General features: G+C 35.9%; 232 protein-coding genes, 1 other RNA gene and 1 pseudogene (1 of these 234 cut by a window edge). 52 read left to right on the top strand and 182 right to left on the bottom strand.

Annotated features, from left to right (window positions below):
- The 7 genes from RUH95_RS00005 to RUH95_RS00035 all read right to left on the bottom strand — a co-directional run.
- A partial coding sequence (locus tag RUH95_RS00005; protein WP_313890759.1) for a hypothetical protein occupies positions 1–438 on the bottom strand: 438 nt, incomplete at its 3' end.
- Positions 398–1,282 (bottom strand): hypothetical protein, encoded by an 885-nt coding sequence (locus tag RUH95_RS00010; protein ID WP_313890760.1) that lies wholly within the window; start codon positions 1,280–1,282, stop codon positions 398–400. The genes RUH95_RS00010 and RUH95_RS00005, both read right to left, overlap by 41 nt.
- Positions 1,279–1,878 carry a transposase gene (locus RUH95_RS00015; RefSeq protein WP_313890761.1) on the bottom strand — a complete coding sequence of 200 codons (600 nt, stop codon included), beginning with the start codon at positions 1,876–1,878 and terminating at the stop codon, positions 1,279–1,281. Before RUH95_RS00015 ends, RUH95_RS00010 begins: the two co-directional genes overlap by 4 nt.
- 52 nt (positions 1,879–1,930) lie before the next feature.
- Complete coding sequence (locus tag RUH95_RS00020) at positions 1,931–2,134, bottom strand: hypothetical protein (protein WP_313890762.1); 204 nt, start codon at positions 2,132–2,134, stop codon at positions 1,931–1,933.
- 283 nt (positions 2,135–2,417) lie between these two features.
- The gene (locus RUH95_RS00025; protein WP_313890763.1) at positions 2,418–3,053 is read right to left on the bottom strand and encodes a hypothetical protein; all 636 of its coding nucleotides are present in this window, start codon (positions 3,051–3,053) and stop codon (positions 2,418–2,420) included.
- A 383-nt stretch (positions 3,054–3,436) separates the two neighbouring features.
- Positions 3,437–3,826 carry an RNA polymerase sigma factor sigma-70 region 4 domain-containing protein gene (locus RUH95_RS00030; protein ID WP_313890764.1) on the bottom strand — a complete coding sequence of 130 codons (390 nt, stop codon included), beginning with the start codon at positions 3,824–3,826 and terminating at the stop codon, positions 3,437–3,439.
- 91 nt (positions 3,827–3,917) lie between these two features.
- The gene (locus RUH95_RS00035; RefSeq protein WP_313890765.1) at positions 3,918–4,970 is read right to left on the bottom strand and encodes a PIN domain-containing protein; all 1,053 of its coding nucleotides are present in this window, start codon (positions 4,968–4,970) and stop codon (positions 3,918–3,920) included.
- A gap of 237 nt (positions 4,971–5,207) precedes the next feature.
- Here RUH95_RS00035 and RUH95_RS00040 point away from each other — a divergent pair, with 237 nt between their 5' ends.
- Both RUH95_RS00040 and RUH95_RS00045 read left to right on the top strand, forming a co-directional pair.
- Positions 5,208–5,426 (top strand): hypothetical protein, encoded by a 219-nt coding sequence (locus tag RUH95_RS00040; RefSeq protein WP_313890766.1) that lies wholly within the window; start codon positions 5,208–5,210, stop codon positions 5,424–5,426.
- A 246-nt stretch (positions 5,427–5,672) separates the two neighbouring features.
- Positions 5,673–5,984 (top strand): hypothetical protein, encoded by a 312-nt coding sequence (locus RUH95_RS00045; RefSeq protein WP_313890767.1) that lies wholly within the window; start codon positions 5,673–5,675, stop codon positions 5,982–5,984.
- Between the two features lie 83 nt (positions 5,985–6,067).
- Here the strand turns inward: RUH95_RS00045 and RUH95_RS00050 are convergent, their stop codons facing one another.
- Positions 6,068–7,000, bottom strand: a complete 933-nt coding sequence (locus tag RUH95_RS00050; RefSeq protein WP_313890768.1) for a DNA-methyltransferase — start codon at positions 6,998–7,000, stop codon at positions 6,068–6,070.
- Between the two features lie 78 nt (positions 7,001–7,078).
- Between RUH95_RS00050 and RUH95_RS00055 the strand changes: the two genes are divergently transcribed.
- Together RUH95_RS00055 and RUH95_RS00060 are read left to right on the top strand one after the other, a co-directional pair.
- The gene (locus RUH95_RS00055; RefSeq protein ID WP_313890769.1) at positions 7,079–7,228 is read left to right on the top strand and encodes a hypothetical protein; all 150 of its coding nucleotides are present in this window, start codon (positions 7,079–7,081) and stop codon (positions 7,226–7,228) included.
- A 196-nt stretch (positions 7,229–7,424) separates the two neighbouring features.
- A complete protein-coding gene (locus RUH95_RS00060) occupies positions 7,425–7,895 on the top strand; it encodes a DinB family protein (protein WP_313890770.1) in 471 nt (156 codons plus the stop codon).
- A 93-nt stretch (positions 7,896–7,988) separates the two neighbouring features.
- Here RUH95_RS00060 and RUH95_RS00065 read toward each other — a convergent pair whose 3' ends face one another.
- Positions 7,989–8,162 carry a hypothetical protein gene (locus RUH95_RS00065; protein WP_313890771.1) on the bottom strand — a complete coding sequence of 58 codons (174 nt, stop codon included), beginning with the start codon at positions 8,160–8,162 and terminating at the stop codon, positions 7,989–7,991.
- A gap of 116 nt (positions 8,163–8,278) precedes the next feature.
- On the opposite strand from RUH95_RS00065, the gene RUH95_RS00070 reads away from it, so the two are divergent.
- The 3 genes from RUH95_RS00070 (at position 8,279) to RUH95_RS00080 (ending at position 11,696) form a co-directional block, all read left to right on the top strand.
- Positions 8,279–8,500, top strand: a complete 222-nt coding sequence (locus RUH95_RS00070; protein WP_313890772.1) for a hypothetical protein — start codon at positions 8,279–8,281, stop codon at positions 8,498–8,500.
- Positions 8,501–8,917: 417 nt separating this feature from the next.
- Entirely contained in the window at positions 8,918–9,994 is a 1,077-nt protein-coding gene (locus RUH95_RS00075; protein WP_313890773.1) for a site-specific integrase, read from the top strand.
- Positions 9,995–10,094: 100 nt separating this feature from the next.
- Positions 10,095–11,696 carry an ABC-F family ATP-binding cassette domain-containing protein gene (locus tag RUH95_RS00080; protein ID WP_313890774.1) on the top strand — a complete coding sequence of 534 codons (1,602 nt, stop codon included), beginning with the start codon at positions 10,095–10,097 and terminating at the stop codon, positions 11,694–11,696.
- A gap of 30 nt (positions 11,697–11,726) precedes the next feature.
- On the opposite strand, the gene RUH95_RS00085 is transcribed toward RUH95_RS00080, so the two are convergent.
- The gene (locus RUH95_RS00085; protein WP_313890775.1) at positions 11,727–12,215 is read right to left on the bottom strand and encodes a YkvA family protein; all 489 of its coding nucleotides are present in this window, start codon (positions 12,213–12,215) and stop codon (positions 11,727–11,729) included.
- A 93-nt stretch (positions 12,216–12,308) separates the two neighbouring features.
- Here RUH95_RS00085 and RUH95_RS00090 point away from each other — a divergent pair, with 93 nt between their 5' ends.
- Positions 12,309–12,953, top strand: coding sequence for a hypothetical protein (locus tag RUH95_RS00090; protein WP_313890776.1), 645 nt, complete (start codon positions 12,309–12,311; stop codon positions 12,951–12,953).
- Positions 12,954–12,993: 40 nt separating this feature from the next.
- On the opposite strand, the gene RUH95_RS00095 is transcribed toward RUH95_RS00090, so the two are convergent.
- On the bottom strand, positions 12,994–13,194 hold the full coding sequence (locus RUH95_RS00095) for a cold-shock protein (protein WP_313891501.1): 201 nt from the start codon (positions 13,192–13,194) through the stop codon (positions 12,994–12,996).
- Between the two features lie 191 nt (positions 13,195–13,385).
- On the bottom strand, positions 13,386–13,661 hold the full coding sequence (locus RUH95_RS00100) for a DUF1033 family protein (protein WP_313890777.1): 276 nt from the start codon (positions 13,659–13,661) through the stop codon (positions 13,386–13,388).
- A gap of 158 nt (positions 13,662–13,819) precedes the next feature.
- Between RUH95_RS00100 and RUH95_RS00105 the strand changes: the two genes are divergently transcribed.
- The 3 genes from RUH95_RS00105 to RUH95_RS00115 all read left to right on the top strand — a co-directional run bounded on the left by RUH95_RS00105 (position 13,820) and on the right by RUH95_RS00115 (position 16,011).
- Positions 13,820–14,101, top strand: coding sequence for an acylphosphatase (locus RUH95_RS00105; RefSeq protein ID WP_313890778.1), 282 nt, complete (start codon positions 13,820–13,822; stop codon positions 14,099–14,101).
- 67 nt (positions 14,102–14,168) lie between these two features.
- The gene (locus RUH95_RS00110; RefSeq protein WP_313890779.1) at positions 14,169–14,846 is read left to right on the top strand and encodes a 5-bromo-4-chloroindolyl phosphate hydrolysis family protein; all 678 of its coding nucleotides are present in this window, start codon (positions 14,169–14,171) and stop codon (positions 14,844–14,846) included.
- Positions 14,818–16,011 carry a toxic anion resistance protein gene (locus RUH95_RS00115; RefSeq protein ID WP_313890780.1) on the top strand — a complete coding sequence of 398 codons (1,194 nt, stop codon included), beginning with the start codon at positions 14,818–14,820 and terminating at the stop codon, positions 16,009–16,011. Before RUH95_RS00110 ends, RUH95_RS00115 begins: the two co-directional genes overlap by 29 nt.
- Before the next feature lie 16 nt (positions 16,012–16,027).
- On the opposite strand, the gene RUH95_RS00120 is transcribed toward RUH95_RS00115, so the two are convergent.
- The 8 genes from RUH95_RS00120 to RUH95_RS00155 all read right to left on the bottom strand — a co-directional run bounded on the left by RUH95_RS00120 (position 16,028) and on the right by RUH95_RS00155 (position 27,158).
- Complete coding sequence (locus tag RUH95_RS00120) at positions 16,028–17,911, bottom strand: vWA domain-containing protein (protein WP_313890781.1); 1,884 nt, start codon at positions 17,909–17,911, stop codon at positions 16,028–16,030.
- 9 nt (positions 17,912–17,920) lie between these two features.
- Positions 17,921–18,784: an AAA family ATPase gene (locus tag RUH95_RS00125; protein WP_313890782.1), complete on the bottom strand. Its 864-nt coding sequence runs from the start codon at positions 18,782–18,784 to the stop codon at positions 17,921–17,923.
- Positions 18,785–18,830: 46 nt separating this feature from the next.
- Entirely contained in the window at positions 18,831–19,028 is a 198-nt protein-coding gene (locus RUH95_RS00130; RefSeq protein WP_313890783.1) for a DUF6501 family protein, read from the bottom strand.
- A 110-nt stretch (positions 19,029–19,138) separates the two neighbouring features.
- Entirely contained in the window at positions 19,139–20,356 is a 1,218-nt protein-coding gene (gene odhB / locus RUH95_RS00135) for a 2-oxoglutarate dehydrogenase complex dihydrolipoyllysine-residue succinyltransferase (RefSeq protein WP_313890784.1), read from the bottom strand.
- Between the two features lie 29 nt (positions 20,357–20,385).
- Positions 20,386–23,190 carry a 2-oxoglutarate dehydrogenase E1 component gene (locus tag RUH95_RS00140; RefSeq protein ID WP_313890785.1) on the bottom strand — a complete coding sequence of 935 codons (2,805 nt, stop codon included), beginning with the start codon at positions 23,188–23,190 and terminating at the stop codon, positions 20,386–20,388.
- A gap of 231 nt (positions 23,191–23,421) precedes the next feature.
- Positions 23,422–24,798, bottom strand: coding sequence for a HAMP domain-containing sensor histidine kinase (locus tag RUH95_RS00145; protein ID WP_313890786.1), 1,377 nt, complete (start codon positions 24,796–24,798; stop codon positions 23,422–23,424).
- Complete coding sequence (locus RUH95_RS00150) at positions 24,795–25,469, bottom strand: response regulator transcription factor (protein WP_313890787.1); 675 nt, start codon at positions 25,467–25,469, stop codon at positions 24,795–24,797. Before RUH95_RS00150 ends, RUH95_RS00145 begins: the two co-directional genes overlap by 4 nt.
- A gap of 24 nt (positions 25,470–25,493) precedes the next feature.
- Complete coding sequence (locus RUH95_RS00155) at positions 25,494–27,158, bottom strand: diguanylate cyclase domain-containing protein (RefSeq protein WP_313890788.1); 1,665 nt, start codon at positions 27,156–27,158, stop codon at positions 25,494–25,496.
- 358 nt (positions 27,159–27,516) lie between these two features.
- Between RUH95_RS00155 and RUH95_RS00160 the strand changes: the two genes are divergently transcribed.
- A complete protein-coding gene (locus RUH95_RS00160) occupies positions 27,517–28,062 on the top strand; it encodes a GNAT family N-acetyltransferase (RefSeq protein WP_313890789.1) in 546 nt (181 codons plus the stop codon).
- Between the two features lie 45 nt (positions 28,063–28,107).
- Here RUH95_RS00160 and RUH95_RS00165 read toward each other — a convergent pair whose 3' ends face one another.
- Positions 28,108–29,184: an undecaprenyldiphospho-muramoylpentapeptide beta-N-acetylglucosaminyltransferase gene (locus RUH95_RS00165; protein ID WP_313890790.1), complete on the bottom strand. Its 1,077-nt coding sequence runs from the start codon at positions 29,182–29,184 to the stop codon at positions 28,108–28,110.
- A 629-nt stretch (positions 29,185–29,813) separates the two neighbouring features.
- On the opposite strand from RUH95_RS00165, the gene RUH95_RS00170 reads away from it, so the two are divergent.
- On the top strand, positions 29,814–31,172 hold the full coding sequence (locus RUH95_RS00170) for an MATE family efflux transporter (RefSeq protein ID WP_313890791.1): 1,359 nt from the start codon (positions 29,814–29,816) through the stop codon (positions 31,170–31,172).
- An 11-nt stretch (positions 31,173–31,183) separates the two neighbouring features.
- Here RUH95_RS00170 and RUH95_RS00175 read toward each other — a convergent pair whose 3' ends face one another.
- The 11 genes from RUH95_RS00175 to RUH95_RS00225 all read right to left on the bottom strand — a co-directional run bounded on the left by RUH95_RS00175 (position 31,184) and on the right by RUH95_RS00225 (position 42,406).
- The gene (locus tag RUH95_RS00175; RefSeq protein WP_313890792.1) at positions 31,184–32,251 is read right to left on the bottom strand and encodes a Ger(x)C family spore germination protein; all 1,068 of its coding nucleotides are present in this window, start codon (positions 32,249–32,251) and stop codon (positions 31,184–31,186) included.
- Positions 32,235–33,269 carry a GerAB/ArcD/ProY family transporter gene (locus RUH95_RS00180; RefSeq protein WP_313890793.1) on the bottom strand — a complete coding sequence of 345 codons (1,035 nt, stop codon included), beginning with the start codon at positions 33,267–33,269 and terminating at the stop codon, positions 32,235–32,237. Before RUH95_RS00180 ends, RUH95_RS00175 begins: the two co-directional genes overlap by 17 nt.
- A complete protein-coding gene (locus tag RUH95_RS00185; RefSeq protein WP_313890794.1) occupies positions 33,262–34,686 on the bottom strand; it encodes a spore germination protein in 1,425 nt (474 codons plus the stop codon). The genes RUH95_RS00180 and RUH95_RS00185 overlap by 8 nt, the downstream gene beginning before the upstream one ends.
- A 724-nt stretch (positions 34,687–35,410) precedes the next feature.
- Positions 35,411–36,034 carry a CAP domain-containing protein gene (locus RUH95_RS00190; protein WP_313890795.1) on the bottom strand — a complete coding sequence of 208 codons (624 nt, stop codon included), beginning with the start codon at positions 36,032–36,034 and terminating at the stop codon, positions 35,411–35,413.
- Between the two features lie 195 nt (positions 36,035–36,229).
- Positions 36,230–37,552: a serine hydrolase gene (locus tag RUH95_RS00195; RefSeq protein WP_313890796.1), complete on the bottom strand. Its 1,323-nt coding sequence runs from the start codon at positions 37,550–37,552 to the stop codon at positions 36,230–36,232.
- Positions 37,515–38,384, bottom strand: a complete 870-nt coding sequence (locus tag RUH95_RS00200) for a CAP domain-containing protein (protein WP_313890797.1) — start codon at positions 38,382–38,384, stop codon at positions 37,515–37,517. Before RUH95_RS00200 ends, RUH95_RS00195 begins: the two co-directional genes overlap by 38 nt.
- Positions 38,385–38,640: 256 nt before the next feature.
- A complete protein-coding gene (locus tag RUH95_RS00205; protein ID WP_313890798.1) occupies positions 38,641–38,892 on the bottom strand; it encodes a hypothetical protein in 252 nt (83 codons plus the stop codon).
- Positions 38,885–39,793 (bottom strand): CobW family GTP-binding protein, encoded by a 909-nt coding sequence (locus RUH95_RS00210; protein WP_313891502.1) that lies wholly within the window; start codon positions 39,791–39,793, stop codon positions 38,885–38,887. The genes RUH95_RS00205 and RUH95_RS00210 overlap by 8 nt, the downstream gene beginning before the upstream one ends.
- Before the next feature lie 60 nt (positions 39,794–39,853).
- Positions 39,854–41,332: a lmo1851 family serine protease gene (locus RUH95_RS00215; RefSeq protein ID WP_313890799.1), complete on the bottom strand. Its 1,479-nt coding sequence runs from the start codon at positions 41,330–41,332 to the stop codon at positions 39,854–39,856.
- 77 nt (positions 41,333–41,409) lie between these two features.
- Complete coding sequence (gene deoD, locus RUH95_RS00220; protein WP_313890800.1) at positions 41,410–42,114, bottom strand: purine-nucleoside phosphorylase; 705 nt, start codon at positions 42,112–42,114, stop codon at positions 41,410–41,412.
- Between the two features lie 70 nt (positions 42,115–42,184).
- On the bottom strand, positions 42,185–42,406 hold the full coding sequence (locus tag RUH95_RS00225) for a YozE family protein (protein ID WP_313890801.1): 222 nt from the start codon (positions 42,404–42,406) through the stop codon (positions 42,185–42,187).
- A 120-nt stretch (positions 42,407–42,526) separates the two neighbouring features.
- Between RUH95_RS00225 and RUH95_RS00230 the strand changes: the two genes are divergently transcribed.
- Positions 42,527–44,392 carry a methyl-accepting chemotaxis protein gene (locus RUH95_RS00230; protein ID WP_313890802.1) on the top strand — a complete coding sequence of 622 codons (1,866 nt, stop codon included), beginning with the start codon at positions 42,527–42,529 and terminating at the stop codon, positions 44,390–44,392.
- Between the two features lie 525 nt (positions 44,393–44,917).
- On the opposite strand, the gene msrB is transcribed toward RUH95_RS00230, so the two are convergent.
- From msrB to RUH95_RS00290, 12 genes are all read right to left on the bottom strand, one after another.
- Entirely contained in the window at positions 44,918–45,328 is a 411-nt protein-coding gene (gene msrB, locus RUH95_RS00235; protein ID WP_313890803.1) for a peptide-methionine (R)-S-oxide reductase MsrB, read from the bottom strand.
- Complete coding sequence (msrA, locus tag RUH95_RS00240) at positions 45,325–45,849, bottom strand: peptide-methionine (S)-S-oxide reductase MsrA (RefSeq protein WP_313890804.1); 525 nt, start codon at positions 45,847–45,849, stop codon at positions 45,325–45,327. The genes msrB and msrA overlap by 4 nt, the downstream gene beginning before the upstream one ends.
- A 12-nt stretch (positions 45,850–45,861) precedes the next feature.
- Positions 45,862–46,434: a YpmS family protein gene (locus tag RUH95_RS00245; RefSeq protein ID WP_313890805.1), complete on the bottom strand. Its 573-nt coding sequence runs from the start codon at positions 46,432–46,434 to the stop codon at positions 45,862–45,864.
- 12 nt (positions 46,435–46,446) lie between these two features.
- Positions 46,447–47,253: a GDSL-type esterase/lipase family protein gene (locus RUH95_RS00250; RefSeq protein WP_313890806.1), complete on the bottom strand. Its 807-nt coding sequence runs from the start codon at positions 47,251–47,253 to the stop codon at positions 46,447–46,449.
- Positions 47,254–47,319: 66 nt separating this feature from the next.
- On the bottom strand, positions 47,320–48,159 hold the full coding sequence (locus RUH95_RS00255; protein WP_313890807.1) for a DegV family protein: 840 nt from the start codon (positions 48,157–48,159) through the stop codon (positions 47,320–47,322).
- Between the two features lie 60 nt (positions 48,160–48,219).
- The gene (locus tag RUH95_RS00260) at positions 48,220–48,951 is read right to left on the bottom strand and encodes a lysophospholipid acyltransferase family protein (RefSeq protein ID WP_313890808.1); all 732 of its coding nucleotides are present in this window, start codon (positions 48,949–48,951) and stop codon (positions 48,220–48,222) included.
- Position 48,952: 1 nt separating this feature from the next.
- Positions 48,953–49,444: a dihydrofolate reductase gene (locus tag RUH95_RS00265; protein WP_313890809.1), complete on the bottom strand. Its 492-nt coding sequence runs from the start codon at positions 49,442–49,444 to the stop codon at positions 48,953–48,955.
- A gap of 21 nt (positions 49,445–49,465) precedes the next feature.
- Positions 49,466–50,410, bottom strand: a complete 945-nt coding sequence (locus RUH95_RS00270; protein WP_313890810.1) for a thymidylate synthase — start codon at positions 50,408–50,410, stop codon at positions 49,466–49,468.
- Between the two features lie 42 nt (positions 50,411–50,452).
- Positions 50,453–51,028, bottom strand: a complete 576-nt coding sequence (locus RUH95_RS00275; protein ID WP_313890811.1) for a YpjP family protein — start codon at positions 51,026–51,028, stop codon at positions 50,453–50,455.
- A gap of 256 nt (positions 51,029–51,284) precedes the next feature.
- Positions 51,285–52,064 carry a class I SAM-dependent methyltransferase gene (locus RUH95_RS00280; protein WP_313890812.1) on the bottom strand — a complete coding sequence of 260 codons (780 nt, stop codon included), beginning with the start codon at positions 52,062–52,064 and terminating at the stop codon, positions 51,285–51,287.
- On the bottom strand, positions 52,061–52,498 hold the full coding sequence (locus RUH95_RS00285) for a BrxA/BrxB family bacilliredoxin (protein WP_313890813.1): 438 nt from the start codon (positions 52,496–52,498) through the stop codon (positions 52,061–52,063). The genes RUH95_RS00280 and RUH95_RS00285 overlap by 4 nt, the downstream gene beginning before the upstream one ends.
- Positions 52,499–52,667: 169 nt before the next feature.
- Positions 52,668–53,228, bottom strand: a complete 561-nt coding sequence (locus tag RUH95_RS00290) for an excalibur calcium-binding domain-containing protein (RefSeq protein WP_313890814.1) — start codon at positions 53,226–53,228, stop codon at positions 52,668–52,670.
- 169 nt (positions 53,229–53,397) lie between these two features.
- Between RUH95_RS00290 and RUH95_RS00295 the strand changes: the two genes are divergently transcribed.
- The gene (locus tag RUH95_RS00295) at positions 53,398–53,940 is read left to right on the top strand and encodes a MepB family protein (protein ID WP_313890815.1); all 543 of its coding nucleotides are present in this window, start codon (positions 53,398–53,400) and stop codon (positions 53,938–53,940) included.
- A gap of 133 nt (positions 53,941–54,073) precedes the next feature.
- Here RUH95_RS00295 and RUH95_RS00300 read toward each other — a convergent pair whose 3' ends face one another.
- From RUH95_RS00300 to RUH95_RS00310, 3 genes are all read right to left on the bottom strand, one after another.
- A complete protein-coding gene (locus RUH95_RS00300; RefSeq protein WP_313890816.1) occupies positions 54,074–54,268 on the bottom strand; it encodes a transcriptional regulator in 195 nt (64 codons plus the stop codon).
- Positions 54,269–54,331: 63 nt separating this feature from the next.
- Entirely contained in the window at positions 54,332–54,661 is a 330-nt protein-coding gene (locus tag RUH95_RS00305) for a YolD-like family protein (protein WP_313890817.1), read from the bottom strand.
- Complete coding sequence (locus RUH95_RS00310; protein ID WP_313890818.1) at positions 54,658–55,929, bottom strand: Y-family DNA polymerase; 1,272 nt, start codon at positions 55,927–55,929, stop codon at positions 54,658–54,660. Before RUH95_RS00310 ends, RUH95_RS00305 begins: the two co-directional genes overlap by 4 nt.
- 368 nt (positions 55,930–56,297) lie before the next feature.
- On the opposite strand from RUH95_RS00310, the gene RUH95_RS00315 reads away from it, so the two are divergent.
- A complete protein-coding gene (locus tag RUH95_RS00315) occupies positions 56,298–56,519 on the top strand; it encodes a hypothetical protein (RefSeq protein ID WP_313890819.1) in 222 nt (73 codons plus the stop codon).
- A 139-nt stretch (positions 56,520–56,658) separates the two neighbouring features.
- Positions 56,659–57,264, top strand: coding sequence for a cupin domain-containing protein (locus RUH95_RS00320; RefSeq protein ID WP_313890820.1), 606 nt, complete (start codon positions 56,659–56,661; stop codon positions 57,262–57,264).
- 57 nt (positions 57,265–57,321) lie between these two features.
- Here the strand turns inward: RUH95_RS00320 and RUH95_RS00325 are convergent, their stop codons facing one another.
- The 3 genes from RUH95_RS00325 to RUH95_RS00335 all read right to left on the bottom strand — a co-directional run bounded on the left by RUH95_RS00325 (position 57,322) and on the right by RUH95_RS00335 (position 58,899).
- Entirely contained in the window at positions 57,322–57,786 is a 465-nt protein-coding gene (locus RUH95_RS00325) for a GNAT family N-acetyltransferase (protein WP_313890821.1), read from the bottom strand.
- Positions 57,787–57,917: 131 nt separating this feature from the next.
- Positions 57,918–58,622 carry a DUF421 domain-containing protein gene (locus RUH95_RS00330; RefSeq protein WP_313890822.1) on the bottom strand — a complete coding sequence of 235 codons (705 nt, stop codon included), beginning with the start codon at positions 58,620–58,622 and terminating at the stop codon, positions 57,918–57,920.
- 25 nt (positions 58,623–58,647) lie between these two features.
- The gene (locus RUH95_RS00335) at positions 58,648–58,899 is read right to left on the bottom strand and encodes a hypothetical protein (protein WP_313890823.1); all 252 of its coding nucleotides are present in this window, start codon (positions 58,897–58,899) and stop codon (positions 58,648–58,650) included.
- A 147-nt stretch (positions 58,900–59,046) separates the two neighbouring features.
- Between RUH95_RS00335 and RUH95_RS00340 the strand changes: the two genes are divergently transcribed.
- Positions 59,047–59,439, top strand: a complete 393-nt coding sequence (locus tag RUH95_RS00340) for a DUF1259 domain-containing protein (RefSeq protein WP_313890824.1) — start codon at positions 59,047–59,049, stop codon at positions 59,437–59,439.
- Between the two features lie 49 nt (positions 59,440–59,488).
- Here the strand turns inward: RUH95_RS00340 and RUH95_RS00345 are convergent, their stop codons facing one another.
- Both RUH95_RS00345 and RUH95_RS00350 read right to left on the bottom strand, forming a co-directional pair.
- Positions 59,489–60,955 (bottom strand): aminoacyl-histidine dipeptidase, encoded by a 1,467-nt coding sequence (locus RUH95_RS00345; protein ID WP_313890825.1) that lies wholly within the window; start codon positions 60,953–60,955, stop codon positions 59,489–59,491.
- Positions 60,956–61,671: 716 nt separating this feature from the next.
- Positions 61,672–62,436: an alpha/beta hydrolase gene (locus RUH95_RS00350; protein WP_313890826.1), complete on the bottom strand. Its 765-nt coding sequence runs from the start codon at positions 62,434–62,436 to the stop codon at positions 61,672–61,674.
- A 132-nt stretch (positions 62,437–62,568) separates the two neighbouring features.
- On the opposite strand from RUH95_RS00350, the gene RUH95_RS00355 reads away from it, so the two are divergent.
- Complete coding sequence (locus tag RUH95_RS00355; protein ID WP_313890827.1) at positions 62,569–63,450, top strand: LysR family transcriptional regulator; 882 nt, start codon at positions 62,569–62,571, stop codon at positions 63,448–63,450.
- A gap of 716 nt (positions 63,451–64,166) precedes the next feature.
- Here the strand turns inward: RUH95_RS00355 and RUH95_RS00360 are convergent.
- The 5 genes from RUH95_RS00360 to RUH95_RS00380 all read right to left on the bottom strand — a co-directional run bounded on the left by RUH95_RS00360 (position 64,167) and on the right by RUH95_RS00380 (position 72,303).
- A complete protein-coding gene (locus RUH95_RS00360; protein WP_313890828.1) occupies positions 64,167–66,704 on the bottom strand; it encodes a winged helix-turn-helix domain-containing protein in 2,538 nt (845 codons plus the stop codon).
- Positions 66,705–66,875: 171 nt separating this feature from the next.
- Positions 66,876–67,988 (bottom strand): conserved virulence factor C family protein, encoded by a 1,113-nt coding sequence (locus RUH95_RS00365; protein ID WP_313890829.1) that lies wholly within the window; start codon positions 67,986–67,988, stop codon positions 66,876–66,878.
- 28 nt (positions 67,989–68,016) lie between these two features.
- Complete coding sequence (locus RUH95_RS00370; RefSeq protein WP_313890830.1) at positions 68,017–69,903, bottom strand: ABC-F family ATP-binding cassette domain-containing protein; 1,887 nt, start codon at positions 69,901–69,903, stop codon at positions 68,017–68,019.
- A complete protein-coding gene (locus RUH95_RS00375) occupies positions 69,900–70,535 on the bottom strand; it encodes an HD domain-containing protein (RefSeq protein WP_313890831.1) in 636 nt (211 codons plus the stop codon). The genes RUH95_RS00370 and RUH95_RS00375 overlap by 4 nt, the downstream gene beginning before the upstream one ends.
- Before the next feature lie 88 nt (positions 70,536–70,623).
- The gene (locus tag RUH95_RS00380) at positions 70,624–72,303 is read right to left on the bottom strand and encodes a formate--tetrahydrofolate ligase (protein WP_313890832.1); all 1,680 of its coding nucleotides are present in this window, start codon (positions 72,301–72,303) and stop codon (positions 70,624–70,626) included.
- Between the two features lie 151 nt (positions 72,304–72,454).
- Between RUH95_RS00380 and RUH95_RS00385 the strand changes: the two genes are divergently transcribed.
- Complete coding sequence (locus RUH95_RS00385; RefSeq protein WP_313890833.1) at positions 72,455–72,655, top strand: cold shock domain-containing protein; 201 nt, start codon at positions 72,455–72,457, stop codon at positions 72,653–72,655.
- A gap of 43 nt (positions 72,656–72,698) precedes the next feature.
- Here the strand turns inward: RUH95_RS00385 and RUH95_RS00390 are convergent, their stop codons facing one another.
- Complete coding sequence (locus RUH95_RS00390; protein WP_313890834.1) at positions 72,699–72,881, bottom strand: zinc-finger domain-containing protein; 183 nt, start codon at positions 72,879–72,881, stop codon at positions 72,699–72,701.
- 101 nt (positions 72,882–72,982) lie between these two features.
- On the opposite strand from RUH95_RS00390, the gene RUH95_RS00395 reads away from it, so the two are divergent.
- Positions 72,983–73,375, top strand: a complete 393-nt coding sequence (locus tag RUH95_RS00395) for a reverse transcriptase-like protein (RefSeq protein ID WP_313890835.1) — start codon at positions 72,983–72,985, stop codon at positions 73,373–73,375.
- On the opposite strand, the gene RUH95_RS00400 is transcribed toward RUH95_RS00395, so the two are convergent.
- From RUH95_RS00400 to RUH95_RS00435, 8 genes are all read right to left on the bottom strand, one after another.
- Positions 73,372–73,968, bottom strand: coding sequence for a metallophosphoesterase family protein (locus RUH95_RS00400; protein ID WP_313890836.1), 597 nt, complete (start codon positions 73,966–73,968; stop codon positions 73,372–73,374). The two genes, RUH95_RS00395 and RUH95_RS00400, sit on opposite strands and share 4 nt — an antisense overlap.
- Complete coding sequence (locus RUH95_RS00405) at positions 73,965–74,432, bottom strand: SRPBCC family protein (protein WP_313890837.1); 468 nt, start codon at positions 74,430–74,432, stop codon at positions 73,965–73,967. The genes RUH95_RS00400 and RUH95_RS00405 overlap by 4 nt, the downstream gene beginning before the upstream one ends.
- Positions 74,433–74,444: 12 nt before the next feature.
- Complete coding sequence (locus tag RUH95_RS00410) at positions 74,445–75,107, bottom strand: MOSC domain-containing protein (RefSeq protein WP_313890838.1); 663 nt, start codon at positions 75,105–75,107, stop codon at positions 74,445–74,447.
- Positions 75,108–75,193: 86 nt separating this feature from the next.
- Positions 75,194–75,394, bottom strand: coding sequence for a cold-shock protein (locus RUH95_RS00415; protein ID WP_053589685.1), 201 nt, complete (start codon positions 75,392–75,394; stop codon positions 75,194–75,196).
- Positions 75,395–75,561: 167 nt separating this feature from the next.
- On the bottom strand, positions 75,562–76,383 hold the full coding sequence (gene coaW, locus RUH95_RS00420) for a type II pantothenate kinase (protein WP_313890839.1): 822 nt from the start codon (positions 76,381–76,383) through the stop codon (positions 75,562–75,564).
- Positions 76,384–76,408: 25 nt separating this feature from the next.
- Positions 76,409–76,717: a magnetosome magnetite crystal formation protein family gene (locus RUH95_RS00425; RefSeq protein ID WP_313890840.1), complete on the bottom strand. Its 309-nt coding sequence runs from the start codon at positions 76,715–76,717 to the stop codon at positions 76,409–76,411.
- A gap of 74 nt (positions 76,718–76,791) precedes the next feature.
- Positions 76,792–78,300, bottom strand: a complete 1,509-nt coding sequence (locus tag RUH95_RS00430; protein ID WP_313890841.1) for an amidohydrolase — start codon at positions 78,298–78,300, stop codon at positions 76,792–76,794.
- Entirely contained in the window at positions 78,297–78,866 is a 570-nt protein-coding gene (locus tag RUH95_RS00435) for a DUF1836 domain-containing protein (RefSeq protein WP_313890842.1), read from the bottom strand. Before RUH95_RS00435 ends, RUH95_RS00430 begins: the two co-directional genes overlap by 4 nt.
- Positions 78,867–79,000: 134 nt before the next feature.
- On the opposite strand from RUH95_RS00435, the gene trhA reads away from it, so the two are divergent.
- Positions 79,001–79,648, top strand: a complete 648-nt coding sequence (gene trhA, locus RUH95_RS00440) for a PAQR family membrane homeostasis protein TrhA (RefSeq protein WP_313890843.1) — start codon at positions 79,001–79,003, stop codon at positions 79,646–79,648.
- A 61-nt stretch (positions 79,649–79,709) separates the two neighbouring features.
- A complete protein-coding gene (locus RUH95_RS00445) occupies positions 79,710–80,078 on the top strand; it encodes a hypothetical protein (protein WP_313890844.1) in 369 nt (122 codons plus the stop codon).
- 44 nt (positions 80,079–80,122) lie between these two features.
- Here RUH95_RS00445 and RUH95_RS00450 read toward each other — a convergent pair whose 3' ends face one another.
- The 9 genes from RUH95_RS00450 to RUH95_RS00490 form a co-directional block, all read right to left on the bottom strand.
- Complete coding sequence (locus tag RUH95_RS00450) at positions 80,123–81,841, bottom strand: FTR1 family iron permease (RefSeq protein WP_313890845.1); 1,719 nt, start codon at positions 81,839–81,841, stop codon at positions 80,123–80,125.
- Positions 81,819–83,093: an iron uptake transporter deferrochelatase/peroxidase subunit gene (gene efeB, locus RUH95_RS00455; protein WP_313890846.1), complete on the bottom strand. Its 1,275-nt coding sequence runs from the start codon at positions 83,091–83,093 to the stop codon at positions 81,819–81,821. The genes RUH95_RS00450 and efeB overlap by 23 nt, the downstream gene beginning before the upstream one ends.
- Before the next feature lie 5 nt (positions 83,094–83,098).
- Entirely contained in the window at positions 83,099–83,950 is an 852-nt protein-coding gene (gene efeO / locus RUH95_RS00460) for an iron uptake system protein EfeO (RefSeq protein ID WP_313890847.1), read from the bottom strand.
- A 260-nt stretch (positions 83,951–84,210) separates the two neighbouring features.
- Positions 84,211–85,761, bottom strand: coding sequence for a sensor domain-containing diguanylate cyclase (locus RUH95_RS00465; RefSeq protein WP_313890848.1), 1,551 nt, complete (start codon positions 85,759–85,761; stop codon positions 84,211–84,213).
- Positions 85,762–85,882: 121 nt separating this feature from the next.
- Complete coding sequence (locus RUH95_RS00470) at positions 85,883–86,590, bottom strand: ABC transporter ATP-binding protein (RefSeq protein WP_313891503.1); 708 nt, start codon at positions 86,588–86,590, stop codon at positions 85,883–85,885.
- Entirely contained in the window at positions 86,583–87,371 is a 789-nt protein-coding gene (locus RUH95_RS00475) for an ABC transporter ATP-binding protein (RefSeq protein WP_313890849.1), read from the bottom strand. The genes RUH95_RS00470 and RUH95_RS00475 overlap by 8 nt, the downstream gene beginning before the upstream one ends.
- Positions 87,361–88,311: a branched-chain amino acid ABC transporter permease gene (locus RUH95_RS00480; RefSeq protein WP_313890850.1), complete on the bottom strand. Its 951-nt coding sequence runs from the start codon at positions 88,309–88,311 to the stop codon at positions 87,361–87,363. Before RUH95_RS00480 ends, RUH95_RS00475 begins: the two co-directional genes overlap by 11 nt.
- 13 nt (positions 88,312–88,324) lie before the next feature.
- Positions 88,325–89,200: a branched-chain amino acid ABC transporter permease gene (locus tag RUH95_RS00485; protein WP_313890851.1), complete on the bottom strand. Its 876-nt coding sequence runs from the start codon at positions 89,198–89,200 to the stop codon at positions 88,325–88,327.
- 71 nt (positions 89,201–89,271) lie between these two features.
- Positions 89,272–90,447 carry an ABC transporter substrate-binding protein gene (locus RUH95_RS00490; RefSeq protein WP_313890852.1) on the bottom strand — a complete coding sequence of 392 codons (1,176 nt, stop codon included), beginning with the start codon at positions 90,445–90,447 and terminating at the stop codon, positions 89,272–89,274.
- Between the two features lie 491 nt (positions 90,448–90,938).
- On the opposite strand from RUH95_RS00490, the gene pepF reads away from it, so the two are divergent.
- On the top strand, positions 90,939–92,750 hold the full coding sequence (gene pepF, locus RUH95_RS00495) for an oligoendopeptidase F (RefSeq protein WP_313890853.1): 1,812 nt from the start codon (positions 90,939–90,941) through the stop codon (positions 92,748–92,750).
- A 53-nt stretch (positions 92,751–92,803) separates the two neighbouring features.
- Here the strand turns inward: pepF and RUH95_RS00500 are convergent, their stop codons facing one another.
- Complete coding sequence (locus RUH95_RS00500; RefSeq protein WP_313890854.1) at positions 92,804–94,273, bottom strand: DHA2 family efflux MFS transporter permease subunit; 1,470 nt, start codon at positions 94,271–94,273, stop codon at positions 92,804–92,806.
- Positions 94,274–94,459: 186 nt separating this feature from the next.
- Between RUH95_RS00500 and RUH95_RS00505 the strand changes: the two genes are divergently transcribed.
- Positions 94,460–95,332 carry a TetR/AcrR family transcriptional regulator gene (locus tag RUH95_RS00505; protein ID WP_313890855.1) on the top strand — a complete coding sequence of 291 codons (873 nt, stop codon included), beginning with the start codon at positions 94,460–94,462 and terminating at the stop codon, positions 95,330–95,332.
- A gap of 15 nt (positions 95,333–95,347) precedes the next feature.
- Complete coding sequence (locus RUH95_RS00510; protein WP_313890856.1) at positions 95,348–95,623, top strand: hypothetical protein; 276 nt, start codon at positions 95,348–95,350, stop codon at positions 95,621–95,623.
- Between the two features lie 56 nt (positions 95,624–95,679).
- On the opposite strand, the gene RUH95_RS00515 is transcribed toward RUH95_RS00510, so the two are convergent.
- Together RUH95_RS00515 and RUH95_RS00520 are read right to left on the bottom strand one after the other, a co-directional pair.
- The gene (locus tag RUH95_RS00515; protein WP_313890857.1) at positions 95,680–97,773 is read right to left on the bottom strand and encodes an RNA degradosome polyphosphate kinase; all 2,094 of its coding nucleotides are present in this window, start codon (positions 97,771–97,773) and stop codon (positions 95,680–95,682) included.
- Positions 97,770–99,320 (bottom strand): Ppx/GppA phosphatase family protein, encoded by a 1,551-nt coding sequence (locus RUH95_RS00520; RefSeq protein WP_313890858.1) that lies wholly within the window; start codon positions 99,318–99,320, stop codon positions 97,770–97,772. The genes RUH95_RS00515 and RUH95_RS00520 overlap by 4 nt, the downstream gene beginning before the upstream one ends.
- A gap of 208 nt (positions 99,321–99,528) precedes the next feature.
- Between RUH95_RS00520 and RUH95_RS00525 the strand changes: the two genes are divergently transcribed.
- A complete protein-coding gene (locus tag RUH95_RS00525; protein ID WP_313890859.1) occupies positions 99,529–100,797 on the top strand; it encodes an MFS transporter in 1,269 nt (422 codons plus the stop codon).
- 16 nt (positions 100,798–100,813) lie between these two features.
- Complete coding sequence (locus RUH95_RS00530; RefSeq protein WP_313890860.1) at positions 100,814–101,251, top strand: GNAT family N-acetyltransferase; 438 nt, start codon at positions 100,814–100,816, stop codon at positions 101,249–101,251.
- A 702-nt stretch (positions 101,252–101,953) separates the two neighbouring features.
- Here RUH95_RS00530 and RUH95_RS00535 read toward each other — a convergent pair.
- From RUH95_RS00535 to RUH95_RS00545, 3 genes are all read right to left on the bottom strand, one after another.
- The gene (locus RUH95_RS00535; RefSeq protein WP_313890861.1) at positions 101,954–102,532 is read right to left on the bottom strand and encodes a YitT family protein; all 579 of its coding nucleotides are present in this window, start codon (positions 102,530–102,532) and stop codon (positions 101,954–101,956) included.
- Positions 102,533–102,618: 86 nt separating this feature from the next.
- Positions 102,619–103,095: a PaaI family thioesterase gene (locus RUH95_RS00540; protein WP_313890862.1), complete on the bottom strand. Its 477-nt coding sequence runs from the start codon at positions 103,093–103,095 to the stop codon at positions 102,619–102,621.
- Between the two features lie 24 nt (positions 103,096–103,119).
- Positions 103,120–103,899, bottom strand: coding sequence for a carbon-nitrogen family hydrolase (locus tag RUH95_RS00545; RefSeq protein ID WP_313890863.1), 780 nt, complete (start codon positions 103,897–103,899; stop codon positions 103,120–103,122).
- 85 nt (positions 103,900–103,984) lie between these two features.
- Between RUH95_RS00545 and RUH95_RS00550 the strand changes: the two genes are divergently transcribed.
- Together RUH95_RS00550 and RUH95_RS00555 are read left to right on the top strand one after the other, a co-directional pair.
- On the top strand, positions 103,985–105,148 hold the full coding sequence (locus RUH95_RS00550; RefSeq protein ID WP_313890864.1) for a pyridoxal phosphate-dependent aminotransferase: 1,164 nt from the start codon (positions 103,985–103,987) through the stop codon (positions 105,146–105,148).
- A 144-nt stretch (positions 105,149–105,292) separates the two neighbouring features.
- On the top strand, positions 105,293–105,928 hold the full coding sequence (locus RUH95_RS00555; protein WP_313890865.1) for a pentapeptide repeat-containing protein: 636 nt from the start codon (positions 105,293–105,295) through the stop codon (positions 105,926–105,928).
- A 73-nt stretch (positions 105,929–106,001) separates the two neighbouring features.
- On the opposite strand, the gene RUH95_RS00560 is transcribed toward RUH95_RS00555, so the two are convergent.
- From RUH95_RS00560 to RUH95_RS00595, 8 genes are read right to left on the bottom strand one after another with little or no spacing between them, the layout of a single operon-like run.
- Positions 106,002–107,849: an SEC-C metal-binding domain-containing protein gene (locus tag RUH95_RS00560; protein ID WP_313890866.1), complete on the bottom strand. Its 1,848-nt coding sequence runs from the start codon at positions 107,847–107,849 to the stop codon at positions 106,002–106,004.
- A gap of 18 nt (positions 107,850–107,867) precedes the next feature.
- Positions 107,868–108,188: a hypothetical protein gene (locus tag RUH95_RS00565; protein ID WP_313890867.1), complete on the bottom strand. Its 321-nt coding sequence runs from the start codon at positions 108,186–108,188 to the stop codon at positions 107,868–107,870.
- Positions 108,189–108,209: 21 nt separating this feature from the next.
- Entirely contained in the window at positions 108,210–109,226 is a 1,017-nt protein-coding gene (moaA, locus tag RUH95_RS00570; protein WP_313890868.1) for a GTP 3',8-cyclase MoaA, read from the bottom strand.
- A 17-nt stretch (positions 109,227–109,243) separates the two neighbouring features.
- Positions 109,244–109,801 (bottom strand): molybdenum cofactor guanylyltransferase, encoded by a 558-nt coding sequence (mobA, locus tag RUH95_RS00575; RefSeq protein ID WP_313890869.1) that lies wholly within the window; start codon positions 109,799–109,801, stop codon positions 109,244–109,246.
- Positions 109,801–110,034, bottom strand: a complete 234-nt coding sequence (gene moaD / locus RUH95_RS00580; RefSeq protein WP_313890870.1) for a molybdopterin converting factor subunit 1 — start codon at positions 110,032–110,034, stop codon at positions 109,801–109,803. Before moaD ends, mobA begins: the two co-directional genes overlap by 1 nt.
- A 1-nt stretch (position 110,035) precedes the next feature.
- A complete protein-coding gene (locus RUH95_RS00585; RefSeq protein WP_313890871.1) occupies positions 110,036–110,476 on the bottom strand; it encodes a molybdenum cofactor biosynthesis protein MoaE in 441 nt (146 codons plus the stop codon).
- A 1-nt stretch (position 110,477) separates the two neighbouring features.
- Positions 110,478–110,984, bottom strand: coding sequence for a molybdopterin-guanine dinucleotide biosynthesis protein B (gene mobB, locus RUH95_RS00590; protein WP_313890872.1), 507 nt, complete (start codon positions 110,982–110,984; stop codon positions 110,478–110,480).
- On the bottom strand, positions 110,972–112,228 hold the full coding sequence (locus tag RUH95_RS00595) for a molybdopterin molybdotransferase MoeA (RefSeq protein WP_313890873.1): 1,257 nt from the start codon (positions 112,226–112,228) through the stop codon (positions 110,972–110,974). Before RUH95_RS00595 ends, mobB begins: the two co-directional genes overlap by 13 nt.
- A gap of 65 nt (positions 112,229–112,293) precedes the next feature.
- Between RUH95_RS00595 and moaC the strand changes: the two genes are divergently transcribed.
- Positions 112,294–112,782, top strand: coding sequence for a cyclic pyranopterin monophosphate synthase MoaC (moaC, locus tag RUH95_RS00600; protein ID WP_313890874.1), 489 nt, complete (start codon positions 112,294–112,296; stop codon positions 112,780–112,782).
- 38 nt (positions 112,783–112,820) lie between these two features.
- On the opposite strand, the gene RUH95_RS00605 is transcribed toward moaC, so the two are convergent.
- The 14 genes from RUH95_RS00605 to ric form a co-directional block, all read right to left on the bottom strand.
- The gene (locus tag RUH95_RS00605) at positions 112,821–113,318 is read right to left on the bottom strand and encodes a MogA/MoaB family molybdenum cofactor biosynthesis protein (protein WP_313890875.1); all 498 of its coding nucleotides are present in this window, start codon (positions 113,316–113,318) and stop codon (positions 112,821–112,823) included.
- A gap of 19 nt (positions 113,319–113,337) precedes the next feature.
- Complete coding sequence (locus RUH95_RS00610) at positions 113,338–114,357, bottom strand: ThiF family adenylyltransferase (protein ID WP_313890876.1); 1,020 nt, start codon at positions 114,355–114,357, stop codon at positions 113,338–113,340.
- 41 nt (positions 114,358–114,398) lie between these two features.
- Entirely contained in the window at positions 114,399–115,913 is a 1,515-nt protein-coding gene (locus RUH95_RS00615; RefSeq protein WP_313890877.1) for a nitrate/nitrite transporter, read from the bottom strand.
- A gap of 150 nt (positions 115,914–116,063) precedes the next feature.
- A complete protein-coding gene (locus RUH95_RS00620; protein WP_313890878.1) occupies positions 116,064–116,579 on the bottom strand; it encodes a hemerythrin domain-containing protein in 516 nt (171 codons plus the stop codon).
- A gap of 622 nt (positions 116,580–117,201) precedes the next feature.
- On the bottom strand, positions 117,202–117,849 hold the full coding sequence (locus RUH95_RS00625) for a response regulator (protein WP_313890879.1): 648 nt from the start codon (positions 117,847–117,849) through the stop codon (positions 117,202–117,204).
- Between the two features lie 15 nt (positions 117,850–117,864).
- Complete coding sequence (locus RUH95_RS00630) at positions 117,865–118,911, bottom strand: sensor histidine kinase (protein ID WP_313890880.1); 1,047 nt, start codon at positions 118,909–118,911, stop codon at positions 117,865–117,867.
- Positions 118,908–119,360 carry a GAF domain-containing protein gene (locus tag RUH95_RS00635; RefSeq protein WP_313890881.1) on the bottom strand — a complete coding sequence of 151 codons (453 nt, stop codon included), beginning with the start codon at positions 119,358–119,360 and terminating at the stop codon, positions 118,908–118,910. The genes RUH95_RS00630 and RUH95_RS00635 overlap by 4 nt, the downstream gene beginning before the upstream one ends.
- Positions 119,361–119,414: 54 nt before the next feature.
- A complete protein-coding gene (narI, locus tag RUH95_RS00640) occupies positions 119,415–120,095 on the bottom strand; it encodes a respiratory nitrate reductase subunit gamma (protein WP_313890882.1) in 681 nt (226 codons plus the stop codon).
- Positions 120,082–120,657, bottom strand: a complete 576-nt coding sequence (narJ, locus tag RUH95_RS00645) for a nitrate reductase molybdenum cofactor assembly chaperone (protein WP_313890883.1) — start codon at positions 120,655–120,657, stop codon at positions 120,082–120,084. Before narJ ends, narI begins: the two co-directional genes overlap by 14 nt.
- Complete coding sequence (gene narH / locus RUH95_RS00650; protein ID WP_313890884.1) at positions 120,650–122,191, bottom strand: nitrate reductase subunit beta; 1,542 nt, start codon at positions 122,189–122,191, stop codon at positions 120,650–120,652. The genes narJ and narH overlap by 8 nt, the downstream gene beginning before the upstream one ends.
- Positions 122,181–125,855, bottom strand: coding sequence for a nitrate reductase subunit alpha (locus RUH95_RS00655; RefSeq protein WP_313890885.1), 3,675 nt, complete (start codon positions 125,853–125,855; stop codon positions 122,181–122,183). Before RUH95_RS00655 ends, narH begins: the two co-directional genes overlap by 11 nt.
- Before the next feature lie 191 nt (positions 125,856–126,046).
- Positions 126,047–126,733: a molybdate ABC transporter permease subunit gene (gene modB, locus RUH95_RS00660; RefSeq protein WP_313890886.1), complete on the bottom strand. Its 687-nt coding sequence runs from the start codon at positions 126,731–126,733 to the stop codon at positions 126,047–126,049.
- Positions 126,714–127,508, bottom strand: a complete 795-nt coding sequence (gene modA / locus RUH95_RS00665; RefSeq protein WP_313890887.1) for a molybdate ABC transporter substrate-binding protein — start codon at positions 127,506–127,508, stop codon at positions 126,714–126,716. The genes modB and modA overlap by 20 nt, the downstream gene beginning before the upstream one ends.
- A 150-nt stretch (positions 127,509–127,658) precedes the next feature.
- Positions 127,659–128,357, bottom strand: coding sequence for an iron-sulfur cluster repair di-iron protein (gene ric, locus RUH95_RS00670; RefSeq protein WP_313890888.1), 699 nt, complete (start codon positions 128,355–128,357; stop codon positions 127,659–127,661).
- Between the two features lie 168 nt (positions 128,358–128,525).
- On the opposite strand from ric, the gene RUH95_RS00675 reads away from it, so the two are divergent.
- The 5 genes from RUH95_RS00675 (at position 128,526) to RUH95_RS00695 (ending at position 131,673) form a co-directional block, all read left to right on the top strand.
- The gene (locus RUH95_RS00675; protein WP_313890889.1) at positions 128,526–129,092 is read left to right on the top strand and encodes an SLOG family protein; all 567 of its coding nucleotides are present in this window, start codon (positions 128,526–128,528) and stop codon (positions 129,090–129,092) included.
- The gene (locus tag RUH95_RS00680) at positions 129,089–129,679 is read left to right on the top strand and encodes a branched-chain amino acid aminotransferase (protein WP_313890890.1); all 591 of its coding nucleotides are present in this window, start codon (positions 129,089–129,091) and stop codon (positions 129,677–129,679) included. The genes RUH95_RS00675 and RUH95_RS00680 overlap by 4 nt, the downstream gene beginning before the upstream one ends.
- A gap of 122 nt (positions 129,680–129,801) precedes the next feature.
- Positions 129,802–130,428 carry a spore coat protein gene (locus tag RUH95_RS00685; RefSeq protein WP_313890891.1) on the top strand — a complete coding sequence of 209 codons (627 nt, stop codon included), beginning with the start codon at positions 129,802–129,804 and terminating at the stop codon, positions 130,426–130,428.
- 122 nt (positions 130,429–130,550) lie between these two features.
- Positions 130,551–131,210 carry an HAD family hydrolase gene (locus tag RUH95_RS00690; RefSeq protein WP_313890892.1) on the top strand — a complete coding sequence of 220 codons (660 nt, stop codon included), beginning with the start codon at positions 130,551–130,553 and terminating at the stop codon, positions 131,208–131,210.
- 298 nt (positions 131,211–131,508) lie between these two features.
- Positions 131,509–131,673, top strand: a complete 165-nt coding sequence (locus RUH95_RS00695) for a Spo0E family sporulation regulatory protein-aspartic acid phosphatase (protein WP_397469465.1) — start codon at positions 131,509–131,511, stop codon at positions 131,671–131,673.
- Positions 131,674–131,778: 105 nt separating this feature from the next.
- Here RUH95_RS00695 and hisF read toward each other — a convergent pair whose 3' ends face one another.
- From hisF to gltB, 4 genes are all read right to left on the bottom strand, one after another.
- The gene (gene hisF / locus RUH95_RS00700) at positions 131,779–132,552 is read right to left on the bottom strand and encodes an imidazole glycerol phosphate synthase subunit HisF (protein WP_313890894.1); all 774 of its coding nucleotides are present in this window, start codon (positions 132,550–132,552) and stop codon (positions 131,779–131,781) included.
- Positions 132,553–132,564: 12 nt separating this feature from the next.
- A complete protein-coding gene (gene hisH / locus RUH95_RS00705) occupies positions 132,565–133,164 on the bottom strand; it encodes an imidazole glycerol phosphate synthase subunit HisH (protein WP_313890895.1) in 600 nt (199 codons plus the stop codon).
- A gap of 93 nt (positions 133,165–133,257) precedes the next feature.
- On the bottom strand, positions 133,258–134,742 hold the full coding sequence (gene gltD, locus RUH95_RS00710; RefSeq protein ID WP_313890896.1) for a glutamate synthase small subunit: 1,485 nt from the start codon (positions 134,740–134,742) through the stop codon (positions 133,258–133,260).
- An 18-nt stretch (positions 134,743–134,760) separates the two neighbouring features.
- Positions 134,761–139,293: a glutamate synthase large subunit gene (gltB, locus tag RUH95_RS00715; RefSeq protein WP_313890897.1), complete on the bottom strand. Its 4,533-nt coding sequence runs from the start codon at positions 139,291–139,293 to the stop codon at positions 134,761–134,763.
- Between the two features lie 122 nt (positions 139,294–139,415).
- On the opposite strand from gltB, the gene gltC reads away from it, so the two are divergent.
- A complete protein-coding gene (gene gltC / locus RUH95_RS00720; RefSeq protein WP_313890898.1) occupies positions 139,416–140,318 on the top strand; it encodes a glutamate biosynthesis transcriptional regulator GltC in 903 nt (300 codons plus the stop codon).
- Between the two features lie 73 nt (positions 140,319–140,391).
- On the opposite strand, the gene RUH95_RS00725 is transcribed toward gltC, so the two are convergent.
- The 5 genes from RUH95_RS00725 to RUH95_RS00745 all read right to left on the bottom strand — a co-directional run bounded on the left by RUH95_RS00725 (position 140,392) and on the right by RUH95_RS00745 (position 145,613).
- Positions 140,392–140,940, bottom strand: a complete 549-nt coding sequence (locus tag RUH95_RS00725; protein WP_313890899.1) for an NADPH-dependent FMN reductase — start codon at positions 140,938–140,940, stop codon at positions 140,392–140,394.
- Positions 140,941–141,085: 145 nt separating this feature from the next.
- Positions 141,086–142,462 carry a GntP family permease gene (locus RUH95_RS00730; RefSeq protein WP_313890900.1) on the bottom strand — a complete coding sequence of 459 codons (1,377 nt, stop codon included), beginning with the start codon at positions 142,460–142,462 and terminating at the stop codon, positions 141,086–141,088.
- A gap of 71 nt (positions 142,463–142,533) precedes the next feature.
- Positions 142,534–143,547, bottom strand: coding sequence for a 4-hydroxythreonine-4-phosphate dehydrogenase PdxA (gene pdxA / locus RUH95_RS00735; protein ID WP_313890901.1), 1,014 nt, complete (start codon positions 143,545–143,547; stop codon positions 142,534–142,536).
- A 3-nt stretch (positions 143,548–143,550) separates the two neighbouring features.
- On the bottom strand, positions 143,551–144,852 hold the full coding sequence (locus RUH95_RS00740) for a four-carbon acid sugar kinase family protein (protein ID WP_313890902.1): 1,302 nt from the start codon (positions 144,850–144,852) through the stop codon (positions 143,551–143,553).
- Between the two features lie 2 nt (positions 144,853–144,854).
- Complete coding sequence (locus tag RUH95_RS00745; RefSeq protein ID WP_313890903.1) at positions 144,855–145,613, bottom strand: DeoR/GlpR family DNA-binding transcription regulator; 759 nt, start codon at positions 145,611–145,613, stop codon at positions 144,855–144,857.
- Between the two features lie 235 nt (positions 145,614–145,848).
- Here RUH95_RS00745 and ilvA point away from each other — a divergent pair, with 235 nt between their 5' ends.
- Both ilvA and RUH95_RS00755 read left to right on the top strand, forming a co-directional pair.
- The gene (gene ilvA / locus RUH95_RS00750; RefSeq protein WP_313890904.1) at positions 145,849–147,111 is read left to right on the top strand and encodes a threonine ammonia-lyase IlvA; all 1,263 of its coding nucleotides are present in this window, start codon (positions 145,849–145,851) and stop codon (positions 147,109–147,111) included.
- A gap of 166 nt (positions 147,112–147,277) precedes the next feature.
- On the top strand, positions 147,278–148,759 hold the full coding sequence (locus tag RUH95_RS00755) for a catalase (protein WP_313890905.1): 1,482 nt from the start codon (positions 147,278–147,280) through the stop codon (positions 148,757–148,759).
- Positions 148,760–149,167: 408 nt separating this feature from the next.
- Here the strand turns inward: RUH95_RS00755 and RUH95_RS00760 are convergent, their stop codons facing one another.
- From RUH95_RS00760 to RUH95_RS00780, 5 genes are all read right to left on the bottom strand, one after another.
- Positions 149,168–151,264 carry a HelD family protein gene (locus tag RUH95_RS00760; protein ID WP_313890906.1) on the bottom strand — a complete coding sequence of 699 codons (2,097 nt, stop codon included), beginning with the start codon at positions 151,262–151,264 and terminating at the stop codon, positions 149,168–149,170.
- Between the two features lie 138 nt (positions 151,265–151,402).
- Positions 151,403–152,200: an ABC transporter ATP-binding protein gene (locus RUH95_RS00765; protein ID WP_313890907.1), complete on the bottom strand. Its 798-nt coding sequence runs from the start codon at positions 152,198–152,200 to the stop codon at positions 151,403–151,405.
- Positions 152,187–153,227 carry an ABC transporter permease gene (locus tag RUH95_RS00770; protein ID WP_313890908.1) on the bottom strand — a complete coding sequence of 347 codons (1,041 nt, stop codon included), beginning with the start codon at positions 153,225–153,227 and terminating at the stop codon, positions 152,187–152,189. The genes RUH95_RS00765 and RUH95_RS00770 overlap by 14 nt, the downstream gene beginning before the upstream one ends.
- Positions 153,228–153,245: 18 nt before the next feature.
- Positions 153,246–154,232, bottom strand: a complete 987-nt coding sequence (locus tag RUH95_RS00775; protein ID WP_313890909.1) for an ABC transporter substrate-binding protein — start codon at positions 154,230–154,232, stop codon at positions 153,246–153,248.
- Between the two features lie 839 nt (positions 154,233–155,071).
- Positions 155,072–155,485 (bottom strand): VOC family protein, encoded by a 414-nt coding sequence (locus RUH95_RS00780; protein WP_313890910.1) that lies wholly within the window; start codon positions 155,483–155,485, stop codon positions 155,072–155,074.
- A 178-nt stretch (positions 155,486–155,663) separates the two neighbouring features.
- On the opposite strand from RUH95_RS00780, the gene RUH95_RS00785 reads away from it, so the two are divergent.
- Positions 155,664–157,415 carry a GGDEF domain-containing protein gene (locus tag RUH95_RS00785; protein WP_313890911.1) on the top strand — a complete coding sequence of 584 codons (1,752 nt, stop codon included), beginning with the start codon at positions 155,664–155,666 and terminating at the stop codon, positions 157,413–157,415.
- A gap of 103 nt (positions 157,416–157,518) precedes the next feature.
- Entirely contained in the window at positions 157,519–157,653 is a 135-nt protein-coding gene (ytzI, locus tag RUH95_RS00790; protein ID WP_313890912.1) for a YtzI protein, read from the top strand.
- 650 nt (positions 157,654–158,303) lie between these two features.
- Here ytzI and RUH95_RS00795 read toward each other — a convergent pair.
- The 8 genes from RUH95_RS00795 to RUH95_RS00830 all read right to left on the bottom strand — a co-directional run bounded on the left by RUH95_RS00795 (position 158,304) and on the right by RUH95_RS00830 (position 168,670).
- Positions 158,304–158,831 (bottom strand): hypothetical protein, encoded by a 528-nt coding sequence (locus RUH95_RS00795; RefSeq protein ID WP_313890913.1) that lies wholly within the window; start codon positions 158,829–158,831, stop codon positions 158,304–158,306.
- 124 nt (positions 158,832–158,955) lie between these two features.
- Positions 158,956–160,065, bottom strand: a complete 1,110-nt coding sequence (gene rlmN, locus RUH95_RS00800; RefSeq protein WP_313890914.1) for a dual-specificity RNA methyltransferase RlmN — start codon at positions 160,063–160,065, stop codon at positions 158,956–158,958.
- Positions 160,066–160,169: 104 nt separating this feature from the next.
- Positions 160,170–161,018 carry an ethanolamine ammonia-lyase subunit EutC gene (eutC, locus tag RUH95_RS00805; protein WP_313890915.1) on the bottom strand — a complete coding sequence of 283 codons (849 nt, stop codon included), beginning with the start codon at positions 161,016–161,018 and terminating at the stop codon, positions 160,170–160,172.
- Positions 161,019–161,031: 13 nt separating this feature from the next.
- A complete protein-coding gene (locus RUH95_RS00810) occupies positions 161,032–162,393 on the bottom strand; it encodes an ethanolamine ammonia-lyase subunit EutB (RefSeq protein WP_313891504.1) in 1,362 nt (453 codons plus the stop codon).
- Positions 162,394–162,545: 152 nt separating this feature from the next.
- The gene (locus RUH95_RS00815; RefSeq protein ID WP_313890916.1) at positions 162,546–162,683 is read right to left on the bottom strand and encodes a hypothetical protein; all 138 of its coding nucleotides are present in this window, start codon (positions 162,681–162,683) and stop codon (positions 162,546–162,548) included.
- Positions 162,684–162,995: 312 nt separating this feature from the next.
- Positions 162,996–164,225: a helix-turn-helix domain-containing protein gene (locus RUH95_RS00820; protein ID WP_313890917.1), complete on the bottom strand. Its 1,230-nt coding sequence runs from the start codon at positions 164,223–164,225 to the stop codon at positions 162,996–162,998.
- Positions 164,226–164,247: 22 nt separating this feature from the next.
- A complete protein-coding gene (locus tag RUH95_RS00825) occupies positions 164,248–165,060 on the bottom strand; it encodes a sulfurtransferase (RefSeq protein ID WP_313890918.1) in 813 nt (270 codons plus the stop codon).
- A 13-nt stretch (positions 165,061–165,073) separates the two neighbouring features.
- Positions 165,074–168,670 (bottom strand): dynamin family protein, encoded by a 3,597-nt coding sequence (locus RUH95_RS00830; protein ID WP_313890919.1) that lies wholly within the window; start codon positions 168,668–168,670, stop codon positions 165,074–165,076.
- A 166-nt stretch (positions 168,671–168,836) separates the two neighbouring features.
- Here RUH95_RS00830 and RUH95_RS00835 point away from each other — a divergent pair, with 166 nt between their 5' ends.
- Positions 168,837–169,316, top strand: a complete 480-nt coding sequence (locus RUH95_RS00835; protein WP_313890920.1) for a GNAT family N-acetyltransferase — start codon at positions 168,837–168,839, stop codon at positions 169,314–169,316.
- 74 nt (positions 169,317–169,390) lie between these two features.
- Here RUH95_RS00835 and RUH95_RS00840 read toward each other — a convergent pair whose 3' ends face one another.
- The 9 genes from RUH95_RS00840 to RUH95_RS00880 form a co-directional block, all read right to left on the bottom strand.
- A complete protein-coding gene (locus RUH95_RS00840; RefSeq protein ID WP_313890921.1) occupies positions 169,391–169,606 on the bottom strand; it encodes a hypothetical protein in 216 nt (71 codons plus the stop codon).
- A 462-nt stretch (positions 169,607–170,068) separates the two neighbouring features.
- The gene (locus tag RUH95_RS00845) at positions 170,069–170,620 is read right to left on the bottom strand and encodes a GNAT family N-acetyltransferase (RefSeq protein WP_313890922.1); all 552 of its coding nucleotides are present in this window, start codon (positions 170,618–170,620) and stop codon (positions 170,069–170,071) included.
- 100 nt (positions 170,621–170,720) lie between these two features.
- Entirely contained in the window at positions 170,721–171,059 is a 339-nt protein-coding gene (locus RUH95_RS00850) for a cupin domain-containing protein (protein ID WP_313890923.1), read from the bottom strand.
- A 67-nt stretch (positions 171,060–171,126) separates the two neighbouring features.
- On the bottom strand, positions 171,127–171,330 hold the full coding sequence (locus tag RUH95_RS00855) for a nucleic acid-binding protein (RefSeq protein ID WP_313890924.1): 204 nt from the start codon (positions 171,328–171,330) through the stop codon (positions 171,127–171,129).
- Positions 171,331–171,504: 174 nt separating this feature from the next.
- Positions 171,505–172,425: a transketolase family protein gene (locus tag RUH95_RS00860; RefSeq protein ID WP_313890925.1), complete on the bottom strand. Its 921-nt coding sequence runs from the start codon at positions 172,423–172,425 to the stop codon at positions 171,505–171,507.
- A 2-nt stretch (positions 172,426–172,427) separates the two neighbouring features.
- Positions 172,428–173,258, bottom strand: a complete 831-nt coding sequence (locus tag RUH95_RS00865; RefSeq protein WP_313890926.1) for a transketolase — start codon at positions 173,256–173,258, stop codon at positions 172,428–172,430.
- Positions 173,259–173,344: 86 nt separating this feature from the next.
- Positions 173,345–174,610, bottom strand: a complete 1,266-nt coding sequence (locus RUH95_RS00870; protein ID WP_313890927.1) for a PTS ascorbate transporter subunit IIC — start codon at positions 174,608–174,610, stop codon at positions 173,345–173,347.
- A 21-nt stretch (positions 174,611–174,631) separates the two neighbouring features.
- Positions 174,632–174,895: a PTS sugar transporter subunit IIB gene (locus RUH95_RS00875; protein ID WP_313890928.1), complete on the bottom strand. Its 264-nt coding sequence runs from the start codon at positions 174,893–174,895 to the stop codon at positions 174,632–174,634.
- A gap of 3 nt (positions 174,896–174,898) precedes the next feature.
- Positions 174,899–175,345, bottom strand: a complete 447-nt coding sequence (locus tag RUH95_RS00880; RefSeq protein WP_313890929.1) for a PTS mannitol transporter subunit IIA — start codon at positions 175,343–175,345, stop codon at positions 174,899–174,901.
- Positions 175,346–176,000: 655 nt separating this feature from the next.
- Here RUH95_RS00880 and RUH95_RS00885 point away from each other — a divergent pair.
- Positions 176,001–176,585, top strand: a complete 585-nt coding sequence (locus RUH95_RS00885) for a DUF6944 family repetitive protein (RefSeq protein WP_313890930.1) — start codon at positions 176,001–176,003, stop codon at positions 176,583–176,585.
- 414 nt (positions 176,586–176,999) lie between these two features.
- Here RUH95_RS00885 and RUH95_RS00890 read toward each other — a convergent pair whose 3' ends face one another.
- Positions 177,000–177,266: a hypothetical protein gene (locus RUH95_RS00890; RefSeq protein ID WP_313890931.1), complete on the bottom strand. Its 267-nt coding sequence runs from the start codon at positions 177,264–177,266 to the stop codon at positions 177,000–177,002.
- Between the two features lie 222 nt (positions 177,267–177,488).
- Here RUH95_RS00890 and RUH95_RS00895 point away from each other — a divergent pair, with 222 nt between their 5' ends.
- On the top strand, positions 177,489–177,989 hold the full coding sequence (locus tag RUH95_RS00895; RefSeq protein ID WP_313890932.1) for a DUF3231 family protein: 501 nt from the start codon (positions 177,489–177,491) through the stop codon (positions 177,987–177,989).
- Positions 177,990–178,203: 214 nt separating this feature from the next.
- Here the strand turns inward: RUH95_RS00895 and RUH95_RS00900 are convergent, their stop codons facing one another.
- Complete coding sequence (locus RUH95_RS00900; protein ID WP_313890933.1) at positions 178,204–178,659, bottom strand: GNAT family N-acetyltransferase; 456 nt, start codon at positions 178,657–178,659, stop codon at positions 178,204–178,206.
- Between the two features lie 190 nt (positions 178,660–178,849).
- Positions 178,850–179,356, bottom strand: a complete 507-nt coding sequence (locus tag RUH95_RS00905; RefSeq protein WP_313890934.1) for a DNA topology modulation protein — start codon at positions 179,354–179,356, stop codon at positions 178,850–178,852.
- 771 nt (positions 179,357–180,127) lie between these two features.
- Between RUH95_RS00905 and RUH95_RS00910 the strand changes: the two genes are divergently transcribed.
- The 4 genes from RUH95_RS00910 to RUH95_RS00925 all read left to right on the top strand — a co-directional run bounded on the left by RUH95_RS00910 (position 180,128) and on the right by RUH95_RS00925 (position 183,041).
- Positions 180,128–180,583, top strand: a complete 456-nt coding sequence (locus RUH95_RS00910; RefSeq protein ID WP_313890935.1) for a chemotaxis protein CheX — start codon at positions 180,128–180,130, stop codon at positions 180,581–180,583.
- A 169-nt stretch (positions 180,584–180,752) separates the two neighbouring features.
- Entirely contained in the window at positions 180,753–180,875 is a 123-nt protein-coding gene (locus RUH95_RS00915; RefSeq protein WP_313890936.1) for a cytochrome c oxidase subunit 2A, read from the top strand.
- Positions 180,876–180,895: 20 nt separating this feature from the next.
- Entirely contained in the window at positions 180,896–181,372 is a 477-nt protein-coding gene (locus RUH95_RS00920) for a cupredoxin domain-containing protein (protein ID WP_313890937.1), read from the top strand.
- A 1-nt stretch (position 181,373) separates the two neighbouring features.
- Positions 181,374–183,041 (top strand): b(o/a)3-type cytochrome-c oxidase subunit 1, encoded by a 1,668-nt coding sequence (locus RUH95_RS00925; protein WP_313890938.1) that lies wholly within the window; start codon positions 181,374–181,376, stop codon positions 183,039–183,041.
- A gap of 74 nt (positions 183,042–183,115) precedes the next feature.
- Here the strand turns inward: RUH95_RS00925 and ytxJ are convergent, their stop codons facing one another.
- The 16 genes and pseudogenes from ytxJ to RUH95_RS01005 form a co-directional block, all read right to left on the bottom strand.
- The gene (gene ytxJ, locus RUH95_RS00930) at positions 183,116–183,445 is read right to left on the bottom strand and encodes a bacillithiol system redox-active protein YtxJ (protein ID WP_313890939.1); all 330 of its coding nucleotides are present in this window, start codon (positions 183,443–183,445) and stop codon (positions 183,116–183,118) included.
- Positions 183,446–183,496: 51 nt separating this feature from the next.
- Positions 183,497–183,934, bottom strand: coding sequence for a DUF6526 family protein (locus RUH95_RS00935; RefSeq protein ID WP_313890940.1), 438 nt, complete (start codon positions 183,932–183,934; stop codon positions 183,497–183,499).
- A 121-nt stretch (positions 183,935–184,055) separates the two neighbouring features.
- Positions 184,056–184,502: pseudogene (locus tag RUH95_RS00940) on the bottom strand (carboxypeptidase M32); the annotation flags it as partial.
- Between the two features lie 436 nt (positions 184,503–184,938).
- Positions 184,939–185,679, bottom strand: coding sequence for a CsxC family protein (locus RUH95_RS00945; RefSeq protein ID WP_313890941.1), 741 nt, complete (start codon positions 185,677–185,679; stop codon positions 184,939–184,941).
- A 426-nt stretch (positions 185,680–186,105) separates the two neighbouring features.
- Complete coding sequence (locus RUH95_RS00950; protein WP_313890942.1) at positions 186,106–186,867, bottom strand: CsxC family protein; 762 nt, start codon at positions 186,865–186,867, stop codon at positions 186,106–186,108.
- Between the two features lie 73 nt (positions 186,868–186,940).
- Entirely contained in the window at positions 186,941–187,978 is a 1,038-nt protein-coding gene (locus tag RUH95_RS00955; RefSeq protein ID WP_313890943.1) for a BC_2427 family protein, read from the bottom strand.
- 212 nt (positions 187,979–188,190) lie between these two features.
- Positions 188,191–189,696 (bottom strand): carboxypeptidase M32, encoded by a 1,506-nt coding sequence (locus RUH95_RS00960; protein ID WP_313890944.1) that lies wholly within the window; start codon positions 189,694–189,696, stop codon positions 188,191–188,193.
- Positions 189,697–189,725: 29 nt separating this feature from the next.
- Positions 189,726–191,627: an ATP-dependent DNA helicase gene (locus RUH95_RS00965; protein ID WP_313890945.1), complete on the bottom strand. Its 1,902-nt coding sequence runs from the start codon at positions 191,625–191,627 to the stop codon at positions 189,726–189,728.
- A 274-nt stretch (positions 191,628–191,901) separates the two neighbouring features.
- A complete protein-coding gene (locus RUH95_RS00970; RefSeq protein WP_313890946.1) occupies positions 191,902–193,029 on the bottom strand; it encodes a THUMP domain-containing class I SAM-dependent RNA methyltransferase in 1,128 nt (375 codons plus the stop codon).
- Positions 193,029–194,756, bottom strand: a complete 1,728-nt coding sequence (locus tag RUH95_RS00975; RefSeq protein ID WP_313890947.1) for a putative bifunctional diguanylate cyclase/phosphodiesterase — start codon at positions 194,754–194,756, stop codon at positions 193,029–193,031. The genes RUH95_RS00970 and RUH95_RS00975 overlap by 1 nt, the downstream gene beginning before the upstream one ends.
- A gap of 90 nt (positions 194,757–194,846) precedes the next feature.
- Positions 194,847–195,230: RNase P RNA component class B (gene rnpB, locus RUH95_RS00980), an RNA gene on the bottom strand.
- A 63-nt stretch (positions 195,231–195,293) separates the two neighbouring features.
- Entirely contained in the window at positions 195,294–195,587 is a 294-nt protein-coding gene (gpsB, locus tag RUH95_RS00985; RefSeq protein ID WP_313890948.1) for a cell division regulator GpsB, read from the bottom strand.
- Between the two features lie 70 nt (positions 195,588–195,657).
- Complete coding sequence (locus RUH95_RS00990; protein ID WP_313890949.1) at positions 195,658–196,953, bottom strand: ribonuclease H-like domain-containing protein; 1,296 nt, start codon at positions 196,951–196,953, stop codon at positions 195,658–195,660.
- Positions 196,943–199,228, bottom strand: coding sequence for a DEAD/DEAH box helicase (locus tag RUH95_RS00995; protein WP_313890950.1), 2,286 nt, complete (start codon positions 199,226–199,228; stop codon positions 196,943–196,945). Before RUH95_RS00995 ends, RUH95_RS00990 begins: the two co-directional genes overlap by 11 nt.
- Complete coding sequence (locus RUH95_RS01000; protein ID WP_313890951.1) at positions 199,215–199,583, bottom strand: YppE family protein; 369 nt, start codon at positions 199,581–199,583, stop codon at positions 199,215–199,217. The genes RUH95_RS00995 and RUH95_RS01000 overlap by 14 nt, the downstream gene beginning before the upstream one ends.
- A 73-nt stretch (positions 199,584–199,656) precedes the next feature.
- Positions 199,657–199,812: a hypothetical protein gene (locus tag RUH95_RS01005; RefSeq protein ID WP_313890952.1), complete on the bottom strand. Its 156-nt coding sequence runs from the start codon at positions 199,810–199,812 to the stop codon at positions 199,657–199,659.
- A 945-nt stretch (positions 199,813–200,757) separates the two neighbouring features.
- Here RUH95_RS01005 and recU point away from each other — a divergent pair.
- Both recU and RUH95_RS01015 read left to right on the top strand, forming a co-directional pair.
- The gene (gene recU / locus RUH95_RS01010; protein WP_397469466.1) at positions 200,758–201,357 is read left to right on the top strand and encodes a Holliday junction resolvase RecU; all 600 of its coding nucleotides are present in this window, start codon (positions 200,758–200,760) and stop codon (positions 201,355–201,357) included.
- A 21-nt stretch (positions 201,358–201,378) separates the two neighbouring features.
- Positions 201,379–204,000 carry a PBP1A family penicillin-binding protein gene (locus RUH95_RS01015; protein WP_313890953.1) on the top strand — a complete coding sequence of 874 codons (2,622 nt, stop codon included), beginning with the start codon at positions 201,379–201,381 and terminating at the stop codon, positions 203,998–204,000.
- Positions 204,001–204,034: 34 nt separating this feature from the next.
- Here the strand turns inward: RUH95_RS01015 and RUH95_RS01020 are convergent, their stop codons facing one another.
- The 16 genes from RUH95_RS01020 to RUH95_RS01090 form a co-directional block, all read right to left on the bottom strand.
- On the bottom strand, positions 204,035–204,391 hold the full coding sequence (locus RUH95_RS01020) for a YpoC family protein (RefSeq protein WP_313890954.1): 357 nt from the start codon (positions 204,389–204,391) through the stop codon (positions 204,035–204,037).
- Positions 204,378–205,034: an endonuclease III gene (nth, locus tag RUH95_RS01025; RefSeq protein WP_313890955.1), complete on the bottom strand. Its 657-nt coding sequence runs from the start codon at positions 205,032–205,034 to the stop codon at positions 204,378–204,380. The genes RUH95_RS01020 and nth overlap by 14 nt, the downstream gene beginning before the upstream one ends.
- Before the next feature lie 11 nt (positions 205,035–205,045).
- Positions 205,046–205,753: a DnaD domain protein gene (locus RUH95_RS01030; RefSeq protein WP_313890956.1), complete on the bottom strand. Its 708-nt coding sequence runs from the start codon at positions 205,751–205,753 to the stop codon at positions 205,046–205,048.
- Between the two features lie 232 nt (positions 205,754–205,985).
- On the bottom strand, positions 205,986–207,281 hold the full coding sequence (gene asnS / locus RUH95_RS01035; protein WP_313890957.1) for an asparagine--tRNA ligase: 1,296 nt from the start codon (positions 207,279–207,281) through the stop codon (positions 205,986–205,988).
- A 39-nt stretch (positions 207,282–207,320) separates the two neighbouring features.
- Positions 207,321–207,809 (bottom strand): cell wall elongation regulator TseB-like domain-containing protein, encoded by a 489-nt coding sequence (locus RUH95_RS01040; protein ID WP_313890958.1) that lies wholly within the window; start codon positions 207,807–207,809, stop codon positions 207,321–207,323.
- A 3-nt stretch (positions 207,810–207,812) separates the two neighbouring features.
- Positions 207,813–207,983 (bottom strand): YpmA family protein, encoded by a 171-nt coding sequence (locus RUH95_RS01045; RefSeq protein ID WP_313890959.1) that lies wholly within the window; start codon positions 207,981–207,983, stop codon positions 207,813–207,815.
- Positions 207,984–208,011: 28 nt separating this feature from the next.
- A complete protein-coding gene (gene dinG, locus RUH95_RS01050) occupies positions 208,012–210,771 on the bottom strand; it encodes an ATP-dependent DNA helicase DinG (RefSeq protein ID WP_313890960.1) in 2,760 nt (919 codons plus the stop codon).
- A 225-nt stretch (positions 210,772–210,996) separates the two neighbouring features.
- Positions 210,997–211,380 carry an aspartate 1-decarboxylase gene (gene panD, locus RUH95_RS01055; RefSeq protein WP_313890961.1) on the bottom strand — a complete coding sequence of 128 codons (384 nt, stop codon included), beginning with the start codon at positions 211,378–211,380 and terminating at the stop codon, positions 210,997–210,999.
- 3 nt (positions 211,381–211,383) lie between these two features.
- Positions 211,384–212,229 carry a pantoate--beta-alanine ligase gene (panC, locus tag RUH95_RS01060; RefSeq protein ID WP_313890962.1) on the bottom strand — a complete coding sequence of 282 codons (846 nt, stop codon included), beginning with the start codon at positions 212,227–212,229 and terminating at the stop codon, positions 211,384–211,386.
- Positions 212,207–213,061 (bottom strand): 3-methyl-2-oxobutanoate hydroxymethyltransferase, encoded by an 855-nt coding sequence (gene panB, locus RUH95_RS01065; protein WP_313890963.1) that lies wholly within the window; start codon positions 213,059–213,061, stop codon positions 212,207–212,209. The genes panC and panB overlap by 23 nt, the downstream gene beginning before the upstream one ends.
- A gap of 258 nt (positions 213,062–213,319) precedes the next feature.
- Positions 213,320–214,309 carry a sensor histidine kinase gene (locus tag RUH95_RS01070; RefSeq protein ID WP_313890964.1) on the bottom strand — a complete coding sequence of 330 codons (990 nt, stop codon included), beginning with the start codon at positions 214,307–214,309 and terminating at the stop codon, positions 213,320–213,322.
- On the bottom strand, positions 214,306–214,977 hold the full coding sequence (locus RUH95_RS01075; RefSeq protein ID WP_313890965.1) for a response regulator transcription factor: 672 nt from the start codon (positions 214,975–214,977) through the stop codon (positions 214,306–214,308). Before RUH95_RS01075 ends, RUH95_RS01070 begins: the two co-directional genes overlap by 4 nt.
- Positions 214,977–215,975 carry an alpha/beta hydrolase gene (locus tag RUH95_RS01080; protein WP_313890966.1) on the bottom strand — a complete coding sequence of 333 codons (999 nt, stop codon included), beginning with the start codon at positions 215,973–215,975 and terminating at the stop codon, positions 214,977–214,979. The genes RUH95_RS01075 and RUH95_RS01080 overlap by 1 nt, the downstream gene beginning before the upstream one ends.
- A gap of 204 nt (positions 215,976–216,179) precedes the next feature.
- On the bottom strand, positions 216,180–217,517 hold the full coding sequence (locus RUH95_RS01085; RefSeq protein WP_313890967.1) for an amidohydrolase family protein: 1,338 nt from the start codon (positions 217,515–217,517) through the stop codon (positions 216,180–216,182).
- A gap of 222 nt (positions 217,518–217,739) precedes the next feature.
- Positions 217,740–217,829 carry a hypothetical protein gene (locus RUH95_RS21490; protein WP_397469473.1) on the bottom strand — a complete coding sequence of 30 codons (90 nt, stop codon included), beginning with the start codon at positions 217,827–217,829 and terminating at the stop codon, positions 217,740–217,742.
- Positions 217,829–218,941: an NAD(P)-dependent alcohol dehydrogenase gene (locus RUH95_RS01090; RefSeq protein WP_313890968.1), complete on the bottom strand. Its 1,113-nt coding sequence runs from the start codon at positions 218,939–218,941 to the stop codon at positions 217,829–217,831. Before RUH95_RS01090 ends, RUH95_RS21490 begins: the two co-directional genes overlap by 1 nt.
- Before the next feature lie 216 nt (positions 218,942–219,157).
- Here RUH95_RS01090 and RUH95_RS01095 point away from each other — a divergent pair, with 216 nt between their 5' ends.
- Complete coding sequence (locus tag RUH95_RS01095) at positions 219,158–219,757, top strand: TetR/AcrR family transcriptional regulator (RefSeq protein WP_313890969.1); 600 nt, start codon at positions 219,158–219,160, stop codon at positions 219,755–219,757.
- Positions 219,758–219,863: 106 nt separating this feature from the next.
- On the opposite strand, the gene RUH95_RS01100 is transcribed toward RUH95_RS01095, so the two are convergent.
- Genes RUH95_RS01100 through RUH95_RS01125 form a run of 6 tightly spaced genes read right to left on the bottom strand, consistent with a single transcriptional unit; the run spans position 219,864 to position 224,684 of the window.
- A complete protein-coding gene (locus RUH95_RS01100) occupies positions 219,864–220,853 on the bottom strand; it encodes a biotin--[acetyl-CoA-carboxylase] ligase (protein ID WP_313890970.1) in 990 nt (329 codons plus the stop codon).
- The gene (locus tag RUH95_RS01105; protein WP_313890971.1) at positions 220,837–222,036 is read right to left on the bottom strand and encodes a CCA tRNA nucleotidyltransferase; all 1,200 of its coding nucleotides are present in this window, start codon (positions 222,034–222,036) and stop codon (positions 220,837–220,839) included. Before RUH95_RS01105 ends, RUH95_RS01100 begins: the two co-directional genes overlap by 17 nt.
- The gene (gene bshA, locus RUH95_RS01110; RefSeq protein ID WP_313890972.1) at positions 222,014–223,144 is read right to left on the bottom strand and encodes an N-acetyl-alpha-D-glucosaminyl L-malate synthase BshA; all 1,131 of its coding nucleotides are present in this window, start codon (positions 223,142–223,144) and stop codon (positions 222,014–222,016) included. Before bshA ends, RUH95_RS01105 begins: the two co-directional genes overlap by 23 nt.
- Before the next feature lie 12 nt (positions 223,145–223,156).
- Complete coding sequence (mgsA, locus tag RUH95_RS01115) at positions 223,157–223,564, bottom strand: methylglyoxal synthase (RefSeq protein ID WP_313890973.1); 408 nt, start codon at positions 223,562–223,564, stop codon at positions 223,157–223,159.
- Between the two features lie 11 nt (positions 223,565–223,575).
- On the bottom strand, positions 223,576–224,352 hold the full coding sequence (gene dapB / locus RUH95_RS01120) for a 4-hydroxy-tetrahydrodipicolinate reductase (protein WP_313891506.1): 777 nt from the start codon (positions 224,350–224,352) through the stop codon (positions 223,576–223,578).
- Positions 224,349–224,684, bottom strand: a complete 336-nt coding sequence (locus tag RUH95_RS01125; RefSeq protein WP_313890974.1) for a nucleotide pyrophosphohydrolase — start codon at positions 224,682–224,684, stop codon at positions 224,349–224,351. Before RUH95_RS01125 ends, dapB begins: the two co-directional genes overlap by 4 nt.
- A 110-nt stretch (positions 224,685–224,794) precedes the next feature.
- Between RUH95_RS01125 and RUH95_RS01130 the strand changes: the two genes are divergently transcribed.
- On the top strand, positions 224,795–225,664 hold the full coding sequence (locus RUH95_RS01130; RefSeq protein ID WP_313890975.1) for a YitT family protein: 870 nt from the start codon (positions 224,795–224,797) through the stop codon (positions 225,662–225,664).
- Positions 225,665–226,253: 589 nt separating this feature from the next.
- On the opposite strand, the gene RUH95_RS01135 is transcribed toward RUH95_RS01130, so the two are convergent.
- From RUH95_RS01135 to RUH95_RS01165, 7 genes are all read right to left on the bottom strand, one after another.
- A complete protein-coding gene (locus RUH95_RS01135; protein WP_397469474.1) occupies positions 226,254–226,934 on the bottom strand; it encodes a zinc metallopeptidase in 681 nt (226 codons plus the stop codon).
- A gap of 59 nt (positions 226,935–226,993) precedes the next feature.
- Positions 226,994–227,590, bottom strand: coding sequence for a lipoprotein heptaprenylglyceryl N-acetyltransferase LhaT (lhaT, locus tag RUH95_RS01140; protein ID WP_313890977.1), 597 nt, complete (start codon positions 227,588–227,590; stop codon positions 226,994–226,996).
- A gap of 59 nt (positions 227,591–227,649) precedes the next feature.
- Positions 227,650–228,432, bottom strand: a complete 783-nt coding sequence (locus RUH95_RS01145; protein ID WP_313890978.1) for a menaquinol-cytochrome c reductase cytochrome b/c subunit — start codon at positions 228,430–228,432, stop codon at positions 227,650–227,652.
- A 42-nt stretch (positions 228,433–228,474) separates the two neighbouring features.
- The gene (gene qcrB / locus RUH95_RS01150) at positions 228,475–229,149 is read right to left on the bottom strand and encodes a menaquinol-cytochrome c reductase cytochrome b subunit (protein ID WP_090561750.1); all 675 of its coding nucleotides are present in this window, start codon (positions 229,147–229,149) and stop codon (positions 228,475–228,477) included.
- A gap of 19 nt (positions 229,150–229,168) precedes the next feature.
- Entirely contained in the window at positions 229,169–229,672 is a 504-nt protein-coding gene (locus RUH95_RS01155; RefSeq protein ID WP_313890979.1) for a QcrA and Rieske domain-containing protein, read from the bottom strand.
- 159 nt (positions 229,673–229,831) lie between these two features.
- On the bottom strand, positions 229,832–230,278 hold the full coding sequence (locus RUH95_RS01160; protein ID WP_313890980.1) for a DUF2487 family protein: 447 nt from the start codon (positions 230,276–230,278) through the stop codon (positions 229,832–229,834).
- An 11-nt stretch (positions 230,279–230,289) separates the two neighbouring features.
- Positions 230,290–230,686, bottom strand: the 3' portion of a protein-coding gene (locus RUH95_RS01165) for a ReoY family proteolytic degradation factor (RefSeq protein WP_313890981.1). Its footprint extends 155 nt past the window's final position; the window shows 397 of its 552 coding nt (coding positions 156–552); its start codon lies off the right edge, out of view; it ends in the stop codon at positions 230,290–230,292.

Here is a 230,686-nt window from a genome sequence, read left to right on the forward strand (position 1 = left end):
ATAATTTGCTAAATCTTTAATTGCATTTGTCTTTGCTAAACGTAATGCTCGTTGTGCCGAAGTTTCAGACGAACCCCCACTATCTCCATTACCACTTGTTGACGGTGGTGTTACTGGTGGAGTCGGAACCACTGGAGTTACAGGTGGTGGGAAGACGATTGCTTGAAGTCTCTCCAACTCTTTTATTAATGCTTGATGGAACGCATTTGTACTAGATAGTTTTGCTACTAGTGATGGAATATCTTCTATCGCTTTTACTGCTTCTTCTTTTCTTCCTGCAAGCAGTAACTGTTGTGCAGTTGTGGCTTTCATTATGATCGTTACCGGAATAATCAGTTCATCTCGTTTTGCATCTGCTGGCTTTTTATACTTTTCTAGCAGTAGATCACGAGGTGCTTTACCTGTGAAGCGATATAAAATAGATGTTATCGACTCCAATTGGACAGATAGCTTGTGATATGCTTTTTCTACCGCTGCAAATTCTATCGATACCCATAGCTCGAACTTTCATATCATAGCTATCCTTGGATAGAACAGCAGGACATAACATTGAACCATCTTCTTGCAATGCTTTCATGAGTACATGTCGAACTGCCTTTTTCTCATCTTTGAAATGATTGAGTGCCATACCCGCAAGATCATTACTTGCCCACCTTATCATGATAAGGATGATTTTACCGCCTTCTTCAAGACGTGAAAGCATCGTATTTGTAAACCAATCCCAATGTTTTTCAAGTGTTAATGCATTGTAAGCTTCGAGTGAGTTTTTAATTAAGTCATCGATAATAAGAACCGATGCACCAAACCCTGTTGCGGTACCTGTTGGAGAAGTAGCAAGATAGTTATTATATCCACCTTCTAAACTCCATAGGTTCATAGCTGCGTCACCTTGTTTGATATGGACTTCAGGAAATATATCTTTGTAAATAATACGGTCCTTATCAGCCTTTTCCTCAGATATCCCATTTCGAACACCCTTTGAGAACATCGTTGAAAGAGTTTCGTTGTATGATCCAGTCATTATCTTTTCTTCTTGGTTCTGTCCAAAAATCCATTGAGCTAACATTACTGCTGTTCTGCTCTTTCCATGCCTACGTGGTACGTTAATGATTAACACATCATCGTCTGACTCATATAAGTCTTGCATGTCGTTACATAGGTCAATTAGGTATTGGCGATCAGTTGCATAGAAGTCAGGAGCTAACAAATGACAAAAATAAAAGAACTCACGGTTAGCGAGCTCTATCTTGGCCATCTGTTTAATTTTTTCTAAATCAGTCATTTGTCTATCAGCTTCTTCAAGTCCTCAGTAGATAAGCCTTTAAGAGGATTATTGATTTCCATACTGCCACTATGCTGTATATCCTGTTTGTCTCTCCATTTATCTGGACGGCGGTTTTTAAGCCAAAATATTTGTGCTGTTGTATCTGGACTGACTTCTTTTGTCTTTTCTTCAACGAGCATACTTTTATATTTTGAAACTTGCAATTCAACTAAATGAATCTCTTCAAGTGTTGCTTCTGGATTATCTAATTTGAACTTGATTACTGCAACCTGTATTAATGCATAATGTTCCTGCTCTGACATTTCAACTTGAGCATACTTCTTTTCTCTATATTCATATCCTAATGCTCGTTTTAGCAAGGCATTTTCAACTTCATAGTCAATTATTTCCTTGCCCCTTTTTAAGGCTGTCGATAATGCCGAATACTCCTTTACATATTCTCTAAATGTTGAGTATGCCACGCCTAAATTATTTGCTATCTGTTCATCAATTAAACCATCACGAGCCCAGCATTCAATCTCAAATAACCTTATTTCTACATGAGTTTCATATTTGCTTTTCCTGCCCCCTTTATTTTTTTCACATCTTATCACCCCATTATGCTATTTGCTTTTCTGACATAGAAAAAGCACCCTTGGAGGATGCTTAAATTAATTCATAACCTAACACTTTAATATCTGAAGTAGATCTATTGATTTCTTTTCCAATCGCACTACTCACTATTTTTAGATTTTCGTGTTTATCAAGATCAACTTCATCATCAATATGGATTATTTGATATCTCTCACCTTCAGACACTAGCATTTCATGAGTTGTATCAAATAGATGATATTTAACATTCAAGCGCATTTCTCCACCTCCTGCTGACAACATTCGCCAAAGAAGGTGAAAATCCTTCCGAATTACATAAAAAAGCACCCACAAATTGCGAGCGCCTTATATAAGTATATTAAGTTTATGTACTACCAACACCACCATAAGCGTGCACGTAGTCTCTTTGTTTCAATTATAATTATGTTTTTAGTTTTTGCAACTTGATTGTCATATTGTTGTCATGTATATATAGTAATTAATTTAATAAAAATAGTATTTTTATGTAAACTAAGAATACTAATTCATTTTAATAACATATTTACTCGCAATTACTATCACCAGGAAATTGCTTTTCCATTTTACTAATACAAGTGGTTAGAATTACACCTAGGACAACAACAACTCCTGCTACATTTGCCTTTAATCCAGATTTAATCAACTCTCCCGCTGCTTTTGTATATTCCTTATTATAAATAGCGTTTACAACCCCAGCACTAATGGCTGTTATCGTATAATTTGATTTCAGTCCATCCAGCACACATTTGTTTTTTGCATTTGCATATTCAGCAGTTTCATTTTTCAAATACCATCCACAAGCCACAACCATTGGCCTGATAATATTAGCATTTTCTTTTTGAATATGACTTTCGCTTACTAATAAATTTTCAGTTTCTAACCCCAATAAAATTTCTTCTAACAAAGAATTATCTTTTAACTCGTCCTCTAATATATCTTTATTATACCCAAGCACTTTACCCTTAGCGTCATACAAAAGAGCACCCTCTAATATTAATTCTAATGCTTCTGCAACATCTAGTTCTAATTGTTGATCATACTCAGATGAATCGCTTACTAATGCACTAGCTGTAGTACTAAAAACAAACGAAATAGAAATAATTAAAGCTAGCGTTATTAAACAAAACTTAGAATAAAAAATATTTTTTGCAAATCTCATCTTAGTCCTCCTAAAGAAATATTTCCCAATACTTCTAAATAATAACACACTTAGTATTATTTGTAATTTTTATTTTTTTTCAAGTCATAATAAAACCAAACTGACATAACGATATAGTAAGTAAGAATTATTTTTATAGTCATATCAAAATCTTTCCAATTACTCTGGAATAAGCAGAGTAATGTTACCACAATCAAAAACCCAATTGGATATATTAAAAAACGTGTCATAAAATCTTTCTGTAACTTCATAGATTTACACTCCTTGTAATAATATTATTTAGGTTTGACAATAACACACATCTATATTAATAACAAATATGGATATTATGACCAACAACAAATACACTCACTTAGTTAGTGAGTGTATTTGATCTTTAATATTTATGGTTTTACAATAAGAGATGCCACATTCCGTATATAACCATAAGACTTTCCTAATTCTTCTGCTATATCCTTATAAGATTTATTCTCCAAATACTTCATCCTCGCAATTTGATAATTCAACCCTTCCAACTGGTTGATCTTATCCTCAGTCTCTTGCTTCACATCAAGATAAAACTCCAGCATCTTCTGCAACCTGTGTTTCTTATCATGATACACCTGAATATTTTCTAACGATGCAATTACCCCGAAGTCATCTGAGCCTTTCCCGGTGAAAGGAAGCTCACCTTTTCCGAACCAATACTTCAAGTCCACATCCACCTGCATGAGCTGCGTTTCAATAATATCTATCTTTCTGCAAAGGTCCACGTAATTCGTTATGATTTCCATATAACTCACTCCTTATGTGATAAAAAAAGAAGGCAACAAATGATACAACAATACTGTAATCAAAAGTTGTCCTCCAGTTGGCTGGGTGGATCTATATGTTCTCAATACTTACATCTTCAATTTTTTCTACTCTTCTTGTTGTTGCATTAAAAACAACTAAGCATTTCAATACGAAATCACCATCTCTAGGTTCAGATTGGATAAATTCATTTTCGTCAGCAAAACCTTCGTAAGTGGGGTTTATTGCTTGTACTGAGTATTCTATATTTGCCTCAAAAGAAATTGGAATGTAGAAATAATTTTCTTGTTCTAATATTTCCCTATACTCATCAACTTTTATTTCACAAAGCTCATTAATGATAGGGTCTGTTCCCCATCCATCAAAATAATCAGCTTCAAAATAGTTATTTGAAAAAATGTAGTATAATTCAATTTCAACAGTACTGTTCCTGTTTATGTCATCATTTAAATAAACCTCAATAATCTTAATGATGTCATCTATCTCTTGGAAAGAAAAATGATGAGTTCTCAAATATTCTATTTCTTTTAGAAAATCATTTATATGTTTAAAAAACTTTATGTTCTTATTTTTATCATCAAAATCACTATGGAATAAGTAATACCCATTATCCTGCTCTATCGCAAAATCTTTATAATTGTTAGAAATAAAATAGACTTTCTCATCAGGAAACTTTTCAGCATAGTCATATATTGATTCCCAAATAATAGCGTCTTTAAACTCTTCCTTATTATCTCTAAAAGGCATTTTAATTGAATAATACCGTGATACAGCCTTTTCATAAGCTTTTAAAGTTGGTTTATAGATATAGAATTTATCTTCTATCTCTTTACTAAAATTCTCTATTAGTGTGGATTTAATTGTTTTTCTATCGAATCCTACCTCTTCAACATCAGCAAGTTTATAAAGCTTCGTAGTGAAGTCTTTCATATGTGTTAAGGCGCTATTTAAATCTTTTCTATAGTTTTTTATTACTTCATGAAAGTTCATTTCCGTCAAGTATATATTAAAGTTTTCATCCTTATTTAATTCTTGATGTACATCCAAAAAATCTCTAAACCACTGACTTTCCATCTTGTAGTCACTCATAATTATATTTGTGTCTAAAAATACAGTTATCGTCAAAACTCTTCCCTCTTCTCACCGCACCCAAGTCATCGACTGGATGCGTCACAATCACATATTCCCCACACAGAGGTAGTTCTATTATACCAACATTTAGTATCATTGTACTAGCACCCATTTTAAATTTTTCCATAATAACCAATGACTATCCAATGTGATAAAATAGAATTGTTGAAGTAGACGGGAAGAATCCTGTTATTTTAATTACTATTTAATCAAGGTAAGGTGATTCTCCAAATGAATATATTCGAAGGTGTAGAAATTGACTACATGTACATCATAGGTCCATTGCTAGTATTAATGGCCACGATGTTTACGGTAACTTTGATTTATAGTTTACTTTTTAAATGGCTGCCTAAAAGTCTATTTAATTTTCTTATTGGGCCAGTAGCTTTATTCGGCGCCTATCTCTGGGCGTTCCCAATGAATTTTGGTTTCTATGAATTTTTCAAATAAATTAAAGGTATCTTAGTTGATGCCTTTACGAAACTTTATGTTCGAACTGTTCATTATTTTCTAATCAATCTATAACGACATTTACAACGTGATTTTTTGCGACCATAACCTAAACAAGATTCAAACATTGCAAAAACTCCTGTCTAGTTACTGAATAACATGAACAAAAGACATTTAGAGAATTACTTGGTAGTTTATGAAAATACTGATAAAATAGAAACATTAAGTCGAAAAGGTGGTAGTTTTGTGTCAAATCTTGGCGGAACGTATAATGTTGCAACTTCAAAAGAAATACAAGCAATTGAATCTTATCTTTTGAGAAAAGAAGTATCTTTAAACGTTGCACTAAAACGTTTGGAGCAATTACAAAAAGAAAAAATTCCAAGTGTTAATAGTCCAAGCGGATTTTTTTATCTATCGGAACAGACAGATGCTATTTATGACTTTTATAAAGAACGTTATCCGGCTCTGTTCGAAAAACAAGAATTTGAAACTTATGAACAACTAAAACATCGAGCAGTAGATTATTTTGAAGAACATTTCCCAGATATTGATTAATACTTTGAGCCAAAGAAATTTGGCTCTTTTTTCGTGATGTCGTTTTACGTTTCATGTATTAACTCCAGCTGCACTTCACTTAGTCACTTTTCTGCTATTTCTATATACTCTGGATTAAGTTCGACCCCCACGAAATTACGGCCATGTTTAAGAGAAGCTAATCCTGTAGTTCCTGAACCAAAGAATGGATCCAAAACAACTCCATTGATAGGACTACCAGCTAATACGCAAGGCTCTATTAAATCTTCCGGAAAGGTTGCAAAGTGTGCTTCTCTCAATGGTTTTGTAGTTACTGTCCATACTGACCTCTTGTTTCTCTTTTCACGAATTGCTCGGAATGCCTCATCTCCATACTTTCCATCGAAAGAACCACGAACTTTATCTTCTCTTCTTTGCTTTTGTGGTTGACCGAATGCCCCTTGAGACCCTCTGATATCCTGAGTACCGTAAATAGCTGGCTCCTTAATGATTTCATGATCGTAAAAATACTTAGGTGATTTACTTAGTAAAAAGATATATTCATGAGCCTTAGTAGGTCTGTCTATCACGCTCTCAGGCATTGCATTAGGTTTATTCCAAATTATATCCTGTCTTAAATACCATCCATCAGCTTGTAAGGCAAAAGCTACTCTCCACGGCAAACCGATTAAATCTTTTGGTTTTAACCCTGTAGGGACATTATTAATCTTTGTTTCAACGCCTATAGGATTTGGAACATATACATGTTTTTGCTTATGCTTTTCAGACCAAGCACCTTTTCCACTTCCTGCGTAAGCATCACCAAGGTTCAACCAAAGTGTACCGTCGTCTCGAAGTACTCTCTTAACCTCTCTAAAGACCTTTACTAACGACATTACATATTCTTCTACAGAGCTTTCTAAACCTATTTGACCATCTACACCATAATCCCTTAATCCCCAATATGGAGGGCTTGTGACCACAGTATTTACACTCTGTTCTGAAAGTGTTTTTAAAACATCAAGGCAATGTCCTTGATAGATTTTATTCAGTTTCATTGCCATCATCCTTTCAAAGTTTTCAAAATAATTATAATATTGTATAATTTACTTGTTAGTGTTAAAGGAGGTGAAAATATGAAAAAGAAAAAATGGATTACTACAGCTTTTTTAACTTCTGCACTTATTTTAGTTATTTCCTCACCTGCACATGCTGATAAAAAAGTTGAAGTAATAAAGGGTATCGAAAGTGATTCAAGCAGTGCATACTGCGATTATGGGATGTAATAATAAATCGAACAGAATATCCTTTGCTTTACCAGTTTGCTTCTGAGCCTTTATGGCTCTTTTTTTTGCTACAATATTACTTTTTAGTTTCATATAATGGTCGAACTGAGCAATAATATATTTATTAAAATCATGCCTTTTCATCGAACACTTATTCGTGTATATTCAAAACATACTAGTAAAAGGAGGAAAATTTTTGAACTCAATTGATTTAATTCTTTTAAATTTCAACGAAGTACGAAGAAGAAGTATTAAGGTTTGGACATCTATTCCCCAAGAAAAACTAATATGGAAACCCGATGACGAAGCAATGACTTGTATAGAGATGATTAGGCATGTTCTAGAAAGTGAGCATTATTACCATCTAGCAATCCAAAATCACGGCAGTCTGTCAGTTTTTGATTCTCCTTTCGAAAAACAGCCTTTTACCACTGTGAATGCCGAATTGGAATTTGCTGAACCATATAGAATTCAGTTTTTAGAAACAATTAGGTTATTTACTGAAGAAGATTTAACCAATATTAAAATTGATCGTTCAGATTCAGGCTACATAAGAAGTTTTGGAGACATGTTGCTAAGAGTCGCCTATCATGAATCTGTGCATACCGGCCAATTGCTGGATTACTTAAGAATGGCAGGAGTTCCAAGAGTACGTGTTTGGGATTAATTTATCTCACAGGTGTTATCACTTAGGTGATACACCTTTACTTTTTTATACCGTACATTTAGTGTCACATCTTGGTCGGAATGTGCATTAATTTTAGTTATTTGCTACCATTCTGATCCAAAGATGACTACTTACCATTCCTCCTTTTTCTGCACGTTTGTTGTCAATGTAACGAGTGCAAACATAAGAACTTTCATGAGAAAATAAAACAGCATTTACATTTCTATCGTCATACACTTCGTACTTTACCTTTTGATTTACTGGCATTATTGTTAATCCCTTCTGCAGCTTATAGAATAATATCCAAAACTAGTATAAAATTTATGAAGCTTAATATTCTTAAAACCTAGTATCGTGTTGTGAAAGAAACGGAGGAAAAAATAATGTTTTTTAAACCAAATTCAAAAATTAATGAAAAAAGTATTAATGTAGCATTTCAAAGTACATTTACATTTTGGGGATTTACCCTTCTTGTAAATGCACTCTTTGAAATGGCGCAAGATAAGCCGTTAATAAGTAATTCCTTTGTTATATTATTTGTGGGATTAGCGATATTCTTTTTAACTGAACAAATAGCTAATTATTTTTCAAAAAATAGGAATTAATAGTTATCGAAATCCACATGTGAAATTGTGAGAATATCCAACTCTAATGTCCTTGATTGATATTCCTAGGCCTTTTTTGTTAATTCAATTCACATTTTGGTCGAAATGCGTTTTAAAATAATGTTAATTGCTCACATCTCATTGAATTAGTTTTCTTTAAATAATGCCAAACAGCTTTGCAAAATCTCTCATAACTAATAATTAAATCGCTTATTTTCTGTCAGATATCTTTCCATCACAACCAAGCTCATATGTTGATTCGGTTTAAATACTCTATATCTTTTTTTAGTTTTTCTATTTCACTAGATTGATTGCGATAATCGACTTCTAATTTGCGATATTCCGCTTCATAAGTAATCAAATCATCGATAGCTTGTTTTTCCGCTTTATTCGCGATTTCAGCACGTTCGATGTATTTTGATACATTTTCCTTTAGATTCCCCTAAACTCAGCTTAAATAGGTCAAAAGCTGCCCTACAAGCTCTTTTAGACGTGAAAGCTGCCACTTTAAGAGGAAATTCGAAACAAGTAGAATACGACCAATTAACTGTCGCTGAATGGTTAGACATTTGGTATGATATGAACAAAAAGAAATGGAAGGAAACTACGCGGGATCTTCGAAAAACATTAATCAGACTCCATTTAAAACCTGCAGTCGGGAGTTACAAGTTACAAGAATTAGACAAATTGACATATGAACGAAATTTCATTAATAAGCTTGAAGGTAAGTTCAAATCAAGTTCTATCGGTCTCTGGCACAACATTTTTAAAATCGCTATTAATGCCGCAGTAGAAAATGAAATTCTACCCCGAAATCGCTTCAAAAAAGTAACATTTATATCAGATAATAATGAAGAAGTTATTAAGAATTTTCTAAACCCTGCTGAATTGGTTACGTTTTTAAACGATGCCAAAAAACACGAAAATATAACAAGCTATAGTTTTTTACTGACAATAGCCTATACCGGCGTTCGGTGCGGAGAAGCAATGGGACTCCAATGGAAAAATATTGACTTCGAGAAAAAAACAATCAAAATTGAACGGACAAGAGATTGGTACGGTCCACGTGCTCCAAAAACTAAAAATTCTTACCGCACCATTTTAGTTGATGAAACTGTAATAAATCAATTGATAACCTACAAAAAATGGTGCAAAAAGACTTTATTATCTTATGGAAGAAAATTAGAAGACGAAACATTTGTATTTATCTCAGATCATGGTGGGAATCCTCTTTCGAGTACAGCTCGGTTAATAAAAAGAATAATTGAAAGAACGGCTCTCCATAAAATAACATTACATGGTCTGCGACATACACATTGTACAATATTATTGAGTCGTGGATTAAATGTAAAAGTAATAGCAGAACGTTTGGGAAATACCCCTCAAATGATTTATGAAGTATATGGACATGTACTAAAAGAATTAGAAGTAGAATCTGTTCTCTTGTTTAGTCAAAGCTTGCAAACGATTAGGGCTAATAATGGGGCTAACTAGTATGTTTGGTAGATTGAAAGCTAGATGAATCAAGGGTTTGTAGATTTTGCTTCCAGTTCGTGCTATAATAAAAACATTGTGAATTTAGGAGGTACTAGTAATGATTGCAGTAAGTAATGTAAGTCTTCGTTTTGGAGATCGCAAATTATTCGAAGACGTGAATATAAAATTCACTCCAGGCAACTGTTATGGTTTAATCGGTGCAAATGGAGCTGGAAAGTCAACGTTTATCAAGATATTATCTGGGGAAATTGAGGCCCAAGAAGGTAATGTTATTATGAACCCTGATGAGCGTTTAGCTATTTTAAAACAAAATCACTTCGAATATGAAGAGTTCAATGTTTTAGAAACAGTAATGATGGGCCATAAACGCCTATATGAAGTTATGAATGAAAAAAATGCTATTTATATGAAAGAAGACTTTTCTGATGAGGACGGCATGCGTGCTGCTGAATTAGAAGGAGAATTCGCTGATTTAAATGGTTGGGAAGCAGAATCTGAAGCAGCTATCCTTTTACAAGGATTAGGTATTCCAGATAGCATGCACCAAAAGAAAATGGCTGAATTAACAGGTTCTGAAAAAGTAAAGGTTTTATTATCTCAAGCATTATTCGGTAAACCAGATGTTCTTTTACTCGATGAGCCTACTAACCATTTAGACATTAAAGCAATTCAATGGCTAGAAGATTTCCTTATCAACTTTGATAACACGGTTATAGTTGTATCCCATGACCGTCACTTCTTGAACAAAGTTTGTACACATATTGCAGACTTAGACTTCAGCAAAATTCAAGTGTATGTTGGGAACTATGACTTCTGGTATGAATCAAGCCAACTTGCATCAAAACTGGCTTCTGACCAAAACAGTAAAAAAGAAGAAAAAATTAAAGAACTTCAAGCGTTTATTGCTCGATTTAGTGCGAATGCATCTAAATCAAAACAAGCAACTTCTCGTAAAAAAATGTTAGACAAAATAGAACTAGATGATATTAGACCATCTTCACGTAAATACCCATATGTAAACTTCTCCATGAAACGTGAAATCGGTAATGATATTTTACAAGTTCAAGATTTAGGCTATACATTTGAAGGAGAAAGACTTCTTGAAAAAGTGAACTTTACATTAAATAAAGACGATAAAATCATCTTACTTGGTGACGAGTTAGCAAAATCAGCTTTACTTCGTGCTTTGGCAGAAGAGGAAGAAACACAAGAAGGATCTGTTCGTTGGGGTGTAACAACTACACGTGCATACTTCCCTCTTGATAACGCTAAGTATTTTGAAGGAGACGAAGCCTCTCTTGTAGACTGGTTACGTCAATATTCACCAGACGACGAAAGCGAAACTTTCTTACGTGGATTCTTAGGACGTATGTTGTTCTCTGGAGAAGAAGTGAAGAAAAAGCCATCTGTACTTTCCGGTGGAGAAAAAGTTCGTTGTATGCTTTCTAAAATGATGCTTTCTGAGTCGAATGTTCTGTTACTAGATGAACCTACAAACCATTTAGACTTAGAGTCAATTCAAGCATTAAATAATGGCTTAACTGTATTTAAAGGTGCAATGATCTTTACATCTCATGACCATCAGTTCATTCAAACGATTGCAAACCGTGTAATTGAAATTCAAGAAGACGGATCTATTTTAGATAAGCAATTAACTTATGATGAGTATTTAGAGTGGAAAGACCAACTACAAAAGTAAGCATTCGAAAAGCGTGAAGGATTAATTCCCTCACGCTTTTTTTGATGTTTTGATAAAACGACCAAGCATCGATCGTGCTGGAAGCTTCCCTAAAAACGTATGACTTGTTTCTGAGATTTTTTGTAAAGCCGTTAATAAATTTACATCCCCTGCCCAATGCTTTTCAATAATTTCAGGTGAAAATTTATTTAAAAGCATATTTACAACAAAAGTCGCCACAATAATATCATCTATAAAACCACCTGGACCGATCAGTCCTTCTGGCATTACGTCTATTGGCGATATAAAATACAATATTCCGCTACCGATTAACGTTTTGCTTTTCGCATCAATTCGATTATCTAATAACGCTTTTACAAGCAGATGAAATAAATCAGGTGCAAATAATAAGTAAGGAGCAAATTTGCTTCCTTTTCCTGATTTTGATGCCAAATAGTCTACCATTTTCGTGCGTAAACTTATGTAAAAATCACGCTGAATTTCATAAGGTGGTAACTCTTTTTTTAACTCCACATCCATGGAAATCTCCCCTCTCTTTTTTTCACTATACCAAAAATGAAACATAAAAACATCTTACACGACTAATCTATATATAGTGAGGAGGAGAATCGAATGCAAAAATTAGTCTTATTGTTAATTCCTATTCTTATTCTTTTTGCGTGCACAAATGAACAACCTATTAGCAACGACGCTGCATCTAACAAAGATGAACCAACTGTTTCAGAAGGACTTCCACTAGAAAAAGCTAATGATTTAAGACAATTTTTTATGGCAGATCAAGCATCAGCCAATTTTATAGGTGAAGGTAATGAATATGCATCTTATACGTTAAAAACAGTTCATTTGTCTGATAATTATGTCGTAACATATGAAAATAATGGTGGTACTGTTTTACAAAGAATATATAAAATAACCGATGAAAAAGTTAGTATACTAGCGGAAAACGAAGAAGCATACGACGAAAAAACGCCTACTTTAGAAGAACTAAATACGATGCAAGAGAAAAAGATTTATCTCGTAGCACCTTTAACTGTCGGTAGTGAGTTTGGTGGCTGGAAAGTAACTTCTACAACTGAAACAATAAAAACAAATGTCCAAACATTTACAGATGTCATCGTCATTGAAAAAATCGATGAACAAAATACAATCGTCCGGAAATATTTTGCGAAAGACTTTGGAGAGATAAAAAGGGAATTTATCATGAATATCGAAGGAGAAGAAACAATTATTTCTTCTACCATTGATCAAATTTCATAAAGAAAAAAGGCTCTTCCGCTGTGGAAAGCCTTTTGGTTACTTATAGTTTCGTTACATTTGCAGCCTGAGGCCCACGGTTTCCATCGACAACTTCAAACTCTACTTTTTGTCCTTCTTCAAGTGACTTGAAGCCTTCACCTAGAATAGCAGAGAAATGTACGAATACATCGTTTTCTCCATCTACTTCTAAAAATCCAAATCCTTTTTCAGCATTGAACCATTTCACAGTACCTTGTTTCATCATTCCTACCTCCAAAAAATTAGTCAATATGTGAAAATAAAAATTCACATATTCCATGCAGTACCGACATCACATCGATTACTACATAGAATATGTGAATAATTAATGCGGCTTTTCACATTAAATTGTTAAATAAATTATATCAGCTTCATAAATATAGTCAACCAACATTTAGATAATTCAAAATTATCTTATATAACATTCCATATTAACCCATGATATATTTGCAAATCTTCATCACAAGAATCGCAAAAGCATTGTTCTTTTATTGACCAAAAAGCCCAGTATTTATCGTCCTTAGCCTTCTCCTTTGGAAATTTTTCTCGAAATTCGGCTAACATTTTATGCAAATGAATGAGTGCATCTTCTTCATTCTCAAATGTAAATTTCTCTTTAATATACTCTTCCCAACCTTCGAACGCCCACCACGGTTCATAATCCGCTTTCATATAAATAATTTCATACATAATTATCGCCCCAAATACTTTTAGTTACCTCATATTGTACTTCGATAACAAAAAATGTCTACTCAAAAGGCTTCCCTAGCGTATTTAATTTGAAAAAAAAGAAATTATCAGTTAAGTTATAACTAAGACAATTCAACGGTAAAGGGGAGATGTTTTCGATGAAAAAGCGAGCGTATATTGAAATGCACGGAGATGTTGATGGAGTTGGTTTCCGTTTTTTAGTCAAACAAAAAGCACAATCTCTTGGGCTAAAAGGATTTTGTAAACAAAATGAGGACAAAGAAATAATTATTGATATTGAAGGCGATAGTGGTAGTTTAGAAGAGTTTTTGACATACATTCAAAAAGGTGTCTCCCCTATGACACATGAAAACTCGTTTGCTATCGAACTAATAGATGAATTAGTCGGCTACACAACGATGGAAACGGATATTATTTAAGCTTTTTTGAAACCTTCTTCTCTCCTATTCGTATAATGTATTGTAGATAGTAAGGAGGTAACCGATTATGACTGAAGTTGGACAATCAATCATTCGACATTTTATAAATATCCCAATTATGATTTCTTCCTGGTTTATCTTCTTTTTCCCAGTTGAAAGTGGATTTTTAATAAGCTCAGCAGTAGCTTTAGGTGTATATGTCGTTTCAAATTTTTCGATAAAAAAATTACAACGGCGAAGTATTATGAAAAAACATCAATTGACTCTTAGTGAGTATTTCCATATACAAAAGCAATTAAAAGAAGCGAATAAAAAAATTCAAGCACTTAATAGTCATTATTTAAAAGTAAGATCCATTAGCTCTTTCAAACAACTTTTCGAAATGACTAGACTTGCAAAACGCATCATTTCATTAGTAAAAACAAATCCACGTAAATTTTACCAAGCAGAGAGGTTTTTCTATGCACATTTAGATTCTGCTGTTGAACTTACAACGAAATATACTTTTCTCGTGTCACAACCAGTTAAAGATATAGAAATGAAAATTGCGCTACAAGATACACGAGATACACTGCAATCAATCAGTGCCGTAATGGAAGACGACTTAAAAGACGTTTTATCAGCAGACATTGAGCATCTAAAAATGGAATTAGATTTTGCAAAATTATCTGTGGGCACCAAAGAAAATCCCTTATATTTAAAAGGAGAATCAGAACATGAGCGAAAATTCAGCAAACACAAGTAATAACCTACTAATGGATGATTTACTAGCAAATCCATTTGATATAAGCACGCAAAAAGAGCAGTCACCTGCACCAACGAATTCCGATCCACTACCTACAAAGCTAATTGATCGATTATCGGAGGAAGAAAAACTAAAAGCTCATCAACTCGCAGATCAAATACCTGCTGGTAACTATGAAGCCATTTTGACTTATGGCGCAAATGCTCAAACTGAACTATCTAGATTTTCTCATCAAATGCTCGACCATGTTCAAAAAAAGGACATTGGCCCCGTTGGAGATATTTTAAGTGATCTTATGAGTAAACTATCCGAGATGAATCCCGACGACTTATCTGCTCAGAAACAAACGGGTATAAAAAAATTATTCAATCGAGTAAACCGCTCTGTGCAAGAAATGATGACAAAATATCAAAAACTAAGCACACAAGTCGATCGAATCGGCATTCAATTAGAACATTCTAAGCGCGGACTCATAGAAGATGTTCAAAGCTTGGATAAATTATATGAGCAAAATAAAGCATATTTTCAAGCACTAAACATTTATATTGCCGCTGCCGAGCTTAAAAAAGAAGAAATTATTAATGTAACGATTCCAGAACTTCGCAAAATAGCAGAAGCTTCGAACGATCAAATGGCTTTTCAAGAAGTAAATGATATGGCGCAATTCTTAGATCGTTTAGAAAAGCGTACATATGATTTACAACTATCGCGTCAAATTACGATTCAAACGGCACCACAAATTCGAATGATTCAACAAACAAATCAAACACTTGCTGAAAAAATTCAAGCATCTATTATGACTTCCATTCCACTTTGGAAAAATCAAATAGCAATTGCACTTACTTTAAATCGTCAGCAAAAAGCAGTTGAAGCACAAAAACAAGTAACCAAGACAACGAATGACTTATTACTAAGAAATTCAGAAATGCTAAAAGTGAACAGCATTGAAACGGCGAAAGAAAATGAGCGTGGCATTATAGAAATTGATACATTGAAGAAAACACAAGAAAACCTACTTCAAACGATCGAAGAAACTCTTCAGATTCAAGCAGATGGTCGAGTAAAACGAAGAGCAGCAGAAATTGAAATTGGCCGTATGGAAGAAGAATTAAAACAACGTCTTCTATTAATAGCGGACAAATCACAAAAACGACCTTCTCAATAAAAGAAGGTCGTTTTTCTTACAAACTTTTCACCACATGATGTAATATTTTTTTCAATAGTCTAAGCGTTTCTTCGGAAAACTTTTCCATGGATGATGCAGTTGCTGTCTTTTTACCAAAAATTAAGTGAAAAAGATTTAATTGTTCTTCTGTTGCTTCTGCATCATTTAAAAATAAGTGTAAAACTGAAATATCTTTCCTTTCCAGCTCGATTACTGCTTCCGCTGTATCCATAATTCCATTTTGAGCATAACCGAATGCAGATGGCTCCCCGTCCGAAAATAGCAATATAAACTTATGCACCTCTTGCCTATTTTCCAGCCTTTTTCCCATCCATCTAAGTGCAAATCCATCTCGATTATCTTCATGCGAATCCAAAGAAAGAATATGCATCCCACTATCCTTTTGTCCATCTTCTAATTTATGAACCCATTCAAACGTATTCGGCTGCTTCGTCTCAGACGCCTCAAATGCATCCTCGTAATGCAGGACAATTTCATGTGTTATATGCAATTTTCTCAAAACATCATGAAATAAAAGCACTGCTTTTTTTGTTTCCTCCAATTTATCCTGCATGGAAGCAGAACCATCAACGAGAAGTCCAAACACAGCATCCAACTGTTTGCTCGGAGCAGACTTTTTATAAAATGGCTTAGGTCGCTCTTCCGTCCATAACACTGTTTGTTTAGAAGATAACCGACCTTTCGATAAATTGACGCGTTTATCGACTTTCTTTTGTTCCATTCTTTTTTTCATTTCTTCGACAAATGCTTTAACGAATGGTGCTTGCTCTTGTCGATATGTTTGAAGTAAGAGTTTATCATCTGATGCAGGAATTACATCTAAGCGCTTTTCTTCAAAAACGACGTCTACATGCTCTTTACCAAACGCTTTCCCTGCTTTTTTCATCGGATTCGATTTCTTATTTGTAATCTCATACTGCTTTGCAGAGTCTGTATTTCCAGCCGATTGGCCTTGCCCTATTTCCGTTATTTCGTGTCCTTCTCGTCCTTCTTCCGCAGCTATATCCTGATCTGCTCGTCCATCTCGCCCATGCTCTATCTCATATTGTAAGTGAACCCCTTTTTCTTGCTCACTTTCACGATGCCAGGTCCGATAAACTTCTTCGATAGAATCCTTCTTCTCTCTCTCCCCCGCTTCGGATTCCTTCATTCCTTTGTGGTAATGAAAATCTTTCGTTGGCAAGTTAGAAGGAGAAATAATCGCATAATACTCTAACAAAGTATCTTCTTCTATATGTTCTTTAAGAAAATAAATTAGCTGATACACAATGTCTATGGAATCTTGTGTATTTTTGCACTCATACACCTTTTGAATAATTGGATTCGTTAACCCAAATATCTCTGGTCCATTAACATGCATCGTCCCTTCATATAAACAAATATAAACGTAGCTAATAAAAGCATCTGCTAAAAACCCTTTTTTACTATTGACGATTAGCTGCTGCCTATGAAAAGTTAAATACGTTTGAACTCGGGTATCAAATATTTTCGCTGTACCGACTCTTCTTTTTTGAATTTTTTCAATAAGACGAAATTCCTCTATAGCAAAAAGCAGTTGATCCATTAATTTTGGAAACTCATTTGGTCTATCCATTTGATAATCTATCCATGATTGAACATTAAAATGTTGCCAAAATCCTTCTGACATTAAAAATATATCCGATAGTCTTCCTGCATCCATAATATCTATTTCTCGATGTCTCCAAAACACACTAATTGAAATTGCTTGATCAGCAGGTTGAAACTCCATTAGTTTACGTTCATTCACAAGTAGCATCGAATTTTTCGTTAATGCCTTCGCAACATTTTCGTAATGCATTAATTGCCGTGCTTCAATTGTTTCATTATTAAATTGTATAAAGCGATTAACAGAGGACATTTACATCCCTCACTTAATCCAACTAGAAGCGAGTTCTAATACTAGTTTTTTCTCTTGCTCATCTTCTAATTTTTCGGCAATCGCATATTCAATCGCTCTTATAGGGTCCATATATTGCGCAAGCTCTACTGCATAAAACAAACTTCGTATTGAAGCCGCTTCTTCCGACAATAAACCTTGTTTTACTTGCTCTATTAAATCTTCTGCCAAATGAAGCATAACGGCCTTTAATTCATTTGATGCAGCAGGGAAAAGCTCCTCCAAAAGCGTAGCAAGTAACTCCCCTGCTATATACGGAACACTAAAAGATACAAAGCGGTTTTTTAATGCTTCATTCATCGGAGTAGTTCCAATATATCCTTCATTAATAGCTGCAATAACAGAAAAGTCTGGATGAGCCATAATAACTTCTCCTGTAAATGGATTCGTCAACATTCTCCTATGGTCTAAAACACTATGTAGAATAGGCAATGTCTCCGATTTCGCCATATTTATCTCATCGATATATAAAATATGTCCTTGCTTCATCGCATTGATCACTGGACCTTCGACAAACTCAATTGAATTTACACCTTCATGTAAAACAATCGTTTTAAACCCTAACAATGCTTCTGCGTCTAAATCTACCGAACAATTTATACTTTGAACTGGCTGAGAAAAGAACTGCGATACAGTTTCCGCAAGCTTTGTTTTTCCCGCGCCTGTAGGACCTTTTAAAAGTACCGGTTTTTTCAATGAAACAGCAATCAGTACATCGTTCAATAAATGTTCGTTCGGAGATAAGTAACCACCATTACCTATTAATCGCTCATCTTCCTCACTATGTACTCTTGCTAAACGGATCTTTTGTTCCTCTATAATTAATTCATTCATTTTCTAGTCTCCTTATGAAAAAAAACCGATGAGTTATCATCGGTTTTTATTGGAAATATTCTTTGTAATAGCCGCCGACTTTTCCTGTATTGTCGATAACAAATAAAAATTCTTCCGTTTCATTTTTCACTTCATATGTTTTCCCAACAGTTAGTACATTGCTTACTAAGAATTTTTTTGCATCTGTATGTACACAAGAAACTGTTTTAATAGTTGGCGCTGTCGCCCAATTTAAATGGATCATGTAACCACTTCCTTTACTAATAGTATACGTTTTTCCAAACTAAATTTCAATGCAATCAAAATCAAAAAAATGCAGACATTCAACTAAATGAATATCTGCATTTATATTAATTAAGAATTTAACATTAAATCTTCTGGGTTTTCAAGAAGTTCCTTAACCATTTTTAAGAATCCTACAGAATCTTTTCCATCGATTACACGGTGATCATAGGAAAGTGCAACATACATCATTGGACGAATTTGAATCTCTTCTCCAACTGCGATTGGACGTTTTTGGATTGTATGCATTCCTAAAATACCAACTTGAGTACCATTTAAAATTGGAGTAGATAATAATGAACCGAATACTCCACCGTTCGTAATCGTAAATGAACCACCTGACATATCAGAAAGAGCTAATTTGTTATCTCTCGCTTTTTTAGCAAGTTCTCCAATATTACCCTCAATCGCAGCGAAATTTTTGCGGTCAGCGTCACGAACGATTGGCACTACTAAACCACCATCTGTAGATACAGCAATACCGATATCAAAGAAGTTGTTTTTCACAATTTCATCCCCATCGATTTGTGAGTTAACGTATGGATATTTTTTAAGTGCTGCAACTACAGCTTTTGTAAAGAATGACATGAATCCAAGGCGTACATCGTTTTGCTCAAAGAATTGATCTTTTTTGCGAGAACGTAAAGCCATCACATTTGTCATATCAATTTCATTGAAAGTTGTTAACATTGCAGTGTTTTGTTTTACTTCTAACAAACGTGTAGCAATTGTTTGACGACGACGAGACATTTTCTCACGAGTTGTACGGCCATCATCTACTTTTGGTGTTGTAGCAGCTGGTGCAGGTGTCGCTGCTTTAGCTGGTGCAGTACCATGTGCACTAACGTCTTGAACACGTACGCGTCCCATTGGATCAACTGGTGAAATTTCACTTAAGTTAATACCTTTTTCGCGCGCTAACTTACGTGCTGCTGGGCTTGCAATTGTACGGTCTTGTTCAGATGTATTTTCTACAGCTACTGGTGCTGCTGGTGGAGTTTCTACTGCTGCAGGAGCTGTTGGAGCTGCCGCTACTGGTGCTGCTGGTGCACCTGATCCCGCTCCAACGATTGCAATAACTTGACCTACTAGAACCGTGTCGCCTTCTGCCGCTAATAACTCGCTAACAACTCCAGCTTCTTCCGAAATAACTTCTACGTTTACTTTATCTGTTTCAAGTTCAACGATAAACTCACCTTTTTCAATTGTATCGCCTGGTTTTTTCAACCATTGTGCAATCGTACCTTCTGTAATCGATTCTGCTAATTCTGGAACTATAATTTCTGCCACTTGAATATCCTCCTCTAATCTAACCTTGCTTATATACTTTTAACTGCTTCTTCAATAATGCGTGTTTGTTCTACTTTGTAAGTTTCTCCATCGCCCTCTGCTGGACTAGAACGATGAATTCTACCAACATACTTCACATCTTTATCATTTGCTAACTCAAGTAAATATGGAAGAGCAAAACTCCAAGACCCCATATTTTGAGGTTCTTCTTGTGCCCATGCAAGCTCTTTTACGTTAGGGTAGCGATCTAAAATAGATTGAATTTTTTCTGCTGGGAACGGATATAGCTGTTCAACGCGAACAATGTGTAAATGATCATATCCTGCACCATCTTTTACTTTGTCTGCAAGATCGATAGCCATCTTACCACTAGCAAACACAATTTTTTCTACTTTTTTCTTGTTCGCACCTAAGCCTGGTTGTTCTACAATCGTGTTAAACTGACCAGTTGTAAGTTCAGCAACATCAGCTCCAACTAGTGGATGACGCAATAGTGATTTAGGTGAAACAATCAATAACGGACGAATTGCCTCTTCTTTTAACATTTTAGCTTGTCTGCGTAAAATATGGTAATAGTTAGCTGCACTTGAAAGATTCGCAACTGTCCAGTTGTTTTCCGCTGCAAGTTGTAAATAGCGCTCTAAACGTGCACTTGAATGCTCTGGCCCTTGACCTTCCGCAGCGTGCGGTAATAACATTACAAGGCCTGATTTTAAGCCCCATTTAGAACGAGCTGCACTGATGAAGTTATCAAACATTACTTGTGCCATATTCGCGAAGTCACCATATTGCGCTTCCCAAATAGATAATGAATTATTATCCTCTAAATTATAGCCAAACTCATATCCTAAAATAGCAGCTTCTGTTAATGGACTATTATGCACAACAAAAGAAGCTTTTGAATTGCTAATATGGTGAATTGGTGTTAACTCCGCGCCAGTTACTTCATCATGCATAACTAAATGTCTATGCGAGAAAGTTCCACGTTGAGCATCTTGTCCAGTTAAGCGAATAGAATTACCATCTTGCAGAATAGTAGCAAATGCTAGTGTTTCTGCATGACCCCAATCTAATTTTCCTTTTCCTTTAAAAGGCTCTTGACGACGTTTTAAGATTTTTTCTAGCTTTTTAAATGGGCTAAATTCAGTCGGCCAAGTTAAAAGCTCTTCGTTAATCTTAGCTAAAACGTTTTCTGGAACTCCTGTTTGTATTTCAGGGAATCCGTTTAATACTGCTTCTGGTATAACGATTTCATGTGCAGTAGCTGATGGAAGTTCTTTTACACGATCGTACGCTTCCTGCATGCCGTTAAAAATAGATTCATCCAGTTTTTTCACATCATCTTGTTCCAATAGTTTCGAATCTACTAGTTGTTGACCATAAATTTCACGCACTGTTGGATGCTTGTGAATGATATGATACATCGTCGGATTCGTTACTAATGGTTCATCCATTTCGTTATGTCCATATCGACGGTATCCAAGAAGATCAATAACGATATCTTTACCGAATTTTTGACGGTACTCATGTGCAAATTTTGCAACAGCAAGCACAGCTTCAGGATCATCTGCATTTACGTGAACGACTGGCACTTCAAAGCCTTTAGCTGGGTCTGAAGAATAATGAGTCGAACGTGAATCGTAATATTCCGTTGTAAACCCAATCATATTATTCGCAATAATATGGATGGAACCACCTGTTTGGAAACCACGTACTCGACTATAGTTAAGAAGTTCTGTTACAACACCTTGACCCGGGAATGCTGCATCTCCATGGATTAGAATTGCAAATGCTGCATTTTTGTCTTGCACTGGGTATCCTGCTTCGCCCGTTGTTTCTTGGGCCGCACGAGTTTGTCCTGTTACGATTGGACTTACAACTTCTAAATGAGATGGGTTATAAGCAAGTTTCACAGTTAAGCCTGATTGTGAACGGAAAGATGCACCACTATGGTACTTCACATCTCCATACCATCCCTTAGACACTTCTAATGAACCATCTTTAGGTAGGAAAGAATCGTTAGGCACATGTGCAAAGTCTGCAAACATCATTTCATATGGCTTATTTAAAACATGCGTTAATACATTTAGACGACCACGGTGAGCCATCCCGATATTCACTTGCTTTGTATTTGTTTTATCTGATTGACGAACTAATTCATCAATTAATACGACTAATGTATCTAGACCTTCTATTGAGAAACGTTTTGCACCTACAAATGTACGGTGGATGAATTTTTCAAACCCTTCAATTTGCGTTAAACGTTTGAGTAGCTCTTGCTTTTCTTGCGTTGTTAGGTTTTCTTTAATAGCGCCTTTTTCAATTTTATTTTGTAACCACGTGCGCTCATCTGCATTCACAACATGTGCAATTTCAAAGGCAATTTTATCTGTGTAAACAGATTTTAAATGTGCAATTGCTTGAAGGCCATTTGTGATATTTCCTGGTGCATTTGAGATAAGTAGTGAAACTGGTACTTCTCTTAAATCCTGTTCCGTTAACCCGAAAGTTTTTGGATCGACTTTTTCTTCTTCTTTTGGACGATCATTAAGAGGATAAATACTTGCTGCAAGATGTCCATTCGCACGAATTGCATCCGCAAGCTGAATAGCACGAATAATTTTATCCATGTTATTCGGAGCTATAGTCGAGTCCGAATAATTTACACTCGGTGGGGAAGAACTGCTAACGGTAGGTGCACCGTATTGTTGAAATAAACTTACTAACTCGCTATCAACTTCTTCAGGAGATTGTAAGAATAAATCATATTGTTCCATTACATATCCAAGGTTAGGTCCAGAAAAAGCTAACCAAGGCGATTCATTGTTCGACATTTAGGAAAACCTCCAACATTTTTTGCCAATTGGCATACGAATAAATAATTAAATAAGTGAAATAAAAGCAAACATTTTTATATATACACTAAATGTACACATATACAGTTTACCACTCTTTAAGAAGGACTTAAAGCCTCTATCCTTAAAGAACAATTTTTCCATATCTATCTTACTACTTCAGGAAATAAATACAATGCTTTTCGACAAATTAAAAATGAATATTCATTTTTATTGAAAAATCGAAACAAAGGGGAACTCTAACTGGAATATTGTTCCCTTTCCTTCTATGCTATCTATTTCCACAATTCCCTCATACTCAGCAACTAACATTCGCACAATACTTAGTCCTAGACCAGAACCACCTCTACTCTTTGTCCTCGATGTTTCGACTGTGTAAAAGCGATCAAATACTTTCGGAAGATGCTCTGGTGGTATACCTATTCCGTTGTCCTCCAATGTAATTGCAATGCTTTGTTGCTTTTTCGTTGCAGTTATTTGAATATATGGGGTTTTATCATTATATTTAATAGCATTTTCAATTAAATTTCTGAAAATTTGCTCAAGAGCTGTATGTGGAACAGCAACTACAGCAGTTTCTACTGCGCTTATATCGATGCTTACAATAGGATTTAACGATACAAATTCTTTTTTTATTGTTGTTAGTACGTCCACTATATTTGTAGCTACTTCATTTTTCGCATTTTCACTTCTTGCGAGCTTTAGCATTTCCTCAATTAATTTCTTCATCTTTTGTATTTCATTCAAAGAAATTTCCAATGAATCTGCTAACACTTCTTTTTCATTTTTCCCCCAGCGATTCAGTAAGGACAAATGCCCCTCCACAACTTGCACAGGAGTTCTTAGTTCATGCGAAATATTATAGATAAAATCATCTTGCCTTTTGATTGTTTCAGACACTTCATTCATTAACTGCTTGTATATGACTAAAAGCTCTCCAATTTCATCTTCCTTCGAATACTGAAAACTAACTTCTTTCGAGAATTTTGATTGTTTTGCGTGCTGCATTTCATTTCTAAGTTCTTTTAATGGTTTCAATAAAACCGAAGATAATGTATACCCAATAAGGGCAGAAAGCACTAAAGAAATGACAGCAAAAATAAACATAGCCGATAATATATATTTCATCAAACGAGAAAAGTTATCTAAACTATGGGAGATTTCTACATACCCTATAAATGTGCCGAATTGGATTTCTGCAACTTTATGAAATGATAGCTGATTATCTATTATGCTTCGCTTAAAATCAGTCGAGAATTCTTTTGAAAACGGCGGGAAATTGCTTGCATCATTAATACGAAGTACTTCTATTCCATCTGTGTTCATCAAACGAACAGACTGCTCTTGGTTAACAATTTGGTTAAGTAAAGTGGTATTTCTTTTAATATCTTGTATCGTAATAATCGGTCCTTTAGATTCAAAAAACAAAACAAGCTCATTTAGCGTATTTTGTGCCGTTTTCTTTTCCGAAATAAGCATCCAGTTGTAAATAGAAAAGTATAGGATGATAGACATAATAAGAAAACTTAAAAAAATTGAAATGGCCGAGCTATACGTCCATTTCTTTTGCAAAGTCCAATTTTTCATTCTCTCATCACGTACCCAACCCCTCTAACTGTTTCAATAATACGCGCAATTTCTTCCGGCAGTTTTTTTCTAAGATGGCGAATATAAACATCTACAACATTTGTCTCAATTTCCGCTTCGAAGCCCCACACATTTTCTAAAATAGCATCTCTCGTTAAAACGATGTTTTGATTTTCCATCAGGTAAACTAACATGTCGAATTCTGTTTTTGTTAGTTCTATTTTTTTCGTCCCATAAAATACTTGATGGGCATTTTTATCAATGACAAACTCATTTATTTTCAGCGTAGCACTCACATCTATTGTTCCGTCCACTCTTCTGAAAACAGCTCGAATTCTCGCTAGTAATTCTTCAATGGCGAAAGGTTTTACGACATAATCATCTGCCCCTGCTTCAAGGCCAGATACTCGGTCGATAATCGCATCACGAGCTGTGATCAAAATAATAGGCGTATTTTGTTGTTTTCTTATCCGTCTACAAATCTCTAACCCATTTAAACTAGGCAGCATGACATCAATTAAAAGTAAGTCATAATGATTAGATAAAGCTGTCTCATATCCTTCTCTTCCATCATGTACAACAGAAACTTGAAAATTTTCGTGCTTCAGTTCCAATTCAACGAACTTCGCAATATTCACTTCATCTTCTATAAGTAGTATATGACGATTCATCTAAATTCACTTCCTCATTATTACTTACCTCGTAAGAACGCTCGAGTAAATATAATTATTTTTGCCATAACTCTTTGCCGTATATAACGCTTGATCTGCTCTATCTACTAATTCATCTACTGTCTTGCCATCATTCGGATAAACGGAAATTCCAATAGACGAGGTCGGAGTAAACAAATGATCGTTAATCATCCATCCAATTTGCAACTCATTTCGAAGATCCATAATCGCTTTCTCCACCTTGTTGCTTATACCATTTACATAATCATCTATTTGCTCGACAATCATGATAAATTCATCTCCACCAACTCGATAAATCGTATGCTCATAATCGACTGCTTTTTGCATACATTCACCAAATTTAAATAAAAACTGATCTCCAACATCATGCCCAAATTGATCATTAACCAACTTAAAATCATCACCATCTATATAAATCAAAGCAAAATTTGGATATGAATCACTGACAGATTCTATATTTCTAGATACACTATCATGCAATGATCGTCGATTACATAAGCCAGTTAAACTATCATGATAAGCCATATGTATTAGTCGCTCTTCTAATGCTTTCTTTTCTGTAATCTCTCTTGAAACGATTACATACCATTTTTCTTGTTCTCCGTCGACATCTCGTTGCACTGTTGTGACGGAGGTATCCGTCCAAATAATGTCTTGATGTTTAGATTTCATCAATAATTCCGTTCGAAATACTTTATTTTCATGAACATTTGGGATACTATCATCATTACTAAGATCAAAGTTCTCATCTGACGCTAGCTGAAAATAATAGGTACCAAGCAATTCTTCTTTGTCATAATGCAAAACTGATTCATGACTTGGAGAGGAATAAAGGACATAACCTTCCTCGTCTGTTATAGCAATCAAATCATTTGAGTAGTCTGTTATTAATTCGAATGTTCTTTCGATATTACGAAGTTCACCCAATACTCGATTCTTTTCTGTAATATCAAATTGTATCGTTAAGTATTTGTCAATATCGCCATTTTCGTTTTTGATTGGAACAATATTCGCGTTGACCCAGTAAAAAGAACCATTTTTAGTACGATTTCGAATTTGACCACGCCATATGTTCCCGCTTTTTATGGTGTTCCACATATCTTCAAAAAAAGAGGCATCGTGATAATTCGAATCAATCATTCGAAAAGTTCTTCCGATTAACTCATGTTCTTCAAAATAAGAAGTCGCCAAAAAAACGTTATTGACCATTTCAATAATGCCATCTTTGTTTGTCATTGCTACTAATGCTGCATCATTAATCCCTTTTTTATAACTTTCCAGAATATATGTAGCATCTTTCATTTCTTGTGTACGAGAAACTTCTCTTGTCGTTGCTAATATATATTCTATTCCGTCCTCAAAAATAGGAATTGCAGTTGTTTCATTCACATATGATTCATTACAAAGAGAAAAATGATCTTGATAGAAAACAGATTTCTTCATATGTATCGCACGATTATAGTTTTCAATGATCGTTTTATAGCTAAACTCATCTAGACATTGCTCAAGCGTACGCCCTAATGGACATTCTTCAAAAATTTCATTCGATTTTTTATTAACATATTGATATACAAATGTGTCTCCAGTTTTTCTCATGAAAAACACATAATCTTCAGCTAAATCATATAATAATTTGAATTGGTTCGATGTAATTAATTTTTCTACCATAATTTTTAACGTTCCCCTTCAGCTACTTATGTATGTCTCTTAATCATATTTATTAAATGGAAAAGATACAAGTCTTTAAGCACGTTTTATAAAAATAATTCTTTACAAAAAATTAATAAATATTGTACTATATTTATCTATGCAAAATAGATAAAACTTAGTATATTAATAATGCAAATAATTTTATAAGACAAAGTTCGCTTTGTCGAGGGAAGGCAAATGGTGCGCCACCAGTTTTGAGCTGGTTCTAGTAGGTTCGATTCCTACCCCGAAATTTTTTATGCAATACGAAGTGAAAAATTTCAGGGGAACTAGAATGACTATGCTCATATTTGGTTCTTTTAAAGGGGCGCTTTTTTTGATTAAAAAACGAGAATTACAAGAATGTACATCGCTTTACGAACTAATGGCAGAACCAAGTGTTATGAAATACGTTCGGTATAAAGCGGATTCTGCTGATGAATATTGGTTTATGACGAGACAGTTAATGGAAGAGGAAGAAAAAGGCTTAGCAATAACAAGAACAATCATTAGTGATTTTGGTCAACCAATAGGTACGATCAACTTGTTTGATATAGAAGACGGAGCTGGATTTCTCGGCACATGGATCGGTAAGCCGTTCCAAGGACTTGGATACAATAAAAAAGCGAAAGAACAATTTCTAGAAGAGTTGTTTTTCGAATTGGACATTCATTCCGTATTTTTACGTATTCGAAAAACGAATGTGCAAAGCATCCGCGCAACCGAAAAACTCCGTTATGCACAAAACGCTAACACAACACACCCTTCTATTTATGAAGCGATTAACAAAGAGGACGACATATTCGACCTTTACCATATTTCTAAAGACTTATTCCATTTTGTCATGCTACAAGAAAATAACGTTGAAGAACAGGCAATGTGATCTGTAAAAAAGCTTCCGTCAAACGTTTCATTTGACGGAAGCTTCTTATTTTTTGTATGTTAGCAAAACTTCCGTAAATTGGTCTGGCGTTTTAGAAGGAGTTGCATTATATTGTTGTTCTAATATTTCTTCCTTATTGTTTACTAATGCAGTTACTGATTCCATAAACGTTATCGAAGTTAAATTTTCTTCTGTTAGTACAGTTGCATACCCTTTTTGTTCAAAGTAGTTTGCATTTAACACCTGATCTCCTCTGCTAGCTTGGAGAGACAAAGGAATTAGTAGCATTGGTTTTTTTAGCTCTAAAAACTCAAAAATCGAATTGGACCCCGCTCTGCTTATTACATAATTCGACATTTTCAACAAATGAGGCAATTCATTCGTTACATATTCAAATGCAATATAATTCGGTTTTTTAACAAATGTTGGATTTAAATTTCCTTTTCCACAAAGGTGAATAATTTGATATTTTCTCGTCAGTTCATCGATGTTTTCAAGAATTGCTTCATTTATTTTTGCAGCACCTTGGCTTCCACCCATAATGATAATCGTTTCTTTGCTTGCGTCAAAGCCTGTCAGTTGCTCTGCTATTTTGTCGTCCCCTTGAAATAAGTCTGGGCGAATAATAGCGCCAATGGCAGATGCTTTTTCACTCGGCAAATATTTGATCGTTTCTTCAAACACTGTAAATATATGACCAGCAAAAGAAGAGGCTATTTTATTTGCTAATCCTGGTGTTAAATCTGATTCATGGATCACTACCGGAATATTTGCAAGTTTAGCCGCTAATACGACAGGAACGGAAACAAATCCACCTTTAGAAAATACTAGAGAGGGTTTCGTTTTTCTCAGTACATTTAGCGCCTGAAGTGTGCCGTACATTACTTTAAATGGGTCCGAAAAGTTTTTTACGGAAAAATATCTTCTTAGCTTTCCATTTGAAATAGCGTGGTAAGGAATTTTAGGGAAGTTATCTTGGATTAATGTCTTTTCTATTCCATCATGTGAACCAATATAATGTACGTTATACCCTTTTTTCATTAACTCTGGAATAATCGCTTGGTTTAACGAAACATGACCAGCCGTTCCTCCACCTGTTAATACAATTGTGTTATTATTCATTCATAATCTCCTAACTTATATAAAACTTCACGTCTGTGGATTATCCTATTTCTTGAAAATTTGTGCTAATAGGAAAAAACGAATATCCTTTAATACTTAAACACTCGTTTTCGACTTGCATTACTTCCTCATTCGTACTTTACATATAATGCGTCTTAATGGTAGTTTCCACTACAGGGGTGGACGCTTTCCGCGGGCGTTGCCTCTTTCGCTTCAATCCAATGGAGGTTGCTACTTACTTAGAATGGAAGCGATATTTCATAGAAAAGCGAACGAATGAATAGTTTTCCAGCTAAATACGAAGTGTGGCAAATATTTAGGTAAATTCAACTAGACAAGTATTGAATAAGTGCAAATTAATCGTCACTTTTATAGATAAGTCCAAATCTCCATGAATAATAACCTATATAAAAAGCGAAACACTTGATGCCGTAGCGCGTCGGGCCGCATGAGCCGAAGTATGAGACCCACTTGGGCGCAGCACAAGTTGGCTCATGCAAGGTGCGGCAAGCGCGAAGGCATAGTGGCTATTTTTTAAGACACACTTTATGTAGAAAACGAACGGAAATACAAAATTGATTAAAATAGTTAATCAACAGGCGTGATAAAACTTTAAAGGATGTGCTCAAATGCACGAAACTACAACTCTCACGAATAAAAGCGTTCATATGATCAAAATTGTACTACCTATTTTAATAACACAAGTTGCTCTTTATTTAATGACTTTTTTCGACGTCTTAATGACTAGTAAATATAGTATTCATCATTTAGCAGGTGTTTCGATTGGCTCCTCTATTTGGCTTCCTGTATACACCGCGTTAACTGGTATATTAATAGGAATTACGCCAATTGTAGCACAATTAATGGGCGCAAAAAAGGAGAAAGATGTACGTACCTTTGTACAGCAAGGATTTTTTATAGCAATTGGATTAGCATTCATTGTTTTTCTAGGTATTTTATTGTTCATAGATCCTTTGTTAAATCTTATACCCCTTGAAGATAGTGTACGCATTGTTGCGAAGAAATATTTGTATATGATGAGTATTGGACTTATACCACTATTTCTATATAGCGTACTTCGATCATTTATCGATGCATTAGGACGCACACGCGTTTCGATGTTCATCACATTGCTATCTGCACCAATTAATATTGCGCTCAATTATGTGTTCATTTACGGAAAGTTTGGTATTCCCGCAATGGGTGGGGTTGGAGCGGGCCTTGCTTCTGCACTTACTTACTGGTTAATTCTCTTCATCGCTATTATCATTGTTTTACGTATGAAGCCTTTTGCTGAACTTTCGATATTTAGCAGCTGGAGTAAACCTTCTCTAGTGAAAATTGGTGCGCTAACAAAAATTGGTGTCCCAATTGGCTTATCTCTTTTTGCAGAAACAACGATTTTTTCTGCGGTTACGATACTCATGAGTACTTATTCTACGCAAGTTATTTCCGCTCATCAAATTGCGATGAATTTTACTTCCCTTCTATATATGGTTCCGTTGAGTATCGCGATGGGTGCAACTATTCTTATCGGGCATGAAGTCGGAGCAAAACGGTACAAGGATGCGAGGGTCTATAGTTGGTTAAGCGTTGCAACAGCTATCTTCTTTAGTTTTATATCCTCGTCTATCCTATTATTGTTTAGAGAGCAAATAGCGTCTATTTATACTGCTGATCAAGCTGTTATTACATTAACCGTACAATTCTTTTTCTTTGCTGCATTGTTTCAGCTTTCAGATGCGATTCAAGCGCCAGTTCAAGGGGCACTGCGAGGGTATAAAGACGTTACCGTTACATTTATCATGGCCATTGTTTCTTATTGGATAATCGGCTTACCAACAGGATATATATTAGCAAATTACACTTCGTTCGAGCGTTTTGGCTATTGGATTGGATTAATTGTCGGACTTACAGTAGGTGCAATTACGCTTGGGATTAGACTTGTATACTTGCATAAAAAAATAGCAAAAAACGACACATTGTGATTTGCGTCGTTTTAGTCTAGTACTCCTGTGTCCGTAATTTCAACTTGGACTTTTGGGATAATCGTTAAAGTGGGATAAATTTCTTTCCACTTTTTTTCTTTGAAAACATCTGGATGGAATGCCCGAGCGATCCTCCCTATACCAAGTGCGTCTGTATTCGATTCATGTAAAATTTCTACAACTTTTTCCATATCACTTGTCATCTTTTCTTGTATAAATTTTTCTAATTTCTTCTTCCTATTTTCATCAAGTAAATGATTTTCATAATACTCCATTATCCCAACTTTTAGTCGATAATCTATCGTTATAGTTGTTCCTTCCCATTTCATCATCCGCTTAATACGATTTATTCTAAACGATACTGGAACCTCATTATCTATATAGGACACATTCGCGTATTTTCCTATTTTATCTTTCATAACTTGCAATAGCAGTGATTCTACATGATTAAGTGTTTTACCAGTAAATTTTTGGCCGTCAAAAAGCGCTAATCCTACAACTTCTGGTACTCCATTTTCAGACGAAATTTTGACATAAGGTAATGTTAAGTCAATCGCTTCATCCATTAAATAAGAACAGGCAAGCTGCAAGTCGATATTGGGGAATACTGATTTGTGGATAAATCCTTGCACCAGTTCACTATAATAATTATTTACATCATCCCCCATCTTCTCTCCAAATTTTATAAAAGGCTCTGGGTCCCCTTCCGTTACTAATAAGTATGTGTTTAGCCGATTTCTTGCGTTTCTGTAATATTGATCTAATAGATGATAAAGCTCTTTCTCCGCTAATTCATCCGATATTAATATGCTGGAAAGTTTCGATAAGTCAATTCCTTCATTTACTTGCAAATCCACCTTCTGTCTAAGATCCTCTATAGAGGTTCCGTCTACGGTTATATAGCTATATTCGGTGGTGTTACGCTGTTTTCCCGGAAGCCCATAATAACCTTTTAAATGACCTACTTCCCCATCAAATGCCACCATTGGTACACTCACAATATTTTTATTTAACCGTTCATCCCAGCAACCACTTAACAATACTGTAACTAGTAGTATAATACTAAACTTTTTTTTCACGTAATGACTTCCTCCATCCCTTTAACATGATGAATAACGGAAACAGTAAGCCAAAAAAGTAATGTCCATACATTAATATGTCATGTGACTTTTTTACTAATTCACGAGTAATAAGAAACAAAGGTAGTATGGACACAAGGAAGTGAATGAACACTGTAAATTTAATACTTCTCGTGTACATTGTTTTATATAAGGATAAGCCCAAAAACATAAACAGAACAACCGAAATTACACTCCATGTCATCCAAATATACGTAAAAAACAAGTCCAGTCTTTGTAAAAAAGTAATCTCTTGAGATTTCAGCAAATACATGATTGTTACTGGAATGATTTTTATTTCCTCCAGTGAGAAAAATAATAAAACATATAAAATCGTAATAACAAAAAATAACGTTAATATAAGCTGATAAAGAGCAATACTTCGAAATTTTAGTTCTTTTTTATCTTCTACAAAAGGTCGAAGTATTAAAAAAGCTTCTATTCCTATAAACGCATACATTGTTTGTCCTACCCCGTCAATCCATTGTTTACTATCTATTTGCCCAAACGGAAATAAGTTGGTCCATATTAAATCTTTTGTAGCAAGACTTAGCATTGCCAAAAAAATTACAATAAACGGGATTAATATAACTGAAATGTTTAGTGCTACTGCATATTTACTAAGATTCGCGTACAGCGAAACAATCACCATTAAGCTAATGACAATATAAGCAGGAGTTTGTGGGAATGCCCATACTTCTAGTATAAAGTCGATATAGGCCAAAAAAGTGACAACAATCGTGTACCAATATATCTGATATAACCATTTTTCAAATTTATTTAACTGAAAGTATTTATAATACTTATTGAAAATATGAAGAATAAATAAGTGAAATAAACTTACCGCGATAAAAATTAACCAAGAATTTTGTTCCGCAGCCTTTATTACACGTGATTGGACAGAGATAAAAACAGTACCTGTCTGTAAAATGAATAAAAATAAAAAAAGCTGCTTATTTGATAATGTCCACTTAGTCATGTTTCTTTTTTCCTTTTTTACTGAATAAGTAGAAATTGCGCTGCTGTGGAACTTGCTTATAATATGGAAGACGGAAAAAGATCGATTTAATTTTAGTAGGTTCAAATGGAATAATAGGGCTTAAATATGGTCGATTTAATGATTGCAAGTTTAATAAATGAATGAACAATAGCATCGAGCCTATTACGATACCAAAAAAACCAAACATCGATGCTAAAACCATAAATGGAAACCGCAATAAACGCACTGTTGTATTCATTTCTACCGAAGGCACTACAAAACTAGCCAAAGCCGTAGAAGCAACTACTATAACCATTAAATTGGATGCCAGCCCTGCCGCTACAATAGCATCTCCTATTACAAGACCTCCAACGACACCAATCGTCTGCCCAATTGGACTTGGCAACCGAATGCTAGCTTCTCGAATAAGCTCTATCAACAGCTCCAGCAATAGTGCTTCAAAAATCGGCCTAAACGGAATATTAGCTACCGAACTTTTCACTTGTTCTCCAAGATCAATCGGCATAATTTCAAAATGAAAGCTAACAACTGCAATATAAAACGCAGGTAAAAAAATGGCCGTAAAAAAGCTAGCTAGTCGAACTAGTCGATAAAAGGACCCAACTAATACTCTTCCATTAAAATCATCCGGAGATTCATAGAACGTAAATAATGTAATTGGGCCAATTAAAGCTGTTGGATCTGAATCAGAAAATATAATGATTTTTCCATCCACTAAATTAGCAACCGCTCTATCTGGCCGTTCTGTATTTAGGAATTGGGGAAACGGCGACCAAATGACATCTTCTAAATAATCTTCTAGTTGACCAGAACTATAAATCATTTCTGCTTCAATGCGATCTAATCTTGCTTTGAGAACTTTCAATGCTTCATTATCTACTTTTGTTGTCAAATAAATAATCGAAACAGTTGTATTTGATTTTGCCCCAATCGTATGTTTTTCAATTTTTAAATCTGGTGATTTAAGCTTTTTTCTTATTAAGTTAATATTGACGTCTAAATTCTCTACGAAGCCATCATGCCCTCCTCTTACTACATACTCATTTTCAGGAGATGATGGTTCGCGAGAAGCAATTTTCGGCAATAAAATTCGAATCATTTTGTCTGTTTTAGGAAATACGATGACCGTTTCTCCATTACAAATACTTTCTCTAAACTGTTTTATCGTAAAAGTCATTTCTTCCGAAAAAGCCGTTTGTCCATACTCTGCTTCCCCAGCCTCAAACTTTCTTTGAATCGTTTGTAGTTGTTCCATTACGACTGCTGTGTCAATCATTGTGGAATAATAGCAGAGAATGACATGCTCTTCATTCCAAACGAGCTCTTTGGCAATAAAATCAAATGCTTGAGAAAATTCGTTTTCTAAAGATTCTACTATCTCTTTATATGAAACCATTCGCTCACCTCTTCATTGGAAAGTGTGTGCAATTTTTTTTGAATGTAAACGTATAAAAGAATAAGAAAGGGAGTAGTGGGATGGGGAGAGTGGATTTCGTTGCAAGCGGACGCGTTAGGTGGGCACCGCTTCAGTCGCTTCCCTCGCGTCGCTCCTGCGGTTACTCGTCGCAGAAAGGCGTTGCTCCTGCGGTTACTCGTCGCAGAAAGGCGTTGCTCAGTCCTGGGTCTGCTGCTCGCACTTTACCCACCCGAGTCCCCGCTTTACACTACATTCATCCTGCTTATAGGAGTGTATTCATGTTCTTCTACTTAACCATTTTCATTTAAAAGGAAGAGAAAAGTTCATTAACTCTTTTAGTTAGAAATAGACTGACAATTTTCGTGCGAGGTAATTTAGTGATCTGCTTCTACGCTTTCTATCCATATAGTGAAAAATGTGACCGGATAATTCTATTTATGACCGGATAGAATTTTTTCCGCCCGTATAGATGTTTTTATGACCACATAGCATGTTTTGTCTAATTTAATATTTAGAAGAAAGGAAATTTATAGCAAGAGCAAGGCGAACATTTGCCATATGATGACCAAAGAAAAAGCTTGTTGTAAGTGGCTTCGCCACTTACAACAAGCTTTAAAAATTTTACGCTTCATCTTATTTTTTAATGTAAAGCCTTGAGTGAGCCGGAAACTGCTTCACTTAGATGGTTTTTCTTTAATACTATTTATTTTCCGATAAATTGTTGCGTCCAGTAGTATCCACTATTAGATAACCCTACTCCTATATGTGTATAAGATGGATTCATAATGTTTGCTTTATGACCCGGTGACTTCATCCATGCATTCACAACTTCAGTTGCACTTCTTTGCCCCATCGCAATATTTTCAGCGGCTGATTTATACGTAACACCAAACGATTTCATTTGATCAAAGGGTGAGCCGTATGTTGGACTCGTATGAGAAAAATAGTTTTTATTTTTCATATCTTGAGATTTTGCTTGTGCTGATTGAGTAAGCTTTGTATCCATTTGTAATGCTTTCAATCCTGCTTTTGCACGTTCTTTATTTGTTAAGTTTACTACTTCTTGAATAACAGAAGATACTTGTACCACTTCTGTTTTTGGCGCTTCGGGTTTTGCTGTATTTGGTGTCGAATTAGATACAGGTCTTTTATTTGAAGAATGCACCTTGTTATACTTATATAGAGACTTTCCATTATTTGTGATCGATGTTTTTACCTCGGAAGTAGTATTTGAAGTTCCTGTTGACATAGATGCTTCAGCCGTATTTGTTGAAAACAACAAGCCACCTGCAAGTAAGCCAACTATTAACGAATGTTTTTTATTCATTTTCGTTTCCTCCTTCTTGTGCTCCTCCATTATAAACATAAAATTAAATGCTTTTTACCCATAAAATATTCCAGTTAATCCAGTAGGTGTGTAAATCTTAATAACAACAAACATCCTTTATTCAAAAAGGTGGGTATTTTAACCACAATGCTTAATTATTTCTTCCAGAACATTGTTGACAGTTTCATATATTCGTCAAATCTCTGTTTTATCATTAATTTCACTAAGGACACTTAATACCTTTGTTCTGAATAAATGATCATCTAAAAAAGCTTTAATAAATTCATTAAATTTTTTCTCAATCCAAATGGTCTCTAATGCACTCATATCTTCAATAAAAAAAGAAAAAGAAATATCTTCGGAATCATTACTTCTATAAAACGCGGACGTTAAGATAAATAATGTATTTCCCCCTTTATACCAAAGACGTTCTCCGCTTATTTGATAATCTGAAAATCCCATCAAATCATCCAATAATTGTTTATCTTCCTTATCTAATTTTATTGATTTCCCCAATTGATGCATCAACTTTGCATAATCTAAACTTGAAGCCGCAGGAAGTTTCTTCGTTATCTCTCTTTGAATTTTCATATCAGACACCATTTGCAGTTCTTCGATGAATATATTTGCTTCACCATTAATAACTTTATCCAACAATTCAGTAGCTAATAAGTTAAAATGGCTATTCGACATTTCTCTAATAGTTTGAGCAATTTTCTTTTTCGCTACCTTTTCTTCTATGTATAAATAACTAGGAATTAATAATGCAGAATTGATAGGATAGATTTCTGTGTGTTCTAATAATGAATATTCTCTAATTACTTCATTAATTTTACCTTTTCCTAACTTATAGAATATATAGTCTGTACAAGCATTCGAACTATACTTCATCATTCCTTTTGCAATTTCTTTTAATGTCACTTCATTACCTATTTGTTCATTTTCTTTCCATAATACGTGAGCATTCCCATCTGTGTTTTTCAAATAAAGAGAATCCACTTCCTTAATTGGGATTAATTCATCTGAGTTCAAAAATTTATCACGTACAGCGTTAATAAATGCAACAGCGTATATAATTTTTACAGTACTTGCTAAAGGTATAATCTTATCTTTATTGAAGTTAATTATTTCGTTATCATTTTGAATGAACGACATTGACCACATATTTGGATTATTTCCCATAAATTTAACAATATCGTCTTTCGTTTTGTTCATATCCCTCTTTTTAATAAAAAATACCAATAACATAAAGCCTATGAGTAATAAAAGAATACCTAATAAAACAACAGATAATATCATAATGTATATATTCAACAGACCAATCCCCTTTTTATTTTGTTGGCTACTATATAGATTTACGAAGTGAATTGGAAAAGGTTTCAAAAAACGACACTGATTTAGTTCACATTGCCTAATAATAAGAAACATTCCTTCATCAAAAAAACCTACCAAGTTACATCCTTGGTAGGTTTTCGATTTATTATTTTCCGATGAATTGTTGTGTCCAGTAGTATCCACTATTAGATAATCCTACTCCGATATGTGTATAAGATGGATTCATAATGTTTGCTTTATGACCTGGTGACTTCATCCATGAATCGACTACTTCAGCAGCACTTCTTTGTCCCATCGCAATATTTTCAGCGGCTGATTTATACGTAATACCAAACGACTTCATCTGATCGAATGGTGAGCCATATGTTGGACTCGTATGAGAAAAATAGTTATTATTTTTCATATCTTGAGATTTTGCTTGTGCTGATTGTGTAAGTTTAGCATCCATTTGCAATGCTTTTAATCCTGCTTTTGCACGTTCTTTGTTTGTTAAATCTACTACTTGTTGAATCGTAGCACTAGCTGTTACTTCTTCTTTATCTTCTGTCACTGGCGGTTTTACTGGTACCGATGGCTTTTCAGTTACCGGTGGTTTTACTGGCACCGATGGCTTCTCGGTTACTGGTGGTTTTACTGGTACTGACGGCTTCTCGGTTACTGGTGGTTTTACTGGCACCGATGGCTTCTCAGTTACTGGTGGTTTTACTGGTACAGATGGCTTTTCAGCTACAGGTGGTTTTACTGGTACTACCGGCTTCTGACCTTCTATAATCTTATCTATAATAATTGAGTTTAAGTTTTTTAGCTCACTATTAAGTAAATCCGTTATATTCTTTTCACTCAAATCATTTTTATACATAACTTTATACGGAGACGTCCAATTAGTCATTATGGATATATTTGCCTCGGAAGTAGTATGTGAATTTCCAGTTGTCATCGATGCTTCTGCTGTATTTGTTGAAAACAATAAGCCACCTGCAAGTGCGCCAACTATTAACGAATGTTTTTTATTCATTTTCATTTCCTCCTTCTGTTTGCTCCCCCATTGTAAACATAAAAACAATCGGTTTTTTCCGATAAAATATTCCAGTTGGACCAATTCCATATAAATTCGTATAGTAAAGCTATGTTAACTAGATTACTTTGGATATGTTATCCATACTGTCTAGTTTTTACGTTTCAAATCCTATTGACAGTTTGAAAGAAAATAAAAAAGCAGCTTAGAAGAAGGAGCAAATCCCTTCTTTCAAGCTGCTTTTCATTTAATAAGCTTACCTTGCTAACAATTTGGCATACTCTTCATCATAAAGAGAAATAATCTGTAACTGATCAACTTCTGCTAAATCACTCTGTTGAACTCTAGTTACAGCCAGAAGATATTTCTTCTCGATGGATTGCCTTGCCCTTGGATGCGTTAATTCGTCTAGTAGCTCACTTTGGATAACTTGACGAATCTGTTGTTCCGATTGAATATCTTCTACAAATCTTCTTCCTTTAAACAATAATTGAAATGACTTAATCAACAGACTTACTCCCTGGCACTTCTATTAAATTAACTTGGTCTCCGATAATGACCATTTTAGGTTCCATTTTCATATATTCTGGGAGCCATTGAATCATGCCATATGTATATTGAAAAAGAAATGGATTTTTATGTCCTTTTAACGGTACATACCCTTTCATACGATACACCGTATCAGGAAGTCCTCTTACCCAGTCTTCAAACTCTTCCATTCCGACAGCTTCTTCAAAAGTATGCAATCGAGAAGATAACGATAATTGTTTTCCAATTGCTGTTTCGTTTACTTCTTTACCATGGAAAGTTGCTTCCATATTCGTGATCCATTTTAAAGGTATTTTACTATTAGAAGTTTGAATAATAGGAGCATTAGCATTTAAAGCTTGTAGCTGCATTGTCACACTAGCGACTTCAGCTTCTGTTAATAAATCAATTTTATTTGCTACGATTAAATGTGCATGACGAATTTGTTCTAAAAATAACATTCTCGTTTGTGGAGTTAACTTATCTCGGTCAATCCATCTTTTGCAATCAGCTACTGTCACAATACCTTTCATATTCAGTCTATCTGCAAATAGCGGAGAAAATATTGCATCCATTGCTTCAACTGGATGTGCAGCTCCCGTCGTTTCTATCAATAAAACATCAAACTCTTGTTGCCCCTCTAATAACATTTGAAGCTGTGCTTCCATTTTTTCAGAACCTGTGCAGCAAATACAGCCTTCTAACATTTCTTTTAACGGAATTCCTTCTTCAACTGCTTGGCTATCAAAAGCAAGTTGTCCTAGTTCATTCATAATTACCGCAGGCTTTAAACCCGTTTGTTTAAATTGTTCAATCATATGTGAAAGAAGTGAAGTTTTCCCACTTCCTAAAAAACCACTTAATAAGTAAACATCTTTCATCATTATAAATACTCCTCGTATCTGTTAAAAAAGCTGACCAATTAGGCCAGCTTTTTCATTTTATTTTTTAAGAAGTTCTAACACGACTTCTTTTGCTTTTAACAATTGTGGATCATCTTGAATAATTTTCTCGCGGATTTTATCCATTAAAATAAACGAAGTTTCTCCAGTAAGCTCACCAGTTACAGCTAGCTTATTATCTGTTTGGAACTTTTTCACTGCTGCAGCCATATTCGTGTCAAAATTAACATTTACTTCGCCAATATTATAACCAATCGCTTGTAGCATTTCCTTTGCATTTTGCACTGCATCTGATTTAGATCCTTCTTTTAATACAGAAGCCGGGTCTATTGGTGCAAGCATTGCGTAAGAAGGATAGTCTACAACATAATCGGGAGCAATCCCTTTCTCATGTATCCAGTTCCCTTTAGGAGTTAACCATTTTGCAGTCGTAATTTTAATATTCGAACCGTCCGGTAAATCATTCGCCGTCTGTACTGTACCTTTACCAAATGAATTCAAGCCAACAAGTGGAACATTTGCTGACTCACTTAATGCACCAGCTAAAATCTCAGATGCAGAAGCACTTCCTCCATCTATTATGACAGAAACAGGTATGTTTACTCTTTCTCCAGAAGATGCGGAGATGATGTCTTTATTGCCTTTGTCGTCAATCTGAAGAATCGGTTCTCCATCTTTGACAAATAAATTAGATATATCAATCGCCGAATTCAACAAGCCGCCTGGATTTTGACGCACATCTAATACAAGGCCTTCCATTCCTGCTTTTTTCATTTCGTCTATTGCATCTAATAATTCGTCATACGTATGTGTAGAAAAACTTGAAATAATAATATGTGCGATATTGTCTTCCAACATTTCTGCATACACTGTTTCAATTGGAATATCGTCACGTACTAATGTAATTTCCATGTTTGCACTATCTCCACGTTTAATAGTAAGGGTCACTTTCGTCCCCTTTTCTCCGCGGATTAATAACACAGCTTCTGAGGCAGAATATCCTTGAATATCTTTTCCATCTACTGTCATAATTTTATCATTTGGAAGAATACCAGCTTTTTCAGCTGGCGAGTTTTTAATAGGAGATACGACGGTAATTATACCGTCTCTTGCTTGGATTTCAGCACCTATCCCTTGAAAGCTTGAAGAAATATTTTCGCTGAACTGGGATGCTTCATTTTGATTCATATAATCTGAATAAGGATCTCCCAAAGCATCGATCATTCCATTTATAGCTCCATTAATAATGTCATCCTCGTTAATATCTTGGTAATACTCTGTTTTTAACTTGTCGTATGCCATATACAGCTTCGAGAATTCTGTTCTTTGCTGTCCTTGTCTTACAGGCTCGTTCCCTTGCTCTTTTCCAAGAGTTAAAGTAAACATAGTAACGGCAGCTGTAGCAATAACTAAAGCAAAAATCATTAGGATAAAAACGAATGGCTTCATTTTAATTGTGCGAGTTTGTTTCACTTCCGGATTTTCTCGTTCTGTATGTTGACGTTCCTGTTCATCCAAACTTTTCTCACCCTTTTCAAAGAAACTTCAAAAATAGACTGTCATTAATCTGACAGTCTATTTTTCATTATCTTATTTTACTCTTGAATTGCAGCTTCTAGTGCAACAACGATCATATCGTTGAATGTAGTTTGTCGTTCTTCAGAAGTTGTCGCTTCACCAGTAATAATATGATCACTAACTGTTAAAATAGATAGTGCTTGGCGACCAAATTTAGCTGCTAGTGTATATAGAGCAGCAGTCTCCATTTCAACTGCTAGCACACCATACTCTGCCCATTTTTCATTTTGCGCGTTATCATTATAAAATAAATCTGCTGTAAATACGTTACCAACTCTTAGGCTTAATCCAGCTTCTTTACCAGCATTGTATGCTTTATAAAGTAAATCAAAGTCAGCAGTTGGTGCAAAACTCACGTCATCTAACAATACTTTGTTCATAGACGAATCAGAAGAAGCACTTTGCGCGATAATTACGTCACGTAGTTTTACATCTTTTTTGATTGCTCCACATGTACCAACACGAATTAATTTTTGAACATCATATTCACTCATTAATTCATTGATATAAATAGAAATTGATGGAACTCCCATTCCTGTTCCTTGAACAGAAACTCTTTTTCCTTTATAAGTACCAGTGTAACCAAAAATGTTTCGAACTTCGTTGTATTGTACAACATCTTCTAAAAATGTTTCTGCGATATATTTCGCACGAAGTGGATCTCCTGGAAGTAAAATTGTATCTGCAATTTCACCTTTTTTTGCGCTAATGTGTATGCTCATTTTATACCCTCATTTCTAATATGTATCCGCTTAATCATACATTTTTTTAGCAATAAATGCAACGAATCTGCTAGCTATTCTCTGCAATATATAACTCCCATAATTCATCAAAAACAGATGCTTGCATTTCAGGATGGGCAAGCTCTTCTATATATCTAGAAATCACATCAAAGTCCGTCTCTGCTTTTGGAAAATCATGCTGCTCAAATGTATTGTCCGCAAATTGTGTCTTCTTATCAGCCTTTTGACCCCCTCGAAATTTCAGAACATACAAATAAAATGATTGTTTCATGTTTCACCCCTCCTTTAGTCATGAAGTCTTAGAAAATTCAAAAATATGTAGATAATTTAATCTAAAACAAGTAAACTATCAATATTACTAATTTAATACATCTGGAAAGGGTTGGTCTAGTTGTTTAAAAGCTTTAAAAGCAAAAAAATATCAGTAAAGCCTAAGATACCTAAATTAAAGAGACAACGAAAAACGGAAAAAAAAGGGAAGAAATACCCACTCCTATCATTTTTGAAAAAAAGTAAAAAAGATAAAATATACATACCAGCAGTGGGAAAACCTAAAATATGGAACACAATACGTGGACAAGTTGTTTTAATCTTCTCTGTACTTATTGTCATACTTATTTCAATGCTTATATTAACATCTACTCAAATGTACTCTTCTCAACAAGCTCTTGAAAAGTTTACAAAAGTTGATATTAAAGAGCAAATGATGGTAAATCAAATATCTGCTGAAATTTCTCAGCTCGCAAATGCAGAGCAAAGCTATATAATAACAGGTAAAACAAATTATATGTCAAGCCATCGTAAATATAAAGATGCAATCACTACTCATTTAAAGGAGTTAAATGTGACATTTAAAGATCGTCCTGATGAACTACAACGCATTAAATCTATCGAGCAATTTTACACTACTTATTTGCAATATTCAGAGCGCGTTATTAAAATTCGTGACGATAAAGGTATCGAATCTGCTCAAAAATTAGTTGCAGCTGGAAATGGTAAAACGGCTATGAATTACGTAGATGTTCATATTGGACTTATAAATGAATTACTAGCAAAAAATAATGCAAGTAAAATTGCTGCATTAGAAAAGGCCAACAATAATTCGTTGTACTTATTTATCGGCTTAACGATATTTTCTGTAGGACTTGCATTATCGTTTGGAATTTATCTATTCACTTCTATAAACCGCAGCACTCGTGCTATTAATCGTTCTATTTTGGATATCGCACAAGCTGGCGGTGACCTAACAAGACGCGTTCAAGTTCGAACAAAGAATGAGTTTTCTGAAATTGCAGAAAGCACAAACGTATTAATTGCATCTATTGCTAACTTAGTAAGACGTGTTAGCTTGTTAACAGAAAACGTATCAGCAAGTGGGCAAGAATTAATGGCCTCTTCCGACGAAACTGCGGTTACAATACAATCTATCGCAGACTCGACAAACGAAATTGCTGCTGGTAGTGAACAAACAATGAATAGCATGACAGATGCAATCCAAAAAATGAACTCTTTAGAAGAAGCAACACGCTATTTAAATAACGATGCACAATCTGTAAAAGACGCCACTGATTTGATGAAAATAGCTGCAACTAAAGGGGCTGAATCAGTTCAACATTCTTCTAATGTGATGTTAAACATTGAAGAAACGATGGCTAATACAACGCAAACTGTCGAAGCATTAGGAACTAAATCTTACGAAATTACATCTATTATTAAAACAATTACTGCAATTGCAGAACAAACAAACTTACTCGCATTAAATGCAGCAATTGAAGCCGCTAGAGCTGGTGAACATGGCAGAGGCTTTGCAGTAGTTGCGGATGAAGTAAGAAAGCTTGCGGAGCAATCACAACGAGCGGCAAAAGAAGTAACAAATATCGTTACGTCTATACAATTGGAAGTAACATCTATTGTGAAACAAAATCATGAAGGTGTTGAAAATGTTATTCGTGGTGTTGAAGTAGCAAATGAAACGAATGCTTCTTTAGATTTAATCATGGTTCAAACGAATGAAACAATTACGCTTATTGATAAAATGGTTGTTCAAATTGAGGAAACACTTAACTTTAGTCAAGAAGTTGCGGCATCTTTCGTTGAAGTAACACAAATTGCTGAAAATACTGCAGCAAATACAACAACTTCTGCTTCAGCTGCACAAGAAGGTTCTGCTGCAATGGAAGAAATAAATGCTTCTTCTGTAGAGTTATCGAACCAAGCAGATGAGCTTCGTAAAGTAGTAAACGAGTTTAAATTATAAAAATAAAGCACCGAAGTGTCATTTGACTTTTCGGTGCTTTTTGATTTCAAACAAACTCCTTTTTAAAAATATAGAAATGGATAGAGTGGATTTCGTTACAAGCGGACGCGTTCTGTGTGCACGGCTTCAACCACTTCCCTCGCGTCGTTCAGTCCAGGGTCTTCAGCTCGTACTTTACCGCCCGAGTCGCCACTTTTCACAACATCCATCCTGCTTATGGGAGTATATTCATACTCTTTCTACTTAACCATTTTCATGTAAAAGGAAGGAAAAAATTCATCAACACTTCTTGTTAGAAATAAGCCGACAATTTTGTATGAAGTAAATTTGTCATATACTTCTCCACTTTTGCCATACGATGACCGAAGAAAAAAGCTTGTTGGAATTGGTGGTGCCACTTCCAACAAGCTTTAAAATTTTTACCGTTCATCGTATAGCCCAATGTGAAGCTTGGAGTGAGTCGGAAACTGAGTCACCCTTGTTTGCTTGCATTTTTTAATGACTTAGTAATTATAAAAAATAATATTAAAACTGTTTCAAATACTCTTCGTAACCCTCTTCTGCTAGCTTATCTTTCGAAACGAAGCGTAAAGAGGCTGAGTTAATGCAATAACGCAGGCCTGTCTCTTCTTTTGGTCCGTCAGGAAAAACATGTCCAAGATGAGAATTGGCTGTTTTACTTCGTACTTCTACCCTTCTCATACCATGGCTCTCATCAGAAAGTTCGACTACCTCTTGTTCTTCGATCGGTCGTGTAAAGCTTGGCCATCCGCATCCTGCATCATATTTGTCATTAGAGCTGAACAACGGCTTTCCTGAAACAATATCCACATAAATTCCTTGTTCAAAATGCTTATCATATTCATTTTGAAATGGAGGCTCTGTCCCACTTTGCTGTGTTACGTAATATTGCATTTCTGTCAGTTTGTCTTTCATTTTGAATCCCCCCACATTTTCTCTTTATATGCAGCTCTTCCTGAACCAACGAAATAGCGGTTATAATGCGCCGAATTTTTTTTATAGTAATCCTGATGGTACATTTCCGCCGGGTAAAACTCTTTTGCTTCTACTATTTTCGTTGCTAGTGGTGTATTAAATTTACCGGAAGCTTCTAAATCAGCTTTCGATTTTTCTGCTTGTTCTTTTTGCTCTTCCGAGTGATAAAAAATTGCTGTTTGATACGACGAACCTCTATCGAAAAATTGGCCATTATCATCTGTTGGATCAATATTCATCCAAAAAATTTCGAGTAATTGCTCATATGAAAAAATCGCTGGATCAAACGTAATTTGAACTGCTTCAAAATGACCTGTTGCGTTCGTACACACTTGTTCATATGTTGGATATGGCACATGTCCACCTGTATAACCTGAAATGACCGATTCAATTCCATCATAGGAATCAAATGGTTTTACCATACACCAGAAACACCCACCTGCGAAAGTAGCTTTTTCCATTCTAGTCCCTCCCTATTTTGTTGGAATAATAATTTCCAATGTAATAATATCTTCTCCTAAGTTCAATTCTTTTGCACGTACATACACTCCAGAAGACATTGGAATACTTGCTAATTGAATGAGTACTTCTTTTTTAGCTGGATTTACAATCATCCACTCTGGCAATTCTATCGAGTCTTTTAGTACTTCTAACACCGTTTCCGGTGGAATTTTTATTCGACCAATTTCCAAAGACGATTGCTCTAAACGAATATTTCCATCCTCATCGACAAACGGTTCAAAAAACATTTTCACAGGAAGAGTGTATGAAAAAATGGTTAGCTCGGTAGATAATATGACTTGATCTTCTAATGATAACTTCAATGGTAAAGGCTTACCTTCCATCGCTTTTGCCATAAAAGTATTTGCAATGCCTTCAAAATCTTCTTTTGTCGTGTTTACTGTTAAAATATTCCCAGTTTGCTGTACGGTCTTTGGTTCGATATATGTAGTGTCAGTAGGAGTAGAAATCAAATAAAACAATCCTACGGCACTTCCGATCAATGCGAATACTAGTAAAAAGAAAGCTATCTTCCATTTATTCATCTCATTCACTCCTTAAAACAACAATTCCCTTTTCTGAATATCTATAAAACCACAATCTTTCAAGGAGCTCATTATTGATTTTTCTATTAATTTATATCCTTTACTGTTTGGATGAAAAAAGTCTGTGTGATATACCAAGTTTTCATTCGTATTAAAAAATTTATCAATTGGTACAAAACAAGCATTTTCATCTTCCAAACTCATTGACTCAATCGTCGTATTCCAATCCGCAACAATGTCATCGAATTCACTGACTTCATCTGTCACAGTAGTCAAAGGATTATATAAGCCGATTAGTACAATTTTCGCTTCACTATTAATCTGTCGAATTTTATCCAATATACGCTCATAATTTTTTTCAAATGAAGCTTGCTGTTTTTGAAAGGATTCTACTTTTAAATTGAGTAAATCCTTTTTAACTACTTTCATCATATCATTGCCACCCATTGTCATCATGATGATGTCTGCTTTTCGAAGAATGTGATCGATATCCCCGTTTTTGATAATTTTTAATTGTTGATCACTTCTTCTACCTCTTAAAGCAGTATTGGTTAAAATAACATCTTCTATTCCTTTGTATTGTAAAAGTTCTGTTTGCACTCTGCCTAAATAACCTTCCCTTTTCAGTTCATCTCCTACTCCTTGTGTAAGGGAATCGCCAATACCAACTAACTCTATTGTTCTAGGAAAAAATGAATAAGGGATGACATATTCTTCGAATGAAATAGATTCCTTTGCAGTAAAATGGACAGGAATTATTTCTTTTGACGCACAACCGCTCAGTAAGATAACACATAATATGCTGATTAAATATTTCATCCGTATCGCCTCTTTTACATGTTTGAATACAACAAAAGCAGGGAATGTCATCCCTGCTTCCACATTTTACTCTGTCATATACATAAAACCAATTGCACCTGGACCAGTATGCGTACTAATAACAGGTGAAGTTAGAGAAACTTGGATGTTTGTAAATCCCGATTCCTCAATAAGTTTCATCAACGGAGTAGCCATCGTTAAGCCATATGCATGAGAGATTCCTACCGCTTTAACTAACTTTCCTTTTGTATCTTCCGTAAATTGATTAAACAAATGACTTACTACTTGTTTATGGCTCCTTACTTTGGCAACTGGAGTATATTCCCCACCCGCTAAGCTTGCAATTGGCTTAATAGATAATAGGGAGCCGATCATCGCAGCACCTTTACCAATTCGTCCACCTTTTACTAAGTTGTCAAGTGTATCAACAACTACGTATAAGTTCGTTTTCGATCGGATTTCGTTCAATTTTTCAACAATTGCTTCCACTGTTTCGTTATTTTCGGCCATCTTTGCCGCTTCTAACACTTGGAAAGTTAAAGCAAAAGAGATAAACATAGAATCGATGACAGTCACATCTGATTCGGTCATTTCAGCAGCCGTTTGAGCAGATTTCACTGTCCCACTCATCCCGCCTGTCATATGTATGGAAATAATTCGATCACCATTTTTACCCAATTCATCATATAGCTCTTTAAAAACACCCGCAGCTGGTTGTGAAGACTTTGGCAATTTTTTTGATTCAGCCATTTTCTCTAAAAATTCTTTCGGATGAATGTCAACACCATCTACATATGATTCATTGTCAATTTGAATAGTTAAAGGAACTACATGAATATGAAATAAGTCAATTTGTTCTTTTGTTAAATCAGCAGTTGAATCTGTCACAATATGAATTTTACGCACAAAATCCCTTCCTTCCTCTATATACCTATTATAAGAAGAATGAAGGTAGTATGTAAACAATTAGCTTCTAGTTTTCATCTGTAATAGACGATTATTAATTTGTGTATGAAGTTCCTCCATAATTTTTTTAGCTTCATTATTTTGGATACTCTCCATACTATATGTTTTCAACACGGATATTTGAACTTTTGCAGGTCGTATTTTATTATTATTTTTCTCCATAATGTCAGAAGTACCGGAAATAGCTATTGGCACAATTGATACTTTCGCATCTTTGGCAATTCGAACAAAGCCGGCTTTAAATTCACCAAGCTCTTCTCCTTTGCTTCTTGTCCCTTCTGGAAATACTAAAATAGAATGGCCATTTTGCAGTTGTGTAGACGTATCTATAATAGATTGATACGCACTTTTACGATTCGTACGATCTAGAAAAACACAGTTCATCTCTTCCATCCATTTGGATACTAACGGAATTTTTTTTACTTCCACTTTTGAAATAAACCCAAAAGGCTTCGGAATATGAGCTAATAAAGTTGGAATATCAAAATTCCCTTCGTGATTGCTTATGAATAAAACAGGACCTTCCGGCAAATTTTCAAGTCCCGACACATCAAACGTACTTTTCGTTCTTTTTAAAATGCCGGCAGACCATCTTTGCGGAACTTGATGAACTAATTCGTCATATCCAGCAGTCGACAATGTACTTTTTTTCGCTTTAATCGCTTTTAGTTTCGGGATACTTATAGGCAAATAGCCAAATAAGTATCCGAATGTTTTAATCGTAGCTAACAACCTATTCACTAACCTTTCTTTCATACACTAAATAAGCATATGTTACCCCATCTGGAGTTTGCATATCTTCTGTTGTATTTACGAGCACCCACTCATCGTGACTATACGCTGGAAAGAAAGTATCACCCTCGAATACATTTTGAATATACGTAATATATAATCGATCCGCTTTTGGTAGCACCATTCTGAAAATTTGTTCACCGCCGATAACCATTACTTCTTCATGATGGCTTTCTGCAAGCTTAATCGCATCTTCTACACTCGAAACTACATCCGCTCCTTCTGCTTTATAAGAAGGATTTCGAGTAATAACAATATTCTTTCTCCCCGGCAATGCTCTCCCGATAGAATCAAACGTTTTTCTTCCCATTACAATCGCTTTTCCCATTGTTTTTTCTTTGAAATAAGCTAAATCTCCTGGAATATGCCAAGGCATTTCATTATTCAAGCCAATTACCCGATTTGGATCATGCGCTACTATTAATGAAATCATATTACTCCTCCTATCTAATTGCTATACTGCAATCGGTGCTTTAATTTTAGGATGAGGATCATAGCCCTCAATCGATACATCTGCCTCTTCAAAGTCAAAAATAGACTCTTTTTCAGAAGACAAAACAAGTGTTGGCAATTGTTTTGGCATGCGTGCTAATTGAGTTTCTACTTGCTCCAAATGGTTTAAATATAAATGCGCATCTCCTAGTGTATGCACAAAATCTCCTACTTCTAGTTTACATTCTTTCGCAATTAAATGCGTCAGTAATGCATAAGAGGCGATGTTAAAAGGAACGCCTAAAAATACATCTGCACTACGCTGATATAATTGGCAGGATAACTTCCCTTCAGCAACGTAAAATTGCATAAAAGTGTGACACGGTGGCAATGCCATTTCATCCACTTCCGCTGGATTCCAAGCAGTAATTATATGTCTACGTGAATCTGGGTTTTTCTTTATTTGTTCAATAACATTTTGCAATTGATCGATGGTAGAGCCATCTTTGTTTGGCCAAGATCTCCATTGTCTGCCGTAAACTGGACCAAGATCCCCGAAATCTGCTGCAAATTGTTCATCTGCTACTATGTTGGTACAAAAAATGTCCATTTGCTCCTTAACAATCAATTTAAACTCTGGATCATTTGCAGCTCGTACACCGAAATTCGTCATATCGGGACCATCATAGCTTTCACTATTCACCCATTTTTCAAATGCCCACTCATCCCAAATATGGTTATTCGATTCGATTAATGTTTTAACATTCGTATCGCCTTTTATAAACCATAATAACTCACTCACAACTAATCGAAATGCCGTCTTTTTCGTCGTTAAAAGAGGAAACCCTTTCGATAAGTCAAATCGCATTTGATAACCAAATACACTTTTCGTTCCAGTGCCAGTACGATCTTCTTTTGTTAATCCATGTTCTTTTATATGCTTACATAATGTTAAATACTGTTCCATTGTAATTCTCCTTTTTCGCTGCATTAAACAAAAAAGCCCTCGTTAAGAGAGCCATTTCGGAGGTGTATTTTTGGACCAAAAAATTTCTCCTAATGCATAGTGTTTCGTATAGTTATCTTCTTCAAGATGATAATGAAAATTAAAATAATAGCCTTCTAATGGCTTTTTGTCTGTTCTAACATGGAAACGAATTAAATCTTTTTTTGCATCATTATCTATTATGTGAAAAATTTTTTCATGGTATTCACCAGAAGGTTGTTCCGAAATAGTTAAATTTGCAACTTTTTTTGAATCTACTTTCGCAATCGTCATATCCATCACTTCTTGAATGCGAGGAAAGATTATCTCATCAAACTCATTTTGAATAAATGGTCCAATGCGTTCGCCAAATTTTATGTATGATTGTTCTCTCGCTGCAATGGCAATTGTTTCTTTTACATCGGGTGCTTTCGCAATAGAAACTGGTTCAAAATCTATCGTATGAGCATCTGAAGAGATTGTTTTAGTAGGATTTTTATTGTCTAATAATTGTTCCCAAATAAAATGGTCAGGAGAAATCAGACCAAATGTTAATAAAGCAACGGTTACGATAATCGATTTTTTCATCCAGTTTTTCATCTATATCACCTCAATTTTGACTAAATTAGAAACGCTTCTCTTATAATTAAACGATTTATCGAACAAAAGGTTTCTTCTTGTTACTATTCATTGTACAATAATTAATGTAAACATACAGTAGCTTTTTTAAAATTAAGGAGGAGAATTCATAATGGATGCAGATTTAGTAATTGGTATTGGATTTTTATTTTTATTAGGATATTTAACTTCTTTAAACTTCACTGACTAACGGAAAGCTGTCATATCGACAGCTTTTTTATTTTTCGATAATTCCGTAATGAAACTTAGCTGTGAGTCTTGTAAAACGAGTGAATCCATACTCTTCAAATACAGACGATCGAAAATGAGCTTTCAATACGACTCTTTTCCTTGCCACACGTTTTGCCTCTGCTACCCACTCTGCTGTGAGAGCATCTTGCTGCCCAACCTTTCGAAGCGTTTGAAAGTTCGACGATTCTTCGATTTCTTCCTCGAACATCGGGTCCAAATACACAACGTCATATGCATCCGTTTCTGCCGCTTTTAAAAACTGAATCGACTCTTGATGAATTAATTGTACTTGGCGCATACTATGCTGCAATTCTGCAATTGGCGTTTCATACTGCTTTAACCCATTCGAAACGATGTACGCAACGAGCGCATTCGCTTCGCATGCATGTACAACTCCTGCGTCTCCCACTCCGAAAGCCGCGATCATACTGTCCGAACAAAGCCCAGCAGTCGTATCTAAGAAACGATCCCCTTTTTGCAAAGCCGTCGCTTGTAAAAAAAGATCCTGCTCCCCTTTTACTAATCTTTTCATTCGAAAAGCCGCTGAATTAGGGTGAAAGAAAAAAGGAGACGTCGAGCCCAACATAAATAGCTCTAATCTCTCCTTGTTTACGACAATTACGTCACTTTGGTGTTGCTCTTGAAGTGCTTGTACCGACTTCTTTTTGCGATCAACGTAAGCAAGAGATAGCTCGTTCGCTACCTCTTTTGCACGCTCTATTAGTACTTCATTCGTACGTCCCGCAGTTGTAACGATTGCTTTCATGAAGATACGATTTGTGAAAGCACACCAGACAAATGATCTCTAATCGTTTCCATTGAATTGCTCTCAATTTGTTCACGTGGAATAAAATAAGCTAACTGATCATCTTTCCAAACTGCAATCGAAGGAGAACTAGGTGGAATCTCTTCAAAATAACCTCTCATCGTAGCCGTAGCGTCTTGATCTTGTCCAGCAAACACGGTAACTAAATTAGCCGGCTTCACTTCTAACTCTTCCACAGCCGCAATTACTGCCGGTCTAGCAAGTCCTGCTGCACATCCGCATACCGAGTTAATCACGATTAGTGATACTCCTTCAGCACTTGCCATATGGTCTTTTACGTCTTCTTCTGTAATAAGCTCTTTAAATCCAGCGTTTGTTAGTTCACTTCTCATTGGTTTAACTACTTCTTTCATGTACTCATCATATGCGTTCATGGTTTCGCCTGCTTTCAATTATGTTCATTTCCCCTCTGTATAAAGGGATTTCTAGTTTCTATTCTACTTCTCTTTTCATATTTTTTCATCTGTTTTAGCTTTTATTGTGAGTTTTTTGTTAGTTTCGTGATTTTGTCTAAAGCATGCTTTTGAGAACCCCATTAATAAACTAATTTTTTTCACATGCCCAACCATCTTTGTCTCTATCATGTTTTGAAGCATATGCAGGATGGCCTTCTTTTACCCCATAAGAATAATATTCTTTCATTTTAGTACAATTAGGATAACTAGTAGGAGCTCCTGGAATAATTTCTAATCCACTTCCAACACCTGGCTTAGGTTGAGATGGTTTAACTGGCTGAACTGGCGCTGGGTTCTCACCCATTTGTTGAAGTAAAGCTAACTTAGATTTAGAAGGAGTTTCATACTTTACATGTCCATCTGCTCGAACGAAGCTACCTCCTCCAACGCCATATAAACCACCATGATTACTCTTATAACTGTATACACGAAATTCTTCTCCTATCTTCAAAACACGTACAATTGATAAAGAGCCATCACTCTCTAGTTTTACTAGTTCAGTTTCAGTTTCAATAGTAACTTTACCAATTTGGCCCAATTTCAGTTCAGTTTTCCCCCACATTACTGTTCCAGCTGCATCTGCATGTGAAAAGTTGAAGCTTAGTGCTAATACAAAAAGCAAGACAACCTTAAAAAACTTTGAAAACATTATACATCCCCTCCAATCCAATTAACTTTTATGGTGCATTTTGTAAATAGATAGATCTATAGCATTATCACAAAATCAAATAATGTTATCATTATGCTGACAGACTGTTGTCACTATTCAAGTGCTATACTTTCCACATAAACAATAACTTAAATGGAGGATTTATATATTGAAAACCCAATGGTCTTCTACTGTCCCAATTCACAATGACCTTATTACAACAACTGATCTAGTTTACAAGCCATGCAAATTCGAATGCTCTCAACCTCAATTAGAACCACAAAACGCTGAATATGGAGCATATGTATTTACACTAAATACTCTCTCCATTAGATTTCGCTCGGCCAAGGTTACTCCTACAAAGGTCGGTCAATTTGTGACTTTGTGGGAGAGAAGTGAAGAAGGACCAATCCAACCATATGATATTTCTGATCCAGCTGATTTTTTTGTTATTAGTACACGCAAAGAGAATGACTTTGGTCATTTCATCTTTCCAAAAGCCGTTCTATGTGATAAAAATGTCGTTTCTAATAAAGGAATAGGTGGAAAACGAGCAATGCGTGTTTATCCGCCTTGGGACAAACCTACAAGTCGTCAGGCTCAAAAAACGCAGGAATGGCAGTTAGCATATTTCTTAGATATACCTTTAAATGGCCTAGTAGATTGTGAAAAATTTCAAAGACTTTATAGTTTGAGTCTTCCGGGTAATTAAAACATAATGTCCTATGTTACAAAAAATCATTTGTAACATAGGACATTAACTAGAACTATCCAGTTTAGACGACACTTCTACTTTCATTACAACAAAAAAACACACCCACAGTGAGCATGCTTTAGCGTTATATTCAATCTTCGAAATTCGATATCAAAGGTAATGGCTGTAGGGAAACCTTATTGAAAATCCCGTAAACATGCCCACAAACATTACAATGTGCAATATTAAACCACGGATCTCCAACATTAGATGTTTCTACACTATCGGACGATACTATATGCTCCAAACCTTGAATATAACAAGAAGGGCATTTCGGTTCTGTCATAGTTAATCCACCTCCCCTTCATCTACAATTCGACAAACAAAGAGAAAATCCTTCCAAAACCTTTCACTCAACTATCGTCACATCCACAATTCCGTCCATCTGGAGCGTAAACGATTTGAGTGCGTCTTCCATCTCGATTTCACGATTAATAAAATCTATCCACGTTATTTTACCCACTTGATAAATAAATTCACCATCACTCCATACTTTCACAGTAACTTCTACATTCCTTTTCATAGCTATTTCTATTGTTTCTTGAATAGTTGCGAGATCCCATTCATCCAACTGAGGACGTGGAGTTTCATATAGAGCTTGCTTATGTTCTCTCAGCATTTCGACATGCTCTGGCAGCATCATTGCGGTCCACTTTTTTGTACCACGATCTCTTATCATAATTTCTGCCCTCCTAACATTTTAGAGCGTTTAACCGCCGTCCCTGCTGGTGTGTAAGATACGGCTCTTAATAATGAAGCTGAACCATACCTATTGCGAATACCGTCCATAGCCGCTGCTAGCTTTCGATTTTTCCAATTATCCTTTTCGAATAAGCTAAGCTGCATGGAGTGTTCATCCTCCAGCTTTGTGATAGAAATGGAAATTTGCCTTACTGGACTTCCATTGTAATTTTCTTTTAATAATTCTTTGCATGTTTGATAAATTTTCATCGTATCGTTTGTTGCTTCTTCGACTGTTCTAGACCTTTGAAAACCACCACCGAATGCATTTTTGCTATAACCAATGGCTAGTGAAATTGTACGAGCTGATTGGAGCACGTCTCTTGCTCTTTTCGCTACGTCTTCACACATTTCCAACAAAACAGTATGAACTTCTTCGATTTTATTATAGTCTCTCATTAAGATTTGGCCTTTACCATAACTGATCTGCCCCGATTCGATTGGCGATCCTAGTTTAGATAAGTCGATTCCCCAAGCGTGGTGATAGAGCTGGTTTCCCATAACACCGAATTTATCTTCTAATAATGATAAAGGGACATTTGCTAGTTGTCCGACAGTGAAAATACCCATATTATTTAGTGTTTTTTCGGTTCGAGATCCAATCCCCCACATTTCTCTTAGAGGGCTAACAGGCCAAAGTTTTGTTTGCACATCCTCAAATGTCCATTTGGCGAAACCACTTTTCTTAGCTTCCAAGTCAAGAGCAAGTTTAGCCATTAACATATTTGGGCCCATACCAGCTGTGCTATGCAATTGCAGCGTATTTAATATTTCCTCTTGTATGCGCTGAACTGTATCTTCTGGGTTTCCCCATAATTTTTCTGTTCCTGTTAAATCAATAAAGGATTCGTCTACGCTGTATACATGAACTGCTTCCGGAGGAACATACGTATGCAAAATATCCGTCACAGCCATCGACATTTCTAAGAAATACTGCATTTTAGCTTCAAACACTCTTATTTCAGGATGATTTGGAATATCATATAGCCTCGACCTTGCAGACCTAATCCCAAATCGCTGTTTCATCGGAGGACTAGCTGCAAGCACAATGGACCCTGGATGCTGTAAATTTCCCACAACTGCAATTGGCACCTTGCGTATATCTAAATTGTGGAGTACAGCTATACAGCTAGCATAAAAACTCATCATATCAATACATACAATTGAACGATTTGGAAATTGACTATAGTCCACTTTATATGACATCTCTCTCTCTTTGCACTACAGGAACGCACGCGAGTACATTATCGATTAGAAATGTTCGCTTCGCACTTCTTGTGAAACAAAATCCTTGAAAAGAATTGTCTTGCAGTTTAATGATTTTTACCCTCCTCTTACTTATCTCCCCTGACTTAGATAGATACATTAATTCAACAATTTGGCCACGGCCAAAATATTTCTCCAACAATATACGCACAAACGTTCCCTCCTTTTCACTTAGTATATGCGAACGTATGTTTTTTATGCAACTATTAATTAATGTTAATTATTGGGTAAATATTATTACTTGAACGATATGCTATACTTTTTGGAGTGATACTAAATAATTTACATATTTAAGGGTGGTAAGCAAGTTGAATTTATTTGAAGGGCTCGAACTTAGCTTCGTGCAAATTATAGTTCCATTAGTTATCTTGTTTTTAACTATGTTCCTAACAGCTTATTTTATTAAAATTGTTTTTCGAAGGTTTTTAGTGAAAGGGTTATACGATGTTTTTCTTGGGGTAGCTCTTTTATATGCATTTTATGTATGGGCGATTCCAATGAATTTGGGTTTTTATGAATTTTTCAAGTAAATCAAAATCGTTTTATCAATTAATCGAAAGGGCATTTTGCTCTTTCTTTTTTTATTTTGCACAACAAATTGAGTACGTACATATTATGCAGAGAATGTGTTTATGGGCATATTACAACTGATGAAAGGCGGGCTTGTTTATGGATTCTTCGATTGATTACACTTCCCCTTCAACCGAGTTCACGTTTGATGTAAATAACAATACGCTCTTTAAAAAAGATGTTTTCAACTTCTTGAATGTTTTAGGAGTGCAACAATTAAACACGCTGAATAATACATCTTTAATAGATATTTTCCTCAGTGCAAACAATGTGATTGAGCCACATTATCATCCGAATGCTTCAGAGCTTGTTTATTGTATTTCTGGAGCAATGACCGCTTCTTTATTGAATCCATTTACAAAACAATATCAAACATATTCGATCACTCCTGGCCAAGTCGTGAATATCCCCCAAGGCTGGTGGCATTATCAATTTGCTACTGTGGATCAAACCCATGTACTTGCCATATTTAATGCACCTACACCAGAAGTAATTCTTGGCTCGGATATATTAACGCTGACACCGTCAAATATTATGGCACATACTTATTCGATGGATAAAGGCCAATGGGAAAAGGCGATTGCACCAATTATCCCCTCAACTTATATTGGGCCACGGCAAAACAATAAAACAACAGATGAAAATAAGCCGCAACAATATGTAGATGATATGAATCATTACGAAGGTCGCGAGTATATAAATTGAAAAACGTCCCTGTGACACAAACAATTCAGAATTGCTTGCGTCACAGGGACGTTAATTTTATAGTAGCTTATGCATCGATATAGAGGATGTCACATAACCCAACTTTTGGTAGAGGCTTTGTGCAGATTTGTTGCTGCCGAACACACTTAAAGCAAGTGAGTTCATCCCAAGTTCTTTTACTTTCACTTGTAATTCCTCTAAAGCCCTAGTACCGTAACCTTGTTTTCTATATGCTTCCTCAATAAAAATATGATAAATGTATGCTCGATCAATTTCCCGGTTTACGTTAAACCAGATAATTCCTACTTTCTTTTTTAAGACTGGGTCATAAATATTATATAAAAATTGTCCCTCTGTATCTAAGCCTTCTGAAAATATATCCTTCATCATCACTTCTGATTCTTCCATTGCCTTATCCATTGCTAGATTATAATTAGTAGATATTTCTTTAGCATAATCCGGGATCATAAAATTTAAATACTCATCAAATTCTAGTTTATTCATTTTCTCTAACTGAATCATTTCATCTCTCCATTCGTGTGTAGAATAAAATAATTCCATCCTGTTACACCGAATGATTTTTATTCCTATCTTCATTTTATATTGCTTCAATCTTTTTTCCAATACTATCTTTTTCAGGGAAGTTATTTGCGTCACAGGGACGTATACAAATATACTCTCAGCTCATCCTGATCAACTGTTCCTAGCAATATATCTTGCGTATCCACATTTAACGTTCGCATTTTATCTTCTAGCCAAGTAATATCTTTTCCTGCAAGATGCAATCCATTTATATTTAACTTGCCTTCTTTAATAATTGCTTGAGGAAGTGAAAAGGGTTTCTTGACTAATTGTATATCTTCCGCGGTTATAGGTTGTAGTTGAGGAGATACAAAAAATGATATTGTCCCATCTGGTTCCCAAAGAGCAAGTGAAACATGATGAATTTTTTCGATTTTGGATTTTCTTGCTTCCGATAACAGATAATCAATGGATATTCTTGCCTTCGTTAATCCTTTATACAAAATTTCACCATCTTTTATCAGAGGGAATGAAGCTGGTTCTAGCCAATTTCTTACCCTAGTCCATTTCAAACTCACAAAAGAAATAAGCAAATACAATATAATGAGTACGCTGGTCGTAAGAATAGATCCTTTTAATCCTAATCCTTCGTCTGATAGAGGATGTGCGAGAATATTTCCAAGAACTAAAGCGATTGTAAAATCGATAAGCCGTAGCTGCGAAATGGATCGCCGCCCCATCACTTTAGTTGCTAATAATAAAAAGAAAAAGGAGACAATTGCTCGTAATATCCATTGAAGGCTTGTAAGCGATTCTTGGCCATAAATAAAATCCAATTACTTTCACACTCCTAATTCTAAATCACACAATCTTATCGTACTTTATCCTATATTCAGAAACTTTGTAATCGATAAATGCACCAATGACGCCAATTGGCAAGCCACCCGCAGAAATGGCAAGTAACAGCGTAAATATGTTTAACTTTTCTACCCTAAAGCTCAAAATATAGAGAATAGAAAGCGTTCCAATTACCATGAATAGTGCTGTGAAATAATAAGTTATATGGATTTCTTCTTTTGTTTTTTGTTCCGTTTTTATTAATTTTCCACTCATATAACCACCTCATTTCTTCAAACTTCAACTTGTCTTTTTATTATTTACTTAACTGCCATTATTTACTCACTTTTTTAACATTTTCTTGTCCGTATCATGAACAAATCCACTCTTTCATAAACTGTTAAAAATGACAGAGGTGTTTTTGTGTTTAATTTTCAAGATATTTGCCATCAATATGCTCAAATTGTTAATGGAAAAGGTAGTATGGACAATGGCATATGCTCGGTGGAGATTGGGCGTCATTTATCTGTCACGATTCAAGGTCGCCCTTCGCGAAGTGCATTACCTGCAGGAATTACGTTTGAATCGTTGGATCAGGAGGGACATGCACTCAATTTAGGAGAAGTTGTCCTTTTGCAAGAAGAGCTTCCCGCATTTGTTCATATGTTAGTGAAAAATAACTTAATCGTAAGTGCCATTCATAATCATTGGATTTTCACTAACCCAACGATTCTATATGTTCATTTTCAATCTGTGGAACCACCATTATCTTTTGCACAAAAAGTGGCAGAAGCATTTACTGTTTTAAAACATTAGCACAACGAAAAACGCCCATTCGATTTTTGTCGAATGGACGTTTTTGCGATTAATAAAACTCTTTCATCTTTTTCAAAGTATAAAGGAAGTATTCCCAGTTATTTATTGTCGAAGGAATGCTTACATGCTCTTCAGGAGTATGAACGTGAAACATGTCCGGTCCAATGGAAACTGCATCTAAGCCTGGAATTTTCTCGATAAATACCCCGCACTCGATACCAGCATGTACAGCAATTACTTCCATTTCTGTACCATATTTTTCTTTATACGCTTCTTCAAATAATTGCTTCACTTTTGAGTTCGGATTATATGGCCATTCTGGATAATCTGAATCCACTGTTATGCCACATCCAAGTATTTCCGCAATTGTTTTTGCTTGCGTAACCATATACGATTTTACACTTTTAACGGAGCTCCTAATTTCGCTAACAAAAATGACTTCTGAATCTGTCGTTGTTACAACGCCCAAATTCGTCGAGCTTTCCACTAATCCTTTTATGCCCATGCTCATCCCTTGCACGCCGTGTGGAATTAATAACAAAGAGCTAATCGCTTTATGCATCGTGTCTTTCGAAAACACCTGTGAAGAAATACTTGCTGTTTGTTCAAAGCTTATCGATACCCCTGGGTCAGAAGATTGTAATTCCGTTTGAAATATTTCATTCCATTCCGTGATTTTTTCTTCTATTTTATGTACATCATTTGGATGAATAAAAACTGTTGCTTCAGCCTCACGAGGAATCGCATTACCTTTTAATCCACCTTGAATATTCTGAATGAAACAAGAAAATTCAGTTATTAAATCTCGCAAAAATCTACCTAATAATTTGTTGGAATTTCCTCTTTCTTTATCAATCGATATGCCAGAATGGCCGCCACTTAATCCTTTTATGCTTACACGGTAAACAACTTGATCATCCAGAGCATCTTCCCAACGAATAGGCAATGTTTGCTCAACGCGTACCCCTCCTGCACTACTAACAAGCAACTTTCCATCTTCTTCCGAATCAATATTAATGAGAATTTTCCCTTTAAAATGATCTGCATCTACGGCAAGAGCACCGTTCATCGTTGTTTCTTCTTCCGTCGTAATAACTATTTCAAGCGGTGGATGCGGAATATCATTAGCATCCAATAAAGCTAAAGCATACGCAACAGCAATTCCATTATCCGCGCCTAAGGTTGTGTCCGTAGCGTATAACATATCCCCTATAATTCGTAACTGAAGAGGATCATTTTCAAAATCATGCACCGTATCTTTATTCTTTTCACAAACCATATCCATATGCCCTTGAATAATTACAGTAGGTGAACTTTCATAGCCCGCTGTTGCAGGCTTTTTCATAATGACATTTAATGCTTCGTCCTGTATTACTTCTAAATTTCGTTGTTGTGCAAAACGAACTAAATAATCACTAATTGCTTTTTCATTGCTCGAACCCCTTGGTATTTTAGAAATTTCTCCAAAATAATAAAACACTGGATGTCCCGCCAACTCTTCTAAATTACTATACATCGCCTTCACCCTCTCGTTTGTATTTCATTATATCATAAGAAAAACCGAGCAAAATGACGCCCGGCCCTTTACTTAGCGACGCAGTTTCCGGCTCACATTGGGCTATACGATGAACGGTAAAATTTTTAAAGCTTGTTGAAAGTGGCTACACTACTTCCAACAAGCTTTTTCTTCGATCATCGTATGGCAAATGTTCGCCTTCCGCTCGCCAGAAACTTCAGTGCCATGTAGGTAAATACTTTTGGCAATAGAAGAAGCAAGTGATATTCTATCTATTATGTAGGCTGCCAAAGATGCAATTTTGGCAGCTTTTTGTAGGTTTTTAGAAAGCGACACTTCCATATCTGGATAGAAAGTGTAAAAGTAGATGACAAATTTACTTCATACGAAAATTGTCGATCTATTTCTAACTAGAAGTGTTGATGAACTTTTTTCTCTCCCCCTTACATGAAAGGGCTAAAGTAGAAAGAACATGAATACACTCCCATAAGCAGGATGAATGTAGTGAAAAACGGCGACTCCAGTGAGAACAGTGCGAGCTGAAAGCCCCGCAGGAAAGCAAAGCGTCAGCTTGTAACGAAATTTACTCTCCCCATCCCTATACTCGCTTCCTCTCTATAGGTACCGTAAACCCTGTGTTCATGCTACATTTTTATATACTCCCTTTCTTATTCTTATGAACGTAAAAAACACCTTCTAGTCGAAGGTGTTTTGTCTTATACTACTGCTTGAGTTGGGGTTGACCAATCTACTTGATTTAAAAATGCATACACATCTTCACATACTTTGTCTTTTTCTTTTCCTACTGTAATAATATGTCCTGATTCTTTATACCAAATAATTTCTTTTTCATCTGCCTCTACTTGCCCAAGGATAAACGGTGCACTTTCTTGATAAATAGCATCGTCAAGAACCCCTTGTAATACAAGTGTTGGTGATGTAATTTCATGTAAATCCTCACATGTATTTTCAGTAAGTGCTTGAACACCATTTAAAGAATCTTTCGGTACATTTTTTAAAACTTCTAATTCTTCTATGATAATTTCTCTTGATTTTCCTTCAAAAGATTTATACAGCTTTGCATAATTATACAAACGTTCAGATAATCCATTTGTATTGCTTCGTTTAATTGGTGCACACATCGATACAACTGCTTTTACTGGAAATTCTTCCGCCACTTTTAAAGAAAATACGCCACCTAACGAAATACCTGCCACTGCAATTTCTGTATATCCTTGATTTTTCAAATGATGATAACCATCCACAACATCTTGCCACCAGTCAGCTGGACTTGTTTGCAATAGTTCTTCTGGTGTTACCCCGTGCCCCTTGTACATTGGTGCATGACAAGTAAAACCACGTTTTTGTAAGTATTCTCCTAATCTTTTCACATCTTTCGTACTTCCTGTAAATCCATGGAGCAATAATACAGCCCGATTTCCGCCTATGAATGTAAAAGATTTAGGTGCGACAACTTTCATTTGAATATCCCCTTTTGTTTACCATCTCATCTTGTTACTAATCCTATCATTGACAATTCATAAAGTATAATTTATTATTTTTATCACAATCATGCATAAAAGGTATCAATAACTAAAGGAGAAGTTGTATACATGGAATGGCAACGACTAGAATATTTCCAAACACTTGCAAACATTCAACATATGACTCGTGCTGCAGAAATATTATCTATTTCGCAACCTGCGCTAAGTCGATCTATTGCTAGCTTAGAAGATGAAATTGGCGTTCCTTTATTTGATCGACAAGGTAGGTCTATTGTATTAAATCGTTACGGTATGATGTTTTTACAGCGCGTTAATCGCATTCTAAATGAAATGAATGATGGACTGGATGAAATTCAACAGCTCATCAATCCAGAACAAGGAGAAGTATCACTTGGCTTTTTACATACACTTGGTACGAGTACTGTTCCGAATATCATCCGAGCCTTTCATGAGCAGTATCCGCATATTACGTTTCAATTGAAGCAAAACCATACGCATATTCAATTAAAGCAATTAAAAGCTGGTGGCTTAGACCTTTGTCTGCTCGCTTCCATCGAATATGAAAAACCGATTAAATGGACAGAACTATGGCGTGATGAATTATTCGTTATCGTTCCAATCAATCACCAACTAGCCAAGCGCGAAAGTATTACGTTACAAGAAATAGTACAGGAATCGTTTATTTCGATGAAAAAAGGGTATGCACTACGCAATACGACAGATGGGATTTTTACTGAGGCCAGTTTACAACCAAATATTACTTTTGAAGGAGATGAAGTGGCGACTGTTGCTGGTTTCGTTGCAGCAGGACTAGGTTTTTCGATATTGCCAGATGGGGAAGACATAAATACAAATAAAATCGCAAAATTACGCATACAAAACATGGTATGTGAACGAGTAATCGGCATGGCAATAGTGGAAAATCGCTATTTATCACCTGCTGCGGCTAACTTCCAACAATTTATACTCGATTATTTTTTAAATAAATAAAAGTAGCTTTAAAAACGCAGCTTGAACACAGAGTTCAAGATACATATCGATAGGAAGGAAGTATAGGGATGTGGAAGTGGATTCCGTTACAAGCGGGCGCGTTCGGTGGGCACGGCTTCAGCCGCTTCCTGTGCTCCTGCGGTTACTCGTCACAAAACAAAGTTCCGCTACGCTCAGTCCAGGGTCTTCAGCTTGTAATTTTCCCACCCTAGTCGCCGCTTTTCACTACATCCACCCTGCTTATGGGAATGTATTCATGTTCTTTCTACTTAAGCCTTTTCATGTAAAGAGAAGAGAAAAAGTTCATGGACACTTCTTATTAGAAATAGACCAACAATTTTCGTACGAAGTAAGTTTGTCATCTACTTCTCCACTTTCTATCCAGATATGGAAGTGTCGCTTTCTAAAAACCTACAAAAAGCTGCCAAAATTGCATCTTTGGCAGCCTACATAATAGATAGAATATCACTTGCTTCTTCTATTGCCAAAAGCATTTAACTACCTGGTACGGAAGTTTCTGGCGAGCGTAAGACGAACATTTGCCATACGATGACCGACGAAAAAGCTTGTGGGAAGCGGTGCAGCCACCTCCAACAAGCTTTTAAAATTTTACCGTTCATCGTATAGGCCAATGGGAAGCCTGAAGCGAGCCTGAGACTGGGACACTAAGCATGTTTTTGCTTTAAAGGATTGGGCGTCTTTTTACCCATTTTTTATTAGATATTCAATTCCTTTGCATGTATAACTGCTTGTGTTCGTGAATTTACACCAAGCTTACTGTAAATATTAGACAAATAAATTCGTATAGTACCTTCTGAAAGCACCAACTTACTTGCAATCTCCATATTAGACGAACCGTTTGCGAGCAATTGCAAAACTTCCCGTTCTCGTCGTGTAAGTAAATCTAAAACAGAATCTTCTTCTACCGGCCCCGCTAAATGTTCCACATAAGGCATCGCAATGGAATCGAAGTGCTCCTGTCCCTCACCGCGACGTATGCGCACATATTTTTTCAACAATTTCATTACATCTGGTTCATCTGTAAACGTTCTAACGTACAAATATTTTACACCATGCTCCAACGCTTGATGCAATGTTGTTATTGCTAATTCTTCATTCAATAATTTTTCATGGCAAACAGCTTCCAACACGGTTGTTTCGATAATTGTCGACATTTGCTCTTCTTCTATCGCTTGTACCTTCACATGTAAAATAGACTTTAATGCTTTCTCTATTTCTCCTTTAGCGATAAAAAGTCGTGCTTGCACTAACAACCAAAATACTTCTTCCGACTCAGCATCATGACTGTTTAACCCCATCGACAAATTAAGCTCTCGCTCCGCACGGATAATATCTTCTTCCATCACATAACAATGCGCTTTCATCGCATGCAATGAACGAATCCAATGCTTTTCTTTTGTCATCTTCATCGCATAATCCAATATAGCTTGCGCCTCAATAAATTGCTTTTGTGCACCATATATGCGCGCTTTCAATATATACATCGGGATAAATAAACCTGGATCTTTCCATTCCAAACCGGATTTTAATGCTTTTTCTAATTCCAAGATACAAAAATCAATCAAGCTTCTTTCATACAAACTCTCCGCAGATACACCGTAACTAAATACAGTCATGCTACTTTCCTTTAATTCAGTACCACGAAATAGCCCGATAAAAGATTCTGATTTTTCAAATGACCATAACTTCCCTCTGGAAGCAATACCAGTTCGTAGAATTCTAGCTTCGCTTAAATTATATTGAATCGGGAATTTATCCCATCTCGTACTGACTATTCCCTCTTCAAGGTGCTTTTTAACAATTTCAGCTACTTGATCCAAATCTTCTCCGATTGCAAATAAAACATATCCTTTTACCATTTCTAAAATACTTGCAATACCTTTAAACTCTTCTTCATCCATCCATTGTTCTTGTATATGCTTCTGTTCTAACTCCAGAATCAATTCCTTCGCTTCATTCATTTTTAAAGAATTAGCTAATGTAACAATGTACATCACAAGCGTTTCCACATGTACAGCGCAACTACTATCGCGCAATAGTTGAACCCAGCGTGTGAATGTAGAAATTTGCTTAGAAGTAAAAATATAAACAAGATACTCATATATCCACTCGTCAGCTACTTTATACTGTTTCCCATGCATCAAAAGTTCAATCGCAGAAATAATATCTTTCTGCTCACATAAAAAAGCCGCTGCTTTTTCATATAAGGATGACATGCTTGCTTGTGAATAGCGCTGCTTTAGTTCAATTTGTAAAGCATCTGCAAATAAATGATGATAGCGAAAAACCGGTTCGCTCGTATGCAATCGCACGATAAATAATCCCTTTTTTTCAAGCTCCATCAATATAGAATGGCTATCAGTACGATTTGTAAGCGCATCACAAATTGTTGGCTTTAGTTCGTTTAATATCGAGGTTTGCACTAGAAAATCCTGTGTTTCCGATGAAAGTGACGATAAAATTTCCTGAAGTAAAAATTCGGTAATAAACGGATGCGTACTTTCAAAAGATTCTACGTTCCACTCCGTTTTTAACGACATAAGCCCCGCTAATTGAATACCAGCTGCCCAGCCTTCTGTCTTTTCAAATACTTGTTGGAGTATCTCTGTATTGTCATAGCCTAATTCTTGCTTCCTATAAAAATTTTGTATTTCATTATACGTAAAGCGCAGCTGATCCACACCGATTTCAGTCAGCCATGCCTTCACACGCCACTTTGCAAGAGGAAATGGTAAATCAATGCGGCTTGTTATATAAACACAAACATTATTAGGTAGGTATTCTATAAATCGAGCCATCGTCGTATGAATAGCCTGACCTTCTATTAAGTGATAGTCATCGATGACCATATGTATTGTTTTCTCTATCGAACCAATTTCATTCAAAAAAGAATCTATTAATAATTCTAATGAGGACTGCTCGTCCAATAAAGAAAGTAATCTAAAATCGATATCACTTTTTACTGCATCTGACACTGCACCAATAATATATTTCCAAAAACGTATCGGGTCATTATCTGTCGTATCTATTGAAAGCCATGCAACAGATTCATTCAGTTGGCTAAACCATTGGCTCAGAAGTGTTGTTTTGCCATATCCAGCTGGTGCCCGTAAAATCGTTATTTTTTTTGCTCCAGTATGGCGTAGTAAATCAAATAAACGTTCTCTTTCAATCGACTCTAATGCGGCATGTGGCACTGTTATTTTTGAGTGTAACAAAATTGGTGGTGGCATTCGTTAGTTCCTCCTTTCCGATTAATAATAGTCATTAAGCTAAATGACTCATCATTCATTTTTATACATAGTTCTTATTATAATAGAAAAGCGATTACTTTAGTTCAAAATTCGTAAAAATTTTAATAATTTAAACCTCACCCTTGTTCGAGTGAGGTTGTGATAGTTTATTTATTTTCGAGCTTCATTCATTTGCTTCCAAACAGAGCCTTTTGCTTCTTCGCCTTCTTCGATTCGAGCAATTGCCATGCGAATTTGAAGTTTGACTTCATATTCCTTATCATCCATTGCTTCTTTTAAAGTGGGAAGTGCTTCTACCGTCCCTATTTCATAGAAATACATGGCCGCTCTCCATCTTACTAGCTTGTTTTTATCAAAGAGTGCTGTTTTCATCGCTTCTTCAAACTGCCCGAATCCCAGATCACTCATTGCGTCTCCTGCAGTTCTTCTAACAGCGGCACTTTTATCTTTTAAGGCGATTTCCAAATAAGGAATAACGGCCTCATCTTCTATTAATCCTAAATATACCGTTGCTAGACGACGAATCGATATTTGCTCATCTTGTACTGCAAGTGCCAAAATAGAAAGGTCTTCCAGCTCCGGATTGATCAAATTATTTAACAGTTGGAAGCGAGTTTCCCATTCACTTGCTTTGAATTGTTCTAAAGAAAAAGGAACTCGAACAGCAGGTTTTTCATCTGCCGGCTTATCTTTATCTTCGATTAATTGTTGTAACTTTGTTTCTGGGAAAGTTGCTTCTAGTTCGTTTACTAACTGCTCGCCAACTTCTTTTTGGTCACCATAGCGAACACCAAAATCGACCCATTTTCGAAGGAGAATATAATTTTCTTTATCTCCTTCCATTGCCTCATCCAGCGCTTTTATAAATCTTGCTGATAAACCAAACCTTGACTCTGATTCACCGTCAAACACTTTTACTTGAAGCGGAATTCCTTTATATTGCTGAACATGTACATACACTTCCCCATAATGTTCCAGCGGTTTTTCTATTTGCTCTTCTTCGTTATTTGCTCCAAATACGTTTTCTACAGAAGCTAAAATAGACTCCCAAGTAAACTTTGCAATTCTCTCTACCGCTAAGAAATCTGCGACATGATAAACACCTTTTACGCCCTCAATTTTAAATAAATCTTGAATTTCTTTCGGCGCATCTACACTATTATCCTTTTTGTAATTATGGCTTTTACCAAAAGGTAGCTCCGAATCAATAATTACTTTCATTGTGTTTGGACTTGGGGTTGGTTCAATTGATACGATTTTCATCTTTTCTTTACCTCCACAAAATTCATCATTACGAAGTAGCAATTTCCTCTAAATAAGACCAACGTTCGATTAATTGCTCGTATTTTTCATTTTCATTTTCTAATTGTGTCGTTAGCTCTTGAAGTTTCGTGAAATCTGCACCAGTTTTCAGCACTTTTTCTTCTAGCTCTACGATTAATTGTTCTGATTTCTCTATTTCTGCTCCTATTGTTTCCCATTCACGCTGCTCTTTATAGGAAAACTTCTTTTTTTCCTTCACCGCTTTAACAGGAGTATCTTCTATCACAACTTCTAGAGCTTGTGGTGTCACCGGTGCTTCTTTTTTCGTTTCCAAGTAATCCGAATATACACCAAGCCATTCGCCAACCGCTCCGTCTCCGTTTAGTACCCAAAGCTTTTTAGCAATTCGGTCTAGGAAGAAGCGATCATGCGAAATCGTAATAATAACTCCAGGGAATGTTTCCATGAAATCTTCTAATACTGATAGCGTTTGAATATCCAAATCATTCGTAGGCTCATCGAGCAATAAAACATTTGGCTGCTCCATTAGCATTTTTAGCAGTACAAGTCGCTTTTTCTCGCCACCCGACAACTTGCCGATTTGCGTACCATGCGTGTTTAATGGGAATAAAAATCTCTCTAGCATTTGAGCGGCAGAAAATTTCTCTCCTGCACCTGTTTCAATTAGATTGGAAGACTCTCGAACATATTCAACCATTCTTAATTGTTCATTCATCTCGGGTAATTGTTGTTTAAAATGCATTAATTTCACTGTAGATCCTACAATAATTTCACCTGAATCCATTGCAAGTTCTCCTGCTAGCATTTTTAATACCGTACTTTTACCTACACCGTTCGGACCTACGATACCAACTCGATCGCCAGCTTGTAGAAGGAATGAGAAATCATCTACAATTTTTTTCGTTCCAAAAGCTTTGGAAATCGATTGTCCTTCAAGCACTTGCTTACCTAGACGAGTTGTAGCTAATTCCATTTCCAAGTTTTGATTAGAATTATTTCTGTCTACCTTTGCATCGATCTCTTCAAAACGATCTTTCCGAGCTTTTTGTTTTGTCGAACGTGCTTTTGCACCTCTGCGAATCCATTTTAATTCGTTTCGGTATAAGTTTTGAAGCTTTTGCTGAGAAGAAGCGTTCATTTCCTCGCGAAGCGCTCTTGATTCGAGATAGTCTGCGTAGTTTCCTGTATGTGTATATAATGTTTTATCCGCAAGTTCATATATATGTGTAGCAACTGCATCTAGAAAGTAACGGTCATGGGTAACGAAAATAATCGCCCCTTCTACGCGTTGCAACATTTCTTGTAGCCAATCTGTCGACTCTTTGTCTAAATGGTTTGTAGGCTCGTCCAGCAATAGTAAATCAGCAGGCTCAATCAATACTTTTGCTAGAGCTACTCGTTTTTGTTGTCCACCAGATAAATGTAAAACAGACTCTTCAAACTGCGTAAGTCCTAATTTTGTCAGCGCTGTTTTAGCAAGTGCATTTATGTCCCATGCTTGTAAATCATCCATTTTTACTTGTAAGTCCATTAGTCGATTTTGAAGCTCGGTTGAACTAGAGTCTTCCATTAAATCAGCTAACGCTTCTTCATATTCACGATTTATTTTTAGTATAGGAGAATCTCCGCTAAATACCGCTTGCAGAACCGTTTCTTCTTTTTCAAAAGTTGGTTGTTGTTCTAAATAAGCGATACGATATTTGTTTGGATGATCTCTATCGATGGAATCCGCTTCTAGTTCATTAGCAATAATCGAAAGAAATGTAGATTTACCAGTCCCATTAATACCGATTAATCCTGCACGGTTTTGATTGTTTATCGTGAAAGATATATTTTCAAACAGTGTTTTTTCTCCGACTGTTTTTGTTAAATTTGAAATGATTAAATGACTCATAGTGCTTCACCTGTTTCTATTCTTAGTTGTTGTAGAAATAACTCCATAAATTGATGTCTTTCTTTTGCTAATTCTTTTCCTTTTTCCGTTAGCATACCATTTGCTAGAAGCAATAGTTTCTCATAGAAGTGAGTAACGGATGCTGTATCTTTTGTACGATACTGCTCAACAGACATATTTTCACGTGGAGTTTCTTCGGAATTGTAAAGCTTTCTTCCTTTTGCTCCTCCGTATGCAAATGTTCTAGCAATGCCTACTGCACCAATTGCGTCCAGTCTATCTGCATCTCGAACAATTTTTGCTTCGATTGTTTTAGCTTCTGTTTCATTCCCACCATTAAATGAGATGGAATGGATAACCTCTTTTATATGAGACACTTTTTCTACTGGTAAATTTAACAGCGCTATTATGCGGTCCTCTTCCGAAACCTCTTGTACCGTTGCGTATTTCGGATCGCTCACATCATGCAAAAGAACTGCCAATTCTACTATTTCCTTATTTGCATTAGGCTCCGTTTCGAGTATTTCAAATGCATTTTTGCGTACTCTTTCAATATGTTGAAAGTCGTGACTTGCATCAAAGTGCTTGTACACTTCTTTAACTAACTGTTCACATTGTTCAATAGGATTCATTTTTTCATTCTCCTTAACCTGAATCATCTATTTCATTATATACAAAAAAAACAAAAAAGACCGCTTTTTAGGCAGTCTTTCTAGCTTATTAAAATAACCCTACTGCTTGTCCGTCTTCTGTAACATCCATTTTCAGTGCAGATGGTTTTTTTGGCAGTCCAGGCATCGTCATAATATCACCTGTTAAACATACTAAAAAGCCTGCTCCTAGTTTTGGTAATACTTCGCGAACAGTAATCGTAAAATCAGTTGGTCTTCCTAACAGCTTTGGTTGATCTGATAAAGAATATTGCGTTTTCGCCATACAAATCGGCAAAGCATCCCAGCCATACGATTCGATTTGAGCAACTTGCTTTTTAGCTGCATCAGTAAACACAACATCTTCCCCACCGTATACTTGCTGAACAATCGTTCGTACTTTATGTTCAATCGAATCAGACACATCATACAATGGAGCAAAGTTCGATGGTTTTTCTAACTCACGAAGTACTAGCTGGGCTAGCTCAACTCCACCTGCTCCGCCTTTTCCCCATACTTCTGTAAGTGCTATCGATATATTCTTCTCCTTGCACCACGCTAGTAAAGCATCTGTTTCTGCTTTTGTATCCGTGATGAATTTATTTAAAGCAATAACTGGTTCAATACCAAATGCTCGAATTGTTTCCACATGCTTTTCTAAATTATTCGTTCCATGAAGTAAAGCATCTACATCTTCTTCTTTTAATGTATCTTTTTGTTTCCCACCTTGCATTTTAAGCGCACGGATTGTAGCAACAATTACGACAGCACTTGGAGAAAAGTCGGCCTGTCTCGATTTAATATGCATGAATTTTTCGGCACCTAAATCTGCCCCAAATCCTGCTTCGGTAATAACAACATCCGCTAAATTAGTCGCTGTTTTGGTCGCAATGATCGAATTACATCCATGTGCAATATTGGCAAATGGTCCACCATGAATGAGGGCAGGTGTTCCCTCTATCGTCTGTACTAAATTAGGTTTAATTGCTTCTTTTAGCAATAAAGTGAGCGCACCTTCAACGCCTAGCATACGCACTGTAACAGGCTCTTTATCATATGTATAACCAATAACAATTCGAGCAAGTCTTTCTTTTAAGTCGGAAAGATCCTTTGCAAGACAAAGTACAGCCATGATTTCAGAAGCAACTGTAATATCAAATCCATCTTCACGAGGAACCCCTTGAGTTGGTCCTCCAAGTCCAATCGTAATATGACGGAGTGCACGATCATTCATATCTAATACTCGTTTCCAAACGATTCTTCTTGGATCAATTTTCAAATCATTTCCTTGGTGTAGATGATTATCAATTATTGCAGCTAGTGCATTATTAGCAGTAGTAATAGCATGGAGGTCACCGTTGAAATGCAAATTGATCTCTTCCATCGGTAAAACTTGTGCATAACCTCCACCTGTTGCCCCTCCTTTTACTCCCATAACAGGACCTAAAGAAGGTTCACGCAACGCTACGACAACAGATTGTCCAATTTTTTGCATAGCATCTGCAAGTCCAACAGTAACAGTAGATTTCCCTTCTCCTGCTGCGGTTGGGCTAATTGCAGTAACTAAAACAATTTTCCCTGGGTTTGTCTTTATTGTAATTTTTGTTGGGTCAATTTTCGCTTTGAAGTTTCCATAAAGTTCTAATGCATCTTCAGAAATACCAATTTTATCCGCAATATGTTTAATAGGTTTCATTTTTGCATTTTTGGCAATACTTAAATCGGAAAGAGGCTCTATTTGTACATTCATGTTTATCCCAACCTTTTTTCTTTTATTATATAATGTTTAACAGTTAAAAAATCACCTGATTTTCGACATATTATTGACGAATCTTGTCATTTAATATATAGTTTATCTATCCATTATCAGAATACTTAGTGGATTAAGGGAGGAACGTTTGATGCATCAGGGGAAAGTAAAATGGTTTAATAACGAAAAAGGTTATGGCTTTCTCGAGTACAATGATGGAGAAGATGTATTTGTCCATTTTACAGGTATTCAAGGAGACGGATTTCGAGCATTGGAAGAAGGACAAGATGTGACTTTCGAAATAGTTGAAGGAAACCGAGGACCTCAAGCTGCAAACGTAAACAAAATCTAGCAAGAAATTGTTCTTCCCGCGGCCAAAATTGTCGTGGGCCTTTTTATTTTTCAGCTAATTTTGTTCCTGCATGTTTTATTTTTTCTCCAACGGTGCACTGATCGATACAAAAACTATGCGCCCCCGCCCTTCCTCTCTCTTTACGGAGTTGAGTTCTAACAAAGCACTCTTCACAATACTTTGTTAATAAGTAATCTATCTCCTGTATGATTTGTACTTTTTTCATGTTCATTCTCCTAACATTATTGAGTCATATTTTACTACTTTTGCACTTTTTATTGCAAGCCCCTTTCTCTAAATAAAAACAAGAAAAACAGGTGATACATAATGCTTGAAGTATATATTGATGGCTCTACGACAGGAAATCCTGGTCCAAGTGGCATAGGTATTTTCATCAAAGGAGAAGGCCATCATATAAAAATAAGTGAATACATTGGCAGTTGCACGAATCATACAACAGAATTCATCGCCCTACTTAGAGGTATGGAAGAAGCTCAAAAGCTAATGCCTTCGATTGTTTCTGTACGAACGGATTCTCAAATAGTTTGTGCTGCGATAGAAAAAAGATATGTGAAGAACGCTGAATTTGCTGCGGTGTTAGAAAAAATACTACCTATTATTGACACGTTCGATTTATTTTTTATTAAATGGATTCCAGATGATCAAAACAAGGCCGCACACGCTTTGGCAAGAGAAGCTGTACAAAAAAAACTGCCTTAATCGGCAGTTTTTTTGAATTCAATTGTCCGTTCCTCGGAGTCATATAGTACCCATTCTCTATTCGTTACAACAGAGCCGACATTAACTCCAGTATGTGCAGACGACAGATGTATTATTTCATCGAACTGAAAAGCAGATCGTACTCCATTCAAAAAAAGGCTAGAAGTGTGACTATGACCGAAGAAAAATAGTTTTTCCTCATTTTCCGTAATTTGTGGCGTCCACGGTTCTCCGCTCCAGTCCCATTCGTGTCCATGCGTTACGGAAGCACCTTGAATATATAACTTTTGTGGTAACATACTCACAAAATGAATAATAGGATGATCTACTTTGCAAATCGCCACTATTCTTTCTTCTTGATTGCCATAAACGGTTGGAAACGTTAAAAGTGGCATTATTTTTTCTGGTTCGATTAAGACATCTTCTATTGCATCAAATACTTCTTTTTGTGCTCTTTTCTTACCAATTATGCACTCAAATAAGTCACCAGTGCTTATTTTTTCAGCATTTGGCTCTACTTCTTGAATATGTCGCAATACAGCCAGTAGATCTTCAACAGACGAATGAATATCTCCAATTATTGCATATTTCATCTATTCTGTTCTTCCTCATAAGCCGTTTCAATCGTTTCTTTTGTTCGATTCATAAAGCGCATAATTACTTCATCGTTTCCAAACAACTGAAATATATTCAATAAAATATTTTTTGGTTTGTTGATCGATGTGTAAATAAACTTGGTCGTCATATTACTTTGACTCTCTATTTCATACTCCGTTGTCATGCGAAAACGATCATTTAATAAAAAGCTTTCTTGTAACGCTTTATAATTGCTTTCGTTTGTATATTTGAGAATTGTTAGCTCATACTGTTCTATATAAGAGCCATTTTGATACGTTTGATTTATTAACGAACCAACTACTTCTTCTTTATGTACAATAATCTCTTCCGCAATTACTTTTGGAAAAATTAATTTCTTTTTTTCTAGATCACCATAAATAAATGGCCAAACAAATTCGATTGGTGCGTTAATACTAATTTCTCTTTTCCACTTTTTCATGTTAGTAGCCCCTTAAGAAAGTCTGGATAGCATTTTTTCAAATTTATCGCGCCATTCATCCGCCAATGCATCGACTTTTAATACTTTTTCAATACCTTCTTTTGATTGTTTTTGAAAAAAATAAATAGAATGAGCATATGACAGCGTTACTTTTTCTGGATGTTCGAAAACCTTCTCGATTTTATCATGCTTTGTTATTTTTCCTTCTTTAATTACTCTGCATAAGTAACCGGTATGTCCCGTTTCAATCATTCTTTTCATAAATTGCGCAATACCCGTTCTTTTATTGATTGTATTGCATGGTATTCTGCCTTGCGTTACTTCGATAATCGTTTCACCAATTGCAAAACGATCTCCGATATGTATATTTTCTTCCAACATGTTTTCAACTAATAAATTTTCTCCAATAGCACTAATCGGCAAGCGTGTTTGAAACTCTTTCATCCAGTTTGTATAATGCTCAACGCTATACACGCAAACTGCTCTGTCCCGCCCACCATGATGCTTCTTGTCTGCTACATCATCTTCTATAAAACCATCCTTCGTCAAATGAGCTTCTTCTACTTGATTTTTGAATATGCCTGAGTATAATTCTTCGCCCGCTTCGTTCTTGACGGTTCTAGGTTTTCCAATTGAAACTGCTATAAGTTTCATCTCTTCAGTATATAAAGACATCGCTTACACCTCCAAATTTATTACTGTTATTATAACACAAAAAAACAGACCCTCGAATGAGAGTCTGTTAAAGTTTAGGTTTAAAATTAAGCTTTAACTACGTTAGTAGCTTGAAGACCACGTTGGCCTTGCTCGATTTCAAAAGTTACTTCTTGACCTTCGTCAAGAGATTTGAAACCTTCGCTTTGAATAGCTGAGAAATGTACGAATACGTCGTCTCCGCCTTCACGTTCGATAAATCCGAATCCTTTTTCTGAGTTAAACCATTTTACTTTACCTTGTTCCATGTGTATTTCCTCCTCGTATGCAGCAGCTGCACACATTGTGTTACTATCCTTGCTCAACACTGTTAAGTAAAAGTGTTGCCACTTACTAACTAAACCGAAGCAAAAATAATCCTCTTTAAATATAGCACGAAAAAACCTTTAAAGCAACAGTTTTGCTGAAAATAATTTTAAATACTTTCCAGTAGAGCACCTATTGCACCACTGTATCCATGTTTCTCTAAAAACACCGGATTTTTCTGTTTCAGCCTTGTGTATGACTCAATTATTTTTTTCAATAAATCATTATTTTCTAGCGTTGAACCGATGTAAATGATATCGCTTACTTCATGCGCTTCAGCAACTTGAATACATAGGGAGGCAACAACTTCTCCAATAATCCCTTGCACTCCTGCTAACAAATCTGCATTGCTTTTTGTGTCACTTTTTTTCAGCGCAACTCCTCCGAAATTACTCGCTGTCAAAGATCCTTTTATCGGCAATTTATTGCTCTCATAAATATCACTTACTAACACATCTATGTATGTCCGACTTCCTTCTTTGGAAATTTCTATCATTTCTTCGTAATCAACTAGACCAGTTAGTGCCATTCCTAATCCAGTCAAGGTTCCACCGCCAATACCAGTACCACCTAATCGGCTATGTTGCTGGTTTTTCATAATATGGATAGAAGTGCCTGTCCCAATATTCGCAATGATCGCTGATTCGCATTTTTTATTTTCTTGTTTTAATTGATACATTACACCGTTCATTGTTGCATCGAATTCAACAATGTAAGGGATTTCATTTTTTGATAACAAGTAGTTTTTTAATTGCTCCGCACGGCCACCAGTGAGGCAGATGGAAGCCAGTGGATGCTCAGCATCAATCCACCCCTTTACCGCTTGAAAATCAGTGGAAGGAAAGCTGATTAATGTTAACTCTTTCTCGTCATTCCAATAAGCTATTTTTGTTAGCGTTCCACCTGCATCAATACCGATTCTAGTTGCCATACAAATTCCCCTTTAGTTAGGACACTTATTTAATCCATGAGCCAACGATTGGATAATTAAATGTGTCTCCATTGATAGCTTTTATTATTCCGATAATTGGAACAACAAATGCCATTATACCAAAAATAATAAGCATTGGAATGCCAATTAATAAAATAATCAAGAAAGCAGATACTGTAATTAATACAGCCATTACTAATTGAAACAGAATTGCTTGGATGGAAAGTTTTTTTATTTCTTCATCATTTATTACTAAAAATAAAACAAACGGTACTAAAAATGGCGCAAACCATGTACTTGCATGAAGCAATATTTTCAAACCTGTATTTTGCATGTAGATCATACTCCTTTCTTTTTATGTTTATACGCTTTGGTTTGTTATTTAGTTTCATCTTTTCACTAATTTTTTTACGAGAATACAATATTTCCAGCAACTACCGTTTGAAGAACTTTTGCTGTCGTAAATGTTTTGTTTGTTAAAGTTTGATCGACAATCGTAAAATCTGCGTCAAATCCTATTTGAATTTTACCACGACTTTCTTCTTTTCCTATCGCTTTTGCACTTCCAGTTGTGTATAAAGAAATAGCTTCAAATGCCGATAATGCTTGCTTTGGCAAATAGCTATTATTAACAGCTGCATCCATACTTAAAAGAGGTTCAGCTATTTCGATTGGTGAATCAGATCCCCCCGAACAGTCAAGCCCAGCCTCGATTAATGTTTTCCACGCATAAGCCCACTGCAAGCGCTCTTTTCCAATTCGCTCTATTACCCAAGGGAAATCGGAAGGAACAAACATCGGTTGTAAATCTAGCACAACAGGCAAAGCTGACATTCTTTTTACTAAATCCTCCCTTAGTATATTCACATGGATTAGCCTGTCTTTCTTGCCGTGAGGAGGTGGATATTTTTCAATTAAATTTAAAATATTTTCAACTGCTTGATCTCCTATAACATGAACAGCAATCGTTTCATCATATTTTCTTGCTAACTGAACAAGCTGCTCTAACTTTTCTGGCCTATGGACAGCAACGCCTTTATTGCCAGGGTTATCCGAATACTCCTGTGACAATAAAGCCGTATGCCCCCCTAACGAACCGTCTACGAATATTTTCATCGCACCAAATTCAACGAATTCTGTTGAGCTCTCCCCTTTCATCTGTTCAAATACTTCATGATGTCTCAATAAATGCGTTCGAAAGCTTGTCCCTATTACTTCACGAAAAGCCTGCAATGGCACTGTATAAGGCCCGTAATAAGCCATATCTTCCGTATGTACGCCCGTTAACCCTTTCGACTGCAAATCACTTACACTTTGCTGCAATACTCCTTTTAAATACTCTGTTGTAACTGGAGGGATATTAGACGTAATTAATCGCTGCGCTTCATCGTAAAATAAGCCGTTTAAATTTCCTGCTTCATCTTTCCCAATAATTCCACCTACTGGATTCGGCGTATCTTTTGTAATACCTGCAAGCTCCATCGCTTTTGTATTAGCAGTTAATACATGCCTACAAATTCGTTTTAAAACGATCGGACTCTGAGATAGTTCATCCAAGTCTTTACAAGTAATTGGACGGCCTTCATGTAAAATATTATCATTCCACCCTTCTCCGATATACCAATTGTCCTTTTGAACACGAGCCGAAACTTCTTTTACAATATCTTCGATGGAAGTAAACTTTGATAAATCTAAGTACGCCAATTTTTCTCCATGACCAATTATATGAATATGGCTATCTACGAACCCTGGATACATACTTGCACCTCGTAAAGAATGCACCCGGTCAGCTAACGCGAATAAATCAGCTTTCAAGCCTATTTCAATAATTTTACCATTTTCAATTAAAACAGCTTCCACTTTCTCATCAAGTGCGTTCATCGTAAAAATAAAACCGTCTGTCCATAGTTCCTTCATTTTTTCACATCCTTTTTATTGCTCAATAAATCATCGACAAGTACTTCGGCAGCTTTTCTATATATATTGCTCATATTTGCAAGAGATGCGATAAATAATATTTGTTTTAGCTCATCATCCACCACTTCTTTTTCCACTTCTGCTTCATGACTTTTCATTTCATCCAAAAAGTTTTCCGCATTATTTTGCTGTAAGCTAACTAATGAAGAATAAAATGCTTCTAGTTGTAAATTCTCTTTTTCTATTTTTTGATTAACAGGATCTAACGTAGCTTTTATATCATTTATCGAAAGTGCACCTTTTAACTGATAAATAAGACTAATAAGCATAATATGTTGCTTGGAATACTTTTTATTTTTGATTGGGATGAATAATTTTCCTTTTGCATAATTATTAATCATCGTTTTCGTTAGAATTTTTTCCTCTTCATTTCGCACGGTTTCTCCAAATTTAGAATCAAATAATTGGATAACCTGGTCCATATACAAGTCAATATCAGGAATTTCGCCTTCATGTATCGCTGCTTCTAATGACAGTTTTTTTAGTATTTCTTCAGAATGTATCAATTGAATTCCTCCGTTAAATTATTGTCTCTATATTATCCTAAAAAAAGTATTCAGTAAACATTGACTATTAGTTATCACGAGAGTATTATACTAAGTAGTTATAAATACTACATAACAAAGTGGAGGTATTTAAAGTGGGAAATTATATTAGAGAACCATTTAACGGATTATCACATCTATTTGGAGCATTACTTTCTGCGATTGCATTAATTGCGATGATTATTAAAGTATCATTGGAGGGTACAACACTTCTCTCCATCACAGCAATCCTTCTTTTTGGGTTAAGCATGATTTTGCTCTATGCATCTTCTGCAACATACCATATGGTCAAAGCAAAAGACCGTGTGATTCAATTTTTTAGACGCTTAGATCACTCGATGATTTATTTACTTATAGCTGGCACATATGCACCTTTTTGCTTAATCACCTTAAAAGGTACGACGGGTTATGTGTTATTTGGGATTATTTCTTTCATTGCAATAAGTGGTGTACTTTTTAAAATGATTTGGTTTAATTGCCCGAGATGGGTTTCCACTGCTTTGTATATTGGAATGGGATGGATTATTGTTTTTTTAGCATCACCACTAGCTGAATCATTAGGTTCACAAGGTCTTTTTTATCTAATACTTGGTGGAGTACTTTACACAATTGGCGGGATAATATATGGTTTAAAGCCGAAAATTTCCTTTTTAAAAAAATTAGGCTTTCATGAAGTTTTTCATGTATTTATTTTGCTTGGCACTTCTAGTCATTTCATTTGCGTTTATTATTTTGTTTTATAATGTTATTTGGAAATTTCCATACTTTCTATTATGATAGTGATAGAGAAAGTAGGCGGTCATTTTGTTAAAGAGCTACGGAAAAGTAGGAGGAGCCATTACCTTCCTATCATTATTTTTATTAATACTTGGTGTTAGATACGTATTAGGTCAAGATTTAGTCATTATGAATTTCATTGCTTTTGCAGCATTTTCCGTCGTTGCAGGAGCATTCTCAGCAGCTTTGTTATTTTATAACTTACGAATTGGCTTTTATCTATTTGCAGCTGGCCTAGCAATCGGATTTATCGAATTATTTCGCTCGTTTATCGTTGGAAAAGATGGCTTTGGAGATTTAGCTGGGATCCTATCCTTATTCATCGCAACATCATTCGGCTTATTTGCGGCTTTACTTGTAGAAGGAATTCGCTATATTTTGAAAATGAATAAATAAAAAGAAGTTTTTCCGCTCTACGCGTGAAAAACTTCTTTTTTTGTTCATTTACGTTTAAGGAAATTCCAAATAATTACGACAATTATTAACAATTGAGGAATTAATGTTTCCAGTGTTGGATAAAAACCAATAGAACTAATTACAGGCAGTTTATCAACTGGAGACATTGGAATAACACTCGTTAACTGTAATGTATGAACGCTCACGCCGATTATTTTAAATGCCAATACATATATTAAAATCGTTGCGACTATAAAAAATCGATGAATTGGTATTTTATTGCTTACTTTAACTAAAACAATTGCAAAAATCACCAAAATCGCCAAAGCAATAACAATTCCTAAGCTTAATTCAAATGTAGACATTTTAGGAGCAATTCCAGCATAAAAAATAATTGTCTCAGCCCCTTCTCTAAATACAGAAAGAAAGCTAACAGTAGCCATTGAAAAAATACTACTAGTTGAAATGGCTTGATGCATTTGCGTTTGTATATACCGATTCCATGAATTTATACTTGATTTATTGTGCAACCAAATCCCAACACCCATCATGAGAACCGCTGCTCCTAAACCTACATACCCCTCCATTATTTCTCTGCTCGTACCCGCCGAAACAGACTGAAAAATAGTAGAAAGAATTACAGCTGCAATAGCACTTACTACTAGACCAACAAAAGCACCTACATAAATCCATTTTTGCATACTTTGTTGATTTGATTTCTTCAAAAAAGCTATTAGTGCAATAATAATTAGTAATGCTTCTAAACCTTCGCGAAGTAAAATTAAAGCTGAATCCCAATACGTGTAATTGGAAGTTGTCTGTAATAGTTCTATTTCCGTAATAAAAGAACTTATTGATGTATTAATTGTCTTTTTATCCACGGAGTCTTTCATTAGTTTACTAACGAGTACTGGAACATCACTTTCGATTTTCGTATAAAGACTTGCATTTTTTGTGCGAATATCCCCTTCAACATTTGGCCAAATTTCGATAAACTTGACTAATTTACTTACTGCTGGCTCGTACTCCGAATCATTTATAAGATCTTTGCTTTCTTTCAGTAATACAATAAGCGTTGTTAGTGAGTAATCTCCTGTTGGTCCTTCTACAATTTCACCGGCAACAAAATCGTCCATTACACTTTGTAGCATGTCAAATTGACCTTGAAACTGCTCTACATCAAGAATATCCTCTGCTAAACTAATTCGCATAAATGCTAATTGAGTTTCAATTTTACCGTAACTTGCGATATCAATTTCTCTAACTGGCCGCTCATTTTTTGTCCAAGAGGCTACAAATTTTGTATATTCCCTTGATATCTCCTGTTGATCTTTTGTATTTATTACAGTACTTAATTGATCAAGAGCTGGTTGAATCTTAGTCCCGAAGCCTTTTCGTTCTTCCGATTCATCTACAGGATTTTGTTCTTTTTCAAGTGCAGCTAAATCTTTTGCGAGCCGTTGGAGGCTTTTTAATCGTTCATCAGAACTTTTTGCCTCATAGGCCTCTTGAAAGGTGAGATTAATATCATTCACTCGTTTACTATCTTCGAAATCTAGTTCTACCCAAACTTTTTGGAAGCTTTCAAGAGCTTTTATTGCTGCGCCTTCATCTTCTTTTTTCGTATTCATGATCGAATCACTAATAGAAATATATAGTTCGCTATATGAATTAGATGCCTCGGCAGGTGCAGAATAAAGGAAAAGAAAAACGAGTACAAAGCATGTTAACGTACTTAATTTATGCTTTAAAAAGTGTTTCACCGATATAACTCCCCTTTTGGATACCAGGGAAACATGCAAATATTGCACTGCCTCGATGGGTAATATATTCATTTAATTTATCCACACGACCTAAACTATTTTGAATATTGATAAACTGCTTTGGCTGTTTTTGAAATGAAATAAATAATAAACCAGAGTCAAAAACTCCTGTCTTAGGATCGATCCCACTGGAATAGGAAAAGGATCTTCTCAACATACGATCTTTCACTTGCTTCGCCAAATGTACATGAGACGTGATCGGCACTATAGGTTTACCCGCTGAATCTGTGCGAGTAAGCTCCATATCATCTAATTCCTTTGTTTTACCTATAGGCGCACCACTATCACGATGACGGCCGAAAGTTGCCTCTTGTTCACCTAAAGCAGTACGATCCCATGTCTCTAGATGCATTTGAATTCTTCTAGCTACTAAATATGTACCACCTACCATCCATGGAACAGACTCGCCTGGTTGAATCCACACAATATCTTTCATTTCACTCGTATTTTTTACATTAGGGTTACCAGTACCATCTTTAAATGCAAATAAGTTTCTTGGTGTTTGTTTTTTATTATTATTCACTGGAAATGAATTAAACCCTGCTTGAGTCCATTTTAATGTAACTTTTCCAGAGGCAGCTCGGATAAGATTACGAACAGCATGAAAAGCAACTTGAGGATCATCTGCACATGCCTGAATGCATAAATCTCCATCAGAATAGCTATCATCCAACTGATCTTTAGGAAAATGAGGTAATTTTTCTAATTCTTTTGGTTTTACACGTTCTAATCCTAATTCTGATTTTCGGAATAGGCTTGGGCCAACTCCAAAAGTCAGTGATAAGTTGGAAGCTGAAAGACCAACTGCCTCTCCAGTATCTTTTGCTGCAATATAGGCATTCGTAGCTGGTTCCTCTATTTGTTGGCCATTCATCATTCTAACCGCTAAGGGAGTCCATTCTTTAAATAACTGTTCCAGTTCTGTCTTGGATTGAACGATTACATTTATAGAAGCAAAGTAAATATGTTTTTGAACTTCCGTCTTAATACCAGACTGTGATTTTCCGAAAAAAGGTATTTTATCCGTTACGGTCATATCGTCTTCCACAATGGAGTAGCCGAGCGTATTAGCAATAGAACCTAATCCAGTTGCACCAATCACTACACCTAAAATACCTGCTCCAGAATACTTGAGCATTTTTCTCCGGCTGATTTTCTTTTTAAAGAAACTATCTGGTTGCTTCGTGTCCATTTGTATCACTCCATAATGATTCCCATTTGACTTAATGGTTCCCCAAGTTGATTTACAGCTTCTGAAAGTGCTTTTGTATCGTTATTTGTAAGTTCCTCATATGAAACATAATGACCTTTTCCATTTTCATATTTCGCTAATAATTTATTAATGTTAGTGAAATTTTTCTCTAGATTGCTAACTAGATTTGTATCCTTTTCTTTAATCTTTTCTTTTAAAATAGCAAATATTTTTTCAGCACCTTCAATATTTGCTTTAAAATCATATAAATCCGTATGAGAAAAAATTTCTTCCTCCCCAGTTATTTTAGAAGTAGATACTTCGTTTAATAAATCAACTGCTCCAGTAATCATTAAATCAGGTGAAACTTCAACTGTTTCAACTCTTGCACGAAGTTCTTTTGCGTCTTTTAATAATTGTTCCGCAGTATCCTCATAACCATTTGTAGTTTTGTCTACCCAAAGACCATATTCAATCTTATGGTATCCCGACCAATCATCTTTTGTCTTTCCTTCTTCTTCTAAATCTGCCCATCTAGCATCAATACGTGGATCTAAATCTCCAAAGCTTTCTGCAATTGGCTCAGATCGCTCAAAATACATACGTGCTAAAGGATAAATTTCTTTCGCTAATTCTATGTCACCAGATTTAACAGCATTCACAAACTTTTCTGTCTCTATTACAAATTGATCCATTTGCTCAATAGCAAACTCTTTATATTTTTCTGTTTCAGCATTTAGATTTACTGAGTTAGAAACTGTATCAGATGGTTCTTCTACAGTATTTTCAGAATTGTTACATCCTGTTAATAGCATTCCAGTAATAAGCAAAAAATTAATAATTGAGAATTTTTTCATAAATACCCTTCTTCCTTTTTATGTATATACATTAATAATGATAATCATTTTCAATTAAAAGTCAATGAATTTTTTCTCTATCTATAAGAAAAGCACGAGCTGAAGCTGTGCCCATCGAAAGCGTCCGCTTGAGAACGGAATCCATTCGATTCTTTCTTACACTTACAAGACCCCTAACCTTAGTGTTCATGGTAAATCTTCATATACTTTTTTTCTTATAAAAAAGGTTCAGCAATTATGCCAAACCTTTTTTCATAAAATTATTTAAATGTAGAAATAATCGTTTTGTTTCGCCCAGATGCTTTTGCCTCATACAACGCCATATCTACTCGGTGCATTAAATCATTAACCGTTTCTTCATTTTGTCTCCATTCACCGACACCAGACGAAATCGTTATATGTTTCCCAGTCGGCGGAAGAGCTTCTTCAACAATTTGACGCAACTTTTCTGCAACATCAAAAGCTTGTTGCAATGAAGCATTCGGTAAAATAATTGCAAATTCTTCTCCACCAAGCCTAGTACATACATCCCCAACTCTTGATGCACTGTTCATTTTTTCTGCTATAAACTTTAAAACCTCGTCCCCAGCACTATGTCCGAATTCATCATTTACCTTTTTAAAATGATCAATATCCAACATAATAATAGAAAATAATTTATTTTGACTTACTAAATCTGCAAATAATATTTCCGAGTATCTTCTATTTTTCAACCCTGTTAAAGGATCAGTCAATGACCTAATTTTAAATTCTTGCACTGTCTCTTCTTGCCTTTTCCGATAGCTAATAATCGTTTCCGTTAGCTGTTTTGCTTCAAAATACCAAACAGGTATATACAAGTCATTCCCATCTATTCGATCGTTTTGCGAACTCATCGTATATAGAGCTAATTTTTTTAATGGTGATGCAAGTCTTTCAGATAGTATGTATGCAACCATATAAAAAATAATAGCAAAAGGTAATGAAAATAAAAATATTTTCCACATAATTGCAGACAGTTTATCTAAACTACTCGCATAAGGAGTTTGTGATACAACTCCCCAATTACTCGTATCAATATATGTATATCCAGCTAAAAAGTGATTACTACTTAGATTTTTAAACTCTAGTATTCCACTTTTCTTTTGCATTAATTGTTGAACGACTTTATTACCTTTTACACTCTCCCCTATTCTCTCACCGTCAGGGTGATAGATGAGTGTTCCATTTTTGTCTACTACATATACATATGAACCATCTTCCGCAAAATGCTCCGCTAAAATATTTCTGATAAAATTATCCTCTTGCAAGTAAATAGTTCCATTCAACATGCCAATATAATTATTTTTTCCATCAAATAAAGGAGTTGAAACTAGTATTAATAGCCTCCCTGTCACAGCTTTATATGGACTTGTAATAATATTTGCCTTTTTTCTTAATGCTTCTTGTACTCCTTCAGAATCAATCTTATTCCCTGCAATCCCTATGTTGGGTGATGTAGCAATAGCTACTCCATCACTGCCAATAATCGATAAAGAGTTAAAATTTTTACTGTTTACAAGTAGTTCATCTAAAATCGCCGTTAACTTAGTCTCATCTTCAAAATTTCCAATTATATCTTGTTTTCTAGATTCTAAGTTTTCTTGCATATCTTTAAAAACCTTATCCGACATTTTTGCTAATTTCGTAGAATACACTTTGTTATTTTCTAATGAAACATCGATCAAACTTTTTTTCGTAACTATGTAACCGGAAAATAAAGAACTACTAATAATACCTACTATAGTAAAAGTCGTTAGCATTAATATCCAAAATCTAAGTGATCTTTTCATAATATCTCCCTCAATGTAAGTTGCTTGAAAATGTATAACTATAATAATAACATGAAATATATGTTAAAAAATAAAAAACTTTCATTAAGCTATCACGCTCAATGAAAGTTTTTATAATCTATTAATGTCCACCTAAGTAAGCTTGTTTTACTTCTTCACTCGTTTGTAAATCATGTGCAGAACCAGAAAGAACAACTTTTCCAGTTTCGATTACATACCCACGATTTGCAACAGATAATGCCATATTCGCATTTTGCTCAACTAATAAAACAGTTGTTCCTTCTGCATTAATATCCTTAATTACTTGGAAAATCGTTTTAACCATTAAAGGAGCTAAACCCATTGACGGCTCATCTAGCAAGACAAGCTTTGGCTTAGCCATAATAGCCCGGCCCATTGCTAGCATTTGCTGCTCTCCACCAGAAAGTGTCCCCGAATGTTGTTTTTTACGCTCTAATAATCTCGGGAAAATCTCATATACTTTTTGCATATCCGCATGAATTCCTGCCTTATCTTTTCGTAAAAACGCTCCTAACTCCAAGTTTTCTTCCACAGTTAAGTTTGCAAATACACGACGTCCTTCTGGAACATGCGATATTCCCGCTTTAACAATCGATTGAGCTTGTTTACCAGCAATCGTTTTATCCAAAAACTCTATTTTCCCAGTTTTAGGTTTTAAAAGCCCAGATAATGTTTTTAAAAGCGTACTTTTCCCTGCACCATTCGCACCAATTAACGTAACGATTTCACCTTCATTTACTTCAATAGAAACATCTCTAATTGCTTGAATATTTCCGTAATACACATCTATATTTTCTACTTTAAGCATTGTCATCGTGAACTTCCTCCCCTAAATAAGCCTCAATAACCTTTGGATGGTTACGAATCTCTTCCGGTGAACCTTCTGCAAGAAGTTGACCATGATCTAGTACATAAATTCTTTCACACACACCCATAACTAAATTCATATCATGCTCAATCAATAAAATCGTTAAATCAAATTTTTCACGAACAAACGCTATAAGCTCCATTAATTCTTTCGTTTCTTGAGGATTCATACCCGCTGCTGGTTCGTCTAATAATAAAAGCTTTGGACCCGCAGCCAATGCACGAGCAATTTCTAACCTACGTTGTTGACCATACGGTAAGTTCTTTGCTAACTCATCTTTGTACTTATCTAAACTAAAAATCTTTAGAAATTCAATCGATTTTTCTTCCATTTCTTTTTCGCCAATAAAGTGAGATGGCAACCTTAAAATAGAACTAACAATCGAGTGTTTTGCAAGTGAATGATAAGCAACTTTTACATTGTCTAATACCGATAGTTCATTAAAAAGGCGAATATTTTGGAATGTGCGACTTATCCCTTTTCTAGTTACTTTAAAGGGTTGCAAGCCGTTAATGCGTTCTCCATTAAAAATAATATCCCCTTCTGTAGGTACATACACACCTGTTAAAAGGTTAAAACTTGTTGTTTTACCAGCACCATTAGGGCCAATAAGGCCAACTAATTCACCTTGATTCAAATACATATTCAAATTTTGAACTGCTTTTAAACCACCAAATTGTATTCCTGCATTTTTCACTTCTAATAACGGTTTATTTTCCATGTTGACCGCCTCCTTTTGGCGTTCTCCACAGCTTGAAATAATCTGTAATTTCCATCGTACCCATTAATCCTTTTGGACGATAAAGCATAACTAAGATTAAAACAAGACTATAAATAATCATTCGTGTTTCAGGATACCCTTGAAGATACGTAGAAACCACAGTTAGTAATATAGCTGAAAGAACAGCACCTGAAAGACTACCTAGTCCACCAAGTACAACAAATATTAATATATCAAAAGACTTTAAAAAGCCGAATTGACTCGGTTGAATAATGTAGAAGTTATGCGAGAACAACGCACCTGCTACACCAGCAAAAAATGATCCGATTGCAAATGCAATTACTTTATAATAAGTTGTGTTAATCCCCATTGCATCTGACGCAATTTCATTTTCACGAACGGAAATTGCAGCAATTCCATGCCTCGAATTAGTAAAATTAACGATGACAACAATTGTAATAACTAAACAAATAAACGCATACGTCCAATTCGTTAAGTGGGATACTTGCATTCCAGCTGCCCCACCAACATAATCAATATTCAAGAAAACGATCCGAATGATTTCTGCAAATCCTAACGTAGCAATTGCTAAATAATCTCCCTTTAGTCGTAAACTTGGAATACCAACGATTAATCCCGCTAAAGCTGCTACAAGTCCCCCTACAAAAATTGCTAATGCAAAAGGAAGATCTAACTTCATCGTAACAATTGCAGAAACATAAGCACCAACTGCTAAAAACCCTGCATGACCAATTGAAAATTGTCCAGTAATTCCGATTACCAAATGTAGGCTAACTGCTAAAATTATGTTTATGGCAATAAATATAAATGTATTAGAGTAAAATTGACTCATCATTCCAGTTGAAATCAGAACTTGTACAACTGCATAGACTAATACCGCTACTATTATAAATGGCCAAAACTGTTTAGATTTTTTCATAATTATGTACCACCTACACTTTCTCTCGTGTATTTTTACCAAAGATTCCAGATGGTCTAAAAATTAGAATTAGTATTAAAATGACGAATGCCGCAGCATCTCTCCATAACGAGAAACCTAATGCACTAACAACTGTCTCAACAACTCCAAGTACTAGTCCACCAACCATTGCTCCTGGAATTATTCCAATTCCACCAAGCACAGCAGCTACAAACGCCTTTACTCCTGGAATTACTCCCATAAGCGGATCAATCTTTGTATAATACACACCGAAAATAACACCTGCTGCCCCAGCTAAAGCTGAACCAATAGCAAAAGTTGCAGAAATTGTATTATCTACATTAATGCCCATTAATTTTGCAGCTTCTGTATCATGTGAAACCGCACGCATTGCTTTGCCTGTTTTTGTTTTGTGCACAATAAACTGTAGTAAAATCATTAATACGACAGAAACAGAAAGGATTAAAATGGATTGAATACTAATTTGTGCACCTAAGAAAGAAAATGAGCGATTTGAAAAAATGTCTGGATATGCTTCCGGCTGCGCTCCTCTAATATAAATTACACCGTATTCAATTAATAAAGAAACACCGATTGCTGTAATAAGTGCTGCAATTCTTGTTGCATTTCGTAAGCGCTTATAAGCAATACGTTCAATAACTACGCCAAATATAGCACAGGCAACCATTGAAATAATAAGTGCTGGGAAAAATCCTAAGCCAAAAATAGTAATAGAATAAAATCCGATAAATGATCCAACCATGAACACATCCCCATGTGCAAAGTTAATCAACTTAATAATTCCATATACCATCGTATAGCCTAGTGCGATTAATGCGTATATACTTCCGAGTGAAATACCGTTAATTAATTGTTGAATCCATTCCATGAAGTTTCACTCCTTTAATTAAAAATAGAAAAGGAGGGATATTAATCCCTCCATTATTTAGCGATTTACTCTTATGGATTAACTTTTGTATTAAATACTTGTTTTCCATCTACGAATTCAATAATAGATGCAGATTTAATTGGGTGATGATTTTCATCCATTGAATATAAACCTGTAACTAGTTCTAGTTTATCCGTTGCTTCAAGGGCTTCTTTAATTTTTGTACCATCTAATGATCCAGCTCTTTCAATTGCATCTTTTAATAAGTAAACCGTGTCATATCCAAGTGCATGGAATGAGTTAGGAGCTTCACCATATTTTTCAGTGAATTTGTCAGCAAATGCTTTTGCTTTACCGTCTGGATCTTCTGCAGAGTATGCAGTAATGATGTACGTATTGTTTAATGCAGCAGCACCAGCAAGGTCAACAAGTGTTGGAGAATCCCAACCATCTGCTCCCATTAGAGGAACAGTAATTCCTAGTTCACGAGCTTGTTTAACAATTAACCCAACTTCTTCATAGTATCCAGGGATAAAAATATATTCTGGGTTAGCTGACTTGATACGTGTTAATGTTGAACGGAAATCCGTATCTTTTGCTACATATGACTCTTCAGCAACAATTGTGCCCCCAGCAGCTTCGAAATCTTTAATAAATGAAGCAGCAAGACCTTTTGCATAATCACTTGCGTTATCAGCATATACTGCTGCTGTTTTAACTTTTAATTCATTTGCAGCGAAGTTAGCAGCTACTGTTCCTTGGAAAGGATCGATAAATGCTGTACGGAATGCAAATTCATTTACAGAACCATCTTCCCCTACTGTAACAGTAGTACTTGTACCAGATGGAGAAATCATTGGCGTTTTACTATCATTAGCAATTTGTACTTGCGCTACAGAGTTACCGCTTGTTGCAGCTCCAATAATAGCAGTTACTTTATCTTTACTAGTTAATTTAATCGCAGCATTCGTTGATTCTGCTGCATCTGATTTGTTATCAACTTTTATAATTTCGATTTTCTTCCCATCAATACCACCTTCAGCATTGATTTCATCAACTGCTAAAGTAATTGCATCTGCTTCTGATGTACCATATGATGCTACTGCACCAGAAAGTTCCAGATTGGCACCGATTTTAATTGTATCACCCTCAGAACCACTTTCTTTGTCTCCTCCAGAACATCCTGCTAGTACCCCAACTAACAGTGTAGATGCTAGGAACAGTGAAGCAAATTTCGATTTCTTCATATAATAATACCCCCTATTGTAATTAGATAATTCTGAATTTATAACATATACTACTTGCTTTCTCTTATTCTACAAGTAGAGATTCAGAACTAATCTATTTGTTGTTTAGAACAACTTCATTGTAATTCAAAGTTCATATTCAGTCTATACTAATTTTTTAGTTTAATTAGAAAATTTGAAACATTACATTAATATAACGTTTGCCCGTTTGCACCTAAACCCATATATCATACGCTTTCCCCGTCATATTTTTCCCATAAATATGAAAAAACTTATCTAGTAAACTGGATTTTCTATCCGTTTAATTAGTTCGTTTTATTAAATTTCTATCTTTTTCTTAATGGTTTTTTTGGATTATTTTATCATTGTCACTAATATTTTTTCTATTTATTTGAATTTTAGCAAAATAGTGATTTGTTCTTTTACTTTTATCCTATTGTTCTATATACTAATTATTAGTTCGACATCCGTAATACAAAGGAGAGATAAAAATGGTTAAAAGTTTACCTGCACGTTCGGAAATTTTAGTTGAAGAAACATGGAATTTGGCTGATTTGTTTACTACAGAGGATAGCTTTAATGGGGCATTATTAGAAATCGAAAGTGAAGTAGCAATTTTTGAAGAAAAGCACAAAGGAAACATCGATAGTGCATCTTCTATTATTAGTGCTTTACAAGAATACGCTGCTATTTATGAAAAAATAGTCCCTGCTGGAACATATGCAAGCCTATCTTTAAGTACTGACCAAACAAATACAGAAGCACAAATGCGCGCAAGTAAATTTGGCTCACTTTCAGCTAAAATTAATAGTAAATTATCTTTCGTAAATAGTGAACTTGTAGAATTGTCGAATGAAATGATTCAGGAAGCAATTCAACTCTCTCCTACTTATCAAAATTATTTAAGTAAACTTCTTATTAAAAAACAGTACCAATTGCACCCAGAGGTAGAAAAAACACTTGCTGCGTATTCAACTACGTTTAACGCACCTTATAAGTTATACGATACAACTAAAATGATTGATATTGCTTTCGAAAATTTTGAAGTAGACGGAAAATCGTATCCGCTAAGCTATGTGTCCTTCGAAAATGACTGGGAAGCTGAAACAGATACAGCTGTTAGACGAGCTGCATTCCAAGCATTTTCAGCTAAGTTAAAAGAATATCAACATACTACAGCGAAAACATATGATATGCATTTACAGACAGAAAAAACAACGGCAGATATTAGAGGTTATAATTCTATATTCGATTATTTATTGTTAAACCAAGAAGTTGATCGCTCTCTTTACGATCGTCAAATTGATTTAATATCGAAAGAATTAGCACCACATATGCGTAAATATGCAAAACTGCTTCAAAAAGTTCATGGTCTTGAAAAAATGACATTTGCCGATTTGAAAATTTCTCTCGATCCTACGTATGAACCTAAAATTACAATTGAAGAGTCGAAGAAATATATTGATGATGCACTAAGTATTATGGGTGAAGAATACGTGACGATGGTCGACAGAGCGTATAAAGAACGTTGGATTGATTTTGCTCAAAATACAGGGAAATCAACTGGCGCATTCTGCTCAAGTCCATACGGCAACCATCCATATATTCTAATTTCTTGGTCTAGTAGAATGAATGAAGTATTTGTACTCGCTCATGAACTAGGTCATGCTGGTCATTTTTATTATACAAACAAAGAACAGCATATATTTAACGCTCGCCCTTCTACTTACTTTATTGAAGCGCCATCTACAATGAATGAAATGCTTGTTGCAAATCATTTATTAGCAAACTCAGACGATCCGAAATTTAAGCGTTGGGTTATTTCTTCAATAGTAGCAAGAACGTATTATCATAACTTTGTTACGCATTTACTAGAGGCTGAATATCAGCGAAAGGTGTATGAGAGAATTGACCAAGGTTTAAATGTTAATGCGGGAATATTAAACGAATACAAGCGAAGTGTATTAGAAGAGTTCTGGGGAGATGCTGTTGAAATTACTGAAGGTGCTGAACTTACGTGGATGCGTCAGCCGCATTACTATATGGGCTTATACCCGTACACATATAGCGCGGGCTTAACTATTTCTACAGAAGTTTCTCAGCGAATTCTTCGTGAAGGTCAAGTCGCAGTGGATGAATGGATTGATGTGCTAAAAGCTGGAGGTACAAAATCGCCAGTTGAGCTTTCTCAAATGGCAGCTGTGGATATTACAACCGATGAACCACTTCGAAATACAATTGCTTATATTGGCTCTTTAATTGACGAGCTTGTGTCACTAACGGAAGAAATCGAAGGAAAGTAAAAAAACGCCCAAAGAATCAACAGATTCTTTGGGCGTTTTTTTAAATATAACCATTATTTTTCTTTTACTATTTTTACTCGTTTAATAAACAACGCTAAAATTAGTGCTACAATTGCTACAAAAGTTGAAATCCAAAACGAGAAGTTAATACCATCTAACATCGCAGTCTTCCCAATCTCTATTTGCATTTGTGCAATACCTTCTGGTGAAGTTGGTATATTTCCAGCTGCAGTCGCTTTTGCTAAAAGATCCACTCCAGCAGATTCCATTCTTTTATTCATAATTGTAAGAAGTATTGCAGATCCTATAGCACCTGAAACTTGCTGTAATGTATTGTTCATAGCTGTTCCATGAGGATTCATTTTCATAGGTAATTGATTTAAACCATTTGTCATAACTGGCATCATAATCATAGACATACCGAACATACGAACAGTGTAAAGCGCCATAATATAGTAATATCCTGAATGTAACTCGAGCTTACTCAGATAAAATGTTGTTACAACAGTTATTGTAAGCCCTGTAAGCGCTAATACTCGCGCACCGTATTTATCAAAGAGCTTCCCTGTAATTGGTGACATTATTCCCATTACAAGTGCCCCTGGTAACATTAATAAACCGGAATCTAAAGGAGAAATTCCTCTTATCGTTTGGACATATAGAGGTGTTAAAATCATCCCAGAGAACATTGCAACAGAAACTACAATCGAAACGGCAGATGATAATGCAAACATTGGATATTTATAAATTCTAAATTCCAACATTGGTTCTTCTAAACGAAGCTGGCGCAAGATAAAAGTTACTAAAGCAATTACCCCAATAATAATTGTTCCGTAAACTAGCGGTGAACCCCATCCTTTATCCCCTGCAGAACTGAACCCGTACAACAAACCTCCGAATCCAATACTTGATAATACAAGTGAAAAAACGTCTAATTTTACATCTCTATTTGGTGTAATATTTCTTAATTTAAATATAGATAATAATAGCGTACCAATTGCAAATGGCAACACAATTATAAATAACATTCTCCAATCATAATGTTCGATAACCCAACCAGAAAGTGTTGGACCAATAGCTGGAGCGGAAATCATTACAAGTCCAAACATCCCCATAGCTGTACCACGACGCTCTATTGGAAAAGCTGTTAACATGACATTCATTAATAATGGCATCATCATAGCAGAACCTACTGCTTGAATCATACGAGCTGCAATTAACACCCAAAATGCTGGAGCAAATATCGCTAGTGCTGTCCCAACTGAAAAGAATACCATTGCAGTAGTAAACAATTTTCTGTTCGTAAATTTTTGTACGAAAAATGCACTTGCTGGTATTAATATACCGTTCACAAGCATATATCCCGTCGTTAACCATTGTACAACTGATGGTGTTACATCGAATTCAGTCATAATAGTTGGTAAAGCGACATTTAGTAGTGTGTTATTTAAAAAAGCAATGAATGCGCCTATAAAAAGAATGGCAATCATCGCATACGGTGGTTTTTGTTGCATCTCTTTCATTTATTCATTTCCCCCTATTTGTACCTTGTGTATATTATTTGTACCCTTTGTACATCACTTTGAATATTTTATACTCATAGTCCAAAAAATGCAACTATGTAAAACGCTTACATGAAAAATATTTGATAAATGTTGATTATACGGTTAATATATGAATTATACTAGTAGTATAAAGGTGATGAAAATATGAATAATAGAAAAAGAAATGTACTATTAACCGCGCAACGACTTTTTATAGAAAAAGGATATATATCTACATCGGTGCAAGATATTATAGATGAAGCAAAAATTTCTAAGGGAACTTTCTATAACTATTTCTCTTCTAAAAATGAGTGTGTTATCGCTATTATTGAAGATGCCAAAGAAGAAGTTGAGTTAAAGAGAAGGAAGTTGCTTCTACAATTGGATATATCAGAAAAGGATATGTTTATTGAGCAACTATCAGTCCGTTTGGAAGTGTATCGAGAAAGAAATTTAATCCCTATTTTTATTGCCATATTTCATACACGCGAATCCGAACTTCGGGATCTTGTAAAAATAGGACATGAGGACGAAATTTTTTGGCTTTCCAAACGTTTAGTCGATATTTTCGGAGAGCAAACAAAGGAAGTTTCTGTTGATTGCGCCATACTTATGCTCGGCATGATTCAACAAATACAACACCCATGGACAGCTAAATCGAAGGGTATTACAGAAAAACAACTAGTACAATTTGTTATGCGGCGCATCGAATCACTTATTTACGATATGGCCAATGAAAAGGATTCACTCGTTGATGCTCGTTACTATGAAAAGCATATAGATGAAGCACATATAACGAAAGAACTTGTTCTTCAACAATTAAAAGACTTGTATGAACAAAACAAAGAAGAACTACAAACGAACGAATTACAATTATTAGAATTCGTTCTAGACGAATTCAATTTGGAACATCCTAGAAAGTTTCTTCTTGCAACTGTCATGCAAACTTTTTCAACTGTTTTTAAAGAATCATCTTTGTATCCACAATCAAAAGCTCTTTCCACAAATTTATGGAAAGTGATCGATTCAATTTCATAATGGAGATGACTATACATGCAAGATAAAGTGATTGAACAGTATCAAGAAGATGAGAATATTATGATTCACCTTTTTACACAATGGTGCGCAAATCATGATTTAAATGCCCAAATATTGTATGAGGAAGCTTATCCAAGTCAACTAAAGAATACGATGCTATTAAAAGCGATGGAAGATACCGAAAAAGATTTAATAGAGGTAGATACAGGAACTGTTTTAGAAGTACTTCAGCTTTTTGGCAATGAAGATTTAGCATTCGTTGTATCAAAAGCAGCAGAGCGTATTGTGTAAGAAAAAGACTATCTTTTAGTAGAGTTTCCTCTACTACTAGAGATAGTCTTTTCTTTTTATGCCTTTTTAAACGCGAGTTCTAGTAGTTTTTGCTGACTACTACTCGAATTCCCATCTGTTTCAATAAAATGATAATTCCCGTCTGCATCTTGCATCCTTGCCTTCACCGTATCATTTAACTCCAGTTCTAAAATTCCCATTATACGTCTTTTAATTGTTGGTGCTAAAATTGGAAACAATATTTCTACACGCTTAACCATATTTCTTGTCATCATATCCGCAGAAGATAAAAACAATCTTGATGCCCCATTCCGATGGAACCAATAAATTCTCGAATGCTCTAAAAACCTTCCGACAATACTGATGACCGTAATATTTTCACTTACACCAGGTATTTGGGGACGTAAACAACAAATACCTCGGACAATCAGATCAATTTTCACCCCCTCGGAAGAAGCTTCATACAATTTCAATATTAAGTCCTTATCCGTCAGAGAATTCATTTTAAGAATAATATGCCCGTTTTGAAAAGCTTTATGATACTCTATTTCTTCATCTATTAACACAAGGAATTTATCTCTAATATCAAACGGAGAAACGACTAGTTTATTGTATTCTGGTTTATCCGTATAACCGCTCAAAAAGTTAAAAAACTGAGTCGCATCAGAACCAATCTTTTTATTTGTCGTAATAATCCCCATATCGGTATATGTATGCGCTGTTTGGTCATTATAATTTCCTGTGCCTAGATGAACAAACTGTTCGATTTTATTATTTCGTCTGCGGATAACTAGTGTAATTTTCGAGTGGGTTTTTAAATTATGCATCCCATAAATCACCAAGCAGCCTGCCTTTTCAAGCTCTTTGGCCCAATGTACATTTTTTTCTTCATCAAAGCGGGCTTTTAACTCGACTAAAACAGTCACTTGCTTGCCATTTTCCGCAGCTCTTTTTAACGCCAATATAATAGGAGAATTTCCACTCACCCGATATAATGTTTGTTTAATCGCCAACACATTCGGATCATCCGCCGCCTTTTCTATAAACTCTACAATTGGTTGAAATGACTCGTATGGATGATGGAAAAACAAGTCTTGCGTCAATGCTTTCGAGTATATATTTTCCTCTCGCTGAATATCTAGCGGCAACTGTGGGATAAACTTCTCGTAAAACAAATGCTCATATGTACCTTCAAATGTTTTAATAAATGAAAATAAAAATGTTGGATCGAGAGGTCCTTCTATTTTATACACATCTTCAAGTGAAATTTCTAGCTCGTCCAATAAATAATGTAATATTTTTTGTTTAATTTCGGATGTTTTAACTTCTAATCTACTAACCGCTCCCCACTTCCGCTTTTTCAATTCTTTTTCAATCTCAATAAGTAAGTCTCTTGCGCCTTCTTCATGAATCGTTAAGTCAGCATTTCTCGTAATACGGAAAGGATTTGAATGCTTCACTTGATAGCCGTGAAATAATTTATGAATATTTGCTATAATAACGTCTTCTAATAACACTGCCGCATACGATCCATCTTTTGTAGAAACTTGGATAAATCTTTTCAGAACAGATGGAACTTGAACGATTGCAATTTTAGATTGGTCTAGCTCTTTATCTCTTTCATCTTCAATCATGACTAAAATATTCATCGTTTTGCTTAATAATATTGGAAAAGGTCGATAAGCATCTACTGCAATCGGTGTTAACACGGGATAAATCTCTTCTTCAAAAATAGCATGTAATTCATGCTTTTGTTCATTCGACAACTGCGCATACGTTAACAGCGAAATGCCTACTTTCGGGAGTTTTGTTTCGATTAATTCCTTATAAATTTTCATTTGCTTGCTTACAAGGTTTTTCGTAATGCTAGAAATGCGTGCAAGCTGCTCTTTTGGCGTGAGTCCTGCTTTATTTTCTGGTTTATTGTACCCAACACGTACTTGATCTTGTAAACCAGCGACTCGCACCATGAAAAACTCATCTAAATTAGAGCTAAATATTGCCAAAAATTTCAATCGTTCCAATAAAGGATTAGACTCATCTTCCGCTTCCTGCAATACCCGTTCGTTAAATGCAAGCCAGCTTATTTCCCGATTATTATAATAGGCGTAATTATTAAATGGATGATCTTCTATGCTATTCTCTTTCATATATAAGTCTCCTCCACATTTTCAAATTGTATAATTACTTCGCAGCTGCATATTTTCCCTAAATGTTTCTTCAGCTTTTCCGCTTGATATTTTTCTAATAAATAATTTCCTTCTACAAAAAATGTAAGCATAATTGATTCCGCATTTTTTTCGACCGTAATATTTTTTATATTAGATCTTCCTAATACGTCGACGCCATGCGTAAATCTTAATAATGCGCCAATATCCCTCAGTTGCTTGAGCTCCTTCTCCCCTATTACATGCTGATAAGGTTCGACGTATCGCTTAAACGTATCTTTATTTTGATACGAAGCCAATAAAGCCATCTTTAACCTTTCAAGGTTCGAAACTCCATCCAGCGTTAAATTCGTCAATAAATAAAAAGTATGCTGACTCACAGCATCATTATCAATATGTCTTCCTATATGAAATAATTGATACGAAAATTTTAAAAACTCCTCGTTTTCAAAAACATCCATATAACCCCATTCGCAAAACTTCGTATAAATAGTCGTAAAAATATCATATAAATGTAGTGTGCTATCTTCCGAAACATTAAATTTCCCTAAAACATGTCGTATCGCTTTTTTCGTTACTTCATTTTTATTGAAATCATTTGGAAATAGATCGTGAATTTGTGAAATAATAATTCCTTCACGCAACCCTTTTTTACTGTACATAAAGACAGGTGCTTGTACTACAGACATAAATGTTCGAAACGTTTCTAATGCAAGCACAATAATGTCGGCGCGATCGCTTGATAACCCATCAATTTTTTTAAGTCCATCTAAAGAACATTGAGCAAAATGATAGCTAATATAGTGTAAATCCTCTGCATTTAGCTCATATTGATGTGTTCCATTTAACGGGAAGTTTTTACGTTGCTGATCTACTTGTGCAATATTTCGTGCACTTCCTCCAATCGCAATAATAGGAACTCTTGCATTAACTAGCCAATCAAGCGTTTGAAACTGCCCTTGAACATAGTTAACTAACTCTGCTTTTTCTACGTCTGTCATAGTCAATCCTTTCATAAACTTGCCTTTGAGTGAAACGGCACCAAAAGGGAAACTATGCGAATGGATAAGATTTTTCTCGATAAAGTAAGTAACTTCTGTACTCCCCCCACCCATATCAATCGTGACAGCAGTTCGAATATTTGTCGTATGAATAACTGCTAAATGACCAAAATATGCTTCTTGCTCTGCTGTAAGTACTGTTAGCATAAAGCCAACCTCTTTTTCTACAAATTCCAATATATCTTGTTGATTTTTTGCTTGTCGAATAGCGGCCGTAGCTGCTGCAAAAACCTCTTCTACATGAATATCAGCAAGAATTTCTTTAAATTTTAAAAGTGTTTCCACTAATACTTTTGTTCCATCATCACTTAAATTACCATTCTCTTGAATATACATACTAAGCCTTGCGACCGTTTTAAAATTATGATGTTCTACAAGGCCTTGTTCGGAGTTGTAACTATATACAACGAGGCGAATAGAGTTTGATCCAATGTCGATAATTGCTTTTTTAGTTGTTTTATTTGTCAAAATTACTCTACTCCCTTACTTAAGTATTTTAAGCGCAAAAGGTATTTTTGATTGTAAAGATATTGTAAAAACAGGTTCTAAATATTCAATAAATTACTTTAAGTATACAACAAGTGATATGTTAAACTTAAGTAATTTTTTAGAATATTTCACTAAAATGGCGCTTAATCATGTACAATATGGAATATACAAGGGGGAATTTAATGAGATGAAAAGTTTTACAAAACAAGAGAACAGTTGGGCACTCTATGACTGGGGTTCTTCTGCCTACTCTATCATTATTACTACAGCTGTATTTCCTATCTTTTATAAAGCATCCGCAACCGAAGCAGGCGTTAGTGCTGCAGATTCTACAGCTTATTTAGGATATACAATTGCTATTTTCACATTCATTTTAGCTATGCTTGGACCAATTTTAGGCTCAATTGCAGATTATAGAGGGATGAAAAAGAAGTTTTTCACCTTTTTCTTTGTGCTTGGAGTGACCTTTACCGCTTTACTTGCTTTTGTTCCATTTGATAATTGGCTACTATTACTAATATGTTATACAGTTGCTGCACTTGGAGCTACTGGTGCTAATGTTTTTTACGATGGTTTTATCGTAGATGTATCGACAGATGAACGTATGCACAAAGTATCTTCACACGGTTTTGCTCTTGGCTACATAGGAAGTACAATTCCATTTTTAATTAGTATAGCTATTATTATTTTATCTCAATTAGAAATCATCGCCTTGTCTACGACAAACGCTAGTAGAATTGCTTTTCTAATTACTGCAATATGGTGGATCATATTTTCTATTCCGATGTTCAAAAATATACAGCAAATTCATTTCATCGAACGTGATGGGAATATTGTTTTGCAAAGTTTTAAACGATTAGCTAATACGTTTAAAGAAATTCGTCAATATCGTACACTTTTCTTATTTTTACTAGCTTATTTTTTCTATATTGATGGTGTTGGTACAATTATCGCTATGTCTACTGCTTATGGGACAGACCTAGGTTTAAGCTCTACTAGTCTATTAATTATTCTTTTTGCGACGCAAGTAGTTGCTGCACCTTTTGCCATTTTGTTTGGCAAACTTGCTGGGAAATTTAGCGAGAAAAAAATGCTCTATGTAGGAATTATTATTTATATTATTGTATGTATTTACGCATTTTTCATGGAAACCGTTGTCGATTTTTGGATACTTGCAATGCTCGTAGCAACTTCCCAAGGTGGTATACAAGCATTAAGTAGATCGTATTTCGGTAAGTTAGTTCCGAAAGAAAAAGCAAATGAGTTTTTCGGCTTTTATAATATTTTTGGTAAATTCGCTTCCATTATGGGTCCGTTACTCGTAGCAATAACTGCACAACTTACTGGAAAATCAAATTATGGTGTATTCAGTTTAGTTATTTTATTTATCATCGGGATTATTATTTTAGCGAAAGTTCCTGAACCTAAGAGTAGTGAAACTGTAAATCCAATATAATTGAGGAGGTATTCAAGTGAGCATTCGTAAAGCAACATTACAAGATTTAGATTCATTAACCGAGCTGTTCGATTTATATCGTATCTTTTATAGACAAGATTCTAATGTTGGTGCTGCTAGGAACTTCATAGAGGAACGTTTACGCAAGGAGGATTCCGTTATTTTCATTGCATACGAAGGAGATTCTGCTGTAGGCTTTGTTCAACTCTACCCCTCTTTTTCATCTGTTAGTATGAAACGTTTATGGATATTAAACGATTTGTATGTAACATTTAGTGGTAGAGGCAAAGGCTTTGGCGACAGGCTAATAAAAGAAACAATTGCGTATGCAGAGCAAACAGGTGCAAAAGGCATCCTTTTAGAAACAGAGAAGGAAAATATCCCTGCACAAAAACTATATGAAAAAATTGGATTCCACAAAGAAACGAATCATTTTTACTTTTTCTCACTATAAAAAAGGTGTTGTAAGCCAAATTGCGCTTACAACACCTTTTTTATAGTGAGAAAGTTTATACATGTAGAAAAAGTGGATTTCGTTTCAAGCGGACGCTTTCCGCGGGCACGGCTTCAGCCGCTTCCTGTGCTCCTGCGGTTACTCGTCGCAAAACAAAGTTTCGCTGCGCTCAGTCCAGGGTCTTCAGCTCGCGCTGTTCCCGCTGGAGTCGCAGCTTTTCACTCCATCCATCCTGCTTATGGGAGTGTATTCATGTTCTTTCTATTTTAAGTCCTTTCATGTAAGAGGAAGAGAAAAAGATCATCAACACTTCTAGTTAGAAATAGACTGACCATTTTCATATGAATTAAATTTGTCATCTACCTCTCCACTCTATGTTCAAATGTAGAAGTGTCTCTTTCTAAAAACCTACAAAAAGCTGCCTAAATTACATCTTTGGCAGCCTACGTAATAGTTAGAATGTAAATTGTTTCTCCTATTGCAAAAATATTTACCTAATTGGCACGGAAGTTTCCAGCGAGCGGAAGGCGAACATTTGCCATACGATGACCGAACAAAAAGCTTGTTGGAAGCGGCGCAGCCACTTTCAACAAGCTTTAAAAATTTTACCTTTCATCGTATAGCCTAATGAGAAGCCAGAAGCGAGTCGGAAACTGCTTCGCTAAGTTAAAGGACCGGGCGTCATTTTGCAAGTTTTTTTTATTAACGCTTTCGTAATATAAGCGTAGTGGTAACACCTACAGAAATTACCGTCAGACATGAATGGAGCAACGAAACAGAATCAACGACAATACTACCAGCTATCACTACAAGGAAATCAAAACTCAAAATAGATAAACCTGGATTAATCCGCAAAAACTTCGCAATCATTTGTGCCAATAAATCCGTTCCACCGATAGATGTATCAAACTTCAGCATTAATCCAACACCCATTCCTACAAAAATACCTCCGCACACTGCCCCTAGCATTTCATTCGCTATAAATTTTTCTCCTGCAATATGTAAAGGATACAAAAAATCAATAACTACCGAAGAAAACAATAATCCGTGAATACCATTGTAAAAATACGTTCGATAATACACCCATGCCACTAAAAAAATCGGTAAACTTATACACATAATTGCAAGTCCAACTTTCACATCCAACAAATAATGAATAATTAAACCAATTCCAATCCCTCCACCATCCAATAGATGAAAAGGAACTAAAAAAAAGTTAATACCGATAGAAACTAATACACTCCCCAATAAAATAATGAGAGACTTATAGAGAAAACCCATTTTCCCCACCTTTCTGCTTATTTATATATATGTTTAGAGAAAGAAAAAAACACAGAAAAATATATTCTGTGTTTGAATAGTATTCATTATTGTGCAAAAGATGCTGGCATTACAACGGCTATTACTTCCCCTTTAGCACAAAGCACATCTCCAGCATATACTTCAGACATTACTTTCCACTTTTTCGGATGAATTTCTTCCACCTTGCCTACTACTTTTAACGCAACACCATGTGGCGTCGGCTTTAGAAAATCAACATGTAACGAGCCAGTTACAAATCTTGGTGGCACTTCTCCACTTCCAGGCTCAAATCCATTTTTACGATGTAATGCAAGTGCAGCCGATCCAGTTCCATGACAATCAATAAGTGAACCGATTAAGCCCCCATAAACAAATCCGGGAATGGCAATATGCTGTTCATTTGGCTCGTAAACCGTTTCTGTATGTTCCCCATTCCAATAAGTTCGAAAATGATAGCCATTTTCGTTCAGTCTTCCACACCCGAAACACCAAGCAAAATCGTCCGCATAATCATCTTGTATCGCATGAATAACTTGTCCCATTCCTCATATCCCCTTTGTTTGAAATTATTGATATAATTCCTCTCTTCTATCTTGAAAAACAGGAATTCTGCTTCTTACTTCTTCAATTTCAGCTAAATTAACTTCGATAATTTCAACTGTTTCTTCATTTGCTCCAGTCCATAGAACTTCACCCCAAGGAGCAATTACCATCGAATTACCGTCAAATGTATTGTTTGGATCTTGTCCTACTCGATTTACTGCTACAACAAAGCTTTGGTTTTCAATCGCTCTAGCTTGTAATAACGTTTTCCAATGATCTATTCGTTTATCTGGCCATTCAGCTGGAATAAACATTATTTTAGCACCATTTAATGTATGGGCTCTTGTCCATTCTGGAAAGCGTAAATCGTAACAAATAATTCCACCCATTTTGATGCCATCAAGCGTAAATAAATTTTTTTCGTTTCCAGCTTCCAAATAAAGATGCTCGTCCATTAATTTAAATAAATGTGCTTTATCGTACTCCGCAATTAATTCACCAGACGCATTCGTAACGTACATAGTGTTGTAAAACTTGCCTCCTTTTTTAGTAGAAACAGATCCTCCAACTATATGTATTTGCAATTCTTTCGAAAGCTTACTAAATAGATTTTTAGTTTCAATGCCTTCCACATCTGCAATTTCTTCTAACCGCGTTAAATCATAGCCAGTGTTCCACATTTCAGGCAACACGACTATTTCTGCTCCTAAAGAAGCTGCTTCACAAATTTTATTTTCTACTTTACTAAAATTGTCTTTTGGCTCTCCAAAAGCAATATCTAATTGAACACATGCAATTTTCATTTCGCCACCACCTATAGACATAATACCAAAAAGGTTATAAGATTTGTCTAATATATGCAAATATTAAGCAAAAGAGGTAAATCAAATGGACTTTTCAAATCGATTAAAAAATCTACCAACTCAGTTTTTCGCAACACTTGTTCAAAAAGTAACTACTGCTATTGCAGAAGGAAGAGATGTAATAAATCTTGGACAAGGAAATCCAGATCAACCGACTCCTGAGCATATTGTGAAAGCATTACAAGAAGCTGCTACGAATCCACAAACGCATAAATACTCTCCGTTCAGAGGTACAAATGAGTTAAAACAAGCTGCTGTAAACTTTTATAAACGAGAATACAATGTGGACGTTGATCCAAATACAGAAGTGGCAATTATGTTCGGTACAAAGATTGGATTAGTAGAATTACCACTTGCCATGATGAATGAAAATGAATTAATGCTCCTACCAGACCCGGGCTATCCTGATTACTTATCTGGAGTTGGTCTAGCCAGTGTTAAATACGACACAATGCCGCTCCTTGCAAAAAACAATTTTTTACCCGATTACACAGCACTAACAGATGAGCAAAAACAAGCTGCAAAGTTAATGTATTTAAATTATCCAAATAACCCAACTGGAGCAACAGCAACGAAAGAGTTTTTTGAAGAAACAGTTGCTTTAGCGAAGGAGTCTAACATCGCAGTCGTACATGATTTTGCATACGGTGGAATTGGTTTTGACGATGTTAAGCCAGTTAGTTTTTTACAAATTGCAGGAGCAAAAGAAGTTGGAGTAGAAATGTATACACTTTCGAAGACGTACAATATGGCTGGATGGCGTGTTGGCTTTGCAGTCGGAAATCCTAAAATGATTGAAGCGATTAACTTAATACAAGATCATTTATTCGTGAGCCTCTTCCCTGCTGTTCAAGCTGCCGCTGCTGCTGCACTCAATGAAGATCAGCAATGTGTAGACGAATTAGTTTCGTTGTACGAAGGAAGAAGAAATGCGTTAATAGATGCTTGCACTGCTATTGGTTGGCATGTACAAGCCCCTAAAGGATCCTTTTTTGCATGGCTACCTGTTGCGGAAGGATACACAAGTGAGGAATTCGCCGATTTATTGCTCGATAAAGCTGACGTAGCAGTTGCAGCAGGCAATGGTTTCGGTACTTATGGAGAAGGATATGTACGCGTAGGTTTACTCGTTAACGAGGAACGCTTGAAAGAAGCTGTTGATCGAATTGCAAAACTTAACTTGTTCTAAGCAAACTATCGAACATTGCACACAAAGTCCGACAAAAATATAGTCTTTTATTATAATGAATAATACCTTACAGTTACTATGGTAAGGTATTATTCATTATTGCTTTAACAAATGACCAATTATATTTTTGAGAGAGGTAATTAGATGAAAATTGATGCACCGAAAATCCCCTATGATTTGCCTACAATGAATTTCCAAGATATTTTATATCAAGAAGAGCCGGAGCTTGATATGTGCACGATTAATGATTCTTTTTTCGCCAATGAAGCGATTGATAGAGCCCGCTTATCTAGAATGTCTTTGAAAAATTGTAAGTTTAACAATACGAATTTTAGTCATATCGACATTACAGATGTTGTTTTTGAGAACTGTGATTTTTCAAATGCTATTTTGAGAAGCTCCTCCATACACAGAGTCACATTTAAGAATTGCAAATTACTAGGCGTGGATTTTACAGAGTCCCGTTTTGGCAATGTCTTGTTTGATAATTCTATATTGAACTTAACTGGATTCGGAAATTCAAAGTTAGAAAAAGTAGTATTTCAAGAGGCTTCATTAGTTAATTCAGATTTTTATGATTGCAAATTTAAAAACATCGAATTCAATTTATGTAATATTAACAGTGCCAACTTTGAACAAACACCACTTAAAGGGATAGATATTAGTAATTCTACTTTTGAAGCACTTACTGTATCTTTGGAAGATCTTAAAGGCTGCAAAGTAAATTCTAACCAAGCGATTCAATTTGCTGCTCTGCTTGGCTTAATAATAATGGAGTGAAATAAAACGCACAGATGCCCCCCAATACGCTAATTCATGGGGCATCTATGCGTTTATTTTGATTTGATCTACATTACTTTATAATAGCATGCAACAAAGTCCAAATGACCTTACCTTCTTCTGGACTATCAGGTGTTATAGCAATTTTTCCTGGGTAAGGTAAAGGCTCTACTTTATCTCGATAATATTTGGCAACGAATGCATTATCCTCTTTTGCTAGATCAAAAAATTCCTGTGTCGTTTGTCCAAAGAAATTTCTCTTTCGTTCTATCGCCCATCTAAACCAACTGAAAAAAGCATTGTCTGATTCTTTGTAATGATCCATCAAACTTTCTGCTTCCTCCATCCGATTTAATGCGATAAGTGCGGCAACAGTCGGATAGCGAACTCCTAGATTATCTCCCGCATTTAACTGAAGCAGTTCATTGAATAACTTGAAAGCTTCTTTAAAATTTCGTTCTGAAAACTGCCATAAGCCATATTTAAATAATGCTCGTAAATATGGACGGTTCGGTACATACCCCCATGCAGAATCAAAAGTAGAGTCGAACTTATTCTTCCCAATCTCTATTGCTTTTTCATACAGTTCACTTGGAGTACCTTCTTCTGGATAATCAGCCATCAATAAAAGCGCATCCACATTTGTTGGATCATACAAGTTTGCTAGTTTGGCCGATGTCTGTCGATAAACCCCATGCTTACTTGTATATGCTTCATATGCGTATTTTTGTGATTCTTCCTGTTTGTTTTTTGGTTCATACTCTTTGTTTTTAAAAATTTCTATATACCTGCTCATTTCTTTCTCCGATTTGATACTCACCGTATCCATATGCATCGCTAGTTCCCAGTTTGTATATTCAGCTGATGAAGCATCTGTACCAACTTCAAAAGCAAATACTGTTTTGTCATGTAATTCTTCTATTGATACTTCTGTTCCATAAAAGTCTTCGATTTGCATTTCATACTTGTTTGCTGTGCTACTAGAAACATCAAAAAATTGAGCAATTTGTTTTTTTGTCCATACATTCGGGATAAACTCATAAAGCATTCCCACTTGAACTGCACCTGCTACAATCGCTAATGGTTTTTTTATATTTTTCGGGATTCCTTTTTGCTGGATAAATTGGATGAATAAAGACATTAAAGCATCACTTTTTATATCCATCTCAACAAGGCATGAATGCAATTCATCGATCAGCTTTATTTCCTCTTCATTAAACATATCTGTTATATTATTTTCTTTATAGCCAAGCATTATAAAACATTCAATGATATATTTATTGTAAAATTCCTCCAAGGAATCACATGTAGACCTAGCAAAAAGTTCCTTTACTTCTTGTATAAGATGCTCATCTTTTACAGGTAAAGTGACTAAGCTATTTAACACGATATAAAAGGAATCACTTACCCTATTATCTTGTAATACATGTCCAAATACAAAGTCCCCTTTTGCTGCGGTGAAGGATTGTTGTATTTCTATTTCGGCTTTTTCATTTGTGAAAACATCCTTTAAAACAGCCCGATTATCTTGTACTTTGTCGACTCGTGCAAGGAGTACTTTCGGGTTTTTCCATTCCTCCAAAATAGCTTTCACTCTAGGTCTTGCTGTTTTATTTGCTGCTTTTATTAAAAAATCATTCCAAATATCTACTCGATAACTAAAATAATAACTATCTCCCATAATCGCACTAGCTTTTTCATTTTCATAATGCTCAGCTAAAATAGCTTCTCTTTCTCCAAGCCATTTATAAATTTCCATTTGTTCCTTTGGGCTAGGATGACTCGTAAAAAATTGATACATAATATTATGTAGCTCTTCGTTCACTTGCTCATCTATTGAAACTACTTTCTCTTTACTTAAACAACATGCTTTATACTTCTTCCCGCTTCCACAGGTACAAGGATCATTTCTTCCTATCAAGAGAACCTCTCCTTAATTTTAAAATAAAAGTCGTTCTTCTTCTCTACTATGAATTTCATTGACAGTTAATAATGCATGAAATCGTTGAATGACCGCTTCTTTTAACGCTTCGTTGTGTTTCACCTTTTCTTCATAGAAGCCAGATTCCTCTGCATCCGCATGGCTAATTACACGTGTTTCCCAGTAATCAAGTAAAACGTCGGCTGCATGATTTGCCTCTTCTAGTTTTCCTTCTTGCCATAATGCTAGAAAATGATCTGTTTTTTGAATTGCTCCTGATAAACCGCCTTCATGTATTGCTCGATGGGAATGCAATTGACGAAGTGCTGGACCTGCCATAAAAAATCATCCTCTCTTCTATTATCCACCTATATAGGACATATTTATTTTTGTTCGATTTTTTGCTGTTTGCTCTGTTCGTTCATCCGAATAACGATCTGTTCGACGTTCCCAAACGTTAATAATTGCTGCTCGTAATTCTTCATCTGTTGCCCCATCTCGAATCAAAGCACGAAGATCAAATCCGTTTGAAGCAAATAAACAAGTATAAAACTTTCCGTCTGAGGATAATCTTGCTCTCGTACAAGAAGAACAAAATGATTCTGAAACAGAAGTGATAAATCCTACTTGCGCTGCGGTGTCTTTATAACAATAACGTTTCGCAACTTCGCCAAAATAATCGAGATCCACCGCCTCTATGTCAAACTCACTTTGTATTAGCTCCACAATTTCTTTTTTTGTAACAACTTTTTCAAAGCTCCAACTATTATCATTGCCAACATCCATAAATTCGATAAATCTTAAGACAATTCCTCTATTTTTAAAATAAGTAGCCATTGGGATAATTTCCTGATCATTCACATCTTTTTGAACAACCATATTTACTTTCATATGAAATCCTAATTGCTGAGCATATTCAATATTTTCTAATATAAGAGAAGGTTTAATGCCTCGGCCATTCATTTTACCGAATAATTGTTCATCTAATGCATCTAAGCTAATATTTATCCTTTGCAAACCGGCATTTAGAAGTTTTTCACCACATTGTTTTAATAATACTCCATTTGTCGTCAGCCCAATATCTTCAATGCCTTTTATATGTGTTAATTTGCCTACGAGTTCATGAATATTTCTTCGCATTAATGGTTCCCCACCGGTTAAGCGAATTTTTTTAACACCTAGTTCCGCAAATATTACGGACAGTCTTTCTATTTCTTCGAATGTTAGCAGTTCATTTCTCGGTAAAAAAGCATAGTCATCTCCAAATACTTCTTTCGGCATGCAATATGTACAGCGAAAATTGCATCGATCTGTTACGGAAATACGAAGATCTCTCATCGGTCTATTGAGTTGATCGCGCACATTTCTTTCCGACATATTATCCCTTCTTTCTTTTAAAAAGGTATATTCACATTTTGAAAAGCAGTCTTCGGGTCCGTCGTTAATGTATTCGCTGGAATCCATTCTGTCGTCGTTCCCTGTAGAAAGCTCATGACACTTAATTTATTTTGATCTAAAGCATTTTTTAAGAGATCTTTTGCTTCTCCGCTCCATATACTTACAAGCGGATGGAACTGCTCATTATGACAAACTGCAAGTATCATTGCGGTTTGTTCCACTTTGCTTAACGAATAAATAACTTCTTGATCTATAAATGGCATATCACATGGCAAAACAATATATCGCTCTGCTTCCACTGCTCTCATGGCGGAATAAATCCCGGCAAGTGGTCCGTCCCCTTTGTACATCTCATCATCTACGATAGTACATTCATTTTCAGGGAATCTACACATCAATTCCGCTCGAGTAACAATGATTACTTTTTCACAAATGTTCTCCAATGCCCTATATGATAATTCATAAAAATAATCATCCTTATACTTAGCAAATGCTTTCGGTGAACCAAATCTACGAGACATACCCCCAGCGAGTACGATTCCTACTGTTCTCATCATCCACCACTTACTGGTGGTATAAATGCAACCGTATCTCCTACTTGAAGGACATCTTCTGGCAAAGCATATTCTTCATTAACCGCTACAAGCACCGCACTATTTGAAAAATTTTCATATTTATTTTGAACAAATTCTACTAATTCTTTTACTTGATGTCCCGAAAACTGTATTTGTTCTTTTTCAAGCCCTGTCTTTTCTTTTAATCCAGCAAAATACAAAAGAGTAATCATCTTATTCCCCTCCAATAATAGGCTTCTGTTTTTGATCCCCTATCCATTCTTGTCCATTTTCCCAAATTTCTTTTTTCCATATTGGAACTATTTCTTTTATCCGTTCGATTGCATACTCATTTGCTTCGTATGCAATTTTTCGATGAGGTGATGAAACAGCAATAACTACTGCAATATCAGATATTTCTAGGTCTCCTATTCGATGAGCAATTGCCACTTTCGTATGTGGCCATTTTTCTTGTATTTCGTCTCCTATTTCAGCAAGCTTTTTTTCCGCCATCGGAATATACGCTTCATACGCTAAGAAAACAGTTTGTATTCCATTTGTCCACTCTCTCACATGACCAGTAAATACAGTTACTGCCCCAGCTGATGCATGTAAAACGGCTTTTCTATATTTTTCTGGATCTATTTCAGCAGTCGTAATTTCAAACAATTTCACGCTATTCTCCACCCATCCATTTGTTTAACCAGTTATTCAACTGACTTGTATTTTGTATTGGATACGTATGTATATTTGGTACATTTACTTTTGGATGAACAACGACACAAACGATATTTGTTAATGTTTGCAAAGTTGTCCAGTCTTCCTCTTTTTTCACAATAACAACTTTTGGATAACTCTCAATTTTATATCCTTCTATAAAAAGAATAGAAGGATCACTAAGCTTAGCTAACGTAATAAGCTTAGTTAATGACCACTCTTTTTTACGTTGATGCAGTTGAATCATATGGTCATCAACTGCTATCGAGGTCACTGCACCTGCTGTAGTAAACTTCATACTATCCGTTTGGTCATTTGGTAGCTCTAAACCATTTTGATGTCCATGATGCTTAATAACCGCCGCATCTATTTGTTCATTTGCCAACGTTTTAATCCAAGACTCTATTAAAGTTGTTTTTCCGCTATTTTTATAGCCAACTACTTGTAAAATTTTTAAAGATTCCAACTAGAAACACCTTCCTCTATTCCTAACAAAAGAACATCTACTAAGTCACCTTTAGAAAAATTTCTTGTTCCTCCAGGAAGAACGATGAATGCATTTCCTTTAGCAATCGATGTTACAGCATTTGATTTATTGAACCCAGCTGAAACTACCGTTGCTTCCGTACCGTTGAATGCATAAATACTACGTATAAATCGTGAAAATGGATTTGGTTTTGTAATTTCTTCTAACAAAATAGCTTTTGTATAAGGCAAATAGGGCTGTTTATTGCCCATCATCGTTTGAATTGCTGGTTTCGTAAACAATTCAAATCCTGTATAGCAAGCGGAAGGATTTCCCGATAAGCCAAATAAAATCTTGCCATTTGCAACTGCAGCGGTCGTCACACTTCCAGGACGCATGGCAACTTTATTGAATAAAACCTCTGCATCTAAACGCGCATATATGTCTGGTAAAAAATCAAAGTCTCCTACCGAAACACCACCAGTTGTTATTAAGCAATCCATTTCATCGAGTGCTGTTTTCACTAATTCATAACAGCTGTCCAGATCATCCGATAGCATCCCATATGAGTACGCTTCAATTCCGATTCTTTCTAGCTGTGCTTCTATCATTGGTCCATTACTATTTCTAATTTTTCCGGGTTGCAAATCTTCATGCACTTGTACTAGTTCGGTCCCTGTGCAAATGATTCCAACTTTTGGCTTCGTTCTAACTTTCACTTTGGCATATCCGAAAGTAGCTAACAATGCGATTGTCCCCGGATGAATAATTGTTCCAGATGGGATAAGAACTTCTCCAAGTTTAGCGTCCTCTCCTTGAAGCGAGATATTTTCTAAAGGAGAAAAAGGCTTGCGTATCGAAAAACTGTTTTCGCTCTCTCCTGCTTGCTCTAACATGACAACTGCATCTGCCCCTTCTGGAACAAGTGCCCCCGTCATAATACGAACCGCTTCTAGTGCCTCGAGCTTTTTGCCTGAAACTTGTCCTGCTCCAATGTGATCAATCACTTGAAAAGTAATTCGATTTGTACCGCTAGCTCCAATAGAATCTTGTGAGCGAATAGCAAACCCGTCATATGGTGAATTACTGAAAGACGGAACATCATGCTTAGCAATAATCGGTTCCGCTAAAATATAGCCGTAACTTTTAGCTAACTCAATTTCTTTAATAGGCATTAATGCTGCTTGTTCAATAACTTTTGCCACTGCATCTTTTACTTGAATTGGCTTTCTTATTTCTACCATTTATAACAACTCCATCTCTTTTACATGCTATAATTTCATTATCAACGTCTGAAAGGAAGATAATCATGTCAAATCTTACACATTTTAATGAACAAGGTCGTGCTAAAATGGTCGATATTTCGGATAAAACCGAAACCGTTCGTACTGCAGTTGCGATATCGTCCATTACCGTGAATGAATCTATACATAGCCAAATTACAGAAGGGACAAATAAAAAGGGAGATGTCTTTGCTGTAGCGCAAGTTGCTGGAATTATGGCTGCTAAAAATACAGCGACCCTTATTCCAATGTGTCATCCGATTTCATTGACTGGCATTAATATTACATTTGACTGGTCTATTGATGAAACGTATGTAATTTCTATTCGCTCCGAAGTGAAAACAGTCGGCTCAACTGGTGTCGAAATGGAAGCATTAGTAGCAGCCTCTACTGCGGCTCTAACTATTTATGATATGTGTAAAGCAGCAGGTAAGGATATGATTATTGGTCCTACCATGCTTTATTCTAAAACTGGTGGGAAAAATGGCGATTATCTGCGAGAAAATAACGAATAATAGTCTATTAATCTCTGTGAATTTTCGCAGAGATTTTTTTATTTTGTTAGTTCAAAAATAATATGTTCTAGCTCAGGTAAAATTAGTTTTGTCATAGCAAGATGAATTGCTCCAGTGGATCCTGGTAAGACGAAAATTGCTTTATCAAAAGCTACTCCGGCAACAGCTCGACTTAGCATTGCTTTTGTTCCAACGTCTTCGGTGAAACTTAAATAACGAAACAATTCTCCAAAACCAGTTATTTCTTTTGTGAACGTAGGCTGTATTGCTTCTATTGTACAATCTCTTTTCGCAATGCCAGTGCCGCCAGTTGTAATAATTGCATCTATTTTTTCATTCCGATACCAAATATCGAGAATGCTTTGTATTTCCTCTATTTCATCTGTGCATATTAGCTTTCGCACAACTTCAAGTGAAGCTGTTTCAGCTAATTGTTGAATAAGTTGTCCACCTTTGTCTGTCTCTTCTGTTCGTGTATCACTGATTGTTAATATAGCTATTCGAATCGGTCTTTCTACTTTAAATTGCTTTGACACTACTGCACCTCCTTATTACTTAGCCAAATAGCTCGACATATAATCTTCTACCTACGGTAATATCCCGTAAGCCATGAATGAGAAGTCGACCATCTTTAAATACTATCATTCGGTACTGATCCTTTTGCAATTCGACAAAATAAGGCGTTCGCTTCGTAAATGCTTGAATGCGTTTTGCTGCAAATTCTGCATCATTCAACGTCACTTCCCTATCCACACTTGGTAGTACTTGAACTGCGTCTCTACCACATAATACTGCATATCTTTGTTGTCTATTTACTTGTAATGATGGAAAAACTGCATGCTCGCTACATGTCTCACATCGCGGGTTTTTCACTCTTGCAATACCAATATCTAAAAATGTATTATTCCAGCAGTCAAAATGATGCACTTTTGTACGAATAGCTGCATTATTTCCTGTCAGTATTTTTAATACTTCTGCACTTTGCATTGCAGCAGTAATTTGCACAGCTGGGGAAATGATGCCAACTGTGTCACATGTTTCATTCACAGATGGAAGCACTGGAAGTAAGCATCTAAAGCATGCTGTTTTTTGCGGAATAAAAGGAAAAACAACTCCACTACTCCCTACACAAGCACCGTATATCCAAGGAATATTGAATTTATAAGCTGCATCATTTACTAATAGTCGTGTTTCAAAATTATCTGTTGCATCGATTAAAACATCTGCTTTGCTTGCTAAATATTCAATAAGCTCTTGGTCTACATGTTGTAAATATGTATGTAGCACGACATCAGAGCGAATGGACTTCAACCTTTTTTCAGCAGCTACTACTTTTGGAAGCATGTCCATTGCATCTTGTTCTGTAAATAATTGTTGCCTTTGCAAATTCGATGCTTCGACATAATCCCGATCTGCTAAATGAATTGTTCCTACTCCTGCTCGCACGAGAGACTCCACAATGGCTGAGCCTAATGCACCGCAACCAATAATTACTGCTACAGCGGATGATAATTGTTGCTGTCCATCGCCTGCAATTGGCTTAAATAATTCTTGTCTCGAATATCGGTTTTCCATGCAAGTTCTTCCTTTCAAAATAGGGGAAGGGCCCCCTATCGTTAAGATTGGTTGCCCTCTACTTGTCGATGTGCAGTTATATCTGTAAACGTTCCTACATAACTGACATCTTCCCCTGTTTCATCTTTTACTGCGCTAATATTTAGCCATTCTAAAAATTCTTCCCCGTTCTTTTTACGGTTCCAAATTTCTCCTTGCCACATTCCATACTCTTTAATGTTATTCCACATTTCATCATAAAATCCTTTATCTTGCCTACCTGTTTTTAAAATTCTTGGTGTTTCTCCAACTGCTTCTTCCTCGCTGAAACCTGTTAACATTGTAAATGCAGGATTCACTGCTTTTATTTTACCAGAAATATCTGTTACGATAATCCCCTGCCCTGTCGAATTAAATACTTGTTGAGATAAATGTAACTTGTCTTGATAATACATATTCACGACTAATACTAAGCTAGCTAGTGACACCGATGATAACAGCATAAATCCGATTGAATATTGACCTGTTATCGCATGAATAGATGCTAGTAGTAATGGTGGGAAAAATCCTCCAAGACCACCCATCATCGACACTATACCGTTTGCAATACCAGCTTGTTTATTAAAATAAAATGGCACTAATTTAAAGATAACACCATTTCCGATTCCTGCACAAAGAGCGATAACTAAACAGCCTATAGAATACAAAACTAAAGAAGGGGAAAAAGCTAAAATGACAGCTGCAAAAGTATAAACAGCAAATACGCCCATCAATAAAAACAAAGGCTGAAATTTATCCCCTAACCAACCACCAACTGGTCTAAAGAATGTTGCAACTGCTATAAATCCAGCAGTTCGAATACCCGCGTCCACTTTATCCAGTTCAAAATTAGTTACAAGAAAGTTTGGCAGATACACAGTAAATGCAACGAATGATCCAAAAGTAATGAAATAAAACAAAGAGAAATACCATAGTTTTTCATTTTTATATACACCTTTTATTTGTTCAACAATTGGTGTCTTCACTTTTACTTCTTTACGATCACCAAAAAGAAAATTCAGAGCTGCAAATATTAAGAGTAAAATTAAATACAGTTTAACTGTTAATGACCAGCCAACTTGAGTTGCAATAATTGGAGCAGCAAAAGTAGAAATGGCAGTACCAATATTCCCTGCTCCGTAAATACCATTTACAAAGCCATGTTTTTCCTTTGGATAATATTTTGGTAATGACGTAACGCCTACTGAGAATACGGCTCCTCCTACTCCCAAAAACAATCCTCCGATAATTAAATCAATATAGCTAGAGGCTTCACTAATATAAAACACTGGAAATAATAAAAGAATAAAACTAATTAAAAATACGAGTCTAGCACCAATTATATTTGCATAATATCCAAGTGGTATTCGAAGTATTGATCCTAATACTACTGGTACAGCAGTCAAAATAGCGATTTTGTCAGCAGGAATATCGATGTCTTCTCGAATAAATGGAAGCAAAGAAGAAATAATAACCCACACCATGAATCCGACAACTAAATTTAATGTTTGCAATGGCAATTGTACTTTTTTAATCATTTAAACCACCTTTTCTTTTGGTAATAAATGATCCACGTATTTGATTCCCTATGTATAGTGTACCGAAAATCCTCCGAAATTCTAATAGGGGACTCCCCTTAACAGCTTCGGGTATTCCCTAAAAAAAGAACAACCCATGAAGAGTTGTTCTTAAACGATCAGTGTATTTAATTGTTCGAGAAGTTTATCTTGATCTACTGCTTTCATCACTCGCTCTGTCATTGGAAAAAGAACGGACTGCTCTTTCACGAAATGAACCATTAAAACTTCAAATGCTTCGCCTGCATCTTTTGCTATGCTCGTCATTTCTTCTAATGTTAGCTCGTCTACACCTTCTCGTGTGTGGTGTAAGAAGTGACCGATGTATGCGTCTATTTCTTCGTGCTCTGCTTCAATTGTAACGATTGGTCCTTGTTCTGTTCCGATATAATGCCCTAGTAGCGGAAAAAAGTATTTCTCTTCTTTTTCTGTGTGGTTTTTTAAAGGTTCGATGAACTCAATAAGTAGCTTTCTTAGTCGTTTGAATGCAGCTAAAGCTTCTACTTTTTCATATTTCCCATCTTCAAAATTAAGTACGATTTGATGCCATTCGTACATTAAATGCATTAAATATTGATGTTCATTTTCTAATATTCGCATTGCAGGGTCTGTGCTTTGAAATTTCATATTGCTTAACCTCTCTTTCTAAATAAACCCGTTGATTTTCGCTACGGCAGACGCTTTTCGCGGGTCTGGCTTCAATCTCCTCGTCACTTCGTAAACATGTGCTCCTGCGGTTACTCGTCGCAAAGACACTGGCCAAGCCAGTGTCTTTCCTGCGGGGCTTTCAGCTCATACTATTCCCGCAGAAGTCGCCACCTACGCTCCAATCAACTAGTATGTATCTATACATGTTTACAAATAGGATGGCAATCATTTAAATCGTGACGAAACGAATTAGAAATTAAAATGACAGCACGACTACTTCTTTTACTCTACTTCTAAAAAGAGAAGCAGTTGCTGCGAAAAATTCTACCTGTCTTTGGATGCCTAAAAGCTTTAATTACAAAATATAGACGCGAGTACTCAAAAAAATCAATCAATAGATTGAACATGAATACATTTATCTAGACTAGATAGATGAAGTGCAAAGCGGCGACTCCAGCGGAATCAGCGTTAGTCGAAGACCCCTCAGTGGAGCGCTGAAGCGACCGAGGAGGCTGAGACAACACTAACGGAATGCGTCCGCTTGAAACGGAATCTACTCTATAAGTTTACGCACTTTCTTCAAGACATACATAAATGTTTATTAAAAATCTAGTAATTTCTTTTTTAGGGCGTATTCTACGAGCTCTGGACGGTTTTTAAAATGAAGTTTCTCCATAATTTTTGCTTTATGTGCCTCCACCGTTTTAACGGATATATAAAGCTTTTCGGCAATATCTTTATTGCCATACCCTTTTGCTACTAACGGTAAAATTTCTAATTCTCTTTTCGATAGCACGCGGAATGGATCATCGTCGACTATTGCTTGGTCTTTTTTGATAAACTCTTTTACAAGGGATGTTGCCATTTTCGGGTGAATATACGTCCCGCCTTTGTAAACCATCCGTATTGCACTAAGCAACTCTTCATCTGGCGCATTTTTTAACACATATCCAGAAGCTCCGTTTTTTAATACATGAAACATATATTCTTGGTCTTCATACATCGTTAATATTAAAATCTTCGTGTTTGGAAAGTCTTCATTAATCTTTCCGGTAGCGATTAAACCACTTTCACCAGGTGGCATGCTTAAATCTAAAAGCAATATGTCAGGTTGATATTTGGCAACCATTAAATGGGCTTCAATACCATCTGCCGCAGTAGCAACTACTTCCATATCGTCTTGATAGTTTAAAATCATTGAAAAACCACTTCGTACAACAGCATGATCATCAGCAATCACAATTCTCAATAGTCTTTCTCCCCTTTACAATGGAACCTCGAGATGTACTTCAGTTCCTTTTCCCACAGACGAATTAATCGAAAAAGTCCCTTTTACAAGTTCCGCGCGCTCTTTCATACCAAACAACCCTAAACCTGTACCTCTAGATACTCGATTAATGACATCAAAACCATTCCCTTGATCCTTTAGGTCAAGTATTAATTTGTTTTCTTTTTCATACAAATGGACAAATATTTCATCTACATCTGCATATTTTAATGCGTTTAAAATTGCTTCCTGGCATATTCGATAGACTACCGTTTCTATTTCACTATTAAAACGTTTGCCTTTGATTTCGTGGTTATAGTGGACAATTAATCCATAATTTTTTTCAATCCATTTAAAATGCGACCTAAATGCCGCTTCAATGCCCAAATCATCCAGCGATGACGGTCTTAATTCAACGGACATACTACGTATTTCGTCTAATAATCTCGTTAAAGAAGTTTCTATATGTTTCACTTTTTGTGCAACATCTTCTGGATCTTTTAAATATTTCATCACACGAATATCGACAAGTGAGCTTAATATTTCTTGTGCCACACCATCATGTAACTCACGTGAAATTCTTTTTCGTTCATCTTCTTGTGCTTTAATAATTTGTTTAATTGTCGTATTTCGAAATAATGTTTCTTGGGTTTCTAATTGTTTCGTTAAATTTCTCAAAATGAATACGTTTATACCTTCATCCTTATCAATCGTATGAAAACTTGCTGTATAAGGGAGAACACCTTTCCCTTTTGTTTCCAAATACACTTGAAAAGAGCTAAAATCTTGTTGTGGATTTAGAAAATAACAGTTTTGACATGTTACTAAATCTTCTGTGTTTGTATAGCCTTTACAACTTAAACAAATAGATTTTTCTTTCCCTTGTAACATTGCCTCTAAAGCTTCACTTTCTAAAATTTCTTCCGCAACAGGATTCAAATTCAGTAATGTATTGTTTTTATCGAAAAAGAAAATAGCTTCCGAACTATATTCATACATCCCTAATAGATAATCTATTAATTGTGAATGAGTAATATTTGTCAATTCTTCGCCATCTCCTTTTCATAAAAATGTGGAAAATCAGTGTCCATATTTTTTTTGATTGTTTCATATAATTCTTCCGTCATTGCATCTTCTCGTCGAAAGCCTAATAAAATAACTCCTTGTACTTTATTATTTTTATATAGTGGCAATGCACAAAAGCTTTTTATTTTTTCGGAAACAATAATAGGAAAATTGAACAAATCTTTTACTGGATATTTAGTTGTCACATTTTTCACAAGTATTGGCTTGCCAGATTTGAAAACCGAACCAGCTATACCTTTACCTGATTGAAGAACAATTCGTTTTAGGCGATTATTTATATTGCCAACAGCAAATTGCCAAGTCAACACATACTCTAGCTGGGCAGGCTGTATAAATGCCAATGTCACGAGATCTAGCTCATATTTTTCCTTGATCGAAGAAATAATTTGTTGAAAATCAGTATTCATATTAATGCCCCTTATGGATAAAAAAGAAGACCGAAGTCTCCTTTTTCATTATTCTTAGCGGTTTTTTCTATAGAGAATATAACTTCTACCTGCATAGTTCAATGGTACACTCCAAACATGAACTAATCTAGTAAAAGGCCATAATCCCATGATTAAAAATCCAGATAAAACATGAATTTTAAATGAGACTGGAACATCTGCCATCAATGAAGCGTCCGGTTGCAAAATAAACAAGTTTCTAAACCAAATGGAAATAGATGAACGATAATCAAAATCTGGCTGTACTGCATTGGTTACAAGTGTCGCATACATCCCCATGAATACGATAAATAACAAAATAACATTTACGATTAAATCAGATGTAGAACTTAGCTTTCTTACTGTTGATTTTGTAAATCGACGTGCAGTTAAAATAATCATTCCTGCTAATGTAACAAATCCAAAAAATCCGCCAATGTATATTGCTCCGATATGGTATAAATGATCACTTACACCAAAAGCATGCATCCATGATTTTGGAATGCCTAGCCCCGAAATATGTCCTAAAATAACTGGAATAATCCCAATATGGAAAAGTAAACTTCCAATCATTAATTGCTTTTTCTCAATAAATTCACTAGATTTTGCAGTCCAGCTAAATTGGTCTGTTCTATATCTAAAGATATGACCTACGATGAACACGACCACGCAAATATAAGGGAAGATAACCCATAACAACTGATCAATCATGTTCATTGTTTACTGCCTCCCTCATTAAACACGCTTTCACCGTTTCTCTAAAGGCTTTCACAAGAGGGTAATACGGACTTTTAAACTCTTCCAATGCTTTGACTAAGTTATATGTGCCATCCTCCAATACAGCAAATAAAATATTAAAGCTATCTTTCGCTCGTGGATCGCCAATCCATTCAGCAGCATACAAAAATTCACAAATAAGTGGTAAATAATCAGAGAGCTCTTCTGCTGGCATATTTAATCCAAACATTTCATACATCACTTTAAGCTTCGCTAACATTTGCCCTCTTTCTTTGGCATCTTCAAACTTGAAATAAGTCATATATAGCGTTGCACTTTTTTGAAAATCAAATGTTTGGACGTACAATTCTTGTATATCGTCTAAGCTGTATGCATGTACTGCTTCCCAATATTTCTTCACTAACTCATATGCAGGATCATCTTTTGAAAACGATTCTTCAATTACAGTTGGGTGATAAGTCAATTTTTCAGGATAACTTAATTGTTGCGCAAAAAAACCAAAAGCTGTTTTATGTGTGTATAAATAATCGAGATCAATCACGCCAAATCCCCCCGTAGAAATTCTCTTCATAAATTTCTTTTCCTGTTTTATTCGTCGGGTTTGGTGAAGCAGGACCACAACCATCACAGCCCATATCATATCCCATCGAGCCTTGCGCACGATATGGATCCATATAGCCTTCCCGATGAGATGTTGGTACAACAAAGCGATCTTCGTATTTAGCAATTGCTAAAAGTCTATACATTTGTTGCGTTTGATGTTCCGTTAATCCAACACGCTCTAAACGACTTACATCGAATTCTTTCCCAGACGACATAGCACGCATATAAGAACGCATCATTGCCATACGTTGTAAAGCTCCTTTTACTGCAACTGTGTCCCCTGCTGTAAGCATATTAGCCAAATACTGAATAGGTGTTCTCATCTCTTCGATTGCAGGGAAAATCATATCTGGATTTTTAATCGAATCTTTTCCTTCAAAGTAGTTCATAATTGGGCTTAGTGGTGGTACATACCAAACCATTGGTAGTGTGCGGTACTCTGGATGTAAAGGAAATGCGAGCTGATACTCAATTGCCAGTTTATACACTGGTGAATTTTGCGCTCCTTCAATCCATTCTTCCGCTATTCCATCTTTTCTTGCCTGTTCGATAATTGCTGAATCATGCGGGTTTAAAAAGATATCACATTGTGCTTTATACAAGTCTTTTTCATCTGGAGTAGAAGCCACTTCTAATACACGGTCAGCGTCATATAAAAGCACTCCTAAATAACGAATACGTCCTGTACAAGTTTCTGAACATACAGTTGGTAATCCAGATTCAATACGCGGATAACAGAATGTACATTTTTCTGCTTTATTTGTTTTCCAGTTAAAGTACACTTTTTTATATGGACAGCCTGTCATACAGTAACGCCATCCTCGGCAAGCTTCTTGGTCTACAAGAACAATTCCATCTTCTTCTCGTTTATACATTGCACCCGATGGACAGGATGCTACACAACTTGGATTTAGACAGTGCTCACAAAGTCTTGGTAAGTACATCATAAAAGATTGTTCAAAGTTAAATTTGATTTCCTCTTCTATTTTTTGGATATTAGGGTCATGAGGTCCTGTAATATGAGCTCCTGCAAGGTCATCCTCCCAGTTCGGGCCCCATTCTAAATCCATATACTCTCCGGTAATAACTGATTTTGGTCTAGCAACTGGCGTATGATTTTTTTCAGGTGAATTGGTCAATTTTTCGTAATCGTATGTCCACGGTTCATAGTAATCTTTCATTTCTGGCATATCTGGGTTATAAAAAATTTTTCCAAGTGCAATTTTGGAAAGCTTGCTTCCTGATTTCAGCTCAAGCTTTCCGTTGCGCATTTGCCATCCGCCTTTGTAAACTTCCTGGTCTTCCCAGCGTTTTGGATAGCCAATACCTGGTTTCGTTTCTACATTGTTAAACCACATATATTCTGCACCTTCGCGATTCGTCCAAGTGCTTTTACACGTTACACTACAAGTATGACAGCCAATACATTTGTCTAAGTTCATCACCATTGCGATTTGCGCTTTAATCTTCAAGCCACTTAACCTCCTTCATCTTGCGAACAGCTACGTAGCCATCACGCTGATTTCCTATAGGGCCATAGTAGTTAAATCCATAGCTTAATTGTGCGTAGCCGCCGACCATTTGTGTTGGTTTGACGTGAATTTTTGTAGGTGCGTTATGACTTCCGCCACGTTCTTCGGTAATTTCAGATCCAGGAACGTTAATATGCTTGTCTTGTGCGTGGTACATGAACATTGTTCCTTTTGGCATGCGATGACTTACAACCGCTCTCGCTGTTACAACACCATTTCGGTTGTACACTTCAAGCCAGTCATTATCGTTAATATCATGGGAAGCTGCATCTTCATTGTTAATCCATACGGTTGGACCGCCTCTAAATAGCGTTAGCATATGCAAATTATCTTGATACGTACTATGAATATTCCATTTCCCGTGTGGTGTAAGATAACGTAAAACTAGCGCATCTTTTCCACCGACTACTTGCTTATCTCTTGTGCCAAAAACCATTGGTGGAAGCGTAGGTTTATACACCGGCAAAGATTCTCCGTATTGTAAGAAAATCTCGTGATCGATATAAAAATGCTGACGACCAGTTAATGTTCTAAATGGTACTAATCGTTCAATATTTGTCGTAAATGGAGAATATCTTCTTCCAGATTTATTGGAACCACTAAATACTGGTGTTGGAATTACTTCTCTCGGTTGGACAGTAATATTTTCGAATGTAATTTTCTCTGCTGCTCGGTCAGCTGAAATATCTTTTAGTTCAACACCTGTATCCTGTTCAGCAGTAACCCAAGCCTTTTGTGATACTTTTCCGTTTGTTGCAGAAGATAAATGTAAAACTGCATTGACTGCTTGTCTTGCTGTTTGAATTTTTGGTAATCCATTTTTAATCGTTTTATCAAAATGTGTACCATTTATTTTTTTCATATCTTCATATTCTTCTGCAACAGAGAAGCTTACTCCGTGTGCACCAATTTTGTTTTTTTCAGCTAATGGACCTAATGAAACGAATTTATCGTACACTTTTGTATAATCTCTTTCGACAACTGTGAAGTTTGGCATTGTTTTACCGATGATCGGCTCAATTTCACCTTTTTTCCAGTCTTTTACTAATCCTAATGGCTGAGAAATTTCACTTTTCGAGTCATGTGCTAGTGGTGAAGTAACAACATCTTTGTAAACCCCAGGTAGATGTTCTTCTGCCATTTTTGAAAATGTTTCTGCAAGGGTGCGATATATATCCCAGTCTGAACGCGATTCCCATAGCGGATCAACTGCTGGATTAAATGGATGTACAAATGGATGCATATCTGTTGAAGAAATATCCGTTTTTTCATACCAAGTTGCAGCAGGAAGTACGATATCTGAATATAAAGGTGTTGTCGTCATTCTAAAATCAATCGACACTAACAAGTCTAATTTTCCTTCTACATCTTCTCTCCAATTAATTTCTTCTGGTTTTGCATCTTCGTTTGGTGTCGCAAGCAGTCCATCACTCGCGCCGAGTAAATGCTTCATAAAATATTCTTGTCCTTTAGCAGAACTCGATATTAAATTGGATCTCCATACAAATAGTGATTTTGGATGATTTTCAGGTGCACCTGGATCTTCAATCGCACCTTTTACTTCACCTGAAACTACTTGATCATATGCATGCTTAATAATTTCTTCGTTAGTCGTTTGCCCTTTTGTAGCTGCTTCTTCGGCAAATAACAAGCTATTTTTGTTGAATTGTGGATACGATGGAAGCCATCCAAGTCTTGTAGCAAGAACATTATAATCTGCAGGATGTTGGTATCTTAAATCTCCAGCAAGTGGTGATTTCAATGAATCATTGCCCATTTCTTCATATTTCCACTGATCTGTAGCAAAGTAGAAAAATGATGTAGCATTTTGAAGTCTTGGTTGTACTTGCCAATCTTTTGCAAAAGCAATTGTTGACCAGCCTTCAATTGGGCGTACTTTTTCTTGCCCAACATAATGCGCCCAGCCTCCACCATTTACTCCTTGAGAAGCTGTTAAAATAACGAGATTTAATATAGAACGATAGATTGTATCACTATTAAACCAGTGGTTAATACCTGCCCCCATAATAATCATCGAACGACCATTTGTGTCGATTGCATTTTGTGCAAACTCACGAGCAACTTGAACGACTACAGAAGCTTTCACACCCGTTATTTTCTCTTGCCAAGCAGGTGTATAGTGAGAATCAGCATCTTCATAACCGTTTGCATTGTACTTACTATCATTACGTTTTACACCATATTGACTTAACATTAAGTCATACACAGTTACCGCTAATTTCGTACTGCCATCCGCTAACGTAACTTGCTTCGTTGGAATATGGCGCTTGAACGTTCCATTCGCTACATTATCGAAAAATGGAAAAGCAATTTCTTCCCATTTTGAATCTTCTTTTTGCACCGACATTGCCGGATCGATTATAGAACCATCTTCATTTTCTAAAATCAAATTCCACTTTTTATCTTCTTCCCAGCGTTGACCCATTGTTCCATTTGGCACGATAATTTTGTTCGTCATTTCATCAATAATTACTGGCTTCCACTCAGCATTCTCACTTTTATCACCAAGATCACTTGCTCGTAAGAAACGTCCAGCTTTATATTTATCTTCATGTTCATCCAACAAAATTAAAAATGGCATATCTGTAAATTGTTTTGCGTAGTTAATAAACATTGCTTCTTTACGCTGCACATAAAATTCATCTAAAATAACATGAGTCATTGCCTGCGCTAAAGCGGCATCCGTCCCTGGATGTGGTGCTAACCAGTTATCCGCAAACTTCACGTTTTCTGCATGGTCAGGAGCAACAGAAACAACTTTCGTTCCTTTATAACGAACTTCTGTCATGAAATGTGCATCTGGCGTTCTAGTTAGAGGAACATTAGATCCCCACATGATTAAATATCCAGAATTATACCAATCCGATGATTCAGGAACATCTGTCTGCTCACCCCAAATTTGAGGAGAAGCTGGAGGTAAATCTGCATACCAATCATAAAAACTAAGCATTTCTCCACCAAGTAGGCTGATAAATCGTGAACCAGCAGCATAACTAATCATAGACATCGCTGGAATCGGCGTGAAACCTGCTATTCTATCAGGGCCATATGTACGAATTGTATAAATTAGTTGGGCACAAATTAGCTCCATTGCATCTTGCCAAGAAACTCGTACATGTCCTCCTTTACCACGTGCTTTTTTATAGGCAAAAGACTTTTCAGGATCTTCTACAATACTTGCCCAAGCGTCAACCGGATTCGTATGTTCGTGCAATGCCGATTTCCATAATCTCCAAAGTCTCCCTCTCATATAAGGATATTTCACACGTAGTGGGCTATATTCATACCAAGAAAACGATGCACCACGCGGACATCCACGCGGTTCAAATTCTGGCATATCAGGTCCACATGAAGGATAATCAATTTGTTGATTTTCCCATGTAATAATTCCATTTTTCACAAATACTTTCCAACTACAAGAACCGGTACAGTTAACACCATGGGTTGTGCGAACTACTTTATCGTGCGACCAGCGTTCACGGTACATATTTTCCCAATCTCGACTTTTTTGTTCAAGAATTGACCAACTACCTGAATACTTTTCTGTAGGCTTAAAATACTTTAATCCAAATTTACGTTTCATTAGTATCGATCACCCTTTCTTTTCGAATGATGAAGCATGACGGGAATCAATTACTTGTTCATTCTTATAGTTTTATTATGAAAGACTATGAATATAAGTGACATTAGGGAAAGTCCTATACAGTACGGGGTTTTCCCTAGACAATGAAAAAAGACCTGAGTATAGGAACTCAAGTCTTTCATAAATAAACCCTAAAGCGATTTCTCTTTTGTTTGAACAATTAACAACATGGCAAATGAAATGATCATAATGGATATTACCCATAACCAAGCCATTTTCATATTTCCAGAATCAATTGCGACATATATCGCAGTAGGAATTGTTTGTGTCTTGCCAGGGATATTACCAGCGAACATTAAAGTTGCTCCAAATTCCCCTAGTGCTCGTGCAAAGCTTAAAATACTTCCTGTTATTAGACTGCTAGAAGCTAGGGGAATAGAAATATGATAAAACACTTTCCATTCACTGGCCCCATCTACTCTAGCTGCTTCTTCCACATTAGAGTCTACTCCTAAAAAACCCGATTTAGCTGAATTGTACATTAGTGGAAATGCTACAATGGTTGATGCAATAACGGCGGCCCACCAAGTAAAAATAATTGGTTGACCAAAAAACCATTCAATCGCTTGTCCAACTACGCTATTTCTCCCGAAGATTACGAGCAAAAAGAAACCAACAACCGTTGGCGGAAGAACCATCGGAATGATTAAAATCGTTTCTAAAATCGCTTTTCCTTTAAACTGCTTTCTCGCTAAAAACTTCCCTACTATCGTACCTAAAATAATAACGATAATTCCTGCAATAGCTGCTACTTTTAACGATAACCAAATAGGGCTAAGAAATTCTTGGATAGCTGCTTCACTCAATTGTAAATCCATAGTCTTCGTACACTTTCAATATTTTTTCACTTTGCAAGAAAGCATAAAACTCTTTTGCGGCCTCATAATGCTTAGAATCTTTTATCACTCCAACAGGATAAATAATCGGGCTATGAGAAGCTGAATCGGCAGATGCAACTATTGTTACTTTATCTGACGTTAAAGCATCAGTTTTATACACAACTCCCGCTTGAACATTTCCAGTTTCTACATAAGATAAAACTTGTCGAACATCTTTTGCAAAAACTATTTTCGGCTCCACATCATTCCATATTCCAACCTTTTCAAAAGACTCTTTCGCGTACTTTCCAGCAGGAACTGTTTCAGGAGTTCCAATTGAAAGTTGGCTTACCGACTCTTTCGCTAAGTCTTGAAAACTTTGGATCACTCCCTGTTCTTCCTTTGGAACGATTAAAACTAATTCATTGCTAAGTAAATCTGCTCCGTCTTCTTTTGCAATAAGTCCTTCTTCTACTAATAAATCAAATTTATCATCTGCTGCTGAGAAAAATAAATCTACCGGAGCTCCTTGCGAGATTTGTTGCTGTAGAGAACCTGAACCACCAAAGTTAAAATTCAACTTTACTTCCGGGTGCTTCTCTTTATATGTATGTTGAATTTCTTCCATTGCATCTTTCAAACTAGCTGCCGCTGAAATAGTTAGTTCGACTGGCTTCGTATTTTTTTGTGCCGTACCTTCTTCTATGTTTTCATCGTTGGAACATGCTGCTACTAATAAAAAAACGAATAAGAACATACTAATCTTTTTTAACATGTGATCACTCCTTTTTATAAGTCTTACTATTTACTTTAATATAACTAGTTCTGCGGTACAACGGAAACTGTCAAATGAAGTATCTTTTCGATTAAAAAAAGCCACTACTTATCGTCAAATATTATTCGACTTAAGTAGCGGTTCATTTTCTCACATAGCATTTCGAACGTTTTCAAATAAGATATTATTCTCTAAATGAACATGTTCATATGTGTCTTTTTCTAAGTATTCTAGTCGTTTATAAACGAGTTGATACGTCCCACAAGCCCCTTCTGGCGGCGTGAAATTTTTTGTGATTTCGCGAAGCTCTTTTAATAGAGTACCCGCATTTTCATGCTCTTGCTCTAATTCAAATACATGAGGTATTAACTGCTCAGCATTTTCTTTTGTTGGCTTGCTTAAAAATTGCATGATTAATGGAAAAACTACGTTATCTTCATCTTCTGTATGATCAAGTAATTCACGCTTTAGATGAAAAAATATTTCATGCACACGAAGGAGATGTGGATGTTTTTCTCCATGAACTTTCGATATTTTCGTAATATATGGGCTTAATGCTGGTAGTTCTTCTCGTAAAAATGCATGATGCTTCGTTTGTATATGATGAATTAACTCCTTCTCATCCAAAGATGTCGGAATTATATCCTGGAATTGGAATTGTTTCGACTCAATTTCCTTTACTTTTTCAAATACTTCACTCGGATCTAACTTTTTTTCAAGTACCGCGGTTTGAAGTGGCACTTTTCCACCACAACAAAAATCAATTCGAAGCTTTCTAAAAAGATCACCTGTTTGCGGGATTTGTTTAACGATGTCGGATACATTTGATTCTAAAGTTAACTGATTCATCTTACTTCCTCCCCAATACTATTTGTTCTACACTTCCATTGTAAGACGGACATACAAAAAGAATATAAGGGAGTTCCCTGTTCATCGTAAAATTCACTCTAATTTTTCAAATGATGAGTATAAAGTGGTATGATAGTTTGTAGATGTTAAACAAAGTAGGTAGTTTAAATGGTAAAACGATTAGTAGTGACAGGCTATAAGCAGCACGAATTAGGCATCTTTAATGATTCCCATCCAGGAATTCCAATCATAAAAAAAGCTATTCAAAATCAGCTACTCCCTCTTATAGAGGAAGGATTGGAATGGATCATTTTAAGCGGGCAACAGGGAGTTGAAACGTGGACTTCTGAACTCGTAGCAGAAATGAAAAAAGAGTTTCCGGAACTAAAATATGCTATTATCACTCCTTTTCTTGATCAAGAAAAAAACTGGAATGAGCAAAAACAAGAAAAATACCGCAACTTATTGTTTCAAGCGGATTTTCAAACAAGCCTTACGAAAAAACCGTATGAGGCTCCTTGGCAATTCATCGAAAAAAATAAATTTCTAATTCGAAATTCAGACGGTATACTTATTGTCTACGATGAAGAAAACGATGGTTCTCCAAAGTACATGAAAAAATTAGCAGAACAATATGCCGAGAAAGAAGATTATTCGATTTTTATAATCGATGCATATGATCTTCAACTAATAGCAGAAGAAATTGCAGAAGAAGAGAGGAATAATTTTATATGATTACAAAAAGATTAGCACAAAAATTAGCAAATGCTTCGAATAAAGAAGTAAGTTTATCACTAGAGGAAAAAGTCTATGCAGAAAAACATCAATTATTAGTCGATGGATTGACCGTAATAGAAATAGAAAAAAACAACCAATTTAAAGATGCTATTATCGAGCGTTTCCATAAAGAAACCGAAGAATTGATTTCTGAAGACAAAGCTGATTTTTTAACAAAGCCATTAGCTCATTTGAAAGAAAATATGCATGAATTTATTTACCTAGAATCTTCGAGCTTCGACACTATTGGCGTAGATGCAATTGCAATAGAATATGACGAAGTATTTGAAGTCTATACAGCTATGTTTGGACTTGCTCTCCAAAAGAAATTCGCTTCAGCGATGAAAACATTTTTAGATGAACACTTTAATTCAGAAAAAATGAACTATAGTATGATGTTTTCTGGCGAAGACGGACTTTGGGAAGTCAATTTACCGTTGAACTATTTTAATCACTTTGAAGAAAACAGCACAATTGAAGAAACATACCATTTCTTATATACACTTATTTTCTCATTAGGTGAAGCAGTTGAGCAGCTGTCATAATACGAAGCAATCATGAACAGTAAGCCATTCATGATTGCTTTATTTTTATATGCATACTTTGGAATTATGCGGCTAAACTAATGAGGATGTTTCATCACATTTTTATTAGGAGGAAGATTGGAATGAATCAAAACTCATTTAGTCAAGGCCAAACTCATCAAAATATGCAGACTGGCAATGTTACTCAGCAAATGAATCATGGTGGTCATGAGCTATTTGATGTTCATGAAGTTTTATCTTGCATGGTCGCTGGCTTAAATCAAAAAGTTATGCTTCGACCGCATGTAAAAGATCAAGAATTACTGACGATTTTAGATCGACAATATGCATTTTCGCTAGATGAATACAACATTACGGTGGAAGCTTTCAAAACTGGCAGAGATCCTTCGCACCCCACTTCAACATATAAAATGCAGCTGGGCAATGATTTTATATATGGGTTAAAACCTGGTCAGCCAAAAAAACCAATGCAAAATGCCAATGAAATTTCGGATGAAATGATTTCAGGTTACTTACTTGGTTCCTCTAAAACATCTGCAACAGCTAAAACAAGTGCAGCATTGGAAACAACTAATCCAGTTGTTCGTAGAGTGCTTGCCGACTCGATTCCAAACTGTATTGAAATGGCTTATGAGCTTTCCATTTATCAAAACAAACATCATTATTATCAGGTACCTCAACTTCCACAACAGGATATGCAGCAAATTTTAAATTCCTTTGCCCCCGTACAAGGTCAACAAATTCAGTAAGCAAAATAAATTATCTCTGTGGATACCCACAGAGATTTTTCATTGTTCCCCTTGTAAGATGTGTTAGTATTAACTATATATAAACAAAAAATACTAATATGTAACCAGTAAAGGATGATTTGATGAAAGTTGCAATTTTTGACTTCGATGGAACTTTATATGCAGAAGAAACTTTTAAATTATTAATGAACCATTTAAAAGAACATCCAATTTACAAAACAAAATACAGTCGTTTTTATCGTGCTATTCTTCCTCCTTATTTTGCACACAAATTTAAATTATATCCAACAACAAAAATGAAACAGCGTTCGATGAAGCTTTACTTAGATGCTTTTGCTGGTTTAACAGAAGCTGAAATGAATACTTATTTTGATGAGTTAGGCGTAAAAATGAAGAAAGATTTTAACAAAGAAGTACTTGCTAGACTTAAACAACATCAAAACGAACAAATACATATTTTACTTGTGTCTGGTGCATACACGCAGTTTTTACATCGCGTAACAGACGGCATAACATTCGATCAGATCATTGGAACAAATATTTCTTATAAGGACCAATTAATAGATGTCCATGCACCACTTATCCATATAAATGGTACACGTAAAACCGATCATATTTTAGAAGCATTAAAAGGGAAAGAAATCGACTGGGAAAATAGCTATGCTTACGGCGATAGTTTTTCAGACTTACCTGTACTTGAATTAGTAGGAAACCCTGTTGCAGTAAAACCAGAAGGAAAACTTCGAAAAATTGCAGCAACACGTGGATGGGAAATTATTTAGCTACATTTTAATAACCTTAAAATAAGACTTGCAAATGTAAAAACATTATGTCAGTCTTATTTTTTATTCACCCATTTTTCCATCAAACACCTATACCTTATCTTTTAGCTCTATAACTTTTCCTTCTTATTCCTTTCTATACCACCCATTTGTGACATCTTTGTGAATTCTTAATTTCATACCACAATCCGACATTTTTTTCATTTTGCATGTACTATAATGAAAAAGTTGCTTCCTTACACACTAATTTATCACCTAAAGATTTGAAGCTAAATACAATATTTGGAGGATGTTTTTTGTGAAAACTGCATTATGTGAAAAAGAATTATTGATTCAAATCGGAATTAAAAGAAAAGCGATGTACAAAAAAGCGAAGAGTTTTGGTTTTACTCATCCCATTGTAGTTTCCTGCAGTCAAGAGCTGGATGTGCTAATTAATAAATATCATGATAAAGTTTCCTAACAAAACGATAATTATTCAACTATAGATATATGTAGAAAAACCGTTCAGTACCTACTAAAGGACTGAACGGTTTTATCATACTGTATCTTTTCAGATGAACTCTAACTATATCCGAACATTAATATCCTTCCCATGTAAATACGATTTTATTTCGGAAATAGTATAATCTCCATAATGAATCATCGAAGCTACAAGTGCAGCGTCAGCTTTTCCATCTATAAACACTTCCTCGATATGTTCAAGTTTTCCTGCTCCCCCTGAAGCAATAATTGGCACATTTACTTTTTCAGAAAGCAACTTGATCAGCTCGACATCATAGCCATTTTTCATCCCATCTTTATGAATGCTTGTACAAATAATTTCCCCTGCACCAAGTTCCGTTGCTTGTTCTGCCCATTCAATTACATCCATCCCCGTTTTCTCGTGCCCTGAATGTGTATATACTTCCCAACGAATAATTTCCTTTTCCTCATTATAAATAGGCATTGCATCTAGTCCTAAAACAACGCATTGTTTGCCATATATTTCTGCTGCTTCCCTTAAAAGTTCTGGACGCTCGACTGCGGCTGAGTTCACTCCTACTTTATCGGCACCTGCACGAAGCAAGCGTTTAAAATCATCGATTGTTCGGACTCCGCCAATTACGGAGAATGGAATGTATACTTCTTCCGCTACTTTACGTATCCACTCTATTTTTAAATCCTGATTTTTTAAAGAAGCAGTTGTATCTAGATAAATCAATTCATCTGCGCCATCTTCTGTATATTTCTTTCCGAGTTGTGCAGGATCTCCAATAATGGTTGGATTTCGAAATTGGACATATTTTACTGCTTGATCATTCAAGACATCAATTGCTGGTACAATCCTTTTTCTAAGCATGTATGCCCCTCCTTATTTACAATAATTATGTAATAGCTGAATGCCATATTTACCACTTTTTTCAGGATGGAACTGCACACCCATTACTTGTTCATTGCCAATAATACTAGCAAAATCGTTAAAGTAATTCGTTGTTCCTAATACATCATTTACTTCCGATGGTTTCGCAAAATAGGAATGGACAAAGTAAAAATCACTGTTATCTGGAATTTCATTCAATAAAAAATGATTTTGCACATTATTTACTTGATTCCACCCCATATGCGGAATCTTTTCAGACATCTCTTTAAACAGTGGAACTGTTCCTTTCAGAAAGCCTAAGCATGCTACATTCCCCTCTTCACTCGTTTCCAGTAATAGCTGCATACCTAAACAAATGCCTAAGAGAGGCATCCCATTTACAACTTGCTCTTTCAAATAGTCACTTAAACCCGATTCATTTAATACGTCCATCGCAACTTTTGCATTCCCAACTCCAGGTAAGATTAGCTTTTGTATCGATTCATCGTGATCAGTAGCTTTTGTTATTAGCTTCGTTTCATACCCTAGGCGCGCAATTGCTTTTAAAACACTATGTAAGTTACCTGCTCCATAATCAATAATGCCAATCATCCCTTAACCTCCACCAGTTCGTTTTGTTTTATTATGCCATTTCGAAAATAATAAAGGAAGAAAAACTTTAGCGCACTAGCATAATAAAACCAGTCATGATGAAATGACTGGTTTCTTATTAACATATTCACTTACTTTTTTCGCTACATCTTGCCCTTCCTTAATCGCCCAAACGATTAAACTTTGCCCTTTTCTTGCATCCCCTGCAGTAAAGAGTCCTTCTACATTTGTCACATAATCTTTTGGTGAAGCAGCAATTTTTTTATTGACAATTGTTACTCCGAATTGCGTTGGTAACGAAAGCTCTGCTCCTTCAAAACCAATTGCAACGAAAACAAACTGCGCTGGCCATATTTTTTCTGTCCCTGGGATTTCTCGGAAAAAGTAATAGCCATCTTCTCCAAGTATTTTCTCCATATGAATCGTATGGAGCTCTTTTAAATGCCCATTTTTATCTGCAACCATCCGTTTTGTTTGTATTAAATATTCTCGTGGATCTTTCCCATATTTTGCATTGGCTTCTTCATATGCGTATTCTAACTTGAAAATGTTTGGATCCGTTGGCCATACATTATCTTCTGCTCGAGCACTTGGCAACACTGGATGCTTCCCAAATTGAACGACACTTCGACAATTTTGGCGTATGGCAGTTGCCACACAGTCTGCTCCTGTATCACCACCACCGATCACAATAACATCCTTGCCTTTTGTATCGATAAACTTTCCATCTACAAAGTTAGAATCTAGCAAGCTTTTTGTCGTTGAAGTTAAGTAATCCATTGCAAGGTAAACTCCAGTTGATTGGCTTCCTTCCATATGAATCTCTCGTTGCTTCTGAGCGCCAATACATAAAATAATCGCATCATAATTTTCTTTTAAGGCTTCCGCAGAAATGTCTTTCCCTACTTCCGTATTTAAAATAAAATCAATTCCTTCTTGTACAAGAAGCTGAATGCGACGTTCGACTACTTCTTTTTCTAGCTTCATATTTGGAATCCCATACATTAATAACCCTCCAGCCCGGTCCGCTCGTTCATATATCGTCACAGAATGCCCAGCTTGATTTAACTCATCTGCACTAGCAAGTCCTGCTGGTCCTGAACCAATTATGGCAATTTTCTTTCCTGTACGATTATTAGGTATGCGAGGAGTTATCCAGCTATTTTCAAAGCCTTTATCTATAATTGTTCGTTCGATATTTTTAATCGACACTGCTGGATCTGAAATTGCGAGTGTGCAGGAACCTTCACAAGGTGCTGGACATACACGACCAGTGAATTCCGGGAAATTATTCGTCATCATTAATCGTTCCAACGCTTCCTGCCATTTCCCTTTATACACTAAGTCATTCCACTCTGGTATTAAATTATTAATAGGACAACCAGCTGTTGCTCCTCTAATTTCAATTCCCATATGGCAAAAAGGAGTTGCGCAATCCATGCATCTCGCACCTTGTGTTTGCAACGCTTCATCCGTTAACTTTGATGCGTATTCGTTCCAGTTTTTGATGCGTTTTAGAGGGGCTTGTTCCTTTCCCTTTTCTCTATTATATTCCATAAATCCAGTCGCTTTACCCATTTCCCATTGCCCCTCTCGTTATTTTTTTACAAGCTCCAATTCTTTCTTTTCTTTTTTATTGGACGTTGCTAAAAATGCTTGCATTGCTGCTTGATCGTCTGTATATCCTTCGCTTTTTAATGTTTCTATTTTAGATAGCATTGTTTTGTAATCATTCGGTACAACTTTTACGAATTTCTGAACAACCACATCCCAATTGTCTAGCATATAAGATGCTTTCGTGCTCTTTGTATAAAAGAAATGCTCTGTCACTAGTTGTCTAATTGCATGTATTTCTTCGCTTAACGTCAATTGTTCAAAAGCAATCATTTCGGTATTACATTTATATTTAAAATCGTCTAAGTCATCTACAAGCACATACGCAATTCCGCCCGACATACCTGCACCAAAGTTTTTTCCAACATCGCCTAATATAACAGCACGGCCACCCGTCATATATTCACAACCATGGTCCCCAATACCTTCTACAACAACATCAACTCCACTATTTCGAACTGCAAAACGTTCCCCAGCACGACCATTAATAAAAGCAAATCCACTCGTTGCACCATACAGGGCAACATTACCAGCAATAACATTTTTTTCAGCAGTCCCTTTAAGCGGAGCTGCTACAATTAGTTTTCCACCCGATAAACCTTTACCAAAATAATCATTCACGTCACCAGTTACATACATCGACATTCCTTTTGGAACAAATGCCCCAAAACTTTGTCCTGCTGCACCAGTAAAACGTAATGTAATCGAATCTTCCGGCAGGCCGGCAGAACCGTATTGTTTGGAAATTTCACTACCAATAATTGTTCCTACGACACGATCGGTATTTGCGATTGGATAGTTCAACTCTATTGTCGTTCCATTTTCAATCGTTTTTTGCATGTTAGGCAATAACTCCCTTAAATCAAAAGATTCCTCGATTTTATGATTTTGAGGAGTTTTATAGGTGCGTACCCCTTCCGGTTGATATAATAATGCTGCTAAATCCAATTGTTTTGCTTTCCAATGCGCTTTTGCACGTTCACTTACTTCTAACACATCTGTACGCCCAACCATTTCTTCCACAGTTCTAAATCCTAATAAAGCCATATATTCACGAACTTCCTCTGCTACAAATCGCATGAAATTGACGACATAGTCTGCACTTCCTGTAAATTTGTCTCGCAGGTCTGGATTTTGCGTTGCAATCCCTACTGGGCATGTATCTAAATGACACGCTCTCATCATGATACAACCCATTACAATTAATGGAGCCGTTGCAAAACCATACTCCTCTGCTCCAAGTAATGCAGCCATAACAACATCTTTTCCTGTCATAAGCTTGCCATCTGTTTCCAAAACGACACGATCACGCAATCCATTCAGCATTAGTGTTTGATGCGCTTCTGCAAGTCCTAACTCCCACGGTAACCCAGTATGCTTTATACTCGTTTTTGGTGATGCTCCTGTTCCACCGTCATATCCACTTATAACGATAACGTCGGCAGCCCCTTTGGCAACACCGGCAGCGATCGTTCCAACACCTGATTTTGCAACAAGCTTCACACTAATTCTTGCTGCTCGATTGGCATTTTTCAAATCATGTATTAACTGCGACATATCTTCAATCGAATATATATCATGATGTGGTGGAGGTGATATTAATCCAACTCCTGGTGTAGAACCACGAACATCCGCTACCCAAGGATATACTTTATTGCCAGGTAATTGCCCGCCTTCACCCGGTTTTGCTCCTTGTGCCATTTTAATTTGAAGTTCATCTGCTTGAACCAAATAATGACTTTTCACTCCAAACCGCCCGGAAGCAATTTGTTTAATCGCACTTCGACGATTATCTCCATTCGCATCTAGTTCATAACGACTTGAGTGCTCTCCACCTTCTCCACTATTACTCTTTCCCCCTAAACGATTCATCGCAATTGCCAACGTTTCATGTGCCTCTTGGCTTAATGATCCAAATGACATTGCACCTGTTTTAAATCGTTTTACGATGGATTCTACAGACTCTACTTCGTCTAGTGGAATACGTTTACAGTCTTTTTTGAATGTCAGTAAGTTGCGTAAAAATCCAATACGTTCTTCATTTGCCATTTCAGCGTATTGTCTGTAAAGACCATAGTCTCCTCTTCTAGTAGCCCACTGCAATGTATGAATTGTTTTCGGATTAAACGCATGATGCTCTCCTGTACTTCTCCATTGAAAATCACTACCCGATTCCAATGATTTATCTGCTGACGCAACTGCATCTGCATGTCGGCGATTAGCTTCTGCTTCAATTGTTTTTAAATCAATGCCACCAAGTTGAGACACAGTCCCCGTAAAATACTTTTCGATAACGTCTTTATGAATGCCAACTGCTTCAAAAATTTGTGCCCCACGGTAACTTTGTACGGTTGAAATACCCATTTTCGACATTACTTTCACGACGCCATCCGCAATTCCTTTGCTATACTTTGCAATAGCATCTGTATAGCTACTCGTTATATGCCCATCTACTATTGCCTCCGCTAGCGTCGCATACGCTAAATAAGGGTTGATAGCATCCACACCAAAGCCGATAAGCGCAGCAAACTGATGCACTTCTCTGACTTCTGCGGATTCGACGATAATGCTTATTTTCGTGCGGTTTCCTGTTCGTAGCAAATGTTGGTGAAGGTTACTTGCTGCCAATAAAACCGGTATTGCCACTGTATTTTTATCCATCATTCGGTCTGTCAAAATAATTAACGTAGTGCCTTTTTCGATTAGCTCATCTGCTTGTTTAGCAATGTCGTTTAATGATTTTTCTAAATCTCCAGTCATTTCAAGGCGGATTGTATTACTTTTAAAATGTTTTATGTCGTTCACTTTTAACTGATGCATTTGGCTATTCGTTACGATCGGTGTATCGAGAAAAATACGTTTACTATTAAGCTCACTCGGCTTTAATAAGTCCGCTTCTGCACCTAATAAAGTCATCGTAGACGTGACGATATGCTCGCGAATCGAATCAATCGGCGGATTTGTCACTTGAGCAAATAGCTGTTTAAAATAATTAAATAAAGATTGAGGTCGATCCGACAATACAGCAAGTGGCGTATCATTTCCCATTGATCCAATAGGGTCTTTCCCATCAAGTGCAATAGGTATTATATACTTTTGAATATCTTCAAACGTATAACCAAATACTTTTTGACGAAACAGCAAATCATCGAATTGCTCCGCTTCTTCTTTTTCCGATTGAATCGTCACTAAGTTTTCTTCCAACCACTGATCGTATGGAAGTGCATTTGCCATGTTAGATTTAATCTCTTCATCGGAAATAATTCTCCCTTGTTCTAAATCTACTAATAGCATTTTTCCAGGACTTAAACGTTCCTTATACAAAATATTTTTTTCTTCTACATCTACAACGCCAACTTCAGAAGAAAAAATTATATAATCATCTTTTGTCACATAATAACGAGCAGGACGTAAACCATTTCTGTCTAAAATCGCACCAATTTGTTTGCCGTCTGTAAAAGAAATGGCTGTTGGACCATCCCACGGCTCCATTAGGGAACTATGATAAGCATAAAATGCTTTTTTCTCTGCGCTAATATGTAGATTTTCTGTCCAAGGCTCTGGAATAAGCATCATAGCGGTATGAGCTGGTGATCTTCCAGCAAGTACAAAAAACTCAAAAGCATTATCAAGCATCGAAGAATCACTACCATTTGTATCAATAATCGGAAGCAGTTTTGCAAGATCTTCTCCGAATGCTTCGGAAACAAACTGTTGCTCACGCGCTTTCATCCAGTTAATATTCCCTCGAAGTGTATTAATCTCTCCATTATGAACGATGTATCTATTTGGATGCGCTCGTTCCCAGCTTGGAAACGTATTCGTACTATAGCGTGAATGTACGAGTGAAAATGCAGATGTAAATAATTCGTTTTGAAGATCCACATAAAATAAATCCACTTCTGCGGGAGTAAGTAACCCCTTATACACGATTGTTCGACTAGATAAACTTGCACAATAGAATTTTTTTTCGTGCTGTAAAGCCCAATGCTCCGCTTGCTTTCGTATAACATATAATTTCCGTTCGAATACAAGAGAATCCTTTGAGTTCACTGATTTGATAAATACTTGTCGCACGACTGGCAATGTTTCATTCGCTATAGCACTTAGCACTGTCGCATTAATCGGAACTGTTCTCCATCCAATAAGTTCTTGCCCAGCTTCTATAATATAGTCATTTATTTTTTGTTCGATTGTTTCTCTTTCGTTGTCATCTTTTGTAAAAAATAACATACCGACCCCGTAGTTTCCTTTCACGGGTAGCTCCCATTCTGTGCACTCTGCTCGGAAATAGGCATCGGGAATTTGGACCATTAAACCTGCCCCGTCTCCCGTTTGACCATCACTTCCACGACCAGCACGATGATCGAGTCGGCATAACATTTCTAACCCTTTTTTTACGATTTCATGTGTTGCATTACCTTTTATATGTGCATATAAACCTATCCCACATGCGTCATGTTCAAACTCTGGTTTGTACAGACCTTGCGCTTTTGGTATTTGATGAAATGTCATGTTTATCCCTCCATTTTCCATAAAAAGTTACTTATGAATATTGTAGGTTTTCAAATTGATATAAACAATATATAATTTGGATATAATTCATCTGTTTTCGAGATAGGTTGAAGGGGTGTCCTATGGAATTACGACAAATACGCTATTTTATCGAGGTTGCAGAACGTGAACATATTTCAGAAGCAGCGGTACATTTACATGTCGCACAATCCGCTGTTAGTAGACAAATCGCTAATTTAGAAGAAGAACTTGGCGTAGAGTTATTTGAACGAGTAGGCAGAAACGTCAAGTTAACACCGATAGGGAAGATTTTTTTAACACATAGTGTTTCCGCACTGCAAGCAATTGACTACGCAAAGAAACAAATTGACGAGTATTTAGATCCTAAAAAAGGGACGATTAAAATCGGGTTCCCTACTAGTTTAGCAAGTCATCTTTTACCAACTGTCATATCAGCTTTTAAAAAAGAATACCCTGATGTAGCGTTTCATCTACGCCAAGGTTCTTATAATTATTTAATCGATTCCGTGAAAAATAGAGAGCTTAATCTTGCTTTTTTAGGGCCACTTCCTCCAAAAGATAGTGCAATAAACACTGCCATTTTGTTTACAGAAAATATTTCCGCACTTGTTCCTTCTAATCACCATTTTGCAAAGCGAGAAAAGCTTCAGTTAATTGATTTGAGAAATGAAGCTTTTGTATTGTTTCCAGAAGGGTATATTTTAAACAAAATGGTTGTGGAAGCATGTAATTCTGTTGGATTTGAACCAATTGTGTCTTCAGAGGGAGAAGATATGGACGCTATTAAAGGCTTAGTTGCTGCTGGGATAGGATTGAGCCTTTTGCCAGAGAGCACTTTTTATGATTCTACACCAAGGTTTACGGTCAAAATTCCGATCACTTCACCTGAAATCCGAAGAACTGTAGGGATTATTACACCAGTGAACCGGGAGCTCTCTCCTTCAGAAAAAGTGTTTCAACAATTTGTTATACGATTCTTTTCAATTTTAGGGCAATACCAGTAATACTAGTGTCCAATTGTAAAAACTAAAAAATCTCTGTGAACATCCACAGAGATTTTTTAAAACTACTATAGAGTTATTTCACTTTGTTATAGAACTCTACAAAGTTATTTACTACTTTATCTAAGAAGTCCACTGTTCTTTCATCTACAAGCTCATTTTGGTCGTTTATTTTTGTATGGACAGCTCCGATATATACTTCGTTTCCTGGAAGTAACTTCACCTGTAAAGTTGGATTCGCAAGAATATCTCTTAAATGCATTTGAGCACGAACACTTCCTAATACACCTGTCGAAGAACCTACAATAAATGCTGGTTTATCTTTTAAATCATGTCCACTACGCGACATCCAATCCATCGCATTTTTCAATGCACCAGGAATAGAATAATTATATTCGGGAACTGCAAACAATACTCCTTCCGCATTACGAACTTTCATTTTAAAATCCATCGCACCTTTTGGTGGAGTGTCTTCAATGTCCGGGTTAAACATTTCTACCTCATTAATCAACGCGATTTCAATAGATAATTTATCTGCATATCGTTTTTGCATATATTTTACTATTTTCAAGTTAAAAGATTCTTTTTTGTTACTACCTATAATTGCCGTTACTTTAATTGTCATATATATTTCCCCTTTGTCTTAATCATCACATTTTTCAGTATAACACAATGGCATTTTTTCATGCTTGAAAAATGCTCACATTAAAACAAAAGAAAAAGAGGAGATTGCTCTATTTCATTAGCAATCTCCTCTTTTAAACTAAATTTTATCCAACAATCGCATTTGCAACTACTAACATAATCAAAGCTGTAAACCAAGCAAGCGTTGTAGGTACTGACCAAACTAAAATTTGTTCTTTTAACTTTGTAATTCCAAGCATGCGGTTAACAACCCAGAATAACGAGTCATTAAAATAAGAGAATAACATCGCACCTAATGCAGCCGCTTGTGCTGCAAGCGCTAAGTTTACATCTAAATTCGCAAGTATTGGAGCTGAGATTGAAGCTGCGGTAATCATCGCAACTGTACCACTACCTTGAATTAAACGAACGATAGAAGCAATAAAGAACGGTATTAAAATAGCTGGTAACGGTAATCCAGCAATAATTTCTGCAAGATAATCTCCAGTTCCACTGTCACGCAGAACTGTACCTAATGCCCCACCAGCACCAGTTACTAGTAAAATAATACCAGCAGTAGTCATTCCTTCTTCCATTCTTCCTAATGCTTCGTCACGCTTCATACGGTTAGCTAAACCGTAAATTGCTGCAACTAACCCTAGCGCTAATGCAATGATAGGTTGACCTAAAAATAATACATAATCCCAAACCCCACCAGTAATTTTCAATGCGGATAATGTTGTGTTTAAAAATATTAATATGATTGGCAATAAAATCGGGAAAAATGAAAGAAATAGTGATGGTAATTCTTTCTCACGATCTGCAGATGCAGCTAAAAAGTCATTATATACCATGTCAGAAGAATCCTTACGAACAAATCCCTCTCCATCTTCTTCAGGCACTTGATAAATGCGTTTGCCAATCCACTGTGCGTATAATACACCTACAATAATAATCGGAATTGCGAATATTAATCCCCAAAAAATCATCTCACCGATATCAACACCAAAAATCCCTGCAACTCCCAATGGTCCTGGAGTCGGCGGTACAGCGTGATGTGTTGCAGCTAAACCAATTGCAAGAGCAATCCCAAGTGTAACGACGGATTTACCTGTTTTACGAGATAATGATTTTACTAACGGATTTAATATAACAAATGCAGAGTCTACAAATATTGGAATGGAAACAATGTATCCTGCAATTGCCATTGCCCACTCTTCTCTTTTCTTTCCTACTAAACGAATCAGCGAGTATGCTAGCTTTTCAGCGGCACCTGTCACTTCTAAAATACGTCCCATCATAACTCCAAGACCTACTACAATCCCTATAGATGCGAGTGTATTCCCAAAACCTGAAGTGATGGAATTCACAACTTTGAGCGGCTCCATACCTCCGATTAATCCAGTAATGGAAGCTGCAATAATAAGTGCTAAAAATGCGTGAATTTTCGTTTTTAAAACAAGTAAAATAAGTACTGTAATACCAATCGCTAAACCAAGCAACATTTGCATTTCTAATGTCATCCCATGAAACCCCTTTCATTCTCTTTTAAAGAAAAAGGAAAGCACTCCCTTTCCTTTTTCCCCTATATTTTTTACAGTGATTCTCGAGTAAATTTCGGAGCATATTCTGCAGCAAGTTTAATACATTCATACATACTTACTTCAGATGCAATATTTTTCCAAGCTATATCAAACGCAGTTCCGTGGTCTACAGAAGTACGTAAAAATGGTAAGCCATTTGTAATTGAAATTGTACGGTGGAAATCTGTCATTTTTGCAGCAATATGACCTTGGTCATGGTATAAAGAAAGTACTGCATCATATTTCCCGTTTAATGCTTGGAAGAATACAGAATCAGCAGGAACTGGACCGTAAGCATCAATTCCAGAAGCTTTCGCTAATTCAACGCCCGGTTTAATTTCCTCTACTTCTTCATTACCAAATAGTCCGCCTTCGCCAGCATGTGGGTTAAGCCCAGCAACAGCTAATTTGCGTGATTCAACACCAAGACGTTGTAGGGCTTTGTCACAACGAATTAAATAATCATGCACACGCTCTTTTGTCATTTGTGTAATTGCTTCTGCTACTGACACGTGACGAGTTAAGAAGAAAATACGCATTCCATTTACTTGGAACATTGTTAAAGGATCTGGAGTTTTCCCTAAATCTTCAAGCATTTCAGTATGACCAATATAAGGTACTTTTGCAGCTTTTAACGATTCTTTATTGATAGGAGTTGTTGCAATTGCTTTTACTTCCCCAGCCATTGCCATTTCTACAGAACGTTTGATAAATTCAAATGCAGCTTGACCATTTTGTGCTGAAACTTGTCCTGGCTCAAAAGAGTCCATATCAATATTTGCTAAGTCAATAACATCAATTGTTCCAAATTCATAAGCGCCATCTGCTGGAGTTGCAACTGTGCTCACTTTTAAATTCACACCTGTTACTTCGATAGCTTTACGAAGAACATTTGCATCTCCTACAACTAGTGGTTTACACATATTGTATAACTCTTCTTTTGCTAATGATTTTACTGTAATTTCTGGACCAATACCTGCCGCATCTCCCATAGGAATCGCGATTATTTCTCTTACTGTTGACATATCCTATACACTTCCTTCTTCTTTTTTATTCATTAAAAATCTTACACATTTATAGATAGAATACTTATCTCCTACTGTGCCACCTTTTGTAATAACTGGAATTCCATCAAGTGTCCCACCATTGAAATGTCCATAAGCAGCACGTGGAAGAACTTCTTCTTGTAAACCAATCGCCTCTGCTCCACTAACAGCACATAATGCCGCAGTAACATCTCCTCCACTTGAAAACGTTCCATCAATTGGATATTCTGTTTGCTGAACGACGCTATTCGTTACCCGAGCAAGACCTTCAGTAATCCGTTTCGCAAGTATTTCTTCCGTAGTACCTTCTCGAACTGCAATTTCCGAAAGATTTAATTTTTCGGTTCCTGGAGAATAAGTCGTGATTAATAGTATTTCTTGTTCTTCTAATTTTATTAAAGCCTCTTTTGTCGCACGGTCAATTTCCACGTCCCATGAACTTGTAATAGAAGCCAATGCTTCTGTATTAACATAGACAGGTTGAACAGCTTTCTTATCTATTAAATAATTTAATTGTCTTCCAGTTAAAGGTGTTATACTTCCAACAGTGACAATAAATTTATTCATTTGAACATTTTGATGCGCTTTCATTCGACCATATGAAGCAGTTAAAGGACCTGGATCGACAGGGATAAAATGAGTTCCTTCTATTGAAACCATCGCTTCGGCAATATAGTCAATTTCTTCATTAGTAACTGCGTCCACTACAATGATTCGATGGCCCTCTTCGATTTGGCGCATTAGCTCTAATTGTATTGTTTCTTTACCTTTTAATACTTTACCAAGACCGATATGGGAAACGGAGTGTTCGCTTTGTTCTTCCATAATAGTCGGAACATGTGATTTTGTTATTGGATTCATCGGGTCCTTTGCAACATCAGTCGCTTCTACCGGAACACCATCTACTAAAAGATAGCCACCAGATACAACACGACCAGAGTCAGGATACGAAACGACAACAACTGCCACACTAGTCTCTCCAATAGCATCTAGCAAAACACCTGTTTCTACTCCTATATTTCCTCGTACCGTACTATCAATACGTTTTCCAATAACAGTAGCTCCCCAAGTAGAAAGCTGTTCGTAAGCTTTTAATACACGCGCTTCTGATGATGAAGTTGAGCAATATCTGCTGTCTGTATCAATGCCTAAAGCAGTAAAACCACCTTTTGTCGGAACTTCTCCACCGAATACAACAGTTGCACTCGTAAAGCCGTTTTTAATAAGAAGAACACCCGTTGCATTTGCACCTGTTAAATCATCTGCAATTACACCAATTTTCATGTTTACACACCCTTAATAAACTTTGACATTTCTCCATACACTTGCTCAAGCTCTTTTGGAAAAGTTTGATCTGTAATAATTCCAGTTATAGCATCTACATCTGCAATTTTGGCAAATGCTTTTTTCTCAAACTTTTGAGCATCTACCGTTAAATACACGCTTTCACTTGCGTTAATCATTTCTTTCTTTATAGCAGCTTTTTCAAACGTCGCAGATGTTATTCCTAACGTCGAATGAACTGCGTGCGCACCTAAAAATAAAATATCTACATGAATATCTTTTAACATTTTCTCTGCGTAGGAACCAAATACCGCCCCTACATCATTTTGAACTTTACCACCAATTAATATAATTTCCATTTCACTATCAACTAGTTCAGCAGCAACTTTAATATCATTCGTGATAATAGTTAAGTTCTTTCTTGTTTTTAAGCGTCTCGCAATTTCAAGCGTCGTAGTACCGGAATCGAGTAATATTCTCATACCATCTTTTACTAAGCCTACTGCGATTTCAGCAATTTCTACTTTTTGCGCATGCGCTTCGGAAATTTTTTGTCGGTAACTTTGTTCACCAATAATCGCTTGAGCAAGTGTTGCTCCACCATGAGTTCGTATTAACTTCTTTTGTTTTTCTAACTCATCTAAATCTCGTCGAACAGTCATTGCAGAAACATCTAATAGATCAACTAAATCTAAAATTTCCACTTTTCCTTTTTGGGTAAGTTCTTCTAAAATTCGTTTCTTCCGTAAACTTGGAGTCATAAAATCATCCCTTCACTTTTGAAAGCGTGTTCACTATGAACATATTATGTCTAAATATTTTAAATATGTCAATACTATTTGTTCTTTTTTATCACAATTTGTTCAAATCTAACAAACGACACCTGATTTTAAATCATCGAACAATTTTGAATCGTCCAAAAAATTAAAGTATTTTTCGCTTTAGTGTGATAAAATATAGTAATGTTTTATTTAAATTGGAGGTATTCAAAATATTATGCTAGCAGGAAACACGAAGCCAGTTCAAGTAGAAAAAATATTAATCGCTCATCAGTTTTTAAAGGATGTTGTCGTGCATACACCTTTACAAAAAAACGACTATTTATCTCAAAAATATAGTTGTTCCATTTATATTAAAAGAGAAGATTTACAGCATGTTCGCTCTTTCAAACTGCGAGGTGCCTATTACAAAATTAAAACAATCGAAAACGAGGCTCGGGCAAAAGGCGTCGTTTGCGCAAGTGCTGGTAACCATGCGCAAGGAGTTGCTTATGCATGCGCTCAACTTGGAATCTTCGCAAAAATTTTCATGCCTCTTACAACCCCTAAACAAAAAATTGATCAAGTAAATATGTTTGGGCGTGATTTTGTAGAAGTCATACTTGCAGGTGATACATTCGACGATTCCGCAATCACTGCTTTAGCATATACAAAAGCAGAAGACCATATTTTCATCCACCCTTTTGATGACCAAGAAATAATCGCTGGACAAGGAACAGTTGCAATCGAGATTATGAACGATATCGAAGAACCAATTGACTTTGTTTTCGGAAGTATCGGTGGCGGCGGACTAATATCTGGAGTATCTACTTATATAAAAAACGTTTCCCCTGAAACAAAAATAATCGGAGTAGAACCAGCTGGTGCTGGAAGTATGAAAGCTGCATTAGCAAATAAAGGAGCCATAGCATTAGAAACAATTGATAAATTTGTAGATGGTGCGGCTGTAAAATGCGTTGGAGAGCTAACATATGAAGTTTGTAATAGATACGTAGATGACGTCCTTCTTGTGCCAGAAGGAAAAGTTTGTACAACTATTTTAGATTTGTACAATAAACATGCCATTATTGCAGAACCTGCTGGAGCACTTCCAATTGCCGCTTTGGATTTTTATCAAGACCAAATAAAAGGTAAATCTGTTGTCTGTATTATTAGTGGAGGAAATAACGATATTGGGAGAATGCAAGAAATAAAAGAAAGATCCTTATTATATGAAGGACTTCTTTATTATTTCATCGTAAAATTTCCACAAAGATCTGGTGCGCTACGTCAATTTCTCGATAAAGTACTCGGACCAGATGACGATATTACGACATTTGAGTACACGAAAAAGAACAATAAAGAAAGTGGCCCAGCACTTGTTGGCATCGAATTAAAAAACAGCAATGATTATAATGGGCTAATTTTGAGAATGAGTGAGAATGGATTTTCATACAAAGAAGTAAATAAAGACAGCACCCTTTTCGAATTGTTAATTTGACGAAAACCTTTGCTATTACTTGCTTTCGAAGCATTTCAAATGATATTTTTTGCGAAACATGATTTTATTTTTTTCAATTTGCACCTCACTTTTCTAGCAATATAACATTCTCTTTGATATAATAATTATTGTATTATAAACATTCTAATGTAGGAGGAATTATTCCATGTCTGAAAACTTGAACAATAACAAATTGACAACTGCAGCTGGGGCACCAGTTGTAGATAACCAAAACTCAATGTCTGCTGGAGCGCGAGGACCATTATTATTACAAGACGTTTGGTTATTAGAAAAACTTGCACATTTTGATAGAGAAGTAATTCCTGAACGTCGTATGCATGCAAAAGGTTCTGCGGCTTATGGTAAATTTACTGTTACTCATGATATTACGAAATATACGAAAGCAAGCATCTTCTCTGAAATCGGGAAAGAAACTGATATGTTCGTTCGTTTCTCAACTGTAGCTGGTGAACGCGGAGCTGCTGACGCAGAACGTGATATTCGTGGTTTCTCTATGAGATTTTACACAGAACAAGGTAACTGGGATTTAGTTGGTAACAACACACCAGTATTCTTCTTCCGTGATCCACTTAACTTCCCAGACTTAAACCATGCTGTTAAACGTGACCCACGCACAAATATGCGTAGCGCAAATAACAACTGGGATTTCTGGACTTCATTACCAGAAGCACTTCACCAAGTGACAATTGTAATGAGTGATCGTGGTATTCCTGAAACGTATAGAAATATGCACGGTTTCGGAAGCCATACATTTAGTATGATCAATGCTGACAATGAACGAGTTTGGGTTAAATTCCACATGCGTTCTGAGCAACCTATTCAAAACTTAACAGACCAAGAAGCAGAACTTGTAGTTGGTAAAGACCGCGAAAGTCACCAAAAAGATCTTTTCGATAATATCGAACAAGGTAACTTCCCGAAATGGAAAATGTATATTCAAGTAATGACAGAAGAGCAAGCAAACAATATGCCGTACAATCCTTTTGACTTAACAAAAGTTTGGTATAAAAAAGATTTCCCACTTATCGAAGTTGGTGAATGGGAACTTAACCGTAACCCTGAAAACTATTTCGCTGAAGTTGAGCAAGCTGCTTTTACACCAGCTAACGTAGTACCTGGTATTAGCTTCTCACCAGACAAAATGCTTCAAGGTCGTTTATTCTCATATGGTGATGCACAACGTTACCGTCTAGGTGTAAACCATCACCAAATTCCAGTGAACCAACCTAGATGTCCAGTAAACTCTTTCCATAGAGATGGAGCTATGCGTACGGACGGTAACCTAGGTGGAACACTTCACTATGAGCCAAACTCATACGGAAAATGGAAATCACAACCGGAATTCAAAGAACCAGCTCTTGCAATTAACGGTGCTGCATCAATTTGGGATTTCCGCGAAGACGATGATAACTACTTCGAGCAACCAGGCAAGTTATTTAACTTAATGACTCCTGAGCAACAACAAACATTGTTCGAAAACACTGCTCGTAACATTAATGGCGTAGACAAGCATATTCAAATCCGTCACATCACTCATTGCTATAAGGCAGATCCTGCTTATGGTAAAGGGATTGCTGATGCAATTGGAATCGCTTGGGGCGACGTAGAAGCTGCTCTAGCAGAATAATAAAATAACAAAAAGGACAGCGAATTTGCTGTCCTTTTTGTTATTTATATAGGGTCAATTACCTTAAAAAAGAAAGGCTAATAACCAGCCACCTATTCCACCGACGATACCCATTACGATTAGTATGCTTCCATGTTTCGTTGACTCGTAATCTCTACTTAAAACAACGCCCATACAAATTGCCACTATTCCAAGATATATAGGAAAAAACCAAATGCAAATATAGCTGATAGCCAACCGATTGTTATTAGTATTTTCCTTCCATCTTTTTGGATAAAGCATCTCCCCCTTGAACTACTAGATACGAGTGAAACTACAACAAGTTCCAATTTTTATGATCAATAACTTCTACTCCCTCAAAGTAACGAAAAAAAGAAGACTCACTGAGTAGTCCTCTTCAAACTTCTTTTATTTACTTTCATAAAATTCTTCTGATATGCCTTGAATTAATGGTGACGCTTCACCAGAATAAAAAATACGTAAATCATGGAGAGATCTCGTGCAGCCTACATATAATAATTTGGCATCATACTTTGAATCTTTATAATGATTTGCATCCACATCGATCAGTAACACTGCATCAAATTCCAACCCTTTAGCTAAATACACTGGTACGACAGAAATACCACCTTCGTATTTGCTTTGATTTGCTTCAATGACATTCACCCTAACCCCTGCCGCTAACAACTTTTCATGTATGGAACGGCATTCAGCATCTGTTCTACCGATAATTGCAATCGTCTCGAGATTTTCTTTTCGTAAATCTTGTAGTGCCTTATCGATTTCGGTCATTTGATCATCCGTAGCAATTACTTTCACTTTTTCCCCACTACGAAAAACTGGTATTGCTAGACCTACTGGGACTTCTGCATGCTTGATGACCTCATTTGCAAACTCGATAATTTCTTTTGTTGAACGGTAGCTTCTTGTCAGTTCATAATAACCTGTTTCTTGAAACACTTCTTTAAAGTCATTCCAGTCCTCAATGCCTTGATAATTATAAATCGCCTGAGATAAATCACCTAAAATAGTAAAAGAGTTGCCTAATGTAATCTCTTTTAAAATATAAATTTGAAATGGCGAAAAGTCTTGTGCTTCATCGATAACAACATGATGAAATTTTTGTTTGCTTTCTATTCCCGTTAACTGATGATGAATATATACGAGCGGCGCTAAATCTTCTACATTTACTTCTTTTTTTAGGCAATTCTTTTCTGTTTCTCGAACTAGCTCTTCAGGCAATAATTCTACTATTTCTTTTTGTTTCATCAACGAAGTATAAAATGACAAAGCGCTCATTTTTGGCCAAAACTTCATATATGCATTTAGTCTATTATTAGCCTCTTTTTTCAGCAGCTTTTTCTCATTCGTTTCCTCGATTTCTTTTAGTTCAATCTCTATCCAACGCTTGATTCGTGCAACTAATCGTTCCCTGCGTTTTATTAATGGATAATGCTTATATTCAACCATTAACCACTTCTTTATTTCATCCAATGGTATGACAGCTTGATTCCATAGTTCTAAATCAGTTGTTGGTACTAGATTTTCTTCCAACTGAATGAAACTTTTTTCAATAAATGACTTAAACTTGATGGACCCTTTTAATTTATCGAGCATAATTTTATTATTATCTCGATTAATTGAAAAAGCTTCTTTCAGCTTTTCTTCTGGATTTTTTAATTTCACCGCATTATCTAAGAGTCGTAACGCCCATTCTGGAAAAGTAGTTTGTTTAATATTCCCTACGCCAAGTTCAGGAAGGACGCCTGAAATATAGTCTAAAAACAAACTGTTTGGAGCGAAAATAATCATTCTATCTGCTTGTAGCTGTTCCCGATATTCATATATTAAAAAAGCAAGGCGATGTAAAGCGACTGTTGTTTTCCCGCTCCCTGCAACTCCTTGAATCAATAATGGCATGTTTTTCTCAGCCCGGATAATTTCATTTTGTTCAGATTGTATCGTTGAAACGATATCTTTTAATTTATTGTCTTTATTTTCACCTAATCGGTATAAGAGAAATTCATCTGTCAGTGATACATCTTCACTTCCTTTTACATATGTATCAATAACTCGTTCTAGCTCTCTTTTCCGAATGGCAATGTTTCTTTTTAAATGGACCTCTCCTTCTACTAATCCATCGGGAGATTGATAAAAAGCAGGTTCTTCGCCACCAGTAAAGGAATAAAACATACTCGCAACTGGTGCACGCCAATCAATAACTACCGGTTTCTTCGCGTCCTCATCAGGAACCCCGACTTTCCCAATATAAAGTGGATTCGGCTCTAATTGACCATCCTCTTGAAAATCTAACCGACCAAAGTACGGCGCTTGTACAGCAATTCGCAAATTTTTCCTATTTAGCTCCCTCATACTTTCAAGAACTTGCTCAGTATAGTCATCTCCATGATAAACTGGAATACTTTCTAGCTTGTTTATTTGCTCATCCAGTTTAGATAAAACCTCTTGCAATCGTTGTGATTCCGCTTCATATCTAGTGCTCATTATTGATACTACCCCCTACCTGTTCTAAAAATTCAGTCGAGTTATCATTGTATGAAAATGTATATATAAAGTCAATAATTTATTAATAAAAAAGCATCTGAAAGTGAACGAATCACTTATCAGATGCTTTCAAATTAGTTATACAGACAATAATGCGCGATCACTCGTAAGTTTCTCGCCGCGAATACGTTGGAATTCATCCATTAGTTTTGGAATCGTTAACTCTTTCTTTTCGTCTGCTCCAACTTCTAAAATAATTTGCCCTTTATCCATCATTATTAATCGATTTCCAAGATCAAGTGCTTGTTGCATATTATGCGTCACCATAAGCGTTGTTAATTGATCCTTCTCCACAAGTTGCTTTGTTAAGTTGGTAATCAATTCCGCTCTTGATGGATCGAGTGCTGCAGTATGCTCATCAAGTAGAAGTATAGAAGGCTTTGTGAAAGTAGCCATTAATAAAGAAAGAGCCTGTCTTTCTCCTCCCGATAGCATACCCACCTTCGCATTTAACCGATTTTCTAAATTTAAATGAAGCATTTCTAACGATTGCTTAAAATATTCTCTTCGCTTTTTATCTACACCTATTTTTAACGTTCTTTTTTTATCTCTAGAATAAGCTAGTGCTAAGTTTTCTTCAATCGTCATGGACGGGGCAGTACCTGACATAGGGTCTTGAAAAACTCGCCCAATAAATTGTGAGCGTTTAAACTCTGGTAGCTTAGATACGTCTTTGCCATCAATTGAAATAGTTCCGAAATCAGGAGTTAGTGCACCAGAAATCATATTCATCATCGTTGATTTCCCTGCACCATTACTTCCAATAATCGTCACAAAATCTCCGGCTTGTAGCTCTAAATTGATTTGGTCTAATGCGATTTTCTCATCTGCAGTTGCTTCATTGAAAATCTTATTAATAGATTTAAGTTTTAGCAAGATCATTCGCCTCCTGCTTTAATACTCCGCCATCAGTAGAAAGTCGTTCCGCATGGCGCTTTGCTTTTCTAAGCTTTTCTCGTCTTTTTTCTAAAACCTGAGGCAATATTAAAGCGACGATAACAATAATTGCTGTGATTAGCTTCATATCACCTGTATCGAGTATTTTCACTCGAAGCGCTAGAGCTAAAACAATACGGTAAATAATTGCGCCAAAAATAACTGCTAATGTTGTACGCATAATCGTTTTTGTTCCAAAAATCGCTTCTCCAATAATAACCGAAGCAAGTCCAATAACGATCATCCCAATTCCCATACCAATATCGGCAAATTTAGCATATTGGGCAATTAAAGCTCCTGAAAATGCTACGAGCGCATTTGAAATTCCAAGTCCAATAATTACAAAGTTATCTGTATTCGCTGAAAAACTACGAATCATTTTTTTATTATCCCCTGTTGCACGAATCGCAAGACCAACTTCTGTTTTCAAGAACCAATCTACGATGAATTTAATCAAAACCGCAATTATTGCAACGACAAAAATCGTTCCCCATGTCGATGGAACAAATTGCACGCCCATACTTTTCAAAAAATTATTAATTGTTTCATCTATCCCTAAGTTACCCCACCAACTATAAAACTTACTGAATAGCGTTTCTGCATTTAACAGTGGTATATTCGGGCGTCCAATTGAATTATCAGCAGTTAAGCCCATTATTCGTAGGTTGATAGAATATAAAGCTATCATCATTAATATCCCTGAAAGTAATGGATTGATCTTTCCTTTTGTATGCAAAACACCTGTCATACAACCTGCAAGAAATCCAGCTAATACCGCTACAATTGTTGCGATTGCTGGGTGGTATCCAAGTACAATCATCGTCGCTGCCGTTGCAGCACCCGTTACAAAACTTCCATCTACCGTTAAGTCTGGAAAGTCTAGCACTCGGAATGTAAGATACACTCCGAGTGCCATAATTGCATAAATGATTCCTTGCTCAACTGAGCCAAAAATAGCTGCAAACATGTAAGAATCATCTCCTATCTATTCAACAAATTCTGATTTCCACTCATCTTTTACTTTAATGCCAAGCGCATCAACAGTTTCTTTATTTAATACAAATCTTAAGTTTTGTGGGTATTGTACAGGAAGTTCTGCTGGCGTGCTTTCACCTTTTAAGATTTTTGCTGCCATTTGCCCTGCTTCATAACCGATATCGAAATACTCAAAGCCATATGCCCCTAGTCCGCCTCGTTTCACAGAGTCAAATTCCCCAACCATTAATGGTAACTTGTTGTCATTTGCTACAGAAATAACAGACTCAAGAGCAGAAACAACTGTGTTGTCTGTAATAATGTACAATGAATCTACTTTACCGATTAAAGATTCAGTAGCTTGTTTTACTTCTGCTGAAGTAGAAACAGATGCTTCCACTACATTCAAGCCAACAGCGTTCATTTGTTCTTTTACTGCATCTACTTGTGCACGTGAATTTTGTTCTCCTGCATTGAATACCATTCCGACATTTTTAGCACCTAACTCTTCTTTAAGGAACTTAATTGTACTTGGAATTGCATCTGGTTGAGCATCTACTGTTCCAGTTACATTCGCACCTGGTTTTTCCATCGATTGTACTAATTCAGCACTTACAGCATCTGTTACAGATGTAAAAATAATTGGAATATCTTTCGTTATACTAGCAACAGCTTGAGCACTTGGTGTCGAGTTTGCAAATATTAAGTCTGCTCCAGAGTTAACTAAGTTATTTGCAATGGTCGTATTCGCACTATTATCATTTTGTGCATTTTCTACTTGATATTCCGCTTCAATACCTGCGTCTTCAATTGCTTTTTTAAAGCCATCAAATGCAGCATTTAATGACGGATGCTCCACAATTTGCGTAACCCCTATTTTGACTTTCTTCGTTTCTTCATTTGATTGCGACGAAGAACTTTCTCCTTCTCCACAAGCAGCTAATAATAACACTGCAGCGAAACTAATACACGCAAGTTTTTTAAAGCTTTTTTTCATCTTAATCAAGCCCCCCTAGTTTAACCATACACATCAGCGATTCAACTCGCTAAAGTAACAATTTATAATATATTACACTGCAATTGATTGATAGTCAACAAGATTATAAATGTTCCGATAACTTAAATGCTATTTACTGTGAAAATATACTAAAAAATCAGGGTATATTACATATCATAAATAAAACATCGTAGCGACCCAGTTTCTGGCTCGCTTCAGACTTCACATAGGGCTATACGATGAACGGTAAAATTTTTAAAGCTTGTTGTAAGTGGCACAGCCACTTACAACAAGCTTTTTCTTCGGTCATAGTATGGCGAATGTTCGCCTTCCGCTCGCCAGAAGCTTCTGTGCCAATTAGTTAAATACTTTTGGCAATAGGAGAAGCAAGTCAGTTCTATCTACTTTGCAGGCCGCCAAAGATTCAATTTTGGCGGCTCTTTATAGGTTTTTAGAAAGTGACACTTCTACATTTGAACATACAGTGGAGAAGTAGATGACTAATTTACTTTATTCGAAAATTGTCGGTCTATTTTTAACTAAAAGTGTTGAGGAACTTTTTTCTCTTCTTAAATGAAAGAGCTTAAGTAGAAAGAACATGAATACACTCCCATAAGCAGGATGGATGTAGTGAAAAGCGGCGACACCAACGGGAGCAGCGAATGTTTTTTTGCGACGAGGAGATTGAGGCCGTGCCCGTGGTACGCGTCCGCTTGCAACGAAATCCACTCTCCCCTCTATATGTACCGTAAATCCTATGTTCATGCTACATTTTTATGTACTTTCTTTTTAAAAAGGACATTACACCTAAATATCAGATGTAATGTCCTTGTATTTTATTATTGTTCAATATTACTTGGATCCATATAAACTACTTCCCATAAGTGTTTATCTAAGTCTTGAAAGCTTCTACCATACATAAACCCTAAATCTTGCGTTTCGTTATAAACAAAAGCCCCATTCACCATTGCCTTATCCACAATATCATCAACCATTTCTTTCGAGTTAACACCAATGGCCACAATAGCTTGTGCGCTTGTTTCCGTATTTGGAATTTCTTTTTTAGTGAACCCTTTAAATCTTTCTTCCATCATAATCATTGCAAATAAATTCTCACCCAAAACAAGGCATGCCGTTTGCTCATCCGAAAACTGTTCATTGAAATTAAAGCCGATTGCTTGAAAAAATTGAACTGATTTCTTCACATCTTTTACTGGTAAATTCACAAAAATATTTTCCGCTTTAACTACCATCACTCATCACCTCACAGTTAATTTACCATTATCATCTATAGTCTGTCCACTGCTCTATTTTACTATTCATATACTTATCTGCAGCAATAAAATCTTAACAAAGGATTTACATTAGCTAGACATTTTTAATTTATACTTTAGATTAGCTTAATATGTTCTTTTTAGGGGGATTTACAGAATGGCAATCATGGGCAATGAATATGAAGATTTATTCTCATATATATTAGAAGAAAAAGCAATACAAACTGTATTTCAACCTATCATTTCCCTTCATAACGGGCAAGTGTATGGATACGAAGCATTAAGTCGGGGTCCTATAAATACTTCTTTACAAAACCCAGAAGAATTGTTCAATTATGCAATGGCTAATGGACAGCTTTGGGAGCTTGAGAATTTATGTCGGGCGACTGCATTAGAATCCGCTTTTCATTTAAAAGCAGAAGGAAAGCTTTTTCTTAATGTGAATCCAAATATTATGAACGATCCTAAGTTTAAACAAGGATTTACGAAAGAATATTTGGGTAGATTCCAAATGGACACTGACTCTATCGTTTTTGAAATCACAGAAAGAGAAGCTATTAATAATTTAAAAGACTTTATTCATACAGTGGATCATTATAAAAAACAATACTATCAAATCGCCATTGACGATGTGGGAGCCGGGCATTCTGGCTTGAACGTTATAACCGATGTTCGTCCTCATTTTATTAAACTAGATATGAAACTTATCCGCGACATAGATAAAGATCGAACGAAACAACTTCTTGTAAAAAGTTTAAGCGAATTTGCTAATTACTCTCAAATACATATAATTGCAGAAGGTATTGAAACAAAAGAAGAACTTACGACCATTATGGGCTTAGGGGTTCAATTTGCTCAAGGTTACTTCATTCAAAAGCCGCATCCTTACTTATTACCGATTCGAGCTGAACTATTATCTTTTATACAATTAGAAAGTAAAAAGAGAAATTTAGTTAGCACAAATCGTTTAACGGATACATCCATTGAACAAATTGCTACTCCTTTGCGCACTTTAGCAAAAGATATGCCTATTTCAAAGGTTAGCGCACTTATGGAGTCGAACGATTTACTACCTGGATTTTGTATTACAGACGGGAAAAAGTTAATCGGGGTTATTACGAGGAATAATCTTCATCTAAAATTTAGCGGACCTTATGGCTATAGCTTGTATAATAAAAAGCCTGTTTCCGCAATAATGAGTAGAAACTATTTAAAAGTCGATTCCTCTACTCCAATTGATGTAGTGGCTAAAATTGCGATGAAACGTGATCCTATTCATCTGTATGATTTTATAACTATCACAAAAGATGATCATTATTTTGGGGTAGTAACTGTTAAAGATTTACTTGAAAAAAGCATGCAACTAGAAATCGATTATGCCAAACATTTAAATCCGTTGTCAGAGCTTCCAGGTAATATTATGATTGAACAACAGCTTCAAAAATGTATAGATTCTTCTGCTGATTTTACAGTGCTTTATTTCGATATTGATAATTTCAAACCATATAATGATGTGTATGGCTTTGAAAAAGGAGACAAAGTAATTATGAAGCTTGCAACAATTTTAGAAGATAATCTACCAGACGATGGATTTGTAGGACATATCGGCGGAGATGATTTTATTATGATTGTTGATGCTTCCAAAAGTCGTGACTGCTGTGAAAAAATTATTTTTGCTTTTACTTCGATCGTTGAACATTTCTATCATGCACATGATTTCTTAAAAGGAAGCATCGTTTCTAAAAACCGACATGGTATAGAAGAGCATTTCTCCTTACTTACAGTGTCTATTGCTGGAGTTACAAATAAAAATAATCAATCCATTTTTGAACTATCCGAGAAAGCAAGTCATCTAAAAAAACAATGTAAACAATTTCAAGGAAGTAATTATATCCTTTCTTCTATGTAAATTTGGGCAATCTCATTCTTATGGAGTTCATGATTTCGTCAATGTCTTACTGCATTTATATGCTATGATGATAGTAGAAAATATGTTGGAGGAGGCTTTTACAGTGTTTGGTGTCATGATTTTTGGCTTATTGTTTTTCATATTAATATTCGGACTGTCCGTTTTTACGATAAAAAAAGGATATGCTTTTAAGCACACAATTGATGAGCGACCAACCCAACAGGAAAAAAATAAGTAGATAAAAATGTAGCATGACCGCAGGGTTTACGGTACCTATAGAGTGGATTTCATTACAAACGGACGCGTTCGGTGGGCACGGCTTCAGCTACTTCCCTCGCGTTGTTCAGTCCTGGGTCTTCAGCTCGGTGCTCCTGCGGTTACTTGTCGCAAAAAACCTCCGCTACTCCCTCCCGAGTCGCCGCTTTTCACTACATCTATCCTGCTCATGGGAGTTTATTCATGTTCTTTCTACTTAAACTCTTTCATGTAAGTGGAAGAGAAAAAATCATCAACACTTCTAGTTAGAAATAGACCGACAGTTTTCATACGAAGTAAATTTGTCATCTACTTTCTCCACTTTATGTTCAAATGTAGAAGTGTCGCTTGTAAAAACCTACAAAGTGCCGCCAAAATTGTATCTTTGGCGGCCTGCAAAGTAGATAGAACCGACTTATTTCTCCTATTGCCAAAAGTATTTAATCACTTGACACGGAAGTTTCTGGCGAGCGGAAGGCGAACATTTGCCATACGATGACCGAAGAAAAAGCTTGTTGTAAGTGGCACAGCCACTTACAACAAGCTTTTTAAATTTTATCGTTCATCGTATAGCCCAATGTGAAGCCTAGAGTGAGCCGGAAACTGCGTCGCTCAGTAAATGCTCGTTTTTTCTTATTTATTCTGCGATACACGGTCAACAAACGCAACGATTGATTGAACAAATTGTTCATTGTCCTTAATATTATAATACTGGCTATCTAGTTCGAGATAGGAATGCCCGGTTTCGTGTATTCGAATAAAAATAAGATAATTGAAATGAGTTTCTGCACCCCATACACGGATATTCATCCCTTGATTTGCTGGATATGGAGGAACGCCTTCTACCGTTTTTAACGTACTTCTCACAAATGTTTGCTTCTCCACTAACTGCTGAAATTCTTTTAATGCAGCCGGATCTAAAATTTCCGTATAAACTCCATTATTCCCAATTTCCACATAAAACTGTTTGGAGTCATCGATTGTTATATGAGTTTGCCTATAAAAAGAACCTAGGGCAATGAGCAGAATGATTAATACAAATATGGCACTTTGTATATGCTTTCTTTTCCTATTTTTAAACAAAGCATAGATTATAAACACAAACAAAAAAGGTACTAAAAACATGAATAACCAGATGCCTATATTAAAAAACTGGATCAATTCAACGCCCCCTTCTTCATATCTTAATATTACTACAATTAGAATATATTGATTACAAAAAAGGACTGTAAACAAACTCAAATTTTTGAGTTTATCTACAGTCTTATCACCGAAGCGTTTTTTATTATTCTGCAGTTGCAGTTGCTTTTGCAGCTTCTAGTCTTTCTTTTCTTGATAATTTTTCTTTTTTAATTTGTTTACTTCGTAATTGTCCACATGCAGCGTCAATATCTGTTCCTTGTTCCATACGCACACCACAATTAATGCCTTTGTTCTTCAATGTTTGGAAGAACAAAGCAATAGACTCTTCAGAACTACGTTGATATTGCCCGTGCTCATCTACTGGATTGTAAGGAATTAAATTCACATAAGACAAATGACGTTTATTCGCAAGTAGTTGCGCTAATTGTTGTGCTTCTGCCACATGGTCATTTACATCTTTCAATAAAATATACTCAAATGTAATACGACGATTTGTTTTCTCTAAATAATAATCAATTGCGTCCATCACTTGTTCAATCGGGAATGCTTTATTGATCACCATAATTTTAGTACGCAATTCATCATTTGGCGCATGCAATGAAACAGCAAGATTTACTTGAATATTTTCATTAGCGAAATCAATAATCTTTTTAGCAAGTCCACTTGTAGAAACAGTAATATGTCTTGCCCCAATCGCTAATCCTTTTTGATCGTTCACGACACGTAGGAAGCTCATCAAGTTCGTATAGTTATCAAATGGTTCACCGATACCCATTACTACGATATGACTTACTCGCTCGTCTTTGTTCATCTTATCTAAGTGCTCTTGCACTTTCATAATTTGCCCAACAATTTCCCCTGAATCTAAGTCGCGACTTTTCTTCAGAAGTCCACTTGCGCAGAAACTACATCCAATATTACAACCAACTTGCGTCGTTACACATACAGATAAACCGTATTTAAAGCGCATTAATACTGTTTCAATTAGATTTCCATCTTGCATTTCAAATAGAAATTTAATCGTTCCATCGGCTGATTCTTGCATAACAGATTCTTTTAAAGTTTGAATAACAAAGTGCTCCTCTAAAATAGCAAGGCAGTCTTTGTTTACGTTGTTCATCTCTTCAAAGCTCTGTACTCTTTTCACATATAACCAATCCCAAACTTGCTCTGCTCGGAATTTCTTTTGGCCTCTTTCTAGTAGCCATTCTATTAATTGATCTTTTGTAAGACCATAAATTGATCGTTTCAAGTTTATCCCTCATTTCATCCATATACAAATTGCCTATTGTATACATTCAACAATTTATTATACAGAAAGAGCGATATAAAAGATATTATTTTGTTTATTAAGAATCATTTTTTCGTCTTATGTCGCTGTGTAAATTGAACACCTGTACATTTTAATTGCAGCATTTCTTCTATTATCCCTGATAAATGTGCACCTGCTTCTACCGGCACTAGTCCACCTTTATGAATGTTTGAAATAACCGATCGATCCGCTTCTACCGTTTGCTCATTAGGTCTGTAAATAATATAAGCACTTAAGCTTTCATCCGTATTTAAACCTGGGCGTTCGCCAATAAGCGAAATGATTAAATCACAATCTAATTCTTTCGCAATTTGATCTTGCACCCATACACGAGATCTTTTCACAAATAACGGTTTAGCAACCGAAATATTTTTGAGCTCAAGCCCTTGTGTAAGTGCTGGCAATAAATCCGCCATATTTGCCGCAATCGCAGATGAACTTAATCCATCACAAATAAGTATTTGTACATTCTTCTTTTTCTCCCCATTTTGCCTTAACCACTCAATGGAAGACTCCGACAAGTTTCTCCCTGCTTCTAAGTCCATTAAATACGTTTTCATATCTTCAGCTTTTGTCGTTAAAATAGGCAATTGATGCTGTTTAATAAATTCTTCATCAACATCTTTTAATACAGCATCCTGTGCTGCTGCATGAGCAATTCGGAATTGTAAATAACTTGTCGTTCGCATTCTAGTTCCCGCTCGACCTATCCCAATTCGAGCAGGTGTAACTTGCTGTGCGCGATCAATAGATGCTTGATTAAACGCATTTGTAATACCCATTTCTTTTTCTTCTGGAAAATATATTGTATCTTCGGGAGTAGTTTTCGTTGTATCTACTTGCTTTAATTCTTTCAACACTTGTTCAACAATTGCTTCCACATTCATCTTCATTTTCAGCCCACTCTCAGTCAAAGATTGATAAATCTCCTGCTCGTTCTGTTAAACGTCCATTTTCCATAATCCCCATTTTTTCCAACCATTTTTCAAATTCCTTCAGAGGTCGGAGCCCAAACATCTCTCGTAAACTTGCATCATCATGAAAACTAGTATCTTGATAATTCAGCATTACGTCATCTCCTGCTGGAACTCCCATATAAAAGTTTGCTCCCGCTAATGCCGTTAACATGCCACCGATTTCTTGATCATTTTGATCTGCTTCCATATGATTCGTATAAGTAGGAGCAATCCCCATCGGTAAACCGTGCATTTTCCCCATAAATAAATCTTCCAAATCCGCACGTATTAATTGCCTGCCATCATAAAGCGTTTCAGGTCCAATAAACCCTGACACATTATTCACCATAAATGGCTTCCAGCGACGTGCAAATCCGTAGGTGCGAGACTCTAGCGTCTGCATGTCTACACCATGATCTGCTTCTAGTGATACTTCCGAACCTTGACCTGTTTCGAAATACATGAAATTTGGACCAGCCGATGTGCCATAGCGCTGCATCAATTCATACCCTTCATCTAATATCTTTTTGGAAACGCCGAATGCGTCATTCCCTTTTTGCGTTCCAGCCAAGCTTTGGAACATTAATGCCATTGGTGCTCCTTTTTCTACTGCTTCCATTTGCGTAGTAATATGTGCAAGTACACAGTTTTGCGTAGGAATTTTCCATTTCTCCATAAATTCATGTGACAACGTTAATAATCGCTTCACTGAATCTACTGTATCTATATTTGGGTTAATCCCTATTACTGCGTCACCAGAACCGTACGACAATCCTTCTTTAATTGAATATAAAATACCTTCTGAATGATCATTCGGGTGGTTTGGCTGACACCGAAAGGCAAGTCTTCCCGGCTCTCCAATTGTCGTATTACAGTGAGCTTGGTATTTCATTTTCTGCGATGCCATGACAAGATCGATGCTCGACATTAGCTTAGCAACCCCAGAAATCATTTCACTCGTTAAACCTCTACTTAATTGTTTTAGCTGATCCTCGCCAGTTGTAAAGCTTAGTATGTAATTTCGAAGTTCTCCAACTGTCCAGCTACTAATACTTTTATAAATAGATTGACTCATATCATCATAAATAATTTTCGTCACATCATCTATTTCATATGGAATAACTGGATTTTCATAAATATCTTTTAAAGTAAGCTCGCTTAGTACAACTTTCGCCGCCATTCTTTCTAAAGACGAAGTAGCAGCCACCTTTGACATAATATCCCCAGATTTCTGTTCACTCGCTTTTGCCAATACATCTTTCACACTTGTAAATTGATAATGTTGTCCTCTTACAACACAAGATAATTTCATCATTTCCCCTACTCTCTGTTTAAATAAAAAAACGCCCGAATATCCCATAATTGCTTACAGGAAATTCAGGCGTCTTTGCCAATTATTTATTTATTCTTTTATTATAGCAAACAAAAGAATAGAAAGAAATAATTATCTGACATTTCAACTTTTTAGATTCTTGGGTGTTGAGGCTCATTCATATATGGAGAGATAACATCTGCCTGTAGTGTAGAATGAGGTAAAGCAACAAAAACACCTGCTATTAATACATAGCCTACAATTACAAATTTTAAAGCCCACTTTTTCATGTTTATACCTCCATTTGTTTAGTTAAAAGTATATAAGGAACTACTTCTAACTAAACTATAGTGTATAAATAGAATCACTTGTATTGGGAAATTTTATATTATTTCAAAATCCAAAACACCTAAAATATTCATTTAACGGATAAATTATAGTTATTTATGTAAAATGATCTATTTTTAACTCAAATTCATAAAAATATTCAGAAAAGTATTTGTAATTTATCACTTTTCCAAACAACAAATTAAACATTGGGAAAATTCTGCACATAGAAAACGCATTTGCAAAAGTTTGCAAATGCGCTTATTTTCTTCTAATTATTCTTTATCATGTAGTAGTGCAAGCTTAAAATATTTACTCGACTTCTCAAAGTTTCCATTGGATTCATAAAATGTAGCTACTTGATAAGCGCAACGCTTCACTTTTTCATTTTCCCTTAGCTTTTGAAAAGATGGCATCGAAATATTTTCTAAATAAGAAATAAACGACGACTCTGAAACTGTTAATTCTACATACGATAGCTCTAAACGCGATCTATTTGGTGCTGAATAAGTTGGTAAATATTCTAATGCTTCTTCTACTAATTCTAAAGCTTTTTGCGAATCTTTTAATATATTATAAATTTCAATAATAGATAACAATGTACTAATGTATATATCAGTTCCCTTTTGCTTCAAAGAAAGACTTTTATTATATTGGGCAATTGCATCCTCATATTTCTCTTGACAGTAATATAAATAGCCAAAGTTATGAAAATTTCGTGCAGCTATATCTTGTTGGTTAAAATATTCTGCTTGCGTTTGAATATTCATAAAAAGCTCTTCTGCTTTTTTATAATCAGCAATTCTAGTAAAGTTAATCGCTTGAATGATCTTCGTTTCCAAGTTTCTAATGAAATTATTATTTTTACTAAAAAACGAAATTGATTTTTCACTATAATAAGTAGCCATTGTTGCTTGACCGAGTGAACTATGAACAAGCGCCTTATGGTAGTAATACTCATAAACTCTATGTTCATATTCAACTGCAAAAGGTTCTATTTCATTGAACATTTTAAGGGCTTTCCAATTTTCTTGTTTAATCATCCACAGGATTCCTGAAAAATATGTCATTAAAAAGCGCTCATATTGTGAAAATTTCGTTTGTTGTTGTTGAAGCCACTCCATTAGTTCATATGCTTCTGTTACTTGATAATTGGACAAATGATACCTAAAAATAAGTAAATAATATTCATAAACTAAAGGTGTGCAAATGATATATTCATGTTTTTCCGATAATTTCTCATACATATTAGCCATTTGTTCTTTATTATAATTCACGATAGAATCATAAAAGGTTTTCAAGCTATTGCTAATCGAAGCAATTTCCTCTTTTTCATTTGAAATGGAAATACCTAAACGCTCTGATAGCAACTGAAGTGTTTCATTGCTTACTTCTTTGCTATTATTTTCGATTTTGCTGTAATGTGTGATAGAGCAAATATCTTTGCACACTTGTTCTTGGGTCAATTTTTTCTTTTTGCGATGATAATATAATATTTTCCCCACAATCAAAAATATCAGCTCCCCATTAATTAGTTTCTATGCCATTTTCACGAATCCAGTCACTATAACTACCAACATACAATTTCACATTTTCATAGCCTGCTTCTTTTAGACTCGCATATAATGGGGCAGCCGTCACACCACTACCGCAATATGCAATAACAGGTTTGGTTGGATCTGATACAAGCTGAAGCTTCTCCTTCAATGCATCCTGAATTAGAAACTTACCATCTGCTTTTAACTGCTCCCAATCAAAGTTCACGGCAGTTGGAATATGACCAGCTATTTTATCAAGTGGCTCACTTTCCCCACGAAAACGTATATTAGAACGAGCATCGACTAGCTGTCCAACTTGCCCGCCAGAAATAATTTGTCGAACACCCGCCATATCAACATAAATAGAATCATTCCAAGCAGGAATCGTATCTGTCGCTGAAATTGATGGTGCAATCTCGGATACTGGAAGTAAATTTCTCAGCTCGCTGTATCCTTCACGAAGTACATGAATATCCGTAAAGCCCGCCCAGTCCAATAAAAAATAAGCACGCAAAGCAAATGGTGATGCACCTTGATCATAAATAACAATCGTATCATCCAACGTTAGTCCCGCTTGCTGAACAAGCGTTGTCATTTTCTCTTTTGAAATCATCGGATGACGACCTTCATCGCTCGTCATGTCCGATAAATCACGTTCTAAATCCCAGTAAATAGCCCCTTCAATATGCTCAGCATCATACATTTGACGACCTGTTTCTGAATTCCCCAGTTCAAAACGTGCGTCTATGAAGCGTATATCTTTTTTCCGCAAATCTTTTTGATCAATAAACACGACACCCATAACCGTATCCCCTTTATAGTGAAATTTGTTTATAAATTTCTTTCCATTTCAACAGCATTTCCTCTTGCTCAAGCAATTTACGTTCTGCATCAATTTGTGCAATTGATTCATTTAAACCTAATAATCGAACGGCTTCTGCTTCCACATCTGCATACTGATCTACCCATTTGCTTAATCTAGCTTTTTCTTTATTCAAATAGATTTCTGCATCCACTTTTGTTTGCTCAGATAATGCATCACGCAATTTTTCTTTTTCATTTTTCTCGAAAAATGATTTCGTATTTTTAAAATAGGATTTAACATTTTCATACTTAGTAACTTCCGTAAAAGGACCAACAAACTCGAGCAAATCTCGATTGCTGTTTTCATGCGGTGTAAATGTAAAACTAGTATTCAAGTCCTTTAATGCACGTACTTCTTCTTTTTCCACTTGCATCACTTGTTTTTGGATAAACTGCAACACACGGAAATTCGTTACACGCATCTCCTGCTCTAGGTCAAAGCTAAGCATTTGCAAAATATCTTTTAACGCAAATTCTAAAGCTGCACTTGGTGATTTATTTGTAAATAAAGATGGGTTATATGCTTCTTTAAAGAATTCATTAAAACGATAATATACTCGCTGCAACACGTAGTATAAAAGCGTTTCAAGCTCTTGGTTAGCTTCTTTTGCAATCAGCGTAGATTTCGATACAGCTAGTCGTTTTCGAACCGCCTGCTCCTGTCCACGTAATTCTAAAATTCGTGCATCTTTACGAGCTAAGTTCGCTTCCGTTTGTTCGATTAATGTAAATAATTTCGTTTGTTGACGGGTTGCTTCCTCATCTAATGAAGTAACAGCAATTTGTTTTAAATCTTTTTCTAAAAATCGGTGGAATGCTTCTTCAAACTGAGCCATTCCCTCATGTACTTGTCGATTTTCTACTTTTTCTTTCAATCCTTGCAAACTGGAAACACCGTATACTCTCGGGAAACGAATACCAAAACGTTGAAGCTCATCTTGGACATATTGCTTCACAAGTGTTGCTTCCTCGTCATTTTCCGCCAAATCAATCGCATTCACAACGAAAAACATCTTATCAAGCTCAAATGCATCTTTTACTCGGCCAAGTTGTATTAAAAACTCACGATCAGCTTTCGCAAACGCATGGTTGAAATACGTTATAAAAAGAACTGCATCTGCATTTCGAATATAATCAAATGCAACACCAGTATGTCTTGCATTAATCGAATCTGCTCCAGGTGTATCCACAAGAGTCACACCAAGTCGCGTTAGTTCACAATCATAATAAAAATCAATCACATCAACAAAACAACTTTTCGATTCCTCTGCTACATACTCAGCAAATTCTTCTCCAGTTACACGCAATACTTCTCCAAATCGATTTTGGAAAGTAGGATATCCTTTATAAAATGCTGTAATAAAAGATTTATGCACTTCTTCTACTACAGACTGTTTCATAACGCCTGGTGCTTGATCGAAAGCTTCTTCCAGTGAGTGAACTTCGATTCCTAATTGGCTATAAGCAAATGCAACATCTGCTAATAATTGGTCTTTCTTTTTTAATGTAACATCAGCCATATTATGCGGATGCTGCGCTGAAATTGGATGTATTTTATTGATTGTGGCAGTTGTTGGGTTTGGTGAAACAGGTAACACATTAGCACCCATTAAAGCATTCGAAAAACTTGATTTACCAGCACTAAACGCCCCGAAAAGCGCAATCGTAAACTGTTGATTTTCTACGCGTAATGCTTTTCGTTTAATAACACTAGCAGCTTCTTTAAATGCTGGCAGCACATTCAACAACTCACCAATTTTGTTTGCACGATTTAGTACAGCATCTGATGAAAGTAAGACTTCGTCAGACATAACAGCTTCTTCTGTCTCTGCTTGCGTTACTTGTTCTTCTTCCACCATTTCCGTTTCATCGTATTCTGTAATCGAATTTTGGAAATCATTTCGTTCATTTTCCCACACTAGCATCAGCTGATCTCTTTCTTTTCTTACATCAAGGGAAGGTGTTTTCGTCGTCTTGTCAAACTCAGCTAGCTTCGCATCTATTTCCTCCAAAGCTCGAATCGCTAATATTTTTTCTGTTAATAACTGATTTTTTTGCGCTACACGTTCGGTTTCTTCTAGTGGATTTTCTTGTATAAATTGAATCGTTTGCTCTTTCCATCCATCCGTTTCACGAATGAAAAAACGATTTACTGCATCTCGTACTCTATTTGCATAATGAAGAATCGCATCACCAGTAGTACTCGCGCCATCATGTAATGGCTCACGAATAAGTGAATCTGATATAATTATTTGCTGCTCGTCAATTTCTGTTGTGCGTTCAGCTGTTAAAAGAGAAACGTCTTTTAACATTCCTTTCATCAACTGCTTTACATGTATCGTAATATTTGTAGAGATTACTTTTTCTAATAAGTGTCTAGCATCTTCGACTCTTCTTAAGCGTTCATCTTCAGTTTTCTTTTTACTTCCGATAAACCCAACTTTAAACGAGCTTTGCATACTCTCTGCAAACAATTTTAATGCATCTCTCATTTCATAAGGCATAATCGATGCATTTTCTAGAATTGCTTTACGTTGATCTTCAAATTCTTTTTTCCACGCCCCAATATCTTGCAGCGCTGTATACTTCTCCGATAGCTCTAGCTGCTCTTTAATATCTTCTTTATTTTCCCATTCTTCCACCGTCAGTTGGTCTTCAAATGTTTCTAAACATCCTGCTTTTTCATCTTCTAAAAAGTTTTTATGCTCGTCTGCCAGCTTCTCCAAAGTTGCTTCCGAAGACGTAAGCAAATATTCTTCCTTGTTTTGTATAGACTGTAATACAATTTGGCGTACTTTTGGAAAATCATTATGTATAAAATTCGGTTCTTTTAATGAGGTAAAAAATATTTCTTTTGGCTCAACTGCCCATGCTCTAAATGCATCTGCAACCGATTGTTTGAATGCTTCAAACGAAAGCTCTTCTTCCCGATGCTTATCCACTTGATTGACAATTAAATATACATTTTCATTATAATGAAGCAATTGCTTTGTAAATTGAAAATTAAGCTCGGATTGCACATGATTATAGTCCATTACGTAAAACACAATATCCGCAAGATGCAGAGCAGATTCTGTTGACACACGGTGAGCATCATCTGTCGAATCAACACCTGGAGTATCCATCACTGAAATGCCCTCCGGCAAACTCGAAGTAGCATGACCTATTTCTATTTGGGATACTTTGCTGCCATCTTTCGAATACTTTTTCACAAGTTGAATATCATATTCTCCTGAAAACTTTACAGGTGCACGGTCAACAAAATGAACCAGCGCATAATTTTCTTCGGTTTTTTTAACCGTTACAATATTTGCAGAAGTTGGAATTGGGCTCGTAGGTAATAATTGTTCTTCCACTAGGCTATTGATCATACTCGATTTCCCTGCTGAAAAATGCCCTGCAAAAGCAATGGTAAAAGTACCTTTTTCGAGTTTATCTGCAAATAATTTAGCCTTCGCTAAACGTTCCTCGTCTTGATGTTGGTCAAATAATGTAGCAAGTAACGCATTTTGTTCTTTTATCGTTTGAAGTTTAGTTGTATTCATCATTTGAAAAAAAATCTCCCTTAGCTAATTCAGAATTCCTTTAGTCTCCTTATTATAGTAAGCAAAATTTTTTATTACAACTGCTATAAAGGAATTCAAGGAACATATATTTCAAGTGACAAACATACGTTCCAATGATAATATAAATAAAAAAGATAGGAGATCACGTATGGAAAAAGTCAATCGTGTCGAACTAAAGCATCTTTCACCTGAAAATATTAATGCATTGAATTCTTTTACACTTTCTGAAGAACAAAAACAATTTTCTGCATTGCCAAACAAATTTGAAGAAGTAACTCCAGGGCAGTATCGAATTGTTATTTTAAATGAGAATGAACCAGTCGGTTTCTTTCTATTGCATTCAACAGAGAGAGTACAAAAATATACTCAAAATCCAAATGCAATCCTATTAACAGCATTATCTATTAATCACGCAGAGCAGGGAAAAGGCTATGCAAAACAAGGGTTGTTACAACTTGAAAAGTTTGTAAAGTCAGAGTTTCCCAAATGTGATGAAATTGTTTTGGTTGTAGATGGCGAAAACATTCCAGCACGAAGTCTGTATATTAAAATTGGTTTTCAAGATACTAATGAACGGATAATTGGTAGGATTGGCGAAGAGGTTATTATGAAATTACCAATCATTTAAACGAAAAAATGTTAGAACGCCTATGTTTACGTTCTAACATTTCCCCATAATAATCGATGAATACGATAGAAGTTTCAGATTATGCTCACTACTTCTTTAGATACTTCCTCTTCGAAAAATTCAACTGTTAATACATTCGTCAAGTTGATAAACTTCTCTCCGTAAGGAGCAAAACCCAATTTCCCGCTAATCAATAAATCTTTATAGCCAGGAATCGTTTCAGGATGTTTTTCTTCTATTGTTATTTTATCGCCATTGATCATCAAAAATTGAACATAACATTTCTTCATCTGATCCCTCCTCTATCGTTTCAATTCTACAAACGAGGAGGAAATCCTGCTAAATTAATGAAATATTATAATGATACTATTGCGATAAAAATATACCACTTCAAAAAACTTTCTAACAATTAATTCTGGTGTCATTTGTACCAATCCATAAGTGCAAAATTAATATCAAATCTACACCCCAAATTGTTCATATTCATCTATGTAAAAAAACAAGATTACCACAATTGTGACAAACTACTGCTTTATGTTTTGCAGATACATTACTAAAAGTCCTTACCTTTTTTAAATAATTTAATTCCGTATTTGACACTTTCCACATTAACTTTAAAATCTGCTATAAATTCATTTCATGCTCCAGCAGGATAATCGTTCGTCGAAGAACCTGTAGCGAAGCTAGGAGGCTAAGACAACGTCCTCTTGTATCGGAATTCATTCTATAAATTTATATGATTTTTTATTCTTTTAAATAAGATCAAAATCTTTTTTTATGATTGAGTACATATATAAATCATCAAATTTACCACAAGTAAATTCATAATGTCTCAGCAGGCCTTCTCTTTTAAAGCCTTGCCTTTCTACAAGTTTTTGCGATGGGAGATTGGCAGGTTCAATTAAAGCCTCAATTCTCTCTAACTGAAAATGATGATAACCATACTTAACAACTGCTTCCAATGCTTCACTAGCAATTCCTTTTCCCCAGTAATCTTTGCTTAGTTCATATCCTATTTCAGCTCGATAATGCTTTGTAAGCATATTAAGAAAACCGCAACTTCCAATCACCTTTTCAGAATCTTTTAGTGTTATTCCCCATCTAATTCCTGTACCTTCATCGTATATAGATTTATACCATTTAACTTCATCCCATACGTCTTCCACTGTCTCGAATGGTACTAGCCCCATAGGTTTCACAACATCTTTATCAGATAGATACTTTAACATATCACTAGCATCCTCTGGTTCTACTCCTCTTAAGATTAGTCTTCTTGTTTCAATTATAGGAAATTCTTTTACCATTGAATTTCTCTCCTCTCTAGTTTTAATAGAATTAAATATTAAAACCCACATTTCTATAAAAAAACGTTAACCCAAAACCCAATTTCGTTCAACAACAAATTTATATACAAACCCTGTCCCCCCTGCTATTTGGCTGAGATATTACCAAAAATTCAGTATCTTGATCAGATTCATTGCGCATTTGATGTTGCACAAGCGGAGGTACTTCTATCCCTTCATTCGGACCTAAAGTAATGAGTTCACCTTCAATTTCCATTGTTGCCATACCAGATAAAACGAAGAAAAATTGGCGAGCTTGATTATGAAAATGCATTATTTCCGTCGTATTCATTGGCATACGTTCATGAATGACACTCAACTCTTTATTTTTTACTAAATGCCACCCATCACAAATATCTCCCCATATATAATGTTCTGCGTTCTTTTTACTTATCTTCAATACAATCACTCTCCATTAACGATTCTAACTACTAAACTGCATGGGCTACCTTCACTGATCACTTATGTTATTGTTTAAATTGTTCATATTCATCAATGTAAAAAGATACATATCCACAATTAGGACAAACTGCTGCTTTAGGTTTTGCAGATACATTACTAAATAGTCCTTTACCCTTTTTTATTATTTTAATTCCGTACCTAGCGCCTTCAACATTAACTCTACAATCTGCTATCATTTCACTTTGGCATTGATTACATTTCATTCTCATTTTTTAACCACCTAGTTTTGGTATTTAAAATCCGTTTGTATAAATACGAGTAAACAACAGTTATGGTTTCACAATGGCCAAAATCTTGTTGAACCTAATGTTCGAAGACAAAAAAAGCCAACAATAGATATGTTGACCTCTCAATAAATTGTATGGGTGCTTGGTGCCTCTCACTTATTCCCATTTCCTCATTATTTGTTCTACAATTCTTTCCACTGAAAGTCCGTTTTCTTCTAATATCTCTACATCTGTCCCACAACCGGAATATGCATCTAAAACACCGATTCTAAGAACTTTTTTTGGCAAGTATTCGGATAGTATTTCCGATACAATACTACCTAAGCCACCACGTATATAGTGTTCCTCCACAGTTACTACAAGTTGCACATGTTTCGCACCTTCTAATAACATTTCTTTGTCAAATGGCTTTATAGTTGGAAAATGCTGATGTGCAATAGAAATGCCATCCATTTTTTCAATTGCCTTCGCAACTTGATAAGTCATACTTCCAGTACTTACAATCAAAATGTCCGTACCCTCCGCAAGCATTTTACCCTTTCCAATTTCAAATTCCGAGTCTAATAAAAAGGCAGGAATCGTCTCATCCCGCGTTAATCTTAAATAGATTGGTCCTTTTGTTTGATGCATCGTATTCATGGCAGCTTCCGTTTCATTGGCATCCCCAGGTGCAATAACGATCATATGAGGAATGGTCGTCATTATAGCTATATCATCTAAAGAATGATGCGTTTTTCCTGTGTTGCTTGTAAGCAATCCACTATAGCTCCCGACTAACTTTACATCGAAATTCGGTTGGGCAACACTAACTACAATTTGATCAAACGCTCTTTTTGTTAGAAAAGTAGCAAAACTACACACCCACGGCTGAAATCCAACGGAGGCCAGGCCTGCTGCAACTCCAACCATATTTTGTTCAGCAATTCCCATTTGTAAAAAAGAGTCTTCGGTTTCTTTTTCTACTGCATCAAGACGAGTCGAGTTTCCAAGATCCCCATCAAGGGCAAGAACCTTTGAATCTTCCAAAGCCAGTTTAGCCAAGTGCTTTCCGAATCGATCTCTGACACTTATCGACATACTTATTTAATTGCCCCTTCCATTTCTATTAAAGCCTGTTGGTACTCCTCATCATTTGGCGCCTTTGAATGCCATAGATAATTGTTTTCCATGAAACTCACACCTTTTCCTTTTACGGTATTCATGACAATTGCTTTTGGAAGTCCATTTAATTGTCCCTTTGCTTCTGTTAACGCGCCTACTATATCTGCCATACAATGTCCGTCTACTTCCCATGTGTCAAATCCAAAACTTTCGAACTTCTTTTTTCCTCTTAGTTCTGGAGACTTTCGATTCGTTTCATTTTTCCAACCATATTGTTGTAGACCATTTTGATCTAATAGAACAATCAGATTATCTAAATTGTATTTTTCAGCTATGTTTGCCGCTTCCCAAATCTGACCTTCTTGCGATTCTCCATCACCGATCAAACAATAGACATGAAAATCTTTTTTTAATCTCTTAGCACCAATTGCTATGCCGACAGCTGCCGATAATCCTTGACCTAACGATCCTGTAGACATATCCAAAGCATCTAATCGAGTCATATCAGGATGCGCTTGTAGGCGAGATCCATATTGATCAAAAGTTTTAAGTTCCTCTTCTGGGATATATCCTTTAAGTGCAAGCGTGGCATAAAGTGCTAATGCTGTATGACCTTTTGATAAAACGAATCGATCCCGATCCTCCCACTTCGGATTGGATGGATCAATAGATAATTGATTAAAAAAGAGAGCTGTTAATATATCCGCACAAGATAAAGAACCGCCTACATGTCCCTGTTTATTATAATGAGCTGTAAATAATATTTTCTTTCTCAGTTCATTCGCAGTTAGCTTTAAATCGGTAATCATTTAATTGTCACCTTTCAGCTTTAAATATGTAACCTAAAAATGGGTAGCCTTCTCCTTAACCAAAAAAGAAGGCTACCAAAATATTTTTAACTAAATAGACTTGCAATAAAACCTATAATAATTCCAATTACGCCAAAGTCTGTATCACCAAATGTTGTATTAGCGAAACCAAGATCACCTAGCACTGGTAATAAAAAGGCAGGTATAAAGCTAATCAATACCCCATTTACGAAACCACCGGCAGCAGCTCCTACTCTACCTCCTGTTGCATTACCAAATACACCAGCTCCTGCTCCTGTAAAGAAATGAGGAACAAGACCAGGAATAATAAGCGGTAGAGATAATAAACCTAAAAATGCCATACTAATAAGTCCACCGGCAAAACTGAATAGGAAACCAATCATCACTGCAGTAGGTGCATATGGGAAAACGATCGGTATATCTAGGGCAGGTTTCGCACCAGGTACAATCTTATCTGCAATTCCTTTGAATGCTGGTACAATTTCATTGAGAATCATACGTACACCAAGTAGGATAATACTTAGACCAGCTGCGAACGTAATACCTTGCATAATACTGAACATAATGTAGTTTTGATCACCAGAAAAATTAGACACTACGCCAGAACCCGCTAACACAGCAACAATTATAAAAATAGCTACCATAGTGAGCGCAGTAGAAATTAATGAATCTTTCAGAAATGCCCATTTCTCTGATATATTAATATCTTCTGTAGACTTTTCTTTATTTCCAAACCACTTACCAATTAACCCGGCAGATATATAACCAATCGTACCGAAGTGCCCAATTGCAATGTCTTCACTTCCTGTAACTTGTTTCATAAATGGTTGCCCTAATGCTGGCATTGCCACCATTAAAAAGCCCAGTAACAGGGAGCCGACAATAACTAAAGAAGCTCCCGACAGTCCAGCTGTTCCTAGTACTGCGGAAAGCAAGGCTGCCATAAAAAATGTGTGATGACCCGTCAAAAAGATGTATTTCCAAGGAGTAAAACGTGCAAATAAAATATTAGCAACGAATCCAAATCCCATAATAAGTGCTGTCTCAGTACCGAACATTTTTTGTGCTATAGCAACGATTGCTTCGTTATTTGGGATCACACCTTGAATATTAAAACCTTTTTCTATAATTCCTCCTAAGGAATCTAAAGAACCTACAATTACCCCCGCACCAGCACCCAGAATAAGAAATCCAATAATACTTTTTAAAGTCCCAGACATCACTTTTGTAGCTGCGGCACGTTGTGCAACAAGACCGATAAGAACAATCAAACCAACTAACACAGCAGGAATACTTAAGATTTCATTCATTAAAAATTCAAAAAATGCCATACTTTCATCCCTCCTTGATGTCTATAATACCGACTCCAACGCTGTTCTGACCTCATTCGTATCAGCAATGTTTTTAACACTCACAACTTTCACCTTTCCACCTTCAAGTTGCTTTGCAAATTCTTCGTTTGTAAATATTAAGTCCGCGTGAGTGCTAGACGCCGTAGTAAAATCTGATGTTTCCACGTCTGCTTTAATGCCTTTTTCCTTTAAAATTTTTTCTATAGTCATTTTCAACATCATACTAGACCCAAAACCCATTCCACATACAGTTAATATTTTCAACGCTCATGCTCCTCTGTTTTCATTAAATAAATGAAGAATCTCTTCTTTTCTTTTTGCATTTTTTAATTGTTCCATCGACTCTTCTTCCGAAATCACCTCCGCAATCTTTTGCAAAATTTTAATATGCGATTCGTTATCTCTAGCGGCTAGACCTATTAATACCTTGATCTCTTTCCCAGGTTCAAAAGCAACTTCCTCTTGTAAGATAATAATACAAATTCCTTCTTTAATAACTCCATCTTCCGGGCGTGCATGAGGCAATGCAACACCAGGTGCTATTAAAATATATGGTCCAAACTTTTTAATACCTTTTATAATCGCGTCAATGTAAGTTATCTCTACTATCCCTGTTTCAACTAGAACTTCCCCACAATACCGGACTGCTTCTTCCCAATCTTTTGCTAGGACATTTAGCCGAATTGCATCTTCCTCTATTATTTTTTGTTTCATTTTATCCCTCGCCTTTGTATATATTTCTTCTATAATTTTTGAACGTCAGTTACCTAGAACACTTCTACCATATCAATATTCGCAAGCACCTTTCTTTATGATGATAACAAAAAAAGAGCAGAAGAAGTGACTTGGTCACACCTTCTGCTCTTTCTCTTTTAGAAAATCCGATGTCTAAAGTGACACATTATGGTCGTAATACCTCATTATCTATTCAGATAAAGGCAATTTAAGCTTTGTAAAATGTGTCTGGTATTCGGGCCAATCTGAATCTAGTGGGGAACCTGAATATCGTGGCTCTTCAATTGGGAATGTCCACCATAAACAAGATCCGATATTTTCATGCAGCTCCTCAATTAGGTTTAGTTCATTTGTATTTTCCAAATTCCCCTAATAGTTTAACAGCATTGTTATAGGCAAAGAAAGCATCATAATCTTTAAACTCTTTTATTTTATGTATATAGTCCTTTCAGCTCATACGCAAATGCTCCAATGGACTTTTCTGTCAATCAGTTCACAATTTCACTCCTTCGCTTTGTGGTCGAACTACACATTTTTATTCATTTCCCCACCAAAATCAGTAAAGTATCTAACTTTATCTATAGAACTGCATATACTATATAGAAGGTCATTTAATGTTAGAAGGTTGTAGAACATGATGAATAATGAAAAATATGATAGTCCACTTTCCGAAAACACGTATAAAAATAGAAATTCAGCTAACTCATCATCTAGCACTACTGCTATCGCAGGCGGTTGGATAGAAGCAATTGGAACTATTGTTGCTGCCATCGGGAATACACCTTCTAAGGTAATTTCGAAATCTATGTTAAAGGATTTACGTTTAATCGGTAATGTATTGCAAGCAAATGGAAGTGCCCTCGTAGCTGATAATGAAGAATTATTACTAGACATAGTAGGTGACCAACTTCAAGCGATAGGTAACATTACAGTTGTGGCAGGTATATTAGATACAAATGAGAAATCAAGTCAACGCTTATTAACTCAAGGTAATCTTCTTCAAATACTAGGTTCAGGTGTCTCTGTGAATACACAGGGGAGTTTATCCTTAATTCAAAACATAGATAATATAGGTAACATTATTCAAGCGATAGGCAACACAATTCAAGTTTTTGCTAACACAAATACTAAAGAAGGAATTAGTATGAATGCATTGGGTGTTTGGATACAAGCAGCTGGAACTGTTATAACGGCTCTGGCAGCAGATTACGATAACTAAAAATAGTTTTAAAAGTCAGACCAACTAAGTAAAATAAATAAAAAATTTCTTTAACACTTTATTACTTACCTTAGCCTATGCCATCTGAGAATATTCTTTGCCACTTACCATTTTCCTTTTTTATTTCACGATTTGGTCGTAATGCGCATCATAGTATAGTTTTCTTCATACGATTACTTGAGGTGAATAAAATGGAATTACTTTCTGAAAAGGATGCATTGAACTGGATACTTTATGTTGTTTACTTCGGATTTCCTATTCTAATAGTAATCAATTTAGGTGTATTAATAACTTTAATCCAATTAAAGAGAAGAAATAAAAGTTAAAATATAACCCTAAAAGAACAGAGTAATTGTTCCTTCTTTTTTTTGAACACTAATTTTAACCCCTCATTAATTGGGTCACAGTTTGTGTCTAGTGTGTCGTATCTGGCATTATCCTTTTCATCACCGCTCGACAACGTTTCACACTTTCGTGATTTCCTGTGTATTTCCATTTATTAATATTACTAGCCCTGTAATGAAAATCTTTGGCATCGCTAATAGTTTCTTTATCATCACGTTTTACCAATTCATATCCTCGTGATTCTAATTCAGAGATTGCTTCATCTAATTCAGCAATTGTCGAACGGTTAATATGAACTAAGTTATTTGCAGATTTTCCGAATGATTTTGTTGTCATTTGAACTCCTCCAATCATTTAAAAGTTCCTGATTTCAAATAATGTTTAGCTTGGTTATAAAAGTGGTGATATATCCATTTTTTTATTGATATAAACAATCTCGAAATACGCATTAAACACTTTACTTGTAACTTAAATTTTCCATACAAATGTATAGTTTTTTATACACCGCACATCCTAGTCAATGTATGAAAAATTTATGAATCATTAGGTAGTGCAATTATGGGAATACTAAGTGGAAACCCAAAAGATGAACCATTACATTATGGAGAAGTGTTTGGCATTTGGACAAATATAGCAACCAACAATGGATTAATAGCTGCATATCAAACATTTATTAATCACACAGGTGACAAGGAATTAGAAAAAATCATTGAAGAATCAATTCAAGTTATGAAAGATGAAAACAAGCACCTAGAAGTAATACTAAAATTAAATGGTGTAGCACTTCCTCCTGCACGGCAGGTTGCAAGATTAGAAGACATCCCTCTTGGTGCAAGATTTAACGATCCTGATATCAGTGCGGCACTCTCAATGGATGTTGCTGCAGGTTTAGTCGCATGTAGTCAACCAATGGGAATGTGCATTAGAGAAGATGTTGCTTTAATGTATGGTCAGTTCCATATGAGCAAAGTTCAAATAGGCGCAAAACTGTTACGCTTAAATAAAAGTAAAGGTTGGCTTGTTCCACCACCACTAAATGTAGACTTTCCAGATAAATAATAATAATTCTACGGGCAATCTATATTTGATTGTCCTTTTTATTTTTTAGGACATATAATGTGTCTACATTGTCTTTTCTATTTATTAAAAACACTTACACTGCCAAATAATATTACTAAAAAGCCTATATTGGTGGAGGATATGAGAGGTATGTTCCAAAACAAAAGAAAGAGACCAATAATGATCTCTTTCTCAATTGCATTCTATTTGGTAATCATTCGTTAATGTATTTAATAACAGCCATTTCTTTACCAAATCTATCTCCATTATCTACAAAGCCCAAATTAGCATATAAATGATGCGCACCCAAATTTCCGGGATTATAACCTACAATAATTTTTTTAACATTTGGTAATTTCTCCATCTCTGAAATCATTAGCTTTGTTGCAGCTTTACCTATACCCTTGCCTTGGAGTTCCTTATCTACCATTATTCTATACACCCAATAACCATCAAGTTCTTCGGGAACGGAATTGTACATTAAAAAGCCAACTACTTTTTCTCCAGAATAAATGGCATATGGTTTTAATGTAAGCTCAAACTTTGATTGAACTATGGATATAGCATTTGGCTCGATGTATTCTTTTTGTTCTTTCGATATCTCTAGTTGGCAACAGTCATACCAGTTTTCTTCATTTAATTCTACTATTTTCACATTCTTTGTACTCATGTTATTCCCCTTTCATAATCCGGGGAAACGCTAAATCGATTAATTAATTTGACGTTAACCCCTTGTAACCATTCAAAATAAAGATCCTCTTATTTATCATAATGAACGCCTCCTCAAAAAAACTCTCGCCTATAAATTCAGACTTTTTAATCTTATCATATTACTCTACTCAATTTTATAAATATTTCCCTTAAACAAGCGCATCTAAAAACCGTTGGACTTCTCTTGGAGATTTTAAAATAATGACTTGTTTGTCTTTTGGTAACTGATCAAACTTTTTTAACATAGCTGGCTTCTTTGTCTTTGGATAATTCCAAACCCACTTAAGAAAGTTAATATCAAACCTTTCATTATTACCTACTGTCATATCAGGTCTTGATTCCCCAAGATATTGAATCATTCGTTTACAAACACGATACATACAAATCATTCTATTAATATCAACAAAAATAATCGTGTCTGCTGCATTTAACCTAATATCTATTGTTCCGTTATAGTTACCATCAATGATCCACTCTTCTTTACTAACTACTTCTGTTTGCACTGTTATTTGTTCCTCTTTCGATGCTAGTATCCAATTTGGTTTCCAAAACAGTGCATCTAGATGATAAACTTCAATATCCAGCTTTCCCCCTAGCTTTCTTGCCAGCGTGGACTTACCTGACCCTCCAGAGCCAATTAAAGCAATTTTTTTCATAAGTAATCCCCTACTTTGCGGTTAGTAAAACTAAGTTGTTTTATCATGTCTCTTGATTATCCTATTTCTTGAAAATTCTTGCTAAGTAGGGCCTCTTAGTGAATAGCCCCTATGCCTTCGCGCTTGCCGCATGAAGTAAATCTCTATCTATATAGGTTAGTAATCATAGAGCTTAACGATAGTTCAAAAATGGAAGGTTTAGTTGGAATTTTAGCGTATTTAGTTGGAAAACTATTCGTTGGTTCGCTTTTCTAAGAAATAGTGCTTCCATTCGAAATATGTAGCATGCTCCAATGGATTGGAGCGAAAGAGGCGGCGACACCATCGGGAATAGCGGATATTTTCTGCGACAAGGAGATTGAAGCCATGCTTGCAATAAGCGTCCAGCTCTGTAGCTCAAATCCCTGCCGAAACCACTAAATTGAATAGAATGGTTAATCAACACGCGTGTTGTTTTATTGTAAAACAAAAATCGACAAAAAAAGATGATTCCACTGTCTTAATAATAAGATACAGTAAAACCATCTATGAAAGTTAGATTATTTTGGTTGCGGGGACGTTCCCTTTAAAACATAAGCAGTTACCCCACTATATAGTAGAATTGTTGATCCTATTAACAGTGCTATCATACAAATCGTCCTCTCAACTGATCTTGAAACTCATTCTCACTTGTATAATATCATATAAATTCGACATTTTCTACAAATACTATTCTTTTTGTCCTATATTCATGATAAAATTAAGTCATCTATACTACAAGGAGAGGATAAGTTGAGCGCTTCAAAGCATATTCAAGCTATTTTAAACGGAACAATCCAATCATTAAAATCAGTTATCCCTCTTACGATGGATATAAAGTCACCTTCTCTGATGGTACAACCATTCGAACAAAAGGAAATGGGTGTGCTAATTGGGATTATTGGAGATATTAGAGGGAGAATAATTATCGACTCTACAGCCGATTGTTTTTCAGCCATCGGGGCTACTATGTTTGGTATGCCACTTGAAGGCGAAATGCTCGAATCATTTACTGGTGAGTTAGGAAACATGGTTGCAGGCAATCTATGTACTTCCGTAGCAGCAGCGAATGGGGTCGAAATTGATATTACTCCTCCAACCGTTATTGTCGGGACTACTAAGCTATTTGGCTTCCAACATGCATTTAAATTACCTGTGGAACTAACAGGAGTTGGTGAACTAACAATTATACTTACAATTGATGAATAACGACTAAAGAGCTCTTTCTATTTAATAGAAGGAGCTTTTTTTTATATTTTTCACATTTAATTCACACTTTGGGCCATTTCCTGTGACATTTATCACATCTTCTACATCTTTTTCTATCTATTATTAGAAGTATTAAAGAAACATCTTTTCAAGAGGGGGTGAACGTAAAATGTCGAAAAAAAACGAAAAAGAGCCTGATTTGAAAGGAACACTTTATTCAGTTGGTTTTTTGGGAACATTCATTTTGGTTACTTGGTTCTTGGCATTTTATTTATTTATTGATCGATTTTAAAATGATGGAGGTTAAAAACTATGCATATGCATAAGTATGAAAAATGGTGGCTAACATTTGGTGTTGGGTCCTTGGTCTTATTTTTAGTTATTGTTGGTTTTAGCGCATTTCATTATGGTTCTCACCCACCAAGTGATAAGGTGTACATCGATCCTGAGCGAGTAGATGAGATTGCACCATTTAATAATCCAGGTGTTCACAAAGTAGAAGGAAAAGATTGGGATTATGAAGCAGTAATTGTAGCATCTGCTTTTTACTATAATCCACCTGAAATTGAAGTGCCAGTCGGCTCTAAAGTTAAATTTATTGTTACTACAAAAGATGTAGTACATGGTTTCCAAGCGGCTGGGACAAATATTAATATGATTGTAGAGCCAGGTTATGTATCTTCTTATGTAACTACTGTCGATAAAGTTGGAGAGTATTTAATCTTATGTAATGAATATTGTGGTATCGGACATTCGTCCATGATGTCTATGCTAAAGGTGGTAGAGTAATATGACAACGATTAAAGAAAGAGCACAAGATTTTGTTCAAGTCGATAAACGAGATGCTAAACTTGCACTTGCGCATATTTATGTAGCATTTATTGCACTGTTATTAGGTGGACTTGCCGGTCTATTACAAACTTTAGTACGCTCTGGACAATTTACACTTCCTTGGGGAATTGGTTATTATCAAGTTTTAACAGTTCACGGTGTATTACTAGGACTTATTTTAACAACGTATTTCATCTTCGGTTTCCAAATAGCAGCTGTAAGTAGAACTTCAGGTACATTAACAAATAAACAACGTACATTAGGCTGGATCGGTTTTTGGACAATGACTATTGGTACAACAGCTGCTGCTATAATGGTCTTACTAAACGAAGCATCTGTACTTTATACATTTTATGCTCCATTACAAGCCCACTGGATCTTTTACGTAGGTTTGGCATTAGTAGTTGTTGGATCTTGGATAGGTGGAGCTGGACAAATCGGGAAATATATCGAATGGCGTAAAGCTAACCCAGGTCAACCAAGTCCATTATTAACGTTCATGGTTGTTGTAAACTTAGCAATGTGGATCGTTTGTTCACTTGGAGTAGCAGTTGAAGTTGTATTCCAATTAATCCCTTGGTCATTAGGATGGGTAGATACTGTTAATGTATTATTATCTCGTACATTGTTCTGGTATTTCGGACATCCACTTGTGTATTTCTGGTTATTACCAGCTTACATGGTTTGGTATGTAGTAATTCCAAAAGTTATCGGAGGAAAAATATTCTCTGACTCTCTTGCTAGATTATCATTTATGTTATTCCTACTCTTCTCTATTCCAGTAGGATTCCATCACCAATTAACAGAGCCAGGAATTAGTTCTTTCTGGAAGTTCTTGCAAGTGGTATTAACATTAATGGTTGTTATCCCTTCCCTACTAACTGCTTTCTCTTTATTTGCATCGTTTGAAATTAGAGGTCGAGCACTAGGTGGAAAAGGTCTTTTCGGATGGGTTAAACAACTACCTTGGAAAGATGCACGTTTCTTAGTACCATTTATCGGAATGGTTGCGTTTATTCCTGGTGGTGCTGGTGGTATCATTAACGCTTCTCACCAAATGAATCAGTTAATCCATAATACGATTTGGGTTACAGGACACTTCCATCTAACAGTAGCAACAACAGTTGTTTTAACATTCTTTGGAGCCGCTTATTGGTTAATACCGCATTTAACTGGTCGTGTGTTAACAAAACAAATGAATAGACTTGCTATTATTCAAGCAATTGTTTGGACTGTTGGTATGGCTATCATGTCAGGTTCTATGCATATTATCGGACTATTCGGCGCACCACGTCGATCGGATTTCTCTACTTATGGTGGTTCTGAGCAAGCAGCATCTTGGATTCCATATCAAATTGCACAAGCAGTTGGAGGAACTATTTTATTCATCGGGATCATTTTAGTCCTTTATATCGTTGCAAACTTAATATGGTTTGCTCCAAAAGGACAAACGGAGTTCCCTGTAGGTGAAGTTTCTGAGAATGCTGAAAAAACTCCAATGGCACTTGAGAATTGGAAAATTTGGCTAACAATTTGTATCGCTTTAATCCTTTTTGCATACTCTGTTCCAGTAATCGAAATAATTAGAGATGCACCTCCTGGATCTAAAGGGTATAAACTTTGGTAACTAATAAATGAAAAGCGTGTTGTAAGTGACTTAGTCACCTACAACACGCTTTTTGCTTGATTATCAATTGGTATTCACAAAATATATGAGTCAATCGCTTCGGTTAATAGTGATTTTTTTATTTTATAATGAGTAGCTTGCCATATTCCTTTTCCATCTTTTAGGATCAACAGCTGAGGTGATTCATGCCTTACACCGAGATCTTTTTCAATCGCATTTGAAACTTGCCTCTCCATCTGCACGATGACTATATATTTTGGAAGCTCAGTTTCAAGTGCGCGTATTTCCTTCATTGCTAATAAACTACTTGCGCATGTCAAGCTAAATTTTAATAGAAGAACAGGTTGATCCTTAGACGTTTCTAATAAATTGCGCCAAGCTTCTATCGACGTAATTCGTTTCATAACTTGTTTAACCTCCAACATTTCAAGTACTTACTGTCTATGGGAAATTCTTTAGACGCGATGCTCATCCAAACGCCATTGTCGTATTTCTTTTTTGATTTCGTCGGGCTTCATGCCAGTTGCTACAGCTTTTGAAACAAGCTCTGGAAACTCCTTATCTGATGCAAAACGCAAGGCAATCAGTTGTGCCATTGTAAGCCTTGAATCAATAATTGATCCAGTCAACATAAAGTAACGCAATTGTTCCTCCACTCGAATCGTACGATCTTGAACTTTTAATGCATTTACTCTTGCAAGCAAACCAGTAATGATACCCATAATTACAAGAGCCATTATCAAAAATGTAGTGAAGAAAAATTGCCCTTTTACAATACTCGTAGTTGTATAGATGATAGCAACTATTAATGTAATTGCGCTTAATGGCAATAATACAAAATGCTGTAATGGGTGGAGACGAGTATGATTTTCGTAGGACTGTTTCTCTTTCAATTTTATTCCCCCTATTTTAAATGAATATACAAATTCATTATATACCACGGTGGGTATTAAATGCGCATTTTTTGCTTTTAAAAAAGGATTAAGCGCATTTGCCTAATCCTTTTTCTCACTATTAAAGTTGATAAATTTCCGTATACTTCTCTTCTAAAAAATCAGCAAGATAATTCCCGTTTAGGCCTTCCCCTGTTGCAGCCGTCAAAATTTCTAAAGGCTTTTTAAGAGCGCCATATTGATGAACATTTTGCGTTAACCAGCTCTTTATCGGAGACAAATCTCCCTGCTCAAACAAATCATCAAAATGTGGAATATCTTTTAACATCGCTTCTTTCAATTGAGAAGCATACATATAACCTAATGCATACGATGGGAAATACCCAAAACTTCCCCCTGCCCAATGAATATCTTGCAAAATTCCTTCCACATCGTTCCCTGGAGTTACACCTAAATACTCCTCATATTTGGCATTCCAAACAGCTGGCAAGTCCTCTACTTGTAAATCACCATTAAACAACCCTTTTTCAATCTCATAACGAATCATAATATGAAGTGCATATTGTATCGCTTTAGTCCTATTCGCATTCTCTGTTCCAGTAATAGAAATAATTAGAGATGCACCTCCTGGATCCAAAGGATATAAACTTTGGTAACTAAGAGACTATTCTTTCTAAAAGATCATTAATAAAAATTAACAAAATAAATTAGCATACAAAAACGCTTGGTGTATAACTAAGCGTTTTTGTATGCAGTTTTTTATTGAAATTTTAGTTTAAGGATTTCCCTACTTTTCATTACATTATAGTAATCCCCTATCCTATGGTGGATAGAGGATTACATAAAGAATCTTAGATTATCAATTTGGCATACGAAAGGTTCCATCAACATTTTGGTAATTTACGCATTTAAGCACTTTCGTTACTTTCTAGTGTGGTAAATTATATTTCTCTTAGCAAGGTATATTACATAGTACTATTTGTGGAGGTTTGGCTTAGTTACCGTTATCCTAGAGAAGAAATTCGTACTTGTCGTACTTGTAATACTTTTAGTGTAATGTCAACTACCACTTTTTCGCGCAAAGTACTAAATGTTCCATTCACATCTACTGGACATGGAGAAAAATCAAGTTCAAAGAATTCTGCACTAACTAGCTCGCAATACGGTTGCTCATTATAATAAACATTATTTTCAAAGAAGTATTTATCTAAGCGTGGAATATCACTGTTTTTCGGATTAATAAATCGAGATTTGCTCTCTGTAGATTCACCTAAAGCCGGGAAAAGAAGGAAATCACCCGCTTGAAGATCAGCAAATCCAGAAAATGGAACAGTAGCGATTCTATCTCGAATAGTACCACTACAATCAGCTGTAGCGTATTCAATATCTTTTCGAATAAATCCTTCTATAAATAATTTTGCTCTTGTTACTGTACGGACACCTGGGCATATTTCTTCACCAAATCGTACAGGAACCAATTTACATTGCGTTAGAAATACATCTTTATGCACTCTTTTAATTTCGCTTGCTGCTGGATTAAGCGGTATATTAGCCTCTACAACAACCTGAATTGTTGTCTCCGCTAATACAGCAGGAACTTTAATAATCGGTGAACTCGCAGGAACTACGCAAGGTACTGCTGGTTCATCATTTAATGGTGTTAGTGTCACTGCGTTTACTGGACATGGAGCAACAATAGGGCACTCCCCAAAATCATTAGAATTCGTTTCATTTATTTGACTCATCAAAATCACCTCCTTTCGTTATGTCAGTCTTTTATAACGTTACTTTTTGTAAGTTTTCTACTTTGGCCGAACAAGGAAGACAGTACTTGAAGTCACTAAAGGTAGTATCGTAGATATTCGGATTAAATTCAAAAAAACTAAATAATTTTATTCTGGAAATGCTGTTATCTACTTTGTGCTCTATTGACCACTTTTTTATCAAGCATTCGACTTAAAATAATAATTTACATTCTTAATATACGTTGAATAAATTAATAGATATAAGCTTTTATAATAGGTAGAGCAATAATAGTTTTATTTTTGCTAGTAATGTTGTTTTTAATGAGTAAAGATTCCAAGTATTTTATTATTTGAACACAAAAAATCCACCTCTCAGATTAACCGAGTGGGTGGATTATCATAATTTCAGGCTGCCTTTGGGAAATTTCAAGAGTTACCTAGAGAAGAAATTCTCACTTGGCGCACTTGTAATACTTTTAGCGTAAGGTCAACTACAATTTTTTCACGTAAGCTGTCAAACGTTTCGCCTGCTTCTACAGGACATGGAGAAAAATCAAGTTCAAAGAAACTCGCACTAATTAATTCACAGTATGGTTGCTCATTATAATAAACACTATTTTCAAAGAAGTATTTGTCTTGACGTGGAGTATTACCGTTTTTTGGATCAATAAATCTAGATTTTCCGTTTTCAGAAGACTCACCAAAAATCGGAAAAAGGATAAAATCCCCACCATGTTCTACGTTACCTTTAAGGTCTGCAAAGCCTGAAAATGGAATAGTAGCAATTCGATTATGGACTACCCCATTACACTCCGCTGTAGTATACTCAATATCTTTACGGATATATCCTTCTATAAACAATTTTGCTCTTGTTACTGTACGAACACCTGTGCATGCTTCCTTATCGCTAAATGCTGTAGGTACTAGTTTACACTGTTTTAGAAATACGTCTTTAAGTACTCTTTTAATTTCGACTGCTGGTGGATCAAGAGAAATATTTGCTTCTACTACGATTTGAATTTTGGATTCTGCTAATACAGCTGGCACTTTTATAATAGGCTTAGAATTTCCTGGTATTACACAAGGTTTTGCTACTTCATCATTTAAAGGGTTTAGTGAATTTGCGTCTACTGGACATGGAACGACACTTGGACACCCCTCATTATTTGTATCATCTTTTTGACGCACCACCATTTCCTCCATTCACTCTTTTCATTTTTTTAAAAATTACTTTCAAAGTTCTAGCAAGTAAACCTTTCTATTAATTCATGTCCATAGTAACTTTTTGTATCTGTAGTAATTGAACCATTATATCTAAAACAATATTTTGACTTAGTCGATAATAAAAAACTTCTAATTCTTCGGAAATGGATTTTTCATCAAAATTATTACCGACAATATATTCAATATTTTGATAGATATATCCCTCAATAAATAGTTTTCCTCTTAACGCTTTTTGTAACCCTTCAACCGTCGAGTGAGAGAAACCGACAGGTACAAACTTAGAATTTGTCAAGATCACTTCTTTAGAAATTTCTTTTACCCTAAAGACTTTTTCTTCAAAAAGAACTTCTTCCTCTAGACAAATTTCAATGTTATATTCGCCTACTACAACTGGAACTCTGACACTTACTACTTCATGAGAAGTATATAAATTACTATCTATTTCTTTTGTTTTTATAGAAAGGGAATCATGCATCGGAACTACTGCTGATTGATAATAATCCTTTTTCCCTTTCATACTCGCATGATCAAGTTCAGTTGAAAATATGATATCACGTGATTTAAAGCCAATTAAATAACAATATGGTTGTTCATGATAATAAGTAACAGTATCAAATAGTTTTGTATCTAATTGGGGATTTTGATTGTTAGATGCGTTAATAAAATTAAATGTAGTATGGTACGAACTGTCTAATACCGGTGGGTAAAGAAAATTATCAATTTCAGCAAAAGTTGCGATTGGAATTTTAATTGTCTTTGTTCGTACACTTGTAGGTTGATTCGTTTTAAATTTTTTTTTAGTTCCTTTATCTAAATCCTCTTTAATAGCATCACTTATTGACACATCTTCTTGGGTATTCAGCTCAGATTGTGATGCTCTCTCTTGTTCTACTGCACCATCCATTTGCTGACCAAGCTCAGTATTATTCACATCACTTAATACTGCAGTATGAAGGGCATTATAAATTTTCGTAAAAGTGATGAATGAAATTTTTATTGTTTTTAAGTGTACTCTTGTATCCTTATTTAACCGATTTGTGAGATTTATTTTTCTTACTGTATTTATTTGATGCATGGAGTAGTTAGCACCCCCTCCCTAAACACACTAATTATTCCTGTATTTCTTTGTATAACTGATTTTTAGCAATCCAGATGTCCAGGTTTTGCTTTACTTATATTATTCAATTTTACTTAATTCGTTCACCTATTATTAAATCCACTGCCGCGCTGATAAATCACCAATAAAAAAAGGACTAAGCAAAGTAGCCTAGTCCCCTTTTTCCTTTATTAAAGCTGATAAATCTTCGTATACTTCTCTTCTAAGTAATCAGCAAGATAATTTCCGTTTAAGCCTTCTCCAGTTGCAGCCGTCAAAATTTCTAAAGGCTTTTTAAGAGCGCCATATTGATGAACATTTTGAGTTAACCAGCTCTTTATCGGAGACAAATCACCCTGCCCAAACAAATCATCAAATTGCGGAATATCTTTTAACATCGCAGCTTTCAACTGTGAAGCATACATATAACCTAATGCATACGATGGGAAATACCCAAAGCTTGCCCCTGCCCAGTGAACATCTTGCAGAACTCCTTCTGCGTCGTTTCCTGGAGTCACACCTAAATATTCTTCATACTTCGCATTCCAAATAGCCGGTAAGTCCTCTACTTGTAAATCACCATTAAACAACCCTTTTTCAATCTCATAACGAATCATAATATGAAGTGCATATGTTAACTCATCCGCTTCAATTCGTATTAAAGAAGGCTTTACTTCATTAATTGCACGTAAAAAATCTTCCAGCGATACATTACCGAATTGTTCAGGAGAATAACTTTGCAATTTTGCATAGTTTTGCTCCCAGAACTTTGGATGGCGTCCTACAAAGTTTTCATAAAATAGGGATTGTGATTCATGGATACCCATGGAAGCACCATTAGCTAAAGGTGTACCTGTTAGCTCTTCTCCAACATTTTGATCATACATTGCATGACCACACTCATGAATCGTACCGAAAACTGCTGATCGGAAATCCGACTCATCGTATTTCGTTGTAATACGAACATCTCCACCATTTAAACGAGTTTCAAACGGATGAACGGTTTCATCTAATCTACCAGCGTCAAAATCATAACCTAGCTGCTTTAAAATTTCTAAACTAAAAGCTTCTTGACCCGCTTTATCGAAATGCTTAAACAAAAAGTCCGTTTTCGGCTGGTTTGGTGATTCTGTAATCTTTTTCAATAAAGGAACGATTCTACTTCTTAATTCGCCAAAAACTTTATCCAATACCTCTGTCGTCATACCAGGCTCGTATTGGTCTAAAAGGACATTATAAGGATTGCCGTCTTTTACGCCCCAATAAATAACGAATTTCTTGAGTGTATCAACCATCTCTTTTAAGTATGGCATGAACAGTGCCCAATCATTGTTATCTTTCGCTTCTTCCCAAACAGATTCTGATTTGGATTGAAGTATAACGAATTTTTTATATTCTTCAGCAGGGATTTTTTTGCTCATATCATACTCTTTTTTCACTTCTTCAAATGTACGTTTCGTTACGATATCTACAGATCCAAGTGTTGGTTCTAATTCGTCTAATAACTGCTTCAATTCATCCGAAGTAGATAAATTAAATACATCTGTAGCAAGAACCCCTACTACTTCTGAACGTTGATCTATCCCTTTTTTAGGTGCACCAGTACGCATATCCCAATATAAAACCCCTAATGCTTCTTGATATGCGCCAATTTTCTTCACATAATCTAAAAACTGCTGTTCAATTGCCAATGTCATTTCCCCCTTTTCAAATTAATCGTACCATATTAGTTATTAATTTGAGTAGGTAAAATTGCACTAAAGCGATTTTCTAGCGCTGCTTCTTCCGGGTTCAATAAAAGATGTATTTCCCCATGATCATTCGATGTTCTAATTAGTCTTCCAATACCTTGTTGAAGTCGTAAAAGCATAAACGGCAACTCTACTTCTTCAAAAGCATTATTGGAGAATTTTCGTTTTGCATCGAATAACGGGTCTACTGGAGGGAACGGTAAATCATAAATAATCACTCGTGTTAAAGCATTTTCAGGAAGATCTAAACCTTCCCATAAATGATAAGAACAAAGCGTTTTGAACGCACCATTTTGGAATTCTTTCACGATTGTAGAAAGTTCACGATCTCCTTCAAAAACAATTCCTTCTGTAGAGAAAGTAGACAAACGGAACTGTTCCATTGCTGCTTTAGATTTAAATAGTATTAATGTTTGTTGCTCATCTTCTAGTAATTCTAATACACGCTCATTTTTATCTGTTTGCTCAATTGGATGAGCTTTTATTTTCATCACTTCTTCATAATCAAATGGAGATGCTACTGAAAACGATTGGAAATCATCAATTCCTAAAGAATCAGCAATATAAGTGAAATCTTTTTCTATTGCTAATGTAGCAGAAGAGAAAACGATTGGCAATTTAGTTGTAAATAGTTTTTCTTGTAAAATATCTGTTACAAGACGTGGCATAATAATGAGTGTTTCATGACCATCTATAATTTCAAGCCACTCTACACCATCCCCTTTTTCAGTAAATAAACGTAGGGAGAAAGCATATTGCTCTAAAAATTCTTCGACCATTCGTAGTTCGTACTCAGGAATCGTATATAATTCTGATTCGAAAACAAATTCTTCTAATAAGTCATCTGTTATACGAATAGCTTTTTTACAACTTTGCGTAAGTGTATCCGACTTTTCAATCGCCATACGTTCGCTTTCATCAGAGCTGCTATTTTTTCTGAGTAAACCGAAAATTTCATCATGCACTTCTTGTAAAATTTCCATTAGATTCAATGTTTTTTCACGCACACCATCTACCATTACTCGTTCTAGTAAGCGCACTAATGTCTCACTTTGTATTTCATATGTGAGTGCTTTTTGAGCAGCAAATTCCAATAAATGCCCTTCATCCAGAACAATCATAGAAACTTCCGGTAATAGTGGTAATTGACCTTCACGTACACGTGATTCCTTCGTCCAAATATGCTCCATTAAAAACTCATGCGAACATATGATGAGGTCTGTAGACTCTCGGTAGTTTTGACGATGAATGGTTTGACCACAACGGTTTCGAACGTCACATACCATACATTGTTGTGTTGGATGATAATTCACTTTTTGCCAATCTTCATCACTCACACCTGGATATTGGCTACGCTCACCGTATGGGTAAATTTTTTGAAGGGAAGAATGACTATATACAAAATCAGGAACTTGATCTTCTATTTCTTCTAAGAAATAATCATTATCTCCGTCTTTTTGTGCTTCCTCTAATCGTTTTAAACATAAATATTGATCGCGGGATTTAGCTAATCGCACATCAATTTTTACATCTAAGTAATTTTGCAGTTTAAAAATGTCTCCTGCTTCTTTCACTAATTGCTCGATTAGTGTTTCATCTGCACATGCGATTAACACTGGCTTCCCAGTATATCTAGCATAAGAAATCGATGGCAATAAATAGGCAATCGTCTTACCAGTACCTACTCCAGCCTCAGCAAATAACACGCTTTTTTCTTTCAATGCATTCTCAATTTGATAAGCCATAAAGATTTGCTCATCTCGACATTCAAATCCTTTTTCCGGTAATTCATCATATAATACGTCTCCCATCCAATCCCCTAGAGATTCGAAAAAAGAACGGTCTTTTGATAGTTGAAAAGGTAGATCTTGCTTCATATACTAACTCCTCCAAAATAATAGGACGGAAAGGAGGATCTCCTTTCCGTCAGACTGTTGAGAAACGCTTTCATTCTTCGATGCTCCTCCAGTTACTCGTCGCATTAAAGAACGTTTGCTGGCACATCATTGTAAGCTCATGAACCATAAGTTCAATTCACTTCCGCCTCGTTGCTCCTGCGATTACTCGTCGCAGAAAAGAACACTGCTGGCGCGCCTCGACTGACAAGCGTTTCCATTCAGTCTGAGGTACCCACTCCTATTTATACTTATTTTAAGAACGCTTGCCCCAGAATTGGTAAAGATCCGTGCGAATAAATCCGTTGAATAATTTACGCTTTTTCGTTGTACGTTTACCATAAAGCTCTTCGAAATTTTCCATAGAAGAAAGCATATAAACAGACCATGTTGGATAATTTCTCATAAGATTTCCTAAATCTATAATGACTTGCTCAACTTCTTCAATTTCTCCAATACGTTCCCCATACGGCGGATTTCCTATCATTACACCGTCTGTTAACGTCGTCGTAAAATCACTAGCTTGCATTTGTTTAAAAGTTATTAAATCTCCAAAACCTGCTTCAAAAGCATTTTGCTCTGCAACTTGAATCATTTTAGGATCAATATCTGATCCAATAATCTGAAGTTCTTGATCGTAATTAGCAAGCTCTTCTGCTTCATTTCGAACGTCATCCCAAACTGCTTTTGGCATCCATGACCATGCTTCACTATGAAAATCACGGTTATAACCCGGAGCGATATTTTGGCCAATCATTGCTGCTTCAATTGCTATTGTACCCGAACCACAAAATGGGTCTACAAATGGGCGATCTGGATTCCATTTTGACACTTTTACAAGAGCTGCTGCAAGTGTTTCTTTTAACGGTGCTTCCCCTTGCTCTTGACGGTATCCACGTTTATGAAGACCTGCTCCACTTGTATCAAGTGTAATTGTTGCGATATCTTTTAAAATACTGATTTCAAGCTTATACGTAGCACCTGATTCATCCAAAAATCCGATTCGTTTATATGCTAATTTCAAACGCTCTACAATTGCTTTCTTCACAATGGCTTGGCAATCTGGCACACTAAACAAAGTAGATTTAACCGATTTTCCTTGTACAGGAAAAGCTGCATCCACAGGTAAAAACATTTCCCATTGAATTGCTTTCGTTTTCTCAAATAATTGATCAAACGTTTTTACAGGAAATTGCGCTACTACAATTTTCACGCGATCTGCTACTCGAAGCCAAATATTTGCGCGAGCAATTGCTCTTTCATCGCCTTCAAAGTAAACTTTCCCATTTTCAGTCGTTGTTTCATATCCTAAAGCTTTTACTTCATCCGCAACAATTCCTTCTAAACCCATTGCGGACGTTGCTACTAATTTAAATGTTGTCATTAGACATTCCTTTCTTGCTTATGAATTTCCCAAAGTTCTAGAAAATCCAATAGCTCTGTACTCGGAAGCGGCTTGCTATAATAGTATCCTTGGATAATATCGCAACCCATCTCCTTTAAAAGTTTCATCTGTTCTTTTGTTTCTACGCCTTCTGCCACTACTTTAATATGCAATCGATGTGCCATCAAAATAATGCTGTCTACGATTGCTTGCTTGTCTTTTAAAGATACTATGTGTTTAATAAAACTACTATCAATTTTTAAATAGTTTAAAGGAAATCTGTTCAAATAGCTTAAAGAAGAATAACCAGTTCCAAAATCATCTATTGATATTTTAAAGCCTAAGTTTTTTAATTTCGTTAACTTTGTCACGACTTCTTCTGAATCTTTCATCACAGTTCGTTCGGTTAACTCCAACTCAATTTGGTTAGGACTACAATTATATTGCCCAATAATTGTATTTATTCGCTCAAGAAAATCATCTTGTTGAAAATGTAAGGAGGCAATATTGATAGAAACTTGTAATTTATCTATCCCCTTGTTTCTCCACTCTACAATATCCAAGCATACTTTTTCGATAATCACTTCACTTAGCGGAATGATCAAGCCTGTATCTTCGGCATGTGGGATAAATTCAGCTGGCGAAACAAAGCCCAACTTGTCATTTGTCCATCTGACAAGTGCTTCTACACCAATGATCGTACCATTAGTAATGCATATTTTAGGCTGATAATGAATGATAAACTCTTTTTTTTGTATTGCTTTTCTAAGCTCTCCTTCTAACACTAAAAGCCGCTTCGAATCTCTTTTTAGTTCGTCAAAATAAAAAGCATATTGGTTTCGCCCATTTTGTTTCGCAAAATACATCGCCTTATCTGCTTTATGAACTAATTGGTCTACTTCTATTCCATCTTGCGGATAAATACTAATTCCTATACTTGATGTAATATAAATTTCATTGCCATCAATATAAAATGGCTTATTTAATAATTTTATAATATCTTTTGCAAAATGAGCTGCTTCTTTTTGATGCCCTACATTACTCATTGTCAATAAAAACTCATCGCCACCGTACCTAGCAAAAATATCATGCTCTCGGACAATCGTACTAATTCGATTACTAACTTCGATTAGTATCATATCTCCAAGTTCATTGCCTAATGTTTCATTGATCTGTTTAAAACGATCGAGATCGATAAAAAGTACAGCATGCTGAGATTTTTCATCATGAGAAAGCTGAAGTAAATCGGTTAGTAAGTCATTGAACGAATTACGATTCGATAGATTGGTTAAAGAATCGGTTACTGCAAGCTCTTCTAATTCTTTTTCTACTACTTTCTCGTTAGAAATATCCGTAAAGACACCGAAATAGTTCGTTATTTCCCCGTTGTCATTTAAAATGCTCGCTATCGTAAGAACTTCAGGATAAATTTCTCCGTTTTTTCTTTTATTCCAAATCTCGCCTCGCCAAACACCTTTTTCTCTAATAATATTCCACATGTCTTTGTAAAACGTTTCACCTTGTTTTCCAGATTGAAGAATTCGAGGAGTATTCCCTCGAACTTCTTCCATTGAGTAACCTGTCACCTTTTCAAAGGCAGAATTGACAAGTGAAATACGCTTTTTTTCATCTGTAATCATAATACCTTCTGTAGTTGAATGGAAAACTTCTTCAACTAGTTTATTTGGATACAAATGAAATTGCTTAGGTTTTTGCTTGTTATCCACTTTCCATACCCTGCCTTTTTTATATGTAAGAATAGAAAAGCCCTCCGAGATTGGAGAGCTTTTTAAATATTAAATATAGCCACTCATACATTCAATAAGCCATGTTTTGTTTCCACAGTACTCAAACGGCGCTTAGCCTCGTACCTTGTGGACAGCAATCATCTATCTACAGAATTACTTCTGTTCTTCTATCCGTTCATTTCCTTCAAGAAGATGCCCCTACCATAATTTGGGTTTCTCACTCATGGGGTTTACCTCGTTCCACCTGTATAGTTTCCTATACAGCTCCGTCACTGTGGCACTTTCAGAGATTGTCAGCCATATCCTAAGACTTAGGCCTTCATCCCGCCGTCAGCTATAAATAGCTGCCTTAGTTTATTTTTTCACTAAGCACGAACACTACATTCATCTCAGAATTGTGTGAGCATGGACTTTCCTCTACAATGTCTAGCATCGCAGCGATTGCCCGAATATATAAGTGGTACTATTAGTATATACGATGCATGTATTAGTTACAATGTTTGTGAATTAATATAATTATTCGTACAATTTACTTCCAAAAACATGTTTCTCTAAATGAGACAGTCTTTTTAAAATATCAAAGTTAGTAGCACCAACTTGTGGAGCTGCTTGCGTTCTTTTCGGAGCTTCTGCAAGTTCCTCTTTTAGTTGCTTATTTTCTAATTGAAGTTGCGCAACTTTTTTTTCATATGCTTCATAATCTTGAATAATATCATCTAAAAAAATGTCTACTTCTTCTTGATTATAGCCTCTTAAGCCTGTTTTAAATTCTTTTTCTAATATAGCTGAAGCTTTTAATTTAAATTCCATCTTTAATCTTCCTTCCATCTACATTTCGCTAAACGTATTATAGCATAATAATGTCGAATAATGGAGTAATTTAAGGCAACAAAACACGCTTTTTGTTAAGTTGTGCGGTTTCCCAGGAAATATTTCTTTTTCGAATTATTCTTTCTTTTCTCTTTTGAAGTTGCTTTTTTACGGCCATTTCTTTCGCTTTGGATAGCATATTGCTTGCACTATCTACATATTCTATACATTCTTGCGTCATTTCAAGCGCAGCATCAAAATCTTTTTGCTGATGCTCAAACAGTTTTGCAAGCTCAATATAAACTTCTACTCGATATTTCCCTATTATTTCTTTTAATGACTCTCGGAAAGCATGTAAACTTTCATCGACTAATTTATTTCTCTTTAAGTGGATTCCTAAAAAATAATAGGCAAGGCTAACTTCCTCGTTTTCAAAATGATCCACTACAAATCGAAACCAATCCACACTTGTTTCGGTTGTTTTTAAATCTTGAAACCATTTCCCAATATTCGTATACGTAGTTGCAGATTCGACTACTTCTTTATCACTCAAAAGCTCAACCGTTAAAATATACAGTGCCGCTAGTGATAAAATATCCCACTCATTATGTGTTAATATTTTCATCAAATTTGTCGGGTTGCCATGCTTCAATGCATCAAAATAAATAATTGGTGCTAAATGACCTGGAATATCATTTTTTCTCACAAAAGCAAGTTTTTCTTCCTCCACTTGCTTTAGTTTAAATCGCTCCATATCACCCTTCCAAACACGTTTAGATGAATGCATCAAATCAATTTGCCGATGCTGCTTGAGTGGAGGAATCGTCTTTCGATTCATCGTCCATCTTGACTCTAGCTGTGGAAGATCAAAACTTTTTCCATTGTACGTAAGCATTGTTTGAGAAACTCGCCAAAAGTCGGTTGCAAATAAAAATGCTGCTTCTTGACCTGGATCTGCTAAAACATGTTGCGTTAAAAGAAAGCCATTGTCTACTTTCTTTAACACTCCATTTAAAAAAATGAGCACTCCGGCCCCTTTTAACCCAGTCGTTTCCGTATCATAAAAACAAAATGCACTCTCTGGTGTAATTGTTAAAGGATGCTCTGGATAATTTTGTTGCATAAAAGTGATCGCTTTTTGCAATTTATGTAGGGCAACATTGCCATGTATATGCTGCTCATCGTAAAAAGTTTCCTTCACAAATAAAAAGCCGTGCTCATTTTTTATTAACTTTAATCCGGCCGCTTCCCAAGATTCCGTGTAAAAAGGCAGTTTATCTTCTTTTATTTCTTTCGTTGGCTGTTCTTTTGCAACCTCTTTTTTTACGAGTCCCTTCATTTGCATTAACTTTTTTTCATAAGACATTTTCTTTTACCTGCAAATAATGAAGTAGTTTGATCACTTCGATTTTCAAATTCAATGTAGCATCCTGTGCACCGATACATGCTGGACACCCAGAAGAACACGGACAACTTTCCACTTGTTCGGAAACTTTCGGGACTAGCTCATTCCAAAGATCAAACATTCTTTCAGACAAGCCAATACCACCTGGATAGCTGTCGTATATATAAAATGTAGGTTTTTCACCAGCAATCGATTTCACTTGCGGTACAACATGAATGTCTTTTGCATCACAATGAATGAATAACGGGATAAATGCATGCAATGCATAGGCTACACCTGTCATTGCATCCGACAGCAAAGTATCTGTCCAATCACCTGGCTTATCAAAACAAAACCAAGTAGAGGATGTATGCAATTCCACTGGAGGTAAATGAATTTTACCGGAGCCTATATTATCGTGCGTATCAAATTTGATTTTTTTGAAAATCGTTGGCTGAGCTAGCACAATAATATCGCCGTATTGCAAAGTACCGATTTTAGCGTCTCCCGCCTTATCTTCACTCAACACTTTTAACTCGATCGCAATGTTCGCATCTGTAAAATAATCCACATCTACTTCCCGAACAAACGCTTTTTTCTCTTCCCAATCAAGCGTCTCCACTTGAAATTGCGTTCCTTGATGTAAATAAATGGCCTCTTCGTGCAGCAAAGTCATTGCACTATATTGGTCCATCTCTCCAATAACTCTCGTTTTCGTTGGTACTGACATATCAATAATGACGACATTTTCCTGCGATGCAGAACGTAAGCTAATATTACTAGCAGGAAAGCTTTCAGACATCCAATGCCATTTGTCGACCGTTTTCAATAAAACCCCTTCACTTTCTAAAAACTCAAGCAGTTCCTGAACAGAAAACTCCGCATACGAATCAACCGCTGTGAAAGGCAATTCAAAAGCAGCACATTTCAAATGATCCATTAAAATAATCATATTATCTGGATGAATTCTCACTTCTTCGGGAGATTGACCTAAAAAATAAGAAGGGTGATTCACTACGTATTGATCAAGGGCAGTCGATTGTGCAACATAAATAATAAGCGCTTCATCTTGCCTTCTCCCAGCCCTTCCAGCCTGTTGCCATACACTCGCAATATTACCTGGATATCCCGTCATAATACACGCTTGCAGCTGTCCGATATCGACACCTAACTCTAATGCATTCGTACTTACAACAGTCCGAATAACACCATCTCTTAACCCTTTTTCGATTGATCTTCTTTCCGACGGCAAATAGCCACCTCGGTACCCACGAATCGACTGATCGTTTATCTTTTTACTTACGAGCGCTTGTAAATAAGTAACGAGCATTTCCACTCGCACTCTACTTTTTGCAAACACAATCGTTTGAATTCCGTTCACGTATAACTCTTGGGCTATATCCCTTACTTCTAAAATGGCACTTCGCCTAACATTAAACACTGGATGCACAATAGGAGGATTGTAGAAAACAAAATGTTTTTTCCCAGCAGGTGCTCCATTTTCATCGATTAATTCGTGGGATTCATTTGTTAATGTTTCTGCTAATTCTTTTGGATTTTTGATCGTAGCAGAAGTACAAATGAACTGAGGATTGCTCCCATAAAATGCACAAATTCGTTTCAAGCGTCTAATAACATGTGCTACATGACTTCCAAAAACACCTTTATATGTATGTATTTCATCAATTACAATAAATTTCAAGTTTTCGAATAGCGAAACCCATTTCGTATGATGGGGCAAAATTCCTGAGTGAAGCATATCTGGGTTTGTTAAAACAATATGACCGGACTTCCTTACTTTTTGCCTAATTCCCGGTTCGGTGTCCCCATCATATGTGTAGCTTAATATTTCCTCCTCACTGTTTTCGATTAATTGTTCTAAATCACTTTTTTGGTCTTGCGCTAATGCTTTTGTTGGAAATAAATAAATGGCTCGTGAGGTGGGGTCGTCTAATATCGATTGAAGAACCGGAAGATGATAGCATAATGATTTTCCAGATGCAGTAGGAGTAATTGTCGTATACGATTTTCCAGACATAGCACTATCAAAAGCTTGTCTTTGGTGCACGTATAACTTCTCCACCCCCTTTTTTACTAATGCCTTTTTTATAGATAGGTGCATGTTTTCTGGAAACGAAGCATATTTCGCTTTCTTTTCATCCGTTGTATGCACATGTACAATGCTTTTATTCCTATTTTTATCTAGCTTCCAATCCTCTAACAACTGTTGAATCATTTTTTGCTTAAGCAAGTTCATCCCCTACTTCCTTAATCGCTTGAATAATCGTTTCTAATGTATATTTCGATGAATGAATCGACTTCAAAAATCTTTTTTTGCTCGTGCCTTTATAATAAGATTGAACGATAAATTGCTTCATCGATTCGATCAAAGAGTCTACTTGACTTGGGTGTACATATTTAGGTCGCTTTACTTGAATCCATACTCGAATAAGACTTTCCCACTCTTGTAATAGCTCATCTATTGCGTAAGCATGAGGCTTCACATCTTGAAAAAAGTCGGGGTCTTTGTCTTCTGCTCTAAATTTTTCAAAACGGATAATACATTGATCGCATTCCGCTAGTAGTTGCTTACTTAGTTGTAATAATGACAAAATAATCCCTCGCATTCTAGTAATAGTTTAACAAAATCTATTGCATATTACTAGTTTTACGAACGTACATTCCTTACATTTTGTTTTCCAACTTTTCTAGCTTTGCTAATAAATGAAAAGAGCTCTTACTAAAGTTTTCTTCAAATTTATCCTGTTCATCGTTTAGTCTATTTTCAAGTAAATGCTCTAGTAGTTCCAATTGGTCAATAAGTCGTTCAATTTTGTTCATCAAATATTCCCCCTTTGTAATAGATAATGTACCTTATTTTTCACCAATCTCCGTCCGTCCCGACAAAGGTTCTATCCTTCAGACAAAACTAGTTAGCTGTCGACAAAAACATACGGAAACAATGTTTAGTTCATTTTTTAGGTAAAGTACGTCTTAACGGTAGTTTCCGCTAGGATTTACGCTGCAGGGAGGACGCTTTCCGTGGGGCGGGCGGTGAGCCTCCTCGGTCGCTATCGCGCCACTGCGGGGTCTCACCTGTCCCGCTTAATCCCACTGGAGTCGCCTCCCTTTCGCTTCAAACCATTAGGGTTACTTAGCTAGAATGAAAGCCTTATTTTTGCAAGAAGAATGTTGAGCAAAATAGACCTTCTTAACGAACAGCTACTATACCTTTGCATTAGGCAATAAGTGTTTTGCTATTTATATAGGTTAGTAATCATGGCAGCACCATTTCATAAAATGTAGAACATTCGATCTTGCAAGTAACGAAGAATTTGTCATTTACACTTGTTAGATACTTTTAGCTTCTCATTTTCTGCACTGCTTATTTAGTAGAGGTTTTAGGGTATTTTAGCAAATTTTCACAAGCAATATTCCTAGTTGGAAGAGCATTCATTCGCTCTCACTTTCTAAGAAATAGTTCCTCCATTCTAAATAAGTAGCATTCTCCATTAGATTGGAGCGAAAGGGGTGGCGACTCCAGCGGGAAAAGCGTTAGTCGAAGACCCTGGACTGAGCGCATGCGAAGGAAGCGGCTGAGGCAACGCCCGCGGAAAGCGTCCACCCCTGTAGCGAAAATCTCTGCGGAAACGACGCACTTTTCTTACAATACGATAGAAAGCTTAGCTAAATACATTTATGACAATTAAGTAGTATGAAACTAAATTGCCCCCCTTTGCGTCTAATTAATCTGTGATAAACTAATAGCATAAAGAGGTGAGCTACTTGGCTATTCATTATCCAAATGGAAAAGTATACAACCCACAACCAAAGACATTAGCCGTGAAAAAAAAGAATTACTCTTTTAGTAATCGAGGAAAAACATTAGAAGATGAGCTGAGCGAGGCAAATGACTATTACCTTGCAAACGACATTGCAGTTATTTATAAAAAGCCCATTCCAATACAAATTGTCAAAGTCGACTACCCAAATAGAAGTGGGGCTGTAATTAGAGAAGCATACTACCGAACTCCTTCAACAACAGACTTCAATGGAGTCTATCAAGGTAAATATATTGACTTTGAAGCAAAAGAAACGGAAAATAAAACTTCCTTTCCATTAAAAAATGTTCATCTGCATCAAGTAGAACATATGCGAAAAGTGTCCATTCAGCATGGAATAAGTTTTTTACTAGTGCGTTTTTCTGCTTTTGATCGATATTTTTATTTACCTTTTGAACAATTACATGTTTTTTGGGATAGAATGCAAACAGGAGGAAGAAAATCTATTGCTTTAGCTGAATTTGAAGAGCATGCAATTGAAATTACTCCAAAATATGCGCCAAGAATTGATTATTTACAAATAGTTAATGACTTGAACGGATAAAGTGAAAGTGAGGGAATGTTTATGAGTGAGCAAAAAAGAACTCGTGAACAACGAAGAAAAGAATTACAAAAAACGAAACAACCAAAAAAACCAATCAAACTATGGATCAAACGAATTTTCATTTCGCTTATTATACTAGGATTTGTAGTAGCAATCGCAGGAGGTGCGCTATTCACCTATTACGCAAGTTCTGCTCCAGAATTAGATGAAACATCTTTAAAAGACCCAATTAGTCCAAAACTTTTAGATGCAAATGGAGACATTTTTGCAACAGTTGGTGCAGAGAGCAGAGAATATATTCCATACGATCAAATACCACAGCAAATGGAAGATGCAATACTTGCTACCGAGGATGTTCGTTTCTATGATCATATGGGAGTCGATTTCTTACGACTAGGAAAAGCAGTACTTGCAAACTTTACGAGCGGATTTGGTTCACAAGGGGCTAGTACGCTCACGCAACAGGTTATTAAAAACTCATTTTTAACGAATGAAAAGACATTGAAACGTAAAGCACAAGAAGCATATCTTTCTGTTCAATTAGAACGTAAATATGAAAAAGAAGACATTTTTGAAATGTATTTTAATAAAGTATTAATGTCAGGTAGAATTTATGGCTTCGGAACTGCAGCACAACATTTTTATGGCAAAGAATTAAAAGACTTAACATTGGATCAATATGCTGTACTTGCGGGTATGCCACAAAGTCCAAATAACTATAATCCATTTAAAAATCCAGAGCTTGCAGAAAAACGTAGAAATGTCGTTCTTCATCTAATGAACTTACACGGCAAAATTACAGAAGAACAAATGAAAACAGCTCAAGCAATCCCAGTAGAAGACTCTCTACTTCCCGAAGACAAACGTGTTTCTAGACAAAACTCAAAATACGATGCGTTTATCGATATCGTACTAGATGAGCTTGAAAAAGAAGGCGATGGAGATGCACTTTCAGAAGGAATTACTATTTATACAACGCTTCAACCAAATGCACAACAACAAGTAGAAGCTACATTAAATTCAGATATGTTCCCTACGGAAGACATTCAGTCAGCTGTAGCTGTTATTGATACCAAAACAGGAGCAATTGCTGCTGTTGGTGGTGGACGTAATTATGGGGCTGATCGCGGCTTTAACTTTGCGCAAGATATGAAATCTCGATCACCCGGATCTGCGATTAAACCATTACTCGATTATGGTCCAGCTGTTGAGTTTTTAAATTGGTCAACTGGTCAAACGATCATAGATGAAGAAATTACGTACACTAACTCTAAACAAGTAGTTCGTAACTTCAGTGGGAAATATAAAGGCGCAATGACAATGCGCGAAGCTTTATACAACTCTCAAAACGTGCCTGCTGTTAAAACGCTAAGAGAAGTTGGCACAAAAAATGCGAAAGAATTTATGAATCGTTTTGGGATTGATATCGGTGATGTGACGGAAAGTAGTGCAATCGGGGGTACTTCAAAATCACTATCCCCTATTCAAATGGCCGGCGCATACGCTGCATTTGGAAACAATGGTATTCACACAGAGCCATACGCAATTAATAAAATTGTTTATCGTGATGGAAAAACAACAAAAAATTATCGTCCTGAGCAAAAAGCAGTGATGAAAGATTCAACTGCTTATATCGTTACAGATGTCCTACGTGATGTATTAACAAAAGGAACTGCAAAAACAGCAGCTATCAAAGGCTTGGATATTGCTGGTAAATCGGGTACATCTAACTATGATTCCAAACAAATTGCTGAATGGAATCTACCTAAAAGTGCATTCCCAGATGTTTGGTTTGCTGGTTACACAACGAACTATTCCATTGCTGTTTGGGCTGGATATCCAAAGCCAAAAACACCAATGACAACGAATGAAGAACGATATTTACCGCAAAAGATTTTTAAACAAGTAATGGCAAGTATTTCAAGTGATATAGCGACAGAAAAGTTTAAAAAACCTAATTCAGTAGTAGAAGCAACAATTGAAAAAGGAACAGATCCACTTCAATTAGCAAGTGAATTTACACCAGAAGAATTAAAACGCACGGAACTATTTGTAAAAGGAACAGAGCCAACATCGGTGTCAGATAAGTATGAAAAGCTGGAATTGAATGCTCCAACTAATCTTACAATTGGTGTGGATGAAATTACATCGAGTGCAACGCTTGCTTGGGAATTTGAAAAACCTGAAAAGCAAGATGTCGAAGTGCAATTTGAAGTTTCTGTAACCATTGACAATGGACCAAGCGAAATTCTTCAAACGACAAACCAGATGGGATTAATCGTGCAAAGCTTACTTCCTGGAAGCACGTATGTCTTCTCTGTTACTGCAGTTTCAGAAGATGTCCGAAGTGAAACTATTTCTAAGTCGGTCACATTAGAAGCAATAGTGGATGAGGATCTTGAAATAATGCCTCCACTAGATGAAAATAATGGGAACGGTAATGGAAACAACAATGGAAATGGCAATAACAACGGAAACGGAAATGGGAATGGGAACAACAATGGAAATGGAAATAACAACGGGAACGGTAATAATGGTGAAGGTGAATTCAATCCGGTAGAACCCCCATTTGAACCGACACCTCCAGAAGAGGTAACACCTCCAGAGGATACTACAACAAATGAAGACGGTTCAACACCATAGTAAAAGCCTCCAAATCTTAGGATTTGGAGGCTTTTTATAATGATTCAGTAGCTTGTGCGCGTTCCATTACACGCTTTCTCGCAATAATCTTTTTCGTTTCTTTAAAAAGCTCATCTAACTGACGAAATGCAGCATAGTTCCCGCTATTACTTAATACGAATTCATAACGTTCCGAAACATTAAGCGGTGAAACTGTAGATTGAGCTATCTCTTCTCTTTGGAAAGTAATTTCTTCCACTTTCACTAAAATCGACTCAAATAGCTGAATCCCCAAAGACATCAGCTCTATTTTGGATTCACTTTTATGTTTAAAAAGCTCTGTTAATTGATGCTGTAACTGCTCCCACTGCGCAAACTCTTCATCAAAATTTACATCTTTAAACTTCCACACTATTTTTCGTCCTTTTTTTACCTTCTCTACAAACCGATAAGAGTGGGCATTCAGGGCAGTTTGGATTTTGCGCTTTACAATGATAGCGTCCAAAGAAAATAAGTTGATGATGTGCTTTAGACCATAACTCAATCGGTGTTTTTTTCATTAACGTTTCTTCTACTTGAAGAACCGAATCTTTCCATCTACATAACCCAAGCCTTTTCGATACTCGATCTACATGCGTATCTACCGCTATTGCTGGTATATCAAACGCTACAGATACAACAACATTAGCTGTTTTTCTTCCAACTCCAGGAAACGTCGTTAGTAAATCTCTATTCGCAGGAACTTCCCCGCCGTATAACTCAATTAATTGTTCGCTTAAACCTTGAATGTTTTTAGCTTTATTGCGATATAGCCCAATGGAACGAATATCAGTTTGTAACTCTTCCAAAGAAACAGCTAAATAATCCTCTGGTTTCGTATACTTCTGAAACAAATCTTTCGTCACTTTGTTCACTAATACATCTGTACACTGTGCAGATAATAAAGTCGCAACAAGCAATTCAAATGGATTTTTATGAACTAACTCACAATGAGCGTCTGGAAACATTCTTTCCATTTCGTCTAAGCAATAATGCCACTGTGCTTTTGTAAGCATTGATTTCCCCCCTACTCTCTCTCCTCCAGCCAATTATAAAAAGGAACTTTCGAAGTGTTTGCTTGTTCAGGTTCTTTTTGGACAGGAATAGCTTGTCTAAAATTAGATGATTGCTTTTCAGCTGCTTCCACCGTTTTAATATTTTTCTTTTTCCATTCAAATAAAATACGATCGATGTATCGTAAACTTAGCTTTTGTGACAGTACAGCTTCTTTTAATGCTAATCGAATTAATGAGGTGGAATGATGATCTTGGTCAAACCACATACCAATTGTTTCATATTCCATCGGAGACAATAATCGTCCAAACTCTTGCTCAAAAAGTTTGTAAATGTCTCCTTCTTCCGCTTTCAGTAGCTGATCATCCACACTATTTTCTTCTTGCTCTACAACATCTAATAGCAAATTCCACAAATGATGGAATGCATAGTATTCATATCGTACACCTTCATCTGTAACATGCTGCTCTATTTGAACAAATCCCTTTTGAACAAGACGTTGTAATATCGTCACGACTTTATTTTCATTGAAATGCGTTCGTTCTACTAGGTTTTGAGGTGTTGGAAAACGATTACCGCCTTCACCGTATGCGATTAAATGTAGCAATAAGATTGCTTCTTCATCTTTTACATTAATTTTTTTGTAATAGCTAAAAAAAAGCTGGGAAATGGTTACATTTCCCTGCTCTGTCCAAATGCGGAGTCGATCTTGATTTTGCATACTCGTACTCCCCTTTTTTAATATAATAGAAAGTATAATCTTTCCTATTCAGTAATTGTCTAGCTCCAGCGCCTAGCTCCTCGGGGTCAAATCTGAAAAGATGCTCCTGCGGTTACTCGTCGCAGAAAGATTTTGCTCCTGCGGTTACTCGTCGCAGAAAGATTTTGCTCCTCCGATTACTCGTCGCAGAAGAACGTGCCTTACGGGGCAGACATAGGCGCTTACGCATTTCTTATGGATATAATCTGTTCAATAAACGTGGGAATGGAATTGCTTCACGCACATGCTCTGCTCCACTAAACCATGCAACTGTACGTTCTAAGCCAAGTCCGAAACCTGAATGAGGAACAGAACCTTGTCTACGTAATTCTAAATACCAAGCATAAGCTGACTCATCTAATTTATGTTCTTCTAAACGTTGTTTTAATAAATCATAATCATGAATACGCTCTGATCCACCAATAATTTCTCCGTAACCTTCTGGTGCGATTAAATCTGCACATAATACAACGTCTTCTCTGTCTGGATGTGGTTGCATATAGAATGGTTTAATACCTGTTGGGTAATGTGTGATGAAAACAGGCATATCATAGCTTTCAGCAATTGCTGTTTCATGAGGAGAACCAAAGTCATCGCCCCACTGAATATCGTCGAAGCCTTTTTCATGTAAAAACTTAATCGCATCATCGTATGAAATACGTGGGAATGGTGCTTTAATGTTTTCTAATTTCGAGATATCACGGCCAAGACGCTCTAATTCTAATGTACAATTTTTCACTACAGCTTGTGCGATAAACGATACATATTGTTCTTGGACTTCTAAGTTTTCTTCGAATTCTACGAAAGCCATCTCTGGTTCAATCATCCAAAACTCAATTAAATGGCGACGAGTTTTCGATTTTTCTGCACGGAAAGTTGGTCCGAAAGAAAATACTTTTCCAAGAGCCATTGCAGATGCTTCCATGTACAATTGACCCGATTGAGAAAGGTATGCATCCTCATCAAAATATTTTGTATGGAATAATTCAGACGTTCCTTCTGGAGAAGAACCTGTTAATATTGGTGGATCCATTTTCACGAAGCCATTATCGTTGAAAAACTCATATGTTGCACGAATAATTTCGTTACGAATTTTCATAACTGCATGCTGTTTTCTTGAACGTAACCATAAATGACGGTTGTCCATTAAAAACTCTGTACCATGCTCTTTTGGTGTAATTGGAAAGTCCACAGCTGCATGAAGTACTTCTATTTCTTTCACTTGTAATTCATAACCGAAAGAAGATCTTTCGTCTGTAATTACTTCTGCGATAACATACATAGATGTTTCTTGCGTTAAGCCCTTAGCAGTTTGGAAAATTTCTTCTCCTACTTCTTCTTTTACTACAACGCCTTGGACAAATCCTGAACCGTCACGTAATTGTAAAAAAGCAATCTTACCACTTGAGCGTTTATTTGCTAACCAAGCACCAAGTTTTACTGTTTCGCCAACATGGTTCGCTAAGTCTTTTATCATAATTTTTTTCATAGAGTCCTCCAAAAAGTTTAAAGTTTATTGTATGTAGCATTACAAATTAGAAATCCGTTTCCACCAATCCCCGTTATTAAATAAAATATAGACATAACTGAGGTTATCGGATTTGTTAACATACGAAATTTCCCATACTGGGCCTACTTCTTCCACACCTAATTTGGCGTGAAGCAGCTTACTATTTTTTTCATCTTTCATCGCCAGTCCAATTGCTTGCTCTGCGGATATTCCATCTTGAAGATTTACTTCCATAATTGATTCTTCCGATTTTTTGTCCGGAATAAAAAACGCTTTTTCTACTCCATCTTTCGTCGAACCGATAACCGTATGAAAGGTTTGAGAACTATTGTATACATAAGAATCATCCACTTTTGTTAATAGATTATTTTTTAATACGTATGTCTCAGCATCTTTGCTAGCAGTGTGAAATGGTGATTTTGCTTGAAAATAAATAAGTAAACTTAGAATGGCCGCTAAGCTAACAACGAATACGACGATGAATATTAACCATCTTTTTAAAATCATTCGCTATGTCCTATAAATCGTGAACACTGCTTTTTCTTGGTCTTTCTTATCTAATGCTAATCCAAACATTAAATCGTCTTCTTTTAAAGTGCGATTTAGCATGTCTACAATTTTATATAAGTCAGCTTGATAACCTAGTGTAACAGTGGACAGCACTTCAATTTTATTTTCCATAATAATACCCGCTTTCTATAACTCATACTTAATCAGTATACCAATTTTCAAGCTCTAAGACCATATTTTCTAACGATACTTTCTTAATAGGAATATTAGGAATTGCCTGTAAAAAGTCATTTCCATACGACTTCGTTTCAATTCTTCTATCTAACACGATAAATGCCCCTTTATCGGAAGAAGAACGGATCAATCGACCGAATCCTTGTCTAAACCGAAGAACTGCCTCGGGTAATGAATACGCGCTAAACGGATTTTGTCCATTTTTAGTTAGTAACTCTGCTCGTTTTTTAAACAAAGGATCATCTGGGGAAGAAAACGGCAGTCTAACTAATACGATGACTGACAGCGAATCACCAGGTACATCTACGCCTTCCCAGAAGCTATTCGTTCCGAACAAAACAGATTTAGAAAAACGTTGGAATGATTTCAATAATCTCATTCTACTTCCCGAAGTCATCCCTTGCGCAAATAACATATAATCTTCCAGTAAGTTCGTTTCTTGTATGAGATCTACTGTTTTTCGTAACATATCTTGAGATGTAAATAAAACAAAGCACCGGCCTTCTGTTACTAATACCGTCTGCACAATTGCTTCTGCGACTGCTTCAATATAATCATTTTGAGAAACTTGTTGAATATCCGGCATATCATTGACGATGAAAAGCTCTGCACCATTATAATAATCAGCCCCAGCTTTATATTGAGAAATAGGGATAGATTCAGGTAATCCTAGTTGAGAAACGATAAAATGGCGATTCGACGGTACTGTTAATGTTCCAGAAGTCCAAATAATTGCTCCTTCTTCTCTTAAAGGCTGCAGAGCATGATTAATTTCATCTTGAAAATTCAGCGGCCTTTTAATAATTTGAAGGCTTCCTGGAATGCTCCTCGAATCTAGCTCTAGCCATTTCGCTTCGATTTCTTCCTCTTGCAAAAATATTTCGTCCCATTCACTCACTTTAATCTCAAGTTCTCTCAGCCAATAATACCATTCCTGTAAAAGAAGAGGAGCATGCTTTTCCATCGCATTTTTCGTATAAGGCGAATGAACAATAGACTTCGCTGACAAAATAAATGTTTGAATGGCATTTGCAACAACTCTAAACATATCTTCCGGTAGCATTAATTCCTCCAAAGGAATTGTTCGCTTCGTATTTCGTGAACGAGAAGAAACGATTTGTTGTGCAGTTGAAGTAATATGAGAAACTGCTTGATCAAATGCATTCACAGCGTCCACAAATTGCTTTTCAAGACGTACTTGTAAAGGATATGGAATATGCAATAAAGAAAGCTGCCCTAATAGTTGATCTGTATCTAATGTACCGAACTGACCAAGTACATATTTCCATGTTGTATACGAAAAAACTCGCTCTTTTCTAGACATGCTAGCATGGATAAATTGATGTGCTTCATCAATAATTGTCGCACATCCATTTGAAAGTAAACGAATTTCTCTATCTTGATCTGCCAGTATCATTGCGTGATTAGTCACTAGCACATCGCAATTTTTACTTCTTACAAGTGCTCTTTCATAAAAATCAATGTCTTCCAGTTCATTTGTTTGAGAACGTTCTGTTCGTCTAATTTTATCGATAAATAGCTGACCACCACCGGAAACATTTAACTCCGTTAAGTCTCCTTCATTCGTCATCGTCAACCAAACTAAAATTTGCATAATCGTAAATGTTTCATCATACGATTCATCTTCTAATTGCATATGCTGCCAGAATCGATATAAATCAATGTAGTGGCTCATCCCTTTTAGCTTAGCAACGCGTGTTTGAAAGCCAAGTAGCTCATTTAACTTCGGTATTTCTTCCAGCACTAATTGATCGATTAAATGCGTTGTATATGTACTAATTATGACGGGCTTTTGCTTTTCAATTGCATAAATCGTCGCTGGCAATAAATACCCTAATGTTTTCCCGATTCCTGTTTCCGCTTCACAAACTGCTTCACTTTTACCTTGCAATGCATAGTGAATCGTATCCATTAACTCGAATTGGCCTTGTCGTTCTTCAAACTTCGGAAGATTTTGCTGGAATAAGTCCAATTTTACTTCCCTTTGAACAGGATATTTCAACTCACCCGCATACGCCTTGTTGTTTTCTACTTCCTGCTTTAGTGGAATCGTACGGAAAACAGGATACTCTCCTGCGTCATACTCTTTCCTCTTCAGCGTTAACACGTCAAAGAAAAGTAATGATAAGTTCGATTTTAACTGGAAGGATCTTTTGTGTAATAGTTCAATTGTTTTGAGAGGAAGCTTACTTAATTGCTCCGCACACTTCAAAAACAAATGCGCCGTTGCTAATGCATCGTCATCTGCTCGATGTGCCGTTTGCAATTCGATTTGCAACTCAGAGGCAATATCCTGAAGCTTGTAGCTATAAACATTTGGAAACATGAGCTTCGAAAACTCAACCGTATCCATTGTTTTACAAACTAATTTCGGAAGACCCACTCTTCGTAGTTCGCCTTGCAAAAAAGAAAGGTCAAAATGAATGTTATGCGCAATAAAAATATGATCCTGTAGCATATCTAAAATTTTTGAACCCACTTGTTCAAATAACGGAGCATCTTTTACATCGTCGTCTTTTATTTTTGTTAAATCCTGAATGAAAAAAGGAATTTTTTTCTCTGGATTTATAAAAGTAGAATACGTATTCACGATTTGGTTCTTTTCAACAAATACAATTGCAAGTTGAATAATTCGGTCACCATTTGAAGATGAATGGCCTGTTGTTTCAATATCCACAACTGCATATTTATGATTTTCCAACATTCCTCAACTCACAGTCTTCATTTATAAAAAATTGTTCTTCTCTTTGATTCTCTGCTTAAAATTGTACCACATTCTTCTAAGAGATAGGAAGTTCCCTGTGTCGGACACAACTTATAAACAATTCAGAATAGTGTTTGGTTTGTTTCTGTCACAGGGTCATTTTAGAAAAAAAAGACCGTAAACAACTCAAATTTCTGAGTTTGTTTACAGTCTAAGTTCCTCCATCTATAAAACCGTTGCTTCTGGCTCATAATGAATTATTTGCTTAATCGTATTATCTTCATTCATAATCGCCACAGTAGGTTCATGTGATTTTGCTTCCTCATTCATCACATAAGCATAAGAGATAATAATGACTATATCGCCTCTTTGGACAAGTCGAGCTGCTGCTCCATTTACACAAATTACACCACTGCCTCTTGCACCAGCAATAATATACGTTTCAAAACGTGCACCGTTGTTATTGTTAACAATATGCACTTTTTCATTTGGTAGCATGCCAACCGCATCTAAAATATCTTGATCGATTGTAATACTTCCAACATAATTTAAGTCTGCTTCCGTTACAACTGCACGATGGATTTTCCCGTTTAACATCATTCGTAGCATGATTTACACTTCCTTTACGTTCACAATAATATTGTCTATCAATCTAGCTTTTTCAAAAAACACGGCCGTTGCAAATAAAATTTGCTCTGTATGATTAGAAATTGGTTGTAAATCTGGATAAGACAATGCTTCAAAATAGTCTATCTTTCCAGAAGTATTACTTTCAATTAAAAGCCTCGCTTTGCTTATTGCCTCTTCGACACTATTTGTTTGCTCCCATACTTCCATCGCACTACTAAGCGCTTTGTACAAATGTGTTGCCTCTGCTCTTTCTGCATCACTTAAAAACACATTTCGAGAGCTTTTTGCAAGACCATCTATTTCCCGAACTGTAGGAACTCGAATGATCTCTACAGGGAAATTATACGCTTGCACAAACGTTTCGATAATTGCTAGCTGCTGTGCGTCCTTTTGTCCAAAATAAACTCTTGTAGGCTGGACAATATGGAACAATTTCGTAATAACTTTTAAAACACCATCAAAATGTCCTGGTCTACTTTCTCCACATAACTTTGTAGAAAGCGTTCCAGCATGTATCGTAATACCACTTTCAAACGGATACATTTCTTCAGCTGTTGGAGCGAAAAGTACATCTACCCCTTCTGCTGTCGCTAATTCTGTATCTTTTTCTATATCGCGTGGATATCTATCTAAATCTTCATTTGGACCGAACTGTGCTGGGTTTACAAAAATGCTCATCACGACAACATCATTTTCAAGTCTAGCCTTTTTTAATAAAGTCAGATGACCTTCATGTAAATAGCCCATTGTTGGTACAAAACCGATTGATTTGTTTTTATTATTTTGTAAAAAATGTTGTAATTCATTAATTGTTTGAATTGTCTTCATAGTTGCCCCCGTAAAGCTGTTGTAGTTGATCTTCTTTCATCGTAAACGAATGCTGTTCCGCTGGAAAAGTCTCATTTTTCACATCTTGCACATATTGGGCTATGCCGTTTGCTATAGCGCTTCCAACATTTGCGAACTCATGCACGAATTTTGGAATATGATGCGTTCCGAATTTGACCATGTCATGAAATACTAACACTTGCCCGTCTGCACTTACCCCAGCTCCAATTCCAATTGTAGGAATCATTAAACGTTCCGAAACTTTTTCTGTCAGTTGATATGGAATACATTCAAGTACGACAGCACAAGCTCCTGCTTGCTCACATTTAATCGCATCTTCTATTAACTTTTCAGCTGCTTCAGCAGTTTTCCCTTGCACTTTATAGCCACCTAGTACTCCTGCTGATTGTGGAAGAAGTCCTAAATGTGCGACTACTGGTATTCCCGCTGATGTTAATTTTTTTATAACAGGTACTACGTCATCTGCGCCTTCTACTTTTACTGCCTCTGCATTTGTTTGTTGCATAATCATTAGTGCGTTTGCAAGTGCTTGATCGAGTGAGCCATGATAAGTTCCAAAAGGCATATCCACGATTAAAAATGTGTTCGGTGCGCCTCTTCTTGCAGCTTTCCCGTGATGAATCATATCATCAAGCGTAACTTGCATCGTAGAGTTATACCCAAGCACGACCATACCAAGCGAGTCACCAACTAAAATCATATCTACTTCAGCTTCTTCAGCAAATTTTGCCGTTGGGTAATCATAAGCCGTTATCATCGTAATTTTTTCTTTTTCTTGCTTCATGTTTACAAAACTACTTGTTGTTTTCAACTGTACCACTCCTCTTTTTTTAGAGGAGAAAACCGAAAAAAACCCTTCTATTCCTAAAATGGACAGAAGGGCAGAAAATGTATAAGTAGGTTTTCTCCGTCCCTGTCATTCGTAGATCAAGGCAGACTATTCAATTAAAAAAATATTTGTTTCAGGTGCAGTTCTTAAAAGATACTACCCTTCCAAAATAGAATAGCAGAAAATCGTTTATACGTCCAAATTAAAATGGTGAAGCTTTCTTGTTTTTGAGTAGGCTAGCTATAAGTCGATAATATAAAATAACGTCCCATTTTTATCTGAATGCATTGTACATTCAAGATTTAGTATTCGAGCGGTGTCCTCAATTATCTTTAATCCTAGTCCTGCATGCTTCCTATTGGTATCAAATCCAATTCCATTATCTCTAAACTTAACGACACCAGAATCAATAGTGATCTCCATTCTTTTTGCTTTTGAATGTTTTAACGTATTTTGAAAAATGTTATCAAATAACCTTTGGAGCCACAAAGCATTACTAGTCCATACCATATCTTTTTGTGAGCAAGCATAGATTAACTCTACATTCTGGACACTGTACAAGTAGCCCCATTTTTTCACCATCATTTCCAATAAATCATTCATATTCACTTCATTAGTTAATATATAGGAATTTTCGAGAGAAGCAGTAGGTTGTAAGTTAAATTCGCTCGTTAAATCTGCAATGTATTGCACTTGTTGATCGAGTGATTCAAGTATGAATGTATGATTATTACTATTATCTTCTAGATAAAAAAGTTGCAACTTAAGCGCAGTCAAAGGAGTGTTGATGTCATGCCTCAATTTATGAAAAATTTCCTTTTGCATCTCCTCTTGCTGCTTTAGTTCTAATTCTCGATAGGTTGTTCTTTCAATTAGAAGATTGACAGATTTGATTAGCTCGCCTAGTTCATCCTCTCTTTGAACATCCAACTTATTCGGCGTTTTCTCATCGCTAGCTAAATTTCTAATTGTATGATTTAGCATATTTATTTTATTTAATAGAGAGTTAATAGACTTAGAAAAGAATAAAGCTAGTAAAACCAATGATATTAAAAATACAGCTAGCATGGTTGGATAGGCAAAGGATTCATGAAAAGGCACGCCATTATTATTCGTTTTAAAAGCAAAATCATAAATGGCTGCTATAAGAATACTTATGAATAGTAGTAATAGTGGTACGCTAACAATAGCGGAAAATAATAATAACTGGTATTTTCTCTTTAATTTCATTTTTTCATATAGGTATTTAACCGATACCCTTCTCCATATATATTTTGAATAATCTCGCCTTCTTTATCATTGATTTTCGTTCTGATTTTCTTCATATGCACATTAATAATATTTTGATTTCTATCTTCTAGCTGCCATAAATAATGAAAGAAATGATCTTTTGTTAAGACCCTATCTCTATTTTCGTATAAATAAAAAAATATTTTACGCTCGGTAGCAGTAAGACCCACCTCTTGATGTATATTGTTATTAAAAACCTTCTTATACTCTGCATCAACATATATATGTTTAATTTGCGTAAACGTACCATATTTACTTTCTAACATTTTCTTCATTCGCAGTAACAGCTCTCTTGGGTCGAAAGGTTTAATCATATAATCCTCTCCGATTGTCAACCCTTGGAGCTTGCTATCTATATCTTTTCTGGCGGTCAAAAAAATTAGAGGTATGCCTAATCCAAGATTTTTTATTTTTTGTGAGATTTGATAACCATCTTCCCCTGGCAACATGACATCCATAATAACTAAATCTATTCGCTCAATTACCTCCAGTACATCTTTCCCATCTGTTTTCCAACATACGTTATACCCTTCTCTTTGCAGTATTTTTTGTAATAAATCTCCTATCATAAAATCGTCTTCAACTATTAAAATAGTAAACATATGCATCACTTCGGCCTTTCATCGTTTTCTACTTTTTCGTTTATAAAGTTTACGGAAAGATTATATATTTCCTCAGGAGCGTATAAATAAATAGAATGCCTACCTTTAACCTCTTTGACTTCAGCTGTTTCTAATTGGTCTGCAAGTTGCTTATAATTTTCAACTTTTTGCTTCGTATATGTGGCGTTTTTATTTTCATCCGTATAGGCGGATAAAAATAAAATTGGTGTTTCAACTGGTATTGGAAGTTTAACCGATTTTTTTGCATTTTTATTATTTTGTAACAATTCTTGTTTCATATCATTATTAAATGCTTGTTTATAAGATATAGCTTTAAAAACTTCCTTTTCTTGCACTGTTAAAAAGGATTGCCTCACTACTTCCGGATCATAAGTTGCGGAGGGAAATAGTCGATGAAAACCAATTCTAGTTAAAACGTTCATTCCTCTAATTGTGAATGAGTCAGCTAGACTCATTTCATAATTTGCATATTCTTCGGGTAATCCAATATCTAAAGCGATGATCCCCTTCACTTCCTCTGGATATTTTTGTGCCCAGTAAATAGCTTCTAGTCCCGATAATGAATGAGGCACTAATATATACGGAGGTTTGTTTCCAGATAAAATAAGTGATTCCCTTGTTTGTTCTAGTATTGTATCTATGTCACGTTTATCATGAGAAACATTACTGTACCCATAGCCAGCCCGTTCAACGACAGCTATCTTATGCTCTTTTGAAAATTTACTATATAATCCTTTCATTTCATACAATGGTGCCGCAATTCCTGAACCTGCCATAAATACATAAGTATCTTTGCCTTTACCTTCACTATATACATTTATCTTTCGGTCATTTATTTCAACTAGTGTCTCCTTACTTTTTATTAGTTCAGATTCCTCACTTAATTGATACTTATGATATACAAAAATAGACATAGATACAACAAATGCTAAAATAATGCATGTTAAAAATAGAGTTTTGAATACTTTCAATATTTTTTTCATTGACTTCTCCTTTCAGGTTATAGTGAAAGGATATTATAGAAAAATAAATTTCTTATAAATTTTTTAGATTTTCATAAAAAAACTGTAAATCAATATCAATTGATCTACAGCTTTTTGCATCAATGTTATTTTATTTCCCCAACGCCATATGCATTCTTATCTTTTAAAAAAGCGCACCCACAATTGGAGGTGTTCTAAAAACCTTTATACATTAACTTCAAAACTTTCTATAAATGCTTGTACGTTTTTCATCACAGTTTCTTCAGAAGGTACTTGCTCTAATAATTCGTCTTGAGTATAGGCAGTTCCGCCTTTTATAAGGAAGTCAATTTCTTTTGTATTCCGGATATCTTCTAATGGATTTTTGTTTAGAATCACTATATCGGCTATTGCGCCTTCTTTAATAACACCTAGTTCTGGACATTTTAATGCTTCTGCCGCTACAATTGTCGCTGCTCGAATAGCATCTATTTCTTTAAAACCTGCTTGCACAAACAATTCTAGCTCCCGGTGCAGCGCCATTCCAGGTAGTGTGAATATGCCTGCTGGTGTATCTGTTCCTGCTACTACCATTCCTCCTAGGTCAAAATAGATTTTTGCAATGGTTTTATTCATTATATGCTGAATCCCTAATGACTTCATTGGATAACCCAAAATCCGTTCCCACTGTTGAATTAACCCCACATTTTCCTTAACCTTTTCCATTACTTTATTGTCAGGAAACCAATAGTTTTCTAATAAATTTGCCTGATCCAACAAAACCATCGTCGGACAGATAATAACGTTGTTTTCTAATAACACTTTACACACTTTTTCAATTCGAGCTTTGTCCGGATTATCCCAGTCAATCGTATCCCAAACAGTATCATCTGCTTGCATGGTCCATTCAGGATATATATCTTGAACGATTCCAGATGCATGCTCATTCCATCTTACTCCCATCCTTGCAGCATCTATTGCAGTTACGTCCTTAGAATAGACCAAATCACAACTAACTTCTCTATTTTTCTTTTTGGCTTCATCCACGACTACTTCCATCATTTCTTTTGACAACCAGCAGTACACCTTTATCAAATCTGCTCCTGCATCTACCTGCCTTCTCACTTCTTTTCGAGCATCTTCTGCATTATCAATATTAATATTCCATTGACTCGTTTCTCCCCATAATCCAGGTGGACCATCTATAATTCTGTCAGCCGAAATCACACGAGGGGTAGCTGCTCCAGGTGGTGCTTCTATTAAACTCTTTAATTCGATGACATTCCCACCTGTATTTCGAACAGTTGTAACGCCGGATGCAGTAAAAACTGGTGCGAACCCTTCCTTAATATGTACATGCATATCTATAAGCCCTGGCAAAACCCATTTCCCATTTACATCAATTATTTCTGCTCCACTGCTAATATTTCCTTCACAGTCTTCTACCTTTTCAACTTTTGAAATCCAACCATTTTCTATAAGAATATTGGATAGAGCTATTTCACCTGTTACAACATCAATTAAATTTGTGTTTTTCAAATAGAGCACTGTATGACCCATCATTCCCATTCCTTTTCTAATTAAATGATTTTAATCTACTAAGTGTACGTTGTTAGGTACATAAAAGTTCCTTTATTCAGATAATTAGACAGCGAATTAATCATTAATATCTAATGACATTTTCCTTTGTAGGTTATTGGCGAGCTATAGACAAATGTGGACCGCAAGATTACAAAAAATATGCCGTTGCAAGCAACAGTGTCGCTTGCAACGGCATATTCAAAATCATGTAAAGTTGATAGCTGCAAAATAAATTTCTCGAACTTCCTCATTATCTAAACGAAGCTGAAGAACTCCATCATTCGTTATGCCAATTACGCTTTATATTCTTTGTCTAAAATTAAAATTGGCTTTATTGTAGAACCCTTTTTCGAATCTTCAAATGCTTGTTCTACTTGTTCTAAGTCGTAGAATTTAACTAATTTATCTATTGGAAACTTACCATTTTTAAAGAATTTAACTAGTTTTGGAATGAATAATTGTGGTACAGCATCGCCTTCAATAACACCTTTCAGTGTTAAAGCATTTAACATTAAATCGTTTGTTACGTTGAATGTTAAATCGCGTTTACCAACTGCAACTGTTGCGCAAGTACCTTTTACGCGCAAGCAATGAAGTGCAGCAAGCGTTACTTCTGGTACACCAGTTGTTTCGAATGAATAGTGCGCACCTCGGCCGTCTGTAATTTCTTTAATTTTTTCAGTTGGATTTTCTTTAGTACTGTTGATAACATGTGTTGCACCTAACTCTTTTGCAAGTTCAAGACGACTATCGTGAATATCAACAGCGATAATTGGATCGCAACCTGCAATTTTAGCAGCCATTAAACCACTTAAACCCACGGCGCCTGTACCGAATACAACAAGGCTTGTGCCTGGTGCTGGAGCAAGTGAGTTTAACACTGTACCACTACCCGTCATTAAACCGCAACCTAATGGACCCAAGTAACGTAAATCTGCATCTTTATCAACTTTGATAACGTTTTTCTCATCAACCGTTGCATACGTACCGAACGATGATTGACCGAAGAATTGCGATACATCTTGGTGGTCATGTGTATGAATTGGTGTTAAATTATGTTTATTACGACCAGAGAAATTTAATGGAATCATGTTTTCGCATCCGCCTGCATTGCCATCTAAGCAGTTATCACAGTGACCACAATATGCGAACCCTAGTACAACGTGGTCTCCTTCTTTAACAGTTGAAACGTTAGAACCAACTTTTACAACGATACCTGAGCCTTCATGACCTAAAACTGCTGGCTGTGGAACAGGCAACGTACCATCTAATACAGTTGCATCTGTGTGACATACTCCAGAAGCGACTATTTTAACAAGCACTTCATCTGATTTTGGATCGTCAAGTAATAATGTTCGTTTTTCGAAGTCTTTCTCAGGTGTTGTTACCATAGCTATAATTTCCATGCATTTTAACCTCACTTTTTTTAGTTGTATGTTATTCTCATGTTAAGTATGAAAAGTCACAAAAAAGTCATTAATTGCGGACTCATGTAGAGTGTATAACTAGAAAGCCTCTGTTTCAATCACCAAAAAACATTTAATGTATAGGTTTTCGACACAAAAGTATTTTTGTCTGTTTATTCAACATATTTTTAAAAACGTCTAAAAAGGAGAGCCCAAATGATAAAAAAAGAAGATCGGCGTGTTGAGCGAACGAAAGAAACGCTGCGTCAAACGTTTAAAAAGCTCGTTAGAGAAAAAGGCTATTCGCAAGTAAGAGTGAAGGATATCGTCGAGGAAGCCAACTATAATCGTACGACGTTTTATGTACATTATGATGGCAAGGATGAGCTGGCAAAGGATGTAATCCACTTTGAAATGGCTGACTTTGAGTACGAATTTTGTAAACCAACGCGCGACAATCCACTGCTTGATTTAACGAGAATGCAACCAGATGGTACAAATGTATTTCAGTATATTGTCGACAATCGCAACTATTATGACCTAGTGGTTATGGATGACTGCATTCCGAATATTCGAGAAATATTACTCGGTAAATTACAATACATATTCCAAGAGAGAATGTCATTTGTCAGCGACAAGTATGTTGAAATTAACGACGAGTATTTTATTCAATATCGCTCATACGGTATTTACGGCTTTATTCTCGAATGGATTCGTAGTGACTATGACGCTTCCCCTTCCGAGATGGCTCGTCGCATTATCAATTTATTACATATCCAATCCTCTCTAATGATGCAGTTAGAAGGAGCTGAATAGTCTCTGTACTACAACAAAAAAATAAGCGTCTTCGAAATGAGTCTCGAATACGCTTATTTTCGGTGTAGGGAATAGTGGAGAATCAACAGGTGTTGAATTCGTCCAACTAGCTTTTGTTTAGTAGATGAATATCAGCAGAATAAATCTCTCGAACTTCCCCATTATCTAAACGAAGCTGAAGAACTCCGTCGTTCGTTATACCCATCGCAACCCCTTCTAATGTTTCTCTTAGCATACTTGCACGGATTCGTTTTCCGATTGTGCAGCTGTACATTTCCCAAAGAAGTTTGATCGATTCAAAGCCATTTTCAACGTATATAGTAGAATACTTCTCCAAGTAAAATAAAATCTTCGCTACTAAAGCTGCTCGATTTACTTCCTTTTGTGTTTCCACTTTTAAAGAAGTAGCAATCGATTGAATGGACTCATCAAAAGCTTCCATTTCTTGATTTACATTCACACCAATGCCAATAATAATGGACTGCACACGGTCCATATCCGCTTGTAACTCGGTTAAAATACCAGTCATTTTTTTGCCATTGATCAGTAAATCATTTGGCCATTTAATATCTGGTCGACAACCGGTTAAATCTTCTATTGCTCTTGTAATAGCTACCGCCGATACTAGTGTAAACTGCGGAGCATATTGAGGTGTTATTTCAGGACGAATAATCACACTCATCCATATTCCTTTATTTGCAGACGAATCCCAAGAACGATCGAGTCTACCTCTTCCGGCAGTTTGTTCTTCTGTAATAACGACTGTACCATGGGGAGCTCCATCTCTCGCTTGTTCCGCAGCAATATTTTGAGTGGAATCACATACTGGGTAATAAACAATATGACTACCAAGCTGCTTTGTTTCTAAAAAAGAACTAATTCTTTCTTTCGAAACGACATCTGGAGTTGACTTCAAAATATACCCTTTTTTCTTTATAGCTTCGATCACATAACCATCTTCTTCAATCGTTTTTAAATGCTTCCAAACCATTGTTCTCGATATATTTAATTGATCCGCAAGCTTTTGACCGGATATTGGTTCTCCTTTTGCCATAAGCAGCGTTGAAATAATCTTCTCTTTAATTGTCATATTCACGAAAAAACCAATCCCTTATCTGTTTTCGATCATTTTGAATTTCTCCATTAACGAGTGCAACTGTTAACTTGTCAATTACTTCTTTTAGCCATGGTCCACGTTTTTGTTCTGCCCATTCCATTAAATCATTTCCATTTACAACAATATCTTTTGAAGAAGCTAATGGTATAGCCATTTTTTGCTGATGAATTTCCTCAAATGAATACGGCAGTTGTTTTCCTGCAAGAATGCTCGTATAACTAGCCGCAGCTACAAGTACATTTTCCTCGAATTGAAAAAAGTCGTAATTCGACCAGCGATTTTCCTCTAAGTTGTTTGCTGCTTGCAACACTTTTTTAACATACATCATTTCTGCATTAGAACACTTATATTCCGCTAAGTTTATATCTATTTCCTGACTTAAAGCGAAAAACGCCCATCCATTTATTTTATTCTCAAACGCTGAAAAGGATTTCCATTCCTCTACATTTGTAGACCAATCACCAGGGAATTCTTTTGCTAAATTACTTGAAACAAACATGTCCATACCTTTTCCAGCATGAGCCGTTGTCCAAATTTTCTCCAGCTCTACTTTGACTCTCTCAATGGATACATGGCGGATAAGTTCGTGGAGAGATTGGATTGCTTCCAACGTGTTTTCATCCACTTGAAAATCTAATTGTGCTGAAAAACGAATAACTCGCAGCATTCGTAGTGCATCTTCCGAAAAACGCTTCAGCGGATCTCCAACAGCCTTTATTAAGTTCGCCTCAATGTCTGCCTGTCCTTCAAAATAATCAATGACAACATCCTCTTTCGATAAGGCCATTGCATTCATCGTAAAATCTCTTCGCTCTAAATCTTCCCGAAGTGACCGCACAAAAGCTACTTGGTCTGGTCTGCGAAAATCGGAATAAGTAGCCTCTGATCGAAATGTCGTTACTTCTATTGTTTCTTCTAACACAACTAACACTGTGCCGTGTTCTATACCGACATCAATTGTATGCGAAAATAACTGTTTGACTTCACTCGGTGTTGCACTCGTTGTAATGTCCACGTCATTTGCATGCACTCCTCTTATGAAATCGCGCACTGCTCCTCCTACAACATATGCTTCAAATCCAGCATTTTCAAGCGTTTCAATTACTTGAAATGCAACTGGCCACCGATTTTTCATCATGCTATTTTCTCGCCACTCTTTCATACATTTCTTCATATTGTTGCACAATTTTAGCTGAACTAAATTGTTCATGGACAACTTTTAAAGCTGTTTCTCTAAATTGCATATGTATTACTGGGTCCTTCAATATAGAAATTGCATACTCAGCAACCTTCTCCACGTCACCAAGTTCAACTAAATAACCATTTTCTCCGTGAGAAATTACTTCTGGAATACCGCCTACCCTTGTCCCTATACACGGCACTTCACAAGCCATTGCCTCTAATAGTACAAGACCAAATGATTCTTTTTCAGAAAGAAGCAGCATTAAATCAGAAATTGCATACAAATCCGATACTTTTTCTTGCTTCCCTAAAAATAACACATCTTTCTCCATTGCAGTGCCTTTCAGCATTTCCATCACTTGATGCTTTTCAGGTCCATCACCAACTAATAAAAGCTTTGCAGGAATTTCCTTGTGAATTAATTCGAAGCTTTTAATAATATCTGGTACATTTTTTACTTTTCTAAAGTTAGAAACATGGATAATTACTTTTTCATCTGGCTGAATTCCAAGCAATTCTTTTAAGTTTCCAGTATCTTTCTTTCTATACTCTTTTTCATCTACAAAATTATACACAGTCTCCAGTTCTTTATTTGGAGAAATAAGTTCCATCGTTTGTTCTGCTAATGAATTAGATACTACCGTCACGATATCAGACTTTTCAATGCCATATTTAATCGCTCCTGTTAAAGAGGAATCATATCCAAGCACCGTAATATCTGTTCCATGCAACGTAGTAACAATTCCAATATCTGAATTTGCCATATCTTTTGCCAGAATTGCACATACTGCGTGAGGGATAGCGTAATGAACATGCAGTACATCTAACCCTTGATCCACGATAACCTCTGCCATTTTGTTCGCCAAAGCAATATCATACGGTGCATATTGAAAAACAGAATAGCTATTTACTTCCACTTGGTGGTAAGTAATGGTTGGATACATTTTGTTCAAACGAAAAGGTACACTTGACGTGATGAAATGGATTTCATGTCCTCTATCTGCTAACATTTTTCCAAGTTCTGTCGCAATAACGCCAGACCCACCAACCGTCGGATAACAAGTGATACCAATTTTAAGTTTTCTCATTTACTCACTTCCTTATCGTGAACGTCTTTCTTCTAATAAACGCCAGTCTAAAAATCCTTGCTCGATTCCTTTTAACAAAATTTCAGCTGTCCCCATATTCGTCGCTAATGGAATTTGATATACATCACATAATCGAATAAGTGCAGTAACATCCGGTTCATGTGGCTGTGCTGTTAAAGGATCTCGGAAAAATATAACCATATCCATTTCATTATTAGCTATGGCAGAGCCAATTTGTTGATCTCCACCTAATGGGCCAGATTTGTATCTAAAAATAGGTAATCCTACTTCATTTATAATTCTAGTCCCTGTTGTACCTGTTGCAAACAATTCATGATCCTCTAAAATGGACTTGTAAGCCGTAACAAATTGGATCAAATCTTCTTTTTTTCTGTCATGTGCTACTAATGCTATTCTCATCCAATCTCCTCCTATAATATAATGTCTTCTAACCCATAAATAAGTGTATCTTGTTTCATAATTTCCGTAATAGAAAGTACAATTCCTGACATGAAAGACGTGCGAGTAAATGAGTCGTGACGAAGCGTTAACAATTGCCCTTCACCACCAAGTAATACTTGCTGATGCGCAACTAGTCCTGGTAAACGAACGCTATGAATATGCATACCCGAAACGTTAGCTCCTCTAGCACCAGCTAATATCTCTTCTTCTACTTCGTGACCTTGCTCAAAAGGAGGACGTACTTCATTGATCAATTGAGCTGTTTTAATAGCTGTTCCAGAAGGAGCGTCAATTTTTTGATCATGATGCATTTCAATAATCTCCACATCTGGCAAGTATTTTGCTGCCATTTGAGAAAACTTCATCATTAGCACAGCTCCGATAGAAAAGTTTGGGGCAATAATACAGCCTATCTTTTTCTCTTCCACTTTTTTTCTCATCTCTTCTAATTGTAAATCAGTAAAGCCAGTTGTACCAATAACAGGTCTTACACCATTATCTAAAGCAATTATCGCATGCTCATAAACTGCTGCTGGAACTGTTAGATCAACTAGCACATCTGGTGCCGTTTGATAGATTAGTTCTGTTAATGAAGTGAAAACGGGAATATCATTTTCAATAAAAGCTTCTTCTTTTCTATGGTCCAACACACTTACTAATTCAAAATCATTATGTTTTAAAATAGATGCAACTGCTTCTTTTCCCATTCTTCCTCTTGGTCCTGCTACTGCTACTTTAATCATTATTCCAAACCCTCCTTTTTAGTCCAACGATCTTTGTCTCGTGTATTGTATTTATGTAATACATCTCGTAAAGACTGTTGTAAATCAATACCTTCTGCGTTGGCCATGCATATAAGTACGAAAAAGAAATCGCCCATTTCATCCGCAAGCTCTTTTTCTACTTCTGTATGTTTCTTTTTCTTCGCGCCATATTTATGCTGAACTTCTCTCGATAGTTCTCCAAGTTCTTCCGTTAATCGTGCTAGAAGTTCCATCGGAGGAAAATATCCTTCTTTAAACTGGCTTATGTATGCATCAACATCATTTTGTAACTCTTTTAATGATTTGTTTTCCATAATAAATTTCACACTCCTCCTATCATCCTAATAAATAAATACACTGGTTGTCAAAAGCAATTAAATAAATGATAATAATAAATGTGTTAATTACTAAAAGAGGTGTTTCAATGGGGATTGGATTAAAGTTAAAAAACATTATTTTTATTATTATAGGGGCAGCAATATTTAGTTTCGGTTTTATACATTTCAATATCCAAAATGCGCTTGGAGAAGGCGGATTTTCAGGAATTACGTTAATTTTGTATTTCGTATTCCATTGGGATGTTGCTTTAATGAACTTATTACTTAATATTCCTATGTTTTTCATCGGGTGGAAGCTTCTTGGACGAAAAGTATTTTGGTATACAGTCATTGGAACAGTTTCTGTTTCGTTATTTTTGAAAGTTTTTCAAGTTTACGAAATTCAAATCGGCTTAAACGATGATCTGTTCCTTGCTTCTCTGTTTGCAGGTGTATTCATCGGAACTGGTCTAGGTATCATTTTCCGTTTTGGTGGAACTACAGGCGGCGTAGACATTATTGCGAGGCTTGTTCAAAAGTATTTTGGATGGACAATGGGAAAAACAATGTTCATGTTTGATGCTGTCGTGATTTTGCTTTCCTGGCTTACTTTTTTAGATATTCGTTCAATGATGTATACACTTGTTGCTGTTTTTGTCGGAGCACGAGTAATCGACTTCGTCCAAGAAGGTGCATATGCGGCTCGTGGTGCGTTTATTATCTCAGAGCATCAGGATGCAATAGCTAATAGAGTTGCGACCGAAATGGAGCGTGGAGTGACTGTTTTAAGAGGGTATGGTCATTATACGAAAAAAGATCGTGAAATACTTTATTGTGTTATTGCAAAAAATGAAATTATCCGTTTAAAGACGATTATTACAGCAGTTGATCCACATGCATTTGTAACTGTAACAGAAATGAATGATGTGATGGGTGAAGGTTTCACGTTAGATGATAATAAAAAACCAATACATTAAACAAAAACATCGTAGCAACCTAGTTTCCGACTCACTCTAGGCTTCACATTGGGCTATACGATAAACGGGAAAATTTTTAAAGCTTGTTGGAAGTGGCCCGCCACTCCCAACAAGCTTTTTCTTCGGTCATCATATGGCTAATGTTTGCCTTTCGTTCGCCAGAAACTTTAATGCCAAATAATTAAACACTTTTGGCAATAGGAGAAGCAAGCTCATTCTATCTAGTAAGCAAGCTGCCAAAGATGCAATTTGGGCAGCTTATTGTAGGTTTTTACAAAGAGACACTTCTATAAAATTTGGACAGAAAGTGTCAAAGTAGAAAGAACATGAATCCATTTCCCCTATACTTCCTTCCTCTCTATATGTACCTTAAGCCCTATGTTCATACTAAAAAAAGGATTGTCCTTCGTCATTTCTGACATAGGACAATCTTTTTTAGGCAAATAATAAATATAAACTTTCAAACTTATTATTTGTCTAGCTTCAGTGCCTAGCCCCTCGGGGTCAAATGTGAAAAGTGCTCCTGCGATTACTCGTCGCAGAAGATCGTGCCTGTCGGGGCAGACATAGGCTCTTCCGCTTTTCTTTATTAGTCATCTCTATTCGTCATACCTGTGTAAATTAATACTAAACGTACTAACTCAAGCACAGCAACTGCAGCTGCGGCTACGTATGTTAAAGCAGCAGCATTTAATACTTTTTTCGCATGACGTTCTTCTTCATTGCGAATAATACCTAAGGACACCATTTGGTTCATCGCACGGTTTGACGCATTAAATTCAACTGGTAATGTAACAATTTGGAACACTACACCTGCTGCAAGTAATACAATACCTAACAGCAACATTCCACTCATCGACGACAACATTCCTATCATGATGAATATCCATGAAGCATTCGAAGAAATATTAGCAACCGGAACTAACTTATGTCTTAATGATAAAAATGAATAAGATTCTTTATGTTGAATCGCATGTCCAACTTCATGCGCGGCAATTGCAGCACCAGCAACAGAAGCCTCACGGTAGTTATGTGTAGACAACGCGACTATTTTTGTCATCGGATTATAATGATCACTTAAAAAGCCACTGCTTTCAACTACTTTTACATCCTGTAAACCATTTTCATCTAAAATAGTTCTAGCTACTTGAGCACCTGTCATTCCAGAAGTAGAACGAACTTTAGAGTACTTTTTATACGTACTTTTCACTTTCATTTGTGCATATATCGGTAGCAATAAAATTATTGCAAAATATATGATATAAGAAATCAACGTTCATTTCCCCCTCTCAATCTATACTTATATAATAAATGCAAAACAGTAATCCATCAACTAATTCGCTTTGACCTTTTTTGATATACATAAATGGCAATACAAATACAAGCAATAGATAACCAAAAAGTGAAGTAACCAATATTATTTGCAAACTTGTTCAAGCTTCTATACATTGGCATTTGCCCAAAAACATAGTCTATGACATCATTATGCAAAGTCCATATCGAAGCGATTAAAATATGTATCCATGTGAATCGGTAAAAAGGAATATACAAAATTGCTTGTAAAGCCATTGCAAAGTGAGAAGCTACAAGCATCCACCCCATCCAACCAAGCGATCCGGTTTCTACAAATGTCCATATATTCATAACAACTGCCCACAAGCCATATTTCACAAGTGTTATTAAAGCAAGTGCTTCGATTAGTTTCCAGTTTTTCTTTAACAACCAGCCAAATAACGCAATAGTGAAAAATAAGCTAGCTGTTGGACTATCTGGTACGAATAGATAAAACTTAGGCTCAGTATTAGACAATTGTCCTTCGTACCAATAGTAGCCATATATCGTCCCAACTATATTAACAACGAATAATAGCCACATAAATGATTTATTGTATAGAGTCATTTTAATAAACATCGCAAGATCTTTCATTCCAACGCTCCTCAAATAGTAGGTAAAAAAAAAGAGCCAGTTACCTGACTCTTTTTTTGTTATTCTGGTGGTTGTAATGTAGTGATAAATTCTGCAAGTTTTTGAAGTTCTTCTTCAGACCCTTGGAAAGTACCACCTGGCATTCCGCCTAAACCATCATGTGCAATAGTTACAATTTCATCGGCAGTAAGATCTAAACCAATTAATGGTTTACCTAATGCGCCTTCAAATGCATTACCATGACAGCCTATGCAGGAGGAGCCCAAATAAATTTGGTATCCTTCAGCGTTTTCATCAATTTCAACTGCAGGAACTTCTTCTTTAATTTTACCGTATTCTTTAGCAGCTGCCCAATCATGGTTAACTACTGATTCCCAAGTTAAGAAAATAATAGCAGCAATAGCTAATACCATAAATCCTGTTGGTAAAGGACGTTTAAATGGACTTCTTTCTTTACTTGTATCTAAAAATGGTACTAATAAAAGTGCACCAAAAGCTAAACCTGGCATTACGATTGCTCCGATAATATTAAATTGACCTGAAGCAAACTCATATTTTAATAACTGGTATAAGAATAAGAAATACCAGTCTGGTACTGGAATATAGCCCGTGTCAGCTGGATCAGCTGGACGTTCAAGTGGTGACGGATGTGCAACTGTTAGAACTAAATAGCCAACTAAGAACACAGCACCTACTAACCATTCTTTTAATAAGAAGTCAGGCCAGAAAGCTTCTGTTTTACCTGGATACTCTGAATAGTCTTTCGGTTGTTGTTTTTTACGGCTAGATGGATGTGTTACACGAGAGTCACCGACAAATTTCATACCTTTTCCGCGATGCATAATGTCCCCTCCTTTTGAAGAATTATCTGTTCCACTTCCCCATTAAAGTGGTCCAGAAATACCTTGACGACGAATCATGATAAAGTGAGCTGCAAGTAATCCAAATAAAGCAGCCGGCAAGAAGAACACATGAATCGCAAAGAATCTTGTTAATGTTTGTGCACCGATGATTGTTTCATCACCAGCTAAAAGTGTTTTAATTATTCCACCAATAAATGGAACAGATGCTGCAATTTCAATACCAACCTTCGTTGCGAACAATGCTTTCATGTCCCAAGGAAGTAGGTAACCTGTAAATCCTAAACCTAACATAACGGCGAAGATTAGTACTCCGACCATCCAGTTTAGTTCACGAGGTTTTTTATAAGAACCAGTAAAGAATACACGTAATGTATGTAAGAACATCATAACAATAACTAGCGATGCTCCCCAGTGATGCATCCCACGCACGATTTCACCGAATGCTACTTCATTTTGAAGGTAGTAGACAGATTCCCATGCATTTTCAATATCCGGTACGTAATACATTGTTAAAAACATACCTGATAATATTTGAATAACTGTGATGAAGAATGTTAATCCTCCGAAACAGTATACAAACGCTGAGAAGTGATGTGCAGGGTTTACGTGTTCTGGTACTTCATGGTCTGCGATATCACGCCAAATTGGAGTAATATCTAGACGTTCATCCACCCAATCATAGATTTTATTCAGCACTGTTGTCGTACCCCCTTACTTAAACTAATGTATTAGGTATAGCTTTACCAATTTCTAAGAAACCGTCATTTACACGAACTTCAAATTGATCTAACGGACCTAGTGGTGGCGTTTTTGGTACATTTTTACCATTCTTCTCGTAACGACCTGCGTGACACGGACAGAAGAATTGATTTTTGTGTGCTGGGTCACCTTCCCAGTTTACCGTACAGCCTAAGTGCTTACATACTGGTGAAAGAGCGATAATCTCGTCTCCTTCTTTGTAAACCCATGCAGCATTTGTTACATCAGACTTGTACCATGCATCCACTTGTTCAAATGTGAAGTCAACACGTTCAGGAACTTCTGTAATATCAGCAACTTTTTTGTCAGTTAAGACAAAATCTCCGCCTTCTTTTTTTTGCAATACAGGATCAATTGCAAATCGTACCATTGGCATCAGCATTCCTGCCGCCATAAATCCGCCAACACCAGTTAATGTATAACTAAGGAATTGACGTCTTGATACTCGATTGTTACTCATGCTTTTTCCCCCCTCATACTTAAAGGTCAGTCCAATGGACATACTTGCTTGAAATAATAATACTAGGACATATCAATGATATATCAATAAAAAAGGAAGGTCAATATTCCTTTCACACGATTTGTGAACTTTATGAACATTTATTGAAATAAACTGTCACTAATTTGCCCATTTTTTCGCGAAAATAGGAATAAGTTGGCGAAGTTGGTCTTCTAACACAGAATTTTTCATTTTGGGATCCATTGATTCTAGTGGAATAGATGGAATCCACATAACGTTTTCTTCTTCCCCCATTGTACTCCATTCTTTATCAGAAGTAAGGAAAAAAATATGTTTGAATTCTGCTTTTTTTAATTCTTCTTTCCAACTTTCTATTAATGACTGCTTGTCCTGCCCTTTCGTATAAGAAAAGGAAGGAAATAATACGATCCTTCCTCGGAATTGATTTTCTACCGTATTTGACAACGATAATATAAAATCAGCTGCAGATGCCGCAAATTGGAATCCGTATTCAGAGCCATCTATTAGTGTTAGTGGAATTACTGCCGTATCTATATATTCTTTTTGCGCTTGAAAAACAGCACTATCTTTCCCATTCCAATGCATGACAATCTCTCCTAAATCTTTTTGTGTTGTAGCTCATTCCATAATGCGGATAGCTCATAAAATTTTGTTTTATCATTTTGATCGATTGCTTCATCAATTTGTTTTTTCAATTGCTCTATCTGAAAAGAATGCAAGCTTTCTGTTAAAATGCTTTCTGCAATAAGTTGGTCTTTTTCACTAATATGCAAATACTTCGGCATATACGGATTTTCTTCTAACACTGCTAAATATTCCGTACTAGGTGGCATTGTTTGGAAATTTAGTTGTATATACATTTCTTCATCCGGGTGCAGCCTTAAATCATGAAAAGATTTCTCTGCGTCTGCTGTCATAATACTTCCCTTATAAAAGCGAAAAGGGATTCCAGAAGATGTTGTAACAGACATAACCATTGCTCGTGGACAATAA

This window comes from Psychrobacillus sp. (assembly GCF_032154225.1).
GTDB lineage: Bacteria > Bacillota > Bacilli > Bacillales_A > Planococcaceae > Psychrobacillus.

Excerpts from the sequence above, each read along its gene's own strand:
- hisH (WP_313890895.1), bottom strand. The coding sequence starts at position 133,164 with ATGATTGGCATTATTGATTATGGAGCAGGTAACTTACATAGTGTTTTA.
- RUH95_RS00350 (WP_313890826.1), bottom strand. The coding sequence starts at position 62,436 with ATGAAAGTTGTCGCACCTAAATCTTTTACATTCATAGGCGGAAATCGG.
- RUH95_RS00415 (WP_053589685.1), bottom strand. The coding sequence starts at position 75,394 with ATGGAACAAGGTAAAGTAAAATGGTTTAACTCAGAAAAAGGATTCGGA.
- RUH95_RS00080 (WP_313890774.1), top strand. The coding sequence starts at position 10,095 with ATGATTGCAGTAAGTAATGTAAGTCTTCGTTTTGGAGATCGCAAATTA.
- RUH95_RS00210 (WP_313891502.1), bottom strand. The coding sequence starts at position 39,793 with ATGAAAGATGTTTACTTATTAAGTGGTTTTTTAGGAAGTGGGAAAACT.
- RUH95_RS00845 (WP_313890922.1), bottom strand. The coding sequence starts at position 170,620 with ATGGTAAAAGAATTTCCTATAATTGAAACAAGAAGACTAATCTTAAGA.
- RUH95_RS01040 (WP_313890958.1), bottom strand. The coding sequence starts at position 207,809 with ATGATTTTAAAAAGATGGTTAATATTCATCGTCGTATTCGTTGTTAGC.
- RUH95_RS01095 (WP_313890969.1), top strand. The coding sequence starts at position 219,158 with ATGATAAAAAAAGAAGATCGGCGTGTTGAGCGAACGAAAGAAACGCTG.
- efeB (WP_313890846.1), bottom strand. The coding sequence starts at position 83,093 with ATGGACACGAAGCAACCAGATAGTTTCTTTAAAAAGAAAATCAGCCGG.
- RUH95_RS00685 (WP_313890891.1), top strand. The coding sequence starts at position 129,802 with ATGAATCAAAACTCATTTAGTCAAGGCCAAACTCATCAAAATATGCAG.
- RUH95_RS00370 (WP_313890830.1), bottom strand. The coding sequence starts at position 69,903 with ATGAGTCATTTAATCATTTCAAATTTAACAAAAACAGTCGGAGAAAAA.
- RUH95_RS00375 (WP_313890831.1), bottom strand. The coding sequence starts at position 70,535 with ATGAATCCTATTGAACAATGTGAACAGTTAGTTAAAGAAGTGTACAAG.
- eutC (WP_313890915.1), bottom strand. The coding sequence starts at position 161,018 with ATGAAGATGAATGTGGAAGCAATTGTTGAACAAGTGTTGAAAGAATTA.
- RUH95_RS00145 (WP_313890786.1), bottom strand. The coding sequence starts at position 24,798 with ATGAAAAATTGGACTTTGCAAAAGAAATGGACGTATAGCTCGGCCATT.
- RUH95_RS00170 (WP_313890791.1), top strand. The coding sequence starts at position 29,814 with ATGCACGAAACTACAACTCTCACGAATAAAAGCGTTCATATGATCAAA.
- RUH95_RS00525 (WP_313890859.1), top strand. The coding sequence starts at position 99,529 with ATGAAAAGTTTTACAAAACAAGAGAACAGTTGGGCACTCTATGACTGG.
- RUH95_RS00995 (WP_313890950.1), bottom strand. The coding sequence starts at position 199,228 with ATGAACTTGCTTAAGCAAAAAATGATTCAACAGTTGTTAGAGGATTGG.
- RUH95_RS00615 (WP_313890877.1), bottom strand. The coding sequence starts at position 115,913 with ATGATTAAAAAAGTACAATTGCCATTGCAAACATTAAATTTAGTTGTC.
- RUH95_RS01015 (WP_313890953.1), top strand. The coding sequence starts at position 201,379 with ATGAGTGAGCAAAAAAGAACTCGTGAACAACGAAGAAAAGAATTACAA.
- RUH95_RS00070 (WP_313890772.1), top strand. The coding sequence starts at position 8,279 with ATGTTTTTTAAACCAAATTCAAAAATTAATGAAAAAAGTATTAATGTA.
- RUH95_RS00545 (WP_313890863.1), bottom strand. The coding sequence starts at position 103,899 with ATGAAAATTGCATGTGTTCAATTAGATATTGCTTTTGGAGAGCCAAAA.
- RUH95_RS01070 (WP_313890964.1), bottom strand. The coding sequence starts at position 214,309 with ATGAAATTAAAGAGAAAATACCAGTTATTATTATTTTCCGCTATTGTT.
- RUH95_RS00105 (WP_313890778.1), top strand. The coding sequence starts at position 13,820 with ATGAAAAAGCGAGCGTATATTGAAATGCACGGAGATGTTGATGGAGTT.
- RUH95_RS00180 (WP_313890793.1), bottom strand. The coding sequence starts at position 33,269 with ATGACTAAGTGGACATTATCAAATAAGCAGCTTTTTTTATTTTTATTC.
- nth (WP_313890955.1), bottom strand. The coding sequence starts at position 205,034 with ATGCTTACAAAAGCACAGTGGCATTATTGCTTAGACGAAATGGAAAGA.
- RUH95_RS01030 (WP_313890956.1), bottom strand. The coding sequence starts at position 205,753 with ATGCAAAATCAAGATCGACTCCGCATTTGGACAGAGCAGGGAAATGTA.
- RUH95_RS00955 (WP_313890943.1), bottom strand. The coding sequence starts at position 187,978 with ATGCATCAAATAAATACAGTAAGAAAAATAAATCTCACAAATCGGTTA.
- efeO (WP_313890847.1), bottom strand. The coding sequence starts at position 83,950 with ATGAAAAAATTCTCAATTATTAATTTTTTGCTTATTACTGGAATGCTA.
- RUH95_RS00675 (WP_313890889.1), top strand. The coding sequence starts at position 128,526 with ATGGTAAAACGATTAGTAGTGACAGGCTATAAGCAGCACGAATTAGGC.
- RUH95_RS00250 (WP_313890806.1), bottom strand. The coding sequence starts at position 47,253 with ATGAAATATTTAATCAGCATATTATGTGTTATCTTACTGAGCGGTTGT.
- RUH95_RS00380 (WP_313890832.1), bottom strand. The coding sequence starts at position 72,303 with ATGAATGTACAAATAGAGCCTCTTTCCGATTTAAGTATTGCCAAAAAT.
- RUH95_RS00100 (WP_313890777.1), bottom strand. The coding sequence starts at position 13,661 with ATGTATGAAATTATTTATATGAAAGCGGATTATGAACCGTGGTGGGCG.
- RUH95_RS00880 (WP_313890929.1), bottom strand. The coding sequence starts at position 175,345 with ATGAAACAAAAAATAATAGAGGAAGATGCAATTCGGCTAAATGTCCTA.
- RUH95_RS00130 (WP_313890783.1), bottom strand. The coding sequence starts at position 19,028 with ATGATCCATTTAAATTGGGCGACAGCGCCAACTATTAAAACAGTTTCT.
- RUH95_RS00140 (WP_313890785.1), bottom strand. The coding sequence starts at position 23,190 with ATGTCGAACAATGAATCGCCTTGGTTAGCTTTTTCTGGACCTAACCTT.
- RUH95_RS00770 (WP_313890908.1), bottom strand. The coding sequence starts at position 153,227 with ATGTTTGCAGCTATTTTTGGCTCAGTTGAGCAAGGAATCATTTATGCA.
- RUH95_RS00680 (WP_313890890.1), top strand. The coding sequence starts at position 129,089 with ATGATTACAAAAAGATTAGCACAAAAATTAGCAAATGCTTCGAATAAA.
- RUH95_RS00395 (WP_313890835.1), top strand. The coding sequence starts at position 72,983 with ATGCTTGAAGTATATATTGATGGCTCTACGACAGGAAATCCTGGTCCA.
- RUH95_RS00870 (WP_313890927.1), bottom strand. The coding sequence starts at position 174,610 with ATGGCATTTTTTGAATTTTTAATGAATGAAATCTTAAGTATTCCTGCT.
- RUH95_RS00840 (WP_313890921.1), bottom strand. The coding sequence starts at position 169,606 with ATGAAGAAATGTTATGTTCAATTTTTGATGATCAATGGCGATAAAATA.
- RUH95_RS00465 (WP_313890848.1), bottom strand. The coding sequence starts at position 85,761 with ATGAAAAGATCACTTAGATTTTGGATATTAATGCTAACGACTTTTACT.
- RUH95_RS00535 (WP_313890861.1), bottom strand. The coding sequence starts at position 102,532 with ATGGGTTTTCTCTATAAGTCTCTCATTATTTTATTGGGGAGTGTATTA.
- RUH95_RS01005 (WP_313890952.1), bottom strand. The coding sequence starts at position 199,812 with ATGAACAAAATTGAACGACTTATTGACCAATTGGAACTACTAGAGCAT.
- RUH95_RS00475 (WP_313890849.1), bottom strand. The coding sequence starts at position 87,371 with ATGGAAAATAAACCGTTATTAGAAGTGAAAAATGCAGGAATACAATTT.
- RUH95_RS00550 (WP_313890864.1), top strand. The coding sequence starts at position 103,985 with ATGGACTTTTCAAATCGATTAAAAAATCTACCAACTCAGTTTTTCGCA.
- RUH95_RS00020 (WP_313890762.1), bottom strand. The coding sequence starts at position 2,134 with ATGCGCTTGAATGTTAAATATCATCTATTTGATACAACTCATGAAATG.
- RUH95_RS00825 (WP_313890918.1), bottom strand. The coding sequence starts at position 165,060 with ATGGGTGTCGTGTTTATTGATCAAAAAGATTTGCGGAAAAAAGATATA.
- panC (WP_313890962.1), bottom strand. The coding sequence starts at position 212,229 with ATGAAGACAATTCAAACAATTAATGAATTACAACATTTTTTACAAAAT.
- RUH95_RS00965 (WP_313890945.1), bottom strand. The coding sequence starts at position 191,627 with ATGAAGCAAGATCTACCTTTTCAACTATCAAAAGACCGTTCTTTTTTC.
- RUH95_RS01045 (WP_313890959.1), bottom strand. The coding sequence starts at position 207,983 with ATGGAAAATAAAATTGAAGTGCTGTCCACTGTTACACTAGGTTATCAA.
- RUH95_RS00810 (WP_313891504.1), bottom strand. The coding sequence starts at position 162,393 with ATGAAATTATCTTGTGTTGTAAGAGGACAACATTATCAATTTACAAGT.
- RUH95_RS00835 (WP_313890920.1), top strand. The coding sequence starts at position 168,837 with ATGGAAAAAGTCAATCGTGTCGAACTAAAGCATCTTTCACCTGAAAAT.
- modA (WP_313890887.1), bottom strand. The coding sequence starts at position 127,508 with ATGTTAAAAAAGATTAGTATGTTCTTATTCGTTTTTTTATTAGTAGCA.
- asnS (WP_313890957.1), bottom strand. The coding sequence starts at position 207,281 with ATGAAAAAAATTATGATAAAAGACTTAGCGAACCATGTTGGCGAAACA.
- ytxJ (WP_313890939.1), bottom strand. The coding sequence starts at position 183,445 with ATGAAACGAATTACGTCGATAGAAGCTTGGCGCAATTTATTAGAAACG.
- RUH95_RS00320 (WP_313890820.1), top strand. The coding sequence starts at position 56,659 with ATGGATTCTTCGATTGATTACACTTCCCCTTCAACCGAGTTCACGTTT.
- RUH95_RS00425 (WP_313890840.1), bottom strand. The coding sequence starts at position 76,717 with ATGCAAAATACAGGTTTGAAAATATTGCTTCATGCAAGTACATGGTTT.
- RUH95_RS00480 (WP_313890850.1), bottom strand. The coding sequence starts at position 88,311 with ATGAAAAAATCTAAACAGTTTTGGCCATTTATAATAGTAGCGGTATTA.
- RUH95_RS00945 (WP_313890941.1), bottom strand. The coding sequence starts at position 185,679 with ATGAGTCAAATAAATGAAACGAATTCTAATGATTTTGGGGAGTGCCCT.
- RUH95_RS00900 (WP_313890933.1), bottom strand. The coding sequence starts at position 178,659 with ATGAGTACAAAGAATGTGAAAATAGTAGAATTAAATGAAGAAAACTGG.
- RUH95_RS00500 (WP_313890854.1), bottom strand. The coding sequence starts at position 94,273 with ATGAAAGAGATGCAACAAAAACCACCGTATGCGATGATTGCCATTCTT.
- RUH95_RS00185 (WP_313890794.1), bottom strand. The coding sequence starts at position 34,686 with ATGGTTTCATATAAAGAGATAGTAGAATCTTTAGAAAACGAATTTTCT.
- RUH95_RS01090 (WP_313890968.1), bottom strand. The coding sequence starts at position 218,941 with ATGGAAATTATAGCTATGGTAACAACACCTGAGAAAGACTTCGAAAAA.
- RUH95_RS00115 (WP_313890780.1), top strand. The coding sequence starts at position 14,818 with ATGAGCGAAAATTCAGCAAACACAAGTAATAACCTACTAATGGATGAT.
- gltD (WP_313890896.1), bottom strand. The coding sequence starts at position 134,742 with ATGGGTAAAGCGACTGGATTTATGGAATATAATAGAGAAAAGGGAAAG.
- RUH95_RS00860 (WP_313890925.1), bottom strand. The coding sequence starts at position 172,425 with ATGTCGATAAGTGTCAGAGATCGATTCGGAAAGCACTTGGCTAAACTG.
- RUH95_RS00310 (WP_313890818.1), bottom strand. The coding sequence starts at position 55,929 with ATGTCATATAAAGTGGACTATAGTCAATTTCCAAATCGTTCAATTGTA.
- modB (WP_313890886.1), bottom strand. The coding sequence starts at position 126,733 with ATGGATTTACAATTGAGTGAAGCAGCTATCCAAGAATTTCTTAGCCCT.
- RUH95_RS00960 (WP_313890944.1), bottom strand. The coding sequence starts at position 189,696 with ATGACATTGGCAATTGAACAGCAGTTTTTAGATTATGTGAAGAAAATT.
- coaW (WP_313890839.1), bottom strand. The coding sequence starts at position 76,383 with ATGGCAACTAGAATCGGTATTGATGCAGGTGGAACGCTAACAAAAATA.
- RUH95_RS00200 (WP_313890797.1), bottom strand. The coding sequence starts at position 38,384 with ATGAATAAAAAACATTCGTTAATAGTTGGCGCACTTGCAGGTGGCTTA.
- RUH95_RS00895 (WP_313890932.1), top strand. The coding sequence starts at position 177,489 with ATGGGAATACTAAGTGGAAACCCAAAAGATGAACCATTACATTATGGA.
- RUH95_RS00865 (WP_313890926.1), bottom strand. The coding sequence starts at position 173,258 with ATGATTACCGATTTAAAGCTAACTGCGAATGAACTGAGAAAGAAAATA.
- RUH95_RS00925 (WP_313890938.1), top strand. The coding sequence starts at position 181,374 with ATGACAACGATTAAAGAAAGAGCACAAGATTTTGTTCAAGTCGATAAA.
- RUH95_RS01145 (WP_313890978.1), bottom strand. The coding sequence starts at position 228,432 with ATGCATCGCGGAAAAGGTATGAAATTTGTCGGTGACTCTCGTGTAACA.
- RUH95_RS00090 (WP_313890776.1), top strand. The coding sequence starts at position 12,309 with ATGCAAAAATTAGTCTTATTGTTAATTCCTATTCTTATTCTTTTTGCG.
- RUH95_RS00620 (WP_313890878.1), bottom strand. The coding sequence starts at position 116,579 with ATGAAATTTCAAAGCACAGACCCTGCAATGCGAATATTAGAAAATGAA.
- ilvA (WP_313890904.1), top strand. The coding sequence starts at position 145,849 with ATGCTAGCAGGAAACACGAAGCCAGTTCAAGTAGAAAAAATATTAATC.
- RUH95_RS00360 (WP_313890828.1), bottom strand. The coding sequence starts at position 66,704 with ATGCCACCACCAATTTTGTTACACTCAAAAATAACAGTGCCACATGCC.
- RUH95_RS00110 (WP_313890779.1), top strand. The coding sequence starts at position 14,169 with ATGACTGAAGTTGGACAATCAATCATTCGACATTTTATAAATATCCCA.
- gltC (WP_313890898.1), top strand. The coding sequence starts at position 139,416 with ATGGAATTACGACAAATACGCTATTTTATCGAGGTTGCAGAACGTGAA.
- RUH95_RS01080 (WP_313890966.1), bottom strand. The coding sequence starts at position 215,975 with ATGAAAAAAATATTGAAAGTATTCAAAACTCTATTTTTAACATGCATT.
- RUH95_RS00785 (WP_313890911.1), top strand. The coding sequence starts at position 155,664 with ATGGCAATCATGGGCAATGAATATGAAGATTTATTCTCATATATATTA.
- RUH95_RS00055 (WP_313890769.1), top strand. The coding sequence starts at position 7,079 with ATGAAAAAGAAAAAATGGATTACTACAGCTTTTTTAACTTCTGCACTT.
- RUH95_RS00915 (WP_313890936.1), top strand. The coding sequence starts at position 180,753 with ATGTCGAAAAAAAACGAAAAAGAGCCTGATTTGAAAGGAACACTTTAT.
- RUH95_RS00815 (WP_313890916.1), bottom strand. The coding sequence starts at position 162,683 with ATGAAAAAGTGGGCTTTAAAATTTGTAATTGTAGGCTATGTATTAATA.
- RUH95_RS00855 (WP_313890924.1), bottom strand. The coding sequence starts at position 171,330 with ATGAGAATGAAATGTAATCAATGCCAAAGTGAAATGATAGCAGATTGT.
- RUH95_RS00655 (WP_313890885.1), bottom strand. The coding sequence starts at position 125,855 with ATGAAACGTAAATTTGGATTAAAGTATTTTAAGCCTACAGAAAAGTAT.
- RUH95_RS00095 (WP_313891501.1), bottom strand. The coding sequence starts at position 13,194 with ATGAAACAAGGTACTGTGAAATGGTTCAATGCTGAAAAAGGATTTGGA.
- deoD (WP_313890800.1), bottom strand. The coding sequence starts at position 42,114 with ATGAGCATACACATTAGCGCAAAAAAAGGTGAAATTGCAGATACAATT.
- RUH95_RS00755 (WP_313890905.1), top strand. The coding sequence starts at position 147,278 with ATGTCTGAAAACTTGAACAATAACAAATTGACAACTGCAGCTGGGGCA.
- RUH95_RS00050 (WP_313890768.1), bottom strand. The coding sequence starts at position 7,000 with ATGAAACTGAATAAAATCTATCAAGGACATTGCCTTGATGTTTTAAAA.
- RUH95_RS00265 (WP_313890809.1), bottom strand. The coding sequence starts at position 49,444 with ATGATTTCATTAATAGTAGCGCATGATCCAAATCGGGTAATTGGCTTG.
- moaC (WP_313890874.1), top strand. The coding sequence starts at position 112,294 with ATGTCAAATCTTACACATTTTAATGAACAAGGTCGTGCTAAAATGGTC.
- RUH95_RS00745 (WP_313890903.1), bottom strand. The coding sequence starts at position 145,613 with ATGACTCCAAGTTTACGGAAGAAACGAATTTTAGAAGAACTTACCCAA.
- RUH95_RS00275 (WP_313890811.1), bottom strand. The coding sequence starts at position 51,028 with ATGAAAAACTGGATGAAAAAATCGATTATCGTAACCGTTGCTTTATTA.
- lhaT (WP_313890977.1), bottom strand. The coding sequence starts at position 227,590 with ATGAAAGATCTTGCGATGTTTATTAAAATGACTCTATACAATAAATCA.
- mgsA (WP_313890973.1), bottom strand. The coding sequence starts at position 223,564 with ATGAGAATAGCATTAGTAGCACATGACAGAAAAAAAGAAGATTTGATC.
- RUH95_RS00430 (WP_313890841.1), bottom strand. The coding sequence starts at position 78,300 with ATGAAGGAACTATGGACAGACGGTTTTATTTTTACGATGAACGCACTT.
- RUH95_RS01155 (WP_313890979.1), bottom strand. The coding sequence starts at position 229,672 with ATGAGTAACAATCGAGTATCAAGACGTCAATTCCTTAGTTATACATTA.
- pdxA (WP_313890901.1), bottom strand. The coding sequence starts at position 143,547 with ATGTCAACAGTAAGAGAAATAATCGCGATTCCTATGGGAGATGCGGCA.
- hisF (WP_313890894.1), bottom strand. The coding sequence starts at position 132,552 with ATGCTTAGAAAAAGGATTGTACCAGCAATTGATGTCTTGAATGATCAA.
- ric (WP_313890888.1), bottom strand. The coding sequence starts at position 128,357 with ATGAATCAGTTAACTTTAGAATCAAATGTATCCGACATCGTTAAACAA.
- RUH95_RS00125 (WP_313890782.1), bottom strand. The coding sequence starts at position 18,784 with ATGAATGAATTAATTATAGAGGAACAAAAGATCCGTTTAGCAAGAGTA.
- RUH95_RS00775 (WP_313890909.1), bottom strand. The coding sequence starts at position 154,232 with ATGAAAAAAAGCTTTAAAAAACTTGCGTGTATTAGTTTCGCTGCAGTG.
- RUH95_RS00355 (WP_313890827.1), top strand. The coding sequence starts at position 62,569 with ATGGAATGGCAACGACTAGAATATTTCCAAACACTTGCAAACATTCAA.
- RUH95_RS00405 (WP_313890837.1), bottom strand. The coding sequence starts at position 74,432 with ATGAAAAAGTGGAAAAGAGAAATTAGTATTAACGCACCAATCGAATTT.
- RUH95_RS00485 (WP_313890851.1), bottom strand. The coding sequence starts at position 89,200 with ATGGAATGGATTCAACAATTAATTAACGGTATTTCACTCGGAAGTATA.
- msrA (WP_313890804.1), bottom strand. The coding sequence starts at position 45,849 with ATGGAAAAAGCTACTTTCGCAGGTGGGTGTTTCTGGTGTATGGTAAAA.
- RUH95_RS00345 (WP_313890825.1), bottom strand. The coding sequence starts at position 60,955 with ATGTATAGTAATTTAGAAGAGTTGGCGGGACATCCAGTGTTTTATTAT.
- RUH95_RS00165 (WP_313890790.1), bottom strand. The coding sequence starts at position 29,184 with ATGAATAATAACACAATTGTATTAACAGGTGGAGGAACGGCTGGTCAT.
- RUH95_RS00505 (WP_313890855.1), top strand. The coding sequence starts at position 94,460 with ATGAATAATAGAAAAAGAAATGTACTATTAACCGCGCAACGACTTTTT.
- RUH95_RS00515 (WP_313890857.1), bottom strand. The coding sequence starts at position 97,773 with ATGAAAGAGAATAGCATAGAAGATCATCCATTTAATAATTACGCCTAT.
- RUH95_RS00490 (WP_313890852.1), bottom strand. The coding sequence starts at position 90,447 with ATGAAGAAATCGAAATTTGCTTCACTGTTCCTAGCATCTACACTGTTA.
- RUH95_RS00270 (WP_313890810.1), bottom strand. The coding sequence starts at position 50,410 with ATGGAACAGTATTTAACATTATGTAAGCATATAAAAGAACATGGATTA.
- moaA (WP_313890868.1), bottom strand. The coding sequence starts at position 109,226 with ATGTCGGAAAGAAATGTGCGCGATCAACTCAATAGACCGATGAGAGAT.
- RUH95_RS00970 (WP_313890946.1), bottom strand. The coding sequence starts at position 193,029 with ATGACAACATTTAAATTAGTAGCAACGTCCGCAATGGGTTTAGAAGGA.
- RUH95_RS00410 (WP_313890838.1), bottom strand. The coding sequence starts at position 75,107 with ATGTCTTTATATACTGAAGAGATGAAACTTATAGCAGTTTCAATTGGA.
- RUH95_RS00085 (WP_313890775.1), bottom strand. The coding sequence starts at position 12,215 with ATGGATGTGGAGTTAAAAAAAGAGTTACCACCTTATGAAATTCAGCGT.
- RUH95_RS00365 (WP_313890829.1), bottom strand. The coding sequence starts at position 67,988 with ATGAAAATCGTATCAATTGAACCAACCCCAAGTCCAAACACAATGAAA.
- RUH95_RS00780 (WP_313890910.1), bottom strand. The coding sequence starts at position 155,485 with ATGGTAGTTAAAGCGGAAAATATTTTTGTGAATTTACCAGTAAAAGAT.
- RUH95_RS00830 (WP_313890919.1), bottom strand. The coding sequence starts at position 168,670 with ATGATGAATACAACTAAACTTCAAACGATAAAAGAACAAAATGCGTTA.
- RUH95_RS00725 (WP_313890899.1), bottom strand. The coding sequence starts at position 140,940 with ATGACAATTAAAGTAACGGCAATTATAGGTAGTAACAAAAAAGAATCT.
- pepF (WP_313890853.1), top strand. The coding sequence starts at position 90,939 with ATGGTTAAAAGTTTACCTGCACGTTCGGAAATTTTAGTTGAAGAAACA.
- narI (WP_313890882.1), bottom strand. The coding sequence starts at position 120,095 with ATGAACATGATTGATCAGTTGTTATGGGTTATCTTCCCTTATATTTGC.
- RUH95_RS01085 (WP_313890967.1), bottom strand. The coding sequence starts at position 217,517 with ATGATGGGTCATACAGTGCTCTATTTGAAAAACACAAATTTAATTGAT.
- RUH95_RS00325 (WP_313890821.1), bottom strand. The coding sequence starts at position 57,786 with ATGATTCAGTTAGAGAAAATGAATAAACTAGAATTTGATGAGTATTTA.
- RUH95_RS00010 (WP_313890760.1), bottom strand. The coding sequence starts at position 1,282 with ATGACTGATTTAGAAAAAATTAAACAGATGGCCAAGATAGAGCTCGCT.
- RUH95_RS01075 (WP_313890965.1), bottom strand. The coding sequence starts at position 214,977 with ATGCATATGTTTACTATTTTAATAGTTGAAGACGATTTTATGATAGGA.
- RUH95_RS00595 (WP_313890873.1), bottom strand. The coding sequence starts at position 112,228 with ATGGTAGAAATAAGAAAGCCAATTCAAGTAAAAGATGCAGTGGCAAAA.
- RUH95_RS00190 (WP_313890795.1), bottom strand. The coding sequence starts at position 36,034 with ATGAATAAAAAACATTCGTTAATAGTTGGCTTACTTGCAGGTGGCTTG.
- RUH95_RS00540 (WP_313890862.1), bottom strand. The coding sequence starts at position 103,095 with ATGGGACAAGTTATTCATGCGATACAAGATGATTATGCGGACGATTTT.
- RUH95_RS00730 (WP_313890900.1), bottom strand. The coding sequence starts at position 142,462 with ATGACATTAGAAATGCAAATGTTGCTTGGTTTAGCGATTGGTATTACA.
- RUH95_RS00150 (WP_313890787.1), bottom strand. The coding sequence starts at position 25,469 with ATGAATCGTCATATACTACTTATAGAAGATGAAGTGAATATTGCGAAG.
- gpsB (WP_313890948.1), bottom strand. The coding sequence starts at position 195,587 with ATGGAATTTAAATTAAAAGCTTCAGCTATATTAGAAAAAGAATTTAAA.
- RUH95_RS01130 (WP_313890975.1), top strand. The coding sequence starts at position 224,795 with ATGGGGATTGGATTAAAGTTAAAAAACATTATTTTTATTATTATAGGG.
- RUH95_RS01160 (WP_313890980.1), bottom strand. The coding sequence starts at position 230,278 with ATGCATTGGAATGGGAAAGATAGTGCTGTTTTTCAAGCGCAAAAAGAA.
- RUH95_RS00290 (WP_313890814.1), bottom strand. The coding sequence starts at position 53,228 with ATGTTTTCAAAGTTTTTTAAGGTTGTCTTGCTTTTTGTATTAGCACTA.
- RUH95_RS00890 (WP_313890931.1), bottom strand. The coding sequence starts at position 177,266 with ATGACAACAAAATCATTCGGAAAATCTGCAAATAACTTAGTTCATATT.
- RUH95_RS00905 (WP_313890934.1), bottom strand. The coding sequence starts at position 179,356 with ATGAAAAAAATTGCTTTAATTGGCTCTGGAGGGTCAGGTAAGTCCACG.
- RUH95_RS01105 (WP_313890971.1), bottom strand. The coding sequence starts at position 222,036 with ATGAAAGAGTGGCGAGAAAATAGCATGATGAAAAATCGGTGGCCAGTT.
- RUH95_RS00565 (WP_313890867.1), bottom strand. The coding sequence starts at position 108,188 with ATGGCAGGTCCAGCACTTCGTCAATTGCATTCCCATCGAGCAATACAT.
- RUH95_RS00385 (WP_313890833.1), top strand. The coding sequence starts at position 72,455 with ATGCATCAGGGGAAAGTAAAATGGTTTAATAACGAAAAAGGTTATGGC.
- RUH95_RS00120 (WP_313890781.1), bottom strand. The coding sequence starts at position 17,911 with ATGTCCTCTGTTAATCGCTTTATACAATTTAATAATGAAACAATTGAA.
- RUH95_RS00305 (WP_313890817.1), bottom strand. The coding sequence starts at position 54,661 with ATGATAAGAGATCGTGGTACAAAAAAGTGGACCGCAATGATGCTGCCA.
- RUH95_RS00335 (WP_313890823.1), bottom strand. The coding sequence starts at position 58,899 with ATGAGTGGAAAATTAATAAAAACGGAACAAAAAACAAAAGAAGAAATC.
- dinG (WP_313890960.1), bottom strand. The coding sequence starts at position 210,771 with ATGTTGGAAAATCATAAATATGCAGTTGTGGATATTGAAACAACAGGC.
- mobA (WP_313890869.1), bottom strand. The coding sequence starts at position 109,801 with ATGAGAACAGTAGGAATCGTACTCGCTGGGGGTATGTCTCGTAGATTT.
- gltB (WP_313890897.1), bottom strand. The coding sequence starts at position 139,293 with ATGACATTTCATCAAATACCAAAAGCGCAAGGTCTGTACAAACCAGAG.
- RUH95_RS00740 (WP_313890902.1), bottom strand. The coding sequence starts at position 144,852 with ATGAAAATTGGTGTAATTGCAGATGATTTAACAGGTGCAAATGCAACG.
- RUH95_RS01125 (WP_313890974.1), bottom strand. The coding sequence starts at position 224,684 with ATGGAAAACAAATCATTAAAAGAGTTACAAAATGATGTTGATGCATAC.
- RUH95_RS00510 (WP_313890856.1), top strand. The coding sequence starts at position 95,348 with ATGCAAGATAAAGTGATTGAACAGTATCAAGAAGATGAGAATATTATG.
- RUH95_RS00065 (WP_313890771.1), bottom strand. The coding sequence starts at position 8,162 with ATGCCAGTAAATCAAAAGGTAAAGTACGAAGTGTATGACGATAGAAAT.
- panD (WP_313890961.1), bottom strand. The coding sequence starts at position 211,380 with ATGCTACGAATGATGTTAAACGGGAAAATCCATCGTGCAGTTGTAACG.
- RUH95_RS00390 (WP_313890834.1), bottom strand. The coding sequence starts at position 72,881 with ATGAAAAAAGTACAAATCATACAGGAGATAGATTACTTATTAACAAAG.
- RUH95_RS00990 (WP_313890949.1), bottom strand. The coding sequence starts at position 196,953 with ATGTCTTATGAAAAAAAGTTAATGCAAATGAAGGGACTCGTAAAAAAA.
- moaD (WP_313890870.1), bottom strand. The coding sequence starts at position 110,034 with ATGATTACTCTTTTGTATTTTGCTGGATTAAAAGAAAAGACAGGGCTT.
- RUH95_RS00635 (WP_313890881.1), bottom strand. The coding sequence starts at position 119,360 with ATGAATACTGATTTTCAACAAATTATTTCTTCGATCAAGGAAAAATAT.
- RUH95_RS00555 (WP_313890865.1), top strand. The coding sequence starts at position 105,293 with ATGAAAATTGATGCACCGAAAATCCCCTATGATTTGCCTACAATGAAT.
- RUH95_RS00610 (WP_313890876.1), bottom strand. The coding sequence starts at position 114,357 with ATGGAAAACCGATATTCGAGACAAGAATTATTTAAGCCAATTGCAGGC.
- RUH95_RS00400 (WP_313890836.1), bottom strand. The coding sequence starts at position 73,968 with ATGAAATATGCAATAATTGGAGATATTCATTCGTCTGTTGAAGATCTA.
- RUH95_RS00245 (WP_313890805.1), bottom strand. The coding sequence starts at position 46,434 with ATGAATAAATGGAAGATAGCTTTCTTTTTACTAGTATTCGCATTGATC.
- RUH95_RS00470 (WP_313891503.1), bottom strand. The coding sequence starts at position 86,590 with ATGCTTAAAGTAGAAAATATAGATGTGTATTACGGAAATATTCAAGCA.
- RUH95_RS00155 (WP_313890788.1), bottom strand. The coding sequence starts at position 27,158 with ATGGTAGAAAAATTAATTACATCGAACCAATTCAAATTATTATATGAT.
- msrB (WP_313890803.1), bottom strand. The coding sequence starts at position 45,328 with ATGAAAGACAAACTGACAGAAATGCAATATTACGTAACACAGCAAAGT.
- RUH95_RS00885 (WP_313890930.1), top strand. The coding sequence starts at position 176,001 with ATGATGAATAATGAAAAATATGATAGTCCACTTTCCGAAAACACGTAT.
- RUH95_RS00040 (WP_313890766.1), top strand. The coding sequence starts at position 5,208 with ATGAATATATTCGAAGGTGTAGAAATTGACTACATGTACATCATAGGT.
- RUH95_RS00690 (WP_313890892.1), top strand. The coding sequence starts at position 130,551 with ATGAAAGTTGCAATTTTTGACTTCGATGGAACTTTATATGCAGAAGAA.
- RUH95_RS00025 (WP_313890763.1), bottom strand. The coding sequence starts at position 3,053 with ATGAGATTTGCAAAAAATATTTTTTATTCTAAGTTTTGTTTAATAACG.
- RUH95_RS00285 (WP_313890813.1), bottom strand. The coding sequence starts at position 52,498 with ATGAACGCATATGATGAGTACATGAAAGAAGTAGTTAAACCAATGAGA.
- RUH95_RS00280 (WP_313890812.1), bottom strand. The coding sequence starts at position 52,064 with ATGAAAGCAATCGTTACAACTGCGGGACGTACGAATGAAGTACTAATA.
- RUH95_RS00225 (WP_313890801.1), bottom strand. The coding sequence starts at position 42,406 with ATGAAACAATCATTTTATTTGTATGTTCTGAAATTTCGAGGGGGTCAA.
- RUH95_RS00760 (WP_313890906.1), bottom strand. The coding sequence starts at position 151,264 with ATGAGCACTAGATATGAAGCGGAATCACAACGATTGCAAGAGGTTTTA.
- RUH95_RS00030 (WP_313890764.1), bottom strand. The coding sequence starts at position 3,826 with ATGGAAATCATAACGAATTACGTGGACCTTTGCAGAAAGATAGATATT.
- RUH95_RS00300 (WP_313890816.1), bottom strand. The coding sequence starts at position 54,268 with ATGACAGAACCGAAATGCCCTTCTTGTTATATTCAAGGTTTGGAGCAT.
- RUH95_RS00920 (WP_313890937.1), top strand. The coding sequence starts at position 180,896 with ATGCATATGCATAAGTATGAAAAATGGTGGCTAACATTTGGTGTTGGG.
- bshA (WP_313890972.1), bottom strand. The coding sequence starts at position 223,144 with ATGAGAAAACTTAAAATTGGTATCACTTGTTATCCGACGGTTGGTGGG.